The 174,169-nt window shown below is 64.4% G+C and carries 161 protein-coding genes and 1 pseudogene; 78 read left to right on the top strand and 84 right to left on the bottom strand.

The genetic code is table 11. The features are described 5' to 3' along the window. Window positions 1-262 precede the first annotated feature (262 nt). A complete protein-coding gene (locus BM167_RS14365; RefSeq protein ID WP_092893422.1) occupies window positions 263-2,557 on the top strand; it encodes a nitric-oxide reductase large subunit in 2,295 nt (764 codons plus the stop codon). Window positions 2,558-2,599: 42 nt separating this feature from the next. On the opposite strand, the gene BM167_RS14370 is transcribed toward BM167_RS14365, so the two are convergent. Both BM167_RS14370 and BM167_RS14375 read right to left on the bottom strand, forming a co-directional pair. After that, window positions 2,600-3,190 (bottom strand): hypothetical protein, encoded by a 591-nt coding sequence (locus tag BM167_RS14370; RefSeq protein ID WP_092893423.1) that lies wholly within the window; start codon window positions 3,188-3,190, stop codon window positions 2,600-2,602. Window positions 3,191-3,358: 168 nt separating this feature from the next. Next, window positions 3,359-3,895 (bottom strand): halocyanin domain-containing protein, encoded by a 537-nt coding sequence (locus tag BM167_RS14375; RefSeq protein WP_092893424.1) that lies wholly within the window; start codon window positions 3,893-3,895, stop codon window positions 3,359-3,361. A gap of 260 nt (window positions 3,896-4,155) precedes the next feature. Between BM167_RS14375 and BM167_RS14385 the strand changes: the two genes are divergently transcribed. Further along, on the top strand, window positions 4,156-4,512 hold the full coding sequence (locus BM167_RS14385; RefSeq protein ID WP_092893426.1) for a DUF7344 domain-containing protein: 357 nt from the start codon (window positions 4,156-4,158) through the stop codon (window positions 4,510-4,512). A gap of 110 nt (window positions 4,513-4,622) precedes the next feature. On the opposite strand, the gene BM167_RS14390 is transcribed toward BM167_RS14385, so the two are convergent. From BM167_RS14390 to BM167_RS14420, 7 genes are all read right to left on the bottom strand, one after another. Next, the gene (locus BM167_RS14390) at window positions 4,623-4,982 is read right to left on the bottom strand and encodes a four-helix bundle copper-binding protein (protein WP_092893427.1); all 360 of its coding nucleotides are present in this window, start codon (window positions 4,980-4,982) and stop codon (window positions 4,623-4,625) included. A gap of 93 nt (window positions 4,983-5,075) precedes the next feature. Further along, the gene (locus BM167_RS14395) at window positions 5,076-5,555 is read right to left on the bottom strand and encodes an Lrp/AsnC family transcriptional regulator (RefSeq protein WP_092893428.1); all 480 of its coding nucleotides are present in this window, start codon (window positions 5,553-5,555) and stop codon (window positions 5,076-5,078) included. A 76-nt stretch (window positions 5,556-5,631) separates the two neighbouring features. After that, window positions 5,632-7,845 (bottom strand): universal stress protein, encoded by a 2,214-nt coding sequence (locus BM167_RS14400; protein WP_092893429.1) that lies wholly within the window; start codon window positions 7,843-7,845, stop codon window positions 5,632-5,634. Continuing rightward, window positions 7,846-8,097, bottom strand: coding sequence for a hypothetical protein (locus tag BM167_RS14405; protein ID WP_092893430.1), 252 nt, complete (start codon window positions 8,095-8,097; stop codon window positions 7,846-7,848). It abuts the gene before it with no gap. A 281-nt stretch (window positions 8,098-8,378) separates the two neighbouring features. Beyond that, complete coding sequence (locus BM167_RS14410; RefSeq protein WP_092893431.1) at window positions 8,379-8,987, bottom strand: rhomboid family intramembrane serine protease; 609 nt, start codon at window positions 8,985-8,987, stop codon at window positions 8,379-8,381. 139 nt (window positions 8,988-9,126) lie between these two features. Next, window positions 9,127-9,546, bottom strand: a complete 420-nt coding sequence (locus BM167_RS14415; RefSeq protein WP_092893432.1) for a universal stress protein — start codon at window positions 9,544-9,546, stop codon at window positions 9,127-9,129. A 96-nt stretch (window positions 9,547-9,642) separates the two neighbouring features. After that, the gene (locus BM167_RS14420) at window positions 9,643-10,890 is read right to left on the bottom strand and encodes an inorganic phosphate transporter (RefSeq protein WP_092893433.1); all 1,248 of its coding nucleotides are present in this window, start codon (window positions 10,888-10,890) and stop codon (window positions 9,643-9,645) included. Between the two features lie 367 nt (window positions 10,891-11,257). On the opposite strand from BM167_RS14420, the gene BM167_RS14425 reads away from it, so the two are divergent. Continuing rightward, a complete protein-coding gene (locus BM167_RS14425) occupies window positions 11,258-12,052 on the top strand; it encodes a ParA family protein (protein ID WP_092893434.1) in 795 nt (264 codons plus the stop codon). Then, the gene (locus BM167_RS14430; RefSeq protein WP_092893435.1) at window positions 12,049-12,573 is read left to right on the top strand and encodes a DUF8160 family protein; all 525 of its coding nucleotides are present in this window, start codon (window positions 12,049-12,051) and stop codon (window positions 12,571-12,573) included. Before BM167_RS14425 ends, BM167_RS14430 begins: the two co-directional genes overlap by 4 nt. Window positions 12,574-12,791: 218 nt before the next feature. On the opposite strand, the gene BM167_RS14435 is transcribed toward BM167_RS14430, so the two are convergent. Next, window positions 12,792-14,018 (bottom strand): orc1/cdc6 family replication initiation protein, encoded by a 1,227-nt coding sequence (locus BM167_RS14435; protein ID WP_092893436.1) that lies wholly within the window; start codon window positions 14,016-14,018, stop codon window positions 12,792-12,794. Window positions 14,019-14,778: 760 nt separating this feature from the next. On the opposite strand from BM167_RS14435, the gene BM167_RS14440 reads away from it, so the two are divergent. Beyond that, complete coding sequence (locus BM167_RS14440) at window positions 14,779-15,804, top strand: AI-2E family transporter (RefSeq protein WP_177213386.1); 1,026 nt, start codon at window positions 14,779-14,781, stop codon at window positions 15,802-15,804. Between the two features lie 72 nt (window positions 15,805-15,876). Further along, window positions 15,877-16,638, top strand: coding sequence for a class I SAM-dependent DNA methyltransferase (locus BM167_RS14445; protein WP_092893438.1), 762 nt, complete (start codon window positions 15,877-15,879; stop codon window positions 16,636-16,638). An 8-nt stretch (window positions 16,639-16,646) separates the two neighbouring features. Here BM167_RS14445 and BM167_RS14450 read toward each other — a convergent pair whose 3' ends face one another. Further along, window positions 16,647-17,270 carry a phosphoribosyltransferase gene (locus tag BM167_RS14450; protein WP_092893439.1) on the bottom strand — a complete coding sequence of 208 codons (624 nt, stop codon included), beginning with the start codon at window positions 17,268-17,270 and terminating at the stop codon, window positions 16,647-16,649. A gap of 132 nt (window positions 17,271-17,402) precedes the next feature. Then, on the bottom strand, window positions 17,403-18,173 hold the full coding sequence (locus tag BM167_RS14455) for an IclR family transcriptional regulator (protein WP_092893440.1): 771 nt from the start codon (window positions 18,171-18,173) through the stop codon (window positions 17,403-17,405). 746 nt (window positions 18,174-18,919) lie between these two features. Here BM167_RS14455 and BM167_RS14460 point away from each other — a divergent pair. Together BM167_RS14460 and BM167_RS14465 are read left to right on the top strand one after the other, a co-directional pair. Further along, a complete protein-coding gene (locus BM167_RS14460; protein ID WP_092893441.1) occupies window positions 18,920-19,573 on the top strand; it encodes a DUF8102 family protein in 654 nt (217 codons plus the stop codon). Window positions 19,574-19,827: 254 nt separating this feature from the next. After that, window positions 19,828-20,220: a Rid family detoxifying hydrolase gene (locus tag BM167_RS14465; RefSeq protein WP_092893442.1), complete on the top strand. Its 393-nt coding sequence runs from the start codon at window positions 19,828-19,830 to the stop codon at window positions 20,218-20,220. A 36-nt stretch (window positions 20,221-20,256) separates the two neighbouring features. Here the strand turns inward: BM167_RS14465 and BM167_RS14470 are convergent, their stop codons facing one another. Then, complete coding sequence (locus BM167_RS14470; RefSeq protein WP_092893443.1) at window positions 20,257-21,636, bottom strand: aspartate aminotransferase family protein; 1,380 nt, start codon at window positions 21,634-21,636, stop codon at window positions 20,257-20,259. A gap of 147 nt (window positions 21,637-21,783) precedes the next feature. Here BM167_RS14470 and BM167_RS14475 point away from each other — a divergent pair, with 147 nt between their 5' ends. The 3 genes from BM167_RS14475 to gdhB all read left to right on the top strand — a co-directional run bounded on the left by BM167_RS14475 (window position 21,784) and on the right by gdhB (window position 26,238). Continuing rightward, the gene (locus BM167_RS14475) at window positions 21,784-23,445 is read left to right on the top strand and encodes an aldehyde ferredoxin oxidoreductase family protein (protein WP_092893444.1); all 1,662 of its coding nucleotides are present in this window, start codon (window positions 21,784-21,786) and stop codon (window positions 23,443-23,445) included. Between the two features lie 102 nt (window positions 23,446-23,547). After that, window positions 23,548-24,726, top strand: coding sequence for a M24 family metallopeptidase (locus BM167_RS14480; RefSeq protein ID WP_092893445.1), 1,179 nt, complete (start codon window positions 23,548-23,550; stop codon window positions 24,724-24,726). Window positions 24,727-24,960: 234 nt separating this feature from the next. After that, complete coding sequence (gene gdhB / locus BM167_RS14485) at window positions 24,961-26,238, top strand: glutamate dehydrogenase GdhB (RefSeq protein ID WP_092893446.1); 1,278 nt, start codon at window positions 24,961-24,963, stop codon at window positions 26,236-26,238. A gap of 45 nt (window positions 26,239-26,283) precedes the next feature. Here gdhB and BM167_RS14490 read toward each other — a convergent pair whose 3' ends face one another. Both BM167_RS14490 and BM167_RS14495 read right to left on the bottom strand, forming a co-directional pair. Further along, entirely contained in the window at window positions 26,284-29,427 is a 3,144-nt protein-coding gene (locus BM167_RS14490) for an FAD-binding and (Fe-S)-binding domain-containing protein (RefSeq protein ID WP_092893447.1), read from the bottom strand. A 3-nt stretch (window positions 29,428-29,430) separates the two neighbouring features. Then, complete coding sequence (locus BM167_RS14495; RefSeq protein ID WP_092893448.1) at window positions 29,431-30,402, bottom strand: D-2-hydroxyacid dehydrogenase; 972 nt, start codon at window positions 30,400-30,402, stop codon at window positions 29,431-29,433. Window positions 30,403-30,533: 131 nt separating this feature from the next. Here BM167_RS14495 and BM167_RS14500 point away from each other — a divergent pair, with 131 nt between their 5' ends. The 3 genes from BM167_RS14500 to BM167_RS14510 are packed head-to-tail and all read left to right on the top strand — an operon-like array spanning window position 30,534 to window position 33,989. Beyond that, window positions 30,534-31,811 carry an amidohydrolase gene (locus tag BM167_RS14500; RefSeq protein WP_092893449.1) on the top strand — a complete coding sequence of 426 codons (1,278 nt, stop codon included), beginning with the start codon at window positions 30,534-30,536 and terminating at the stop codon, window positions 31,809-31,811. Further along, complete coding sequence (gene ilvA / locus BM167_RS14505) at window positions 31,808-33,064, top strand: threonine ammonia-lyase (RefSeq protein WP_177213387.1); 1,257 nt, start codon at window positions 31,808-31,810, stop codon at window positions 33,062-33,064. The genes BM167_RS14500 and ilvA overlap by 4 nt, the downstream gene beginning before the upstream one ends. 4 nt (window positions 33,065-33,068) lie before the next feature. Next, entirely contained in the window at window positions 33,069-33,989 is a 921-nt protein-coding gene (locus BM167_RS14510; RefSeq protein WP_092893450.1) for a DMT family transporter, read from the top strand. A gap of 28 nt (window positions 33,990-34,017) precedes the next feature. Here BM167_RS14510 and BM167_RS14515 read toward each other — a convergent pair whose 3' ends face one another. The 3 genes from BM167_RS14515 to BM167_RS14525 all read right to left on the bottom strand — a co-directional run bounded on the left by BM167_RS14515 (window position 34,018) and on the right by BM167_RS14525 (window position 38,423). After that, window positions 34,018-35,361 (bottom strand): aminotransferase class III-fold pyridoxal phosphate-dependent enzyme, encoded by a 1,344-nt coding sequence (locus BM167_RS14515; RefSeq protein WP_092893451.1) that lies wholly within the window; start codon window positions 35,359-35,361, stop codon window positions 34,018-34,020. Window positions 35,362-36,137: 776 nt separating this feature from the next. Then, on the bottom strand, window positions 36,138-36,953 hold the full coding sequence (locus tag BM167_RS14520; protein ID WP_092893452.1) for an IclR family transcriptional regulator: 816 nt from the start codon (window positions 36,951-36,953) through the stop codon (window positions 36,138-36,140). Window positions 36,954-37,175: 222 nt separating this feature from the next. Continuing rightward, entirely contained in the window at window positions 37,176-38,423 is a 1,248-nt protein-coding gene (locus tag BM167_RS14525; protein ID WP_092893453.1) for a Zn-dependent hydrolase, read from the bottom strand. A gap of 127 nt (window positions 38,424-38,550) precedes the next feature. On the opposite strand from BM167_RS14525, the gene BM167_RS14530 reads away from it, so the two are divergent. The 4 genes from BM167_RS14530 to BM167_RS14545 are packed head-to-tail and all read left to right on the top strand — an operon-like array spanning window position 38,551 to window position 44,267. Further along, window positions 38,551-40,224 (top strand): ABC transporter substrate-binding protein, encoded by a 1,674-nt coding sequence (locus BM167_RS14530; RefSeq protein WP_092893454.1) that lies wholly within the window; start codon window positions 38,551-38,553, stop codon window positions 40,222-40,224. 16 nt (window positions 40,225-40,240) lie between these two features. Next, complete coding sequence (locus tag BM167_RS14535) at window positions 40,241-41,200, top strand: ABC transporter permease (RefSeq protein WP_092893455.1); 960 nt, start codon at window positions 40,241-40,243, stop codon at window positions 41,198-41,200. Then, window positions 41,200-42,099 (top strand): ABC transporter permease, encoded by a 900-nt coding sequence (locus BM167_RS14540; protein WP_092893456.1) that lies wholly within the window; start codon window positions 41,200-41,202, stop codon window positions 42,097-42,099. Before BM167_RS14535 ends, BM167_RS14540 begins: the two co-directional genes overlap by 1 nt. Then, entirely contained in the window at window positions 42,096-44,267 is a 2,172-nt protein-coding gene (locus BM167_RS14545) for a dipeptide ABC transporter ATP-binding protein (protein WP_092893457.1), read from the top strand. Before BM167_RS14540 ends, BM167_RS14545 begins: the two co-directional genes overlap by 4 nt. A gap of 29 nt (window positions 44,268-44,296) precedes the next feature. Here BM167_RS14545 and BM167_RS14550 read toward each other — a convergent pair whose 3' ends face one another. Next, window positions 44,297-45,001, bottom strand: coding sequence for a DUF1028 domain-containing protein (locus BM167_RS14550; protein ID WP_092893458.1), 705 nt, complete (start codon window positions 44,999-45,001; stop codon window positions 44,297-44,299). A 233-nt stretch (window positions 45,002-45,234) separates the two neighbouring features. Between BM167_RS14550 and BM167_RS14555 the strand changes: the two genes are divergently transcribed. After that, window positions 45,235-45,885, top strand: a complete 651-nt coding sequence (locus tag BM167_RS14555) for a hypothetical protein (RefSeq protein ID WP_092893459.1) — start codon at window positions 45,235-45,237, stop codon at window positions 45,883-45,885. Between the two features lie 121 nt (window positions 45,886-46,006). On the opposite strand, the gene BM167_RS14560 is transcribed toward BM167_RS14555, so the two are convergent. Beyond that, a complete protein-coding gene (locus BM167_RS14560; protein ID WP_092893460.1) occupies window positions 46,007-46,972 on the bottom strand; it encodes an alpha/beta hydrolase in 966 nt (321 codons plus the stop codon). Between the two features lie 420 nt (window positions 46,973-47,392). On the opposite strand from BM167_RS14560, the gene BM167_RS14565 reads away from it, so the two are divergent. Continuing rightward, window positions 47,393-48,943 (top strand): amidase, encoded by a 1,551-nt coding sequence (locus tag BM167_RS14565; protein WP_245781376.1) that lies wholly within the window; start codon window positions 47,393-47,395, stop codon window positions 48,941-48,943. Window positions 48,944-48,952: 9 nt separating this feature from the next. On the opposite strand, the gene BM167_RS14570 is transcribed toward BM167_RS14565, so the two are convergent. Both BM167_RS14570 and BM167_RS14575 read right to left on the bottom strand, forming a co-directional pair. After that, a complete protein-coding gene (locus BM167_RS14570) occupies window positions 48,953-50,272 on the bottom strand; it encodes a nickel pincer cofactor-dependent isomerase, group 22 (protein WP_092893461.1) in 1,320 nt (439 codons plus the stop codon). A gap of 62 nt (window positions 50,273-50,334) precedes the next feature. Further along, a complete protein-coding gene (locus tag BM167_RS14575) occupies window positions 50,335-50,763 on the bottom strand; it encodes a universal stress protein (RefSeq protein WP_092893462.1) in 429 nt (142 codons plus the stop codon). A 91-nt stretch (window positions 50,764-50,854) separates the two neighbouring features. Here BM167_RS14575 and BM167_RS14580 point away from each other — a divergent pair, with 91 nt between their 5' ends. Continuing rightward, window positions 50,855-51,760, top strand: a complete 906-nt coding sequence (locus BM167_RS14580) for a dihydrodipicolinate synthase family protein (RefSeq protein ID WP_092893463.1) — start codon at window positions 50,855-50,857, stop codon at window positions 51,758-51,760. A 58-nt stretch (window positions 51,761-51,818) separates the two neighbouring features. On the opposite strand, the gene BM167_RS14585 is transcribed toward BM167_RS14580, so the two are convergent. From BM167_RS14585 to BM167_RS14640, 12 genes are all read right to left on the bottom strand, one after another. Beyond that, a complete protein-coding gene (locus BM167_RS14585) occupies window positions 51,819-52,991 on the bottom strand; it encodes a mandelate racemase family protein (RefSeq protein WP_092893464.1) in 1,173 nt (390 codons plus the stop codon). Window positions 52,992-53,049: 58 nt separating this feature from the next. Next, window positions 53,050-53,823: an HpcH/HpaI aldolase family protein gene (locus BM167_RS14590; RefSeq protein ID WP_092893465.1), complete on the bottom strand. Its 774-nt coding sequence runs from the start codon at window positions 53,821-53,823 to the stop codon at window positions 53,050-53,052. Window positions 53,824-53,920: 97 nt separating this feature from the next. Then, window positions 53,921-55,141: a mandelate racemase/muconate lactonizing enzyme family protein gene (locus BM167_RS14595; protein WP_092893466.1), complete on the bottom strand. Its 1,221-nt coding sequence runs from the start codon at window positions 55,139-55,141 to the stop codon at window positions 53,921-53,923. Between the two features lie 148 nt (window positions 55,142-55,289). Then, window positions 55,290-56,033, bottom strand: a complete 744-nt coding sequence (locus BM167_RS14600) for an SDR family oxidoreductase (RefSeq protein ID WP_092893467.1) — start codon at window positions 56,031-56,033, stop codon at window positions 55,290-55,292. Window positions 56,034-56,091: 58 nt separating this feature from the next. Continuing rightward, window positions 56,092-57,159, bottom strand: a complete 1,068-nt coding sequence (locus tag BM167_RS14605; RefSeq protein WP_092893468.1) for a glutathione S-transferase family protein — start codon at window positions 57,157-57,159, stop codon at window positions 56,092-56,094. A 4-nt stretch (window positions 57,160-57,163) separates the two neighbouring features. After that, entirely contained in the window at window positions 57,164-57,448 is a 285-nt protein-coding gene (locus tag BM167_RS14610; RefSeq protein ID WP_092893469.1) for a hypothetical protein, read from the bottom strand. Between the two features lie 34 nt (window positions 57,449-57,482). Then, the gene (locus BM167_RS14615) at window positions 57,483-58,685 is read right to left on the bottom strand and encodes a hypothetical protein (protein ID WP_092893470.1); all 1,203 of its coding nucleotides are present in this window, start codon (window positions 58,683-58,685) and stop codon (window positions 57,483-57,485) included. Between the two features lie 7 nt (window positions 58,686-58,692). Continuing rightward, window positions 58,693-59,748, bottom strand: coding sequence for a 3-isopropylmalate dehydrogenase (locus BM167_RS14620; RefSeq protein ID WP_092893471.1), 1,056 nt, complete (start codon window positions 59,746-59,748; stop codon window positions 58,693-58,695). Between the two features lie 128 nt (window positions 59,749-59,876). Further along, window positions 59,877-61,031 carry an ABC transporter ATP-binding protein gene (locus tag BM167_RS14625; protein ID WP_092893472.1) on the bottom strand — a complete coding sequence of 385 codons (1,155 nt, stop codon included), beginning with the start codon at window positions 61,029-61,031 and terminating at the stop codon, window positions 59,877-59,879. Between the two features lie 90 nt (window positions 61,032-61,121). Further along, window positions 61,122-61,955 (bottom strand): carbohydrate ABC transporter permease, encoded by an 834-nt coding sequence (locus BM167_RS14630; RefSeq protein ID WP_092893473.1) that lies wholly within the window; start codon window positions 61,953-61,955, stop codon window positions 61,122-61,124. 2 nt (window positions 61,956-61,957) lie between these two features. Next, window positions 61,958-62,899 carry a carbohydrate ABC transporter permease gene (locus tag BM167_RS14635; RefSeq protein WP_245781377.1) on the bottom strand — a complete coding sequence of 314 codons (942 nt, stop codon included), beginning with the start codon at window positions 62,897-62,899 and terminating at the stop codon, window positions 61,958-61,960. 135 nt (window positions 62,900-63,034) lie between these two features. Beyond that, complete coding sequence (locus BM167_RS14640; RefSeq protein WP_092893474.1) at window positions 63,035-64,606, bottom strand: ABC transporter substrate-binding protein; 1,572 nt, start codon at window positions 64,604-64,606, stop codon at window positions 63,035-63,037. Window positions 64,607-64,744: 138 nt separating this feature from the next. On the opposite strand from BM167_RS14640, the gene BM167_RS14645 reads away from it, so the two are divergent. Then, window positions 64,745-66,301 carry a TCP-1/cpn60 chaperonin family protein gene (locus BM167_RS14645; RefSeq protein ID WP_092893576.1) on the top strand — a complete coding sequence of 519 codons (1,557 nt, stop codon included), beginning with the start codon at window positions 64,745-64,747 and terminating at the stop codon, window positions 66,299-66,301. Window positions 66,302-66,345: 44 nt separating this feature from the next. Here the strand turns inward: BM167_RS14645 and BM167_RS14650 are convergent, their stop codons facing one another. Further along, a complete protein-coding gene (locus BM167_RS14650; RefSeq protein WP_092893475.1) occupies window positions 66,346-68,031 on the bottom strand; it encodes a TCP-1/cpn60 chaperonin family protein in 1,686 nt (561 codons plus the stop codon). Between the two features lie 700 nt (window positions 68,032-68,731). Between BM167_RS14650 and BM167_RS14655 the strand changes: the two genes are divergently transcribed. The 4 genes from BM167_RS14655 (at window position 68,732) to BM167_RS14670 (ending at window position 72,450) form a co-directional block, all read left to right on the top strand. Continuing rightward, entirely contained in the window at window positions 68,732-69,907 is a 1,176-nt protein-coding gene (locus BM167_RS14655) for an enolase C-terminal domain-like protein (RefSeq protein WP_092893476.1), read from the top strand. Continuing rightward, a complete protein-coding gene (locus BM167_RS14660) occupies window positions 69,907-71,004 on the top strand; it encodes a Gfo/Idh/MocA family protein (RefSeq protein ID WP_092893477.1) in 1,098 nt (365 codons plus the stop codon). Before BM167_RS14655 ends, BM167_RS14660 begins: the two co-directional genes overlap by 1 nt. Before the next feature lie 84 nt (window positions 71,005-71,088). Next, on the top strand, window positions 71,089-71,895 hold the full coding sequence (locus tag BM167_RS14665) for an SDR family NAD(P)-dependent oxidoreductase (protein WP_092893478.1): 807 nt from the start codon (window positions 71,089-71,091) through the stop codon (window positions 71,893-71,895). A 99-nt stretch (window positions 71,896-71,994) separates the two neighbouring features. Further along, window positions 71,995-72,450 (top strand): universal stress protein, encoded by a 456-nt coding sequence (locus tag BM167_RS14670; protein ID WP_092893479.1) that lies wholly within the window; start codon window positions 71,995-71,997, stop codon window positions 72,448-72,450. A gap of 5 nt (window positions 72,451-72,455) precedes the next feature. Here BM167_RS14670 and BM167_RS14675 read toward each other — a convergent pair whose 3' ends face one another. Next, window positions 72,456-73,253: an ATP-binding cassette domain-containing protein gene (locus BM167_RS14675; protein ID WP_092893480.1), complete on the bottom strand. Its 798-nt coding sequence runs from the start codon at window positions 73,251-73,253 to the stop codon at window positions 72,456-72,458. Window positions 73,254-73,388: 135 nt separating this feature from the next. Here BM167_RS14675 and BM167_RS14680 point away from each other — a divergent pair, with 135 nt between their 5' ends. From BM167_RS14680 to BM167_RS14690, 3 genes are all read left to right on the top strand, one after another. Further along, complete coding sequence (locus BM167_RS14680) at window positions 73,389-74,369, top strand: ABC transporter permease (protein ID WP_092893481.1); 981 nt, start codon at window positions 73,389-73,391, stop codon at window positions 74,367-74,369. Between the two features lie 72 nt (window positions 74,370-74,441). After that, a complete protein-coding gene (locus BM167_RS14685) occupies window positions 74,442-75,497 on the top strand; it encodes a substrate-binding domain-containing protein (RefSeq protein ID WP_092893482.1) in 1,056 nt (351 codons plus the stop codon). A gap of 45 nt (window positions 75,498-75,542) precedes the next feature. Further along, on the top strand, window positions 75,543-76,406 hold the full coding sequence (locus BM167_RS14690) for an MBL fold metallo-hydrolase (RefSeq protein ID WP_092893483.1): 864 nt from the start codon (window positions 75,543-75,545) through the stop codon (window positions 76,404-76,406). 27 nt (window positions 76,407-76,433) lie between these two features. Here BM167_RS14690 and gfo6 read toward each other — a convergent pair whose 3' ends face one another. The 10 genes and pseudogenes from gfo6 to BM167_RS14745 all read right to left on the bottom strand — a co-directional run bounded on the left by gfo6 (window position 76,434) and on the right by BM167_RS14745 (window position 87,187). Beyond that, window positions 76,434-77,516 carry a D-xylose 1-dehydrogenase Gfo6 gene (gfo6, locus tag BM167_RS14695; protein ID WP_092893484.1) on the bottom strand — a complete coding sequence of 361 codons (1,083 nt, stop codon included), beginning with the start codon at window positions 77,514-77,516 and terminating at the stop codon, window positions 76,434-76,436. A gap of 69 nt (window positions 77,517-77,585) precedes the next feature. Next, a complete protein-coding gene (locus BM167_RS14700) occupies window positions 77,586-78,368 on the bottom strand; it encodes an SDR family NAD(P)-dependent oxidoreductase (RefSeq protein ID WP_092893485.1) in 783 nt (260 codons plus the stop codon). A 71-nt stretch (window positions 78,369-78,439) separates the two neighbouring features. Next, on the bottom strand, window positions 78,440-79,393 hold the full coding sequence (locus tag BM167_RS14705; RefSeq protein WP_092893486.1) for a mannonate dehydratase: 954 nt from the start codon (window positions 79,391-79,393) through the stop codon (window positions 78,440-78,442). A gap of 64 nt (window positions 79,394-79,457) precedes the next feature. Next, a complete protein-coding gene (locus BM167_RS14710; protein WP_092893487.1) occupies window positions 79,458-80,801 on the bottom strand; it encodes a nickel pincer cofactor-dependent isomerase, group 22 in 1,344 nt (447 codons plus the stop codon). 75 nt (window positions 80,802-80,876) lie between these two features. Continuing rightward, the gene (locus BM167_RS14715) at window positions 80,877-83,093 is read right to left on the bottom strand and encodes an LUD domain-containing protein (RefSeq protein WP_092893488.1); all 2,217 of its coding nucleotides are present in this window, start codon (window positions 83,091-83,093) and stop codon (window positions 80,877-80,879) included. Next, window positions 83,090-83,596 carry an LUD domain-containing protein gene (locus tag BM167_RS14720; RefSeq protein WP_092893489.1) on the bottom strand — a complete coding sequence of 169 codons (507 nt, stop codon included), beginning with the start codon at window positions 83,594-83,596 and terminating at the stop codon, window positions 83,090-83,092. Before BM167_RS14720 ends, BM167_RS14715 begins: the two co-directional genes overlap by 4 nt. Window positions 83,597-83,665: 69 nt before the next feature. Beyond that, the gene (gene pdxA, locus BM167_RS14725) at window positions 83,666-84,682 is read right to left on the bottom strand and encodes a 4-hydroxythreonine-4-phosphate dehydrogenase PdxA (protein ID WP_394327246.1); all 1,017 of its coding nucleotides are present in this window, start codon (window positions 84,680-84,682) and stop codon (window positions 83,666-83,668) included. Next, window positions 84,669-85,994 (bottom strand): four-carbon acid sugar kinase family protein, encoded by a 1,326-nt coding sequence (locus tag BM167_RS14730; protein ID WP_092893491.1) that lies wholly within the window; start codon window positions 85,992-85,994, stop codon window positions 84,669-84,671. Before BM167_RS14730 ends, pdxA begins: the two co-directional genes overlap by 14 nt. A gap of 301 nt (window positions 85,995-86,295) precedes the next feature. After that, window positions 86,296-86,472: pseudogene (locus BM167_RS18975) on the bottom strand (hypothetical protein); the annotation flags it as partial. A gap of 313 nt (window positions 86,473-86,785) precedes the next feature. Then, window positions 86,786-87,187 carry a VOC family protein gene (locus BM167_RS14745; protein ID WP_092893492.1) on the bottom strand — a complete coding sequence of 134 codons (402 nt, stop codon included), beginning with the start codon at window positions 87,185-87,187 and terminating at the stop codon, window positions 86,786-86,788. 358 nt (window positions 87,188-87,545) lie between these two features. On the opposite strand from BM167_RS14745, the gene BM167_RS14750 reads away from it, so the two are divergent. The 4 genes from BM167_RS14750 (at window position 87,546) to BM167_RS14765 (ending at window position 92,274) form a co-directional block, all read left to right on the top strand. Continuing rightward, window positions 87,546-88,715, top strand: a complete 1,170-nt coding sequence (locus BM167_RS14750; protein ID WP_092893493.1) for a sugar ABC transporter substrate-binding protein — start codon at window positions 87,546-87,548, stop codon at window positions 88,713-88,715. Between the two features lie 82 nt (window positions 88,716-88,797). Further along, window positions 88,798-90,381: a sugar ABC transporter ATP-binding protein gene (locus tag BM167_RS14755; RefSeq protein WP_092893494.1), complete on the top strand. Its 1,584-nt coding sequence runs from the start codon at window positions 88,798-88,800 to the stop codon at window positions 90,379-90,381. Window positions 90,382-90,484: 103 nt separating this feature from the next. Continuing rightward, window positions 90,485-91,390 carry an ABC transporter permease gene (locus tag BM167_RS14760; RefSeq protein WP_092893577.1) on the top strand — a complete coding sequence of 302 codons (906 nt, stop codon included), beginning with the start codon at window positions 90,485-90,487 and terminating at the stop codon, window positions 91,388-91,390. Between the two features lie 164 nt (window positions 91,391-91,554). Then, window positions 91,555-92,274, top strand: coding sequence for a cyclase family protein (locus tag BM167_RS14765; RefSeq protein ID WP_092893495.1), 720 nt, complete (start codon window positions 91,555-91,557; stop codon window positions 92,272-92,274). A 135-nt stretch (window positions 92,275-92,409) separates the two neighbouring features. On the opposite strand, the gene BM167_RS14770 is transcribed toward BM167_RS14765, so the two are convergent. The 5 genes from BM167_RS14770 to BM167_RS14790 all read right to left on the bottom strand — a co-directional run bounded on the left by BM167_RS14770 (window position 92,410) and on the right by BM167_RS14790 (window position 97,393). Then, window positions 92,410-92,640: a hypothetical protein gene (locus BM167_RS14770; RefSeq protein WP_092893496.1), complete on the bottom strand. Its 231-nt coding sequence runs from the start codon at window positions 92,638-92,640 to the stop codon at window positions 92,410-92,412. 107 nt (window positions 92,641-92,747) lie between these two features. After that, the gene (locus tag BM167_RS14775) at window positions 92,748-93,950 is read right to left on the bottom strand and encodes an ABC transporter ATP-binding protein (protein ID WP_092893497.1); all 1,203 of its coding nucleotides are present in this window, start codon (window positions 93,948-93,950) and stop codon (window positions 92,748-92,750) included. A 21-nt stretch (window positions 93,951-93,971) separates the two neighbouring features. Beyond that, window positions 93,972-94,850 (bottom strand): carbohydrate ABC transporter permease, encoded by an 879-nt coding sequence (locus BM167_RS14780; RefSeq protein ID WP_092893498.1) that lies wholly within the window; start codon window positions 94,848-94,850, stop codon window positions 93,972-93,974. Next, a complete protein-coding gene (locus BM167_RS14785) occupies window positions 94,847-95,800 on the bottom strand; it encodes a carbohydrate ABC transporter permease (RefSeq protein WP_218153809.1) in 954 nt (317 codons plus the stop codon). Before BM167_RS14785 ends, BM167_RS14780 begins: the two co-directional genes overlap by 4 nt. A 27-nt stretch (window positions 95,801-95,827) precedes the next feature. Beyond that, on the bottom strand, window positions 95,828-97,393 hold the full coding sequence (locus tag BM167_RS14790; RefSeq protein WP_092893499.1) for an ABC transporter substrate-binding protein: 1,566 nt from the start codon (window positions 97,391-97,393) through the stop codon (window positions 95,828-95,830). A 235-nt stretch (window positions 97,394-97,628) separates the two neighbouring features. On the opposite strand from BM167_RS14790, the gene BM167_RS14795 reads away from it, so the two are divergent. Genes BM167_RS14795 through BM167_RS14805 form a run of 3 tightly spaced genes read left to right on the top strand, consistent with a single transcriptional unit; the run spans window position 97,629 to window position 100,236 of the window. Then, a complete protein-coding gene (locus BM167_RS14795; protein ID WP_092893500.1) occupies window positions 97,629-98,816 on the top strand; it encodes a UxaA family hydrolase in 1,188 nt (395 codons plus the stop codon). After that, window positions 98,813-99,127: a UxaA family hydrolase gene (locus BM167_RS14800; RefSeq protein ID WP_092893501.1), complete on the top strand. Its 315-nt coding sequence runs from the start codon at window positions 98,813-98,815 to the stop codon at window positions 99,125-99,127. Before BM167_RS14795 ends, BM167_RS14800 begins: the two co-directional genes overlap by 4 nt. Further along, window positions 99,124-100,236 carry a UxaA family hydrolase gene (locus BM167_RS14805; RefSeq protein ID WP_092893502.1) on the top strand — a complete coding sequence of 371 codons (1,113 nt, stop codon included), beginning with the start codon at window positions 99,124-99,126 and terminating at the stop codon, window positions 100,234-100,236. Before BM167_RS14800 ends, BM167_RS14805 begins: the two co-directional genes overlap by 4 nt. Before the next feature lie 36 nt (window positions 100,237-100,272). Here BM167_RS14805 and BM167_RS14810 read toward each other — a convergent pair whose 3' ends face one another. The 3 genes from BM167_RS14810 to BM167_RS14820 form a co-directional block, all read right to left on the bottom strand. Then, window positions 100,273-101,064, bottom strand: coding sequence for an SDR family NAD(P)-dependent oxidoreductase (locus BM167_RS14810; protein ID WP_092893503.1), 792 nt, complete (start codon window positions 101,062-101,064; stop codon window positions 100,273-100,275). 111 nt (window positions 101,065-101,175) lie between these two features. After that, window positions 101,176-101,940 (bottom strand): IclR family transcriptional regulator, encoded by a 765-nt coding sequence (locus tag BM167_RS14815; RefSeq protein ID WP_092893504.1) that lies wholly within the window; start codon window positions 101,938-101,940, stop codon window positions 101,176-101,178. A gap of 121 nt (window positions 101,941-102,061) precedes the next feature. Further along, window positions 102,062-103,012 carry a C-terminal binding protein gene (locus BM167_RS14820; protein ID WP_092893505.1) on the bottom strand — a complete coding sequence of 317 codons (951 nt, stop codon included), beginning with the start codon at window positions 103,010-103,012 and terminating at the stop codon, window positions 102,062-102,064. A 157-nt stretch (window positions 103,013-103,169) separates the two neighbouring features. Here BM167_RS14820 and BM167_RS14825 point away from each other — a divergent pair, with 157 nt between their 5' ends. Further along, entirely contained in the window at window positions 103,170-103,901 is a 732-nt protein-coding gene (locus tag BM167_RS14825) for a fumarylacetoacetate hydrolase family protein (protein ID WP_092893506.1), read from the top strand. Window positions 103,902-104,086: 185 nt separating this feature from the next. Here the strand turns inward: BM167_RS14825 and xacF are convergent, their stop codons facing one another. Next, entirely contained in the window at window positions 104,087-105,529 is a 1,443-nt protein-coding gene (xacF, locus tag BM167_RS14830; RefSeq protein WP_092893507.1) for a 2,5-dioxovalerate dehydrogenase, read from the bottom strand. A 140-nt stretch (window positions 105,530-105,669) separates the two neighbouring features. On the opposite strand from xacF, the gene BM167_RS14835 reads away from it, so the two are divergent. From BM167_RS14835 to BM167_RS14870, 7 genes are all read left to right on the top strand, one after another. Next, on the top strand, window positions 105,670-106,539 hold the full coding sequence (locus tag BM167_RS14835; RefSeq protein WP_092893508.1) for a fumarylacetoacetate hydrolase family protein: 870 nt from the start codon (window positions 105,670-105,672) through the stop codon (window positions 106,537-106,539). A gap of 594 nt (window positions 106,540-107,133) precedes the next feature. After that, complete coding sequence (locus tag BM167_RS14845; protein ID WP_092893510.1) at window positions 107,134-108,132, top strand: tripartite tricarboxylate transporter substrate binding protein; 999 nt, start codon at window positions 107,134-107,136, stop codon at window positions 108,130-108,132. 77 nt (window positions 108,133-108,209) lie between these two features. Continuing rightward, on the top strand, window positions 108,210-108,725 hold the full coding sequence (locus BM167_RS14850) for a tripartite tricarboxylate transporter TctB family protein (protein ID WP_092893511.1): 516 nt from the start codon (window positions 108,210-108,212) through the stop codon (window positions 108,723-108,725). After that, the gene (locus BM167_RS14855) at window positions 108,722-110,218 is read left to right on the top strand and encodes a tripartite tricarboxylate transporter permease (RefSeq protein WP_092893512.1); all 1,497 of its coding nucleotides are present in this window, start codon (window positions 108,722-108,724) and stop codon (window positions 110,216-110,218) included. Before BM167_RS14850 ends, BM167_RS14855 begins: the two co-directional genes overlap by 4 nt. Before the next feature lie 93 nt (window positions 110,219-110,311). Beyond that, complete coding sequence (gene fba, locus BM167_RS14860) at window positions 110,312-111,310, top strand: class II fructose-bisphosphate aldolase (RefSeq protein WP_092893513.1); 999 nt, start codon at window positions 110,312-110,314, stop codon at window positions 111,308-111,310. Between the two features lie 3 nt (window positions 111,311-111,313). Then, entirely contained in the window at window positions 111,314-112,852 is a 1,539-nt protein-coding gene (locus BM167_RS14865) for an FGGY-family carbohydrate kinase (protein WP_092893514.1), read from the top strand. Further along, window positions 112,839-113,879, top strand: a complete 1,041-nt coding sequence (locus tag BM167_RS14870) for a 2-hydroxyacid dehydrogenase (protein ID WP_092893515.1) — start codon at window positions 112,839-112,841, stop codon at window positions 113,877-113,879. Before BM167_RS14865 ends, BM167_RS14870 begins: the two co-directional genes overlap by 14 nt. 442 nt (window positions 113,880-114,321) lie before the next feature. Here the strand turns inward: BM167_RS14870 and BM167_RS14875 are convergent, their stop codons facing one another. Then, a complete protein-coding gene (locus BM167_RS14875; RefSeq protein ID WP_092893516.1) occupies window positions 114,322-115,614 on the bottom strand; it encodes an amidase in 1,293 nt (430 codons plus the stop codon). A gap of 321 nt (window positions 115,615-115,935) precedes the next feature. On the opposite strand from BM167_RS14875, the gene BM167_RS14880 reads away from it, so the two are divergent. From BM167_RS14880 to BM167_RS14900, 5 genes are all read left to right on the top strand, one after another. Further along, complete coding sequence (locus tag BM167_RS14880) at window positions 115,936-116,229, top strand: PadR family transcriptional regulator (protein ID WP_092893517.1); 294 nt, start codon at window positions 115,936-115,938, stop codon at window positions 116,227-116,229. 509 nt (window positions 116,230-116,738) lie between these two features. Then, window positions 116,739-118,439: a BCCT family transporter gene (locus BM167_RS14885; protein ID WP_092893518.1), complete on the top strand. Its 1,701-nt coding sequence runs from the start codon at window positions 116,739-116,741 to the stop codon at window positions 118,437-118,439. A 104-nt stretch (window positions 118,440-118,543) separates the two neighbouring features. Next, a complete protein-coding gene (locus BM167_RS14890) occupies window positions 118,544-119,905 on the top strand; it encodes an aminotransferase class III-fold pyridoxal phosphate-dependent enzyme (protein ID WP_092893519.1) in 1,362 nt (453 codons plus the stop codon). 353 nt (window positions 119,906-120,258) lie between these two features. Beyond that, entirely contained in the window at window positions 120,259-121,068 is an 810-nt protein-coding gene (locus BM167_RS14895) for a CPBP family intramembrane glutamic endopeptidase (protein WP_092893520.1), read from the top strand. 155 nt (window positions 121,069-121,223) lie between these two features. Next, window positions 121,224-121,463 carry a hypothetical protein gene (locus tag BM167_RS14900; protein WP_177213388.1) on the top strand — a complete coding sequence of 80 codons (240 nt, stop codon included), beginning with the start codon at window positions 121,224-121,226 and terminating at the stop codon, window positions 121,461-121,463. 85 nt (window positions 121,464-121,548) lie between these two features. Here BM167_RS14900 and BM167_RS14905 read toward each other — a convergent pair whose 3' ends face one another. Continuing rightward, the gene (locus tag BM167_RS14905; protein ID WP_092893522.1) at window positions 121,549-122,001 is read right to left on the bottom strand and encodes a DUF6141 family protein; all 453 of its coding nucleotides are present in this window, start codon (window positions 121,999-122,001) and stop codon (window positions 121,549-121,551) included. Between the two features lie 119 nt (window positions 122,002-122,120). On the opposite strand from BM167_RS14905, the gene BM167_RS14910 reads away from it, so the two are divergent. The 3 genes from BM167_RS14910 to BM167_RS14920 all read left to right on the top strand — a co-directional run bounded on the left by BM167_RS14910 (window position 122,121) and on the right by BM167_RS14920 (window position 123,876). After that, the gene (locus BM167_RS14910; RefSeq protein WP_092893523.1) at window positions 122,121-122,777 is read left to right on the top strand and encodes a hypothetical protein; all 657 of its coding nucleotides are present in this window, start codon (window positions 122,121-122,123) and stop codon (window positions 122,775-122,777) included. A 349-nt stretch (window positions 122,778-123,126) separates the two neighbouring features. Further along, on the top strand, window positions 123,127-123,465 hold the full coding sequence (locus BM167_RS14915; RefSeq protein WP_092893524.1) for a four-helix bundle copper-binding protein: 339 nt from the start codon (window positions 123,127-123,129) through the stop codon (window positions 123,463-123,465). Between the two features lie 138 nt (window positions 123,466-123,603). After that, window positions 123,604-123,876: a DUF7967 family protein gene (locus tag BM167_RS14920; RefSeq protein WP_092893525.1), complete on the top strand. Its 273-nt coding sequence runs from the start codon at window positions 123,604-123,606 to the stop codon at window positions 123,874-123,876. A gap of 119 nt (window positions 123,877-123,995) precedes the next feature. Here the strand turns inward: BM167_RS14920 and BM167_RS14925 are convergent, their stop codons facing one another. Beyond that, window positions 123,996-125,006, bottom strand: coding sequence for a hypothetical protein (locus BM167_RS14925; RefSeq protein WP_092893526.1), 1,011 nt, complete (start codon window positions 125,004-125,006; stop codon window positions 123,996-123,998). Between the two features lie 446 nt (window positions 125,007-125,452). Here BM167_RS14925 and BM167_RS14930 point away from each other — a divergent pair, with 446 nt between their 5' ends. Continuing rightward, window positions 125,453-128,194 (top strand): cation-translocating P-type ATPase, encoded by a 2,742-nt coding sequence (locus BM167_RS14930; RefSeq protein ID WP_092893527.1) that lies wholly within the window; start codon window positions 125,453-125,455, stop codon window positions 128,192-128,194. Here BM167_RS14930 and BM167_RS14935 read toward each other — a convergent pair. After that, window positions 128,165-128,410, bottom strand: coding sequence for a universal stress protein (locus BM167_RS14935; protein WP_245781380.1), 246 nt, complete (start codon window positions 128,408-128,410; stop codon window positions 128,165-128,167). The two genes, BM167_RS14930 and BM167_RS14935, sit on opposite strands and share 30 nt — an antisense overlap. A gap of 37 nt (window positions 128,411-128,447) precedes the next feature. Beyond that, complete coding sequence (locus BM167_RS14940; RefSeq protein WP_092893529.1) at window positions 128,448-128,837, bottom strand: hypothetical protein; 390 nt, start codon at window positions 128,835-128,837, stop codon at window positions 128,448-128,450. A 258-nt stretch (window positions 128,838-129,095) separates the two neighbouring features. Here BM167_RS14940 and BM167_RS14945 point away from each other — a divergent pair, with 258 nt between their 5' ends. Continuing rightward, window positions 129,096-129,992 (top strand): CPBP family intramembrane glutamic endopeptidase, encoded by an 897-nt coding sequence (locus BM167_RS14945; protein ID WP_092893530.1) that lies wholly within the window; start codon window positions 129,096-129,098, stop codon window positions 129,990-129,992. Window positions 129,993-130,087: 95 nt separating this feature from the next. Further along, on the top strand, window positions 130,088-130,345 hold the full coding sequence (locus BM167_RS14950; RefSeq protein WP_092893531.1) for a hypothetical protein: 258 nt from the start codon (window positions 130,088-130,090) through the stop codon (window positions 130,343-130,345). Between the two features lie 9 nt (window positions 130,346-130,354). Here the strand turns inward: BM167_RS14950 and BM167_RS14955 are convergent, their stop codons facing one another. Both BM167_RS14955 and BM167_RS14960 read right to left on the bottom strand, forming a co-directional pair. Beyond that, complete coding sequence (locus BM167_RS14955; protein WP_092893532.1) at window positions 130,355-130,882, bottom strand: hypothetical protein; 528 nt, start codon at window positions 130,880-130,882, stop codon at window positions 130,355-130,357. 137 nt (window positions 130,883-131,019) lie between these two features. Beyond that, window positions 131,020-131,751, bottom strand: coding sequence for a proteasome assembly chaperone family protein (locus BM167_RS14960; RefSeq protein WP_092893533.1), 732 nt, complete (start codon window positions 131,749-131,751; stop codon window positions 131,020-131,022). Between the two features lie 115 nt (window positions 131,752-131,866). On the opposite strand from BM167_RS14960, the gene BM167_RS14965 reads away from it, so the two are divergent. Continuing rightward, on the top strand, window positions 131,867-133,291 hold the full coding sequence (locus tag BM167_RS14965; protein ID WP_092893534.1) for a sodium-dependent transporter: 1,425 nt from the start codon (window positions 131,867-131,869) through the stop codon (window positions 133,289-133,291). Between the two features lie 134 nt (window positions 133,292-133,425). Here BM167_RS14965 and BM167_RS14970 read toward each other — a convergent pair whose 3' ends face one another. The 6 genes from BM167_RS14970 to BM167_RS14995 form a co-directional block, all read right to left on the bottom strand. After that, the gene (locus BM167_RS14970) at window positions 133,426-135,273 is read right to left on the bottom strand and encodes an SLC13 family permease (protein WP_092893535.1); all 1,848 of its coding nucleotides are present in this window, start codon (window positions 135,271-135,273) and stop codon (window positions 133,426-133,428) included. A gap of 554 nt (window positions 135,274-135,827) precedes the next feature. Further along, window positions 135,828-136,784, bottom strand: a complete 957-nt coding sequence (locus BM167_RS14975) for a TIGR03557 family F420-dependent LLM class oxidoreductase (protein WP_092893536.1) — start codon at window positions 136,782-136,784, stop codon at window positions 135,828-135,830. Between the two features lie 94 nt (window positions 136,785-136,878). Further along, window positions 136,879-137,997 carry a pyruvate dehydrogenase (acetyl-transferring) E1 component subunit alpha gene (gene pdhA / locus BM167_RS14980; protein WP_092893537.1) on the bottom strand — a complete coding sequence of 373 codons (1,119 nt, stop codon included), beginning with the start codon at window positions 137,995-137,997 and terminating at the stop codon, window positions 136,879-136,881. A gap of 62 nt (window positions 137,998-138,059) precedes the next feature. Next, window positions 138,060-138,479 carry a VOC family protein gene (locus BM167_RS14985; RefSeq protein ID WP_092893538.1) on the bottom strand — a complete coding sequence of 140 codons (420 nt, stop codon included), beginning with the start codon at window positions 138,477-138,479 and terminating at the stop codon, window positions 138,060-138,062. 63 nt (window positions 138,480-138,542) lie between these two features. Continuing rightward, window positions 138,543-139,466 (bottom strand): glycosyltransferase family 2 protein, encoded by a 924-nt coding sequence (locus BM167_RS14990; RefSeq protein ID WP_092893539.1) that lies wholly within the window; start codon window positions 139,464-139,466, stop codon window positions 138,543-138,545. A 416-nt stretch (window positions 139,467-139,882) separates the two neighbouring features. Continuing rightward, the gene (locus BM167_RS14995) at window positions 139,883-140,140 is read right to left on the bottom strand and encodes a hypothetical protein (RefSeq protein WP_092893540.1); all 258 of its coding nucleotides are present in this window, start codon (window positions 140,138-140,140) and stop codon (window positions 139,883-139,885) included. A gap of 325 nt (window positions 140,141-140,465) precedes the next feature. Between BM167_RS14995 and BM167_RS15000 the strand changes: the two genes are divergently transcribed. Together BM167_RS15000 and BM167_RS15005 are read left to right on the top strand one after the other, a co-directional pair. After that, window positions 140,466-140,702 carry a hypothetical protein gene (locus BM167_RS15000; RefSeq protein ID WP_092893541.1) on the top strand — a complete coding sequence of 79 codons (237 nt, stop codon included), beginning with the start codon at window positions 140,466-140,468 and terminating at the stop codon, window positions 140,700-140,702. Beyond that, window positions 140,699-141,052 (top strand): type II toxin-antitoxin system PemK/MazF family toxin, encoded by a 354-nt coding sequence (locus tag BM167_RS15005; RefSeq protein ID WP_092893542.1) that lies wholly within the window; start codon window positions 140,699-140,701, stop codon window positions 141,050-141,052. The genes BM167_RS15000 and BM167_RS15005 overlap by 4 nt, the downstream gene beginning before the upstream one ends. Window positions 141,053-141,814: 762 nt before the next feature. Here BM167_RS15005 and BM167_RS15010 read toward each other — a convergent pair. Together BM167_RS15010 and BM167_RS15015 are read right to left on the bottom strand one after the other, a co-directional pair. Further along, the gene (locus tag BM167_RS15010) at window positions 141,815-143,524 is read right to left on the bottom strand and encodes a histidine kinase N-terminal 7TM domain-containing protein (RefSeq protein WP_092893543.1); all 1,710 of its coding nucleotides are present in this window, start codon (window positions 143,522-143,524) and stop codon (window positions 141,815-141,817) included. Between the two features lie 206 nt (window positions 143,525-143,730). Then, window positions 143,731-144,138, bottom strand: a complete 408-nt coding sequence (locus BM167_RS15015) for a PEP-utilizing enzyme (RefSeq protein ID WP_245781381.1) — start codon at window positions 144,136-144,138, stop codon at window positions 143,731-143,733. A gap of 344 nt (window positions 144,139-144,482) precedes the next feature. On the opposite strand from BM167_RS15015, the gene BM167_RS15020 reads away from it, so the two are divergent. Continuing rightward, window positions 144,483-145,487, top strand: a complete 1,005-nt coding sequence (locus BM167_RS15020; RefSeq protein WP_092893579.1) for an alcohol dehydrogenase — start codon at window positions 144,483-144,485, stop codon at window positions 145,485-145,487. Between the two features lie 111 nt (window positions 145,488-145,598). On the opposite strand, the gene BM167_RS15025 is transcribed toward BM167_RS15020, so the two are convergent. From BM167_RS15025 to BM167_RS15035, 3 genes are all read right to left on the bottom strand, one after another. Next, entirely contained in the window at window positions 145,599-146,387 is a 789-nt protein-coding gene (locus BM167_RS15025; protein WP_092893544.1) for an inositol monophosphatase family protein, read from the bottom strand. A 99-nt stretch (window positions 146,388-146,486) separates the two neighbouring features. After that, window positions 146,487-146,903 (bottom strand): GlcG/HbpS family heme-binding protein, encoded by a 417-nt coding sequence (locus BM167_RS15030; RefSeq protein ID WP_092893545.1) that lies wholly within the window; start codon window positions 146,901-146,903, stop codon window positions 146,487-146,489. Window positions 146,904-147,155: 252 nt separating this feature from the next. After that, a complete protein-coding gene (locus BM167_RS15035) occupies window positions 147,156-147,764 on the bottom strand; it encodes a transcription elongation protein SprT (RefSeq protein ID WP_245781382.1) in 609 nt (202 codons plus the stop codon). 204 nt (window positions 147,765-147,968) lie between these two features. On the opposite strand from BM167_RS15035, the gene BM167_RS15040 reads away from it, so the two are divergent. Next, on the top strand, window positions 147,969-149,105 hold the full coding sequence (locus BM167_RS15040) for an MFS transporter (RefSeq protein ID WP_092893581.1): 1,137 nt from the start codon (window positions 147,969-147,971) through the stop codon (window positions 149,103-149,105). Between the two features lie 18 nt (window positions 149,106-149,123). Here BM167_RS15040 and BM167_RS18610 read toward each other — a convergent pair whose 3' ends face one another. Continuing rightward, on the bottom strand, window positions 149,124-149,282 hold the full coding sequence (locus BM167_RS18610) for a hypothetical protein (protein WP_177213389.1): 159 nt from the start codon (window positions 149,280-149,282) through the stop codon (window positions 149,124-149,126). A 459-nt stretch (window positions 149,283-149,741) separates the two neighbouring features. Between BM167_RS18610 and BM167_RS15045 the strand changes: the two genes are divergently transcribed. The 3 genes from BM167_RS15045 to BM167_RS15060 all read left to right on the top strand — a co-directional run bounded on the left by BM167_RS15045 (window position 149,742) and on the right by BM167_RS15060 (window position 151,955). Beyond that, complete coding sequence (locus tag BM167_RS15045) at window positions 149,742-150,176, top strand: Hsp20/alpha crystallin family protein (RefSeq protein WP_092893546.1); 435 nt, start codon at window positions 149,742-149,744, stop codon at window positions 150,174-150,176. Between the two features lie 184 nt (window positions 150,177-150,360). Further along, the gene (locus tag BM167_RS15050; protein WP_177213390.1) at window positions 150,361-151,176 is read left to right on the top strand and encodes an alpha/beta fold hydrolase; all 816 of its coding nucleotides are present in this window, start codon (window positions 150,361-150,363) and stop codon (window positions 151,174-151,176) included. 362 nt (window positions 151,177-151,538) lie between these two features. After that, complete coding sequence (locus tag BM167_RS15060) at window positions 151,539-151,955, top strand: alpha/beta fold hydrolase family protein (protein ID WP_143095521.1); 417 nt, start codon at window positions 151,539-151,541, stop codon at window positions 151,953-151,955. A gap of 215 nt (window positions 151,956-152,170) precedes the next feature. Here BM167_RS15060 and BM167_RS15065 read toward each other — a convergent pair whose 3' ends face one another. Genes BM167_RS15065 through cbiE form a run of 3 tightly spaced genes read right to left on the bottom strand, consistent with a single transcriptional unit; the run spans window position 152,171 to window position 154,989 of the window. Continuing rightward, complete coding sequence (locus tag BM167_RS15065) at window positions 152,171-152,866, bottom strand: cob(I)yrinic acid a,c-diamide adenosyltransferase (RefSeq protein ID WP_092893550.1); 696 nt, start codon at window positions 152,864-152,866, stop codon at window positions 152,171-152,173. A gap of 21 nt (window positions 152,867-152,887) precedes the next feature. Next, window positions 152,888-154,222, bottom strand: coding sequence for a cobyrinic acid a,c-diamide synthase (locus BM167_RS15070; RefSeq protein ID WP_092893551.1), 1,335 nt, complete (start codon window positions 154,220-154,222; stop codon window positions 152,888-152,890). Continuing rightward, window positions 154,219-154,989: a precorrin-6y C5,15-methyltransferase (decarboxylating) subunit CbiE gene (gene cbiE, locus BM167_RS15075; RefSeq protein WP_092893552.1), complete on the bottom strand. Its 771-nt coding sequence runs from the start codon at window positions 154,987-154,989 to the stop codon at window positions 154,219-154,221. The genes BM167_RS15070 and cbiE overlap by 4 nt, the downstream gene beginning before the upstream one ends. Window positions 154,990-155,049: 60 nt before the next feature. Between cbiE and BM167_RS15080 the strand changes: the two genes are divergently transcribed. After that, window positions 155,050-156,162 carry a PGF-CTERM-anchored ABC transporter substrate-binding protein gene (locus BM167_RS15080; RefSeq protein WP_092893553.1) on the top strand — a complete coding sequence of 371 codons (1,113 nt, stop codon included), beginning with the start codon at window positions 155,050-155,052 and terminating at the stop codon, window positions 156,160-156,162. Next, complete coding sequence (locus BM167_RS15085; protein WP_092893554.1) at window positions 156,159-157,043, top strand: ABC transporter substrate-binding protein; 885 nt, start codon at window positions 156,159-156,161, stop codon at window positions 157,041-157,043. Before BM167_RS15080 ends, BM167_RS15085 begins: the two co-directional genes overlap by 4 nt. Window positions 157,044-157,097: 54 nt before the next feature. Here BM167_RS15085 and BM167_RS15090 read toward each other — a convergent pair whose 3' ends face one another. Further along, window positions 157,098-157,382, bottom strand: a complete 285-nt coding sequence (locus BM167_RS15090) for a DUF2249 domain-containing protein (RefSeq protein WP_092893555.1) — start codon at window positions 157,380-157,382, stop codon at window positions 157,098-157,100. A 147-nt stretch (window positions 157,383-157,529) separates the two neighbouring features. On the opposite strand from BM167_RS15090, the gene BM167_RS15095 reads away from it, so the two are divergent. Further along, window positions 157,530-158,117 carry a DUF7998 family protein gene (locus BM167_RS15095; RefSeq protein WP_218153810.1) on the top strand — a complete coding sequence of 196 codons (588 nt, stop codon included), beginning with the start codon at window positions 157,530-157,532 and terminating at the stop codon, window positions 158,115-158,117. A 114-nt stretch (window positions 158,118-158,231) separates the two neighbouring features. Then, window positions 158,232-158,570 carry an FxsA family protein gene (locus tag BM167_RS15100; protein WP_092893556.1) on the top strand — a complete coding sequence of 113 codons (339 nt, stop codon included), beginning with the start codon at window positions 158,232-158,234 and terminating at the stop codon, window positions 158,568-158,570. 92 nt (window positions 158,571-158,662) lie between these two features. Here the strand turns inward: BM167_RS15100 and BM167_RS15105 are convergent, their stop codons facing one another. From BM167_RS15105 to BM167_RS15115, 3 genes are all read right to left on the bottom strand, one after another. Then, complete coding sequence (locus BM167_RS15105) at window positions 158,663-160,033, bottom strand: hypothetical protein (RefSeq protein ID WP_092893557.1); 1,371 nt, start codon at window positions 160,031-160,033, stop codon at window positions 158,663-158,665. Window positions 160,034-160,178: 145 nt separating this feature from the next. Then, window positions 160,179-161,261 carry a halocyanin domain-containing protein gene (locus BM167_RS15110; protein ID WP_218153814.1) on the bottom strand — a complete coding sequence of 361 codons (1,083 nt, stop codon included), beginning with the start codon at window positions 161,259-161,261 and terminating at the stop codon, window positions 160,179-160,181. Continuing rightward, window positions 161,258-162,406: a multicopper oxidase domain-containing protein gene (locus BM167_RS15115; protein ID WP_092893559.1), complete on the bottom strand. Its 1,149-nt coding sequence runs from the start codon at window positions 162,404-162,406 to the stop codon at window positions 161,258-161,260. The genes BM167_RS15110 and BM167_RS15115 overlap by 4 nt, the downstream gene beginning before the upstream one ends. 73 nt (window positions 162,407-162,479) lie before the next feature. Here BM167_RS15115 and BM167_RS15120 point away from each other — a divergent pair, with 73 nt between their 5' ends. The 3 genes from BM167_RS15120 to nirK all read left to right on the top strand — a co-directional run bounded on the left by BM167_RS15120 (window position 162,480) and on the right by nirK (window position 164,505). After that, window positions 162,480-162,833 (top strand): cupin domain-containing protein, encoded by a 354-nt coding sequence (locus BM167_RS15120; RefSeq protein WP_394327247.1) that lies wholly within the window; start codon window positions 162,480-162,482, stop codon window positions 162,831-162,833. A 63-nt stretch (window positions 162,834-162,896) separates the two neighbouring features. Beyond that, window positions 162,897-163,292 carry a DUF8048 family protein gene (locus tag BM167_RS15125; protein ID WP_092893560.1) on the top strand — a complete coding sequence of 132 codons (396 nt, stop codon included), beginning with the start codon at window positions 162,897-162,899 and terminating at the stop codon, window positions 163,290-163,292. Window positions 163,293-163,437: 145 nt separating this feature from the next. Beyond that, on the top strand, window positions 163,438-164,505 hold the full coding sequence (nirK, locus tag BM167_RS15130) for a copper-containing nitrite reductase (protein ID WP_092893561.1): 1,068 nt from the start codon (window positions 163,438-163,440) through the stop codon (window positions 164,503-164,505). 105 nt (window positions 164,506-164,610) lie between these two features. Here the strand turns inward: nirK and BM167_RS15135 are convergent, their stop codons facing one another. From BM167_RS15135 to BM167_RS15145, 3 genes are read right to left on the bottom strand one after another with little or no spacing between them, the layout of a single operon-like run. Next, window positions 164,611-166,062 carry an ethanolamine ammonia-lyase reactivating factor EutA gene (locus tag BM167_RS15135; protein WP_092893562.1) on the bottom strand — a complete coding sequence of 484 codons (1,452 nt, stop codon included), beginning with the start codon at window positions 166,060-166,062 and terminating at the stop codon, window positions 164,611-164,613. A 14-nt stretch (window positions 166,063-166,076) separates the two neighbouring features. Beyond that, complete coding sequence (gene eutC, locus BM167_RS15140; protein ID WP_092893563.1) at window positions 166,077-166,811, bottom strand: ethanolamine ammonia-lyase subunit EutC; 735 nt, start codon at window positions 166,809-166,811, stop codon at window positions 166,077-166,079. Continuing rightward, on the bottom strand, window positions 166,808-168,175 hold the full coding sequence (locus BM167_RS15145) for an ethanolamine ammonia-lyase subunit EutB (protein ID WP_092893564.1): 1,368 nt from the start codon (window positions 168,173-168,175) through the stop codon (window positions 166,808-166,810). The genes eutC and BM167_RS15145 overlap by 4 nt, the downstream gene beginning before the upstream one ends. Window positions 168,176-168,574: 399 nt before the next feature. Here BM167_RS15145 and BM167_RS15150 point away from each other — a divergent pair, with 399 nt between their 5' ends. The 8 genes from BM167_RS15150 (at window position 168,575) to BM167_RS15185 (ending at window position 174,032) form a co-directional block, all read left to right on the top strand. After that, on the top strand, window positions 168,575-169,717 hold the full coding sequence (locus BM167_RS15150) for a multicopper oxidase domain-containing protein (RefSeq protein WP_092893565.1): 1,143 nt from the start codon (window positions 168,575-168,577) through the stop codon (window positions 169,715-169,717). 16 nt (window positions 169,718-169,733) lie between these two features. Then, the gene (locus BM167_RS15155; RefSeq protein ID WP_092893566.1) at window positions 169,734-170,756 is read left to right on the top strand and encodes a halocyanin domain-containing protein; all 1,023 of its coding nucleotides are present in this window, start codon (window positions 169,734-169,736) and stop codon (window positions 170,754-170,756) included. Between the two features lie 97 nt (window positions 170,757-170,853). Then, entirely contained in the window at window positions 170,854-172,002 is a 1,149-nt protein-coding gene (locus BM167_RS15160) for a TIGR04053 family radical SAM/SPASM domain-containing protein (RefSeq protein WP_092893567.1), read from the top strand. Next, a complete protein-coding gene (locus BM167_RS15165; RefSeq protein ID WP_092893568.1) occupies window positions 171,999-172,268 on the top strand; it encodes a hypothetical protein in 270 nt (89 codons plus the stop codon). Before BM167_RS15160 ends, BM167_RS15165 begins: the two co-directional genes overlap by 4 nt. Before the next feature lie 12 nt (window positions 172,269-172,280). Further along, window positions 172,281-172,910 carry a helix-turn-helix domain-containing protein gene (locus BM167_RS15170; protein ID WP_092893569.1) on the top strand — a complete coding sequence of 210 codons (630 nt, stop codon included), beginning with the start codon at window positions 172,281-172,283 and terminating at the stop codon, window positions 172,908-172,910. A 54-nt stretch (window positions 172,911-172,964) separates the two neighbouring features. Then, complete coding sequence (locus BM167_RS15175; RefSeq protein ID WP_092893570.1) at window positions 172,965-173,291, top strand: CGCGG family putative rSAM-modified RiPP protein; 327 nt, start codon at window positions 172,965-172,967, stop codon at window positions 173,289-173,291. Between the two features lie 76 nt (window positions 173,292-173,367). Further along, window positions 173,368-173,751 carry a winged helix-turn-helix domain-containing protein gene (locus BM167_RS15180; RefSeq protein WP_092893571.1) on the top strand — a complete coding sequence of 128 codons (384 nt, stop codon included), beginning with the start codon at window positions 173,368-173,370 and terminating at the stop codon, window positions 173,749-173,751. Further along, window positions 173,748-174,032 carry a DUF7521 family protein gene (locus BM167_RS15185; RefSeq protein WP_092893572.1) on the top strand — a complete coding sequence of 95 codons (285 nt, stop codon included), beginning with the start codon at window positions 173,748-173,750 and terminating at the stop codon, window positions 174,030-174,032. Before BM167_RS15180 ends, BM167_RS15185 begins: the two co-directional genes overlap by 4 nt. Window positions 174,033-174,169: the final 137 nt, after the last annotated feature.

Raw genomic sequence — 174,169 nt, forward strand, 5'->3', positions numbered from 1 at the left:
ATACGACACACTCACCACGAGGAGGCAGACGCCGGTGAACTGAACGAGTGCGCTCGCGCGAAACGGTTCTCGACTACGGTACTCGAATTCAGAGAATCGAGTCCGAAACGACTCCGCTACCGACGACCGGCAAGGAGTCTCCGTTCCGATAGATAGAGCCGGTCGCGGTCCACTTCGTACTCCGACGGAACATGTTCGACGGCTTCTCAGGCCTCGGGACCCTCGTTTTCCGTTTTAGTGGAAGGCAGAGAGACGCCGAGATATGAGGGTAACCAGACAGACACTTGCGAAACTGCTGGCGGCGGTGTTCGTCTTCAACCTCGTCGTCATGGGCGTCGGCGCGTGGTACTCGACGGCCAACGCACCGCCGATTCCGGACGACGTGACGGGACCGGACGGCGAAACCGTCGTGACCGACGAACAGATTCGCGAGGGGAAGGTCGCCTTCCAGCGCGACGGGCTGATGAACCACGGGTCGATTCTCGGTAACGGCGCGTACTTCGGCGAGGACTTCACCGCACAGGCGTTAGACTCGAAGGTCCAGTACATGCGGGAGTACTACGCTCGGGAGCGCCACGACTCCTCGTTCGAGGACCTGAACGAAGACGAACGGGCCGCAGTCGAGTCGCGCGTCGAACGCGAACTCGACGCGTCGATGGGCGGCAGCGAAAGCGTCGAGTACTCCGCCGCGGAGGTGTACGCTCACAAACAGGTCCGGCAAGACTACGTCGAACGCTATCACGAGGGGTCGGCCGAACACGGCGTCCCCGCGCAGATGATAGATTCACAGGAGGAAGCAGAGCGGTTCGCCGACTTCGCGATGTGGACGGCGTGGATAGCCCACACCGACCGTCCGGGAACCGACCACACGTACACCAACAACTGGCCGTACGCGCCCGACGCCGGTAACACCCCCACGGCCGGGACGATGACGTGGAGCGTCATCGCGATGGTGCTTCTCGTCGCGGGCGCGGGTATCGGCGTCTGGCTCTACAAGTCGGTGAAGCTCCCCGAACCGGAGACGAAGGGCGTCAGCGTTCCGAAACCGTCGGAGCTATCGGTGACCCCGAGTCAACGCGCCGCGACGAGGTTCGTCCCCGTCGCCGCCCTGTTGTTCGTCGGGCAGGTGTTCTTGGGCGGGTTGCTGGCGCACTACTACATCGAGCGGGGGGACTTCTTCGGGCTGAACGAACTGCTCGGGATAGACATCCTCTCGCTTCTCCCCTTCGCTTTGGCGAAGACGTACCACTTGGACCTCGGCATCCTCTGGATAGCCACGATGTGGCTCGGCGCGGGTCTGTTCCTCCCGCCGCTTTTGACGGGCCACGAACCGTCGAACCAAAAGCGGTACGTGAACGCGCTTCTCGGAGCCCTCCTCGTCGTCGTCGTCGGCGGGTTCGCCGGCGTCTGGCTCGGCGCGCAGGGGTACATCGACGGCGAACTCTGGTGGATCATCGGCAACGAGGGGCTGGAGTACCTCGAAGTCGGGCGACTCTGGCAGTTCGGCCTGCTCGGTGGCTTCGGCCTGTGGGCCGTCCTCGTCGCTCGCGGGTTCAAGCCGCTGTTGGACCGCGAAGCGCCGTACGGACTGGCGCACATGATTCTGTACGCGGGCGGCTCTATCGCCCTGCTCTTTACCGCGGGGATGTTCTACACCCCGCAGACCAACATCGTGACGACCGAGTTCTGGCGGTGGTGGGTCGTCCACATGTGGGTCGAGGGCGCGTTCGAGTTCTTCATCCTCGCCATCGTCGCGCTGACGCTCGTGAGCATGAACCTCCTGTCGCGTCGGTCCGCGGAGAAAGCCGTCGCGTTCGAGGCGCTGTTCGTGATGGGCTCGGGCGTCATCGGCGTCTCCCACCACTACTGGTGGGTCGGCCAGCCCGATATCTGGCTCCCCCTCGGGAGCGTCTTCTCGACGCTCGAACTCATCCCGTTGGTGCTCATCCTCTTCGAGGCCATCAACGAGTACCGGGCGTTGGCGACGAGCGGAACGGAGTTCCCCTACAAGCTCCCGTTCATGTTCATCATCGCCTCTGGCGTCTGGAACTTCGTCGGCGCGGGCGTGCTCGGGTTCTTCATCAACCTCCCGTTGGTGAACTACTACGAACACGGCACCTACCTCACCGTCGGCCACGCGCACGCGGCGATGTTCGGGGCGTTCGGCTTCCTCGCACTCGGCATGGCCACGTACATGCTGAGACTCACCGTAAAGCCCGACAGGTGGGGTGAGACGAACCTCCGCCGCGCGTTCTGGCTGTGGAACGTCGGCCTCGCGGTGATGGTGTTCGTCTCCGTCCTCCCGGTCGGGTTCCTCCAACTGGAGGCGGCGTTTACCCAGAACTACGCGTTCTCGCGGAGTCTCGCGTTCTACGACTCCGGCATCATCCAGACGCTGTTCTGGGCGCGACTCCCCGGGGACACGCTTCTCATCCTCGGAACGGTCGTGTTCGCCTACGACGTGGTCAAAAAGCGGTTCGTCGTCCGGTCCGTCGACTCCGACGCGTCCGACGAGTCGACGCCCGTCTCCGAACGCGTGTTGGGCGGCGACGACTGAGGCGACTCCCCCTCGGTTCGGACGCCGCGGACGCTCCTTTTTTCACGGGATGTCGACGTCGAGGAGGCCCCCGCCCGTACCGATTTCGACGACGCCGTCCCGGTGAACGACGATTCCGTATCCGAAGAGGCTAAACCGGAAGACGGGGTCGTCGGACGCGCCTCCGTCGCTTCTGACCGGGGTTTCGACGGCGAAGGTGAGAGCCGCGAGCGTCGGCGACCCCTCCGAGAGCGATTCGAGCGTCGCCTCGGGGACGTCCGAAATCGCTCCTTCCACGGTGAACGCTATCGCCCCGGGACGGGTGTCGTCCGCGTCGTTCTCCGACGACGACCCGAGCGCGTCCATCCCCGGCGAGAGGTCGTCCGTATCGGGCGTCTCGACGCCGACGTCCACCGTTTCGAGTCGGAGCGACGAACGCTCCGCGAGGTCGATCCCGACGGCGTCCGATTCGCCCGTCGAGATGTCGACGCGGGCCGGGTTCAGGGTCGCCCCAGCGAAGGAACCGAGCAGTTCTTCGGTCATCGTTATCGTCCCGCGGACCGCGAACGCGACCCGGTCGGGCGGGCGAACGTCGAATATCTCGTCGGTCAGCCGAACGCTCTCGTTCTCGTCGAGGTGGACTGTAAAGCTCATCGGACGCTCCTCTCTGCGGAGAACCCCGCGAGACGAAAGGATGACGCAAAATACGGGCCGAGACTCCCTTCGAAGCAACACTGCTTTGCGCCGAGAAGAACCGAAGTCGAACCTCGCCGCGGCGTCCGAGCGGAGCGGTGCCCGAAAAGAGTGGGTTCGCGGCCGCTTTTACTCGACGACGACTGCGCCCTTCATCCCCATCGCTTTGTGCGGTGTACAGATGTACTTGTACGTTCCCGCCTCCTCGAAGGTGTGTTCGAAGGTGTGACCCGACTCGCCGACCATCTCGCTCTCGAACGACCCGTCGTCGGCGGCCACGTTGTGACTGCCGCCCTCGCCGGTCCACTCCCAGACGACGGTGGTACCGGAGTCCACGCGGACGGCCGCCGGGGCGAACGCGTAGTTACCGTTGTTTCCGCTCGCGCCGACGGTGACGGTCACGTCCGAGGTTCCCGTCTCGTCGACGACGCCGTCGTAGTTGCTCACGTCGTCGAACCACCCGTCGAACGACGCTTCGCCGCCGCCGGACTCCGAAGTCGGAGCGTCCGTCGGTGTGTCCGTCGCCGTATCCGTCGATTCGCCTCCGCTTTCGCCTTCGGTCGTCGTTCCTTCGTTTCCGCTTCCGGTGCATCCGGCGAGTGCGCCTACGGCGACCGTTCCGACGGCCGCGGCGAACGCGCGCCGAGTCGACTCAGAGTTCCTCATACAGTCAGCAGTTCCGGCGGTACGGCACAGTCGTTTGTGCCGAACATATTCGGACGGACTCTCCGAGACCGACAACAGACGAGAACTCGCCGCTCGGGGTCCGACGACGAGAACGCGAGCAGGTCGTCTCGCACGGGAGCGTTCTCCGCGCGGGAGGAGTCGTCCGCGAGTTCTCGGGGCGTCGTCTCCCCTATCGACCCCACGATATTAGGTACATTACTTTTGCAGATAGGCCCACCCGTTTCAAACGAGAGAGTCCCATGGCAGTCACCGAACCCCACCCCCTACCCCCCTCCGTCCGAGACGACTACGGCGCCGTTCTGGCGAACGACCGCCGACGGGCTATCGTCGAGATACTGGCCGAAGAGAGCCGTTCGCTCCCCCTCCGCCTCCTCGCCGGATGGACCGCGGCGGAGACAGAGGGAGTTCCCTTAGACGCGTTACCCGAACGGTGCACCGACCGGACCGCGATCAAACTCCACCACATCCACCTCCCGAAGTTAGACGAGATAGGAGTCGTCGACTACGACCCGGACGAGGGCCGAATCGCACCGGGTGAGAAGATGGAGGTCGCGCGCCGTCAGTTGGCGTCGTTCCGGTCGGCCCGGAAGAACTGAACGGACAGTCGGGACGTCTCCGTTCGAACCGCACGTTCGAATTCGAGACTCTACCCGGACGACGGACATCGACGCGGCGAAAATAGCGAGGCGCGGGCGTCTTTTTCGTCTTACGCCGAGGCCATGCTTCGGCAGGTTTCGGCGCACTCCCGCAGAACGTCGGCGCAGACCTGGCAGTGGTCGTGGTCGTGCTGTGAGCACTCGTCCGCGCACTCCTCGCAGAGGTCGGCGCAGACTCCCGCGAGGTCGGAACTGTAGTCGGAGTTTCGAGCCATGAACCGAGCGTGCATCGTCGTCACGTCCGCGACGTCCCGGCAGAGGCGGATGCATCGCTCCATTTCCTCTCCCTCGTCGATGCACTCGTCTGCGCACCACTCGCACACTTCGGCCGCCTCGAAGCAGTTTTCGAGACAGTCGCGCTGTTCGTCGCTCAGGTGGTCGATTTTGGACGCGGTGTCTGAAAGTGACATACGTTCGACTAGTCGGTCGTATCTCGTTTGGATATTTTGGCCGACGAACGCGGAGAAGTCGGAATCCGGACAGTCGGACGATTCGGCCGGTCGTCAGTCGGAATCGTCGATTTCGCGACCGAACGGGCTGTACGCGCAGGTGTACTCGTTTCGGATTATCTCCTCTTCGGCTATCTCGAATCCGAGTTCGCTCAGTTCGCGTCCGATTCGGCTCAGGTCGTCGCTGTCGCGGCCCACGGCGGTGATGTGAACGTTCTCGTCGCCGGTCATTATCTCGCGGACCGAGACGACGCCGTCGACTTCGAGCGCCTGCTTTGCGAGCGTCTCCCGGTCGGGGATCGGCGCGGTACAGAAGATGATGGTGTAGAGCTGATACCCCATCTCCTCGTAGTCGACGTCGAGGTGGCTCCCGCGGATGATGCCGTTAGATTCGAGCTTGCTGATTCGGTTTCGGACGGTGCTGGCGGAGACGCCGCGGGCCTCCGCGATGTCCCGCCCGGACGTGTGTCGCGCGTCCCGTTGGAGCGCGTAGATGATGTAGCGATCGAGGTCGTCTATCGATGTCGACGCCATGCTACGACGAGCGAGCGAGACCCCGATATGTGTTTTGCTCCGCGAAACGCGGGCGAACGGAGCGGTTCGAGGCGGCTCAAAAGAGCCAGCGGTCCGCGAGGCGAGCGACGCGTCCGCGCCGCCTCGCGTCCTGCCCGTGGACCATGAGTACCGAACAGCCCCACTCGTCGACGATGCGCGACTGCGTCTGGTCGGACCCGCCGAACCGTTCGCCCCCGAGTCCCACGACTAACAGATCGTCGTCCTTCGGGGGTTCGTCGGTGCCGCCGCCGTCGGCGAACGGCAACCCGGTCCGGACGGGAGACGAACAGAGTTGGCCTATCTCGTCGTGGTAGTCGCGTATCGTCCGCGCCCTCGTCGGCCGGGCCTCGACGTCGACGGCGTGGTTGAGAGCGACGGTGGCGCCCGCCTCGCCGGCGATGGCGTCGGCGACGGCGACCTTGGTCGGGTCGTACGGACCCTCGTCGGTCAGCACGCCGACCGTCTCTATCTCGTCGAGTCCCCGGTCGTCGAAGAGGGCCACGTCGCACGGGGCGTGTCGAAGCACCCAGTCGGTGTGGTTGCCGAACAGGCGGGCTCGGAGGCCCGACGCGCCGGGGTCGTGTTCCATGAGGAGCATGTCCGCGCCCTCGTGGGCGGCGTAGTTGACGACGGCGTGCTTCGTGTCGTGGCTGACGATGGTGCCGCTATCGACCGGGACGTCGAACTCCTCGTCGAGTTCGTCCGTCTGTCGCTCGAACTGGATGTCGGCGGGCGACTCCACCTCCGAGGCGTGCGTCAGGGGGACCTGGTCGGGAACTTCGTCGAAGCGGACGACGGTGACCCGGCCGCGGTTGGGACGCGCGAGGTCCGCCGCCACTCGGACGAACGACCGCTCTTCGTCTTTCGACACGTCGTGGGGGATGGCCACGAGGACGCGGTATCCGCTCGTCCACTCTTCGATGGTGGTCCGGGTTCGTTCGACGGCGCTCTGTCCGATCTGCTGTCGGACGGCGTCGATGGCTGCGCCCTCTCTGTCGACTCTCGGACGCGCGTACGCGAAGTACCAAACGATACCGGAGACGGTCATCACCGCCGCGCCGACGAGCGGAACCGTCCCCATCTGCGTGAGGAGGACCACGCCGCCGACGATACCGAACGCCTGTAGCCACGGGTAGAGCGGCGACTCGAACGACGGTTCGTACTCGACGTTCCCCTCGCGGAACGCCACGATGGCGAAGTTGATGAGGATGAAGACGAGAATCTGGAACGCGCTGGCGAGTTTGGCGATGTCGAGGATCGGGACGAACGCGATGAGGATGAGGAGAACGACCCCGGTGAGCGTGATGGAGGTGCTCGGCGTCCCGAATCGGTCGCTGACGACCGAAAGCGAGGACGGAACGAGGTTGTCGCGACTCATCGCGAACGGGTACCGCGACGACGAGAGGATGCCCGCGTTAGCGGTACTGACGAGCGCCAAGATGGCGGCCGCGACGATTGCGAGGACGCCCGCCGTGCCGAGAGTCGCCTCGGCCGCGACGGCCATCGGGGTGGCGCTCTCGGCGATGCTTCCGGGGTCGGTGACGCCGACCATCACCGCGACGATGAGCGTGTAGAGAACCGTCGTAAACGTGAGCGACCCGACGATTCCGAGCGGGATGTTGCGGTCGGGGTCCTCGACTTCCTCGGCGACGCTCGCAATCTTCGTCACGCCCGCGTAGGAGACGAACACCAGTCCGGTCGCGGCGAGGAGGCCACCGACGCCGCCCTCGAAGAACGGCTGGTAGTTCGCCTGCTGGACGCTCGGCGTCCCGCCGACGGCGAACCACACTAACGCCGCGAGCATCACCGCGACGATGCCGACCTGTAACCGACCGGTCTGTTTCGCGCCGAAGAGGTTTATCAAGACGAGAAGCGTCGCCAAGGCGAGAGCGACTGGCGTGACGATTCCCGACGGAACGTCGAACAACAACAGGAGGTACGGGACGCCGCCCACGAGGGCGAGTGCGCCCTTAAAGGAGAGGGAGAACCACGTTCCGAGTCCGGCGACCGTTCCGAGGAGCGGACCCATCCCGCGTTCGATGTAGAGATAGGTGCCGCCCGCTTCGGGCATCGCCGTCGCCATCTCGGACTTCGACAACGCCGCGGGCAACACGAGGATGCCGGCGACGACGTACGCGAGGATAACCGCCGGACCGGCGATTTTGACCGCGAGTGCGGGCAGGATGAAGATGCCGCTTCCCACCATCGCGCCGATGCTGATGGCGAGCACGGAGTAGAGTCCGAGGTCGCGCTCCAGCGACTTCTGCATTCAGTCCGACCCCCCTTTCGGACCGTCTTTCGGCGCCACGATGGCCACCGTCTCGGCGTCGATACCGGCAGCGTTCGGCGAACGCGGACCGGTCGGCGTCGCCCCCCACGCTGGTACCCTGTCCTCCCGTACACGTCGGACCGCAGTCTCGCTGTCGTCGGCGAGACGGACGGATTTGCGTCGCTCGCCTCTCGGTCGAGCGAACGGGCGGGCGACGTGACCGCCATCGGCGATGAGTGTTTTCGTAGACATGGTTAGATCTGTGACCGCCGCCAGTCGTCCCGGCGTCGCGTACCCTCACATCTCGGACGAATCCACATAAACTAGGCGGTTGTGATATCGACCCGTTAAAATAATCACTATATACTGCGCATCCGTCCTATCACGGCGGCCGGAGAGAGAACGTGTCCGTCGGTTGGCCTTCGGGTTAGGAACGGTGCCTCAGAAACCGAGCGGAAAAGAGGAGAGACGACTACGGACGTCGAGGCGGCGTTGCCACTTCTCACCGCGAAAGAGGGGACGACGAGGCTACATCACTGCCGGTCGTCGCGGAGGAGGCGGAACCGTCCGGCGGCCAGTCCCGCGACGGCACCCGTAAAATGAGCGACTAACGCGCTCTCGGGTGCGCTGTAGGTGAGCGTGAGAGCGAACGCTATCAGCGCGACGAGGACGACGACGACGCGGGCGGGGAGGCGGAACCGGTCGAGGAACGTCGCCGAGACTGGGTTCGAAGCGAGGACGTAACCGACCAACGCGAACGCCGCGCCACTCGACCCCAGTACCGCCGTCGGGTTGCCCAGGGCGACTCCCGACCACACCTGTGCGACGGCGGCGAGTGCGCCCGTCGCGAGAAAGAACGCGTGGAACTTGAGTCGGGTCGTCGAGAGCGAGACGATGCCGCCCGCGACGGCGATTATCATCGCGTTCGAGAGGAGGTGTGCGGGGTTCGCGTGGGCGTACACGCTCGTTATCACTCCCCACGGCGGGTCGAGGACGGGCGGCGCGAGGACGAACAGTCGCGCTGATCCGACGAGGAAGCTCACCCACGTCAGAAGAGAGACGACGACCATCGCGGCGAGCGTCTGGGCTGCGGGGTTTCGAACGACCCGCCCGAACGGCGACTCCTCGCGGTCCGATTCCATATCGGTCTGTGGGACCGGGGTGTATGAAACGTTACGGACGAGCCCCCTCGAAGAGATTCCCGTTATACGACCGTCTCCACGGTGTGAGCGAGTTCGGGTTTCGCGCTCTCGTTCTCGCGGTGCGAAACGGCGGGGGCGTTCACCGGACGACGGTGACCGGGACGGGGGAGCGCCGGACGACTTTCTGCGCGACGTTTCCGACGAGCAGTCGTTCGGCCATCGTCCCGCCGTGCGACCCGACGACGACGGTGTCGAACTCTTCGGCTCGGTCGAGAATCGATCGCGCGGGGTTCCCTACCCGAACGTCGGTGGTTATCTCGGCGTCGTTCTCGGACGCTATCTCCTCGGCGCGGTCCAGTATCTCCCGCGCGAACTTCTTCGCGGTGCGTTCGACGTCGTCGGCGAGTGCGATTGCCGCCGCTTCTCCCCACATTGTCGAGGGTTCACCTACCACGGTCAGGACGGTTATCTCTGCGTCCGGGTGGGCTTCGAGAGCGTATTTGAGCGCTCGCTCCGACATCTCGGAGTCGTCCATGGGGACGAGAACGCGGGATATCATACGTCTCGTACGCCCGCCGTCGAAATAAGGGCGGGGGACGACGGGCTGTCGTCCCGCCGAGCACCGTCCCCGCGAGGCGACCATCTCTCGAACCGACTACAGGACGAGCGTAAAGAGGAGAAACGACCCGATGACCGACAACGTCGGCGAGAGAATCCACAGGGCGACGATTCGACCGGTGGCGGCCGGGTCGAACAGGCTCTCTGCGGTGACGTCTTCGGGCTCCTCTTCTCCGATGGGCGGGACGGAGACGTCGTCTGTGCCGTCTACGTCTTCGTCCTCACCTCTCGCGAGTCCGCCGACGGTCGGTCCGGCGGGCGAGTCATCGTCCGTCGGCGGCGACCCGAGCGCTCCGGTGGTGATGGGCGTTCGCGAGGCGGGTTCGCCGTCCGGAGCGGCGATTTCCGCGAGCGTCGCGACGCGACTCGCCCGACCCCACCCGAGTCCGATGATACAGCACGTCGTACTCACCGCCAGACTGGCCGGGATGCCGAGTTGCGAGAGGACGGTGATGATCGTCGCGCCGACGACGGAGACGACGAGTGCCGCCAGGATGGGGAGGTCGGTGATGTCGTCTCCGACGGTCGCCAGCGTTCGTCGAGCGATGGTGAACCCGCCGAGTCCGATGGACGCCACGGCGAGGAGTATACCCTGCTCTATCGTTATCGAGCCGTTACCGACCAGCGGTGCGACGGCGTTCGCCGCGTTCGACGCGCCGGCGCTGAACCCCATGTAACACGCGATACCGAGTACGAGAAGCGATCCGACGACGTCGCGGGGCGGGACGTGCCGGTTGAGTCGTGGCCGGGGCACGAACCCGGAACGGTCGATCTGAACGAGCGGGTCACTCAGCCGTCCGAACGAGAACCGAGCGTCGAGGTGAGGGTAGAGATACCGCCCGGTGACGACGCCGATTGTGAGTCCGACCAACGGCGCGACTATCCACGCGGAGACGATGGTGAACATGACCGTCTCGTTCAGCGTGTCAGTCGCGAGTCCGAGACCAACGATTGCGCCGACCGCGGTCATCGACGTCGAGGCGGGGACGCCGTAGACGTTCGATATCAAGAGCGCCACCCCCGAGAAAAACAGGACGCCGACGCTCGCCTCCGGCGAGAACTGCGTCGCCGGAACGATACCGTCGCTCATCGTGTCGATGACGTTCCGACCGACGGTCCACGCACCCCAGAACGCAAAGAGCGTGAAGAGTGCCCCCGCGGTGACTTTCCTGACGATTCGACTGCCGACCGCCGGTCCGAACGCGACGCCGGTCGACGACCCCCCGATGTTGTACCCGACGAACGCCGCGACCACGAGACCGGAGACCAAGAGTAAGGAAACCATAGGCGATATCACCATCTTCACCGGCGACGTACAACGGAGTACCCCTTTCTGAGAGACGGATTCGTCGCAAATTTATCTCGACTCGGTCGCACGCGCCGACTCGGTACCGGAAGCGAGGCGCGGAGGAGTATCGTACAGATGACCGGATTGGAGGCGGCGAGATCAGTGTACGTTTTGATAGCAGATATCGCTGTGACTTCAAAACTCTCTTTGATAGTTTTGACTTGTGGCCCGACGTCCGGTTGCTCGCCGAACCACCGTTATATGCGGCGTTGCGGCGTTTTCCGCTCTGAGAGAGGAGAAAAACGTCAGAGACAGTTTTGACAGACACACTCAACTATAAGTTTGGACGGCAAAGACAGTCCGTATGGACGAGCCAGTAAAACTCTGCGTGTCGAATCAGAAAGGAGGCGTCGGGAAGACGACTATCGCTATCAACGTCGCCGGCGCACTCAACGCTCGCGGGCACGACGTTCTGTTCGTCGACCTAGACCCGCAGGGCAACGCGACGGAGAACCTCGGCCTCATGGAAGCGTACGACGACGAACCGCCGACGCTTTTCGACTGCCTCACGGAGGCCGAGAAGCGAGACGAGATCGAGAACATCGTCCGCGAACACCCCGAGATGGACGTGGTTCCGTCGAACATCGACATGACGGCCGCCGAACCCGAGTTGACGCTGGCGCGTCGAAGCGGCGAGCAACTGGATTTAGTCCTCCGAGAGATAGAGGCGACGTACGACTACGTCATCGTCGACTGCCCGCCGAACCTCGGGAACCTCATGGACAACGCGCTGTTTGCGACGCAGAACGTCCTCATTCCCGCACTCGCCGAGTCGACGTCGAAGCGGGCCTTCGAGTTGTTGTTCGACCACGTCGACGCCTTAGAATACGACTACGAGATAGACATCCGAGACCGCGCCGTCGTCGTCAACCGCATCGACGTGCGGAAGAAGCAGGCCCGAGAGATGGTCGAGTGGATAAACGCCGCCTTCGAGGACGTACCGGTGTGGGAGATTCGCGAACGGGCGGACGTCCAGAAGGCTCTCGACGCCGGTGTCTCTCTCCTCGAATTCAACCCCGACTGTGACATGTGCGAGACGTTCCTCGAAATCGCGGCGAACCTCGACGAACAGTTCGGTCTCACGGAGGCGGACGCATGAGCGACGATGACCGCGCGGACAGACTCCGGCGGCGGCGCCAACGCGCCCGTGACCGCGCCCAAGAGGGGTCGGAGGCGGACGACGGCGCAGACGCCGACGACGCCGACGTGGCCGGTGGGGATCGAACCCCCGACTCGGAGGAGGAAGGAACGAAAGCCGAATCGGGAGAGGCGGACGAGACAGGAGAGGCGGACGAGACAGGAGAGGCGGGGAAACCGTCCGAGACAGCAAAACCGGCAAAACCGGAAAAGACGGACGGGAGCGAAGAGTCGGACGAGGACGGGAGTCCGGCGACGTCCGTGAAAGACGAACAGAAACCGACGTACATGTACCTCCCGCACGACGTGCGGCGGAACCTCGACAGGGCGTACGCGATGCTCAAAGCCGATTACGAGTACGAGTTCGACGAGAGTTTCGAGAAGAACCGCCACTTCTACCCTCTCGTCGTCTCTCTGGGACTCGACGCGATGGACGAACTCGACGCCGAGAGCGTCAAAGAGAGACTCGAAGACGTCGAGTGACCTTTTCGCCGTTGCACCCTTCTCTGCAGCGCGTTTCTTATCTCCTAGCTAGTAACAACTAGTAGTAGCTAGTAACTAGTTACTACTAACTACTACTAACTACCAGTTTGCCGCCGTACCGAGTGGGACACACCACTTCTGCAAGTGAATTCGGGAAAACGGCATTCACTTGTAAGAGTGGTGTGGGGGTGGAACGCCGCGAGAGAACGGATTAGACGTTAGACGATGCCGTGTCGCTGTGCCGTCGTCCGGATATCTTCGAGTACGCTCTCGAGGGAGAGAACGTCGGTGAGTGCGGTCATCGCGCTGGAGAACGGAACGTCGAGCGCGTAACTGTAGTAGTTCCCGCGAGAGCCGGTTCGGTTCTCTTCGGCCGAGAGGATACCGAGCATCCGAAGATCAGAGAGGTGGTTGTGAATCGACCGTTGGGCGAGCGGTTCGATGTCGGCTTTCTCACAGAGACTCACGTACTCGTCGTACACGTCTCGCATCCGACAGGGAGTCTCGCGTTGGGCCGCCTTCGAGACGACGGCGAGGAGGGCGTAGTGGCCGTTGACGGTGAGTTCTCGCATCCCCTCGACGACGCGTTCCTGTTCCAGTTTCTCTCTGGCGATTTCGACGTGGTCACGGGTGATACCCTCGTCGTCGCGGTTCTCCGCGTACTCGCCCGCCAGTCGGAGTAAGTCGAGCGCTTGTCTCGCACTTCCGCTGTCTCTGGCCGCCAACGCCGCACAGAGGTTCAGCGCCCCGTCGTCGTACGCGCCTTCAGCCAGCGCGACGGTAGCCCGAGATTCGAGGATGTTCTGCAGTTCCGGCGCGTCGTACGGCGGAAAGTGGAGTTCGCGTTCGCAGAGCGTGTCCTGTGCGCGAGGGTCGAGCCTGTCTCTGAACTTGAAGTCGTTCGAGATACCGACGATGCCGACTTTCGCGTGCTCTAACTTCCCGTTCGACCGGGCGCGCGGGAGTTCGTACAGCAGTTCGTCCCGTTCCCCGATCGAATCTATCTCGTCGAGGACGACGAGTATCGTCCCGCCCAACTCGTCGAGTTCCTGGTAGAGTTTCTTGAAGACGGTCTGTTGGGGGTAACCCGTCGAACTTATCTCACCACCCGAGGGACGGAGTTCGTTCACTAACTCGATTGCGACCTGGTACGACGAGTTGAGCGTCTTACAGTTGAGAGAGAGAACGTGCAAGTCGATATCGTCGTACCGGTCGACGTCTTCTCGCAGGACCTTCAGAAGGTACTCGGTCACCGCCGTCTTCCCGACGCCCGTGTTCCCGTAGAGGAACACGTTGTTCGGTTCCCACCCGTCCACCACGGGTTGGAGTGCGTCCATGTACTCGTCTATCTCCTCGTCCCGTTCTTGAATCCGCTCCGGTCGGTAGGACTCCCCCAAGGCGTCCTTGTTGTGGAAGATGTTCTGTTTCCGCTCGAAGCGGCGCATCGTGATACGACTCTCAGAGTGTACCAACTTAAAACCACGGTTACAACTGATTCATCTGATGCAAGTGAAGACACACACACTCCACTGTTACAAGTGAAGCTAGTGTGAGAGGGTACTCTAGAAGAACAACACACCACTGTTTCAACTAAAGCGATGACATAAATGACCCTCCTTCGGCGTCAATTTAGGGAGTAGGTGCGCTACAGACGACATTTTCACTCGAAACGGTGGTGTCCGAACGGCGAACGAGCGAGAGTTCGCGTCGCCGATGTCGCGTCACCGACCCCCCGTTTTCGCCCTTTCACTTGCAGAAGTGGTGTGTCTGTGTGCCCTCTCGCGCGGCCGACCCGGGCGAACCACCGTCTCGAAACCGTGACCGACACCCCCCTCCCCACCTCTCCTCCCCGATTCACTTGCAGCAGTGGAGTGTGTGTGTCGCCGAGTGTTTCACTCGCAACAGTGGTGATCGGCGCTCGCGCCGACGATAAATCCGTACGGCCGCCTCGTCGGTGACGGGTCTTCGGTGGCGCGTGGTATCCGAACCATCGGGCTCAAGAGATTTTGTCTTGGAGTGTGAGTCGTCGTACGTGAAACTGACTTCCGTCTATCATCTCCACAGTCGAAGCCGTCGATGGAGGGCGCCAGGGGCGATGGCGTCGCCCGCCTCGCCTCTCTTAGTACCGCCTCTCTCCGTCCGCCGCAGACTCCCGGACACCCCGTGTCACACCGGTCGGTCGAGAGACGGACGGAGCCTCCGGTCGTGATACGTTCCAGTATCGACGCGCGGAGCGTCTTTTTCACCGTTCTGCTCGCGTTCTTCGCGCTCCTCGTCGCGGCGATAATCGAACCGTTTCTCTCGTATCTCTTGGGGGTGATTCTCCTCGCGTTCGTCCTCTTCCCGCTTCAGGAGCGACTCGAACCCCGCCTCGGCGCTCAGATATCGGCGCTCGTTCTCGTCGCGAGTGCCATAAGCGCGACTGCCCTCGCCGTGGCCGCGATGGTGATGGCGATTCCGACCGATCCATCGAGAGTCACGCGGACGATAGAGAACGAACTCGCGCGCGGAGAGTTTCAGAGACAGTTGGAGGGGGCTCTCGGCGTCGAGTTGCCCCTCCAGTCGTTCCTCGCGAACGCGCCGCGCCGCGTCGCGGAATTCCTCGTCGGCGACATATCGAATCTGGTCAGTGCGACGACGGACCTCTTTATCGGCGTTCTCCTCCTCGTCTTCTCGCTTTACTACCTACTGAAAGACGGTGACCAGTTCGTCGAGTGGGTGAAACGGATGCTGCCGTTGGACGCGGCGATAACGGAGGAACTCATCGACGAGGCGAACGCAACGACGTGGGCCGTACTGAAGGGCCACGTCTTCGTCGCCGTCGTTCAGGGAGTCGTCGCGGGCGCGGGTCTGTTCGCTGTCGGTATCTCGAACGTCGTCTTCTGGACGGCGGTGATGATGTTCTTGGCGCTGCTTCCCATCGTCGGCGTCGCCGCGGTTCTCGGCCCCGCCGCCCTCTATCTGTTCCTCGACGGCCGCATCCTCGCGGCGGTGTTTCTGACCGTCTACGCTCTCACCGCCGTCGCCCTCGTCGACGACTACCTCCGGGCGTACGTCGTCGATAGAGGCTCGTCGCTCCATTCGGCGGTCATCCTCGTCGGCGTCTTCGGGGGGGTGTACGCCTTCGGCGTGATGGGTCTGTTCTACGGGCCCATCGTCATCGGACTGTTCAAGCGACTCGTCCGCCTGTTCAACGAGAACTACGTCGAGACGTCCGAGACGCGAACGTAGCTGACTCTCCCCTGCGAGAGGATACCATACCGACGCAATCCTTACGCCTCTTCTGGTGGTTGACTCCCACGCATGGACCTGTCAGCCGTCGTCGACGACGTAAACGAGAATCCGCACCGTCGACGAACGTTCTACGAGTATCCGGAACTGTACGAGTTCTATCACTCTCGCGCTCTCGACCGAGAGGCACAGGTCGGGCTACTGGAGCGGTTTCTTCCGGAGGGCGCGACTCGCGTTCTGGAGTTCGGATGCGGTACCGGTCCGCTTCTCGCCCGCATCGAAGACGACTACGAGGAGGTGTTCGGCGTCGACGTGAACGAGTCGATGATCGCGGTTGCCGAACGGAGAGTCTCGAAGGCGACGCTTCGGCGTGCGGACTTCACCGAGTGGTCTGCCGCCGCCGACGGCAGGACGTTCGACATCGCGGTTCTGATGGGTGGACTGCTGCACCTGACCGACGACCGTAGCGTCGAGGCGTTCGCCGCGAACGCCTACGATAGCCTGCGAGAGGGAGGAGTGTTCGTGACGTTCTTTCAGCCGTTTTCCGAGGACGTCGAGAACGGAACCGTAGACGTTCAAACCGTAGAATCGGAGCGGTACACGGTCGAACGGCACTCGACCAGCGCGCTCACCTCGCGGGAGGGCCATTACACGACCACGTACGCGTTCGACATCGTAGACCGAAAGCGAGACGAGAGCGCCCGGATGGGAACGGTGTTTGACGGCCGGTTTCACGACCCAGACGCGCTCAGAGAGACGTTCTCGGCTGCCGGTTTCGAGACCGCCGAGACGATCGACCGAGAGGGACCGACGCTCCTCCACGCGGTGAAGTAACGCAGCAGTCAGAAGCCGAGATACTCCATCGCCTCCTCGTCCGATACCTGGCCGAACCGGTCGTAGAACTGCCCGACTGCGCGGAAGTTCGACGGCGTCGCCAGACAGATCACCTCGTCGGCTTCCGCCGCCAGTTCCTCCATCGTCCGCGGCGACCCGACTGGAACGGCGAGGACGACGCGCCGCGCGCCCGCCTCGCGAACGGTCCGGATGCACGCGGTCGCGGTGCCGCCGGTCGCGACGCCGTCGTCTGCTATCACCACCGTCTCACCGCGGAGTTCGGGTGCAGGGCGATTACCCCGGTACCGGTCGGCCTTCTCGCGCGACGCGCGTTCGACGGCCTCGCGTTCCGCCTCGACGTACGCTCTATCGACGCCTCCCGGTCCGACCGCGTCTTCGTTCAGCCAGAAGTGGCCCTGACTGGAGACGGCACCGACGGCGTACTCGGGGTTGTTCGGCGCACCGATCTTCTTTGCGACGATGATGTCGAGTGGGACGCCGAGTTCGTCGGCTATCGGGCGTCCGATCGGGAGTCCGCCCCGGGGGATTGCGAGGACGACGTCCGCCTCGACTCCCTGCTGTACGAGTTCTTCAGCCAGTCGCCGCCCGGCGTCTGCTCTGTCTCGGAACATCTGTGCCACTATATACCACGCACGGTGGGCAGATAAGCGGCGTCCCGACCGCGCCTCCGGCGACAGGCGGTAACCCGGCCCGTCGCCGGTCCGCCCCTTTCCCGCTCTTTTGGCGATTGCGCTCAACTGGCTTCACTGCGACTCCGTCGAGAGGGTTCGCTCGAACGCGTCGACTTTTTCGGCTATCGCGTCGACGACGGCGCGTTCCCTCGACTCGTCGTGAACGTACGTCGGGCCGTAGACGTTTATCGCACCGCACACCTCCCCTCGTGGCGTTTCGACCGGCATACTGACCGCCCACATCCCGTCGATGGCCTCCTCGACGTTCGTCGCGTAGCCCCGATTTCGAACGCGTTCGAGTTCGTCGAGGAACGCTTCCGTCGAGGTGATGGTGTGGTCCGTCTGGGCGGGGAGGCCCCACCGGTCGAGAATCTCGCGGACGCGGTGGTCGGAGTACCGAGACAGTATCGCTTTTCCGGACGCGGTGCTGTGGACGTAGAACAGGCGGCCGTCGACGAGGTAGGAGGGAGTATCGGAGTAGGTGGATTCGTCGTACAGCGAGACGATGCGGCCGTTCTCTTCGACCGTGAAGTCGGCCTCCAGTTGCGTCTCGTTCGCCAATTCGGGGACGATTTCTTCCGCCACCCCGTAGACGTCGTTTCGCTCTCGGGCGTAGGTTCCGAGGTGATAGAGTTTCAAGCCCACGTGGTACGTGTCCGCTTCGCGACTGACGTAGCCGTACTTTGCGAGGGTCTTGAGGTGGTTGTGGACGGTACTCTTCGCGAGTTCCGCCTCCTCTGCCAACTCCGCTAACGTCGCGCCGTCGAGTTCCGTGATGAGTTCGACGAGTCGAAGCGAGATGTCAGTCGTCTGAAGCGTATTCCCGGTCCGGCGCGGTTTCATGCCTCGGTTTTCGCGTCGGAACTACTTATCAGTGCGTCGCTCCCTACCCGAGGCTCCATTCCGGAGAGCCGAACGGGTTTTTATACTGGGGTCGAACCGCGGACGGTACCCGGCGGGATATGCAGATGTTGTATACGAATTTCAGATAGATAGTGATAGAATATTAATTTTAGTATTAAAATAGAAATAACTTCGCAAAGCACGCCTTCTGGCACACATAAACCTTGTAATTAATTAAACGTCTCTAAGCGAAAACGAATTTCGTATACTACGTCTCTACTATCATGGTTATTGGCTATAGTTCGCCAGTTACCGTTACGCGATTAGTTCTGTAACGGAATCACGTTTGGGGTCCTTCCTCGAGGACCTAGAACGGAAAACTGCCGCGTACACCGCGCCGATTCGTTCGTCTCTCGGAAATGAGGCGAGTTGCCAGAGGGCGGAGATTCCTCCCCCGGTGGCGAACGCGTTTATCACTCCCGCATCGACGAGGGAGTCGAGCACGGCGAGAAATTCAGTATAAACGTTGTGGTGACGGCTGCGAACGACCGAGGGGAACCGATTAGCGGACCGGTACCTGCCGAGAGGGAGGATATTTAAACGATATCTGTATCCTTCCTCGTTCTCCCCTCCCGACTCTTGTGGGTTGTCTGTGGCGATCTGTCCCGGAGAAAATGACTATTTTCGATGCAACGACGTTTGTAGCCTCCACAAACCTTATTTAAAGATGTACACGATAAGTGTGTATGGAAGACGACTCACGAACGGACGGCGCGGACGACACCCTCGCTCACGCCGCGGACAGAGAGCGCGGTATTCTCACACCGAGTGACCGCGAGTTCCTCCTCGGACGGAAGACCGACTACACCGAACACTCGAAAAAGCAGAAACGGAACCGCATCCGTCGTCGTCTGCGGAACGCCATCCTCGATTTCACCATCCTCTTCGACCACCTCGAAGACCGCGACCGAGAGACGGTGTTCAACCCCGAAGACGAGTCTCGCGAAGCGTACACACAGGGTATCGTCGATATGCTCGGCTTCCTTCATCTCGGGACGATGGGCTACTACGTCCCGTTCAAGGACATGCTCGGACAGGGCGTCAACCGGGCCGAACAGAAACTCGCGGGCTCCGATTACCGCATGGTCACCGTCGATTTCAACGTCGACCCGGTCGGCCAAATCGACGTGGACGAGGTGGTAGACAAGTTAGAGGCCGGTCACTTCGACGAGGTGACAGACGAGGAACTCCGCGCGTTCGTCCGCCTCATGACGGAGTCGGAGGCGTTCTCGCCCGGCGAGATGCGGTCGGGGATGAAAGAGCAGATGCCGGAGTTCGTCGACGCGGTCGCCGAGGCTACCGACGCGCGCAACCGCCGCGTCGAAGACCTGAACGACTGACCACCCCCTCGGCCCGTCGTCTCCGTCGGGCGCGTACCCGGGTGAGAGTTCGACCCTCCCCACCGTTCGAGTCGTCGTGACGTCCGCCGTTCCGACCCTCTGTCTGACTCCGCGTTCGACCCCCCGTCCGACCCCACTTTCGATCCGACTTCGGTCGTCGCTCGATTTGCCCGCCCCGAAACGAAAACGGTTTTCGTATAACTATATCCGAATAACGTTTATGAACCTCCGTCGAGACGGTCCGTTCGGAACCCATGACAGAGAAGACTGCCGTATCCACCGACGACGCGCCGCGGAACGACAACCCGTACTCGCAGGGCGTCCTCGCCGACGGACTGCTTTTCGTCTCCGGGTTCGGTCCGGTCGACCCCGAGACGGGAGAGGAAGTCGAGGGCGACGTGGGGACGCAGACGCACCGCGTCGTCGAGAATCTCGCCGCCGTCGTCGCGGAGGCCGGTGGTTCCCTCGCCGACGTGGTGAAAACAACCGTCTACGTCGCCGATATGGACGACTACGAGGCGGTCAACGAGGCGTACGCCGACCACTTCGAGGAGACGCCGCCGGCGCGCGTCTGCGTCGAGGCGGCCCGCCTCCCGGACGACGTGCGCGTGGAGATAGACGCGATTGCGAACGTCGAGGAAGAGTAAACCGACGCCGTCGCGCGGTCGCGGCGTCGGTCCGATTCAGACCGCCGACTTCGCCGTCGTCGCGTGTTCGATGGCGTCTTCGATGACGTCGAGTGCGGTTTCGGCGAGTTCCCGCGTGAGGACGAGAGGCGGGAGGAGACGCAGGATGTTGCCGTAACGACCGGCTTTCCAAACGAGGACCCCGTGTTCGAAGCAGTAGTCCTGTATCGCGTCGCCGATGTCGCCGTCGGGGGTGCCGTCCTCGTCGACGAACTCCGCGCCGATGAACAGGCCCTTCCCGCGCACCTCGGCGAGTTGCGGGTTGGACTCGCTCACCTCGCGCAGGCGCGTCTGGATGTACTCCCCGAGTTCGCGGGCGTGCGCCAACAGGTCGTGGTCTTGGATGTACTCGATAGCGCGGGTTCCGGCGCGCATGCCGACGACGTGCCCGCGGTAGGTACCGGCGTGGTCGCCCGGCCCCCACGTGTCGAGGTCCTCGTGGTACATCGTCGCAGAGAGGGGAAAGCCCGTCCCGCCGAGAGCCTTCGCGGAGGTCATCACGTCGGGCGTCACGTCGTACCACTCGCTTGCCCACCACTCGCCGGACCGGCCGAGTCCGCTCTGTATCTCGTCGAACACGAGGGGGATGTCGTTGTCCGTCGCGATGTCGCGGAGACCCTTCAGGAACCCTTCCGGGGGCGTGATGACGCCGCCCTCGCCCTGAATCGGTTCGACGAAGATACCCGCGGGATTCGCGAGTCCGCCGTAGGGGTCTTCGACTATCTCTTGGACCTCCTCTAGGGCGTGGTCGACCGCTTCCTGCGGCGACTTCTCCTGTCGGAACGGGTACGGGTACGGCGCGTGAACGACGTCGGGGAGAAGCGGCGTGTACGCCTCCTTGAACTTCTTGTTCGACGTGACGCTCATCGCACCAGTCGTCGCGCCGTGGTACGCCCCGCGGAAGGCGATGAGGCCGTCTCCGCCGGTGTTGTACTTCGAGAGCTTGATGGCCGCTTCGACGGCGTCACTCCCCGTCGGCCCGCCGAAGACGGTGCGCATGTTCCCCTGCAGACCCGCGGGCGCTATCTCGTCGAGTTTCTCGATGAGTTCGAGGCGCGCCTCCGTCGGGAAGTCCACGGTGTGGACGAACTTGTCCGCTTGCTCGTGAACCGCATCGAGGACGTAGGGGTTCGAGTGGCCGACGTTGAGAACGCCGATACCCGCGAACATGTCGATGAACGTGTTGCCGTCCACGTCGCGGACGGTCGCGCCCTTCCCCTCCTCGAACGCGATCGGGATGTCGTCCGGGTACGCGACGGCGCTACTGTCGATGTTCTGCTGTTTCTCTAGGAGTTCGCGCGACTTCGGACCCGGGACGGAGTCGACCGACGGTGCCTCCTCGTAGTGTAGGTCCGCTATCGATGGTCCTCTTGCCATGTCCGTGTTGATGTGTGACTAGCATAAATAAGTTATCCACAGTAATCATACAGCACGTACACAGTTACTGAAAACACGCTCGTCTCACCGGGAGGTTAGATCTATCACCGCAAATAATTAAGGCCCTACGCGAGGAATCGCCGACCAATGTTACACTCGAAGGGTCCACTCGTGTCCATCGACGTGGGAACACGAGAGACGAAGCGTACCGACGTCACCGACGTTCTCGAATCCTACATCGGCGGCCGGGGCGTCGCGACCAAACTCGCACACGACCGCATCCCGTTCGACGTCGACCCCCTCGGCCCGGAGAACCGAGTTCTGTTCACCACGGGACCGATGCAGGCGTCGAACATGAGTTTCACCGGGCGGATGAACTGCACGGCCGTCTCGCCGCTTACCGACGGCCTCCTCTCTTCGAACGCGGGCGGGTTCATGTCTCGGCACTTCGCCGACACGGGGAACGCCGCCGTGGAGTTCGTCGGCGAGAGCGACGAACTCGTCGTCGTCCACGTGAGAGACGACGGCGTCCGGTTCGAGGAGGTACCGAACCTCTCTGGTGCGACGGTGCCCGAGACGGTCGAATATCTGGACTCCGAACACGACATCGGGTCGGACCAGACGGCTATCGTCGGACCGGCGGGCGAAAACGAGGTACGATTTGCCTCCGTGATGACCTCGGAGGAACGTGCGTTCGGACGCGGCGGACTCGGCGCGGTTCTCGGGTCGAAGAACGTCAAGGCCGTGACCTTCGAGGGCGACTCCGCGCCGGAGATAGAGATTCCGGCGGGGCAGATGGAGATTCACCGCGAGGCGGCGACAGACGACAACATCATGAAAGAACAGGGCACCGTCGCGGTGATGGACCTCGCGAACGAAGTCGACGGCCTCCCCTCGTACTACTTTTCGGAGCAGACGTTCGCAGGCGTCGAGGGGATAAACGGCGACGCCGTCGCCGAGAAGAAGTACAAGAAGGGCACCTGCTCGGCTTGCGCGTTCGCCTGCAAACTCCCGACGAGAGACGAGGAACGCGGCGTCGAGACGGAGGGGCCGGAGTTCGAGGTGGCGATGGCGTTCGGATCGAACTCGGGCGTCGACGACATCGTCGACGTGATGAAGTCGAACCAGTTGTGCGACGAGTACGGCCTCGACGCCATCTCGGCGGGCAACACCGTCGCCGCGTACCTCGCGGCCGAAGACGAGTTCGGCAACCGCGAACTCATCTGGGACCTCGTCGAGAAGATAGCCCACCGAGAGGGCGTCGGCGATACCCTCGCGGAGGGAATCGACCGCGTCCACGACGAACTCGGCGTCGAAAACTGGACGGTAAAGGGGATGGACTTCGCCGCCCACGAGGGGCGCGTCCTCCACGGACAGGGCCTCTCCTACGCCGTCGCCAACCGCGGCGCAGACCACATGTACGCGACGTTCTACTCCGTGGAGTACCCCCTCGTCCCGCAGGACCAGGCGGTGGACCCCGAGGGGGCCGTCGGGAAAGCGGGCATCCTCGCCGAACGCGAGGACCTGATGGCGCTGAACGACAGTGGCGTCGTCTGTAAGTTCTCCCGCGACTACATGACTCCCGAACGCTACGAGATGCTGTTCGGCGCGGACTTCGAGGAACTCCTCGACGTGGGCGCGCGGACCGTCACGCTCGAACGCCACTTCAACAACAAGCGCGGGTTCGACCGGGACGACGACAGACTCCCGTACGACCTGCCGGAGTTCGAGGCGGCGCTCGAAGAGTACTACGAGACGCGCGGGTGGACGGAGGAGGGCGTGGTTCCGGACGGACGAGTTCCCGTCTGACCGCCCGCCGCGCCGTCTCCGACCCGTTACACAGTTTCCGTAGCCTCTGTACACAAAAAAGTTATATCGCTGTTGGTCGAATCTCCTTAGAGAACCGGTACCATGCCACAGCCAACGTTCGAACGGAGCGAGTACGAGAGACGCATCGAACAGACGAAAGAGCGGATGCACGAGGAGGAACTCGACGCCCTCGTCGCCACGGACCCCTCGAACATGAACTACCTGACGGGGTACGACGGATGGTCGTTCTACGTTCCGCAAGCCGTCATCCTGACCGTGGACCGCGACGAACCCGTCTGGGTCGGCCGAGGGATGGACGCGAACGGCGCGCGCGCGACGACGCAACTCTCGGACGAGAGCATCCGCGCGTACAGCGACGACCACGTCCACTCGCCGCACGACCTCCACCCGATGGACTACGTCGCGGACGTTCTCGCGGAACTGGACGTAGGCGACGGACGCGTCGGGTTGGAGATGGACGCGTACTACTTCACCGCAAAGTCCTACACCCGCTTGCAGAAGAACCTCCCCGAGGCGACGTTCGAGGACGCGACGCTTCTCGTCAACTGGGTCCGCGTGATAAAATCCGACCGAGAACTCGAATACATGCAGGAGGCCGCCCGCATCTCCGAGGAGGCGATGGTCGCGGGGTTAGACGCCGTAGAGGAGGGTGTCCCCGAGTACGAGGCGGCGCGCGCCATCTACGACGCTCTCATCCGCGGCACCGAGGACTACGGCGGCGATTACCCCTCTATCGTCCCTCTGATGCCGTCGGGAGACCACACGGGGACGCCGCACCTCACGTGGACGGACCGCGAGTTCGAAGAGGGCGACCCGGTCATCATCGAACTCTCCGGATGTCGGCACCGCTATCACTCGCCGCTCGCGCGGACGACGTTCGTCGGCGACCCGCCCGCGGCGATGGAAGAACGGATGGAGATAGTCGTCGAGGGTCTGAACGCCGCCCTCGACGCCGCGGAACCGGGCGTCACCTGCGAACAGGTGGAGAAGGCGTGGCGCGACGTCATCTCGACGTACGACATCGAAAAGGAGGACCGAATCGGCTACTCGATGGGTCTCGGCTACCCGCCGGACTGGGGCGAACACACCGCGAGTCTCCGACCGGGAGACGAGACCGTACTGAAGGAGAACATGACGTTCCACATGATTCCGGGTCTGTGGTTCGACGACTTCGGAGTCGAACTCTCGGAGACGTTCCGCGTCACCTCCGACGGCGCGGAGACGCTCGCGGAGTTCCCGCGGAAACTGTTCTCGACCTGACCGTCGTTCCGCGCTGATACGCGGAGTTCAGACGGCATTCCGCCGCCCGCGTCCGGGCGGCCCGGGTTCCCGCGGCGTCGGCGTGGCGTCCGACCGATTTCGGTCAGCGTAATATTTCTCCGGCCGCGAGCAAAATATTCGGTCGTACGGCGGTTATCGAGCGGATTTCGAACGACGGCTTCGAACGCATCCGGTTCTTTTAAGCCGATGCTTCGTCATTGCGTTTCCGTATCCATGTCAGCAGACGAAGACGGCGCGGGAGAATCGAACGCCGACTCGGCACTCGTCACGGCGCGGCGGCAACTCGAACGCGCGGCGGCGCACGTCGACGTGGACTCGAACGTCATCGAACGGCTCCGCCACCCGACACGGGTCGAACGCGTCTCGGTTCCCCTCAAACGAGACGACGGGTCGCTCGACGTGTACACGGGCTATCGCGCCCAACACGACGACGTTCGCGGCCCGTACAAGGGCGGACTCCGATACCACCCGGAGGTCACCTCCGACGAGTGTATCGGCCTCTCGATGTGGATGACGTGGAAGTCCGCCGTGATGGACATCCCGTTCGGCGGCGCGAAAGGCGGGGTCGCCGTGGACCCGAAGCAACTCTCAGAGCGGGAAACGGAACGGCTCACGCGGCGGTTCGCACAGGAACTCCGCGACGTGGTCGGACCGAAACGGGACGTTCCCGCGCCGGACATGGGGACGGACGCCCAGACGATGGCGTGGTTCATGGACGCCTACTCGATGCAGTCCGGCGAGACGACGCCCGGCGTCGTGACGGGTAAGCCGCCGGTCATCGGCGGCAGTTACGGCCGCGAGGAAGCGCCCGGGCGGAGTGTCGCCATCATCACCCGCGAAGCCGTCGACTACTACGAGTGGGACCTCTCGGAGACGACAGTCGCGGTTCAGGGGTTCGGGAGCGTCGGTGCGAACGCCGCCCGCGCCCTCGACGATTGGGGCGCGAACGTCGTCTCGGTTTCGGACGTCAACGGCGCAATCTACGACCCCGACGGACTCGACACGCACGACGTGCCGACCCACGAGGAGCAACCCGAAGCGGTGATGACGTACGACGCGCCGGAGAAAATCTCGAACGAGGAGATTCTCGAACTCGACGTGGACGTTCTCGTCCCGGCGGCGGTCGGTAACGTTCTCACGTCCGACAACGTAGACGACGTGCAAGCCGACCTCATCGTCGAGGGCGCGAACGGCCCGACGACGTTCGCCGCCGACGCGATACTCGAAGAGCGCGAAGTTCCGGTCGTTCCGGACATCCTCGCGAACGCGGGCGGCGTCACCGTCTCGTACTTCGAGTGGTTGCAGGACATAAACCGACGGCAGTGGACGCTCGAACGCGTCCACGAGGAACTCGAGTCCCACATGCAGTCCGCGTGGAACGACGTGCGAGTGGAGTACGAGGCGCGCGACCTGACGTGGCGCGACGCCGCGTACGTGGTCGCACTCCAACGCGTCGCGGAGGCGAAGTCCACCCGCGGTCTGTGGCCGTAACGCGCTCGGAAAAACCAGCGTTCTCTTTCCGCGCTCGCTTCGCTCTCAGCGCTCTATCGCCGCGGCGATTTTCTCGACCGGATGCGGCGGCGTCTCCTCGGTCCGGTCGCCGAGTTGCGTCCGGCAGGACGCGCCGGGCGCGACGACGGCGTCGCCCTCGCTTTCGCCTATCTGACCGAGGAGCACGTCGGCGATGGACTGACTCAGCGAGTAGTGCTCGGCCTCGTAGCCGAACGACCCCGCCATCCCGCAGCATCCCGAGTCGAGGGCGTCCACGTCGTAGCCGACGGCTTCCAGCACCGCGGCGGCGTGGCCGTCTTTCTTCGTCGCCTTCTGGTGACAGTGGCCGTGGTACGTCAGCGTCTCGTCGGGGGCGTCGGCGGCGAGTTCACTGTCGAGTCCGAACCGGTCGAGGTACTCACAGACTCCGTAGGCGTGCGCGGCGACGCGTTCGGCGTCCGTCCCCGACAGCAAGTCGAGATAGTCGGATTGGAGCATCACCGCGTCGGACGGTTCGACGAGCACCACGTCCCACCCCGATTCGACGAGGGGGGCGAGTGCGTCGACGTTCGTTCGGGCGCGCTCCCGCGAGACGTCGAGAAAGCCCTTCGAGTGTGACGGCCGACCCGTGGCGGTGACGCCCTCCGGAACCCGGACGCGGACGCCGGCCGCTTCGAGGACTCGGACGGCGGCCTTCCCCGCGTCGGGGTGGTTGTAGTTCGTGTACGTGTCGGGAAAGACGAGGGCCCGACGCGTCGCTTCGGACTCGGAGGCGTTCGAGTCGCCTCGGGCCGTTCGCGCCGCCGCCGCCCGTTCTTTCGAGGCGGCCGCGCCGCCTCGCTTTTCGAACCACTCCTCGAAGCTCTCGCGGTGGAACGTCGGCAGGTCGCGTTCCCTCGCGATGCCGAGCGTCTTCTCCGCGAGGAAGCCGGACCCGGGGAGGTTCGCCAGCCAGTTCGAAACCGGCGCGAGAGCGGAGCCGACGGCGTTGAGCGTATCGACGTCGGCAAAGAGGCGTTCGCGGAGGCTCGCGCCCTCAGCCTCGTGGTGGGCGTGCTCGACTTCGGCCTTCAACTTCGCCATGTCAACCTCGCTGGGGCAGTCACGCTTGCAGCCCTTACAACCGATACAGAGGTCCATTACCTCGCGGAGGAACTCGTCTTCGAGCATCTCGCCGTCGCGCAGGTCACCGCTCGCCGCTTGTCGAAGCAGGTTCGCCCGCCCGCGGGTGGAGAGGCTCTCCTCGCCCGTCGCGCGGTACGTCGGACACATCACGCCGCCGGTGGTGTCCTGTTGGCCGCGGCATCCGCCGCACCCGTGACAGAGTTCCGCCATGCCGCGAAAGCCGTTCTCGTTCCGCCAGTTCAGCGCCGGTTCGAAACCGGCGTCGAACTCGTAGTCGCCACCGAACCGGAGAGCTTCGGTCATTCGCACCGCCCGCGCCCGGTCCGGCGCGTCCTCGGGAACCTCCTCGCCGGGGGCGTACCCGCAGACCTGCCCGGGGTTGAGGAGCCAGTCGGGGTCGAACGCCGACTTCAGGTCGCGGAACAGCGCCCACACCGGGTCGCCGTACAGTTTTCGATTCCACTGGGTGCGCGCGCGGCCGTCGCCGTGTTCGCCCGACACGGACCCGTCGTACTCCACTACGAGGTCAGTCACCGCGTCCGAGATGGCCTCCATCTGGCGGACGCCCGCCGGACTCGTCGCGTCCACGAGGGGGCGCATGTGCATACACCCCGGTCCGGCGTGAGCGTAGAACGACGCGAACGTGTCGTTGTCCGCCAGAACTTCTCGGAAGTCGGCGACGTACTCCGCGAGGTTCTCGGTCGGCACGGCGGTGTCCTCGATAAAGGAGATGTGCTTTGCGTCCGACGTGCGCGAGAGGAGGATGGGCATTCCGCTCTTTCTGAGCTTCCACAGTCGAGCGCGCTCTGACTCCTCGTACGCCTCCAAGGCGTCGAACGCCCGAACCGGGTCGGCGTCGCCGTCGGCGTCTCCGGTCGCGCCGCCGTCCGCCGCGCCGGACCGTCCGGCCACGCGGTCGGCGACCAACCGCCGGACCTGTTCGCGGCGGTGTGCGTCGTCCTCCGCGTAGAACTCCACTAACAGCGCCGTTTCCGTCTCCTCGGGAAGCATCGCGGCCACGTCAGCGAACTCCTCGGTGTCGCGGGCGAGTTCGATGAGGACGTCGTCGATGGCCTCGACTGCGGCCGGGTCGTGGTTGCGGACGATGGCGTCCACGTCGGCCATCGCGTCTAACAGGTCGCGGTACGTGAGGAGTGCGACCGATTTCGTCTCCGGAATCGGTTCCAGCGACACCGTCGCCTCGGTGACGACGCCGAGTGTCCCCTCGCTTCCGGCGAAGACGCGGGCGACGTTGACCGCCCCCGACTCCGCCTCTTCGACGACTCTATCGAGGTTGTAGCCCGAGACGTTCCGCTTCAGTTGCGGGTACACCTCTCGCACCGCGTCGGCCTCCTCGTCTACGACCCGCCGAACGGCGTCGTAGATTCGCCCCTCGATGCCGCCGTCGGCGTCCGCGCGGGCGCGGAGTTCCGACAGCGACACCTCACCGAAGGTGGCCACGGTGCCGTCCGCGAGAACGACTTCGCACTCCTCGACGTACGCGTCCGTCTTGCCGTACTTCAGGGAGTGTGCGCCCGTCGAGTTGTTGCCGATAGCGCCGCCGACGGTGCTTCGGTTCCCGGCGGCGGGGTCGGGTGCGAACTTCAACCCGTGCGACGAGAGCGTGTCGTTCAAGCGCGCGAGGGTCGCTCCCGCCTGTACGCGCGCCGTCTGGTCGCGGGGACTCGCGTCGAGTACGTCGTCCATGTACCGCGCGAAGTCGAGGACGACGGCCTCGTTTACGGCCTGTCCGGCGAGACTCGTCCCGCCGCCGCGCGGCAGGACCGGAATCTCTCGCTCGGCGCAGTACTCCACGACAGCGCTCGCGTCCGCCGTCGAACACGGGAAGACGACGCCGACGGGCGTCATCTCGTACGAGGACGCGTCGGTGGCGTACAGTTGCCGCGAGTAGTCGTCGAAGCGGACGTCGCCCTCGATTACCCCTTCGAGGTCCGAGACCACGCCCGGGCGGGCCACGTCGCCGCCGGCGTAGTCGTAGTTCGCCCGCGGGTCTGCTGTCGGGTCGGCGACAGAGTCGCCGGGAGTCGCGTCGTCTGCGGCCACGTCTCAGTCGTCCCTCCGCGCGAGAACCTCGTTCACGAGTTCCCCGCCCTCGTCCAGTCGGTTCACGTTCTCGGCGACGATGTCGGCGAGTCGGTCCCAGTGCTTCGGCGTGTGACCGCCGGTATGCGGCGTGACGAGGCAGTTTTCGAGGTTCCAAAGCGGATGGTCCGCTTCGAGGGGTTCGGGGTCCGTCACGTCGAGGGCCGCGCCGCGAATCTTGTTCGACCGGAGGGCGGAGACGAGAGCGTCGGTGTCGACGATGCCCCCGCGGGCGGTGTTGACGAGGACGGCGTCCGTCGGCATCGTCGCGAACTCCGCGTCGCCGACGAGTCCCCGCGTCAGGTCGTTCAGGGGGCAGGCGAGGACGACGTAGTCGCTCCGGGAGAAGGCGTCGTGGATGGCGTCCTCGTCGAACCCGACCACCTCGTCGGTCGGTCCGCCTTTCTCGGGGGTGTAGCGGACGCCGATAGTCTCCACTTCGAACCCTTGGAGACGCTGTACCACCGCCTGCCCGATAGAGCCCAGACCGACGACGGTGACGGTGCTGTCGGTGAACTCGCCGGACTGGAAGTGCCGCCACTCGGCGTTCTGCTTGCGCCGCCACCCCTCGTGCAGGCGGCGCGCGAACACGAGCATGTTGCCGATGGCCTGTTCTGCGATGCCGGGCGCGTGGATGCCCCCGGCGTTCGTCACGCCGACGCCGCGTTCGTCGAGTTCGTCCATCGGGACGTGGTCCGTACCGGCGAACGTGCACGCGAACAGTTCGAGGTTCGAGGCGTCCTCGACGAGTCCGGGGTCCACCGTGATGCCGGTGACGACGCGTGCGTCTCTCACGAGTTCCCGTTCCTGCTTCGGCGTCCGGGCGTGCACGACGGTCCGTTCCGGGAGTCGGGCGCGGAGTGCTTCTGCGTACGATTCCATCGAGAGTCCTTCCGTCCCCTCGCGGAGGACGACGATATCTGGTGTGTCGGTCATGTCACTCACTCTGCGTCTCTTCGACGCGAGCCGTTGACGTGTGATTGTCTCTGTCGAACTTAGTCCTTCGTGTATCCGCTATGCACGGAATTTGTGTACAGTTAAGTGGACGGGGCGTGTTACTGGGTCGTATGTCAGAGGCAACCACGATCGACCTCCGTCAGTTGCGTCGTCGCCTTCACCGGTATCCGGAACCCGCGTGGCGGGAGTTCTACACAACCGCCACACTCACCGAGGAAGCGGAGTCCATCGGCGTCGACGAACTCGCCGTCGGCCCCGACGCCTACGACCCCGAAGACAGGATGGCCGCCCCGGACGAAGAGGAGGTTCGGCCGTGGATGCGCCGGGCCGTCGAACGCGGGGCCGACGAGGAACTCGTCGAGAAGATGGCGGGGGGGAACACGGGCCTCGTCGCCGTCCTCGAACGGGGCGAGGGGCCGCACGTCGGACTCCGCGTCGATATCGACGCCCTGTACATCGAGGAATCGGAGTCCGACGACCACCTCCCCGCCCGCGAGGGGTTCAGATCGGAAAACGAGGGGACGATGCACGCCTGCGGCCACGACGCCCACATGACGTGGGGTCTCGCGGTTCTCGACGCGGTGAAGCGAAGCGACTTCTCGGGTCGGTTCACCGTCTTCTTCCAACCGGCGGAGGAGGTGTCCGGCGGTGGGTGTCCGATGGCGAAAAGCGAGTACGCCGCGGGCCTCGACTACCTCTTTGCGGCCCACGTCGGCTTGGACCACCCCACGGGCGAAGTCATCGCGGGCGTCGAACGGATACTCGCGATGTGCCACGTGGACGCGACGTTCGAGGGGACGTCGGCGCACGCGGGGAAAGCACCGAACGAGGGCGACAACGCGATGCAGGCTCTCGGGACGGCCATCCAGAACGCCTACGCCATCCCCCGGCACGCCGACGGGATGACGCGCGTCAACGTCGGCGTCGCGGAGGCGGGGACGGCGAGTAACGTCATCGCCGAGAAGGCGACCATCCACGGCGAGGCGCGCGGCGAGACGACCGAACTCATGGAGTATATGAAGGAGAAACTCTCGCACACCCTCCGAACCGCGGCCGAGATGCACGGATGCGAGGCGGAGGTGAACGTCGTCAGCGAGTCCCCCCGCGTCGATAGCGACACGGAACTGGCGGGCGTCGTCGCCGACGCGGCGGAACGCGTCTCGGGGGTGGACTCCGTCCTCCGGCACGCCAACTTCGGCGCGAGCGAAGACGCCACGTTCCTCATGCAACGCGCCAAAGACGAAGGCGGGACGACTACGTTTCTCATCGTCGGCACGGACCACCCGACGAGTCACCACACGCCGACGTTCGACGTGGACGAGCGAAGTCTCACCATCGGCGCCGAGGTGTTGACCGACGCGATTCTCTCCGTCGGGGGGTCGTCGTGACGGGCGACGACGCGCCGGTGGACGCAGAGTCGGTCGTCACCGTCGCGGATGTGAGTGCCGCGCGCGATCGAATCTCCGAGGTGGCCCACGAGACGCCACTCGACGTCTCTACCACGTTCGCCGAGATGTCGGGCGCGGCGTCCGTCGGCCTCAAACTGGAGAACATGCAGCGAACCGGGTCGTTCAAGATTCGCGGTGCGTACAACACGATGGCGACGCTTCCCGAGAACGTCAAAGCGCGCGGCGTCGTCGCCTCCAGTGCGGGCAACCACGCGCAGGGCGTCGCACTCGCCGGACGACTCCTCGGCATCGACACCACCATCGTCGTTCCGGAGGTGACGCCCGCAGCGAAGATAGCGGCCACCAGAGGCTACGGCGCGGAGGTGGTCGTCGAGGGCGACATCTACGAACGCTCCTACGAGTACGCCCTCGAACTCGCAGAAGACGAGGGGTACGAGTTCGTCCACCCGTTCGACGACGAGGGCGTCATCGCCGGGCAGGGGACCGTCGGGTCGGAGATAGTCGAACAGTACCCCGACGTCGACACCGTCCTCGTCGCCATCGGCGGCGGCGGCCTCATCTCCGGCGTCGCGACCGTTCTGAAAGCTCACGACCCCGACGTACGCGTCGTCGGCGTCCAACCCGAGGGGGCCGCACACGCGAAACCGTCGCTCGAACGCGGCGAGATACACCAACTGTCCGAGGTGGACACCGTCGCCGAGGGCATCGCCGACACCCGCTTGCTCGGAAAGACGTTCGCGGTCGTCAACGAACTCGTGGACGACGTGGTGACCGTGAGCGACGAGGAGATTCTCGTCGCGGTGACGTTGCTCGCCGAACGCGCCAAAACCGTCGTCGAAACCGCCGGTGCCGCGCCCGTCGCCGCCCTCCTCTCGGACGCCGTGGACGTGACCGACGAACGCGTCGCCGCCGTCGTCTCCGGCGGCAACGTCGACCTGACCGAACACGGCGAACTCACCCGGACGGGGTTGATGTCTCTCGACCGGTACGTCGAGGCCCGACTCCACGTCGCCGACTGGCCGACGAGTCTCGGCACCGTCGGCGACGCGGTGTCGGACCGCGGCGCGGGACTCGACGCCGTGGAACGGGCCAGACGGACGGACGCCGACCATCCGAACCGGACGCCCGTCTCCGTCGGATTAGAGGGGAGCGGACCCGACCACCTCCGGAAGGTACTGGCGGCGGTGGACGAACTCGACGGCGTCGCCGTCGCGTCTCACACACTGGATTGAGCAGATGTCCGTCACCCTCGCTCTCGTCTCGTCGGTCTGCTTCGGGTTGCAGACGCTGTTCGTCAGACACGGCCTCTCGCGGGACGAAGAGAGCACGCCGTTGGCCGCCGCGGTACTGACCCTCGCGACGAGTTCGGTCCTTCTCACGGTCGTCCTCGCGGTCCAGCGAGGGGTTCCCACGCTCCCCGCAGTGGCGCTTCTCCTGCCGTTCGTGGTCGCCGGCGTCCTCGACCCGGGCATCTCTCGACTGCTCTACTTCGAGGGCATCGACCGAGTGGGTCCCTCCGTCGCCGCCGCGGTCACCGCCGGGAGTCCCGTCGTGGCGACGTTCGTCGCCGTCCCCTTCCTCGGCGAACGCGTGACGCCGCTGAAAGCAGTCGGCGTCGGACTGGTCGTCGTGGGCGTCGCCACCATCCAACTCCGCCGGCCCCCGTCCGGCGGGTCCGAGTCGGCCGGCGAGTTGGACGCGGTGAGACGGGAACTCGTCGGCACCTCACCACGGGACCTGTCGTTTCCCCTCGCGGCGGCGGCGACCATCGGCGTCTCGTTCGTCGTGGTGAAGTTCGGGCTAAACGGCCCGGTCGGTACGCTCTTCGGAACGACGGTCGCTCAGTTCGCCGCCATCGCGACGTTGATTCCGCTCGCTCTCTGGTCCGAACCCGCGAGGGACTACGCGCGGACGGCGAGTCGGGAGGGGGCGGCGTCGTTCCTCCTTGGCGGCGTCGCTGTCGCGACGGCGTGGTACGCGATGTTCCTCGCTCTCGACGCGGGGTCGGTGGTGACCGTGCTTCCGGTCGTCAGCACGTATCCGCTCGTCGTCGTCGCCGCGTCGTACGCGTTGGCGCGCGAACGGCCGAAGTCGCCGGTCCTCCTCGCCGCGGTTCTCGGAATCGTCGTCGGTGCGGCGGCCGTCCAAATCGGGTGACGCGGAAAAAGAACGCCGAACCGCGAGGTCAGGCGGCCGCCTCGACGGCCTCGGCGAAGATGCCGACGCCGAGTTCTATCTCGCGTTCCGTCGAGTCCAACGGCGGGAGCAGTCGAATCGTGTTCTCCCCGCATCCGAGCGTCAGGAGACCGCGTTTTAACGACTCCTCGACGACCGCGTCTCTACGCTCTGCGGTGTCGAACTCCACTGCGAGCATGAGGCCCTTCCCGCGGACGTCCGCCACGTGGTCCGGGGCACCGTCGCGGAGCATCTCCTTTGCCTGCCGACCGCGGGCCGTCGCGTTGTCCAACAGGTCGTGCTCTTCGATGGCTTCGAGGGTGAACACGCCCTGCATCGACGAGAGGATGTCGCCGCCGCCGAACGTCGACCCCAAGCGGTTCTTCTCCTCGGGGAACATCTCCTTTCGGGAGATGGTCGCGCCGACGCGGAGCCCTTTCGCGCTGGCGATGACGTCAGGTTCGATGGGGTAGTGGTCGGAGGCCCACATCTCGCCCGTCCGGCCGACGCCCGATTGAATCTCGTCGACGACGAGGGGGATGTCGTACTCGTCGGTGACGTCGCCGACTTCGCGCATGAACTCGTCGCTCGGGAAGCGATAGCCGCCGACGCCTTGAATCGGTTCTATCACGGCGAACGCCACCTCGTCGGGGTTGACGTGCCCGCCCTCGGGGGAGAGACTCCGGCGGAATTGCGACCCCGCGCCCGTGAAGAACCCGCAGTCGCAACTCGCGGCGTCGCAGTCGCGGTCCACGCAGAACGGAACCGTCTGCATCCCCGATATCTCGGGGTAGTGACGGGTGTACACCTCGCTCGACCGTGTCACCGACAGGGTGCCGAACGTCCGGCCGTGGAAACTTCCCTCGAAGGCGACGCCGTACTTCGCCTCGGGAGTGTGGTCGTACGATATCTTCATCGCGTTCTCCACCGCCTCCGCGCCGGAGTTCGAGAGGAAGACGGTGTCCATCCCGTACTGGTCGGACACCTCGCAGAGTTCCTTCATCAGGTGGCTCGACCCGGGGAACTCCGTCGATTCGGGGTCCGGGCCGGAACCGAAGTACATGTCCTGTCCGGCTATCTTCATCGGTTCGACCAGGTCGAACTCCCGAAGTTTCCCGAGAATCTTCTCGTTGTTGTAGCCCAACGGGGCCGCGCCGATGTGGCACGTGAAATCGAGGAGGACGTTGCCGTCCACGTCAGTCACGAACGGCCCGTCCGCCTCCGCGGTCACGTCCCAGACGAACTCGTGGGAGTACTCGCTCGGCGCCGCGTGTTCGGAGTGGAAATCGATCCACTTCTCGGCGTTCGGTCCGGGCAGACCCTCCGCTGTCGGCTCCGCGGCATGTCTATCCATACACAACGAGTGTGTATGTCGTACATTAAAACTAATTATTTTCGGAGGCGAATCCGTGAATTAGAGTTCACGGCCGCAGAAGGTGGATACCCCCCGGCCACGTTGACGGCGGTATCACCACCGGCCGCCGAACGAGGGGCATCCGACCGTATTCCGAGACTATCTCCTCGTTATCTGCTCTCGACAGATAGATTTCGTTGTAACGAGTGGGTTTGACTTATCGTCGCTGTCGAACCACGTATAGAATATATAACTGTGTCTTTTGGAGGATAAAAACTAGTCTTCTTACGAATAGAGGGAGAAAGACAATCAATCGAACAACTATGGCGCATTCTCGGCTCTCTCCCGATAACGGTTTAGAAACGAAGTCTGAACCGGAATCACGGAGATAAAAACGACTCGCCTATGTAATGATTAATGTTCACTCGGCTCACGAGAGTTCCGTTCGGCCGCGACGGTAGACCCGGACTCGGAACTCGGCAGTGTCGTCTCTGCTGGACTCGAACAGTCGAATTCAGGAGTGAAGACCCGTCCCGACCGCTCTCGCGAGGGATACACGGGATTCACGCCGACCGTCGTCGGCCGGCCTCCGGCGGCGGTAACGACCCAAGCGCCCGACACGACCGAATTGTCACTTTTACCTCGATTATTCGCTTTTATGTCTACTTCCTCCGGAAACTAACGCCTCATCGTCGCGAGAAAGCGTTTCGAAATAACGAACCGTAACGTCTCTCGAACGGCAGACGGGCGTTACAGTAGTATGCGTGTAATGGCTGTCAGCTGAACGTCGGAAACTCGTCGTCCGTCTCCTCCATGTTGACGTTGACTTCGATGACGTTTGCGGTGTTGACGACGCTCTCTACGAGTTCGTCGTGGTAGTCGGGTTCCTTCATCCGGCGAACCGGGCCCGAGACGCTGATGGACCCGAGAATTCGCCCGTGGCGGTTCTTCACCGGCGCGCCGATGGCTTGGAGTCCTTTTATCTCCTCTTCGTCGTTGAGCGAGTAGCCCCGTTCGCGTATGGTTTCGAGTTCCTCGAACAGTCGCTCTCTGTCGGTGATGGTCGCGTCCGTCTTTCTCGGTAGACCGTACCGGTCGATGATCCACTCGACGCGTTCCTCGGGGAGGTGCGCGAGGATGCTCTTGCCCGTCGCCGAGAAGTGGAGGTAGTCGGCTCGCTGGAGTTTGTTCACTTGGTAGTCGCTCCCGACCGCCTTCTCGCCGCTCACTTTGTAGAGGTTCACTCCGAGTCCGTGCTGCTCGGTCGCCAGATGCGCGTACTCTCCGGTTTCGGCGGCGAGTTCCTCCAACTCGGGCTTCCCGATGCGGTAGAGCGTACTCTGGTTGCGAACGTACTCGCCGACGAGGAGGAACTGCAACGAGAGGCGGTACTGTCCCTCCTCTTTGACGACGTATTTCTCCTCGCGGAGACTGCTCAAGTAGGTGTAGACGACGCTCTTCGAGAGGTCCAGATGGTCGGCGAGTTCGGTGACGCCCGCCCCGTCGAGTTCCTCTAACGCTCTGACGACGTCGAACGCGCGAGACACCGTCTTCAGCGTCCGCGGCGAACCGTTCGTGCGTTCGTTGGGCATACCGTCTCTTCCCTCGCTTCGGTCTTATGTGTTCGTATTCTACAAACCCGTTCGGCGGCATCTGTTCACCCTCGCGTCGGTTCTCGCTCCCTCCGTTCGCGGAGATGGCTCTCTTCGTGGGTTCTCTACGTTCTCTCGCCGTTCTGCTCTCGTCCGAACCGGCGGCCAGGCGTTCTCATTTGACAAACCCGTACGTTCCCGGAACGGGCATCGAAACGGCGACTACTCCGTGGCCAGCGATGCGAGTGCCCCGGCGAGGACGCGCGTGGCGTCGGCGCAGTCCGCCCAGTCCGTCCACTCGCGCGGGTTGTGCGAGATACCGTCGCGAGAGGGTGCAAACAGGAGTGCGGCGTCGGTCACGTCCGCGACGTGCATCGTGTCGTGTCCCGCGCCGGAGTGGAGGTCCATCGTCTCTAACCCCGCCTCCGCCCCGGCGGCGTGGAGTGCGTTCCGGCACCGGTCGTCCATCTCGACGGGCCGCCGGTTCCAGGGATGTTCGAGCGTCGTCGTGACGGGTCGCTGGCGTTCGAGTCTGTCGAGACTCGCCCGCGCCTCGTCGATGATGTACTCGATCGATTCGTACTCCACGTCTCTGACGTCCACCGTCAGCGATGCTCTCCCGGCGATGACGTTCGGCGCGTTCGGCGACACGTCGAACTTGCCGACGGTGCCGACGGCCGTCTCGGACGTCTCCGTCCGTTCGGTCGTCGCGCGTTCGATATCGAGGACGAACTCGCTGGCGGCGGCGAGTGCGTCCGACCGGTCGTCCATCAGCGTCGACCCCGCGTGGTCCGCCTCGCCCTCGATTTCGACAGCGCACCGCGAGAGACCGACGATGCTCGTCACGACTCCGGCGGGGACACCCGCCTCCGCTAACCGTTCCGACTGTTCGACGTGCAGTTCGACCCACGCGTCCCACTCGCTGGCGTCGAGGCGTCCGTCGCCGCGGAAGCCGATGTCGGCCAACGCGTCGCCGAGGGGGATGCCGTCCTCGTCCTCGATTTCGAGCGCTTCCTCGACGGACATCTCTCCGACCGCGACCGCCGACCCGACGAGGCCGCCGCCGAACCGTTGCCCCTCTTCTTCGGTGAAGTTCACGACTTCGACGGGTCGGACGGGTTCGACCCCGGCGTCCTGCATGGCGCGAACGCTCTCCAGCGCCGCGTACACGCCGAGCGGTCCGTCGAAGATGCCGCCCTCGGGGACGGAGTCGAGGTGACTCCCCGCCGCGACGGGGGCGGCCTCGGAGTCGGCGCTCTCCGGGTCCCACCGACCGACGACGTTTCCGACGTCGTCGATTCGGATGGTCAAGCCGGCGTCTCTGAGTCGTTCGCAGAAGAACTCTCTCGCTCGCCGGTCGGAGTCGCTCGCGGCCAAGACGGTTCGTCCTCGACCGTCCTCGCTCGGGACGGCACCGAACTCCGCGTTCGATTCGATGTCGCTGCGGAGTCGTTGCTGGTTGACTTGCATGGTCGTTGCTACCGTGGTTCGCTACGAACCCTACTTTACTGTTCGCAAAACGCGCCTCTCTGTTCGACCGGTCGAACCGGACCCCCTACCACAAGCTTTATGATATTCTCTGTGTTCCTCAGCGTGTATGCAAGAGAATGGCAAGGGATCCGACTCGCCAGACGACGCTGCGGACGCAGTTCGACGGGGACGTTTCGACCGCCGGACGTTCCTCGGCGCGGCCGCATCGACGCTCCCCTTTGCGCTCGCCGGGTGTGCGGGCGACTCGGGGGATAGCGATTCCGACGGCGAATCCAACGACGTCGCCGGTTCGGGAGGAGAGACCGACACCAGCACCGAGGCGATGGGCAACCCGAAGACGGGCGGAACGCTCCAGTGGGGCGGTGCCGTTCCGGTGCAGGGTCTCGACCCGCACATCGACACCTCCGCGGCATCGAAGCGCGTCTTAGAGAACATCTACGAGGAAGTCGTCGCACTACAGGACGACTACTCCATCGAACCGCACCTCGCGAAGTCCTTCGACCAATCGGAGGACAACACGCTGTTGACCTTCGAACTCCGCGAGGGTGTCACCTTCCACAACGGCAAGGAGATGACCTCCGAAGACGTTCTCGCGACGTACGAACGCGTTCAGAACGGCGACTACCTCGCGACGGGCTTTTTCGACCACGTCGAGGAACTCCGTGCGCCCGACGACTACACGTTCGAGATTCAACTCACCGAACCGTTCGCGCCGTTCCTCGCGAAGATGGCGACGGCCGAACTGTCCGTCATGCCCGCGGAGAACGCCGAGAAAGACAACGTCGAAGAACCCATCGGCACCGGCCCGTACCAGTTCGATAGCCGCGAGATAGAGACGTCGTTCACGATGACCCGGTACGAGGACTACTGGGGCGCGAGCGACGAGGACGGCCCGTTCATCGACACGATAGTCAAAAGCGAGATTCCGGATTCGAGCGTGCGGCTCCAGTCGTTCCTCGCGGGCGAGTACGACTTCATCAACGGCATCGCGCCGAAAGACGTCTCCCGCGTCGAGAGCGCTCCCGACGTCCGGTTCGAGAGCCAGTTCCCGAAGTCGCTCGTCTATCTCGGTCTCAACTGCGACGAGGAACCGTTCGATAACAAAGACGCGCGACTCGCACTCGACTTCGCCATCGACAAAGAGGAAGTGGCGGAAGCGGCCCTGTACGGCACCGGAAAGACGACGGCGTCTCCGGCCGCGCCCGACAGCCCGTGGGTGCACCCGGACATCGGACCGCGCTCGCAGGACTTCGACAAAGCCCGCGAACATCTCGAAGCCGCCGGGATGCCCGACGGCTACTCGGCGACGTTCAAGATTCCGCAGTCGTACCCGACGCAGGTGCAGGCCGCGGAGGTCATCGCCGACCAGGTTTCGGAAGTCGGAATCGACCTGCAGATTCAACAGATCACGTGGAGCACGTGGCTCTCGGACGTCTACTCGGACCGCAACTTCCAGGCGACGACGAGTTCCTACCTCGCGCTTTGGTACCCCGACGTGTCGTTCTACAAGTTCCTGCACCCCGACGGAGCCTTCTTCTTCACCGGGTGGGAAAACGAGGAGTACAACGCGCTCGTAGAGGAGGCACGGACCATCTACGACGAGGACGAACGCGCGGACCTCTACCACCAGGCGACGGAGATTCTCCACGAGGAACGCGCCGGCCACCTGTTCTTGTGGTGGCAGCCGAGCCTCTACGGGGCCGCCTCGCAGTACAAAGGAAAGATCGGGGCCCCCGACGGGTCCACGCTCCAGTTCTGGAACAACTGGCTCGATAGCTGAGACGGTACCACGACACATGTCGATGTACAACTACGTCGTCCGTCGCATCGGGTTCATGGTGGTGACGCTGTTTTTCGTCACCCTCATAGCCTTCGGCGTCACCAACATCCTGCCCGGTGACGTCGCGTTGCTCATCTTGGGCCCGAACGCGACAGAAGAGTCGCTCGCAGCGCTCCAAGCCCAACTCGGGCTGAATCGACCGCTGTACGTGCAGTACTTCGATTGGGTCGTCGGACTCCTCCAAGGGCAGATGGGCGAGTCGCTTCGATTCGGCGAACCGGTGGCTGACCTCATCGCGGAGCGACTGCCGCGTTCGCTGCTTCTCGCGTTCGCCGCGACGTTCGTCGCCGTCGTCCTCTCGATTCCCCTCGGCGTCTACGCCGCCGTCAACCAGAACGAAGCGCCCGACGTGACGGCGTCTATGTTCGCCTTCGTCGGCATCTCGATGCCGATATTCCTCTGGGGACTCGTGTTCATCCTCGTCTTTGCGGTGTGGTTGAACCTGTTTCCCACCGGCGGGTACGTCTCGCCGTCGGAGGACCTCGTGGGTGCGTTGACTCGACTCGTACTCCCCGCGGGCGCGATGGGCTTTGCGCTCACCGCCTACATCATGCGGATGACTCGCTCGTCGATGCTCGAAGTGCTGAGCGAGGAGTACATCAACCTCGCCCGCGCGAAGGGGATGAGCCAGCGAGTCATCGTCCTCCGCCACGCCCTGAAAAACGCCGTCATCCCGGTCATCACCGTCGTCGCGTTCCAGTTCAGTTACGCCTTCGGGGGCGTCGTCGTCCTCGAAGAGGTGTTCTTCTGGCCCGGCATCGGCCGGTTGACGCTGACCGCCATCCAGAGCCGCGACATCCCCCTGATTCAGGGGTGTATCGTCGTCGTCGCACTGATATACATGTTCTCGAACTTCGCAGCAGACCTGTTGTACGCGTACTTCGACCCGCGAATCCGGTACGGGGGTGAGGAGTGATGGCCGCAGAACAGCAGTCCTCGGAGGAACGACCCCTGATAAGCGACGCGCAACGGGAACGCGCGGTTCGGTTCGCCCGCAAGTTCCGGAGCAACACGAAGGCGATGATAGGGCTGACGCTCGTCGTTTCGCTCGTCGTCGTCGCCATCTTTGCGCCCCTCATCGCGCCGTACCCGTACGCGGAGACGAACATCCAAGAGCGAACGGAAGCGCCCTCTCTCGACCACCCGATGGGGACCGACGACTTGGGGCGCGACATCTTCAGTCGCGTCGTCATGGGGAGTCGAATCTCCCTGTACGTCGGGTTCGGCGCTATCTCGGGGGCGCTCCTCGTCGGTGCCGTCATCGGCGTCGTCGCGGGCTACTCCGGCGGACTCGTCGACGAGATACTCATGCGCGTCATGGACGCCGCGATGGCGTTCCCGCCGGTGTTGTTGGCACTGACGCTTCTGGTCGTCCTCGGCCCCGAGTTGATCAACGTCATCATCGCCTTGGGGTTCGTCTACACGCCGTACATCGCCCGCGTCACGCGGAGTGCGGCGTTGGCGGAGCGAAACGAGGCGTACGTCGAGGCGGCCGTCGCGCGCGGCGAGGGCAACTCCCGCATCGTCTTCAGCGAGGTGCTCCCGAACTGCACGGCACCGATACTGGTTCAGGGGTCGCTCAACGTCTCGTTCGCGATCCTCGCGGAGGCGAGTCTCTCCTTCCTCGGCCTCGGCGCGCAACCGCCGCGGCCGTCGTGGGGACTCATGATAGACACCGGGCGCGGGTTCATGGAAACCGCTCCGTGGATGCTCCTGTTCCCGGCGTTGGCTATCGGTATCGCTGTCGTCGGCTTCAACATGCTCGGCGACGGACTGCGCGACGTTCTCGACCCGAAGGTGGACGCGATAGAATGAGCACGCACACTACGCAGACGGCGGCGGACGCACAGACAGCGGCGGACGGAGACGAGAGACCGCTTCTCGACGTGCGCAACCTCCGCACGGAGTTCCGCACCGAGAACGGCCCCGTCGTCGCCTCGAACGAGGTGTCGTTCACGCTCGAACGCGGCGAGACGATGGGTCTCGTCGGCGAGTCGGGGGCGGGCAAGTCCGTCACCGCGCGGTCTCTGATGCGCCTCATCGACTCGCCGGGCGAGATAACCGGCGGACAGGTCGTCTTCGACGGCGAGGACCTCCTGCAGAAGACGGACGCGGAGATGCGCGACGTGCGGGGCAACCGCATCGCGATGATTCCGCAGGACCCGATGTCTTCTCTCAACCCGGTGATGACCGTCGGCGAGCAGATAACCGAGACGGTCCGCAGACACCAGGACGTGACGAAACGCGAGGCCAGAGAACGCGCCATCGAGTCCATGGAGGAGGTCGGAATCCCCGACGCCGCCGACCGAATCGACGACTACCCCCACGAGTTCTCCGGCGGAATGCGCCAACGCGTCCTCGTCGCTATCGGGTTCTCCTGCGAACCGGACCTCATCATCGCCGACGAACCGACGACTGCGCTCGACGTGACCACGCAGGCGAAGATTCTCGACCTGCTGAACGACCTGCAGGACCGCCGCGGGATGGCGGTGCTGATGATAACGCACAACCTCGGCGTCGTCGCGCAGACCTGCGACCACGTCGGCGTGATGTACGCGGGCAATCTCGTCGAGACGGCTCCCTTAGAGGACCTGTTCGACCGACCGCGACATCCGTACACCCGCGCTCTCATCGACTCGATTCCCGCGGTCGATACGGACTACGACGAACTCCCGACGCTCTCGGGGGCGATGCCGGACCTCGGTGACCTGCCGACGGGGTGTAACTTCGCCCCGCGGTGTCCGCACGCCACCGAGGAGTGCCGAACCGGCGGCGACCCGAAACTCCGCTCTGTCGGCGATTCGGCGTCGAAGGCGGCCTGCGTCCACGCCGGGGAACTCGACCTCTCCGAGACGACGGCGCACGCCCGCGGAAGCGGACGGCGCGGCGTGGACCGGAGCGGCGACCCGCTATTCGAGGTGCGCGGACTGAAAAAGTACTTCCCCGCGGGCGACGGCATCCTCGGAAACGTCCGTCTCACCCGCGAGGGCGGCGGCCTCCCCACACTCGAGCGGAGATACGTCAAAGCCGTAGACGACATCAGCTTCGACGTCTACCCCGGCGAGACGGTCGGACTCGTCGGCGAGTCCGGGTGCGGGAAGTCCACCGTGGCGCGGACCGCCCTCCGCCTTCTGGAACCGACCGAAGGCGAGGTGTACTTCGACGGGCAACCGCTTCACGAACTCGGGTCCTCGGAGGTTCGGAGCCTGCGCCGCGAGATGCAGATCATCTTCCAAGACCCGCACAGTTCGCTCAACCCCCGGAAGACCGTCGGCCAGATAGTCGGTCGAGCGATGGAGAAACACGACATCGCCACCGGCGACGAGAAACGGCGGCGCGTCCGCGAACTCCTCGAACGCGTCGGTCTCTCGGGGGCGGCAGCGAGCAAGTACCCCCACGAGTTCTCCGGCGGCCAACAGCAACGCGTCGCTATCGCGCACGCGTTGGCTGTCGAACCGAAACTCATCGTCTGCGACGAACCCGTCTCCGCACTCGACGTCTCCGTGCAAGCGCAGATTCTCAACCTGCTCTCGGAGATTCAGGCCGAGTCGGGCATCTCCTATCTGTTCATCTCGCACAACATCGGCGTCGTCCGGCACATCTGTGACCGCGTCGCCGTGATGTATCTGGGGAAGATAGCCGAGTTCGGCGAGATAGAGCAGGTGTTCTCCCCGCCGTTCCACCCCTACACCGAGAGTCTACTCTCTGCGGTTCCGCACGCCGACCCGAACCGGAAGACGGACCGAATCCTCCTCGAAGGGAGCGTTCCGAGTCCGATAAACCCGCCGTCGGGATGCCCGTTCCAGACGCGGTGTCCGAAGAAGATCGGCGACCGCTGTGAGACGGAGGTGCCGTCGCTCGAAGACGTCGGCGACGGCCACGAGATATCGTGTCACCTCTCCCTCGAGGAGATGAGCGAACAGGAGTCGTTCATCGCTCCGGCGGCGGAAAGCGAGGGGCGGGCCCTCGGCGACTCGGACTGACCGCTCCTTTCGGTTTCTCCCCTCGGCGCTCAGTACTTCACGCCGAAATCGAGCAGTTCGGGCGGATACTCCCCGAACGTCTCGTCCGTCTCCTCGCGTATCTTCGCTTTCGCCCGCCGCGCCTCAGTCAGGAGTTCGCGGAGGTCGGAAACCGGAGTCTCCGAGAGGTCCACGCGGAGGTTGTGGTAGAACTCGGGGTCCGGCGCGTGGACGAGGAGCGCGGCGCTGAGTTCGCCTCGCTCGTCGCCGCCCGCGGCCGCCCCCGCTTCGAGGGCGGTCACGAGGCGGTCGGCCATGTCGCCCGTCGCGGACTCGTACGCTTCGGCCGTCGCGCCCACCACCTCGCGTCCGGCGAGCATGTTCCCCGCGACGGTGTAGTCGTCGCCGACGCGGTGACCGCACCACTCGACGCACTCCGCGCCGGTGAAGACGAACTCGCTTTCGGTACCGACGCCGTGGACCTGCCGGTAGGCGGCGCGTTCGTCCGCCGCGAGACGCTCCGATAGCGCGTCTTCGAGTCGGTCGCCCGCCGCCGCGCGCGCGACGCCGTCTCGCCCGTGTTCCGTCTCGGTGTACGACTGCGTGACGACTGCGGCGGCCTCGCTCACGTACGGACAGGTCGCGCCGACGCACACCGTCCCGGTCGTCACCGCCGCGCCGTAGACGTTCGATTCGGGGTCGCGCGCGGCGATAGAGAACGTTCCCGGCGCGTGCCGGAGGGACTCGCTTTGCATCGGTTCCCCGTCTCGGCGTCGCGATATATAGCTCCGCATTCGACGACCTCCGCCGTTTCGAACCCCGTTAGAGGTGCGCTACCCGCCGTAGGCGGCTCCTCGTGCGGTACACGATGCTTCCATCGTCCACCGATGTCTCCGGGCGTTAGTTTCCGTTTATCTGTATATTCACTCCATTACACCTGCATACTGTCCCCGTTACAATGCCTCGTCCGAACGAAGCGGAGACAACTATGGGCGTCGGCCGTTCCCCGCCGGAGTCTCCCTCGTCGGACCGAGTCGGTCTCGGGTCGGTCCGAACGACTCTCGAACGCGTGGCGTCGGTCGGGTGGCTTCCCGCCGTCGTCACCGTCTGGTTCTTCGCCGTTCAACCGTCCATCGTTCGCTTCCGACTCTTCACGCTGCAGTCGACGCTGCCTTCGTCTCCGGAAGAACTTCCCCTCCGCCTCGTCGGCGTCTTCGCGCACGTCCTCTTTCACGACCCGACTCAACGCCCGCCGGTACACCTGCTGAAGAACCTCGGTCTGTTCGCCGTCGCCTCAGTCGGGTTCTTGAACGTGGACGAACCCGCCGACGCGATTCGCGCGGTTTACGCCCGTCTGGTGGTTCTCACTCCCCTGGTCGCGGCGGCCGTGTTCGTCCTCGCCGGACAGACGAGGTTCGGATACGGTGCGTCGGCGGTCGGGTTCGCGTTGACCGGATACGTGGCGGGCGGAACCGTCTTCGGAGGTGTCCCTCACCGTCACCGGGGCCTCGCGCGCGCATTCGTGCTCTACGGGGTCGTCATCGTCGCCGGAGATATCGCGACAGGCGGGTTGGCCACGTCGCTGCACACCAGCGGATTCGCGTTCGGGGCGTCGTACGCGTGGGTCTCCGAGTCGTAGTCGGTCGCGATACCCGTTCGACGATATCGCACCACCGGCGGATGTATGGGAGGCGGCCGAACCGCTGAAGCGAAGGTCTATTCACCCATCGACTGCAGTTTCGGACTCTCAGTCGGTCGTCTCAGCCCGAGAGGTCGTCCAGCATAGTCGTAAGCGCTTCCTCCGCGTGCGACCGCATCGGTTCGACGAACATCCCGACGAACCCGTGTATCTGGTCGGGGAGGTGATGGTGTCGGACGGGGACTCCCGCCTCGGCGAGGCGACTCGCGTAGGCGACGCCCTCGTCTCGGAGGGGGTCGAACCCGCAGGTGAGCACCGACGCGGGCGGCAGGTTCGAGAGGTCCCGTGCCCGCAACGGCGAGGCGTACGGGTGTTTCCCGTCGAGTTCGTCGTCGAGGTAGTGGCTCCAGAACCACCGACTGTCCGCGCGTTCGAGGTAGTACCCCGTCGCGTTCTGTTCGTGCGACGCCGTGTCGAAGGCGTGTTCGGTCGCCGGATAGACGAGCAGTTGCCGTTCGAGAGAGGGGCCGTCGAAGTCGCGAAACGCGAGTGCGACGGCCGTCGCGAGGTTCCCGCCCGCGCTGTCACCGGCCACCGCCACCCTCTCTCCGTCGCCGCCGAGAACGGCGGCGTTCTCGACGACCCACCGCGTCGCGGTTCGGCAGTCCCGCAGTCCGGCGGGAAACGGATGCTCGGGCGCGTGGCGGTAGTTCACCGAGACGACCACTCGCCCGGAGGCGGAAGCCACGTGGCGGCAGGCGGCGTCCATCTTGTCGAGTCCGCCGAACACCCACCCACCACCGTGGAAGTAGACGACGACGCCCCGCCCCTCGTCGCCGGACGGCCGGTAGACTCGGAGCGGAATCGACCGCTCCGGTCCCGGAATCGAGAGGTCGAACACGTCCTCTACGTCCGGTCCCGCCGTCCGTTCGACGAGAAGCGAAGACTGCTCTCGCGCGGACTCGACGGAGAGGTTCGCCGTCGAGGGATGCCCCCGCGCCGCCACCTCGTCGAGAAATGCCCGCGCGTCGGGATGTAACTCGGTTCGTCCCGCTCTCTCGTCTACCGCGTTCGAATCGTCCGTCATGGTCGCTCCGAACTCTCGTCTCCGCGTGCGGTGCGTCCCTCGAACTCCGCCACGACTGTCGTTTGCATACGTGTCACGAACGTGTCTCGGTACCAAAGAACTAGGGCGGCCGTTACTCCGTCCGACTGACGGATGCTCCGAGAGAGCGAACGGGCGCTTTACCTGTCCCCCGAGTACAGTTTTGCTATACAAACTATTTTTCTAACTTTCACAGTTTTCTTGTACAATACAGTTTTGCCATCAAAACTAGCAAAAATTCACCGGACGCCGGCGACGCTCTCGGCGTCGATGAAGCGAAAACGGCCGTCCGAACGCGTCTCGGACCCGAACGGTTATGCGAGTCTCCACCGTGTCTCGGAGACGCATGACGAGATTCGACGACATATCGACCGACCGGAACCGGGGGACTCAGTAGTGCCGATGCCTCTCTCGTCCGTCTCGGCGGAGTGGGTCGCCGAGGCGGGCGACGCGATGGGGTTCGACCTCTCGACGGCGGACGCAGAACGGTTCGCCCGCGGCGTGAACGACGAGATAGGCGGGTACGCCGCACTCGACGAACTCGCACCGGCGGACGCCGCCGAGTCGATTGCCGTGCGCGACGTTCGCGCGCCCGAGGAGGACGAGGACCCGCACAACGCCTACATCACGGCGTTCGTCGCAGGCGGAGACGACGACGGCCCCCTCTCCGGCGTCGACGTCGCCGTGAAGGACAACATCGCCGTCGCGGGCGTCCCGATGACCTGCGGGTCGCGCGTCTTCGAGGGTGTCGTCCCCCGTCGGAACGCGAGTATCGTGGACCGACTGCTCTCTGCGGGCGCGCGACTCGTCGGCAAGACGAACATGGACGAACTCGCCTACGGGCCGACGAGCGAAACGAGCGGATTCGGGCCGGTGACGAACCCGGCGGACGACGCGCGAGTCGCCGGTGGGTCCTCGTCGGGAAGCGCCGCCGCCGTCGCCGAAGGCTCCGCCGACCTCGCTCTCGGAAGCGACACCGGCGGGTCGGTCCGAATCCCGGCGTCGTTCTGCGGCGTCGTCGGGTTCAAACCCTCGTGGGGCGCGGTCCCGCGCGACGGGTTCGTGGACCTCGCTTACACGCTCGACCACGTCGGACCGCTCGCACCGGACGTGGAGACGGCCGCGCTCGGATTCGACGTAATCGGCGGCTACGACGCCCGCGACCCCTCCTCGGCGGCGGCGACGGAGATTCCGATCGGCGACTGCGCCGCGGGACTCGACGACGCGCCCGAAGTCTCGGACCTCTCTTTTGGGGTCCCGGAGGAACTCCTCTCGTCTCACGTCTCAGACGAGGTGCGCGAACGCTTCGAGAGCGCGATAGCGACGCTCGAATCCGCGGGCGCGACGGTGGAGTCCGTCCGACTCCCGACCGTCGAAGACGCCGTCTACGTCTGGAACGCTATCACGAACGTCGAGTTCGCCGCCGCACTCCGGCGCAACGGCCTCCCGATAGAGCGACCCGGCCCGTTCGACACCTCCCGGTACGACGCCGCGAGTGCACGGCAGTCCGCCGCGGGCGTCGGCTTCGGCGACGTGGTCCGCGAACGCGCCCTCGTCGGCGCGGCCCTCCTCGATAGGTACGACGGCCGCCACTACACCCGCGCGCGGAACGTCTGTGCGACGCTGAAAGCGGAGTTCGAGGACGCCCTCGACGGCCGCGACGCACTCGTCTGTCCGACGATGCCCGTCGTCGCGCCCGAGGTTGGCGCGTGGCAACCGCACAGTTACGACGCGGACGACCAAGACGCTCTGAACGTTCCGCTCGCGTACAACACGCGTCCGATGGACCTCGCGGGCGTCCCCGCGGTGACCGTTCCCGACGAGAGCGACGCCGGCGGGGACGACGCCGACGCCCTTCCGGTCGGCGTCCAGTTCGTCGGCGGGATGCACGAGGACGCACATCTCCTCCGCGTCGCGCGGGCCTTCGAACGCGCGCGGGACGGAGACGAGTAGCGCCGTCCGTCACTCCTCGATTTCGGTCGTCAACCGGCCGTCGTCGTCGAAGGTCAATCGCCTGCGTTCGCCGATTTCCACGTCGTCTCTCCCCTCCAACTGGTCGAGGACGGGTTCGGACGCGAGCATCGTCCCGGGTTCGAGGGTGTTCGTGATGCGACCGATGCGCATCTGAGAGAGGTCGGGAACGCCGGTCATCGACGCGGCGAGGACGAACGCTGTCGCGTCGCAGGGGACGACGAACGGCACTTTCGAGCGCTCGGGTTCGCCACTCGTCGTGATGTTCACGTACATGTCTTCGAAGTCGACCGACTCCAGCAGGTCCCTGCTCATGAAATCCGCGAGACCGATGCCGATTGCGTTGCCGTGGGACTCCTCGGTGAGAGACCGGACGTAGACGCGCGTTATCTCCGGCGTGTCCACGTCCGGTTGGTTGTGAAAGCGGACTCGGCCGACGACGTTCGTGTCCATCCCGGTTCCGCTGACGTTCTTCCCGAGTTCGTCCACCATCAGGAAGTCCAACTGCTCGACGGGCAGGGAGGGAAACAGCTCCGCCGACCGTTCGAGGAGTTCCTCCTCGCGTTCTCGGAGGGTATCGACCGCAAGCCCCTCTATGTGTGCGGCGCGTTCTCTGTCGTTCTCCACGACTGCGATGCCGCCGACCACGTCCGTGGCTTCGAGGAGCAGTTCGGCCCGTTCGGGGACGACGTCGTCGAACCCCCGCGCGATGGCGGCGTTGTGCATGTTCTCCGCGCCGCGGTGCTTGCCGAGTCCGACGACGGCCATCTTACAGAGCCCCGACTCTATCGGGCCGCGGTAGTCGGTGTGGAGTTTCACGCGGTTCGCCAACAGGATGGCGTCGGCGTCGAGTGCGTCCTCAGCGGCGTACACCGGTTCGCCGTTCGGGTCCTCCGCGACTTTCTCGACGGCCATCGAGGAGCGAATCTCACACCCCATCGACGCCTCGGTGACGCCGAGAGACGCGAGCGTCTCGACTTGCCCCTCGGCCGTCGCGCCGCCGTGACTCCCCATCGCGGGCATGACGAACGGTTCGAACCCCCTCTCTTGCAGTTCCTCGACTGCCGCCGCGAGGACGGCGGGCATGTCGTGTATGCCTCTGCTCCCGGCGGTTATCGCGACTTCGGCCCCCCGCGGCAGGTCGTCGAACGCGGGGATGTCGCCGACCGCTTCGACGGTCGCCGCCCGGACGTCGTCCACCTCGGGCGGGTCGGTGACCGTCCGAACCGTCGCGAACGTGGGGAGGTCCTCGATCGACGCGTCGTTGACCGCTTCCAGCCGTTCTCGGCCGGGGAACTCGAGTTCGACCATGGTTTCCTTCGAGTTTCACCTCCCCGCTAATGAACGCTCGCACTCCCTCGGTCGTCGCCCTCTCATTCGTCCATCACGGCGACGACCGGAACGTCCGAACTCAAGAGCACGGACTGGGTGGTGCTTCCGAACAAGGCTTTCCCGACCGGCGTCCGCTTGCGCCCGCCGATGACGAGATACTTCGCGTCCACCCGCTCGGACTCGCTCAACAACTCCTCGACCACGTCACCGACGCGTCCGCGAGTGACCACCGGTCCCGGTCTGTCGGTGGAGGCTTTGACGACCGTTCGCGCCGTCGCCTCGGCGTCGTTCTGTCCGTCTTCGACGGTGTACCGTTCGCCCTTCGTGACTTCGTCTCGCTTCTCGAACTCCTCTTGCGGGAGGACGTGAATCACGATGAGTTCGTCGTCGTACGCCTCCGCGAGGTCCTCTCCGACGGTGATCGTTCGGTCGGGCTGTTTGTCGCCTTCGACTGCTGCCAGTATCGCCATCCCGTGATACATACTCTCACGCTCCCATAAACTTTGGCGACGGACTGCCGCCGTGACAAGCTATAACTTCCGCCGCGGGGAGTGACTCACCATGACCGAAGACGTCGCGCGACGGTTCGAAGGCGCACACTGCCCGCTCGTCACCCCGTTCGAGGACGGAGACGTAGACCACGAGGCTCTCGGGACACTCGTCGAACACGTCCTCGAAGGCGGCGTGACCGGCCTCGTCCCCTGCGGAACGACGGGCGAGTTCGCGAGTCTCGACGCCGCCGAGTACCGGGCGGTGCTTGAGACGACCGTCGAACGCGCCGACGGCGCGCCCGTGATGGCGGGCACCGCGGGGACGAGCGTCGCCGAAACGCGAGAGCGAATCGAGACGGCCGACGAGGCGGGCGCGGACGCCGCTCTCATCACGCTTCCGTACTTCCACGGGTCGAACGACCCGGCGGGCGACGTAGCGTTCGTGCGACGCGTCGCCGACGACGCCGCGCTTCCGCTCTATCTCTACAACATCCCCTCCTGCGTCGGACGGTCGATCGACGCCGACTCCGTCGTCGAACTCGCCGGACACGACCGAATCCTCGGCCTGAAAGATTCCAGCGGCGACTTCAACTACTTCTCGGAACTCCTGCGCCGAACGCCCGCGAAGTTCCAACTGTTCGAGGGGTTCGACAGCCACCTCGTGCCCGGACTGCTGTTCGGGTCCGACGGCGGCGTCAACGCCCTCTCGAACGTGATACCGGAGGCGTTCGCGGCGGCGACGCACGCCGCGGAGAACGGCGACCCGGCCGAAGCCCGACGAATCCACGAGGAACACGTCGCGCCCCTGTTCCAGCAGTGCGTCGCACACGGGTTCGCTCCGGCGACGAAGGCCGGACTCCGCGCGCGCGGCGTCTTCGACAGCGACGAGGTTCGCCCGCCGTTGGTCGAACTCGACGACGACGCCCGCGACGAGATAACGTCGCTCGTCGCGGATATCGTCGCCGTCTACGAGTAGCGACCGCCGTTCTCCAGTCGCCGCACTTCGCCGCAGACAGCCGCTCTCTCCCGGACGTTCACTCGTAAACGTGGACACTCCCCGTGTTGTTCTCCTCGATGTACTCCCAATCGTAGTCGACGCCGAGTCCGGGGCCGTCGGGCACCGGCACCGTCCCCTCGTCGTCGACGGCGTCGATGTAGTCCGAGTATCCTCCCTCGTACACCGGGGCGATGGGGTTCGGGAGTTCCGGGTGGACTAAGGCGAGTTCGTAGTAGTTGGCGTTGCGCGTCGCCGCCATGCAGTGACGCTGTGCAGGGCCGGGAGCGTGGTACTCCACGTCGAGGCCGAACCCCTCGCTGACGCGGGCTATCTTCATCGCACCCGTAATCCCGCCGTCGTACTCGGGGTCCGCGCGGACGAAGTCCGTCGCGCCGTTCGCGACGAAGTCCGTGTGCGGTTCGAGTCCGCGGACGTGTTCGGTCTGCAGGATGGGCGTGTCGAGCATCTCGCGGAGTTTCTTGTGGGAGTGTTGGGAGATGCCGCCGTCGCGGTACGGGTCCTCGTACCAGAAGAATTCCTCTTCGTCGCAGGCGCGGCCCACCTTCAACGCGTCCGCGAACGTCTCGTACTGGCACGCGGGGTCGAGCATCAGGTCCATCTCGTCGCCGACGCGTTCGCCGAGAGCGTGGACCGTCTCTATCTCTCGGTCTATATCGCGCCACTCGTCTGCGCCCCAGACGTGCATCTTGAACCCGCCGTAACCCATCTCCAGACACTCCTCCGCGAAGTCGGCGTACGCCTCCGGCGAGTCTAATCCGCCGTTCTCGTCGGCTTCGTACGTGGACGCGTACGCGGGGAGTCGCTTCCGATAGGTTCCGAGAAGTTCGTGGATGGGAGCGTCGTAGTACTTCCCGGCGAAGTCCCACAGGGCGATGTCCATCGGTCCCATCCCCATCCGGTCGTACTTTCTGAGCGCCCGCTTCAGTTCGCTCCAGTGTCGCTCCCGTTCGAGGGGGTTCTTCCCGACGAGGTAGTCCGCGACGACGTTGAACTGCGCCGCACCCGGCGAGTTCCCGCCGACGTACTCGCCGGTGATGCCCTCGTCCGTGTGTATCTTCAGCGCGAACTGCTTTCGCTCCGTCGTCGTCCCCGGTTCGTAGACGAGGCTGAACCCGTCCGGATTGTGTCCCGTGTCTTCCAACGGAAACGAGAACTCGGTGCTCTCTATCCGCGTGATGGTCGGTGCCATGACAGCTACTGTCGGCTCGGAATCATAAACGTGTGGGTTTATCCCACTCTCGCGGCTCTCAGAGGTGGTCTCTGGAGTGGTCGAGTGCGTCCGCCGCCCCCTCCGCGAGATGCATCGCGTCCACGCCCGCGACGATGTAGTCGACGCCCCAGTCGAGGCGCGCCTCTCGTTGCGCCGCGCTGGTCGCGAGCGTTCCGATACCGATACCGGCGTCGTGGGCCGCATCGACGGCGCGGGTCACGTTTTCGAGGAAGTCCTCGTCGTCCCAGTCGCCGAAGCGGTCCATCGACAGAGAGAGGTCCACCGGGCCGACGAACAGGCCGTCGATGCCGTCCACCGCCGCGATATCCTCGGCGTTCTCGACGGCGCGTTCGGACTCCAACTGGACGAACCGAGCGAGTGAGTCCTCGGCCGTCTCGACGTGGTCCGACAGCGACCGGCCGTACTCGGACGCTCGGGCGAGGCCGAGTCCCCGCCGTCCCTCCGGCGGGTACCGACTCGCCTCGACGATATCCTCGGCCTGTTCTACCGTCTCCACCATCGGGACCAGAATCGCCGTCGGCCCCAAATCGAGCGTCCGTTTCAGCGTCGTCGGGTCGTCGTCGGCGACGCGGACCAGAGACTCCGACTCTCCGGGGGCGGCGTCAACCGCCCGCAGCATGTCTCCCATCGTCCCGTACGACACCGGAGTGTGCTCTTGGTCGAACGCGACGAAGTCGTACCCGATTCCGGCGAGCAGTTCCGCCGTGGACGCGTCCGGGATGGTGGCCCACGTCCCCACCAATGGGTCCGTCGCCTCGGCGATGCGCGTCAGTCCGACGTTCTCGGTCATGGTCGCCCCCTCGTCGCCGGGGAACCTATAGCTTCGACTTCGGGCCGACGTTGCCGGCTGATTCTCGGCGGGCGGCAGTCCCGCCGCGTTGCCGCCGTCACGGGAACATCGTCCCCCCGTCGAGGAGGTGGTCCCGCGCCACGTCCTCGTCGATGCCGATGCCCAGTCCGGGTTCCTCCGGCACTTCGATGTAGCCGTCCTCGATGAGCGGTCGGTCTCTGTCGTGTAAGTCGTCCCACCACTCCACCTCCAGTGCGTGGTACTCCAACACGTCGAAGTTCGGAACGCACGCGCCGAGGTGGACGCAGGCCATCGTCCCCACGGGGCCGCAGACGTTGTGCGGCGAGAACGCGATGTAGTTCTCCTCTGCGCGGTTGGCGATGGCTTTCGACTCCGCGAGGCCGCCGCACGTCGTCGGGTCGGGCGTCACGATGTCGACGCCGAAGTCGTAGAGCAGTTCCTCGAACTCGTGGACGCGAAACCGGTTCTCGCCCGTCGCCAACGGCGTCGAAGTGGCGCGGTTGACCTCCCGTTGGGCGTCCGCGTTCTCGGGCGGCACCACGTCTTCGAGCCACATCAGGTCGTACGGTTCGAGTTTCGACGCGAGGCGTTTCGCGGTGTCTATCGTGTAGTCCCAGTGGACGTCGAACGCCAGGTCCACGTCGTAGCCGACTTCCTCGCGGATGGCTTCGACGGTCTCGACTTTCCGCCGGACGGCGGCGTTGCTCGCCCGGCCGTTGAACGGGTCGGGGTCGTTGTCGAACGGTTGGTCGAGGTCGAACTTCAGCGCGGTAAAGCCCATATCGACGACGCGCGCGGCCTCCTCGGCGTACGCCTCCGCCGCGTAGGCGTCGTCGTCGTGGGCGCTGGGATAGCCGTCCGACACCTCGTACGCCTCCCCGGCGTGACAGTCGCAGTAGATGCGCACCTCGTCGCGGTACTTCCCGCCGAGCAGTTGGTAGGCGGGGACGCCGAGAACCTTCCCGGCGACGTCCCAAAGCGCGATTTCGATGCCGGACGCCGCGGTGACGACTTTCCCCGTCGTCCCGCCGTGACCGGACGTCTCCTGTACCATCCGACGGAACAGTCGCTCCACGTCGAGGGGGTTCTCGCCGACGAGAAACCGCTTCATGTACTCCATCACCTCGGTGACGCCGCCGCCGCGGTAGGACTCCCCGATACCGGTCACCCCGGCGTCCGTGTGGACTCGCACGAGGTTCCACTCGAAGTTTCCCTCCACGACGCACGTCTCGATGTCCGTGATGGTCACGTCGCGGTCCGGTGCCCGGTTCGTCGTCCGATTCGAGAAATCTCTCATCTCGGCTCTCGTCTCCCTCGGCGTCGAGAACCGACTGTCGAGTCCGTGAGTCGTCCCGTCATCTGTGACCGGACCGACACGACGAGCGACCTTATCTATTGTGCTACCGCGTACCGTGGTGGGTGGGAGCGACCCGCGGCGGACGCGGTCAGAAGTGCGTCATCTTGTCCCGGCGGTAGAGGTCTATCTCGCTCACGGTGTTCGGCGGGCGTTGCTTCGCCGCGAAGACGATGGCGTCGGCGACTTCGTCGGGTTCTGTCACCTCGCCCGGTTCGAAACGGTCCTTCAACGGGCCGTCCGTCTCGGACCCGAACTCCGTCCGAACCTCCGTCGGGTTGACGACGGTTACGGCCACGTCGTCGTCGCCGACGGTCCCTGCGAGACTCAGCGCGAACCCCCGCGTCCACCACTTCGTCGCGGCGTACACGGCGTCGTTCGGTCGCGGGTACTGTCCGGCGAAACTCCCGAGGAACACCAGGTTCCCAGAGGACTCGCGGAGGTGCGGAAGCGCCGCCTGCGCCGTGTAGAACATCCCGTTGACGTTCACGTCTATCATCAACTCGAAGTCCTCGACGGAGAGTTCCTCGACGGGTTCGTTGACGCCGAGGCCCGCGTTGGCGACGACGACGTCTATCCCGCCGAACGTCTCGGCCGTCTCAGCGACCGCAGACTGGACCTGTTCGGGGTCGGTGACGTCCGTCGGAACGACGAGGGCCTCTCTGTCGTGTTCGGTTCGAACGTCGTCGGCGACGGCTTCGAGTCGGTCTTCTCGGCGCGACGCGAGAGCGACGTGCGCGCCCGCGTCGGCGAGTTCGAGCGCCGCCGCGCGGCCGATTCCGGAAGTCGCTCCCGTCACGAGGGCGATGCTGTCGTCGAGTGCATCTTCGTCCATGCGTGAACCGCTCTCGTTCGGACGGCGTAAAGGTACGGGGCGACTGTCGCCGTCTCCCTCAGGCGTCGCAGAGGTGGCCCGCGGCCGCCGCCCTCTCTCTGAGAGTCTCTCTGGCGTCCGTCAGCGCCGTCGCGTCGCCTTCGACGCGGTCCTTCTCTATACGGGTGGTGACGGCCGACGCGACGCGACACTCCGCCGCGTGGAGGTCGGTTTCGAGCGTCGAGACTCGCTCTCGCTCCGCCGGCGTGAGACTCCCGTCTCGAACGTAGTCCAGTATCTCGGTCCCCTCAGCCGACAAGAAGACGGACTGCCGGGTGTGTTCGGACAGTCTGTCGGAGTCGTCGCGGTCCCACTGCAGTTCGACCGCCTCCTCGCCGAGTGCGCTCACGAGGAGGGCGGTTCTGTCCAGCGTCGCGTCCGTCCGGTCGTATCCGGGAACGACGTCGGCCTGCGCGTCGTATCCGACGAACACCGCGCGTTCGGGCGCGCTGTAGGCGTCCGCGGGGTACGCGGCGGCACCCACGCCGGCGGCACCGAACAGCAAGAGAAAGACGAGAAACAGTCCGAGGAACGCCCGGGGCGCGCCGCGGACGGGCTTCGGTTCGAGAAACGGGTGGTTCCGCGTCCGTTCCATCGACAGCGAGGCGACTCGCTCCACGAGAGACGCGAGCGAGTGGGTGTTCTTCGAGGCGCCGGTGACGACGACTCGCCCGTCGCCCGCGACGCGGACGAAGGAGTTGTGGTAGCCGGTGTGTCGAACCGTGAGGCCGCGGCCCTCGCCGAACTGGTCGCGGCGACAGTCGTCGTAGTCGTCGGCGGCGGAGACGGCGTCCTCTATCTCCGCGAGCGTTCTCTCGGCGTCGCCGACGTCGTCGCCGGAGACGAATATCGACTTCCGCTCGAAGCTCAGCCCCGACCCGTTGCGCTTGTACTCGGCGAGTCGGCGGACCCAGAGTTTCCCGCGGGCTACCGCGACCGGAATCGTGGGCAGGAGGACGACGACGGCCGCCGCCCTGAGATAGCCCCCGTTCGACGCCGGAGAGAGACCGTACCGCAACGCGGCCCAGAGGGTGACGAACGCGAGCGTCACCGACCCGCCCACGACGAACGTTCGGAGCTTGTTCATCCGGTCACCCTCCGAGGAACGTCTTTTTGATGCGTCCGAAGAAGCCGACGTTTCGGCGCTGGCTCTCCGATTCGAACACCGGGCCGAGTTTAGATTCGAGGTCGTCCCTGCTCTCGAAGCGGTCGATGTCGGTCTGCGACAGCAGTTCGGCCAACATGATGGAGTTTCCCTTCTCGTCCACTTGGACGTTCGCCAGCGCGTGCTCACGCTCTAACCGCCGCACCGAGACGGGATAGGACCACCCCGACTCCTCGACGAGTTCGTGAACCGCGTCCGGGCCGTATGTCATGTTCACTCGTGGTCCTTCATCGGACATAAAACTTTCACGCGGCGTCGGCGGATGCGGTCGGCGGGTCACCCCCGTCGCGCACGTCGCCCGCCGCGTCCATCTCGCGTGTCCCGTCCGTTCCGTCCGCCTCGTCGAGCAACGACCCGACACATCCGAAGCCGAGACGGCTCCCGTCCGGGCCGCGAACCGCCGCCAAAAGCACTCGCGACCGGTCGAGCGTCTCCGTCTTCGAGAGGCGCGTCCCGTTCGGAGCGAACGCTCTGACGACCACGACGTATCGGCCCCACCGCAGGACGGTTTCGTTCTCGTCGGCCAGAGACGCCGACGCCGCCTCCGCCGCGCCGACCGACCGCCACCGGTCGACGGTCAGTCTGAGTGTCTCGCCGGACGGCGGCGCGTATCTCGCGGTGTGTCTCGCGGTCGGTTCGGGCGGGCTTCCGAGTTGGATGCGGTCGTCGAACGACCCGACGCTCTCGGAGTCGAGGAGACGCCACCCGTCTAATCCCGACGCACTCGCACCCGAGACGACGGCCGGGGCGAGTTCCGCCGGGTCGGCGTCCTCGGGCGGCAACGGACACCCGAGCGCGGCGTAGTCGAGACGGCCCGCAGGGTTCGACACCGGGGATTCGTCCCGAACGGTCGCCGGTTCGGTCGCTCCGTCCGTCGGCGTCGGCGACTCCTCTGCGACGCCGAACGGCGACGGGTCCAACGACGAGACGAGGCCGGGGCCGACGACGGCGACGCCGCCGAGACAGGCCGCGACGACGACGGCGGCGACGAGTCGCTTTCCGATGCGTCGCCTCCGGGTTCGGGTCCGTTCGCGTTCGGCGCGGACGGCACCCGGTTCGGCGAACGCCGCCGCGTCCGCGCCCAGGTGGCGTTCGAGAATCGACGCCGCGCGGTCGCGTTCGACCGCGTACCGGACTATCCGAAGCAGTTCCGCGGCGTCGATAGCGGTCGGTTCCGCCGCGTCGGCGGTCGATTCGACGACCCGGGAGGTGACGACGTCCGACGCCCGCCCGTCGCGCGCCGACGTCGGTGCACCGTGCGTCACCCGAATGCGACGCCTCCCGTCGGACGCTTCGACGGAGAGCGTCGTCCCGTCTCGCGTCACCGACCACCCGCGCGCCTCCCACAGGTCCGCGACGAACGTCGCGAACGCCGCCTCGTCTCCTCGACGTAGCGCGGCAGAAAAGCGTCGCACCTCCGGGTCGGTTCCGCGAGAGCGAAGCGGCATCGTCCGCTCAGAGGCGCGTTCGGAGGTCCGAGACGACCGCTTCGGTGCCCGACTCGCCGCCGAGGTCAGGCGTCCGAGGCGCGCCGTCGTCGGCCAACTGGTCCGCGACGGCGTCCCACAGGGCCGCGGCGGCGTCGTCCTCGCCGAGGTGGTCGAAAAGCATCGAAACCGAGAGCACCGTCGCGAGGGGGTTTGCGACGCCCTCACCCGTGATGTCGGGCGCGCTTCCGTGGACCGGTTCGAACATCGACGGGGAGTGCCCCTCGACGTTGATGTTCGCGGAGGGTGCGAGTCCCATGCTACCGCTCACTATCGCGCCGAGGTCGGTGAGGATGTCGCCGAACAGGTTCGAGGCGACGACGACGTCGAACTCGTCGGGTCGGCGCACGAGGTCCATCGACGCGGCGTCGACGAGGAGGCGTTCGACCGTCACGTCGGGGTACTCCTCTGCTACCTCCTCGACTATCTGGTCCCAAAACACCATCCCGTGGGCCTGCGCGTTCGACTTCGTCACGTTCGTCAGGTGCCCCTCGCGTTCCGCGGCCGCCTCGAACGCCTCGCGGACGACGGCTTCGGTCCCCTGTCGCGTGTAGATGGCCGTCTGCACCGCCACTTCGTGGGGGTATCCTCGGTGTTCGTGCCCGCCCGCGTCGGAGTACTCGCCCTCCGTGTTCTCGCGGAAGACGACGAAGTCGATATCCTCTCCGTCGTACCCCCGAAGCGGACTCTCGACGCCCTCGAAAAGCACCGACGGGCGCTTGCAGACCTGTTGGTCGAACGCCTTTCTGATGGGGAGCATCATCCCCCGAAGCGTCACGTGGTCGGGGATGTCCGGGTGTCCGACCGCTCCCAGTAGGATGGCGTCGTACCCCTCTAACGTCTCGATGGCGTCGTCGGGCATCATTGCCCCCTCCCGTAAGTAGCGTTCGCTCCCCCAGTCGTAGCGCGTCGTCTCGACGGAGAACCCGTCGCGTTCCGCGGCGTCTTCGAGTATCGGAAGCGCGGCGTCGACGACTTCGACCCCGATACCGTCTCCCGGCAGTAGTGCGATATCGTACGTCACACTCCGAGAGTCGCCGAGAGCGGTCAAAAGCGTTCCCCCGACGAGCGCGGGTTGCGGTCGGCACGTGTTCGCACTCGCCGTCGAGTTCGAGTTTGCCTACCGAGAGCGTCCGGCCGTCGGTCGGTCCATCACGCCTCCTGTCCGACCGCGCGCGGTTCCGCATCGGCCCGTTCGTGTCCGTGGACGAGTGCCTCCTCGGTGTTTCGGTCGAACAGGTGGAGGTCGGCTTCGTCGAACGTCACGTCGATTATCTCGCCTTCCGACGGTTCGACTTCGACGGGCGCGCGGACGCGACACTCCTTGCCTCCGACGGTGAGGTAGAGGAAGTTGTCCGACCCGATGACCTCGACGACGTCCACCGTCGCCTCGAACGTCTTCGCGTCCGGCGCAGTCGAGTCGACGCGGAGGTTCTCCGGGCGGACGCTGAGCGTGTACTCGCCTTCGCCGCCGACCATATCGACTATCTCCTTGGAGACGCCGTACGAGAACCCGTTGCCGACCAACGTTCCGGTTCCGTCGCTCTCGATTTCGAGGTCGACGTCGAAGAAGTTCATGCTCGGACTGCCGATGAAGTCCGCGACGAACGTGTTCGCGGGCCGGTAGTACACTTCCTTGGGTGTACCGACCTGTTGGAGTTGACCGTTGTCGAGGATGACGATGCGGTCCGCCATCGTCATCGCCTCCTCTTGGTCGTGCGTCACGTAGATGGTCGTGATTCCGAGTTCCGAGTGGATGCGGGAGAGTTCGGTCCGCATGTGCTTGCGGAGTTGCGCGTCGAGGTTCGAGAGCGGTTCGTCGAACAGGAACACCGCCGGTTCGCGGACGATGGCCCGTCCCGTCGCGACGCGTTGTTGCTGCCCGCCCGAGAGGCTTCCGGGCTTTTTGTCCAACAGGTCTTCGATGCCCATCATCTCGGCGGCCTCGACGACGCGGCGGTCGACCTCCTCGTCGCTGAGGTCAGTACTCAACTGCAGTCCGTACCCCATGTTCTGTCGGACGGTCTTGTGCGGGTAGAGCGCGTACGACTGGAACACCATCGCGATGTCCCGATTCTTCGGCGACATCTGGTTTATCGGTTGGTCGTCCAGTCGTATCTCCCCGTCCGTGATGGACTCGAGTCCGGCGAGCATCCGAAGCGTCGTCGACTTCCCGCACCCCGACGGGCCGACGAACACGACGAACTCGCCGTCGGGAATGTCGAGCGACAACTCCTCGACTGCGACTATCGGGCCGGACGTATCCTCGAACACTTTCGTTACGTCGTCGAATTTAACACGTGCCATGGTAACTCACTCCAATTTGGATTTGCATCTCTGTTATTTAGTAGTATCCCCGGTACCGGACTCGAACGTCCGTCGGGGCGTCGATACGCGTCACATCCCTCCCAGTCCCTCGCCGACGTAGCGTTGCGAGAGACCGTAGAAGACCACCGGCGGTGCAACGAGAAGCACCACGGCGGCCATGAGGATGTTCCACTGTCGGAGCACGTCGCTCCCGAGGATGTAGTGCAGGGCCACCGTGGCCGTGCGCACTTCCTCGTCGCTCGTGAGGACGAACACCCACAGGAAGTTGTTCCACGCGGTCAGGAACGCGAACAGGGCCGCGGCCCCGACTGCGGGCGCAGACAGGGGAAGGACGATTCGCAGGAACGCCCCGAGTTCGCTGTGGCCGTCTATGAGTGCGGCCTCCTCTATGTTCTCGGGGATACCCTGCCTGAAGAAGCCCTGAAGCAGCCAGATGGTCTGCGGGAGGACGAAGATGGACAGCGCGATCATCACACCGGAGAGGGTGTTGATGAGGCCGAGGACGTAGAACACCTCGTACACCGGGATGGTGATGACTATCCACGGGAACATGATGGTGAAGACGGCGGTGTAAAAGAGCACTTTTCGCCCCGGGAAGTTCAGCCGCGCGAACGCGTACGCGCCCGGAATCGAGAAGAAAAGCGATATGACCGTCGCCGTCACGGAGACGATGATACTGTTCTTGAAGAACGTGATGAAGTTGTAACGTTCCCATATCTGTTCGTACGCCGCAACCGTCAGGTTCCCCAGTTGCGGGAGGTAGTTCGTCCCCGGGTCTATGGCCGCGAAGTTCGTCAGGAACGACGTTCGAACCACCCAGTAGTACGGCGCTAACGCGAACAGTGCGAACACTGCGAGCGCGACGTACAGCAGCAGTCGGGAGCGTCGAGTCTCGTTTATCATGGTCAGACGTACATCTCCTCTTCGTCTTGGATGACGGTCACGTAGAAGATGGCCGCCGCCATCGATATCACTATCATCGCCATCCCGAGCGTGTAGGCCCGCGAGAACTGGAGGTTCACGTAGGCCGTCTCGTACGTGAGGATGCTCATGAGCATCGTCCGAGTACCGGGTCCACCGCCGGTCAACTCGAACGGCTGCGCGAACTCGGCGACGTTCCACGCCGTCCGAAGCGCGAGGATGACTATCGTCGGCGTCACGAGGTGCGGCAGGGTCACGTCACGGAACCGCCGAAGCCGTCCCGCCCCGGCCAACGCCGCCGCCTCGTACTGTTCGCGCGGGATGCCGACGATGGCCGCGGCGTAGATGATTCCGGCGTACCCGTAGTCGTGCCACGACTGCGCGACGATGAGCGACACGTACGGCCACAGGTCCTCCGCGAGGAACGCCGGTGTCGCCACCCCGAAGACGTCCGTGATGAGTCTCGGAAGCATCCCGAAGTCGCTGTTGAGGAACCACAGCCAGATGACACCCCCCGCCAGCGGTGCGGAGAAGTACGGGGACATGACGACTGCGCTGGCCCACTCTCTCCATCCGCTCGTGAGTTCGCTCAACAGGAGCGCCGCGAACAGGCCGATGATCAACTGCAGGAACGTCGTCCCGAACACGAACACCAGCGTCCACCCGAACGCGAAGTGAAACAGGTCGTTCGTCAACAGCCACATGTAGTTGTCGAGGCCCACGAACGTCCCGACTCCCCCCAAGCGCGTGTTGGTGAACGTCATGTAGACGCCCCGCACGATGGGGAAGTAAAACAGGAGCGTGAACATCAGGAACGTGGGGAGAATGAACAGGTAGCCTATCCAGTTCTCCCGCGCGCGGTCCATCAGCGTGGTCTCCTCCATTCCGTACTTCTCTCTGACGTGCTGTGTGGTTTCTTGTGCCAAGGTAGTAATCCGATGCCCGCCTAGTGGTAAAAACGTTGGGGAGAGAATTCGGCCGGTTTGGCGGGTTACAGGCCGTTAGCAGTAGCTATCGCGGTCGAGGTGAAGCGGTCGAAGTACGTCGGAGACGTACTCGACTTACTGCCCCAGTCGTTCGAGGATTCGCTCGCGGACGAGCGACGGCGTCTCATCGACGGAGTGTTGCCCCGCGATGGCCTCGCTTATCGTCTCGTTGATGTCGGTCCACCGGATGGGGTCGACGTCCGGCACGTCCCACGCCGCGCCCGTGGTGGAGTACTGGACGCCGTACTCGTCGGCGTTCTTGTACGCTTGCTCCGTGCTCTGGGCGAGGTCGTACTCGTCGAGGACCTCCTGCAGTTTGGGTTCGAGACCCGGAAGCGCCTCGTAGTACTCGCCCCACGCGGGCAGGACGAACTCGTTGTCGCTGAGCAGGAACATGTTGAGGTCCCACGCGGCGTTCTGTTCGGCGTCGCTGGCCTCGAAGATGCACTGCTGCTGTTCGAGCGCCCACATGTGCCCGCCGTGTTCGCCCTCGACGCCTTCGAGTTCGCTGATTCCGAAGTTGCTGCCGAACTCGGAGTCGACCTTCGGATGCGGCAGGAGCATGAAGTCGCCCTCGCCGTCGTTCCAGCCGAACTGCACGTCCTCTTTGACGGACGTCCACCGACTGGCGGTCGGAACCGCGTAGTTGAACGAGGCGACGCGGCCGGTGAGCATGAGCGATGGGATGTCCTCGTCGCCGCGTTGGGCCGCCTCTTCGCTGCTGAACTCGTTGGCCATCTTCACGCAGGTCTTTATCATCCCGTCCGTCTTGCCTTGGTCCTCGTGGTCGTCATTCCCGACGACGACCGTCTTGTCGTCGCCCTCGCCGCGCATCCACGGGTCGGTTCCCTCGGTGTACGCGGTCCGCGCGTAGCCCCAGTAGGACTCTAAGTCGCCGGGGACGCCCGTCTCCTCGTAGGCGATGATGTCCTGCTCTTCGTCGATTCGCTGGACGGCCTCGAGGAACCCGCTCCACGTCGAGAGGTCCTCCATCGGGTCACTGACGCCGGCTTGGCTGAACGATTTCGGACGGATGCCGAGGTTGCTGTTCGTGTGACGCATCCCGCCGCCCGACCAGTACTCGCCGCGGTACTGCGCGGACTCCTTGTTCGCCTGCGTGAAGTCGTCCGGCAGGTTGTCGGTCGATTCGATGAACGGCGCGTGGTCCGGAACGCTGTCGTTGAGGTAAAACTGGAGGCCGCCCCCGCCCGCCTCGGCGAACGTCGGCGGGTTACCCGACGACACCGTCGAGGAGAGCTTCGACCGGATGTCCCCGTAGGACGCGGTCTGAAGGCTCACGGAGACGTTCCCGTTCTTCTCTTCGAACACCTTCATCGAATCCTGGAAGTGCGACTTCATCCCGGCGTTCTCGACCGCCTGTGCGCTCAGGTAGTCGATGCTGACGCTCTCGGACCCGCCCGAATCCGAATCGGTGTCGCCTCCCGAATCGGTCGAACCGCCGCCCCCTTCGTTCGGTTCCGGCGTGCCGTCGCCCTGTTCGCCGCTACACCCCGCGAGGGCTCCGAGCGCACCGACTGTCGCCGTGGCAGCAGTCGCCTGTACGAACTGCCGTCGCGACGGTTTGTCACTCGGCGGCCCCTCGGTGTGCTCTGTACTCTCCCTGTCACTCGTGTTACTCTGTGACATGTGATATTCGAATGATAGACGGTGATAATAAATGTTTCTCACACGAGAACCGATTTCGCGGGTTCTATCCGCCGACTTCGGACGAATTCGGCTGTTCCGTCCCTCACACTTATGAACGGTGAAGCGAACACGGGGAGTATGAACTCCGACGCACGGCACGCGTTACTCGACGACGTGGACCGCGTCTGCGACCTCGTCGGCACGACGCTCGGTCCGTTCGGGACGAACAAACTCGTCGTGGAGTCGGGCGGGCGAGTGACGGCGACGTCCTCCGGGGCGATGCTCCTCGACCGCCTCGAACTGGAGGACCCGGCGACGACCCTCCTCGAACGGGCGGCTGACGACTTTCGCGAGACGCACGGCGACGGCGCGACGACGCTCACGCTTCTGACGGGCGCGTTGCTCCGCGAGGCGGACGGCTTGATCGACCGGGGCCTCCACCCGACGACGGTCGCGCGCGGGTACCGAGAGGCGCTCTCCGTCGCCGCCGACCGACTCGAATCGCGCGCGCGCCCGCTCTCGGTCGTCGGCCCGGACGCCGTCGCGCGGACGGCGCTCACCGGGACGCGAAACCCGACGACGAGACGGCGCGTGAGCGAGGCGATAGCGGACGCCGCGACGACGGTATCGAACGCCGACGCTCCGAACGGCGGGCGCGCGGACCTGAACGTGCTCGCGCGCCTCGGCGGCGTCGGGGACACCGACCTCGTCTCCGGCGTCGTCTTGGAGACGCCCCTCGTCTCGGACGCGATGCCCCGACGCCTCCCCGATTCGGGCGTCGCCCTCCTCTCTTCGACCGTCGACGTCCCCAAACTCGGCGGTGCCACGGAGTCCGCGGACCGAAAGCTGTCTTTGGACGCGGACACGTTCGATGAACGCGCCGCGATCGGCGAGTACGAACGCGACGAGTTCCGCCAGATACTCTCGTCGGCCGTCGCGTCCGGTTGCCGATTCGTCGCGACGAAAGGCGGCGTCAACGACCGCGTGAAGACGCGACTGGCCGACGCGGGAGTCGCCGCGATAGACCGCGTCGAAGACGGGGCGATGGAGCGTCTCGTCCGGAACACCGGGGGTCGAGTGGTTCCCTCTCTCGCCGAGGTGTCCCCGGAGACGATGGGCTCTGCGGACGTGCGCGTCGAACGCCTCGCCGGGCGCGAGTTCGTCTACGTCGAGGGCGACGACGCGCCGCAGTTTTCTTTGCTCTGTCGCGCGCCGGACCCGCGGTCGGTCGCCGCCTTCGAAGAGAGCGCGGAGAGCGCCGTCGCGGCCACGTTCCGAGCGCTCGACGACGAACGCGTCGTTCCGGGCGGCGGCGCGACCGAAATCGACCTCGAACGCGCGGTTCGGGAGGCGGCCAGAGGAATTCCCGGCCGCGAGCAACTCGCGATGGAGGGGTTCGCGAGAGCGTTGGCGGCGGTTCCGAAGCGACTCGCGGAAAGCGCGGGTCTGGACGGGTGGTCCGGCGTCATCCGTCTCCGCGTCGCGCACGACGAGGGCCGGTCCGCCGTCGGCGTCGACGCGCTAGCGGGCGAGATTCGGGACGTTCTCGACGGCGACGCCGTCGCGGAACCTCTCGGACTCAAGCGCGACGTGGTGGCCTCGGCGACGGACCTCGCGACGCAGTTGCTCCGCATCGACGACCGAGTCCCGGCGAACGACCTCTCCGACGACGATTCGGCCGCCGCGGCCAGATAAAAACCGCGTCTCCTCTCCGCTTCTCGAATCTCCGCCGTCCCGACTCAATCGTGTTCGGTCTGCGGCGTGAACGGACCGGGTTCGACGCCCGGGGAGACGACGGCGTCGACGGTTGTCAGTTGTTCGGCCGTCGCGACGGCGGTGTCGACGGCCTGCGAGAACACGCGCCGCGGTTCGACGACGCCCATCTCCCACGCGTCCGCCGCCGCGCCGGTTTCGACGTCCACGCCGACGGGCGCGGGCCGTTCGTCGGACTCGGCGTGCGCGCTTCGTAGCGCCGCCCGGACGTCGAGAGGGTCGTAGCCCGCGTTTCGAGCGAGCGTCGTCGTCAGCGACTCGCAGGCGTCCGCGAACGCTTCGACGGCCAACTGCTCTTTGCCCTCCACGCCGCGAGCGAACTCCCGAAGGTCGCGGGCGACTGCGAGAGAGGGTGCGCCGGCCCCCGGGAGCACTTGCCCGTCCATCGCGGCGATGGCCGTCGTTTCGACCGCGTCTTCGACCAGTCGTTCGTGCGTCGTCCGCCCCTTCTCGGTCGGCGCGCCGACCAGAAGCGTGAACACCGGGCCGTCGCACTCCTCGAAGCGCGCCCACTTCTCGTCGCCGACGCGCCGTTCGGACACCCGTCCGGCCCGCCCCAGTTTCGACTCGTCGAGGTCGGAGACGTGACCGACGACGCTCGCACCCGTCGCGCGGGCGACGCGATGGACGTCCGATTTCGGGTACTGCGCTCTGTCGACGACGGCGACGCCGTGCGATTTGAGCGCGGCTTTCACCTCGTCGTCGAGTTCCGCCCGGACGACCAGCACGTCCGTTCCCACCTCGGCCACCGACGCGGCGACGGAGTCGACGGCGGCGTCGCGGGAGTCGGCGTACGCCGCGACTGACCCCGCCGAGTCCAGCGTCACGCCCGATTTCCCCTCCCCGCCGAAACTCGTCGCTGACTCCTCGACGTCGATGCCGCGTTCGAGGACTGCGACTCTGGCGTCCGTGAGGACGCCCTCGATGGCGGGCGACCAGTCGAACGAGAGACGACTCCGGTCGCTCGTCTCGTGTGCGCCGGGGCGGCGACGGACGACGTGCCCGCGCGAGAGGGTGCACTCGGCGTCGACGCGCGTTCGGACGGTGATGTCGTCCGTGTCGAACCAGCCGTCGTCGCTCTCGCGGGCGAGACTCGAGACGGCCGCAGAGACGGCGTCGGCGTACTCTCGGCGGCGTCGCTCCGAGAGGTCCGCCGTCATCGTCGTCGCGGCAACCTGCGAGAGCAGTTCTCGGTCCGTCGCCTCGACCGGACGCGCCAGGTCGTCCAAGACGGCCCCCGCCCGGTTGGCCGCCATCGCGTACCCGACGACGATACTGCCGGGATGGAGACCGTCGGCCGCCAACTCCGCCCCGGAGTCGAGGAGTCTCGCCGCCAGGAGGGCCGCCGCCGTCGTCCCGTCGTGCAGACTCCGCCGCACGGAGTCGAGTCCGTCGACGAACAGGGCAGCGACGGGGTGACCGAACCCGCCGCCGCGTTCGATGGCTTCGAGCAGGTGCCCGGCGTCTCTCGTCACGACCGTCTCCGGCACGTCTTGCGGGTCTACCGTCTCGACGAGCGTCGTCCCGCCCGACGGACCGTACGTCGAAGCGACGAGCGATTCGACCGCACGGGCCGCCTCGACGACGTACTCCCGCGCCGCCTCGTCGCGGGTGAGCCACGACCCCGCCTCGCTCTCGCCGTCGTGTGTCATGCTTTGGCGGAGCGGACCGCGGGATATAAAACTACCTGACGGTGAAGCCTCCCCTCTCCGGGATGTTTGACCGACGAATCTGTCTCGCGGTAGCACCGAACGACGAGCGCCCCGAACGCACCGTCACGAACTGTGCGACGATATCGCACAGAGTTGCGAAACCATACCACGGCACCCTCCGACCCGAGAGCGGGCGGACGTCAGAATCGCTCGGCCCGTCTCCCGCCTCACCTGCGCTGATACGCTCTCTCGAACGAACGCGACGGGCGAAACCGAGCTCGTTCGTCCATCGGGACAGCTGTTCATCATGAATAAACACATACTTTGGTCGATAAATTCGACCGTCAGATAGTTTCGACAAGTAGATTTTCCGGGTCGTTCGGTTCGATATCCGCTCTCCTCGAGCGAGTAACCGACGATATATCAACAGCTAGCCAGACTTTTCGAGCTCTGCACGGCTGCCAAAAGCCTTATTTACGGGACGATTTCGCCGCTTGTATTACGATAATAGTACTGTAATAGTAACTCGGATTCGCCGCCTGTTCGCCCCGAACCCCGCGTCGTCCTGCGGTCTGCGAACCACGTGCGACGATGGTGAACGATATCGCCGCGGAGGCGTCGGTGCGTCCGACGGACGTTCGACGCGGGCGGGGCGCGACTCGAACCAGCATTTATTACGGTTCCACGTGTCGGGCGAACCATGGCACCGACGATCACGCGGATAGAGAGCACGGAGTTCCGATACCCATTGGAGGACGTCGGGACGGACGGACACGGATTCAACCTCTCCTACGAACCGGGAACGACGACGGAGCGGAAACTGTTCGCGCTGAAGATACACACGGACGAGGGCATCACCGGCGAGTACATCGGCGGGAACTCTCCGGGCGCGGCGCAGATAAACACGTTCGCGGACTACCTCGTCGGGAAGAACCCCCTCGAACGGGAACGACACTGGAGCGAAGTCAAGCGGGCCCTCCGGAAGTACGACCGGATGGGAATCGGCCCCATCGACATCGCCCTGTGGGACTTCGCCGGGAAGTACTACGACGCCCCCATCCACGAACTCCTCGGGACGTACCGCACGCGACTTCCCGCGTACGCGTCCACCTACCACGCCGACGACAACGGCGGGCTAGACTCGCCGGAGGCGTACGCCGACTTCGCCGAAGAGTGTCGAGACGCGGGTTATCCCGGCTTCAAGATTCACGGCTGGGGAGGCAGCGACGAGGCCCGAGACGTGAGCCGAGAGGTGAAGACAGTTCGGGCCGTCGGCGAACGCGTCGGCGACGAGATGGACCTGATGGTAGACCCCGCCTGCGAACTTGAGACGTTCGCGGACGCACTCAAGGTCGGCCGCGCATGCGACGAGTACGACTACCTCTGGTACGAGGACCCGTACCGAGACGGCGGCATCTCCCAGCACGGCCACAAGAAACTCCGCGAGATGATAGAGACGCCCCTCCTGCAGACCGAACACGTCCGCGGACTCGAACCGCACACGGACTTCATCGCGAACGGCGCGACGGACTTCGTCCGCGCGGACCCCGAGTACGACGGCGGAATCACCGGCGCGATGAAGATTTCCCGCGTCGCCGAAGGGTTCGGCCTCGACGTGGAGTACCATGCGCCCGGCCCCGCACAACGCCACTGCATCGCGGCGACGCGCAACGCGAACTACTACGAACTCGCCTTGGTCCACCCGGAGGCACAGAACACGCAACCGCCGGTGTACGACGGTGACTATTCGGACATGTTCGACACCATCGACGACGACGGAACGGTGCCGGTTCCCGACGGCCCCGGACTCGGCGTCGACTACGACTGGGAGTACGTCGAGGAAAACAGCACGGGTAGCGTCCACGTCTACGAGTAATGACGTTCGAGGCAGGAATCATCGGCACCGGCGGAATCGCGGGGATGGGAATCCTCGGCATGCACGACGAGGACCAGATAGGCAAAGAGAAGGTCAAAGCGAGTCACGCGGGCGGGTACGGCGCGACAGAAGAGATAGAACTCGTCGCCGTCGCCGACGTGGACGAGGGGAACCTCCGCCGATTCGGCGAGGCGTGGGACATCCCGGAAGACCGCCAGTACCTCGGCCACGAGGCGATGCTCGAATCCGAGGATTTAGACGTGCTCTCGGTCTGTACGCCGTCGTATCTCCACCACGACCACGTGGTGGACGCCGCCCGGTCGGCGGCGGCCCCCGAGGTGATATGGTGCGAGAAACCCATCGCTTCGTCCGTCTCGGAGGCCGAAGCGATGGTATCGGCCTGCGCGGAGGCGGACACCGAACTCGTCGTCAACCACTCGTTTCGGTTCACCGACAAACTCCGCCGTCTCCGCGAGTTGATCGACGAGGAGGACGTCCTCGGCGACGTTCGCTCCGTGAGCACGCAGTTCCGCATGGAGTTGATGCGGAACTCGACGCACCTGCTCGACACCCTCGTCTACCTCCTCGACGCGCGCGCGGACAGCGTATCCGGCTACATCACCGGCGAGAACGAGGCGGTCGATTCGCTCGACGCCGCGGCGGAGGTCGACGACTCCGGCGGCGGCGGCCACGTCGTCATGGACGACGGCACGTTCGTCACCGTCGACTGCACCGTCCCCCGCGACATCTCGTCTATGAGTCTCTCCTTTATCGGAACCGAGGGGAAACTCTACATGAACAACGACGACGGCGAGTGGCGCTACTGGTCCTTGGAGGACGGCGACCACGTCGAGACGCCGTTGCCGGGCATCGAGGGCGCGTGGACGTGGGACGACGACTACCGGACCGCGTTCCCGAACGCGGCGCGACGCATCGAAGCGATGCTCCGCGGCGACGCGGAGAACCCCTCGACGGGCGAGGAAGCGACTCGGTCGCTCGAAATCATCGTCGCGTTCTACGTCTCTCACTACACCGGCGGGCACGTGGACGTGCCCCTCGACAGACCGTTGCGGGACGTGGAGATAACGTCGTGGTGAGGCGGGCGGCGGACGCCTGAAGAGAGCCTCGTCGAGAGGCGGCCCACCGGTGGGTTCTTCATCGTGCGGTCGGATTCGTGTGCCATGGTTGGACATGCCGAGTACGATTACAGCGGCGAATCCGCAATCGTCACCGGGTCCACGAAGGGCATCGGCCGCGGTATCGCCGAGGGACTCGCCGACGCGGGCGCGAACGTCGTCGTCAACTCCCCGACGGAGGCGGAGGTGACGGCCGTCGCAGAGGAATTGGACGACTGCGGCGAGGGCGACGTCGTCGGCATCGCTGCGGACGTGGGTGACCCGGCCGCCGTCGAACGACTCGTCGAACGCGCCGTCGACGCCTTCGACGAAATCGATCTGTTGGTCAACAACGCCGCCGTCTGGCCCCGAGAGGAGTCACTCGTCGACGCGTCACTCGACGCGTGGGACGACACGATGGACGTCAACGTCCGAGCGCAGTACTACGCGTCGAAACTCGTCGCGAGTCACATGATAGACCACGGCATCGAGGGTTGTATCGTCAACCACACGAGTCAGGCCGGGGACCGCCGAACCGGGCCGTTCGGCTTCTACGGCATCTCGAAGACGTCGATAAACGGGCTGACGTGGCGGATGGCGCAGGAACTCGCGGAACACGGCATCCGGATGAACGCCGTCTCGACGGACGTGACCGAAACCGCCCAGACGCGGTACGAAGCGGAGATGGAAGCCGAAGAGACTCCGGACAAGACGGCCGACGACGTTCTCAGAGAACGGGGGGAGAAACGACCGCTCGGCCGCATCGGTCACCCGTCAGACCTCGCCGACGCGGTTCTCTTTCTCGCGAGCGATAGAGCGTCCTACGTCGTCGGCGACGTTCTCCGCGTCAGTGGCGGCGGAAATCTGGAGTGAACTCCGCGGTCGGTCTTCGCCCTCGGAACCTCGTTCTCGCCCCGCGTCGCCGTCGAACGGCCCCACAATAGTTAATCGACCCACCGCCGTATCGGACGTATGACCCTCGAACGAATCCTGCTGTCGGTCGGTCCCGAGGACCGCGACCACCTCGACGGCCTCGTGGATTCGACGGCAGACGTCGCCGAATCGACGGGCGCGACGGTGTACGTGCTGTACGCGTTTTCGGACGACGAGTACGACGAACTACTGGAACGGATGGACGCCGACGAAAAGAGCGGTGGACTCTCCCCGGACGAAGTCGCGATGCGTCACGACAGCGTCCGGATACCCGGAGACCGGTTCGAAGAACTCGGTATCGACTTCGAGATACGGGGCGTCGCCGGTGGCGTCCCCTCGGCGCAAGTCGCCCGGAAGTCCGACGAACTCGACGCGGACGTCGTCGTCGTCGGCGGGGCCGAACGCTCCCCGGCGGGGAAGGCGGTGTTCGGCGACTACGCACAGCAGGTGTTACTCGACGCCCCGTGTCCGGTTCTCTACGTCAAACGGGAGTGACAGACTCACGCGTCGGCGGCCCGTTCGTTCCGTTCCTCCTCCGGCATCCCGCCGACCATTCGTTTGACGATGTCGTCCTGGTCGGCGTCATCGCCGTCTATGACGCCGGCGCTGTGGCCCTGATGGAGGACGTGTATTCGGTCTGCAGCCCGCCGGACGTAGTCGAGGTTGTGCGAGATGAGGATGATGGAGATACCCTGACTCTGCATCCGCGCGATGAGTTCGAGGACCCGTTCGGCCCCCTCCACGGAGAGCGCGCTCGTCGGTTCGTCCATGATGACTATCTCGGGGTCCGAGAGGAGCGTCCGCGAGATACTGACGAGTTGCCGTTCGCCGCCCGAGAGGTTCTCCACCTTCTCGTCGATGTCGACGTCTATCTCCAAATCGTCGAGGAGTTCGCGGGCGCGTTTCCGCATCGACTTCTTGTCGAGGATTCCGAGCAGACTGTTCGGACCGGTGACCATCTCGCGGCCCAGAAAGATGTTCTGCGTGACGGTGAGGTTCCCCGCGACGGCGAGGTCCTGAAACGTCGTCTCGATGCCGAGGTCCTTCGCCCGACGGGGAGTGTCGATACTGACGACGTCGCCGTCGATCCGAATCGTCCCCGAATCGGGTTGGAGCGCTCCGGCGAGGCATTTTATGAGCGTCGATTTGCCGGCCCCGTTGTCGCCCGCCAACGCGAGTACCTCGTTTCGGCGAAGTCGAAGCGTCACGTCCTCCAGTGCGACCACTTCGCCGAACGTCTTGGTGATTCCCTCCATCTCGACGACGTACTCGCCGTCGCGTCCACTGACGTTCGCCATGCGTGGTACGTATTCACGTGGTGGTAAAAACGTTCGGACGGACTAGCCGTCCGGCGGCGATGCGAGCGTCCCTCGATATGCGTCGAGGTCACACGTCCCAAAGATATAATATCACGCTGGCAGAAGCGCTCTGTCATGTCTCAATCGGTCGCCTCCGGGTACCGAAACCGCTTCACGGTCAGCGCCATCAGCCAGTACGGGCCGATAATCGGACTCGTCGGGTTGTACGTGGCGTTCTCTCTTCTGAACGACCGGTTCCTCACGGTGGGAAACCAGATGAACGTGCTCCAGCAGGTGTCGATAATCGGTATCATGGCCATCGGGGTCACTTTCCCCATCCTCTGTGCCGAAATCGACCTGAGCATCGCGCAGGTGATGGAAGTCGCGGGGCTGACCGTCGCCACACTCGCCGTCGGCGCGCGCCTCTTCGAGGGGTCCGCCGTTCCGGTCCCGATTGCGATTCTCGCGGGGCTGTCCGTCGGTGCCGCCTTCGGCGCGGTTTCGGGGTACGTCACCGCCCGGTTCGGCGTCCCCTCGTTCATGACGACGCTCGCGGTGTTGTTCCTCGCGGACGGACTCGGACTCATCGTCTCCGGTAACCGCCCCATCATCGGACTGCCGGAGTCGATAACGAACATCGGGGGGTCGCGACTGTTCGGACTGCCCAGCATCGTCCTCGTGTTCTTCTCCTTGCTCGTCGTCTCGCAGTTGATGCTCTCGTACACCAAGTTCGGCCAGTACATCTACGCTATCGGCGGTGACCGCCAGTCGGCCGAGCGGATGGGTATCAACGTCGCGGCCGTCCGTCTCGGCACCCTCGTCATCTCGGGAACGTTCGCCGCCGTCGCCGGACTGGTGACCCTCGGCCGTCTCGGGAGCGCCGTCCCGACGATGGGTGCGGGCCTGTTGCTTCCGCCCATCGCGGCGGTCATCCTCGGGGGGGCCGACCTCTTCGGCGGGTCTGGAAACATGGTCGGAACGCTCATCGGCGTTCTCATCCTCGGCGTCCTCCAGAACGGACTCAATCTCATGGGCGTCGGCCCCTCGGGCCAACTCGTCGCACAGGGTATCGTCCTGATGTTGGCCGTTCTCGCGAACGTCTCCGGGGAGAACTGAAAACTGGATTCCGAGAGGCGCGTCGCATCTACCGATACTACTTTCTGCCCTCGGTGAGAATAACGTTACCGTATGTCACAGAACGTTCGAAGACGGAGGTTCATCCGCACTGGCGTCATCGCCGGGACGGCTATGCTCGCTGGCTGTAGCGGCGACGGAGGCGATGGTGACTCCGAGACGACGGCGGGCGGCGGGTCCGACGGTACCGAGACGACAGACGAAACCGACGGTACCGAGACGACGGGCGGGGAGTCGACGCCCACCGTCGCGCTCTCGGTTCCGTCGCTCGAATTCACGTTCTTCGCGCGCATGGAGAACGCCTTCGAACAGGCGCAAAGCGACGGCCTGATATCGTCCGAGTCGTCGTTCTACGACGCGAGCAACAACCAGTCGAATCAGGTGTCCGCCGTCGAGACGGCTATCTCGAACGAGGTGGACTTCCTCATGATATCCGCCATCACAGCGGAAGGCGTCATCAACGCCATTCAACAGGCCAACGACGCCGACATCCCCGTCGTCGCCATCGACCGCAACATCTCCCAAGGCGAGACGGTGACCTACGTCGCCTCGGACAACGTCCAACTCGGACAGCGTTCGACGGAACTCTGCCTCTCGTTCATGGAAGCGAACGGCGACGGAGACAGTTACGACGTGGTCCAACTGGAGGGAACGCCCGGAGCGAGCGTCACGAACGACAGGGGAGAGGGGTTCCAAAACGCCGTCAGCGAGAACGACAGCCTCAACCAACTCGCCACGCAGACCGGCGAGTTCTCGACGCAGAACGCCCTCAGCGTGATGGAGGACTTCATCACGCAGTACGGCGACGAGATAGACGGCGTGTTCTGTCAGAACGACCTGATGGCCCTCGGCGCGCACCAGGCACTCCGGAACGCGAACATGTCGGTTCCGGTCACCGGCATCGACGGCACCGAGGCGTGGGTCGAACAGTTCTCGGACAACGAGTACTACGGAACGCTCGCTCAACTCCCCGAGGAGATGGTCACGACGGCGATAGAGAGCGGGAAGGCCCACCTCGCGGGCGAGGACGTAGAGGACACCATCACCATCGAGGGTCTGGAGGTCACGCAGGACAACGCTTCGGACTACCTCAGCGACTACTTCGGGTGAACTACCCCGGGAATTTACCACGTCGCCGACAGAGACTGTACCACGATGACAGACGACACGGTACACTCGACGTGGGGCGATTGGCTCGTCACGGAGATAGCGGAGTCGGACCCCGACGGGGTCGCCGTCTGGTATCTCGGCTGTAACGGCTTCGTCCTCCGATCCGAGACGACGACGCTGTACGTCGATCCCTACTTCGGGGACGGCGACCCGCCGAGACTCGTCCGGACGATTCCGGTGCCGATAGACCCGACCGCAGTCGCCGACTGCGACGCGGTGTTGGTCACGCACGAACACATAGACCACATGCATCCGCCGTCGTACGGACCGCTACTCGACGACGGCGGTGACCTGTACGCGCCGAGTGCGTCGTACGACTCGCCGGATTACGACGGGGACCTGCGCGTCGGCGACGACAGAAGCGAGACCGTCTCGGTCGGTGACTCGTTCGCCGTCGGGGACTTCACCGTCCACGTTCGGGAGGCGAACGACGGCGACGCCATCGAACCCGTCTCCTACGTCGTCGAACACGACGCCGGGACGTTCTTTCACCCCGGCGACAGCAAACCCACCTCGGCGTTCGAGTCCGTCGGCGAGGAGTTCGATATCGACGTCGGCGCTCTCGCGTTCGGGACCGTCGGTCGGATTCACTACCCGGAGGACGGCGAGACGCGACGCACCGAGTGGTACATGTCCGAGGGCGACGTCGTCGAGGCGGCGAACGCGCTTCGACTCGACCGTCTGCTGCCCTCGCACTACGACATGTGGAAGGGCGTGGGCGGCGACCCGAAATCTCTCTTCGAGCACGCCGACTCCTACGAGTACCCGCGCACTCTGGAGGTCGTCCGCATCGGAGACAGAGTCGATTTGGGGTCTCCAGGCGTCGTCCCGCCCTCGACCCATCGGTGACCGTTCCGTCGGTCGGGTTCGACCCCGTCAGTCGAGTTCGACGGTCTCGCCCGACTCGGCCGCCTCGTAGACGGCTTTGATCGCTCTGATGTCGGTGAGGCCGTGTTCGCCGTCGGCGTGCGGTTCGGCGTCGGTCAAAAGACAGTGCGCGAAGTACTCGAACTCCTCTTGCATCTGGTCTCTCTGTTCGAACTCTATCTGCACGTCGGCGTCGCCGTGCGAGAGGTGGAGTTTGCGGTCGTCCCACGGGTAGAACGCCGGTTCGATGCGGAGTTGCCCCTCGGTGCCGGTCACGCGGATGTGACTCGCCATGTGCGCGTTCTGACTGGCCGTACAGAGCGCGAACGTGTTGCCGGGGAAGTCGAGTTGGAACGCCGCGTGTTCGTCGGGCACGTCGTCGAACTCCGGTTGCACGGACGCGACCGACCCCCGAACGCGCAGGGGGTCGTCGTCCAAGAGGAACCGGGCGGTGTTCAAAGAGTAGATGCCGATGTCCATCGCCGCACATCCTCCCGAGAGGTCCCAGTCGAGTCGCCACTGGTCGGGGTTCGGGACCAACTCCAGAATCGGCTCGGTCATGTTCCCGTGGACGAACACCGGATCGCCGACGTATCCCGCAGATATCAGCTCTTTGGCCCTCCGAACGGCCGGTTCGGTCTGCATCCGGTAGGCTATCATGAGCGTCGCGTCGTGTTCGTCGCACACCTCGACCATCCGCTCTGCGCGTTCGACGGTGGCCTCCATCGGCTTCTCACAGAGGACCGCCTTCCCGAGTTCGGCGGCCGTCTCGACGTACTCTAAGTGACGCGCGTTCGGCGTCACCACGTAGACGGCGTCGTAGGCGTCGCTCGCGACGCCGTCGTGGAACTCGTCGTACGTGAGTGCGTGTTCGACCGTCTCGGACTCGGACGCCACGGATTCTGCCTTTTCGCGGTCACCGCTGACGAGGACGGTCGTCTCGGAGAGGTCGCTCGCGACGACGGCCGGCATCGCTTGCTCGCGCGTCCACCATCCGACCCCGACCATCGCAAAGCGCACGGGGTCGTCCGTCTCGGTCACGTCCTGCCAGTCGCGCCGGTCGAAGTCGTCGGTCAGTGAGGATAGTTCCATACCGACCCATCAGGCGTGGCGGTAAAAGAAATGTCGGACGGATGTCGGTCGGACGGCGGCGACCGCCGGTCAGAATATCTGCCACCCGCCGTCGACGTGGACGAGTTCGCCGGTGACGTAGCCCGCGTCGTCGCTCGCGAGATAGAGGTACGCCCCCGCGACGTCCGCTGGCGTCCCGGCGCGTCCGAGCGGAACCGGCTTTATGAGGTCGCCGCTTTCCGCTTTCTCGTGTGCCTCCTCGGACCAGCCGTCGGTGAACTCGGTGGCGATTTGGCCGGGAGCGACGGCGTTGACGCGGATGCCGTGTTCGGCCAACTCCAAGGCGGCCCCGCGCGTTATCATCCGCACCGCGCCCTTCGAGGAGTCGTACTGCACTTGGTCGAACTGCGCGGAGTTCGAACTTATCGACGCCGTGTTGAGGACGACGCCGGGGTCCTCTCGGTCCAGCATATCGTTTGCGGCCACCTGCGTCCCGAAGTAGACGCCTCTCGCGTTGACGGCGTGTATCGCGTCGAACTCCTCGGGGTCGAGTTCGAGGATGGAGCCGTTGACTATCAGTCCCGCGTTGTTGACCATCACGTCGACGCCGCCGAACTCTCTGGCCGCCTCGACCAGAGCGCGGAGTTGTTCGCGGTCGGTCACGTCCGTCTCGACGAACTCGGCGGTGCCGCCGTCGTCGCGGATGGCCTCGTGCGTCGGCGCGTCGGCGTCCTTCGGTTCCTCGTCTAAGTCGGCGACGACGACTGTCGCGCCCGCGTCGCCGAAGCGCAGGGCCACCTCTCGTCCGATACCGGAGGCACCGCCGGTCACGATTACGGTTTCGTCGGTGAAGTCGGGTCGTATTCGTCCCATCGTTCACGCTTCCATTCTCCGAGTTGATAGTTATACGTTCGCATCCCACAAGCGGGACGGAGCGTCCGCGGTCAGTCGGTGGCTTCCAGCAGACCCTTCATGTAGCCGACGGCGTAGAGACGTCCGAGCGTCATGTACCCGGGGTTCGAGTTCTCCTCGCCCGCCATCGTCGGGACGTGGTCGGGGCGGGCGGGGCCGTCGAAGCCGATGTCCCGGTACGCCTCGATACAGGCGCGCATGTCCGTCGGCCCGTCGTCGTGCCACGTCTCGACGAACTTCCGCGCGTCCCCCTCCACGTCGCGGAAGTGGACGAAGTTGATTCGGTCGCCGAAGTGGCGGATGGTCTCGGGGACGTCGGCCCCCATCGCCGCGAAGTTACCCTGACAGAACGTGATGCCGTTGTACTCGCTTTCGTACATCTCCATCACGCGGTCGTAGTTCTCCGGCGAGGTGACGATGCGGTCCACGCCGCGGATGCTGTCTATCGGCGGGTCGTCGGGGTGAAGCGCGAGTTTCACGCCCGCCTCCTCGGCGACGGGAACCACCTCGTTCAGGAAGTGTTCGAGGGCGTCCCAGAGTCGTTCGGCGTCCACGGGCGCGATGTCTTGGTCGGGCGCGCCAGCCATCAGTTCGTCGTCGTACGCGGTGGTAACCGAGTCGCCGCGGATGGGGACGGCCGTAGAGGTGCGCGCCCACCGCTTGCCCGCCATCCAGTCGTAGGCGACGACGGGGACGTCGAGTTCGCCGAGGTTCCGCAGGTACCGCTTGAACCGCGCTATCTCCTCGTCGCGGCCCTCCCGGCCGAGTCGGGTGTCGTCGGAGATGGGGACGCACCCCTCTATGACGCCGAGTTCGAGGCCGTAGTCGCGGAACTCCTGCGTGAGTTCGAGGAGTTCGTCGTACCGCCACGGCCGCGACCCGTCACCGATTTCGAGCGAGTGGTAGACGGCCGTCTCGACGCCCATCTGTTTCGCCAAATCCCAACGTTCGTCGCGCTCTGCGGGCAGGATGAGTGCTGGCTCCATGCGCAGTCTCTCTCGCCGAACGGTCAAAAAACCACCCCGCCCCCGCCGCGCCGACGGGCGCGACTCACGCGCCCAGAACGTCCTCTCGAAGTTGGCCGTCCTCGAAGGCGACGGGTTCCGCCTCCTCGACGACGCGCAGGTCGTCGCGTTCGCGCGCCTCCGCGAGGAGGGCGGGCGACGCCTCGATTCGTTCGAGATGCATCGTGTCGCGGATGCGGACGACCCGCGGCGCGTCGAGACTCTCGACGCCGATGGTAGAGAGGCAGGTGACGATGCCGGCGCGGTCAGTCTCGACGGCCGGCGGAACGTGCGCGCCCCGCAACGTACTCGCGGTAATCGTGTTCATCAGCATGTCGTGGAGGTCTATCTCCTCGAACAGGTCGGCGTGTATCACGTCGGCGGACCCCGTACCCGTGGCGTTGCCGTGAGAGGCGGGGGTGAGACCGCGAACGAAGATGCGCTTTACGTTCGGCGTCTCCGGTTCCGGTTCGGGACCGAACACCAGTCGTCCGATGACGTTCGTGTCCAACCCGGCCCCGGAGATGTCCTTTCCCATCCGGTCTACGACGAGGACGTCAACTTCGTCGAACGGTATCGTCGGCAGGTGGTCGTAGGCCCGTTCGAGGAGTTCGGCCTCCCTGTCGAGGAACCCGGAGGGGGGGACGCCTTCGAGGTGTGCGGTGTCGTCGTGTTCGTCTTCGACGATCGCGACGCCGCCCGCGACGGGCAGTTCCGCCACCAGAAGCGACGCGATTTCGGGGAGCATGTTGCGGAAACTCCAGTCGGTCGCCCACTCGTGGGCCGTCTTCGCGCCTCGCTGTTTCCCCATCCCGATGACGAGCATCTTCGAGAGGCCCGACTCCACGTCGCCCTGAAAGTCCGTGTGGGGTTTCACCCGGTTGACGGGGACGATGGCGTCCGCGGCGGCGGCGTTCGCGTCGGCGTGGACCGCCACGTCGCGGTCCGCCGTCCGCCCGACGACGACGGTGTCCATCGTCGCCCGTATCTCGCACCCGAGAGTCGATTCGGTCATGCCGAGAGACTCGAGCATCTCTCGTTGTCCCTCGGCGGTGGCCCCGCCGTGACTCCCCATCGCCGGGAAGACGAACGGGTCGTACCCCCGTTCTCGGAGTCCGTCCACGACGCCGCCGACGATGTCGGGGATGTTCGCGATGCCCCGACTCCCCGCGCCGACGGCCACCTCGCCGCCGTCGGGAACGCCGTCCAACTCCAACGCGGAGACGGCCTCTGCCGCCCGGTCGCGCACCTCGTCGGTCGGAATCGGGTCAGTCTCCCACACCTGCTCTATGACGCCCATCTCGGGGACGGACGTCTCCCCGCAGGCGTCCAGAATCGGTTCCTCCGCGACGGGCGTCGGCCCCGACCCGTCGTTGTCACTTCTTGCCATGCCAAATCAAACCACTTCGCCGGATAAAAAAGCTGACGCCGCCGAGAGCGTCGCGCCCGCCCGTCCGCGCCGAAGTTACCCGTCGGGCGCGACGAGTTCGACGGGGTGGGTCACGTCGCGGGCGAACAGGTCGCCCATCTGTTCGGTGCAGGACGTTCCGCTGGCGACGAGGGTTCTGTCGTCGGTGTCTGCGAACTCCTCGCGCAGGTCCTCGCCGACGTCCATACTGAGTTCGTAGTACTCCGATTTGTAGCCGAAACTCCCCGCCATGCCGCAGCACTCCACGTCCGAAGACAGCACGTCGTATCCGAGATTCGCGAGGACGGCTTCGGTGTACGCTTCGACGCCGAGCGTTCGCTGTTGGCAGTGACTGTGGTAGGCGACGCGTTCGGTGTCCGCGCCGGGCGACGAGAGGACGCCCGGATCGGCACCGTTCTCGACGAGGCCGTAGACGTACTCCATCACCTCGTAGGCGTTCTCGGAGAGTCGTTCGTGGGTCTCACCGTCCAGCAGTTTCTCGTACTCGCGGCGGAACGCGGCGAGGTCCGAGGGTTCGACGACGACCACGTCGAACCCCGCATCGAGGTAGGGGTCCAAGTCGGCGGCGACGGCGCGCGCGTTCTCTCTCGCCGTCTCGACCATCCCCTGCGAAAGGGGTGCGCGCCCGCTCTCTCTCGGCGTCGCGAGTTCCACGTGCGCGCCGAGGGCTTCGAGCGTTCGGACGGCCGCTTTTCCCCTCTCGACGAGGACGTAGTTCGTGTACGTGTCGGGGTAGAGAACGACGCTCCGGCCGGCGGTGGCGTCCGAGTGGGTTGCGCCGTCTCGCTTCTCGAACCAGTCGACGAGCGTCTCCCGGCGGAACTGGGGCAAGTCGCGGCGGGCGTCCACGCCGAGGAGTCGGTCCATCGCGGCCCGGACCGGTCCGAGGTTCGAGACGGCGTTCGAGAGCGGTGCCGTCGCGGAGCCGACTCTGGCGAGGGTTCCGAAGTTCCCGAAGAGACGCTTCTGTACGTCCATCCCGCCGGGTTCGGCGTCGGGCGTGAGACCCTCCACGAGGAAGTCGAACTCGCTGGCGTCGCTCTGGCGGTTCAACCGGTCGCGGACGACGGTGTTTATCCACGGGATGTCTATCTTCACCGGGCAGGCGTTGACGCACCGCGAACAGCCCGTACAGAGGTCGTTGAACTCGTCTGCGCTCTCGAGTCCGTGGACGCCCGTCTCCCACCCGCCCGCGATACCGCCGGTGTACGTCTCCCCGCCGAAGGCGTGGCCGCCGACGTGTTGGAAGTTCCCGCAGGAGTTCGCACACGCCCCGCACCGGATGCAGTAGAGCGTCTCCTTCAGGTGGTCGTCCTCGCGCATGTCGAGTCTGCCGTTGTCCACGAGGACGAGGTGGAAATCTCGCTCGTCCGCGCTTCCGAGCGGTTCGTCCGGGCTGTCGAAGTCGATTGTCGGCGACGACACGGGCGGCGTGAGCATCGTGACGTACTGCGCGATGGGTTGCCCCGTCGCCGCCTTGGCGATGAGTTCGACGAACGGTTGTAGTTCCTCGGCCCCCGGAATCAGTTTCTCCAGGCCCGCCACGGCGACGTGCGTGTCGGGAGTGACAGCCGACTTCCGAGCGTTGCCCTCGTTCGTCACGAGGGTGATGGTGCCGGAGTCCGCGAGGACGAAGTTCGCGCCCGTCATCCCCACGTCGGCGTCTCGGATGCGTTCGCCGAGGTAGTCGCGGGCAAACTCCGTGAGTTCCTGCGGCGTCTCGAACGGTTCCTCGGGGTCGAACGTCTCGTTGAACAGGCGGGCCACGTCCGCTCTCGATTTGTGAAGCGAGGGTCCGACGAGGTGAGAGGGCGCTTCGTCGGCCACCTGCAGGACGAACTCCCCGAGGTCCGTCTCCCAGACGTCCACGCCGCGAGATTCGAGGTGTTCGTTCACGTCCAACTCCTCGGTGGTCATCGACTTGCTCTTGACCAGCGTTTCGGCGTCCTCGTCCTCGACGACCGTCTCTATGTAGCGGTTCGCGTCCGCCGCGTCGTCCGCGACGTACACCGTTCCGCCGTTCGCCTCGACGCTCTCGCGGACCCGTTCGACGAGTTCCGGGAGGCGTTCGATGGCGTCTTCCTTGATGGCCCGCGCCTCCGTCCGCAGGTCCTCGTACTCTTCGAATCCGGCGGTGACCTCGTATCTGTCGTCGTTGAAGACGGTGGTGTTGGCGTGGATGGCGTCGCCCTCCGTCTCCAACAGGTGGCGTATCTTCTGGGCCTTCCGACGGCGTTCTCTCTGTGCGCTCATAGTCCCTCCACGAGAATCACGCGGACGGTGCTCGGTCCGTGGACGCCCTCGACCAACGCGCCCATGTCGCCGGTGGAACTGACGCCCGTGGCGAAGACGGCGGACTCCCCGCTCTCGAACCGGTCTGTGAGGTACGGGACGGACGACTCGACGTCCGCTTCCACGTCGCTCTCGCGGACGACGCCGACGTGCGTCGGCGGGTAGAGCGCGACGAACTCGTTTCCGGCGGCGTTCGACTCCACGACGAGCGTTCCGTACTCCGCGACGGCGCGTCCGACGGGCGTGACGCCCGTCTCCGCCTCGGTGAGGCGACGAGGGGTGAGGTCGGTCCGCACGGGCGTGTCGTCGAGCGAGACGCCATCGAACCCGAGTGGCGTCCCGACTGCCGGTTCCTCTACTGCGTCCGTGACGGCCGCTGCGAACCCGTCGGGGTCGGTTCGCGTCAGCGTCACGTCCAGATTCGAAAGCGACGACTCGAAGGCCGATACCGCGTCTGTGGACATGGGTCACAGTTCCGTCACTACCGTGTTAACTCTTGCCGATACAGGCGCGGCCGAGATACCGCGCCGTCGCTACTTCGCGTCCTCTCGGCGGTTGTCCACCGCCGTCGCCGCCACTCTGATGGCGTCGACCATGCTCGCTTCGCTCGCGATACCCTCGCCCGCGATGTCGAAGGCGGTTCCGTGGTCGACGCTCGTGCGGACGATGGGGAGGCCGACGGTCATGTTGACTCCACTCACGCCCCCGGACCCGTCGAACCCGAGCATCTTCAGCGGGATGTGTCCCTGGTCGTGGTACATCGAGACGACGCAGTCGAAGTCCCCGCGCGCCGCGCGGACGTAGACGGTGTCCGGCGAGAGGGGTCCGTCGGCGTCGATACCCTCCTCGCGGGCGCGTTCGACCGCGGGCGCTATCTCCGCTTCGTCCTCGTCGCCGAGAAGTCCGCCGTCCCCGGCGTGGGGGTTCAACCCCGCGACGGCGACGCGCGGCGAGTCGAGACCGAGTTCGCGGAGGGCGTCGTCTGTCACTCGAATCGTGTCGAGGACGTTCTCGGTCGTCACGAGGTTGCAGGCGTCTCTGAGGGGGACGTGGGTGCTCACGTGGGTCACGCGCAGGTCCTCCTCTATCAGCATCATCGAGTAGTTCTCGGTGTCGGTTCGCTCCGCGAGGAGGCCGGTGTGACCGGCGTGGTCGCTCCCCGCCATCCGCGTCGCCTGCTTGTTGATGGGGGCCGTCGCGATGGCGTCTACTTCGCCCGCGACGGCGAGTTCGATGGCGCGTTCGACGTACTCCAGACTCGCCTCTCCGTACTCCGCGCGCAACTCGCCGTGGACGAGTTCGTCCACGTTGTCGAGGTCCAACACCGAGAGCGTCGAGGGGTCGTCGTCCACGTCGCCGACCGAATCGACCGTGCGCACGTCGAGAGAGGCGTCGCACACCTGGACGGCCGTCCGAATCGCGTCCGCGTCGCCGACGACGACGACTCGCGCGAACTCGGTTGCATCGCGGTACGCATCGACGGCGACTTCCGCGCCGACCCCCGCCGGGTCGCCCATCGTCACGGCGACGAGCGGTTTACTCGAAGTCATCACGTCCCCCGAGACGGGCGGCGCACTTACGTATTGCCCCGGAACTGCCGAACGCGCCCGCCTTCGTGACCACCGGCGTCCCGTCGGCGACGCCGCCCGCGACGCGTCCGAGAGGGATTCCCTCTTCGACCGACTCCCCGGTGAGGAGGACGCCCCTCGCGTCCAAGGCGTCGAACACGTCGGCGGCGACCGCACCGCCCGTAACGAAAAGCGACTCCGGCGAACTCCCGTCGGCCGCGTTCCCGCCACCGTCGTCTTCGCTCTCGCCGCCGCGCCACAGTCGCTCTACGGTCCCGGCCAACGCCTCGCCGACGCGCGCGCGCACCTCCGCGCCGTCCAGACCGAGTCGCCGTCCCGCCTCGGCCGCACGATTCGGGGCGTCCGGGTCCGGCGCGGAGACGAGTGCGGCGAGGCCGGACCGCTTCAGGCGGGCTTCGCAGTCCGCCGCGGCGTCGTCGCTGGCCGTCGCGGGGGACTCCACGGCCGTCTCTACGTCGAGGGAGACGACCGACGCGTCGGGAAGGGCGCGAATCTGCTCGACCGTCGCGGGGTTCGTACTCCCGACGACGCAGAGGACGCTCCGCTCTCGTCCGGGGACGGACGGCGGGCCGTCCGCGGCGGGCGGCGGCGTCTCGACGTACCGCGCGAGGCCCGCACTCCCGACGTAGACGACGGAACAGTCCGCCCGTGCTCCTCCCGACGCCACCGCGTCGAGGTGGCGTTCGTTCGAGGCGTCGGCGACGACCACTGTTCGACCCTCCGCGGCCGTCGCTTCGAGGTCCGCGGCGACGGCGGCCGCACCGGCCGCGACGCGGTTCACCGGGAGGCGGACGACCGGGAACGACGACGGCGCGAACCGCGTCGGGAGGTGCGATGTTTCGACCGGCTTGTCGGGGTCGTTCCCGGCGTCCGTCTCCGAGACGGGGACGCCGTCGACGAGGTGGTACCCCTCGACCGTCGTCCGTCCGTTGCGCGGTGAGGCGGGGGCGACGAGGGCGACGTCGGCACCGGTCGCGTTCACCGCGGCGTCCACTTCCGCGACCAGGTTCCCCCTGAGCGTCGAATCGACCTTCTTGTAGACGAACCCGGCGTCGCCGTCGGAAATCACGCGTTCGACCCGCACGGCGGCGTCCGTCGGGTCGGCGTACCGGGAGTCGGTGTCGACGACGCGAACGTCTGTCTGACTGCCCGCGTCGGTCGTCGATGCGTCGAACGTGGAGACGAGCGTCCGGAGGCCGCGAGCGGCGAACTCGTGGCCGGTGTCGGTCGCCCCGGTCAGGTCGTCCGCGACGACGAGGGCCGAGGGGTGCATGTGACAGGGTTCCGCGAGTAGCGGTAAAAACCTGTCTCGGAAGGACGCGATACTCCTTCGGCCGAACGAGGAGACGAACTTGCGACCCGTCTCGGCCGGCGTACGGTATCGGCGTGCAGACGACGTCGTAGCGCCCCGGTTCGACCGCGTCGAGGTTCGCTACGCCCTCGACGATACGGACGCCTCCGGGGAGGAGCGTTCGGTGAACCACGTGGTCCGCGATAGCCGCGCCGGGAGCGCCGACGCCGAGAGCGTCTATCGCCACGCAGGCCACGTCGCGTTCGACGAGGTACTCCGCGGCGTCGCGCGACGGGTGGACGTACTCGTCGGTCGGACGCGGCGGATTGCCGCAGTCGAGGATTACGAAGTCGCCTCCCCGCAGTCCCCGTCGGTCGGCCTCCGATTCCATCGCTTCGCGCTCGATTTTCGTGCCGGGAGCGTGGTCGGTGAAGTCCAACACGACGCCCTCCGTCACCATCTCGTCGGGAGTGACTTCGTCCAACTCGCTCGCTTTCTCCCGTCTCACTACGATATGTGGAAAGGCGTGCTCACCGACCCGAGATCAGTATACGAATATGCTGCATCCTTCGAGTACCCGCGCAGTCTCGAAGTTGCGCGTATCGGTGACCGTCTCGATCTGGAATCACCTGGCGTCATTCCACTCTCGTCCCACCGTTGAACTGAGAACTGGTAATACGCTTCAGGTCAGCCAAGTTCGACAGCGGATCCGGATTTGGCTGACCCTTTGCATGCTCTTACTGGCCCTATGATGAGTCCGTCGTTTGTGGAGCTCAGTCCGTAAGTGACTCGACGAGCTCGATTCGCGTATTATCGGGACCGGTGCAGAACGCGTAACGTGTATCACCGAGATCGAAAGGCTCCATGAGAACCGTGTCGTCACTCCAGTCATCGAGTGCGGCGTCTATGCTGTCAACCTCGACTCCATAGTGAGCAATACCGGGGTCAAGCGGCTCAACGAGTCCTGCGGCCTCGTAAGGTGTGGGATGAACGACGAAAATTGTCTTGTCGGCCAGTTCGAGAGTAGCGTACTGAACGTCACGTTCCCAGTCGGCGTTTGTGATTTCACCGCGGTCTACGACGTTGACCCCTATGAGGTGTTCAAGCGAAGCAGTAGTGCTATCGACATCTGCCGCCCGGAGACCGATGTGAGAGAACGCCTTTGGAACGACCATACTCGATAACGGGCGATGACGGAGGAAAACGTTACCCCGCAGAGATGGGCGAGTAGTCGTTATTGAGTATCTGTTACCATTTTTATATAATATTCTATAATGTATAACCGGGAGTTTTTTATTGGGGGGGTTGTATATCTCACAATTGTATATGGGACGACATGACAAGGGTGACGGTATCAATCAACATAGACGTCGGTACCTACGGGCTGTCAGTGGGGCGGTTGGTGCGACAACGATAACCTCCCTCGCTGGCTGTTCCGGTAATTCTGACAGTGGGTCAAGTAACGGTGGAACGGGAACGACGAACGGAGGTGGGGAGGAGAACAGTTACGACAGGCCGATAGACAAGGCGTTCATGTCCCCTGACAGCCTAAAGATCGACCTCTGGAAAGCCTTCCGCAACGGTATGGAGGAGGCGGCCAACGACTTCGGCCTTTCCGCGAACGCACAAGATCACGGTGGTCAACTGAGCCAGCAGATATCCCAGATTGAGGGCGCCATCACCAGCGGTGCGGATATGGTCGCCGCGACCGCACCTAGCGACTCGGGCGTTCGATCGCTCGCGGAGACGGCCGTGAATAACGGCGTCCCATTCTTCGAATATTGGTCGATGGGTAAGTGGCTGGTGCCGTCTTCCGTGGGCCCGGAGTTCGTCCAGTACCAGATTCCGGAGACGTACCATGCCGGCGCAATCCCCGCCAAAATCCTCTTCGAGGAGATGGGCGGTTCAGGAAACGTCGTCGTTATCCTCGGTCCGAAGGGACACATCGGTTCGTACCGGTACGAGGGCTTCAAGCAGGCCGCAAAGGAGTATCCCGACATCAACGTTCTGGCCCACCAGTACTCCGGCGGGTGGACCCGCCAGTTAGGCCGCGAAGTGATGTCGGCGTTCGTCTCGAACCACGGCGACGACATCGACGGCGTCTACTGCAACAACGGCACGCTCGGACTCGGTGCGGCATCGATTCTCTCCGAGAACGACATGGCGATTCCGTTCACCGGATTCGACGGTGCACTCTCGAATATCGAATACATCCGCAACAACGGCCCGGATTCCGGTGAACCGTACCAGGTGCAGGAGCAGGCCGCCCCCCCGTTCTGGCAAGGCGGCTGGGCCGTCGCCAAGGCCTGGGACTGGCTCCATGGCTGGCGACCCCAGATACCGGAGCGCATGCTCTGGGTGCGGACGCTGACGGTTCTCAACCCCGAACTTGACCAGTCAAAGTTCAGTGACCTCGACACCGAGTTCGCCACGCCGGAGAAGTATCTGTCCGTGGCGTACTCTGACGGCCACTCCCCGTACGATTGGAAGGCGATGTCAGTCCACGAGAGCGGTGACGACTGGGATCCCCAGCGTAGCCTCGCACCCATCCGCAAGTCCGAGTGGGAGCAGCTCAAATGGACGGAGGACAACAAGCCGAACAACCTGGAGATTCCGGACGCCTACGACGACCAGGCCCTCTTCGACGAGGTCGAAGAGGACTACCAGCAGCGGAATCAGAACGGGCAGAACCCGTACCTATAAACGGAGTTATCGTGATTTTTAGTGATTACAGTCTGAGTACTGAACAACCGGCATTCGAAGCCAGATCGTTCCGATTCACGCCATGAGCGCAAACACAGATCTCTCCGAACGCACTGTACAGGACTCGGCGGTCCGGTTCGAAGTTGAGAATATCCGAAAGGAGTTCACGAACGTCGTCGCACTAGACGACGTTAACTTCGAGTTACGGACCGGTGAGGTCGTCGGACTCGTGGGCGAGAACGGAGCCGGGAAGAGCACCCTACTAAACATCCTCAGTGGTATCTACCAGCAAGATCGGGGCCACATCTACGTCGACGGTGAGAGGGTGTCGATCACGAACCCCCGGGAGGCATCCCAACACGGCGTCGCCATCGTCCACCAGGAACACAACATCATCCCGAACCTCTCGGGTTACGAGAACTTGTTCCTAGAGCAGTTCCCGGACTATTCGACCGCCGGCGTCCTCGACTCTAATACTCTCAAACGCGAGGGCGCACAGATTCTAGATACGCTTGGGATCGACCTCGATCTGGAGAAACGCGTCTCGAACTACTCGTTCAGCGACCGGCAGATGCTGAGTATCGCGAAAGCGTTCACCGAGACGGTCCACACCGACCACCCCATAATCCTGCTCGACGAACCGACTGCGGGCCTCGAGGAAGACGGACGTGACCTTCTGTTCGACCGTATCGAGGACCTCCGCGACCAGGCCTCGTTCGTGTTCGTCTCCCACGAACTCGACGAAGTCCTTGAAATCAGCGACCGCATCTACGTCCTTCGGGACGGCAAAGTCGTTAACCATCTCCAGCGGGGGGACGCCACCGAGGACAAACTCCAGCAGAGCATGGTCGGTCGCGAGGTCTCGGACGAGTACTATCAGGTCTCCGACCAGCGAGGCGTCGAGGGCAACGAGTCCGTCCTCACGGTGTCGAACCTCGGCAACGAGGGGCACTTCGAGGACGTCTCGTTCGACGTCCACGAGGGCGAGATATTCGGGATCTGTGGCGTGATGGGTAGCGGGAAGAGCGCCCTCGGCCGCGTGCTGAGCGGCGTTGACGCCGCGGACACCGGTGAACTCACCGTCGACGGCACTCCCGTCGAGACGGGGTCCGTCCATCGGATGGTCAACCAAGGCGTCGGCTATGTCCCCAAGGAGCGCCAGTCCGAGGGAACATTGCTCTACCAACCGTTGCGCGTCAACGTCTCGTTGCCGAGCATCGGAACCGACCTCGTCGCCGACAAGTTGCCTGGGCTGGGAACGGTCAACTGGCTTATCGACTTCGAGAAGGAAGACGAGATGGCAGAGGACGTGATCGAGCAACTCAACGTCAAGGCGCCCAGCATCGAGTCGCCGCTCATCCAACTCAGCGGTGGCAACCAGCAGAAAGTCGTCCTCGGGAAGAACCTCCAGCGCGAGGTATCGGTCCTCGTCATGGATAACGTGACCCGCGGTATCGACGTCGGCGCCAAAGAAGAAGTGTACCGCATCCTTCGTCAACTCGCCGACGACGGCGTGTCGATGGTCTTCATCGCGGACGAACTCCCGGAACTCATCGGGATGAGCAATCGCATCGGCGTGATGCACGAGGGCGAGATGGTCGAGATCGTTGACGCACCGCCCGATGACAAACCGACGGAATCGGAAATAATCAAAAAGATGATCTAACATGACCGGAGAAACCTCAGACAACCCAGTCGCCGATTGGCTCGGAGAGTACCGACAGAACCGCTCGTCCATGGACATCCTCGTAGACTTGGGTCCGTTCCTGATGCTGTTGATACTGATGGGTATCTTCACAATCACGTCGGATGTGTTCTTGACCTACAACAACCTGGTCGGGAACGTGATGATGAACAGCATGATTCTGCTGCTTGTCGCCCTCGCCGGGACGTTCCCCATCCTCCAGCAGAGTATCGACCTGTCCGTCGCCTCTATCGTCTCGCTGTCGGGCGTCGTCACTGCGTTACTTATCAACGATTATCAGCTTGGCCTGCTCGCTCTCTTGGTGGGCGTCCTCGCGGGGACGGGCGTCGGCTTGTTGAACGGCGTCGTGTTCGCGAAGGGAAAGATTCCCTCCTTCCTCGTCACGTTGGGTTCGCTGTCCATCTTCAGTGGATCGGCCCTGTTGATGACCGGTGGCTACTCGGTACCGTTTAACGCATCGGGTATCAGACAGATTGCCATCGGTAACACCATCCCCAATGTCCCCAACCTTGTCATCTGGGGTCTGGTTGTCTACGTGTTGGTGTCGCTGCTAGCGTGGAAGACAACGTTCGGGCGATACACGTACGCCCTTGGCGAGAACGAGCGGGTTGCCGACTTCTCGGGCGTGGACGTCGACCGGTACAAGATCGGCGCGTTCGTCGTCTCGGGGACGCTCTGTGGTCTTGCCGGCGTCCTGCTGACCGCACGCATCTCCTCGGCGACGCCGGGCATGGGTGAGGGTCTGCTCCTCCAGTCTATCGCGGCCATCGTGATGGGCGGCACCGCGCTGACCGGCGGTGTCGGCGGTCCGCACCGGACGATTCTCGGCGTGATGGTCATCGGCGTGCTGACCAACGGGATGAACCTGCTGGGCATCCAGTCGTTTGTTCAAGAGATCATCCTCGGGTTCGTCGTCATCTTCGCTGTCGCGATGTCGATGGACCGTGACAAGATCGAAATCGTGAAATGACAGATTAAGCCCTCTCACGATTGGCCGGGCAGTTCGCCCGACTGTCGTGGACTTCGACCAACGAAAGACAACTGGCAGCCGATACAAAGCCCAATGACAGAATTACTAACTCGCTACACCGAATCAGACAGAGAGCGCACCGCACACTCGCGGAGTGACCGACGATGAGCGACGACAACAAGCTATCGAATGCGCTCAGCGCGCTCGTCGATAGTGAGGTCGTTGACCTCTCCCAGACACTCGAAGAGGGAATGCCCGTCGTTCCCACCCACGCCCGTTACGGCCATACACTGTATGAATCCTACGAACAGGGGGATGTTGCCTGCCATTATCGGTTGACGCTCGGTGAACACACCGGGACGCACATGGATGCCCCGCTCCACTTTATCGCAGAGGGCGACGCACACAACGATATCGCGTCTATCGATCTCGACAGCCTCATCGGTCGGGCGGCAACCATCGATGTCGCAGATATCGAGCGAAATGCCACCGTCCCCGTCGAACGCATCGAGCAGTGGGAAACAAAACATGGAGATCTCAGGGAGGATGATCGCGTCCTCTTCCGGTTTGGCTGGGATCGCCACTGGGCCACTGGCTCTGACGGCACCCAGTACATGGCCGACTGGCCAGGACTCTCCGAGAAAGCGGCCGAATATCTCACCGATACTGGAATCGCCCTCGTCGGCTGTGACACTGCCGCTATCGATGTGGCACACGACGAGTCGTTCCCCGCGCACTACGAACTACTAGGGAACGAGACATACATCGTAGAGAATCTCACGAGTCTCGACGAACTTCCACCGTTCTCCTTGCTGGTCACCCTCCCACTCAAGATTGAGGATGGCTCCGGATCACCCATCCGGGCCGTCGCCATCGTCGACTAACCGGCTGTCGTCCACGGTGAACCGACGGCAAACCATAGCCAATTTGTTTGAATCTCCGTAGGTTCCGTTTCGGGACAGACAAAAAGCGTCCCAGCCGGTGAAACAACAAACCGCCATCCCATCGTGAGTCCCGCGTCAATACCGAAACGAAACGGCTTCGGATTCGACGATACGGACTCCCCCGGGGAGGAGCGTCCGGTGGACGACGTGGTCCTCGATAGTCGCGCCGGGGGCGTCCGCACCGAGTGCGTCCGTCGCTACACAGGCCACCTCGCGTTCGACGAGGAACTCGGGTGCTGGACGGTTCGGGGGTCGGGTGGGACAGTCCGGACCGAGCGTCTGAGTCAGATCTATCCAATCGGTCATACCACCCCGTTCTCGGGGTTCTGACTAATACGTTGGCGGCGCGTTCCACTTCGCTCCGAGGGCGGGGAGGCGGTTCGGGGCCAGTCCCCGAGGCGACGGGCGAAAAGTTAGTAGGTGATGTTCTCGCCCGTCCGTTCGTCGAACAGGTGTATCTTCTCGAGGTTGGCGGCGAGCGATATCGACTCGCCCGGAGCGACGGTGCTCTCGGGCGAGACGCGCGCGCTGAACTCCGTGGTGTCGTCGGTCGGCGACGTCAGCGTGAGGAACTTGTCGGACCCCATCGGCTCGACGACTTTCACGGAGGCGTCGAGCGTGCTGTTTTCGGTGTACTCGTCGTGGTCCAGAACGGACAGGTTGCTCAGGTCTTCCGGACGGACGCCGAGGGTGACGTGGTCGAGCGAACCGTCCCACTCGTCTATGTCCCGAACGACGTCCCGGGGGAGTTCGAACTCGAAGAACTCCCCGACGGCGTCGTAGCCGTCGTTCGTCTCCCGAATCGACACCGGGAGGAAGTTCATCGGCGGTTCCCCGATGAACCCCGCGACGAACCGATTCACCGGATTGTCGTAGAGGTACTGCGGCGGACCGATCTGTTGGAGTGTCCCGTCGTTCAACACGGCGACACGGTCACCGAGCGTCATCGCCTCAGCTTGGTCGTGCGTGACGTAAATCGTCGTCTTCCCGACACGCTGGTGTATCTCGTTGAGTTCCGTCCGCATCTGAACCCGGAGCTTCGCGTCGAGGTTCGAGAGCGGTTCGTCCATCAGGAACACGGACGGTTCGCGGACGATGGCGCGCCCGAGAGCGACGCGCTGTTGTTGGCCGCCAGAGAGCTGTGACGGCTTCCGGTCGAGCAGGTCGTCTATCTCCAGCAGTTCGGCCGCTTCGTCGACGCGGTCGTCTATCTCGTCGGACGGGTAGTTCCGGATGCGGAGCGGGAACGACATGTTCTCTGCGACCGTCATGTGGGGGTACAGCGCGTAGTTTTGGAACACCATCGCGATACCCCGTTCGCGGGGGTCGTAGCCGGTCACGTCTTCGTCTTCGATGCGGATTTTCCCCTCCGTCGGCGTCTCTAAGCCGGCGACCATCCGCAGCGACGTGGTCTTGCCGCACCCGGAGGGACCCACGAACACGAGGAACTCGCCGCGGCGGATGTCGATATCGAGGTCCTCGACGGCGACGATATCGTTGCCCTCGTCGTTTTGGAACACCTTCGTGACGTCCTCTATCTGGACGTTGATGTCCTCGTTCGCACTGGCGGTACCACTTCTCGTCTCGTCTGTCGACGTCGGTTTGGATTCACTCATTGTCGGAGATTCGCTTCGGTCTCATTCTTTCAGCGCTCCCGCGGTCAGTCCGCTGACGATGTACCGCTGGAAGAACACCACCACGAGGATGGTGGGGATGATGGCGATGATGCTCGCGGCCGCGAGCGACGCCCACTGCACGGAGACGTCGCCGACGAACTGGTAGACGGCGACCGATATCGGCATCGACTGGAGGTCCGTCGTGACGATGAGCGAAAACAGGAACTCACGCCACGAGTAGAGGAACGTCAGTATCGAGCACGCCGCGACCCCGGGGAGCGCCAACGGGAGCGCTATCTTCCGGAACGCCTGCAGTTGCGTACAGCCGTCCACGCGCGCCGACTCGTCTAGGTCCTGCGGAATCGACATGAAGAAGTTCCGCATGATGTAGATCATCAGCGGCAACCAGAGGTAGGTCTGTGCGATGATGATGCCCGGCAGCGTGTTCAACAGGCCGAGCCAAGACATGATCTGGTAGTACGGGACGATCAGTCCGATAGGGGGGAACAGCCGGGAGAACAACACGCCGATGAAAAGCACGTTGTCGCCCCGGAATCGGTACCGACTGAACGCGTACCCCGCCGGCACAGCGAGCGTTATCACGGCTATCGTCGTCGCGGACGAGATGATGATGCTGTTCAGCACCGCCCGCCAGTAGCTCTCACCGATGAGCACCTGATAGTACGACGAGAGCGTCGGGTCCCGCGGGAAGTAGTTGAGGTTGTACACCGCCTCGTTGGTCTTCAGCGAGGTGAGCACCTCCCAGAATATCGGGACGATGACGGTCAAGACCGCCAGAGCCAACACGAAGTGGACGACTTTCGGACTCTCCACGATGTCCCAAAAGCCCTGTTTTCTGTCGTAACTGATCCGTTCGTAGGTTTCGTCTGGTGTGCTCATTGTCCTTCCATGCCTCCCATGACCTTGGTCACGTAGAACGTCGCGACCACGAGCGTGATGCCGATGATGAACACGGCGACGGCGGAGGCGTAACCGTAGTTGAAGTTGATCATACCCTCACGGTAGATGTGGATGCTGAAGATGGTCGTAGACGTTCCGGGTCCGCCCGACGTCATCGGGAAGACGACGGCGAACGCGCGGAACGCGAACATCCAGTTTATCAACGCGACGATGGCGATGTACGGACGCAGATACTGAATCGTAATCGCGCGGAACGTCTGGAACGTCGTCGCGCCGTCGACTTTCGCCGCGTCGTACATGTGTTGGGGGATGGACTGCAACCCGGCCAACAACAGCAGCATCGCGAACGGCATTCGGGCCCACGCGTCGGTCAACGTGACCGCGAGCATCGCGAATTCGGGCGTCGCCAACCAGGCGATGGGATTGGAGATGAGTCCCAAGTCCAGCATCACCATGTTGAAGAAGCCGAGTTCGTTGCCGGTGAACATCCACTTCCAGATGAGGGCGACGACGGCCAGCGGAATCGCCCACGAGAACATCAAGAGAGTCGAGTACGCGTCCCGCAGTCTGGAGTGAGCCACGTGGTTGATCGCGAGTGCGAGTATCAGACCGCTCCCGAGGCTGATGGCCAGAGAGCCGAACGAGTAGACGAGCGTGTTCACGAAGTAGTCCCAGAACGCCGACGCCTGGAACATGGTGACGAAGTTATCGAGCCCCACGAACCGCTCGACTGCGCCGGGAATCGTCAGGTACAGCGACTGCTGGAAGAGGTAGAACACGGGATAGACGAATATCGCCGTGATGACCAAGAGCGCGGGTCCCAAAAGGACCAGCAGGATGTGGTCGTTCGCGAACTGAGAGAGGCGGTGGCGTAGCTTCTCGTACCTCGTGTCGGGAGTGGTGAACCGGGTCTCTGATTCGAGGGACATGCTATATCGAGTTTCCCATCACGGTGGTTACTGGTCGAGGACCGTGTCGATGTAGTCTTGGGCCGCGTCGAGCGCTTCCTCGGGGGACTTCGATCCCGAGATGGCCTGCTGACACTCCTGGCTGATGTTCTGCTTGATCGAACGCTGCTGTGGGAACACCTCCGCCTTGTTGAGCTTGGCCTGCTGACCGCGGATGTCGGGGTAGAGCGCGGCCCCGGTTTCGGACGCTTCCTCGTAGACGGACGTGTGCCACGACTGGTTGCCTTCGACGACGAACTCCCACCACGCGGCGGGCTGAGAGATGCGCGCGTCCATGTATATCATGGTTGCCAGTTTCGCGGCGTCCGGCGCGTTCACGTTGAGACCCACCGCGTTGGGCGACGAGAGACCCGCACGCGTCGGGCTCGGGGCGTCGGAGCCGCCCTCGGGCGTCAGCGTCGGCTGGTAGTCGTCGCCGAACTCGGCTTCCGCCTGTGCGGTCAGGTCGCCGTACACCGGAACCATGGCGAACTGCCCCGAGGTGAAGCCGTCGGCCAAGTCCCCCTGCCCGAAGTTGACCACCGAGTCCGGAACCCAGCCGTTGTCGAGCCACTCGACCATCTTGTTGAGGGTGTAGTATCCGGCTTCGTCGTTGACCGTGACGGTTCCGTCGTCGTTGACGAACTCGCCGCCGGCTTGGTAGTAATGCTTGTTGAAGTCGCGCATCGTGTACGTTCGAGACGCCCCGCGGTACGCCCACGCGTACGCGCCCGTTCCCTCGAACGCCTGCATGCACGTCTCCAGGTCGTCCCACGACCACTCGCCGTTGGTGATGCTGTCGATGACCGACTGGTCGATGCCCTGGTCTTCGAGCATCCCGACGTTGACGTGGACGAGGTCGCCTTCGAGGTAGGCGGGCCCGCCGTAGAGGCTGTCGTTGTAGTTCAGGGTCTGCTGTCCGACGGGCTGAATCGGGTCCCACATCGAGCTGTCGGCGAACAACGGACCGACCGGCTGAAGGTGACCCGCCTCCGCGAACGAGGACATCGAGTCGGTCACGACGACCTGGAACGCCTCGGGTTTCGCCTCGTCGGCTTGGAGGAACGCCGTCTCCTTCGGAATCGCCTGATCGACGGTGATTTCGAGCGGATTGATGGTGATTCCCGTCCGGTCTTCGAACATACCGTGGGCCGCCACCGTCGCCGGGTCGTACTCCAAGGAACCGAAGTTGAGGAGCTGAATCTCCTCGATGTCTCCGGCGGCCGTCTCGTCCCATCCCTCGGGAGGCTGCCACGGTGCCGACTGGACCGCTTCGGACTCGGCCCACGCGCTCGAATCGGCGCGATTCCCCTCGTCCGGAATCGCCTGTCGCTTTTCGAGGCTCCACTCGTCGAGCGATGTCAGACGCCTATCTTGCCAGTTCTCCTCGAATCCGATGCTGCTCGCCTGCTCTATGAACTCGCTCGAACCGCCGCCGGACGAACCACCACCGCCGCCGCCACCGCCCCCGCCGCCACCGCCTCCGATGCCGCTACAGCCCGCGAGGCCGAGAATCCCGGCCGTCGCAGTCGCTTTAATCACGTCTCTCCGATCTGGCATGCGATCTCTTGCCATAGACGGGCCAATGAACTATTGTCATAAATATATTTTGACAGCATTCGAGATGGAGTGTTCAGTCACACGGATCGAAAATACCGCACCCGACGCGCCCCGCCGGTTGGGCGACTCCCCACGGGAGGAGACGCCAGTGTACGCGTTCGGGGGCCTAACCGCCGCGCGCGCCCCTCGGGGCCGGTTCGGTCCGTCATCGGCGAAAAGACTAACACTATCCTAAGCGACGGTTGTTCCCATGGGCCACACATTTAGCGGCTACCGCAGGCCGAACGGCCGAGTGGGCGTCCGCAACCACGTCGCGGTGATTCCGACGTCGGTTGCCGCCTCCGCCGTCTCGTCTGCAGTCGCCGACGAAGCAGGCGCGTGGGCGCGGGCGACACCGCACCAACTCGGAACGAGCCAACCGGACGCGGCGAGACGGCAGACAGAACGCGTGTTAGCGGGCGTCGGGCGGAACCCGAACGTCGGCGCTGCACTCGTCGTGGAACTCGGAACCGAAGATATCTCCGCCGACGCCGTCGCGGACCGAATCGCGGCCGACGGGACGGCGACGGAGACGCTCACCATCCGCGAGGCCGGCGGGACGGAAGCCGCCCTCTCGGAGGGGTCGGACCGACTCGCCCGTCTGAACGACGAGGCACAACGCGCCAGACGCGAGGAGGCGGACGTCTCCGAACTCGTCTTCGGCGTCGAGTGCGGCGGGAGCGACGCGACGAGCGGAATCGCGGCCAACCCGGCCGTCGGCGCCGCCTGCGATCGACTCGTGGAGGCGGGGGGAACCGCCTGCTTCAGCGAGACGCCGGAGTTCATCGGCGCGGAACACATCCTCGCGGACCGGTGCGTCGACGACGAGACGCGGGACGAACTGCTCGCACACGTGGACGCCCGCGAAGGGATGGCCGAACTGATGGGCGTCGACCTCCGCGGCGCGCAACCCACGCCCGGAAACCAAGAGGGCGGCCTCACCACCATCGAGGAAAAGAGCCTCGGAGCCATCTCGAAGGGCGGAACGACACCCGTTCGCGGCATCGTAGAGTACGCCGAGGACCTGCCGGTCGGCGGCGGACTCACGCTGATGGACACGCCGGGGTACGACGTAGAGAGCGTCGTCGGGAAGGTGTCCGGCGGGGCGCAGATAATCGCGTTCACCACCGGGCGCGGAAGCACGACGGGCAACCCCATCGCGCCGGTCATCAAGGTGACCGGCAACCCGAAGACGTGGGGGAAGATGTCGAACAACATCGACGTGAACGCCGGAACGGTGTTCGACGGCGAGTCCATCGACTCCGTCGGCGAACGCGTCTTCGAGACGTTGGTCGAGGTGGCGGACGGACGGCGCACCGAGTCCGAACACCGGCGACTGGAGGAGTTCGCGATAAACGAGATTCAGCCGGAGGAACTCGACGCGGAGGCGGGAGCATGAAGGGCCGCGTCCTCGACGATACCCTCCTCCTGTTGAGCGACTCCGACAACGTCGGAACGACCGTCGACGACCTCGATTCGGGCACCGAAATCGAGTACGACGACCGGACCGTCGTCCTCTCTGCGGACGTTCCGTTCGGTCACAAGGTGGCGATCGAATCGCTCTCTGCGGGCGACGAGGTGCGGAAGTACGGCGAAGTCATCGGCACCGCGACGCAGGCGATAGCGCGCGGTGAGTGGGTCCACACGCACAACTGCGAGAGTACCCGCGGCCGCGGTGACCGCGCGGCCATCGGGGGTGAGACGGCGTGAGCATCCCATCCATCACCGGACGGACGTTCGAGGGCGTCCCCCGCAAGGACGGGAGCGTCGGCGTCCGCGACAACGTTCTCGTCCTCCCCTCTGTCATCTGTTCGCACATCGTCGCAGACCGCATCGCCTCGCGGGTGGACCACGCCGTCTCGACGCCGCACGACCACGGGTGCGCTCAACTGGGTGCCGACAACGAACAGACGCGGCGGACGTTCCTCTCTCTCGCGCAGAACCCGAACGTCGCGGGAACCGTCGTCGTCGGACTCGGGTGCGAGGAGGTCCAAAGCGCCGACGTGGCGGGAGCGCTCGAATCTCGGGACGTTCCGGTTCGAGAACTGTCGATACAGGGCGTCGGCGGAACCGACGAATGCGTCGAACGGGGCGTCGACGCGGCCACCGACCTCGTCGCCGCGCGCGAATCGGGCCGGTCCGACGCGACCATCGGCGACCTGACGCTCGGCATCGTATCGAGCGACTTAGACACCTCGACGGTGGACGTGGCGGACCCCCTCGTCGGCGACGTGGCGCGCGCCGTCGTCGCCGCCGGGGGCCGCGTCGTCGTCGCCGGGAACGAACGCGTCGTCGCTCACTCCGAGGCCGCCCGCGACGCGACGGACGAGGCCGCACGCGACTCGCTGGACGACCTGCTAGCGCGACACGAGGGGCACCCGCCGCGGGCCACGCGGGTCGGCCGTTTCGCCCGAAAGCGCTCGTTCGAGGAGGTGACGCGGTCGTGGGGGACGCGAGACGTATCCGAAGTGCTCGCGTACGGCGAACGCGCGGGCATCTCAGAGGGACTCGCCCTGGTCGACGCGCCGTCGCGGTTCGCGGAGGCGACGACGGCACTCGCCGCCGCGGGTGCGAACGTCGTCGTCCACGTCACCGGCGACGGCATCCTTGCCGGACACCCGCTCGTCCCGGTGGTGAAGGTGACCGGCGACCCCGGGACGGCGGCGGCACTCCCGGACGACGTGGACGTGGAGGCGGCGTCGGCCGACGCCGACGACTTGCTGGAGACGCTGGTCTCCGTGGCGAACGGCGAACGTTCCTGCGCGGAGAGACACGGACTCACGGAGTTCGCCATCACGCGCATCGGACCGTCGATGTGAGTTCGGGTCGGCGTCCTCTTTTTTGCCGGTCGCGATTCAGAACGCGCTCGGAGTGAAGCCGCCGTCGACGGTAATCGTCTCACCCGTGACGTACGACGCGGCGTCGCTTGCGAGGTAGACGACGGCCCCGGCGACGTCTTCGGGCCGTCCGATGCGCCCCGACGGCGCGCGTTCGGTGACTCGTTCGTACCGGTGCGTGTCCTCGGCGTAGGCGTCCGCCGTCTGCGCCGTGGCGATGAAACCCGGACGGACGGCGTTGACGCGCACCTCCGGTCCGAGGTCCTTCGCCGCCGCGTGGGTGTAGCCGTCGATACCGCCCTTTGCGGACGAGTACGCCGCCAACTCGTCGATACCGAGGACGGACGAGAGCGACGCGATGTTGACGACGCTCTCTACGTCGGTGCGGGTGACGAACGTCTGGACCGTCCGGTGGGTGCCGGTCAGTTGCACGTCGAGGACGTGTTCCCACTCTTCGTCTGTCACCTCGGAGACGGACGACCGGGCGATGGCGCTGGAGGAGTTGACGACGACGTCGACGCCGCCGAAGCGGTCGATGGTCGCGTCGGCGAGCGATTCGAGCGAGTCGCGGTCGGTCACGTCGCAGGTGACTTCTAACGCCTCGCTCCCGCGTTCGCGCACTTCCTCGGCGGTGGCGGCGACTCGCTCTTCGGTCCGACTCGTCGGGACGACGTTCGCTCCCTCTTCTGCGAACGCGAGTGCGATTGCTCGTCCGATACCGCTCGTTCCGCCGACGACGACGGCCGTCTTTCCGTCGACTGTCACCGGGTCGTACGTGAACGCCGCGCGTTCGCTACTCTCGTCGGGCATGGGTACCGATGCGTCACCGACCGTGATATACGTTGGTGTTGGACACACCGCGAGGAGGGCGACTGTAGAGTCGTGGGAGTCGAAGATGCGGGCCCGAGGGCCGGCGTCCAGTTACGAGTACGTCAGGTTCAGTTCGATGACGTTCGCCGCGCTCTGGACGCGTTCGGGTACCTCGGAGCGGAACGTTTCGCCTTTCATCCGACTGGTCGGCCCCGAGACGCTGACGGCGCCGATGGCGTGTCCGTCGGGGTTCGTGATGGGCGCGGCGACGCACCGGAGTCCAGAGAGGCGTTCCCCGTTGTCGGTGGCGTATCCGCGTTCGCGGATGGCCGCGAGTTCCTCGTCGAGTTCCTCCCGCGTCGAGACGGTGTTGGCCGTCCGCGCCGGGAGTCCCCATCGGTCGACTATCTCGTCGATTCGTTCCTCGGGGAGGTGTGCGAGAACCGCCTTTCCGAGCGACGTGCAGTGCAGACCGACGCGCATCCCCGCGTGCGTGTCGAGATTGACCGCCTGCTCGCCTTTGGCGCGAAAGAGGTAGACCCCCTCGCCGTGTTCTTCGACCAGGAGGTTCGCCAACTCCCCCGTCTCGTCGGCCAGCGCCTGAACCTCCGGTTTCGCGACGTCGTAGATTCGCATCCGGTTGCGCGTGTGTTCGCCGAAGTCGAGGAACTTCAAACCGATACAGTACGTCTCGTCGTGCCAGTCGACGTACTCGTGTTCGCGAAGCGTCCGGAGATGGCTGTAGACGGTGCTTTTCGGCAGGTCGAGTTCGTTCGCCAACTCCGTCACGCCGGCGTTACCCTTCTCTTTCAACGCTTCGAGGATTCGAAGCGACGTTCCCAACGCCCCTATCGTGTTCGCGGTGTTTGTTCCCATGACGAGGTATCATTACTGTTCATTACACATAGTGTTTGTTCATCCTCGCAAAACGTGTTTCCCGTCATGGTGGTGGCCTTACCGACATCGCCGTTCGGGTCCGCGACCGCCGGATCCCCTCTCAGTCGAGTTCGTTCACCGGATTCTGCGGTTCGTCACCGTGGAGGACGCCGAGAACGTCCGACGTCACCGTTCGTCTGAGTTCCTCGTAGGAGTCCTCCGAGTACCACGAGACGTGCGGCGTCGCGACGACGTTTTCGAGTTCGAAGAGCGACCGGTCTTCGGGGGGTTCGGTCGGCATCACGTCGATGCCCGCTCCGCCGATTCGGCCCCCGGTGAGGGCGTCGTACAGGTCGTCTACGTCGACGACGGACCCGCGGGCAGTGTTGACGAGAATCGCGGCGTCGTCCATCGCGTCGAAGGCGTCGGCGTCGAACATCCGCTCTGTCTCCTCCGTCAACGGGGCGTGGACGGAGACGAAGTCCGAGCGTTCGAGCAGTTCCTCGAACTCGACCTTCTCCGCGCCGTGACTCTCGACGTCCTCGGCGTCCACGTACGGGTCGTAGACCACGACGTCTAAGTCGAACGCCCGCGCCTTCTCCGTCACCGCGCGCGGAATCTTCCCGAACCCGGCGAGTCCGAGCGTCCGCCCCGCGAACCGGCGAATCGGCTTGCCGACGGTCCAATCCCACGTTCCGTCGCGTATCTCCCGGTCGTACCGCGCGACGTTGCGGACGCAGGCCAACAGAAGCGAGAAGGCGTGCGTCGATACCTCGTCGATGCAGTACGCGGGGACGTTGAGGACGGAGACGCCGTGTTCCGTCGCGGCCTCTACGTCCACGCTGTCGACGCCGATTCCGTACCGCCCGACTGCGCGGAGGTCGGTCGATTCGAACACCGACTCGTCCACCCGCGCGTACTGGACCAAAAGCGCGTCGGCCCCCTCTGCGGCCGCCGCGACTTCGTCTGGCGACTTCGCCTGCGCCGCCTCCAGTTCGACGCCCGCCTCCTCCGCGAGTTCGCGTTCTATCGAGAGGTCCGGAAAGTCGTAGTCCGTGACGACGACTTTCATGCGTCGCCTCGTTCGGTACTCGTGCGTCCGAGAGTTGGTTTCGAGATGCCGTTCATCGTCTCTCAGTACCTCGGCCCGGAGTGGATTCAACGTTTCCCCCGTCGGGGTCGCTGTCGCTTCCAGAACTGTTTTGTCGCGGGCACGAGACGCCACCTGTATGCACCGCGTACGATTCCGCGATCCTGCCGGGAGCGTCAGAACCGGACGGTGGACGGACGATGGACTCGCGTTCGGCGGCGAGACGTTCGACCCGGACGACGTCGACGTACTCCCCCCCTGCGAACCGACCAAGATAGTCTGCGTCGGCCTCAACTACGCGAAACACGCGGCGGAGTCCGGGATGGATATTCCGGACCGACCGCTCCTGTTTCTCAAACCGCCGAACGCGCTGGCCGCCCACGGCGACACCGTGACGCTCCCCGCCGGCAAAGAACGAGTGGACTACGAGGCGGAACTGGCCGTCGTCATCGGCGAGCAGTGCCGAAACGTCTCGGAGGACGAGGCGATGGACTACGTCGCCGGCTTTACCTGCCTGAACGACATCTCGAACCGCGACGACCAAGACGTCGAACAGAACTGGATCCGCGGAAAGGCGTTCGACAACAGCGCACCCCTCGGCCCGGTTCTCGCGACGCCCGACGAGGTACCCGACGACGCGAGCATCGAACTGCGCGTGAACGGCGAGACGAAACAGGACTCCTCGCGGGCGGACTTCATCTTCTCGATCCCCGAACTCGTGGCCGAGATTACGGAGTACATGACGCTCGAACCCGGCGACGTCATCTCGACGGGGACGCCCGAGGGCGTCGGCCCCCTCTCGGGCGGCGACAGGGTCGAAATCGACATCGAAGGCATCGGCGTCCTCGAACACACCGTCCGCGAGGACTGACAGAGACGCGCTGCGCGATCCGAAGATTCATGTGGTTTGGTGACACACTACCCTCTGCGGTCGGAGGAGAGCCTGCGGGGTCAGTCAGCAGCCACGTGCCACTATCAGATCAACCAGCCTGCTTTCGCCCTCTCCTCCGTCTCGAACGGCGCGAAAAAGAAAGATGACGAGCCGCAGTACCCGACTCAGTAGTTGTCGTAGACCGTCTTCGTCGTCGTGAAGAATTCGAGCGCGTCGTCGCCCTGTTCGCGGTAGGTGTTGCTCGAAGAGTTCTTCATCCCGCCGAAGGGGACGTGAAGTTCGAGTCCGGTCGTCTTCTCGTTCAGTTTGACGACGCCCGCCTCGATGTCCTCCACGTATCGGTTGGCCTCGGAGTGGTCGTCCGTCACGATGCTGGCGGCGAGGCCGTAGTCGACGCCGTTTGCGACTTCGACGGCTTCCTCGTAGTTCTCGACGCGGATGACGGAGAGGACGGGACCGAATACCTCCTCTTGGGCGATGTCCATCTCGGGGTCCACGTCCGAGAAGACGGCCGGCGAGACGAAGTAGCCGTCCGCGTCGTCGAGTTCGACTTCCTCGCCGCCCGTTTCGAGCGTCGCACCTTCGTCCTGCCCGATGTCGACGTACTCGAGCGTCGACTCCAGTTCGCTCTCGCTCACGTGCGGCCCCATGTCGTAGCCGTCGAGTCCGGGACCGACCTCGATGTCTTCGGCGGCGGCGACGACGCCGTCGACGAACTCGTCGTAGACGTCGTCGTAGACGATGGCTCGGGAGGTGGCGGTACACGCCTGTCCGGTGACGCCGAACGCGCCCGACGCGACGATGTCTACGGCTTCCTCTACGTCCGCCGTGTCGGAGACCACCGTCGGGTTCTTCCCGCCCATCTCCGTCTGGATGCGCTTTTGGTCGTCCGTCGCCGCGTCGTAGACGTGGTGTCCGACCGCGGAACTGCCGGTGAAGGAGACGGCGTCCACCGCGTCGTGGTCCGTGATGACGCCGCCGACGTCGCTTCCGGAACCGATGACCATGTTCAAAGCGCCGTCAGGGATACCCGCCTCGTCGAGACATTCGACGATTCCCTTCGCGACGCCCGGTGCGAGCGATGCGGGTTTGATCACGACGGCGTTACCCGTCGCGAGCGCGGGCGCTATCTTCCACGCCGGGATGGCGATGGGGTAGTTCCACGGCGTGATGAGACCGGCGACGCCGAGCGGTTCCTTCCGCGTGTAGAGGTTCTTGCTGCGTCCGCTGGCGGCTTTCACCGTCCCGCCGTGGTCCGAGGCCTTCTGCGCGTAGTAGTAGAAGATATCGATGGCTCGCTGTACTTCGGGTCCGGCCTCCGCGGGCGTCTTCCCCTCCTCTCGCACCAGCGTCTCGGTCAGTTCGTCCTTTCTGTCTTCGAGGAGGCGCGCGGTCTGATTGAGAATCGCGCCGCGTTCCGGCCCGGGCGTGGCCCCCCACTCCTCGGAGGCCGCCGCCGCGGCCTCGATGGCGGCCTCGGCGTCCTCGGCCGAGCCTTTCGCGTACTCCGCGACGACTTCGTCCGGATACGCCGGGTTCGTCACCTCGAGCGTCTCTCCGGACTCTGCGTCGGTCCACTCTCCGTCGATGTAGTTCGTTGTGGGCATGCGCGAAAAGCTACGCTCGCCTCACTTAGGGGCTTTTCGGTCAGGGAACCCGCAGGGACCGTCGTCCCCTCCGAAGAGGGGCGACCGACCGCCGCAGTTTGTTGCTAACAATTATGTAGGAGTGTCTGGTAACAGGAGTCATGCAGTACTACGCAGTTGCGGGCGCAGAGCGTCCAGCACTCGTCGCGCGAGACGGCAGGGATGCGTTCGATCTGACCAGTGCGAATCCGAACGTCGAGACGTTCTCCGACCTCGCGCGGGCGGCGAACGTCACGAATCAGTCCATCGACGACGTGGCCCGCGGACTACTCGACGAGGCGGAGTCGTTCTCTGCGGACGACCTATCCGAACGGGCCAGGCGGCCCGCCGCGCCGGACGAGGTGTGGGCCGCGGGCGTGACGTACCACATCAGCGAACAGGCGCGAGAGGCCGAGAGCGGAATGCCGGACGTCTATCTCGACGTCTACGAGGGGGAACGCCCCGAGATATTCTTCAAGGCGACGGAGAGTCGGACGGTCGGACCGAACGACGCCGTCGGAATCCGCGAGGACTCGACGTGGGACGTTCCCGAACCCGAACTCGGCGTCGTCCTCTACCGCGGTGACATCGTCGGGTACACCATCGGCAACGACGTGAGCAGTCGTTCGATCGAAGGGGCGAATCCGCTTTACCTCCCGCAAGCGAAGGTGTACGACCGGTGTTGCTCCATCGGTCCCTGCATCGCGTCTCCCGACGACGTCGGCGACCCGCAGAACCTCGAAATGACGATGACCATCGAACGCGACGGCGAGATACAGTACGAAGATTCGACGTCCACCTCGGAGATGGTCAAGTCGTGCGAAGAACTCGTCTCGTACCTCTCGCGGCACAACACGGTTCCCGAGACGGCGGTTCTCCTCACCGGGACGGCACTCGTCCCGAGCGAGGAGTTCACCTTAGCGGAAGGCGACGTCGTCCGCATCGAAATGGACGGTATCGGCGTTCTCGAAAACACGGTCACGGTCGTATAGAACCGGTCCGAACCACCGTCGCCCGGTACTCGGCTATTCGGCGTCGGCTCCGACCCCAGAGAACGAAGGCGCAGGGACGACCGATATCCGTTGCGGCTCGTCCTGTTCGACATGGTCGCACAGGACAGTACCATCGAGACACGAACGAACGGCCCGTCGAGTCCATCGACATCGGCTATAACAGGTGATACAACGGAAAAAACGGATATCGGGGCCACCGTATCCGGTTCGACAACGCCGCACGAAAGTTCGTCTCCGTCGATGAACGTTACAAGCCTACTTCCGTAATAGAAGCCGCGTCGTGTCGAACGAAGCGGAGACACCATCTCCGTCGAGTGGCAACGTATTCCGTTGATATCGCGAGTTTTGAGGCCTTTTACGCGAATTCAGTCTCGACGCCGTGAGCGAGTTTCTCGGTCCGTCGAGAACGCTTCACCGCTCTCCGTCGTCTCTCTCCGACCGCCGCTCTCCGATGAAGCTGTTCGGCGATGATGAACAGAGCCGTTCCCTCTTCGGACGGGAACCGACCGTGAGCGGTGCAACCTTCCGCAACATTCATAATAGTCGGCCGTAAGTCTCGAACCAGACGAATTTATGACAAGGAAAGAGACCTCCACTCGCACCGATCGACGTAGTTTCCTGAAGGCGACCGGCGGCGTCGCCGCGGCGGCGGGACTCGCGGGCTGTACCGGCGCTCTCCAGAGCTCGTCGTCGTACCCGAGCGAGCAGGTTGAGATGATCGTTCCGTGGTCCGCGGGCGGCGGTACGGACCGGACGGGACGGAAACTCGCGAATCTCGCCGGAGAACACATGGACACCGAGTTCTTCGTCTCGAACCAGACCGGCGGGAGCGGAAGCGTCGGGTTCAACGCCATCGCGAACGCCGACCCCGACGGCTACACGGTGGGCGTGACGACGGTCGAAATCTGTACGATCTCCCATCTCGGCATCGCGGAGGTCAACCCCGAAGACCTGACCTCCGTGATGCAGTACAACTTCGACCCGGCGTCGCTCACCGTGCCGGAGGACGCGCCGTACGACACTGTCGAGGAGTTCGTCCAGTACGCGAAGGACAACCCCGGCGAGATAAGCATCTCTAACTCGGGCATCGGCGCTATCTGGCATCTCTCCGCCGCCGGGTTCGCACAGCAGGCCGGTATCGACGTCAAACACGTCGGATACGACGGCGGTGCACCGGCGACGAAAGCCGTCCTCAACGGGGAGGTACAGGCCACGACGGCGAGTGCGGCCGAAGTCGCCGGGCAGGTGCAGGACGGACCGCTCAAGACGCTCGGCGTCTTCGGTGACGAACGCGTGAGCATCTTCCCCGACGTCCCGACGCTCAAAGAGGCGGGGTACGACTTCACGATGGGTGCGTGGCGCGGCCTGACGGTCCCGAACGACACGCCGGACGAACGCATCTCGCAGCTTCACGACGCCTACAAGTCGGTGTACGACTCCGACGACTTCAAGAGCTTCATGGACGAGAACGGCTTCGGAACCGTCTACCGCGACACCGAGGAGTTCTCCTCGTTCATGGACTCCGAGTACGACCGCTTCGCCGACATCATAGAGAGTCTGGACCTGAACTGAGCGGACGCCGTCGAATCGAACAGCGAACGAACGCCGCAGATTTCGGCCGCGGCCGGTCCGCCCACCGATCTACACGAATGACACTCACACTCGAACGTTCGAACGAACTCGCCTCGGTCCTGTTGCTCGGTCTCTGTCTCGCCGTCTTCGCGGTGACCGCCGACTTCCCCGAGGGGCCGAACACGGGGTCGCCAGGGGCCGCGTTCTTCCCGAGACTCATCGTCGCAGGTATCGGCATCCTCGCCGTGGTACAGTTGGTACAGAGCCTCCGTGCCGACGAGACGCGAACGCACGTTATCGACGCCGAGACGACCAAGCGCGTCGCGACGGTGACGGCGTTCCTCGTCGTCTACGTCGCGCTCATGCCCGTGCTCGGGTTCCTCGTCGATACCGCCGTATTCCTCGTGCTGTTCGGTCGATACTCCGGCGTCGACGACGCGGGCAAGTCCGTCGGCATCGCTCTGGTGTCGACGATAGTGCTCTACTACGCGTTCGTCGACTTCCTCAACGTCCCGCTGCCGGAGAGCGCTATCTTACCGATATCGAGGCTGCTCCCGTCGCTGACGGGGACGCTGGTGGTGGTCGGCCCGTGAGCGCCGTCGCCAACCTCCTCGAAGGAATCGCGCTCGTGGCGCAACCGCTGGCGCTGCTTCTCATCGTCGTCGGCGTCCTCATCGGCGTGACGATGGGGTCGATTCCGGGGATGACGGCGACGATGACCGTCGCAGTCCTCGTCTCTTTCACCTTCGGGATGCAGCCCGTGGAGGGGATGATGCTCCTTCTCGGTATCTACGGCGGGGCGCTCTACGCGGGGTCGATTCCGGCCATCCTCATCCGAACGCCCGGCACCCCGAGCGCCGCCGCCACGGTGTTCGACGGGTTCCCACTCGCTCAGAACGGCGACGCGGGGCGGGCCATCGGCGTCGCGACCATCGCCTCGTTCGTCGGGGGCGCTATCAGCGTCGCCATGCTGATGCTCCTGTCGCCGCAGATTGCCAACGTCGCGTTGGAGTTCGGGTCCAGCGAGTACTTCGCACTCGCGTTTTTCGGCCTCACCATCATCGCGAGCGTGAGCGGCGACTCGCTCGTGAAAGGGCTCATCTCCGGACTTCTCGGAATGCTGTTGGCGACGGTCGGACTCGACCCGATGCTCGGCTACCCGCGGTTCTCGTTCGACATCACCGCCCTCACGTCCGGCATCCAGTTCATCGCGGTGATGATCGGTCTCTTCGGCGTCGCGGAGGCGCTTCACCGGTACCGAGAGGGCCTCTCCGGCCGCGACGTGGAGCAGCGGATCTCGGGCATCATGCCGAATCTCGAAGATATCAGAGAGATTCAGAACGTCTCGCTCGCGTCGAGCGTCGTCGGCACGTTCATCGGCGCGATTCCCGGCGCGGGCGGCGACATCGCCTCGTTCGTGACGTACAACGAGGCCAAACGGTGGCTGAGCGAGGCGGTTCCACCCTTCGGCGAGGGGAACGTCAACGGCGTCGCCGCCGCCGAGTCGGGGAACAACGCCAGCACGGGCGGCGCTCTCATCCCGACGCTGACTCTCGGCATCCCCGGCGACTCCGTGACGGCCATCCTCATCGGTGCGCTGATGGTCCACGGCATCCGCCCCGGCCCCGGACTCTTCGAGAGCGAAGCGCCCCTCGTGTACGCCATCTTCGTCGGGTTCTTCCTCGTCTACGTCGTCATCCTCGTGGTCGGACTCCTCGCCGCCCCGGCGTGGGCGCGCGTCATCAACCTCCCGCCGAAGTACATCTGGCCTCTCATCGTCGTCCTCTCCGTGGTGGGCGCGTTCGCCCTCCGCGGGAACGTCTTCGACGTCTGGGTCATGCTCGGGGCGGGCGTCCTCGGCTACTTGATGCGCGCCGACGACTACCCCCTCGCCCCGATGGTTCTGGGGTTGATTCTCGGCCCCATCGCCGAGTCGAACCTCCGGCGGGCGCTGACCATCTCAGACGGCTCTCTCGCCGTCTTCTATCAGAACCCGCTGACGATGGTCATCCTCGCACTCGCCGTTCTGTCGCTTCTCTCGCCTCTCCTCCGGGACCGGTTCGGCCGGTGGACGGAGGCGCGGTGAGGGGGCGGCTTCCGCCCGCCGCCGCACGGTAGACGTTTCGCGCGGCGGACAGTTTCCGCCACGTATTTACAGCCGACAGTGGTGTGTCCAACAATGCCATACGCCAGCGGTGCCGAACTGTCGGACGTCTACGGTCGGGCCAGAGAGAACGGGTACGGCTTCGTCGCGAGCAACGTCACCGAGACGAACATCCTCGCGGGGTTGGTCGACGGCGCGGAGCGTGCCGAATCCGACCTCGTCGTGCAGGTGAAACGAGACACGGCGTCGTTCGTCGGGAACGGCGACCCCGAGACGGGGTTGGAGATACTGGGGACGCACGCTCAAAAACTCGGCGACGACGCCGACGTCGGCGTCTTTCTCAACGTCGACCACGTTCCCGCCGACGACGGGGAGTTTCTGTCCGCCTGCGTCGAATCGGACGTCCCCTCCTCTCTGATGATAGACGCGTCGCACGAACCGTTCGAGGAGAACGTCGAGCGAACGCGAGAGGTCGTCGAGATGGTCGAAGAGGCGGGGACGGACGCACTCGTCGAAGCGGAACTCGGGACGATAAAGGGCGTCGAGAGCGGCGTCGAGACGACGGAGGCGTACTACACGGACCCCGAGGAAGCCGTCGAGTTCGTCGACCGAACCGGGTGTGACCTCCTCGCTATCTCCGTCGGGACGGAACACGGCGTCTCGAAGGGGAAGAACCTCGAACTCCGGCCGGACATCGCCCGAGACGTCGGACAGGCCCTCGCAGACCACGGCCTCGACACCCCTCTCGTCGTCCACGGGTCCTCGGGCCTCTCGGACGAACAGGTCCGAGAACTGCTCTCGACGGGCGTCTGCAAACTCAACAAGAACACCCGCTACCAGTACGAGTTCGCGCGGACCGCCTGCGAATTCTACCGCGACCACGAGTCGGCCATCCTCCCGCCGGAGGGCGTCGAAGACGACAGGCAGGGCTTTTTCGCCGACTCCGAGTGGTCGCCCGACAAATCCCAGTTCACCCCGCACCGCGTCTGCACGGAGATTCGAGAGCGAATCGCCGACGTGATGGTCGAAGTGTCGGACCTCTCGCAAAGCGCGGGCGAGAGCCTGTACGCCTGAGCCATGACCGACGAACGACTCCTCCTCGGCGTCGACGCGGGCCTGACTAACGTCAAGGCCGCCGTCTTCGACGCCGAGGGTCGAGAACGGGCGGTCGCCGTCCGACCGACGCCGAACGAACGGCCCGAACCGAACCGAGTGGAACGGGACCTCTCTGCGTTCTTTCGGGTGACCTGCGAGACGATTCGAGAGGCCGTCGGTTCGCCCGACGTGGATGCGGACCGAATCGCGGGCGTCGGCATAGCCGGACACGGCCACGGTCTCTACGCCCTCGACGAGGCGGGCGACCCGATACGAGACGGAATCACCTCGTTGGATAGCCGCGCGTCCGACGTCGTGGCGTCGTGGCGAGAGGACGGCCGCTTAGAGGAGGTGCGCGACGAAATCGGCTACGAACCGTTCGTCGCGGACCCGTTGAGTCTCCTCGGGTGGATGAAGCGCGAGGAACCGGACGCTTACGACGACATCGACCGAATTCTGTCCTGTAAGGACTACCTCAAATACCGCCTGACCGACGTCGTCTGTACCGACGAGATGGAAGCCAGCGTCTTCTACGACGTGTCGCGGGAGACGTACTCCGAGACGGCGTTCGAGATTCTCGGCCTCGAAGACCGCTTCGACGCCCTGCCCGACGTCGTCCCGAGTTGGGAGACGTGCGGCGAAGTGACCGCCGAGGCGTCCGAGAAGACGGGGCTTCCGGTCGGAACGCCTGTGGCGTCCGGCCTCCACGACGTCGGGGCCGTCGCACTCGGCGCGGGCGCGTTCCGGACGGGACAGGCGACGCTCATCGTCGGGACGTGGGGTCAGAGCATCTACGTGACCGACGACCCGGACCCGGGTTCCGAGGGGTTGAGCCGTCGGTTCCTGCGCGACTCGTGGCTTCGATATCGGGGGACGCGGTCCGCCGCCGCGGCGGTCGATTGGTTCACAGACGAGTACTGCGGAGACTGGCGCGACGCCGCGGACTCCGAGGCGGCGTTCTACGACCGACTGAACGACTCGGTCGCGGACGTGCCCATCGGGTCGAACGGACTACTCTTTCTCCCGTACCTCCGCGGGTCGACCGACGACCCGGACGCGCGGGGCGGGTTCGTGGGCCTCACCGCCGAACACGGCCGACCCGAGATGCTCCGGTCGATATACGAGGGCGTCGCCCTCTCGTCTATCGACCGCCTGCGGGAACTGACCGCGGGAAAGCGACTGACCGACGTCCGACTCGGCGGGGGCGGCGCGAAGAGTCGCGTCTGGTCGCAGATGTTCGCCGACGTCCTCGGCGAACAGGTCGTCGTTCCGTCGGGCGAAGAGACCGGTGCTCGGGGTGTCGCCATCTGCGCCGGAATCGCCGCCGGACTCTACGAGGACCACGAGACTGCGGTCGAACGGACGGTCGGCGTGGCGCGGCGACACGACCCGACGGAGGCGAGAACCGAGGCGTACCGGTCGGTCCGCGACGCCTTCCGGACGACGGTTTCGGGAACCGAGGCGACGTGGGAAAAGTTGAAAGCGATAGAACAGGAGAATCAGACAGATGACGATAGATAACGTGCTTCTCTGCGGCGACCCGCAGCAACCGAGCGAGTACATGTACGAGAGCGCGTCCTTCCTCGAATCGGAGGGCGTCTCCTTCTCGCAGATAGACTGGAAAGCGGACGTCTCCGCGGAGCGATTCCGGGAAGTGACGATGGAGATGGAGTCGCGCGGCCCGGCGGCCTACGACACATCCATCATCGAGGAGAACCTCGACGGCGTGGACGCACTCGTCGTCCACAAAGCGCCCGTCTCGAAATCGGTCGTCGAGGCTGGCGAGGACCTGCAGGTGGTCGGTGCCGCGCGCGGCGGCGTCGAGAACGTCGATATCGAGGCGGCGAGAGCAAACGACGTGACCGTCCTCCACGCGCCCGGCCGGAACCGGAACGCAGTCTCCGACTACGCGGTGAGTCTCCTCCTCGCGAAAGTCCGCGAGATTCCGCGGCACACGAAGGCGCTTCACGAGGGCGAGTGGAGCCAAGAGTTCGACCCGTCGCGACTGCCGCGGGACATCGAAGCGTTGACCGTCGGCATCGTCGGGTTCGGGAACATCGGCCAACAGGTCGCGAGGCGACTCGACGGGTTCGGCCCCGACCTGTTGGCGTACGACCCGTACCAAGACGACGAGACGTTCGCCGAACGGGGCGTCGAGGGTGTCGAACTCCCCGAACTCCTCGAACGGGCCGACGCCGTGACGCTTCACGCCCGACTCACCGACGAGACGGCGAACCTCCTCGGTACAGAGGAGTTCGCGCAGATGCGGGACTCCGCGATACTCGTCAACTCGGCGCGCGGCGGACTCGTGGACGAAGACGCGTTGGTGGACGCTCTGCGCGACGGCGAGATAGCGGGCGCCGCCCTCGACGTGTTCGAGACCGAACCGCTTCCGGAGGACCACCCGTTCCTCGACATGGAGAACGTCGTCCTCTCGCCGCACACCGCCGGATCGACGCGCGACGCCGTAACGAACGGTCCCCGAATCGTCGCGGAGGGGTTGGCGGACATTCTCGCCGACGAGGAACCGACGCACCGAGTCGACTGAAGCCGGGCCGTCGTCTCTTCCGACGCCGGTGTATTTCAGAATATATTGGACATACCACCGAAAACGTACAGGCGGTACGGTTACTACGGGTGAGATTACGCGTGTATGATTACTTCTCGGTTATCCGCCCATATTAGTTTTTGGGCGGTTAAAATGAGCTTCAGACCACGAATATCCCAAATCGTACCGACACATACACAGATACAGCAAGACACAATCCGTACGGTTCGGTATATACTCTGTGTCGTCACCGGTATTCCGGTTCCATCACCGTATTAGGCGAGGACAGACGAAGACACCACGTTCTCGACTCACGGATCAAGAATTACAACTGATTACGTCTATACTTCTCTAGCGACGTCTCGGCCACCGGCACGGATTACAAGCGTATCGTTGTAACACCACCGCGCACGGGGACGGTGCCGACGGAAGCAGAGCGGAGTTATCCGAGCACGTCGGCCAACTGCCGAGACCACGCTAACAGGTCCTCGTCGGCGCCGAACGGCGCGCTACACTGCACTCCGAGTGGAAGTCCGGCATCGGTTTCGGCGGCGGGTAGCGCGGCGGTCGGAACTCCGGCGTGGGTCCACGGCAGATTCATCACGGGGTCACCGGTGGAGTCGATGCCGCGCGGTGCGGGACCCCTCGCGGCGGGGGCGACCCACAGGTCGATTCCCGACTCTCCCATCCGTGTTTCGAGCGTCGCGCGGAGTTCTCGGCGTCCCTCTCGTCCTCTCGCGATTTCGGCTGCGGCTACGTCTCGACCCTCCTCTATTAGTTCGCGAGTCGTCTCGGCGTATCTATCGGCGTATTCGCCGTACCACGCTTCGTGACCGATGGCCATCTCCGCCGCGTTCAGTCGCTCGTGCCGTTCGTTTATCTCCGCTATGTTCTCGAAGACCGAGACTCGTTCGACGTCGTACCCCGCCGTTCGCAACTGCGCTACCTGTTCTTCGAACGCGTCGAGTCCGACGTCGCTGGCCTGTTCGAGATACGGTCCCTCCGGCACGCCGACGGTGGGACGTCCCCGCGGGGTCGGGAGCGACCGCCAGTCGTCACAGAGGTGGGCGGCCGCGAGAGTCGCTCCCTCGACGTCCTGCGTGAAGAACCCGACGTGGTCGACGGAGGGGGAGAAGGAAACGACACCGTCGGAGGGGATTCGGTCGTAACTCGGTTTGAACCCGACGACGCCGCAGAACGCGGCGGGCCGAATCACGGACCCGACCGTCTGCGTCCCGAGGGCTAACGGACAGAGTCCCGCGGCGACGGCCGCGGCCGAACCGCTACTGGACCCGCCGGGCGTGTGCTCCGGGTCGTGTGGGTTTCGCGTCGGTCCCGGTTCGAAGTACGCGAACTCCGTGGTCACCGTCTTTCCGAGTACGAGCGCACCGGCTCTCCGAAGTCGTCCGACCGCGTCGCCCTCCTGGCCGGTCAGCGTCTCCGCGGGGAGTTTCGACCCCGCCCGGGTGGGTAACCCCCGGGCGTGGAAGACGTCTTTCACCCCGACCGGAACGCCGTACAGCGGCGGTCTCTCCGCTGAACTTTGGAATCGCTCTTCGAGATTTCTCGCCGCCTCTCCGAGGCGGTCCCACCTGCGCTCTTCCGGCACCAGAGACTCGATGTCCGGTTCGACAGCCTCCGCGCGAGATTCGAGTCGTTCGACGTAAGCAACCGGGTCGAGGCGTCCGCGACGCAGGTCGTCGACAGCGTCGGCCAACGGGGCATCGTGTAGCATGCGGCTGTAATTCTGAGCCATTCTCTTGAATCTGGGTATTGCCGACGAATCCGACCTGTTCGGACCCCCTCGTATATCATTATACAGCTCATAAAACGGCCTCTGAGGGACTCGACAGACCCAGATACGTTCGAGTCAGTCACCCGACGAGTCACTTTTTCCGTCGGACTCGTTTTCGAACGCCGATCAGTGCACTCCGTCTCGAAAATCGTCCCTTGGACGACGGGATACGAATATAATATCACGAAATATATAAAATAAGTAGTGACTGTGCGAAATTTTGGGCAGATAGTTTTTTAGTACATACGTCGATGAACAAGTATGTCGAACCAACTATTCGACCTGACCGGATTCCAACGCGACACGCTGACGGTAATCGCGGGGCTGGACGAACCGTCGGGTCAGCAAGTGAAAGAAGAATTAGAGAAACAACACGACGAGGTCAACCACGGTCGATTGTACCCGAATCTCGACGCTCTCGTCGAGGAAGGATACGTGGACAAGGGCGAAATAGACCGACGGACGAACTACTACGCGCTGTCCGAACGAGGCCACGAAGCGCTTCAGAACCGGCGCGAGTGGGAGAACTCGACCGTTCCCCCCCTCGACGAGTAGTCTGGCGCCGCCGGAGACGTTTCGGCCGAAGGTCCGACGGAACCCCCGGGGCGACTCCCTCCCATAATAACAGATTATCCTCATCAATCGTGGCGGTCGGACCACGGTAAGAGTGGCATAAATGTGGTCTGAACCGAAAGATACAAATTGGAGGTCTCACCCGAGAGACGAATCCGCGGGTGCACTCTACGTCCGGTTCTGACGAGAGGCCTTAGAGTCCGCCGATTCTTCGTCACTCGTCCGCGGCCGAGTCCAGACGGTGGAACGAGGGCGACGGGAGGGGTTGATGTTTCGGACGCGACCGGCCGGCCGCGTGCCCGTTTTTTGAATCCTGCGGTGCATCCGCATCGACAACCGCACTCCGAGGGAGTCTCGTATGGATTTCTGGTGAGAAACACTTATTGTATACGACGTTAATGGTGGCCACATGCCATCACGCACCATGGTACACGAGAGGTGGAACTACGGTCGAACATCGAGCCTTCGTCCGGTTCGGGAGGTGAACCGAAATGAGTGACGCCGAGAAGGGGGTAATCGGCGAGTTCCGCGAGGAGATCGACCCGCTGGTGTTCCTGTTCGGCGCGCTGCTAACCGTCGGCGTAATACTCGCGTTCTTCCTCAGTCCGAGCACCGTCGAGAACGGAATCTCGTCGCTGAACAGTTCGATGTTGGGCGCGTTCAACTGGGCGCTTCTGTTGATCGTGTTTCTCATCGTGCTGTTCCTTCTGTTCCTCATCGTCGGACCGTGGGGATCGATCAAGTTCGGCGACGAGTCGCCGGAGTACAGTTTCTTCTCGTTCTTCTCGATGCTCTACTCGGCGGGCTTCGCCGCGGGCGTCGTGTTCTGGGGGCCGACCGAGGCGCTCTTCTACTACGCGAACCCGTCACCGTTGTTCGACGGGGTGCAGGGGAGTTCGGCCGAAGCGATGACCATCGCCGTCCAACAGACGCTTTTCCACTGGGCGTTACCGCAACTGGCCGTCTTCACCATCATGGGCATCGCCATCGGCTACTTCGCGTACAACTACGAGAACGTCCCGCTTCGGGTCTCGTCGGCGCTGACGCCGATCATCGGGGCTGAGAACTTAGACGGTCCCGTCGCGAAAGTCGTCGACATCCTCGCCGTCTTCGCGACCATCGGCGGGGTGGCGACCTCTCTGGGCTTCATCGGGAGCCAGTTCGTCACCGGGTTGGACTACCAGTGGGGAATCAGCATGGGGAACATCGGCATCCTCCTCGTGGTCACGTTCATGACGTTGCTTTTCACCACGTCGATGGTTCTCGGAGTCGACAAGGGGATTCGCCGACTCTCGAACTTCAACATGATTCTGTTCGTCGTGCTCATGTTTTCGACGTTCATCGTCGGACCGACGATGTTCCTCGTGTTGCTCGGTACGCAGGCGTTCGGTGGAATGATCACCGACTTCGTCTCGATGAGCCTCTTTACCGGGGCCGGAGCGATGGGCGGCGGAAACCCCGAGCCCACGAACTGGATGAACGCCTGGACCGTCTTCTACTGGGCGTGGGCGCTCTCGTGGTCGCCCTTCGCGGGCCTGTTCATCGCCCGCATCTCCAAGGGCCGCACCGTTCGCGAAGTCGCGTTTACGGGTATCGTCGCCACGTCGGCGGCGACCATCCCGTGGTTCACGTTCGTCGGCGGAACCGCCGTCTGGGCCCAACACAACGGCATCGCTGACTTCGCCGCGGTGATATCCGGCGAGGCCGGTGCCGAGGTGTCCGGCTTCATCCTCTTCGAGGCGCTGAACCTCACGCTGAACGTCGGCGGTGCCTCGATGTCGCTGCCGGTCGGCACTCTCCTGATGTACATGTTCTTGATCCTCGTGACGACGTTCTTCGTCACCTCGGCGGACTCCTCGACGCTGGCCGTCTCGATGATGACGACCGGCGGCAAAGCGCGTCCGTCGACCATCAACCGGATATTCTGGGGCGTCGTCCTCGGAATGACCGCCGCGATTCTGATGATCCTCGGGGGCACGGGAAGCGCGAACACGCTCCAGCAGGCGGCGATAATCACCGGCACGCCGTTCGCCTTCGTCTGCTTCCTCGCGATGCTCTCTTTGATCAAGGACTTCGGCTCGAACTACGGGCGCGTGCTCCTGCAGGACGAAACCGTCCTCTACGGTCCGGACCGGAAGACCGAACCCGAGTCGCCGGGCCGAGGCGGTGCGGTCGAATCCGACGACGACTGACTCTCCGCTCTCTCTTTTCGTCTCGGTGCGTCGGTCGTGCGTTTCGCCGCGCCCCCTCGAAATCTGACAACAATGTTAATGTGCGATGTACGCATGATCTGTGTATGGATAGGGACACGGCGGAACCCGACGCGAACGCGCTTCCGGGTCCGAACGCGCGGCGGTGGATCGACTTCCATCAGGAATACTCCGCGCCGAGCGAGTACTCCCACGAGTTCGTCTGGGACGTGACCGCGGAGGCGGACGGGCCGTTCGTGACTGACGTGGACGGTAACGTCCTCCTCGATTTTACCTGTCACATCGGCGCGGCCCCGTTGGGCTACAACAACGAGAAGGTCCTCGGGAAACTTCGGGAGTTCGACCTGGTCGAACCGATGAAGATAGCCGGACAGGACATGTACTTCGGCGCGGGCAGCGACCCCGAATCGACGGAGTTCCCCGGGTCGAGCCACTTGATGAAGGAACTCTGTGAGGTGTCCGACCAGTACGGGATGGACACCGTCTTCCTCTCGAACTCCGGCGCGGAGGCGATGGAGAACGCGATGAAGATATCTCACGACCGCAGAGCGCCCGCCAAGTACAGCGTCGCCTTCTCGGGAAGTTTCCACGGGCGCACGCTCGGGACGCTCTCCGTGACGAAGTCGAAGGAGGTGTACACCCGCCACTACCCCGAGATAAGCGGCGTCGAGACGGTGCCGTTCTGCGTGGACCGCAACTGCGACGCCGCGAGTTGCGACTGCGGGTTCTTCACGGGCGCGGGGTCGCAACTCCGGAACTCGCTCGCGCCCGAGGGCGGCCACCTCAACCCCGACGAGGTGGCGTTCCTGACGCTCGAACCGATACAGGGCGTCGGCGGCTATCGCTTCCCGAGCGACGAGTTCATGCGCGAAGTCGGCGACGTCACCGACGAGTACGACATCCCCCTCGTCGTCGACGAGATCCAGTCGGGCGTCGGCCGGACGGGCGAGATGTGGGCCTCCGACCACTACCCCATCGAACCGGACGTCATCGCGAGTGCGAAGGGACTCCGCGTCGGCGCGACCATCTCCCGAAAGGAGATGTTCCCCGAGGAGAAGAACCGGCTGGGGTCGACGTTCGGCGGCGGCGACGTCCTCGGCTCGATGATGGGAGCGTTCACCCTCGGCGCGATTCGGGAACACGACCTACTCGACAACGCCACTCGGCGCGGTGCGCAGGCGACGGAACTCCTCGAAGACGGCGCACCCGACTCCGTCGAGGACGTTCGCGGAAAGGGGCTGATGCTGGCCGTCGATTTCGACAGCGCCGACCGCCGAAACGCGGTCGTTCGGGCGGCACTCGAACGCGGCCTCCTCACCCTCGGGTGCGGGAGGCGGACGATTCGACTGCTCCCACCGCTCGATTCGACCGCCCGCGAGATAGAACTCGGAATCGGCCTCTTTCTCGAAGCGGCCGAGTCGGTCGCGTCGAGTACGGCGCGGCCGTAGCGGATTCGCGTTCCGAACAGCCGTCCCGAGTACTCCACCCCGCCGAAATCCGCTCTCGCGGCGTGACGGCGTGACCCGTCGGATAGCGGCGAAACGATAGAACGGGTCAGCCAGTGCGAAGGGAGCGGAAGACGCCTCGGTGCTGTTTACGACGGGTTTTTACCCGAGAGAGACCCATCGTCTATCGAAGCGGGAGATTCCCGACGTAGGATACCGGGATGACCCCGCTTCATCTTCTACGAAAGAGAGAGTTCTCCTACGGGGGTCGATGACGACCAGTGACCGACAGAACCGGTCACGGGAACGATGACGACGACACAACTTATTTATCGGCACTGGTACTCGGAACTGCTGTGTCCTCGACCGAGCGCATCTCCTCTTTCGCAAAGCGGTTCGGCCTGACGCTACTGGCGGGCATCCCTGGTATTCTCGCCCTCGTCGGGTATATCTACCTCACGACGCCGCCGACGGCAGTCCCCGCCGGACTGTCGCTTTCTCTCCTCGCCGTGTCTTCGGGCGTCAATTCGCTCCTCATACTCGTCGTTGCGTGTCTGGTCGGCGCGTACGCGGCCCCGCGTGCGGGGTTGCAATCGTATCTCACGGACCGCGTGAGGACGGGAGACGGAATCTGGGGACGCCTCCGCCCCGAAGTCGGCCTCGCCGTCGGCTTGGGCGCGTTCGGAGGCGTACTCGTTCTTGTTCTCGACGTCGCGTTGGCGCCGTTCGTCGCTCAGGACCTCCCCCAGTCCGCAATCGGGGTGACCGAACCGACCGTGGCGAACGTCCTCGCGTACGCCCCAGTTCGCTTCCTCTACGGTGGTATCACGGAGGAGCTACTGCTTCGATACGGACTCATGTCGGCGCTCGCGTTCGTCGGCTGGTACGTCACGGGTCGGCGGTCGGACGGTCCCGGTTCGGTGGTCATGTGGGCCGCAATCGTGATATCCGCCGTGCTGTTCGGGATCGGCCATCTCCCGGCCCTCGCTCAGTCTGTCGGCTTGACTCCAGCACTCATCGCCCGAACGGTCCTGCTGAACGCGATTGCGGGCCTCCTCTTCGGGTGGCTGTACTGGCAGCGGAGTCTCGAAGCGGCGATGGTGGGCCACGCCGCGTTCCACGTCCCGCTGGTGGTGCTCTCGCTCGTGCAAGTCACGCTGCTCTGAGGGCGCTGCGGATGCTAGTATGCACTGTGCCGGTTGCCGACGAGCGATCGACCACGGGCGAGCCACCGAATCGGTCGCTACAGCCGTCTCGGTTGCGGCTACGCGGACGAGAGCGCAACGTAGCTCAACCCGAACAGGATCCTGTTGTAGGTCGCGTGGATGTCGTGGAGTTCCTCCCGGCGGCGCTCCTCACACTCGCTGCCGGGCGTGACGGGGGCGTTCTCGCGGATATCGGAGCGTGGTTCCAGGGCGTCGGAACCGGGGTGCAGTCCGTCGGCGTCGAAGCGTTCCGACTCACGGCCAGTGGGTTGCTCGTGTTCGGAGCGGTCGTCGTCGCAGCCCTCTCGTACCGCCTGGCAGTGCGACGGTTCGACCGATACTCGCCGCCGACGTGAGCGAATCGGGTTTCACCTCGACGAACCGTCCCCTCGTCGTGCGGCAGGGGGCTCTCGGAGCGGTCTCTCGCGACAGGAACTGATCTCAGCGGGTCGCGTCGGACGTGGTCTCTCGAATCGCGGTCGCCAACTCGTCGGGGCGCTGGCTCCCGACCAGCAGATCGCGGTCGCCGGGTCGAGTCAGGAGTACGCCGCGCGAGCCGCTAACGTTGTACGCGATTGCGTCCGGTCGCCAGCGGATTCCCCACCCGCCGTACTCGCGGAGCGGTCGATACGTCGTCGCCTCGACGGACCCGACCGCGGTCCAGGGCACTCGTCTGAACGACCGGTGGAGTGGAGCGAACCTGACGTAGAGTCCGTCGTCGCGGACCTCGGTGACCAACCGAAGCGACCACACGAATCCGCAAACGACCCCGGCGACGACGACGCCGAGCGGTCCCATCCCAACGACGGAGACGAGACTGACCACGCCCAACAGAGCCCAGAGCGGCCACTGTCGGAACCGTTGTTCTTCGCGGAACGGAACCTCGTAGGACATACCCGTAAATAGGGACGGTGAGATGTAAGCTGTCCGTCTTCCCGGCGACGTCGTCTCGGAGCGTGCGAATCGTCTTCGCCCGTCTGCCGTTTAAATAGTCTCGGTGGGAATGTGAATCTATGTCGGACCAGTCACAGGTCTCCGAGTCGACGTCGAACGCGCGTCGTCTGGGAGCCCTCGTCAATCACGATTCCGTCACCGTCAGGTTCGTTTCGCTCTGGAGCCTCTGCTTTGCTCTGTTTCTCGCTGCGTGGACGGTCTCGTATCTGCTCCTCCCAGAGGGCCTGCTCCGACGTTCGGGCGGTCCAGGACCGCTCTCGACGACAGCCGATTCGGTCGCGACGGAGTTCCTGTCGATCTTCGCCCGGAATATAGGGTTCTGTCTCGTCGTGGTCGCGGCGAACACGTTTCGGTCGATTCGGACACCACTCGGGTATCTGGTCGTCCTCGTCACGTGGGTTCAGGGGGCCGTGGTTTGGGGCACGGATTCGCTCGCGATCCAGACTGGACGACTCGCTCCCTCGCTATCGGTCGTCCTGAACCGAAGCGGCGTCTACGAACTCACAGCCCTCGTCGCCATCGCAGTCGCAACTCGCGGTGTCACGGTCTGGCACCAGGCGTCGGGGCCACGGTGGCGCGAAGAGTTCGAACGGGTGCGAGGGCCTCGGGAGTGGACTATCGAGCGTCGGGAAATCCTCGTCCTCGTCGCAGGACTCGCGTTGCTGGCGCTGGCGAACTATCGAGAGGCCCTGATGATTGTTGCTGCAGCGAGCTAGAGAACGTGGTCGGCAGGGCGTAACTGAGAGACCGAGACGAACCCGCCGGGCGGCTACGTGGGTGCGATTGAACCGGTCGTAAACAGGTGGCTGACGAATAGCCGTGTTTGTCTGAGTCGAGACTCTCTTTGGGGTTACAGACCCCGAATCGATCTGCCTGCTATTTTTCGTTTCAAAACTATCGGAGCCCCGATTCGCTCCAATGTGAAGTCGTGCGCCGACCCACCAACGTGCCAGATGACTGAAATCTGCGTTTTGGGGTCCGAGCGGACAGGGCGGAGTCGCTCGACCGTCTCTTGGATCGGTAGCCACAACGCAGGAAAAGCAGTCGGTCGTAGTACTGAACGCGATGGCTCAAGTCAACGATCTGCTCGACGATTCGACCCGCGAGTGTATCGACAACTGTCACGAAGCCGTGAAGGCGTGCGCCCACTGCGCCGACGAGTGCATCGGTAAGGGCGACGAGATGGCCGAGTGCCTCCGACTCTGCCGCGACGTTGTCACGGTCGCCTCGACGTGCGCTCAGCTCTGTGCGTCGGGCTCGCAGTTCAACGGCGACATCGCCGAGACGTGCGCCGAGGTGTGTGAAGCCTGCGCCGACGAGTGCGAACAGCACGACCACGACCACTGCCAGGCCTGTGTCGAGCCCCTCCGCCAGTGTGCGGAGTCCTGCCGCTCGATGGCGTGAGGCCACAGACGCGTCGATTATCCGACGTCGACTTTTTTAGTCACTCTCCGACACTCGTCCGATCAACTGCGGATACGACAGTCCGGTCGTCCGCACGTGACCGAACGGCCTAACGTGGTGGGAGTCCTCCCCGTACGTATGACAGACGAGACGGACGAGGTTCGCGTGTGGCTCGTCGACCGCGGGTACGACAACCGCGACCTCATCGTCCTCAAATACGCGACCCCCGACGGCACGCGACTCTTCCGGCGAGAGCTCGCCGCACAGGCTGTCGATCTGAGCTCCGTCACTGCTGCGAAGGACGTCTCGGCGTCCGATCTCGAAACCGTCGACGACTCGGAACTCCGGGAACGATACGAAAAAGAAGTCGCACGAATGACCGCCCAGCACGACCCCGACGATACGATTTGAAAGAGCAACTAACGGTTTCGGGAGTTCTGTTCGACGCAGATACTGCAATGCTACCGTTGTACGAGTAGGTGCACAGCGAGTTGGCGTTCTCGCGTCGGAGAGAGCGCTCCGACCCGATGTCAGAAGAACTTGTGCGCCTCGTAGCCGTACTCCTCGGGTGGAACGTCGACGACGCCCTCGTCGTGGAGCGAGGTGAAGAACGTCGCGTCGCTCCAGTAGTACTCGTCGAACACCGACCGCGCGGTGACGTTCAGTACGGGCGGGAGGGCGGGGTTGTCGCGTTCGAGAAAGAGGGCGACGTTGAAACTGTTCAGCCCGCAGGAGGCGTAGTACGAGAGGACGTTCACGAGTCCGCGCGCGAAGTCGTGGACCACGTCGCCGCTGGGTTCGGGGACGCCCGTGTGTATCTGCGCGGCGACGCCGACGAGGTGACGGTGGTGCTTGGGGGCGAACGGCGCGAGCCAGTGGACGTTACCCGTCTCCGCGAGGTAGCGGTCGCCGCCGCGTTCCTCGATGGCGAGTTCCCCCCAGTAGTTCTCGTCGTGGTCCTCGTAGAAGGCGCGGGCGGCGTCGGCGACGCGACGCTGTTCGTTCGTCCCCCGGTCGTCAACCAACGTCTGCATGTGCGGGTGGATGAGGCTCGACCCGGCGGGCCGCAGGTAGTTCATGTTGACCGAGGCGAACCGGGCGTCGTCGTCCTGGTCGAACACCTGCCGAACGTACTCCAGCGCCGCGCAGAGGCCGTCCGAGAACTGCTCGGCGGTGAACTCGTCGATGGGGACGTAGTGGTCCTCGGTGAGGGCGACGACGTTCGAGTACGCGCCGTAGGGGTTCAGATTCGGGAACGAGGTGGCTTCACCGGTCTTCCCGCGGTCGGTCCCCACCCACTCGGGGTACGTCGGCGTCGACTCCTCGACGGTTCCGGGGCAGAAGAAACAGCCCTCGCTGTCGAGGACCGCGTCGTCGATTTCGGGGCTGTCGGGGAGGAGGAAGTTGTCGGTGACGACCCGAGCCGTCCGCCCGGTCAGCGGGTCCATCCTGATTTCCGTCTCCACCGTCGTCTCCGCGAACTCTTCGAGGGGACTGTGGAACGTCGCTTCCTGCACGTCGCGTTCGAACTCGATGGGCATGGGAGAGGGGTTCGACCGGTCGAGTCAAAAGGATACCTCCGGTCGGTCCGACTGTCTCCGACGGCGGACACCTCACGCGTGCGTTCCGTCACTCGGGGACGTGGGTCGATTCACCAAGTGGTCGGAGTTCCTCAAAATCAGAGTAGTGGTCAGTCATCTCTCGCGGATGGCTTCCATCGTCGTGGTATTCCAACCCCGGGAGGTGTGCAACTGCTTCAACAGATGGAAAGACCCACAACTCGGTCGGAACCGGGACACCGTCGCCTACTCTAAAATGTCGAACACCTCGACTGCTTTGTACTCCTTCTCGTAGCGCTCTTGGAGATGACGGCTGCCGGGTGCTGAACCTTCGTCGGACGCGTTTCTCACTGGACGTCGAGAAGCGACTCATCTCACTGTCCTGGGCACTGACCACTAAGTCGTCTCCCAGCGTACTTCCAGTATCCATGGCTGTCCCTTCCTCGGCAGACACCGAAAGCTGGTATTCGCGGGGGCTCAGCCAGATCTACGACCGGGTGGAATCCGATTCAGATGGTCTCTCGAGCGAGCAAGCCGCCTACCGCCTCTCTGAATACGGTCCCAATCGGCTGCCGAAAGCGAAGCCGGTCACTGTATGGCGGATCTTCTTTCGTCAGTTCAAGAATCCCCTCATCTACATTCTCGCTGTCGCAGCGATCGTCTCGTTCGCCGTCGGAGAAGTGACCGACGCTGGGTTCATCGCTGCCGTACTGTTGGTCAACGCGCTGGTCGGCGGGACCCAAGAATGGCGTGCAGAGCGCAGTAGCCAGGCACTCCAGCAACTAATCCGTACTCGCGCGACGGTCATCCGCGATGGGGAGACACGAGACATCGATGGAGAAGAAGTCGTCCCAGGTGATGTCGTCCTCCTCGAATCGGGCTACCGCGTTCCCGCAGACATCCGTCTCGTCTCGACACACGGTCTAGAGATCGACGAGTCGGCGCTCACTGGCGAATCAGCTCCCGTCCTGAAAAACGAGGAGTGGGTGGGCGAATACCGTGCCCCACTGGGCGATCGGCGCAACATGGCCTATGCCGGGACCGTAGTCAACCGCGGACGAGGACGCGGCGTGGTCGTCGAGACTGGTGCTGACACGGTCGTCGGCCGACTGGCGGAAGACGTCACGGCCGTCGAGGGTGGACAGCCACCCCTCGTGATGCGCATGGAGCGATTCACCCGAATCGTCGGCCTCATCGTTCTCGTCGCCGCGGCGATTACGGCACTTCTCGGGATTTTCGTCCAGCAGTACGACGCCGTCGAGATGTTCCTGTTCGCTGTCGCTTTGGCCGTGTCGGCGATTCCCGAAGGGCTTCCCGTCGGTGTCACCGTCGCACTGGGTGTCGCCAGTCGGCGAATGGCTGAGGTCGGCGTTATCGTCCGCCGATTGGTTGCCGTCGAAGGACTCGGAAGCTGTACGATGATCGCGTCGGACAAGACGGGGACGTTGACCGCCAACGAGTTGACCGTCAAGCAGGTGCAACTCCCCGATGGAAGCACGTTCGAGGTGACCGGTGAGGGGTACGCCCCGGAAGGAAACGTGCTGCAAGATGGGCATCCTCCGAAGCCAGACCTCGCGGACGAGTTGTCCCGTCTCGCCCGAGCGTCTGTCCTTTGCAACGAGGGTCACCTCTCTCGACGTGACGACGAGTGGACGTGGCGGGGTGACCCGACCGATATTGCCCTCCTCGCACTCGGTCGCAAGCTCGGGTGGTCCCGCCAGTCGACTCTCGATGCCTATCCGCAAACTGACGAGATTCCCTTCGAACCCGAACAGCGCTATGCGGCGACCTTCCACCGGACAGACGAACAGACGCGGGTATTCGTCAAGGGCGCACCCGAGCGGGTTCTCGAGATGTGTACGGATGCAAGCGAGGGCGAATTTTCACAGCCAACACTCCAGAGACAGGCAACCGAAATGGCCCACGACGGGTACCGCGTGATTGCCGTTGCAGAAGGAACCGTAGAGACCGACACCAAACCGGAACAGCCGCCTTCCGAACCGACCGACCTGACCTTTCTGGGATTTCTCGGGTTGATCGACCCGCTTCGGTCCGGCGTGGCGGAGGCGATTGCGTCGGCGCAACAGGCAGGTATCACAGTCACGATGATCACCGGAGATCATCCGGAGACGGCACTCGCTATCGCCCGGAATCTCGGGCTTGCAGAGTCAACAGACGAGGTCACCACTGGCGCCGAACTGATGGACGCCTCAGAGGAGACGCTTGCAGACGTTCTCGAAACGACACGAGTGTTCGCACGTGTCTCGCCGGACCAGAAACTCAAAATCGTCGAAGCTGCACGGGGTGCGGGGCACTACGTAGCGGTCACGGGTGACGGGGTCAACGACGCACCGGCGCTTCGACAGGCGAACATCGGTATCGCTATGGGGAAGATGGGGACCGACGTGGCCCGGGATGCTGCCGAACTCGTGATCAGCGACGACAACTTCGCGACGATCGTCGCGGGCATCGAACAGGGTCGTGTGGCATTCGACAATATCCGCAAGGTGATATTCTTGCTCATCTCCACCGGTGCTGGCGAAGTCGCCCTCGTTCTGTTGAGTTTGGCTGCGGGGCTGCCGCTCCCGCTGGTGCCCGTCCAGATCCTCTGGCTGAACCTCGTCACGAACGGGATCCAAGACGTCGCTCTCGCCTTCGAACCCAAGGAGGGTGACGTGTTGAATCGCCCGCCCCGGTCGCCAGACGAGCGAACCTTCGATCGGATCATGGTCGAACGGACGCTGGTCGTCGCGCTGGTGATCGGCGTGATCGGATTCGGCACGTTCGTCTGGTTGCTGGATCGAGGGCTTTCGGAGGCTGCCGTCCGCAATCACATGCTCTTACTGATCGTCCTGTTCCAACTGGTCAACATCGGCAACGCTCGGTCCGAGACGACGTCGCTGTTCCGGCTATCACCGCTGCAGAGCCCTATCTTGCTTACCGGGACGATTACAGCGTTCTTGGTTCACCTCGGTGCGATGTACTTCCCACCCGCGCAGGTCGTCCTCGGAACGGAACCCGTCAGTCTGGAACAGTGGATCGTTCTCGGCGGGATCGCTCTGACCGTCGCAGTCGCTATCGAACTCCACAAACTGAGTTGGAAGGCGCGGTACCCCCCGCGCTCCGAGACGGATGGACGATCACCCTCCGAAACTCGCAAAAAGGAGTAGAAGATCGAAGAGTGAGAGGACCTCAGTGCTTCTCTTCGCTCGAACGGTCAGTACGGGAACGGGCGACCGGCGAACGACTCGTTCGGCGACGCTTCTCATTACAGCGCGGTCGAGACCTGTCCGACCGTGGGTCCCCATGATGACCATGTCGATGCCGTACTCGGAGGCGTAATCCGGAATCTCTTCGTGCGGATTTCCCTCGACTATCTCGGTCACGACAGTCAGACCGTTACAGTCCGACAATCCGTGTTGGTTATGCGGTGTCAGTCTCACTCATCGACGAGAGCGGCGTGACCCGAAACACGTACTCGTCGTAGGCGAGGTCCAGATTCGTCGGGCTCTCCTCGTCGGCGTGTTCTCGACACAGGGCGGCCGTTGCTTCGACTGCGCCGTGACCTGTTTCTTCTTGGTACCGTTCGAGAACCTCGAACGTCGCCGGCTCGTCGCAACCGCGACGGTGACACCGACGAGACGAACCCGGTCCGTCGTCAGATTCGCGTCGAGTGTCGTCGGTCGCATCTTCCGTCTCCTCGGGCGGTTCGGCTTCGTCGGCGCGGGTACGCGCTTCGGTGATCTCTCGCTCTCGTTGGCGTCGTTCTTCGTTATCCGCTTGCTTTTCGCGGCCGCTCTTGGTATCTGCCATCCTCGTATCTATGTAATCGGACGGCATAATGTTATGGTCGCCCCCACATCTACACCGTAAATAGACAGGTCATCCACCGTATCTAGAGAGACAGTGGTCGTTCTTCGGGGGAGCGAACACTCGGAAGACCGGGGGCCGCCGAAGGTGACGAGGACGCTTCGGGCGTATGAGCGAGTTCGAGACGATTGACGAGCGTGCGCTGACGAAAACGCGGCGTCGGGAGCACTGTTAATTACGTTGTGCGACGCAATCGTCGGTATGTCCAGTATCCGCGCGTGGATCGATCAGCATCGTCTACCGAGCTTCGTCGCTATCGCGTACGCGTTCACCTGGACGATCCAAGGCGCGCTCGCGTATTCGGGCATGGAAGCGTCTTGGACGCACTCGATCCTGATCGGCTTGGGCGGGTTCGGTCCGCCGATCGGCGCGGCGGTCGTCATCTGGGCTTCCGGTGGGAGCCTCCGCATCTGGGTCGGACAGATGTTCAGATGGCGAATCGGTGCGAAATGGTGGGCGCTCGCGCTCGGACTTCCGTTCGTCATCCTCTCGCTCGGGGTCTTGCTGTTCGTCGCCGCCGGGGGCCCGATCGATCTCTCCGAGTTCGAGTCACCGTTCGTCTACCTGTTCGCGATGGCGTGGGGGACCGTGTGGGGCGGCGGCCAGGAAGACCTCGGGTGGCGCGGGTTCATGCTGCCGATACTCCAGAACTCCTACAGCGCGTTGGTGTCGAGTGCCATCGTGGGCGTCACGTGGGCCGCCTGGCACCTTCCGCTGTTCCTGAACGCCACGACCACGCACGGTGGCTGGCCGCTCTCCCAGCAACTTCTCTGGATGGTCTCCATACTCGCCGGATCTATCCTCTGGACGTGGATGTACAACAGCACCGGCGGGAGCGTCCTCGCCGTCGCGGTGTTTCACGCCGGCGTCAACGCCATGGGAATCTTCCATCCCGCCGACCAGGAGGCGCTCGTCCCCAACGGTGTACCGGACCCCTGGCTGAACCTGCTCGCCGAAGTCACTGGCGCCGTTCCACTCGTATTGATCGCGATCCTCCTGGTCGTCGTCTACGGCACGGACCGTCTCGCAGATCGCGACCCACCGACCCCCCAGGACGCCGGGATCCCTCCGAAGACTGAATCAGAACCCCTCGGGTGACCACCTCCGTCACACCGTAGATCGGACGGGATTTCGAGCCCGACGGGTATTTATCGGGCGTCGCAGCGAACGCACGTACTGAGGTGTGAGAACACGTGAGTTCCTTTCTGATACTCTACGGGACGGAAGAAGGCCAAACGGCGAAGGTCGCAGAGCGAGTTGCGACGACGATCAGCGAGCGCGGTCACGAGGCGAGCGCGATCGAGTCGATCACCGGCGAGAACTTCACGACGGTGCTGATCGCCGACAGCATCGCGGTCTGGGTCGTCGCCATCGTGCTCATCGTCGCGACCCGTGGGCAGTTGGGATACGACACTTCCCGGAGGACTGCCCGTGGCCAAGAGACCCACTGACGCCTCGATCTAGCCGGAATCGCTGCGACACGTGACGGAGGAGCGAAGCGACCCGTCGGGGCGGATAACGATTTCGAGGTCGGTAGTTTCGACATCGGACGAACACTGAACCACGCCCGCGCCTCGAGCAGTGTGGTTGTCGCCGTTCTGAAGCACGAAGTACACCACGGTCACGTTTGCGGAGACGTCGTCCAGCGTCCCGCCGATACCTTCTGCCGGTCCAACCGCGAACTCTCTCGTCAGGTCCGTCGAGTCCGCCGTGGCGATCGCAGTCGCGTTTCTCAATTCATCCCGGGGGAGGGCGTCGAACGACGTCACATCGAACCGGTGGGTCGAGCCGTTCTCGTACGTGACCTCGAGACCCTCGACCTCTGGGGGAATCGCGCTCGCCCTGACGACGTAGCTCTCGTCGTGGTTGTTCGAGACCGCGATCGAAACGGTATGCTGTGGCACGTTCGGTGATCCGTCTCCAGGAATCGCTCCACAGCCCGCCAACACGACGAGAACCGCCACGGTTGCGTAGAGAGTCCGAACCATACGTCGACTCCGAGATGAGAGGTTAGAACCGCGTCGGTTCGAGTTGATTGCTGCCCTAGACGTCGGGTAGCGGTCGGGTCGAACAGCGGCGACTGCACGAGAAGATGGAGAGTTGAGATGGAACCGTGACCCCGTTCTCACATGTATCCCAGATTCCATTCGCGAGTCTGGTCCTGGTGTTGTGTTCGTTGCATCAACTGTTCGTAGTGGTCGCGGATTTCGGTCGCGAATCGACGAAGTCGGTCGACGTTCGCGTCTAATTCGTACAGTTCGTTCACGGCTTCTACCAGTCGCAGTGACGCGTCCGGGTCGATTCCGTGCGTCCGCGTCGGCGTGACTAACACTCCCGCTCGGAGCGGCGTATCTATCGCCCGCGAGACGAGACTCGCGGTGATGCCGTCGAAGAATCCGCCCGCTAGCGGCGCAAAATCCGCTGTTTGTAACCGCCGCTCGGTGTAGTCGGGTGACGCGACGTAGTGGATTTCGTCGCTCGACCCCACGTTTCGGAGGCCGCTAACGCCGAGCAGTATCGCTACCTCGTCGATATCGTGGTCCAGTATCCAGTCGAGCAGTTCACGCCCGAACACCTCGGTCGCGTGGAGCGGAACGGGAAGTTCGCTGGTCAGGACTGTCACGTCGAGGTCGGAGCGCGAGTGGAGTCGAGTAGGGTGGTACGGACGTCCGTTTTCGAACGGCGCGAGGGCCGGTAACCCGTCTGCCTGAACGTACCCCGTCTGCTCGAGGTCCAACTCTTCGATGAGGTAGTTGCAGGCGATCATTCCCCCCATTCCCGGATAGGTGAATGCAGCGATGACGGTCTCTGACGGCGGTTCGTCGGCTTCGATGGTCAGACTGATATCCTCTGCCATACCGGACGTTCGCCGTCCACCAACAAAAGCATCGACTCCGACAGCGTGCGACCCGTTACGGCTCCCGCCGCTCGGATAGCCGGAATTTAAGCCCTCACTGGGCGCATTCCGGACTATGACTACGGCACGGTGGTCCTCCGGGTTCGGGTTCGTTCTCGCGACTGTAGGGGCGGCAGTCGGCCTCGGGAATATCTGGCGATTCTCCGCGGTCGTCGGCCAGAACGGTGGCGGTGCTTATCTCGTTCCCTATCTGATCGCAGCCGTCGTCTGTGCCGTGCCGATGCTCGTCTTGGAGCTCGCGATCGGACGCCGCCTTCGAACGGACGTGGTCTCCGCGTTCAGATCTGTCAAAACGGAGTACACGGCGCTCGGCTGGCTTATCGTCGGGGGAGTTCTCCTCATCTTGAGCTATTACCTCGTCCTCACCGGCTGGGTACTCGGGTTCTTCCTCTCGTGGCTCGTCGGCTCACAGACGACGTTCGCGCCGTTCACCGCAAGCTGGCTTCCCGTCGGGTTCTTCGTCGTCGCGACGGCGATGACGGGGGGCGTCGTCTCGATGGGGGTCCGCGGCGGGATCGAACGAATGGCGACAGTCGTGATGCCGACCGTGTTCGCACTTCTCGTCGCGCTTGCGCTGTACGCGGTGACGCTGCCGGAGTGGAATCGCGCCGTTGTCTTCCTGTTTACCCCGGAGTTCTCAGTTCTCACAGACCTCGGCATCTGGAGTGCCGCGTTCGGACAGGTCTTTTTTTCGATGTCCGTCGGCCAGGGGATCATGCTCACCTACGGGAGTTACGTCGAGGAGGGAACGGACCTGCTTAGATCGTCGTTCGTGGTCACGGCCGCTGACATCGGTGCGGCGATCATCGCCGGCCTGGTTATCTTTCCGATCGTATTCAGTTTCGGCCTTCAGCCGACTCTCGGGACGGAACTCGCGTTCACGACGCTGCCGACCGCGTTCGCGACGATGCCGTTCGGGCGAGTAATCGCCGTCGCGTTCTTCGGGCTGCTCTTTTTCGCCGCGCTGTCGTCGTCCGTGGCGCTCCTCGAGGTTGGCGTCGCCGCCGCGGAGAACACGACCCGGCTCTCTCGTCAACGGGCGACACTACTGTTGACGGGTGGGGTGTTCGCGGCCGGCGTTCCCTCTGCGTTGAGTTACAGTCCAGTCACTCTCACGGTTGCAGGGCGACCGGTTCTGGACCTGGTAGACGAGTCGGTCGGGACGTTTGCGCTGCCCATCTCGGCGCTCTGTATCGTGTTCGTCTTCGTCTGGGTCGCTAATCTCGAGGTCGTCCGCGAGGAGCTCGGGCGGCTCTACCCGTTGGTTCGCTATCTGATTCCGGCCGTGCTCGTCGCCGTCACCGCCGCCCGGACTGTCGGCATCGCCCGCCCGGCGTGGCGACTCGTCGTCGGTCACGCTCGAAACGGCCCGCTCGGCCTGCTCGTCGCTGTCGTATTCCTGCTCGCTTTCGCCGTGTTGGGGTGGGAAATACGGAATCGACTCCCCGCACCCCCTCGCCTCCCTGGTCGCCGACGCTAGTCGGCGTCCCGTCCACCGGGACGATGCGACTCGGTCGCGGACTCGCCGCGTTTCCCCTCGAACATCCGCGCTCGACGTTTACGCGTACTGGATGGCAGGGCCGTGGTGCCCGAGACACGATATCACCGCTGTCGTCAGATGCCCCAGAAGAACCAGATTCCGACCGTCGTAACCACGGCCAAGAGAAGTTGAAGCGGTGCCCCGACCCGAAAGAAGTCCGTGTATTTGTATCCTCCCGGCCCGTACACCATGAGATTCGTTTGATAACCGATCGGCGTCAGAAACGACGTACTCGCCGCGAAGGTGACCGCGAGGACGAACGCGAACGCGTTGGCCCCCAGTCGAATCGCGACGTCGACAGCAACTGGAATCATGAGAACGACGGTCGCGTTGTTGCTGATGAGATTGGTCACCACCGCCGTCACGAGATAGAACAAGCCGACGACTGCAAGCAACGGGAGAGAATCAGCGAAGCTCACCACGAGTTCTGCGATAAACTGTGACCCACCGGAGTTCTCCAATGCGAACCCGAGCGGAATCATTCCGGCGAGAAGGAATATCACGTCCCACGAAACCGCATCGTAGGCCTCCGGAGGTTCGAGCACGCCGGTCACGATCATCGCGACCACACCGGCGAGTGCCGAGATTGCGATCGAAACGATTCCGAGCGCCGCCGCGCCGACGACACCGGCAACGATAGCGAGAGTCGTCCCTACGCGGTCCTCCCGGTACTGCATGCCGGGTGAGGAGTCCCCCTGGATCACGCCTTCTCCCGCGACAGCGGTCACCAGGATGTTCTCCATATCTCGGAGTACGTCGATGTTGTCACCGGAGGTGCGGACCAAGAGCTGATCATCGACGTCCAAGACCACGTCTTCGATGTTCTCGCGGAGGATCGTCTCGTCCCGGCGAATCGCGAGCACCGTCGCCGCGTACCGTTGGCTGAAACGGACGTCGCCGATGCGCTGGCCCACCAGATCGGAGCCAGACGTCACGCGAGCCTCGACGAGCGTTCCGATACCGGCTGGAACGCTCATGCCGAGGTCGGCGATGCGAACCCACGGAAGCAGCCAGAGATTAAGTTTCGAAGCGACCTCACGGACCGTATCGCGGTTGGCCCGAACCGTCAGAATATCTCGCGCGTCCACGGTGAACTCCGGTCCGGGAGCGGCGTGGCGGTCCTCGCCTCGTAGAACCTCGATGACGTCCATATCTGATTCGAGCGGCAGGTCATCGACGGCTCTGTCGAGCGTTCGACCGACGAGCGGTGAATCGCCACGGACGTACAGTCGCGTGACGTGGCGGTGCAGGTCGAACGCTCCGATCAGATCGATAGATGGGTCGACCCGTTCGGGGATGAGACGTTGGCCGATAGTCACGAGATAGACGATACCGACTACCAACCCGATCAGCCCGAGATGCGTGAACTCGAACATCGAGAACGGATGATCGAGTAATCTCGCCGAAAACGTACTCGCGAGGAGGTTCGTCGAGGTTCCGACCAGCGTGAGCGTCCCGGCCATCATCGCGGTATACGAGAGGGGAATCAGGAGTTTAGACGGGGAGATACGGTACTCGTCGGCCAGATCAGTTACCATCGGGATGAACACGGCCACGATCGGTGTGTTGTTGACTATCCCGGCCATCCCGCCGGTGAGAACGAGCGTCGTTCCGAGAAGGCGCGACTCACTTCCCCCTGCGAAGTGAGAGACGGCGACGCCGAGACGACGGACGATTCCGGTCCGATAGATCCCCTCGCTCAGCATATACATCGCCGCGACGGTGATTGTCGCGGTGTTGGCGAATCCGGCGAAAGCCGCCTCCGTTCCGACACCGGTCCACGGTTCGAGGACGACGACGGCGACGAGAACCGAGATGGCCGTGACGTCCGGCGAGACGGCCTCCGTCGCAAACAGCACGACAGCCGTGAGAATGAGCCCAAACACGACGACGATTTCCGTCGTTACGGCTGGAAGTGCCATACCCCGTACACTCGCGAACCAAACGTTTCACTTTTTCCTCGCCCTGTCGTTCGACTCGGATTCCCGAACCCACATCACCGAGACCGGTGACGTCCGAACGATTCTCGCGCTGACGCTGTGGAGAAGGAGGACCAGAATCGAGTAGTACGATACTCTCTCCGAGTTAGCGCGGCGTCTGAGTGGCGACACTGCTGGAAGCGGTAAACGTTCGGCCACACGGTTGGCAATACAACGAGAGAGCCCGGTTGGAGAGCGGTCTGAGGCAGTTTCCGCTCACTTATTCGACCGAATCCACGCATCGCAGCCCCGATAAACCCCGTAGTCTCGACTTCCGAGACAGTAGTCTGTATATCATCATACGATAGACTCGACCGAGGAGAACACGGAATCGGTCGAATACCGCCGCCTCACTGGTTTTCGGACGGTTCAATGACGGAAGAATCCACTTTGCTTTAGCCGAGAAGACAAAGCGGGTCCGGTGTCGGCTCTGCCGTCGTCCGGCCGAAATCACGTGGACTGATGTTCGTCCGATCGAAAGACCCCCTAGAAGATCGTCAGGAGAACGACGGGAGCACGTCCTCGCGGTAGAGATCGAACGCCGCCTCTTGGTCGTCGCCGATCTGATGGATGTACACGTGGTCGTAGCCCGCGTCGATCGCTTGTTGGATACTGTCGATGTGCTGTTGGGCGTCGGGGCCTGTCATGATACTTCCCTCCGCGATGTCCCCTTCGGAGACCATCTGCGTGGCTTGCTCGAAGTGGGTCGGCGTCGGCAGAATCGCGCTCAGTTCGCCCGGCAACCCCGAGTTACGCCACTTCTCGTGTGCGGTGGAGACGCCTTTCGCCTCGGTTTCGGCGACGCAGGCGTGGAGTTGACAGAAGCGGGGGCCCTCACCGCCGTGTTCCTCCCACGTCTCTATGACGTCCTGCGGGCCGACCGACCAGAAGCCGTCGCCGATTTCGGCCGCCGACGTCGCCGCCCGGTCCCCGTACGCCGAGACGCAGATGGGCGGTCGATCCTCCGGAAGCGTGTAGAGTCGGGCGTTCTCGACGGTGTAGTGGTCTCCGTGGTGACTCACCCGCTCGCCCGTCCACAGTTTCCTGACGACGTCGACGGCCTCCTCCAGCATCTCCAGTCGAACTTCGTGTTCCGGCCAGCGGTCGCCGTAGATGTGCTCGTTGAGGCTCTCGCCGGTCCCGACGCCCGCGTAGAACTGCCGCCCGTCGAACATCGCCGCCGTCGTCGCGGCTATCTGCGCGTAGAGCGCCGGATGATAGCGGAGTATCGGCGGGGTGACGCCGACGCCGACGTCGATATCTTCGGTTCCCTCGGCGACGCCACCGAGGACGGCCCACGCGAACGGCGAGTTCCCTTGAGCGTCGAGCCACGGGTGGTAGTGGTCCGAGATGGAGAGGAAGTCGAACCCCACCTCCTCGGCTCGCTTCGCTTGTTCGACGAGTGCGGTCGGACTGTGCTCCTCGCTCGAGAGCGTGTACCCGATTTCGGTCATGGTGGTCGGCCCTCCGAGGAGTTCACCTGTCGGGCGACTAAATGTACTGCTTGCCTGTGAGAGGCCCGTGGCGACGGCGGCAGGGCGCGTTCGGTCACTCCTCGCGCAGGAACGCCTCGTCGCTGTGCGTCTCGCGAAGTTCGTTGAACCGCGCGCGCTGTTCTCGAATCGTCTCCGTGTCGCCCTCGTAGACGTGTCCGAACATCTCCTCCGGGTCGGCCTCGTGAGACTCCATCCGGTCGACGGCGTCCGCGAGCGTCTCGGTTATCTCCTCGTCCATCGCCCGGACGCGTTCGTCGGAGAGTCGTCCCGTCTCGCGGAGGAACGTCTCAAATCGGTCGAGGGGGTCTTTTTCGCGCCACGCCTCCACCTCCGATTCGTCGCGGTACGCCGACGGGTCGTCCGCCGTCGTGTGCGCGCCGTAGCGGTACTGGACCGCCTCTACGAGCGTCGGCCGCGGTCTGTCGCCGGTCGTATCGCGTGCTTTCTCACGGGCCGCCCGAGTCACGACGTACGTCGCGAGGGGGTCCATCCCGTCGACTTGCACGCCCTCGAACCCGTAGGCCGTCGCCTTCTGTGCGAACGTTCGACTCGCGGTCTGTCGGTCTCTGGGCGTCGAAATCGCCCACTGGTTGTTGTTGCAGACGAACAGGGCCGGAACGTCGTACACGCCCGCGAAGTTGAGCGCTTCGTGGAAGTCGCCCTCCGAGGTGGCGCCGTCGCCGAAGTGGGCCACCGAGATTCGGTCCTCGCCTCTCAGTTTCGTCGCCATCGCCATCCCCACGGCGTGCGGCAAGTGGTCGGCGATGGTGATGTTGAGCGGAAAGACGTTCTCGTCCGCGAGTTCGGCGTTACCGCGTTCGTGACCGGCCCAGTAGAGGAGGTACTCCCACGGAAACCCGCGCGCGACGACGGCGCCGTGTTCGCGATACTGATACGAGACCACGTCTTCGGCGGCGAGCGCGTACATCGACCCTATCTGGGATCCCTCCTGCCCCGCGAGCGACGAGTACGTCCCCATCCGCCCCTGTCGTTGGAGGCTTATCATCCGCTCGTCGAACCGACGACAAAAGCGCATGTCGCGGTACATCGCCACGAACGTCTCGTCGTCCAGGTCGGGGACCAGGTCGGGCGCGACGACGTCGCCGTCCGCATTCAACACCTGCACTCGGTCGTCCGGTTCTCGCGAAAACAGGTCGTCCGTCGGTGCCATCGATTACCTACCCCTTCGCGGAGGGGAGACAAGAAGGACCCGGTCGCCTCGGACCGACGGCGCTACGCTTCGAGAACTTCGACGAGGTTCGACTCGGGGTCGCGGAGAAAACAGATTCGCGTCCCGCTTTCGGTCGTCTGCGGTTCGCTGAGCGTCTCGACGTCGGATGGAAGACCGGCGTAGAACGAATCCACATCGTCGACGGCGAATCCGAGGTGTTTCGCGCCCGATTGGTTCACCGTCTCGGTCGGAACGTCCTCGCCCTGCGGATCGTACTCGACTAGTTCGACGCGGACGCCGTCGCCGTCGAGGTGAGCGAACCGCCCCGTCGCACCGTCGACGCCGACGGCGGTGGAGAAGGCGTCTCCGGAGACGGTGAAGCGGTCGAGAACGTCGAATCCGAGGACGTCAGCGTAGAACTCCACCGAACGGTCGAGGTCGGAGACTGTGATACCGACGTGGTGCGCGCGGAGGTCAGACATACCGTACCCGCAGAGTGCCGGTCGGAAAGTCGCTTCGGCTCTCGGCGACGCGCGAGAGTCGGGTCAGTACTGTCCGGCCCCGTCGGCCCGAACCGACATCGTCGTCAAAACGACGCCAACGACGCAGAGCACCGAACTGAGGAGGACACCGGCGACGAGCGACAGCGTCCCCGAGACGCCCGCGGTGAGAATCCACCAGACGCCGAGGAGTCCGCCCGCGGCGAACGCCGCGCCGGGGACGCCGAGGAACAGCCGAGGGTTCCGAATCGCACCCGCCCGCAGGAGTCGAATCGCGACGGAGACGCCGTGGCGAACCGGGTTCGACGTGTTCGGGTGGGGAACGTCGTAGTTGACCGATATCGGTACCTCTCCGACGCTCAGTCCGCGTTCGTTCGCCGAGGCGAGCATCTGTGACTCGACGCCGAACCCCTCGTCGGTCACCGCCAGCGTCTCGATCGCCGTCCGGTCGAACGCGCGAAAGCCCGACTGGGAGTCGGTGACCGAGTATCCCGTATTCGCCTCGGTGATTCCGTCGAGGATGCGCTGGCCGACACGGCGGTACAGCGACGTATCATCCCGGTTACCCTCGAGATACCGGCTCCCGATGATGATGTGGTCCGGCCCCTCCGCACAGGCCGAGAGCAACGTCTCGGCTTCCTTGGGACGGTGCTGCCAGTCCCCGTCCAGAAGAACGAGATACTGCCAGCCGTTCTCGCGAGCGTACTCGAAAGCGTTCTCGATGGCTTTTCCCTTCCCGCGATTTACCTCGTGGCGGACGACGCGCGCCCCCGCCGCCTCGGCGAGTTCGGCCGTCGCGTCCGCGCTTCCGTCGTCTACGACCAGGACTTCGCCCGCGACGGTTCTCGCCTCTATCACCACGCTGCCGATGGTCGCCGCTTCGTTGTACGCCGGGATTACCACGAGTGCGTCCGTTCGCCCGGCGTCGGCGGTCTGAATCGCCTCGCGTCCCTCGGCCGTACTGTCCATCTTGTGATCCGTACTAGTACTACCGTGCCGAACAAGTGTGTCTTGTGGCAGAGAACAATCGAGCGAAACGGCGAGCACCCCGAATACGGTCGCACACCGATACCCGGTGTCCACTCTCTCGGCTTTTAACCCGGCACAGATAACGCGTCAGCCTGAGACTCGAAAGACACCCTGTAACCGCCGTGATCGACAGTTAGCCGACGCTGAACGGCGCTCGAAGTCCTCGGTCCAGATACGACCGAGAAAAACGGAGGGAATCGTGACGAGTCCGACTCCCACTACTGCATAGTGGGGCGTTTGCCGAGTTGAGTGAGCACGTCTCGAACTGTCCGAGAACCGTCTCGGTACTGCTTCGCCGCGGGAGCAGGGGTAGCGGGCGATGGCAGTTCCGATCTCGGTAGTATCGGCCTTGTCGGTTATTCTTCGAGTTCCAACCAACCTCGGAGGGTGTCCTCGTCGACGACGACGAACTGTTCTGTCTCGTCTCGGGACATTCCTTTGCGGTGGATAGTAACGAGGAGGCGAGTGGATTTGGCCGGGACGCTCTGACCAGTCACCTCACAGATGACGGTTTCATCGGACGCTATCGACCTGTGAGCAACCGCTGTGACCTCCCAGCCGTCGCCTCGGTTCGGAAGCGTCGCACCTCGATACCAGGGTGCCGAGTCGGTCATTTCTCCACCTGATTTTCGTCGAGAGCGTTTTCTGGGCTGTAACCTCCGGATTTTGCGGGTGGCATCGAGTCGGATGACGGTACTGCGCGGACCCGCTTGAATCTACGTACGTGTATCGCGCTACACGTAAGTGGAATGCGGTAACACAGATTCCCGCTTTCCACCCTTTCTCTCCCCGAATATCCGGCATTCAGCGTTCCGTATCGCATGCACAAATCATATAATGCTATACAGAATTGGAATCGGCATCTCCATCTCTGAGGCCATCCAGAGTGGGTTATGGTGGGTAATACTTAAGTAGGAGTGGGTTATAGTGGGTTACAAGATGAAAGTTGACGCCAACGACTTGCAAACGAACGAAACCGACGACCGAGGGCGGATCTATCTCGGAACCGAGTACGCGAACAAGCGCGTCACAGTTGCCGTGGTCGAGGTCGAATCCGACCGCCCAGACGAGGATGAACTGGCCGCCGCATACCGCGAAGCGTCCGAGAGTGCAACCTCTCTTGCCGAAGAGTGGGACGAAACCTCGGACGAAGCCTGGAGCGGACTTGACGAATGAGCGAGCGCTCAGAGGTAAGGCGCGGAGACGTCGTCATCCTCCGACTCGACCCGGCGGAAGGACACGAGATGAAAAAGACGCGACCGGCGGTCGTCGTGCAAAACGACATCGGAAATAAGAACTCTGGGACGACTATCGTCGCACCTGCGACAGGGACCTATCGGGAGTACCCATTCGAGGTGTTTGTCGAGGCATCGGACTCTCCCTTCGAGAAGGATTCATCGATTCGGCTCGACCAGATTCGAGCGGTGTCCATCGAACAACGTATTCACTCCGTCGCCGGGTCACTAGATAGTTCGACGATGCTGGACGTCGACGAAGCGTTGAAGTTGAGCCTCAGTCTCGATTAATTTGCTAGTTGAATCGATCGTGGAGGGGTTCAGCCCGTCTGCATCGAAAAACTGCAGTCTCATCTACTGCGACAATGAGGGGTGAGCTGGCGACCTGCCGAGCTTTCGAGCCGCTTAGGAGGTGATTTGTTCACTGATTCGTCTGTATCTAGCTTCGAATAGTGTCGGAGAACGGCAGAAATGACGAATGGCAGTGATTTTATGTATAATTCCATCATGAGAGCTATATGGCCGATTCCAAGTTCTTTGTCTCTCTGCTAATAGCAGGTTTGCTCATACTAGCAGGGGTCAGCATACTCGGATACGCACTTCTTGTGGCCGGGCAACTCCTTCTCGGACTTTTCGGATTCGTTGTGTGTCTGGCGATGGCTTCCTTACTGGTGTGGAAAACCCGCTAAGAGACTGGAATCCTATTAGAGAATTCATTCCAGGGTCTATTTGAAGCCTCGGGCAAACGTGACGGGAGCAGCCCAAATCGCCCTCGCAGTGAGACAGATGACTGGTGCCGGGGTTACGGATATCAAGGCGTGGCGAACGCCGACCTTGTGCATATACTCGGGTGAGCGCCGTCACAGCCTCTTCGACGAACTCGGCTTGGAGGCGACTTACCAGAGATCGGTGTTCACGATCAATCGGGTGGACGCTCCACGGAACGATTTGCCTCTCTTCAGGCCCTCGGCAGAGCGCACTTCCAGTACCGGACTAGCGCGATGGAGTCCCCACACCACGATGCAGTTAGTTCAAAGCGGACCCGCCCCCGAGTCACTCCACTCGAGCCCGTCGTAGACGAACGACGAATGTCGTCCCCGTCGGTTCGTTGTCCTCGATCCAGACATCACCACCGTAACTGTCTACCACCGTGTCGATAAGATACAGTCCGAGGCCCGTGCCCGAACTCTCGAGTCCTTTCTCACCACGACCGAACACGTCCTCTTTCCGTTCGTCGGGGATACCCGGCCCGTTATCCGAGACGCGAACGCAGACGTCTGTCTCGTCTCGAGTAACCGCGATTTCGATTTCGGTACTCTCGTCGTGGTTGTGTTGAACGGCGTTCGTGAGGAGGTTGCGGAAGACGGCACCTAAGAGGTCGTTTGCGACGACCTGCACCTCCGAAAGCGCCTCAGGTTCGTCGATATTCACAGAGCAGTCGCCCGCACGGAGCGTGTTCACCTCTTCTGTAAGTACGCTACCAAGCCGCACTGACTCGGTCGCCGATTTATCAGAGAGCATCGTCGACATGAGTACGCGGACGGAGTCGGTTAGCTCCGAGGCGTGTTCGCTGTTCCGTACGATGGTCTCTAGTCGTTCGATGGTGACCTCGTCGTCGGCGCGTTCTTGCGCGAGTCGGGCGTTCCCGAGGACGACCATCATATCGTTGCGGATGTCGTGCCGGAGGATTTCGTTTAGCAGTCTGAGCTTGTCGTTTCGGTCGACAATCGTCTGTTGGTGTTCGTGTAATTCGGTGACGTCTCTGAGGACGACGACCCACCCGACGTGATATCCCTGCCGTTCGAGCGATTGTGACCGGACGCTGAGATAGACCGGACCGTCAAGGTCGACGCGAACGACCTCCTCAGGGTCGGCCTCGACGTCGAGCGACGGATGCCCGTCCGTCACGATGTCGCCGAGAGAGATATCGAGTTGCTCCAGCAGTTCTATCCCCCGTTCGTTGGCGTGGATGATTCGTTTTTCAGCGTCGAGGACGAGGACGCTGTCGGGAGACGCCTCCATCGCGGTCGAGTACGCGATAGGCGGCAAATTGAGGAAGTGATAGCGGGCGATTGCGACACCAAGCGCCAACGACGTCACGCCAGCGGACGTCGGAATCAGGTTGATGCTTTCGGACGTAAACGGTGGAACGGCAACAAAGGAGAGGCCGACGAACACGAACGGGGCGGCGATACCTCCAGTGACTAAGAGGGCCTGAGGGAGATACGATCGGCCGAGTCGAAGCGCCTCCGAGAGCATCAGTCCGACAGCAAGCGCCGAGACGAGCGCGTTGTAAACGAGTTCGAGTACGACGTGCGCAACTCCGGTGTCGACGCGAAGAATCACCAGCCCACCGCGTTCGACGACGCGCGTCGATTCGAAAGCGAGACTGTATGGGTTCGTAAATAAGACGAGAAGGAACACCGCCGGAACGAGCAACAGTACGGCGAGGACCGAGGCTCGTATCTCATCTTCACGGTCCGTGTTGATTAGAACGAACAGCAGGGCGAACGAACCGAGCGGTGCGACTCCGAAGTAGAGCAGTCGATAGAAGAACAGCTTCATCGCCGGATTCGTATGAAGGAGCTTGAGCGTCGAAAAGAACGTCCAGATCACGAGACACACGTTCACGAGTAGGAACGATTTGAGAAGCGAGGTTGCGCTCTCCGTCCGGATTTTCCAGAGCGTGTACCCACCGAGAACGACGGTAATTATCATCGCGCCGACGGTGGGCAGTGCCAGCGGGGTGAACTGCCAGCTCATGAGGGAAAAACGGGCACCGAAGAGAGGGCAGTAATTGATTGCTCGTTAGTACAGACACTCATTAGATACTGTCTCCGTCCGAAGCATCAAAATGCTTGCTAGAGCACTCAGGAACGGACGACAAATACAGGACGTAGACAGTGGATGTCGTACATGCTTTGTCAATTTATGAACAAAATAGCCCGAGAGATGGATGATACTGTCGGTTAATTCCTCATATCACTGGGTTCTGGTTCTTCATCGAGCAGTTCAACTGTCCCACGCGTCCCATCGATACGGACGAGTTGCCCGGTCCGGATCCGCTTTGTCGCCTCTGGTACGGAGACGACCGCTGGCAGCCCGTACTCTCGAGCCACGAGCGCACCGTGGCTGACAGCACCACCGACTTCGGAAACCAACCCGGCTGCGTTCAGAAACAGCGGTGTCCATCCAGGGTCCGTCGAGGGCGCAACGAGTATCTCACCGCGTTCGACCGTCGTAACCTTTGGATCGCGGACGACACGGGCCACTCCCTCGACGACACCCGACGAGACTCCAGTACCAACCAGCGCTCCCTCGGGGGCCGCTCTACGGTCCACCTGCCCACGAACTGTTTCACCCTCGCTCGTCAACACGGGGGTGCATCCACGTCGACATCACGGGCGTATTCTCGGCGACGCGCCGTGATATCGACAGCCCACTGAATGGTTCCCTCGCGTACCGACTTTGAAATCGTGATTACTGGTCAGAGATACGCACCGAGTCGGGGTAACGAGGTCAGTCTGTGAGTGAGTCGCACGCTCGCGCCAGAATCTCTAACTCGATCCAGTCGACATCGCCGCCGAGGCAATCGAAATCGGGGATAGACCGCTCAATTTTCGACCGCCTCGTTCTCTGATCTCGTCTCGATACCACCCTCTCAGTCTGCGGCAGGATTTATTCGGGCCGATCTCGAACTGAAAGTGCTATGTCAGATACGATGCAGGCGGTCGTCGTCGCGGAACCGGGCGGCGAGTTCCAGGTCGTCGAACGCGACGTCCCCGACCCCGGGCCGGGCGAGGTCCGAGTCGCCGTCGAGGCCTGTGGCATCTGCCACAGCGACGCCTACGTCAAAGAGGGGACCTACCCGGGCATCTCCTACCCGCGCGTACCGGGTCACGAGATCGCCGGTCGGGTCGACGCCGTCGGCGACGAGGTGGAACAATGGAGCCCCGGCGACCGCGTCGGCGTCGGCTGGCACGGCGGCCACTGTTTCACGTGCGAGGCCTGCCGTCGTGGGAACTTCCTCCAGTGCGAGAACGGCGACGTCACTGGCCTCACGTACGACGGTGGCTACGCCGAGTACGCCACGATCCCCGCCGAAGCCGTCGCGGCCGTGCCCGAGGACCTCGACGCCGCCGACGCCGCACCCCTGCTCTGTGCCGGCGTCACCACCTACAACGCCCTCCGGACCAGCCACGCCGACCCCGGCGACCTCGTCGCGGTCCAGGGCGTCGGCGGTCTCGGCCACCTCGGCGTCCAGTACGCCCACGCCGCCGGGTTCGAGACCGTAGCGCTCTCGCACAGTCCCGACAAGGAGACCCTCGCCCGTGACCTCGGCGCGGACCACTTCGTGAACACCGCCGAGGAAGACCCCGCAGAGCGGTTGCAGGAACTCGGCGGCGCAGACGTGGTACTCGCCACCGCGCCCGTCAGCGACGCCATCGAATCGGTCCTCGGCGGCCTCGGCACCGACGGTCGCGTCGTCGTCGTCGGCGTTCCCGGCGAGCCAGTATCGGTCGATGCCCAGCAGTTGGTCGGCACCCGAAGCGGCGTCGAGGGCTGGGCCTCCGGTCACGCCCGTGACTCCCAAGACACCTTGGAGTTCAGTTCACTCCGCGACATCACCCCCGAGATAGAGACCTACTCGCTGGACGAGGTCGACGCCGCTTACGAGCGGATGATCGAGAACGAGGCTCGCTTCCGGGTCGTGTTGGAACCCTGACTCCGGAGACGAGCCTCGCCTCCGTCGCTCTCGCCCGGTCGGTCGAACGGTTCGTGCGCCGTCACGGTCGCCGGCGAGGCGTTCGGTTTCTGCTGACGGTCGCGCGTAGACTCACTCCATCGCCGCGTTCACGGCGTCGAGAAGGGCGTCGTGTGCTCGGCCGTTCGAGGCGACGATACCTCGGCCGTGAGGCCGCCACGGATCGCCGTCGAGGTCGGTGACGGTGCCGCCCGCCTGCGCGACGTGGTACGCGCCCGCGACGGTGTCCCAGGCGTTCGGGTCCTCGTCGAAGGCCACGGCGGCGTCGAGGGCACCGGACGCGACCATAGACAGCGTCAACTGCGCGGAGCCGAGTCGCCGCACCTCGCCGAACCGTTCCGTGAGTAACTTCGAGAGCGACCCGACGGTGTCGCCGTCGTCGGCCGTCCACCGAAGCGTCGGAGCGACGACGAACGTCTCGGGGTCGGACGCGTCGCTCACGGAGACGGGCCGTCCGTCCGTTCGCGTCCCGTTCGGCGTGGCTCGGTACGTCTCGGAGCGCACGGGCGCGACGTTGACCGCACTCAGGGGGTCGCCGTCTTCGACGACTGCGACGCTCGTCACCCAGTCGTGCATGCCGCGGGTGTAGTTCTGCGTCCCGTCGATGGGGTCGATAATCCACACGTACCCCTCGTCCGGGACGGTTTGTCGTTCGTCCTCCTCTTCACCGACGACTGCGTCGTCGGGGAACTGGTCGCGGACGACAGACACTACCCGGCGCTGCGTCGCCCGGTCGATATCCGTGACGACGTCGGTCTTGCTCGACTTTCGCTCGACGGTCAGGTCGGACCGGAAATGTCGCTTCGCGTACGCTGCCCCTTCGGCGGCGGCGTCGATAGAGACGGTTTCTCTCGTCGGCATACGCACACCTCGTAGGCGAGAACGAAATACTCCCGGATACGGGTCGAACCGTCGCGGCCGCCGCACCCCTCGGAAATCGGTTCGCCCGCCGACCGCGCGTTACCGCAGTTCTTCGAACGCCTCGACGCCCGCCTGCGCGACGGTCATGTCTTGCTCCACTTCACCACCGCTGACGCCGATAGTCGCGACGATTTCGCCGTCGACTTCGAGCGGATAGCCGCCGCCGAAGACGACGATTCGGTTTCGATCCGTCGTCTGAAGCCCGTACAGCGATTCACCGGGTTGGGAGGGCTCGGCGAGTGCGTCCGTACTCGTCTCCAAGGCGGCGGCCGTGTACGCCTTGTTCCGCGATATCTCCACCGACGCCAACCACGCGCCGTCCATCCGGTGTTGGGCGACGAGGTTCCCCTCGTCGGTGGCGACGGTGATCACCATCGGTTGTCCGATTTCGTCGGCTTTCTCTTCGGCCGCTTCGATTACCTCTGTGGCGGTTTCGAGACTAACTGTCTGAGACATTACAGTTCTCGACTCGCGCGCCGCTCACCTATCTCTTGTGACAGTCGAAGCGACGGAGTCGCTTCAGTCCTGCGAATACCGAAGGTTAGGAGACTGTAAGGACAATCAGTTCGTCTCTCGGTGTTTCCCGTCGTCAGGAGATGCGCTGCGTTCGAACGACTCGAAGACCGTCTACCCTCCACTCCTGCAAGTGAAGAGGAGGTCGGACGTCTCTCGACGCCTGCGGCGACTCGGAAACGGAGAACTGACCGGTCAGTCGCCGTCGTCGGGTGACTCGCAGTCGAGCGACGCCTCACAACACGAGGAGACGTAAGAATCGACCTCTCGAACCAGCTTGCAGTCTCGGAACCGTCTGGCGACGATATCGTCACACTCCGTACAGATGAACAGGTACGCGGGCGTGGCGAAGTGGCGAACCCGGACGGGCGCGTCGAGTGCCTCGGCGCGACGCTCGAACGCCGCCCCGTGGTCCGTGGTTCCGAACCGTTGGAACTGTTCGACGTGGACGAGTTCGTGTCTGAGCGTCGCCGTCCACTCGCCGAAGTCGAACGACTCGAACGCCCGCCACGAGAGCGACATCGTACAGGTCGGAGCGCCCCCGTCTTCGCTCAGAGTCGGCCGGTCGGCCCACGCTATCGGGTCGCCGACGGTCGCCTCGGAAATCTTCGGTCGTTTCACCGCCGCCGCCCGCCGTTTCGCTCGGGTCGAAACCTCCCACGACACCCGAGAGAGGTCCACGCGCAGGTCGAACGACGAGACGGCCCGTTCGCAGTACTCCTTCGACAGTTCGACCGACGTCTCGTGGTCGTCGGCGGTTTCGAACTCCCGTCGGAGGCGACTCGCGCGGACTCGTTCGGACACTATCGGCCGGTCAGTCGGCGGCGAGAAAACTGTTCGGGTCTCTCGCAGACGGAGATGTCGAACCGCGCGTGAGACGGGGAGAGAGACGACTCGCGTCCCCGCCGTCACCTTCGAACCGTAAGGGTCTGGTAACCTCCCCGTGGAGAGGGGAACGTGCAACCGACGGCCACCGAAGAGCGGTTACGCGGCGGGTACGCGGGGCGCATGCTGTTGGCCGTCTCGGTGGGATGGGCAGTCCTCCAGACGGGCCGGTTCCTCCTCTCGCCGCTCTTGCCGACTATCATTTCGGACCTCCAGATAACGGAAGCGACCGCAGGAATCGCCCTCGCGCTGTTTCAAGGCGTCTACGCGCTCTCTCAGTATCCGGGCGGCGAGTACTCCGACCGGTGGACGCGCGCGACGCTCATCGTCCCCGGACTGATCGTCCTCGTCGTCGGATTCCTCGCGTTCGGCGTGGCGTGGAGCCTCCCCGCCTTCGTCGCCGCCGCAGTCGTCGTGGGTCTCGGGAAGGGCCTGTTCGCGATTCCGTCGCGCGCGCTCCTCTCGGACCTGTTCGTTCAGCGACGGGGACGCGCGCTGGGCGTCTACGCCGCGGGGACGGACGTCGGCGGCCTCCTCTCGTCGGGTCTCGCAGTGCTGGCTCTTACCTACGCGACGTGGCGCGCACCGTTCTTTCCCGTCGCGGCGGTGTTGGCCTTCGTGACCGTCCTCTACGTCGTCTGGTCGCGAGAGGAGTACGTCGTCGGCGACCCCTCTCTCGACGTCGGCGGGACGGCCCGCCGACTCGCCGCCAGTCCGACGCAACGGCGGACGCTCGCGGCGTTCTCGCTTTTTTACTTCATGGTCGGAGGGTTCATCAACTTCCTCCCGACGTATCTGGCGACGACGAAGGGGTTCTCGCAGGGACTCGCGAGTGCGACGTTCGCCATCGTCTTCGCCGTCGGGTTGGCCGTCAAACCCGTCGCGGGCGGACTCGGCGACCGGTTCTCGCGCCGCGGCATCGCCGTCGTCGGAATCTCGTTTGCGGCGCTCTCGCTGGCGGCACTCGTCGTCGCCGCCTCGGCGCCGGTGGTGTGGGTGTCGGTCGGACTGCTGGCGTTAGGGTACAAAACGGGATTTCCGCTCGCGGACGCCATCATCATGGACGACGCGCCCGACGGCGACATGGGAGCGGATTTGGGCGCGGCGCGGGCGCTGTTTCTCGGTGCGAACGCAGTCGGTCCGGCGTACGTCGGCGTCGTCGTGACGTACGCGAACTACACCGCCGCGTTCGGCGGCCTCGTGGTCTGTCTGGTCGTCGCGGCGGGATTGCTCCTCTGGGGCGAGCGAAACGGGTCGTGAAGGGCGGCTGGCCGTCCGTTACGGACCGATGTCGTCGCGCCGGATGTAGAGGACGACGAGACCCAGCACTAACAGCCCGACCCCCCACCACAGCGAGTCTCCAGGGAGGTACGCCAACAGGAGTGACACGATACCGGACGTGAAAAGCGACCACCCGATTGTCGTTTGATAGGTCACACCCGATCTTCGCCCCTCTATCAGTTAGGCTCTTGGGCAGCAAATAACCGTTAAGATTAGCGTACTCGGGGGTGTGCTGCCGGCCCGGTAGAGGGGAGGCGTCGAAGGTGATGCGACGTTCGCGAGGCGGTAAATCGGTCAAAGATGGCAAAATCATCAAATTGTCAAAACTGTTAAAGACGTCAAAAATGTCTTGGCTGTCAAAATAGTAAAGACGTCAAAATTAGAAGACTATCGAGCCCGATTTCGAATCCGACACTCTCGGGTAACCGACGGGTTTTGCCAGATACTGTGGACATCGAACGAGCACCGCCCCGCCGAACGGTTGCGGAGTCGTCGGCGGAGGCGTCGTGACGACGCGGTGCCGGACCCCGTTCTCGGATCGTCCGTTCCAGTCAGACAAACGGTTAAGAAGCACGCGTCCGAAGAATACGACGGTGGAAGCGCCACCAGATATCCATGATGCCGAACAAAGATCCGTTCCGAGAGATAGAGCGCATGGTCGAGGAGATAAACCGGCAGTTCGAGCAGTCCCCGTGGGCGACGGGCGGCGAGGAGGCGTTCGGCCGAGACTCGGTGGACGTCGACCTCGCGGACCACGGCGACGAGTTCGTCGTCACCGCCGACCTCCCCGGGTTCCGCAAAGAGAACATCGACGTCCAGTGTACGGACGACCGACTGACGATTCGCGCCGACAGAGAGAACGAAACCGAGACCGGTGAGGAGAACTACATCCGCCGAGAGCGCACCACAGAACAGATGCGGCGGTCGGTCCGCCTCCCCGAACCCGTCGACGCTGACGGCGTTTCCGCGACGTTCCGAAACGGCGTCCTCAGCGTCACGCTTCCGAAGGTCGACTCCTCGGAGACGGGTCAGAACATCGATATCGAGTGAGCGGAATCGCTGGCCGGGTGGCCGACGAGGCCACGCGTGACCGTACAACTCCCGGCCACCATCGACCGAACGGATGTCCGCCGAACCCGGACCCGAGAAATCGACCGGCGGGTTAGAACCCGCGGCCGACTCGACGGGAGAGCGCCGTCGCATGATTTATTCTCCGCCCCGTTCTACTCCGATCGTGGGACGAGTTCGCATCACCGACGACGTAGCCTTGTACTGCCAGGACCTCGGCGACGGTCCGCCGGTCGTTCTCCTACACGGCGGGTGCATGAGCCACCGGGTCTGGGAGTCGCAGGTCTGCGCACTCGTCGAGTCGGGGTTCCGCGTCGTCACGCCGGACCTACGGGGGCACGGCGAGTCCGACAAGCCGGTCAGTTCCTACACCGCAGCGATGTTCGCCGACGACATCGCGTCTCTCTGCGACGCACTCGGTGTCGGACCCGTCGCTCTGGTCGGTTGGTCGTTCGGCGCGACGGTCGCCGCCGCGTTCGCTGAGGCCCACCCCGACCGATTGGACAGACTCGCACTCGTATCGAGCAGTATCTTCTCCGACGTCGCTCGGACCGCATCGGCGGGAGACAGAGAGAACGACCTCCCGATAGAGAAGATGCTGGCGAACCAACGGCGTAATCGACCGCGAGGGATGGAACGGTTCGTCGCCGGGATGTTCGGCGGGGAGACGGACGAGTGGACGCACCGGTGGCTCTGGTCCATCGGAATGCAGACCCCGATGCGAGTGGCCATCAAGACGCTCGAAAACTACGTCGACCCCGACGCGGACTCCCTGCGCGCCGGGTTAGCCTCGCTGGACGTCCCGAGCGCCGTCTTCCACGGTGCGCGCGATAACTCCGCGACGCTCGCCGAAGCCGAGTTCCTCGCCACGGACGTGCTGCGAAACGGAACGTTCGTCCCGTTCGAGGAGAGCGGTCACGTTCCGTTCATCGAGGAGTCGGCGCGGTTCGACGACCGGTTGGTGGCGTTTCTCGAAGCGTAATCGTAGCCGTTCGACCGGTTCGAACGATTCCCGGTGGTTCGTCCCCGCCCGTTCGAGCGAGGGCGGTCCCGTTACAGAACTACTCGCGTAACGCCCGACGGACGTCCGGGCGGGACGACTCGCGAGTGGACGATGTTGAGGTCGTTCACAGTCCCGAGCAGGAGGTTCGGAAGCTCTTTTTCGAGCGGTTCACCCCGAAGTCGGTGTCTGGGTCCGGAGACGCTTATCGCTCCTAAGACATCGCCGTGCTCGTCTCTCACTACTGAGCGCGTGGAGTCCGAGAGGTGCGCGAGAATCGCCCTCCCGGCGGAGGGCGCGCGCAACGGAACGCGTTTCCCGATTTCTGGGTCGGTCTGTACCGCGTGGGCACCGATCTCTCGGTGGACGTACACCGCCCGTCCCTGCTCCTCGGCCACGAACTGCGCCCGTTCGCACGTCTCGACTTCGCGACCGACCCCGACGACGCCCGCGAAGTCGCTGAGGGAGTCGGCAGGAACGCGGAAGCCATCGAGATGGGCGCTATCGGACACTTCCCGATGAGCGAGAACCCCGAACCGTTCAAACAGTACCTCAAACCGGTACTGGGCGAGATTCGGAGCGAAGGGGTCGACGTCCCCGAACAGATGACGCCCGAATCCGTCGGCGTCGATCTCGAAGAGTCCGGAAGCGCGACGGCGTCGAGATTCTTTTTGCTTCGACTACCGGACCGCCGGAGTGCGTACAGATGTTATTGGATGTGCTTCGGCTCGCGGGGCCGTGGCGTTCTGTTCGTCCCGTGACTGTTCATATATAATGTACCTTTTGGCCTCGAACACGCCACTATTTTAGTTATTTTCTAATAATTCTCCCTACTAGTTCATATATTCAACTGTACTTGCCGATTCGACGGTGGCGAAGAGGACCGACGACGAACGCGACGACCCCGTCAGCGAGAGATCTATGTATTTATGTGTTCGAGGGCGCTCGGGTAAACGACCGCGGCCGACCGTCCGAGTCAGTACTCGGTCCCCTTGCGCGCCCGTTGTCCCTCGTCGATAGGGTGTTTCACCTTCCGAACGTTCGTCACGAGGTCCGCGGCGTCGAGGAGATACGTCGGTTCGGTGTGGCTCCCCGTGAGGACGAGTTCGAGGCTCTCGGGTTTCTCTCGGACCAAATCGAGGACGGACGCCTCGTCGAGCAGTCCCATATCGACCGCGTACAGAACTTCGTCGAGGACGAGCATGTGGACGCCGTCCTCCGGCGGAGCGTCGAGTTCGAACGGCGTCGTGAGGTCGGCGTCACCCGCCGCGTCGACGAGTTCGGTCACCCGGTCGAACCCGGCGGCCACCCGTTTTTCGTGGTCCTCGTCGTCGCTTCCGTCGGCCATTCCGGCCCACCCGTAGTGACCGAGATTCTCGTAGGAGAACCCCGGCATCGCCGCGATGGCGTTGTACTCGCCGCGGACCGCCTCCACGGAGTCCGCGCCGCCTTTCATGAACTGGAGCATGTGGACGCGGTAGCCGTGACCGGCGGCGCGAAAGCCCATGCCCATCGCCGCGGTGGTCTTTCCCTTTCCGTCGCCCCACCACGCTTGCACGAGGCCGAAATCGTCGGGCGCGGACGGTTCGATGCTCGCGGCGTCGGGTCGGACGCCGCGGCCGGGCGTGTTTCGTCGGACGGTGTCTGGGTCGGTATCGTTCGTATCAGTCATTGGTAACTCTCCGTAGTCGTCTCAGAGTCGTTCGACGAACCGGTCGAACGCCCCGCTCTCGGCGTGAACGTGTGCGTACGTTCCGAGCGTGTCGTACTCCGTGAGTCCGTCGAATCCGTCGATGCCGGTTCCGCGTTCGACTTCGAACGCGAACGTCGCGTCGGACGCGGGGTCGGCCGTCGAGTAGTGGAACTCGTGACCCCGAAGCGTCCCTCCGGACGGAGCGGTCAAGCAGTCGCGCGTCGCCCGGAGTGTCACGTGGTCGAGGGCCTGATACCGGTCGCGCATCCGAACGTCGACGGGCAGGACGCCGGCCATCTCGTGACGCTCTCCCTCCGTGGTCGTCAGCGACTCGCCGAGAGCCATCAGTCCGCCGCACTCGCCGAGGACCGGCATCCCGTCCGCCGCGCGGTCTGCGAGCGTCGAGAGTGCGTCGGACCGCGAGAGCGTCTCGGCGTGCAGTTCCGGGTAGCCGCCGGGGAGGTAGACGCCGTCGCAGGGAGGCAACGGGTCGCCGTCGGTCGGCGCAAACGTCGCGACGTTCGCCGTCGCTCGCAGGCGGTCCATCGTGGAGGGGTAGACGAAACAGAAGGCGGCGTCGCGGGCGACTGCGACGGTCGGACGCGGCGAGTCGGTCGTTCCGCCTCCCGCGGCCTCCGAACCCGAGTGGAGGTCGGCGTCCGACGACTCCGCCAGCCACCCGGGACGCCGCGCGAGTTCGAAAAGTTCGTCGGCGCGGACGCCGTCGGCCGCCGCGTCCACCGCGTCGGTCGGTAGCGGAGCCTCGTCGCCGGGGTGTAGTCCGAGGTGGCGTTCGGGGATTTCCAGGTCGTCGCGCGGCGGAATCCGGCCGAAGTACGACAGTTCCGCTGTAAGTGCGTCGCGGATGCCGTCGGCGTGCCGCCCCCCGTGCGCGCGAGACGCGACGACGCCCGCGACGTCGATATTCGCGCCCGTCCGGGCGGCGAACTCGCGGAACCCGAGCGCAGTCGCGGCGACGCTCTCCATCCCCGCGCTGGCGTCGACGACGAGGACGACCGGGAGGTCCAACAGCGACGCGATTCTCGCCGTCGACGTGTCGCCGTCGTACAGGCCCATCATTCCCTCTACGACGCAGACGTCGCCCTCCCCTCGGGCGTACGTCCGGCGCATCCCGTCTTCGCCTTCGAGCCACGGGTCGAGCGTTCGGGAGGGTCGACCGACGACGGCGGCGTGGTGTGAGGGGTCGATGAAGTCCGGACCGGCTTTCGCGGGTTGGACCGCGTGGCCCGCGCGTTCGAGTGCGCGACACACCGCGAGGGTCGCGACCGTCTTTCCGACGCCGGAGGCCGTTCCCGCGAGGACGAACCCCTTCATCGGCGCACCACCAGAATCGACAGGTGGTGAAATCGCGACTCGGCGTCGGAGTCGGAAGCCGCGGCGTCCGCCGAGGCCAGCGAACCGAGCGTCGTCTCCGTCCGCGTCTCTTCGGGGAAGGTGAGCCGTTCGAAGACGAACGCCGGAGTCTCGGGGTCGACGCCCGCCTCGCAGAGATGCGCGGCGACGCTCTCGGGCATCACGTCGGGCGGGCGCGGAATCACCAGCAGGTGCGTCTCGGCGGCGGCGAGAGCGAGTCTGTCGAGATGCGCGGAGAGGTCACCGCGGCGGTGAAGCGAGACGACGGTGGACTCGTCTATCGGCGTCCGCGCGCGGGCGGCCGCCACCTGTACCGAGGAGACGCCGGGGACGATTCGAACCGGAGCCTCGACCGCGCGTTCGACGCGCCCGACGAACTGGTGCCCGGAGACGTTCGGGTCGCCCCAGAGGACGGCGACGCCGCGCGCGTCCGCGTCTGCGACCGCGTCCGCGAACGACGCTATCGTCTCCGTTTGGTCGTCGTAGGAACAGTCGTAGAGCGTCGCGTCCGTTCGGTCCCGCACCACGTCGAGGACGGAGCCGAACCCCACGACCGCGTCCGCGTCCGAAACTGCGCGGACCGCTCTCTCGGTCAGAAACTCCGGACTGCCCGGACCGACGCCGACGGCGAGTACCGCCGAGTCGGACGCCGCGTCTCCGAGTCGCTCCGGTGCGGAAGCGGCGACTGCCCCGGGGTCGTCTGTCGTGAGCGAGTCGTTCCCGGCCATTAGAGCAACTTAGGTTGCAGTAGACAAAGTTTTATTGGATTAGTTCGTCGCGGAAGATAGATGCGAGACACGACGAGAACGTATCTTCTGACGGTAGTGCTGGTGTTGTCGGTCGTCGCCGCCCCGGTCGGGGCGGTTTCGGCCGCGGAGACGACCGAATCGAACGGCGACGCGGCGGTCGAATGTTCGTTCCCGGTCACCGTGACCGACGCGACGGGGACGGAGGTGACGCTCTCGGAGGAACCGACCCGGGTCGTGACGGTGAATCCGAGCGCGGCTCAGATCATGTGGGAGATCGGCGCGAAGGAGAAAGTCGTCGGGCTGTCGAAGTACGCGACGAACCTCGACGGGGCCGACTCTCGGATCAACGTCTCGACGTCGGAGAACGTCGTGAACGTCGAGAAGGCGGTCGGAGCCGAACCGGACCTCGTTCTCGCACCGAACGCGACGGGGACGGAGACAGTCGAACAACTCCGCGAGGTGGGTCTGACGGTGTATCACTTCCGCGAGGCCGAGACGATGGACGACATCCAGTCCGACGTGGAGACGGTCGGACGACTCGTCGGGGCCTGCGAGGGTGCAGCGGAGACCGTCTCAGAGATGGAACGCGACCTCGACGTCGTCCGAGAGACGGTAGACGGCCAAGAGAGACCGGACGTGCTCTACAGTTTCTACGGCTACACCGCCGGAGAGGGGACGTTCATCCACACGATAATCGAAACCGCGGGCGGAAACAACGTCGCGGCCGACGCGAACATCACCGGCTACAAGCAGGTCAACGACGAGTTCGTCGTCGACGCCGACCCCGACTGGATAATTCGCAACTCCGATACGCCGGAGGTGCCGCGGACTGACGCCTACAACAGCACGACTGCGGTGAAGGAAGACCAAATCGTCGTCGTCCAGATAGAACACCTGAACCGGCCCGCCCCGCGCGTGGTGAACGCGGTGACGAAACTCGCCGAGACGTTCCACCCCGAGGCGTACGCCGCCGCCGAGGCGACGGACACCGCGACGCCGACGGCCGAACCGACCCCCGAACAGACGGACACGCCCGCGACGGCCGACGACTCGGAGACGGAGACCGGCGCGCCCGGATTCGGCGTCCTCTCGGCTGTGAGCGTCGTCGCCGCGTTCGGCGCGGTGTCGATGCTCCGACGGAGACGGCGATGAGCGAGTCGCTGTTTCCGGCCGAGACGACGCGGACCCCCCGGGTCGTCTCGACGTCGCCATCGGGGACCGAAATCTGCTACGCTCTGGGCGTCGAACCGGTCGCCGTCTCGCACTCCTGTGACTACCCGCCCGCGGTGGCGGACCGCCCGGTCATCGACCGGTCGCGGGTCGAAGGAGACGGGAGCGCCGAACGGCACGAGTCGGTCGGCGCAGCGGAACAGAGCGGCGGCGTCTACGAAATCGACGAGGCGTTACTGGCCGAGCTCGAACCGGACCTCGTCTTGAGTCAGTCGGTCTGCGGCGTCTGCGCCGTCGACGAGACACTCGTCCGAGAGGTCCTTGACGACGACTCGGTCGAAGTGCTCGGCCTCTCGGCGAGCACGTTCGACGACGTTTTGGCGTCCGTCCGGCAGGTCGGCGAAGCGACCGGGAGAGAGCAACGGGCCGAGGAGTTGGTAGACGACTGTCTGCGCCGGGTCGCGGACGTGCGGCGCGCCGCGCCCGACGCCGGGCCGCGCGTCGCCGTCGTCGAGTGGATGGACCCGCTTCGGGTCGCCGGAAACTGGATACCAGACCTCGTGACGGCGGCCGGGGGCGAGTACGGACTCGTCGCCTCCGGGGACCGAAGCGCCGATGTCGAGTGGGACGACGTGCGGGAGTACGCCCCCGAGGTGGTGGTCGTCGCTCCCTGCAGTTACGGCGTCGCGGAGACGCGGGAACGTCTCGACGAACTCGCGGACCGTCCGGGGTGGGAGTCGCTTCCGGCGGTCCGAACCGACCGCGTCCACGTCGTCGACGGCGCGGTGTTGAACCGGTGGACCCCACGGTTGGTCGAGGCACTCGACGACTTCGCCGCGATGTTCCACCCCGACGGAGCGTGAGTCGGCCGCGGGAGACGAGGCGGCGGTGCGCGCGGAAAAATCGGGTTTAGGGGGTCACTCCCGCGGCTTCCAGATGGCCGTGAGGACGCCCTCCTCGCACTCCGTCGTCTCGTACTCGTACCCTCGGTCGTCGAGTCGGGGGTAGAGATGCTGCGGTGCCCTGTCGTTCAGTTGGACCACCGCCGTCTCGTCGTCGAGTTCCGCGAGCATCTCGAGCGTCGTCCGGAGCGGTTCCGGCGGCGGCAGTTCGCGCGCGTCGAGCGTCTCTACGGGACGCGACGGCGGAATCGGTAGGTCGTCGGTCGGGATGTCGTCGAGGGTCGGTTCGGTCGTGGTCATATATCTTCGTAGGGGCGTCACCGCTACGAAGCCGACGCCGAACACGTTCGCTCGGGCGGTGGGGACGGCGGAGGCGAGTCGTCGGTTCGGACCCGGCCGAACCAGTTCGGGGCGAAACCTTCACCCGAGGAGAAACACGTTCCGAGTATGCTTGGATTCCCGTCTCTATCGTCCGGTTCCGACGACGACGCCTTCGACGGCATCGACGAGTTCGTTCCCGAACACCTCCCCCAACCGGGTCCGTTCCTGGAGGGACACGACGTTCTGTCCGGCGACGACCACGTCGCGTTCCACCGAACGACGGAGGAGGTGTTCGAAGAACGCGGCGTCTACGACGTGACGTTCGGCTACAACCTCGCGCGCCTCAACCTCGACCACCGACACCCCGATTCGGGCTACCGGTACGCGGTAGACCGAGACGACCCGTCGGTTCTCCGAGCGGAGTTCACGCCGACGACGCCGTTCTGTCCGCAGAGTCGGACGCTCACCGTCGGGTCGTTCAGAGCGTGGAACGGACTCGCGGAGCGACACGGCTACGAACTCGTCCGGGTAAGCGTCCACCCGATGCACCATCGAAGCGATGCCATCGACGACGAACTCGACGAACTCGCGAGGGAGTATCGCGACACCGGTGAACTCCTCGACCCCTCGGAAGCGGACCTCGGCGGCGCGGAATTCCCGACGTACGGCGACGGCGACGGAACGGCGGATAGCGACCCGGACGCGCCGTTCTGACGGACGCCTCGCCCCTTCGACCCCTCGGACGTCGAAAAGGGCGCGGAAAGAGCGGAAAGTGACGTTGCACTCGCAGTCACAAGTCGGAACCGGCTACCGGCCCTCCCTTCGAGTGTGAGTTCCCCACGTGATCGGTACGACGACGAGGAGAGTCGCTACGGAGTCGATCAGGACGCGAGAGACGAGGACCCCGGAGGGTTCTCCTTCTACCCGTCGTGGGGGTGGGGTGGCGGGTGGGGCTTGCCCTCTGCGGCCCGCAAAGAGGGGACCGTGCGCAGTAACGAGGGCGCCGGCGACGACGACGACGGGAGCCTCGTGGACGAGGGTCTGATTTCGTTGCTGATCGTCGTCGGCGCCGTCCTGTTTTTGATTCCCGAACCGGCCACCTCGGCGATCGGAGCCCTACTCCTGTTCGTCGGTGCGGTCGGATGGCTCGTCGATTGGCTACTGTAGACGGTACGTTCTGTTTTACTCCAGACCGCCGTTCAGGAGTCCGGCGACCGAAAGAGACGCTCCCCGCGGGTTTCGACGGGGCGCTTCTCGACTCACTTCGACGGCGGGGAGTCGTCGCCCGTTCCGGTCGGCCCGTCATCGAGTCCGTCCGGGAGGGGCAGAATCGTGCCGACGACGCCCCGCGGACTGTGTTCGCGGACGACAGAGAGGAGGTTCGCGGCGAACAGGACGACGCCGACTGTGACCGCCGCCCCGCCGACCAGTCGGACGACGCCCGGGAGTCCGAACCGGTCGGCCGCAAGGAGAAGTCCGCCGCCGGTCACCGTCGCGACGAAGTCGGCCGCCGCGACGCGGTGGTCGTACAGGTCGTCTATCGTCGGGACGGGTTCGTAGCCGATTCGGTCGCCGTAGCTGTGTTCCCAGACGATGAACGGGACGACGTGGTAGAGCGTTCCGAGGACGACGAATCCGACGACGCCGACGACGAGTAGCGACATCGTCCCCGGCGCGCCGAACCGAGCGTCGGCGGCGAGAGGCGACGAGAGCCACGACGGTGCGGCCGCGACTGCCCACAGCACCGTCGACGCCGCCACGACGGCGTACCGGCGGAGCATCGCCGACCACGCGAGGTTCGTCGCGAGGAGTCGCCGCCCGAGGACGACGCCGAACCCGAGGAGACTCGCGACGACGAGGACGCCGCCGAACCGAGCGACGGAGTCGGCGGCGACGAGTCGGCCGAAAGCGAGGACGGCGACGCCGAGGGGGTAGGCGGCGGTTTCGAACCGCTGAATCGACCGGTCGAGTTCGTCGAGTTCCGTCTGCGTGAACATCGTCGCGAGTTGGTAGAGGGCACCGAGAACCGTCGTGAGAACCGCGCCGAACACCGCGAGTGTGGCGTGGGCCGCGGCGACGTCTCCGTGGACGAGACCCACAGTCGAGAGAAGGGGATGAGTGAAATCGACCGCGAGCGTGACGCCCAGAACCGTCACGAACGCGAAGAACACCAGCGCGAGACCGAAGTGGCGTTCGGTCACGTCGAGTGGGCGGGCGGTCGAAAGCGTCCGGCCGACGTTGTAGGCGAACACCCAGAATCCAACGAGCGCGAGCGCGCCGAAGGCGGGGAGAAGCGCCACGCGCCCGGTGAAGAACCCGGCTGCGAGTCCCGCGACGCCGACGGCGACGCACCACAACTGGACGTTCGCCAACCGGAGCGAGTGAATCTGTACCCCGGACCAGACGGGGACGAACTGCGTCATCGCGCCGAGGATGGTGAGACAGACCCACCCCGCCAACAGGAGGTGGAGAGACGCGAGTCCGCCCAGTCCCGCGACCGTTCCGGCGGCGTCGGCGACGGCGACGAAGACGCCGCCGAGGAGGAATCCGAGTCCGACCAGAAAGTGCCGGAGGGGAACCTCCATCGGGGGTTGACTGTCGGTGTCTACGCCGGGTGGAATCGCGCTCATGGTCGAGGGTACGACCGCACGGTCCCTCGTCTTGGTCGCGAACACGTTCGGTCGCGGTGAGCGCGGACCCCGATCACCGCTCGTCGATTCGCGCGTCGTTCGGGTTCGGGTTCGGATATCTCGAACACGCCCGAATCTGGTGTCTTCAGGTCCGAACGCGCCCGTCGGTGTCTCTCTCCGCGCCGACTCGGTGTTCGACCGCGGGTTCGTCGCCGGTCCCCGCTATCCACGCGGTGACACCGAACAGTATCGGCGAGACGATAGCGAGGACGGCGCTACCGGCGACCGAGAGGGGCCAGAAGTCCTCCTCCGTGATGCCGCCGCCGTCACCGCCCGTTCCCGACACCGCCGCCGCGGACCCGTCCACGACGACTGCGCCCTTCATCCCCATCGCTTCGTGCGGCGTGCAGACGTACTTGTACGTTCCCGCCTCCTCGAACGTCTGGGAGAACGTGTGTCCCGACTCGCCGACCATCTCGCTCTCGAACGACCCGTCGTCGGCGGCCACGTTGTGACTGCCGCCCTCGCCGGACCACTCCCAGACCACCGTCGCGCCGGGCGAAACGCGGACGGCGGGCGGGGCGAACGCGAAGTTGCCGTTGTTTCCGCTCGCGCCGACGGTGACCGTCACCTCGGGCTGACCGGTCCGGTCTACGACGCCGTCGTAGTTGCTCACGCCGTCGAACCAGCCGTCGAGTTCCTCGGACGCCCCCGCCTCCGCGGACTCGGTGGTCGAGGACCCCCCGGAGGCACCGCCCGCGGCGTCGCCGACGACGACGGCCCCTTTCATCCCCATCGCCTTGTGGGGCACGCAGGCGTACGTGACGACGCCTTCGCTCTCGAAGGTGTGGGAGAACGTGTGGCCCGACTCGCCCGTCATCTCGCTCTCGAACGAGCCGTCTTCGGCGACGACGTTGTGGCTGCCGCCGTTGCCGGTCCACTCCCAGACGACGGTGGTTCCGGGGTCGACGTTGATAGCGGCCGGACCGAAGCCGAACCCGCCGCCGTTGGCCTCGGACCCGACGCTGACGGTCACCTCCGAGGCACCCGTCTCGTCGACGACGCCATCGAAGTTGTCCGTGTTCGAGAACCACTCGTCGAGGCCCGACGACTGCGCGGAGACGGGCCCCGCAGAGCCGAGTGCCGCGCCGGCGACGGCGCTACCCGCGACACCTCGGAGGACGGTGCGACGCGCCAGGGTGGATGCGTTGCTGTCGGACATTGTCAGGCTCCCTCGTATCCCGCGTACTCCATCAACTGAGCGAAGATGTCGGTGTCCATCACCGACTCGTAGACCACGCCCGTGAGCATGCCGCCGGGGTAGGCGGTGCCGTTCATCACGTGGTTCACTTTGTGACAGTGCATCAGGTAGATGCCCGGTTGCGAGTCGGCGGTGAACTCGATGGTGTGACGCTCCGCGGGGGCGATGTTCGTCACGTCCATGTCGTGGCGCGCCACCTCGGGGACGACGCCGCCGTCTTTCTCGACGCGCTGGAACCGGTGGTTGTGGATGTGCATCGGGTGGCTCATGTACCCGCCGTTGACGAGGTGGACGCGGACCGTATCGCCCTGCGAGACGATGATGGGCGACCCGTCCTCGGGGTGGAGCGTCCGCGGCGCGCTCTTTCCGTTCACCGTGAACACGTCGGGATGTCGGTCGCGCGGACTGTACGACGCGTCTTCGCCCGCCATCATCCGGTTGAGCGAGGAGTCCCACTCCTTTACCGTCATGAAGTACTCCTTGTCGGCCTCCTCGTACCCCTCGGGGTCGACCCGGAAGATGCCGTACATCCCCATGTCGATGTGGCGTTGGGTCTGGAAGTGGCAGTGATACAAGTGCGTCCCGGGGACGTTCGCCGGGATGGAGTAGGTGTGTTTCTCGCCGGGGTTCACCGTGATGCCCGTCGTCGTCGGGACGCCGTCGTCCTTCCAGTCTTTCGTGACGCCGTGGAAGTGAACGGTGTGGGGGTGTTGCCCGTCCGTGTTGTCTAAGGTCACCTCCATGTCGTTGCCTTCGGTGGTGCGGAGGATGGGGCCGGGTACGGACGGTTCTCGGTCGTCCGCTTGGAACGCCCACACCTGCGGGAGGTCGACCGGACCGCCCATCGTCTCCAGCGGATGGACCTCGTGGTAGGCGGGTGCGGTCTTGAGCGACACCGACCCGCCCTGTTCGTCGACGTTCACCACCTGCGGGGGTGACGTAGTCGGAAGGTCGCTCTGCTGTGCCGTCACGGACGACTGCGTCGTCGCATCCGCGCCGCCGTTCGTCGGCGCTGCACAACCTGCGACGCCGACAGCCCCCGTGGCCCCGGTCGCCGCCAGAAATTCGCGTCGAGACAGTCCGTTGCCGGGTGCGCCGATGTGGTCAGTCATGAACAGGTAGTCGTAAGAATACGGTACATAAAGTCAGAAAGGACAGTTTTCAGTCGCTTAGAAACTGGCGAACATGTTCGGTGAAACTGCCAGGGAGGGGCGGACGCAGGGTCGAACCGTCATGCCCGAAATCTCGTCGCTCGGAGAACTGGAGTCGGAACCGCACGCAGAAGTGTTCGAGACGCCGCGTCCGCGGACGGTGCGTCTCGCTCTCGACGCCGACGAACGCGTCCCGCCGCACACCCATCCCGGGCAGGATATCGTGCTCCACCTCGTCGAGGGACGGGTGGAACTGACGCTCGACGACGAGACGTTCGAACTCCGACCGGGGGAACTGGCTCGGTTCGGTGGTGACTGCGAGATATCGCCGCGCGCCGTCGAACCGAGCACCGCCGTCGTCGTCTTCGCTCCCGCGGACGACGACTGACCGGGGCCGACTCCGGGGGCCGAAAGACCGAACCGTCCCGCCCGTGTCGATTCGTCCGAGTCCATGTTCGACGAGACGGACACCGAGACGGGGGAGTCGCCGATAGACGCGTCCGTGGCGAAACGAGTCGCAGCGGAGACGGCTCTCGACGAGGACGAACTGCGGACTGCGCTCGTCGAGTTGAACGCGGCGCTCATCGGCTACCACTCCGAGTTGGAACGGCGCGGCGACTACCAGACCGTAGACGGCGTCCGCGCGTACCGCGTCTCCCGCGACGAGTGGAAGACCCTCTTAGCGGAGTTCGACTTCGAGTTCGGCGAGCAGACGGAGTCGGCGCTTCTTCGCGCGCACACGGAACAAGCGGAAACCGCGTTCGCGTCGTCCGCCGACGCGCGCGAACGGTTCGAAGACGACCAGGTCGGCGTCGTCGTCGGCGTCGACACCGCCGAGGAGTTCTGAGAGGCGGGCCGAACCCGGCCGTTCGCCGAGCGACTGTCCCTTTTTACGGCACGACCGAACGTCTTCGATACTGTCTCATCTTTCGGCGGTCGCGAGTCCACTATAAACAGGTGGGGCGTTTTCGTCCAGGTGTGAGGTGACCACGATGCTGCAAACTACTCGGCGGCGGACGTTACAGGCGCTCGGACTCGGCGGCGTGGCGGCAGTCGCCGGTTGTGCGTCGGAGGCACCGGCCGCAGAGCAGACCCAACAGGAGCAAACGACGATGAAGCAACAGACGAAACAGGCCGTGGACCGAGTGGCGGCGGACCCGACGGACATCCCCGGTCCGATAGAGCGGACCGAACCAGCCGAGGTGGACGTGACGCTGACTGCGGAGGAGGTGACGGCCGAGATAGAAGACGGCGTGACGTTCGAGTTCATGACCTACGGGGGGCAGATACCCGGCCCGTTCGTGCGGGTTCGGCAGGGTGACACGGTGAACCTGACGTTCGAGAACCCCGAGTCGAACGCGATGCCGCACAACGTGGACTTCCACGCCGTCGCCGGGCCCGGGGGCGGGGCGGAAGCGACGATGACCGCGCCGGGCGAGACGGCCGAACTCCGATTCAAGGCCACCTACCCCGGCGCGTACATCTACCACTGCGCGGTGCCGAACATGGACATGCACATCTCGGCGGGCATGTTCGGTATCATCCTCGTCGAACCGAAAGACGGCATGGAGGAGGTAGACGAGGAACTGTACATCGGCCAACACGAGGTGTACACCGACAAGGAAACCGGCCAAGAGGGGAAACACGGCTTCTCGGTGGACGCGATGGCCGACGAGGACCCGACGTACGTGTTGATGAACGGCGAGAAGTACGCGACGACGCCGAAGAAGTACGGGCCCGCGGCCACCGTCGAGACGGGAGACACCGCCCGCGTGTTCTTCGTCACCGGCGGGCCGAACCTCGGGAGCAGTTTCCACCCCATCGGCAACGTCTGGGAGAAACTCTACCCCGAGGGGTCGCTGAGTAACGACCCGCAACGCCACATCCAGACGCGACTGGTCCCGCCGGGGAGTACCGCCATCACGACGATGGACTTCCCCGTCCCGGGCGACTACAAACTCGTGGACCACTCGCTCAGTCGCGTCGCCCGCAAAGGCTGTCTGAGCATCGTCCGCGCCGAAGGCGAGGACAACCCAGAGGTGTTCGACCCTGACCCGTAACGACGCGTGAGTCGACGGCGACTCTCCCCTCGGCGGGACGAACTCTCCTTCTCGATTCGGACGTCAGTTCCTGCGAGCGCCCGCGCCCGCGTTCGTTTCCGGTTGTTAGGCTCCGAACGCCAGCGATTTGACGACCACCGGAACCGCCTCTCCCGTCGAGACCGGTCTGCCGATATCGAGGTAGTCGCCGTCCGAAGCGGCGATTTCGTCGACGACGAGAGACGGCGCGTCCGAACCTTCCCGCTGGAGTTGCTGTCCGAGCGCCTTCGCGCAGTTCTGCCTCGTGAGGACGATTCGGGGAACGTCGCTGTCGAACTGCGTCTCGTACGCCCGAGCGATTGCGCGCGCGAGCGAGACGATTCGGTCGTAGCTCAGCGGTTCGACCGACGGCAGATACAGGACGAACGGCGTCTCGTCGTTCGCGTCGTACAACTCCCGCCCCCTGTCGAAACAGGTCCGCAACAGGGCGGCTATCTCCTCGGACTCGTGGCTCACTTCGACCGGAGGCGCTTCGACGACAGGGAGGTTCTTCACCGGGAGCATCGACCGGTCTACGTGAGTCGTCGTACCGCTGAACGACGTCGTCCGGGTTCCGGCCCCGATGACCGTGGCTCTGATATCCTCGTCCGGACGGCGAACGGAGAGCGAACTCGTCTCGATTCGCTCCCGAATCGCGGAGGCCAGAAACACCCCGAAGTCGCCGAACTCGAACGGAGAGCGAGAGGGCGTCCGGTCGGCGTCCGAAGCCAACCGTCCGACGCCGCCGCTGAACGCGACGGCATCGACGCCGCCCTCGGAGTACTCGCTCGCCCCGATGGTCAGCGACTCGGTGACGGGTTCCACCGAGCCGCCGCGAATCACGTCGAATATCGCGTCCGTCATCGCAGTCGCGAGACGCGAGAGTTCGTCGGCGCTCGGCCGTGAACCGACCGCGACGTCGACGTCGTACCGTTCGCACAACCGCTCTGCGGGGGGTGAGATGCGGGTCACGACGCCGGACTCGTCGAACCGAAGTAGCCGACCGCCGACGGAGAGACAGCGCGTTTCGACCGCCTCCTCGCCCGAGAACAGGCACATGTTGGTGGTTCCGCCGCCGACGTCGACGTTCAGTATCGTCCGTCCGCCGTCCGCCGCCCACGCCGCGGCACCGGACCCCTTCCCGGCCAGGACGGACTCCAGTTCCGGGCCCGCCGCGGCGACGACGAAGTCACCGCTGTCTTCGGCGACGGCGTTGACCAGTTCTTCGGCGTTCCGCTTGTACGCCGACTCGCCGGTGACGATGACCGCACCGCTGTCGATGGACGACGGCGAGTGGCCCGCGAGGCGGAGTTCCGACTCGACTACCTCCTCGACGGCGTCCACGTCGAGCGTTCGTCGGTCCAGCAACGGCGTCTCGTGAACCTCGCCTCGGTAGACGACGTTCACGTCGCCGATTTCGACCGCGACGGCTCCGATTCCGGACGCCGAAACGGAGAGTTCGCTGACGACGAGTTGCGTCGTCGTCGTCCCGACGTCGATGCCGACGCTCGTCAGCGTCGCGGGGTCGCTACCGGACATGCTGCGGGTCGGCCTCAGGAGAGGTCAATGCCGCTCCCCTGCTTTTCGTGCGCTCTCTCGACGAGGCTGAGTATCTGCGCGCCCGCTTCGACCGCCGGGAGTCCGTCGTCGTGGATGTTCGAGATGACCGACTTCTTCGCCGTCGGTTTCCCCTCTCGGGGTTCGTAGACGAAGTACGCGCTCAGGCTCTGTGCCGTGTTCAACCCGGGACGTTCGCCGACGAGGTTCACGACGCTCGTCGCGCCGAGCGTCTCGCCGATGGCGTCCATCACGTCCACCCGGCCGAACTTCACGAACAGGGGCGTACCGACCTCGAACCCCCGCTGTTCGAGTCCGTCCACGAGCATCGGCAGGAGGTCGGATACGTTCGTCTCGACGGCCGTCGAACTCAGCCCGTCGCAGACGACTATCTGGACGTCGGGGTTTCGCACGCACTCGTCTCGAATCCTCGCCGCGGTGTCGTCGTCTATCTGGCGTCCCAAATCCGGGCGAGCGAGGTACTCGTCTTGGTCCGACACTCGGCTCTGAATTCGGAGCAATCCCGCCTCCTCGATGGCCTCGTCGGACACCTGCGTCAGGACGGCGTCGCGGGCGCGGGCGTGGTCCGCGCGAAACGACAGCACCGACGACGTGCGCGGACGGGTGCCACTTCTCCCGACGCCGAGTCGAGAGGGCGTCGCGTCGGCTATCCGTTCGAGCGCCTGTTCGTCGTTCGGGTCGTTGACGTGCGGGGGTTGTGAGTCGCTCATGGCTCCAAGAAGACCGTCGGGTCGCCGGCGCTGGCGGTCAGTCGTCCGTCCTCCATGATGCCCACCGACTCCAACCACGCCTCGAACTCCGGAGCCGGCCGCATGTCGAAGATGTCCCACAGCGCGGAGGCGTCGTGGTAGCTGTTCGATTGATAGTTGAGCATCGTGTCGTCGCCCATCGGAACGGTGATGAAGTAGTTCGAACCGGCGGCGGTCAGCAACACCGCCACGTTCTCGATGTCGTTTTGGTCCGCTTGGATGTGGTTGGTGTAACAGGCGTCGATGCCCATCGGAACGCCGGTGAGTTTGCCCATGAACACGTCTTCCAACCCCGCTCTGGTGACCTGCGTTCCGTCGTAGAGATACTCGGGGCCGATGAATCCGACGACGGTGTTCACGAGGAACGGGTCGTACCGCTTGGCGAGGCCGTAACACCGCGCTTCCAAGGTGACCTGGTCGACGCCCGCGTGAGCGTCGCTCGAGAGTTCGGAGCCCTGTCCGGTCTCGAAGTACATGAAGTTCGGGCCGGACGCGGTACAGCGTTCGGCGCCGAACTCGTACGCCTCGTCGAGGAGTTCGACGTCGATACCGAACCCCTCGTTGCCCGCTTCGGTCCCCGCGAGACTCTGGAACAGCAAGTCGGCGCGAGCGCCGTTCTCGACGGCTTCGAGTTGGGTCGAGAGGTGAGAGAGGACGCAGTTCTGCGTCGGAATCTTCCACGTCTCGATGAACTCCTTTGTCACGTCGAGCAGCCGTTTCGTCCGTTCGGCGTTGTCTTCGACCGGGTTGATGCCGATAACGGCGTCGCCGACGCCGTAGGAGAGCCCTTCTCGTATCGAGTGCCGGATGCTCTCTACGTCGTCCGTCGGGTCGTTCGGCTGGAGTCGAAACGAGAGCGTCCCCTCCGTTCCGACGGTGTTGTTACACCGAGCGGTGACCTGCATCTTCGAGGACGCCTGAATCAGGTCCATGTTGGACATGACCTTCGCGGCGGCGGCTATCATCTCGCTCGTCAGGCCGGGGCGAATCTCGGCGATATCGTCGCTTCGGGTCCGTTCGTCCACGAGAAACTCCCTGAGGTCGGAGACGGTCCAGTCTCTGATTTTCTCGTACGCCGCCTCGTCGACGGCGTCTTGGATGACTCGGGTCACCTCGTCGTCCTCGTACGGGACGACCGGAGACTGCCGGAGTTCTTCGAGCGAGAGACGGCTGAGCGCGTCCTTCGCGGCGACGCGTTCCGCCTCGGAGTCGGCCGCGATTCCCGCCAGTTCGTCGCCCGTCTTCTCCTCGTTCGCTTTCGCGAGCAACTCTCGAATCGAGTCGAACGTCCGCGTCGAACCGGTGATGGTCGATGTCAGATTCATCTGGTCTCCGTGTGGTCGCGTTCGAGTTTCGTCGTGGCCACCCCGACGTCGGCGGAACGAACACCCTGTCGTCTCTCGGGCCTCCCTCGCAGTCGCGGAGGGCGGTCGTTCGCCCTCGCGGGGTGTCTCCCGGCGGCGGTCCTCGACCGGCCTCCGTCGCGCCGAATCCGCGGTGGTAGTTCGATCATGGCTCTGTGTCAGGTGTTACCGTGACCTTCCACAACACGGGATCGCATCTTAAGTGTTGTTCGGGAGAAACGACCGGTCGCCGAGTCGCAACATCTCCGAGCGCTGCATCCGCGTTTTACCCGTTAGAGTGGGCTGAGGCGCGGTGTTTCTCGAAGTTCGAGAAGCAGCTTTAGTATATATTCTCCCGAGGTTCGGAGGGTCAGACGTACTATGAGTTCCCAAATCGGCGCGCCCGGAACCGGCGTTTCGCGCAGAGAATTCCTCGCGGCGACCGGTGCCGTCGGCGCCGGGTCTCTCGCCGGGTGCGTGGCCGCCCCGACGGCGATGCCCTCGTCGACGACGAACCGACAGGCGACGACGGAACAGACCCTCCCTCGGACCAGCAAACCCGAAGTCGTCGATTTAGACGAACTCGGCGGAGAGGTCACCCTCCGTTCGGTTCACGCCCGGCACTCGCTTCACCCCGGCGATACGATGGGCGGCCCGGTGAATCTGCCCGTCGTCTGGGCGTTCCAAGCGAACGACGGAACGCCGAGCGTTCCGGGCCCGATACTCCGGTGTACCGAGGGCCAGACGCTGAAAATTACGCTCGACAACACCGAGAGCCAGATGCCGCACACGCTGCATTTCCACGGCGTCCGCAAGACGTGGGAGAACGACGGCGTGCCGACGACGACGGGTGTACTGGTCGAACCGGGCGAGAAACACACCTACACCATCCCCGCGAACGTCGCCGGGACGCATCTGTACCACTGTCACTTCAACACCCCCTTCCACATGGAGATGGGGATGTACGGCATCCTCCGCGTGGACCCCGAGGGGTACGAGGAGGCCGACAAGGAGTACTTCACGACGGTCAGAGAGTGGGACACGCGTCTCTCGCGGATGTACGGCGGCGAGGACGCGGCGTACGACCTCACCGCCCGAACGGCGGACGCGTTCACCCTCAACGGTCGGTCCGCGCCGTACACCCTCCACCCCGAGGAGGGGTCGCCCATCATCGTCGACCCCGGCGACACGGTGCGAATCCACTGGGTGAACGCGGGGTTCATGTCCCACCCGATGCACATCCACAACCACCGGTTCAAAATCGTCGAGAAGGACGGAAGCGCCCTCCCCGAGGAGATGCAACTCCTCCAAGACGTCGTCAACATCGCACCGGCCGAACGCTACACCATCGAGTTCGAGGCGGACGCCGACCCCGGCATCTACCTCGTCCACTGTCACAAGGTGGACCACGTCCGAAACGGCAGTTCCTACCCCGGCGGGATGCTCACGGGCGTCGTCTACACGCCCGCGATGAAGACGGACATCTTCGCTCAGTTGATGGACTACGCAGGCTACAGAGGGTAATCAGAGAGACAGAGCCATGACCACACAACCACTGCACGTCGACCGCCGAACGTTCCTCGCCGGAACCGCAGGCGTACTGCTGAGCACCGGTCTCGCGCCCGGAACCGCAAGCGCCCAATCGACCGCGGACCCCGTCGATATCGCCGCGTGGTTCGAGGGCGTCGACAACTACGACGGCGTCGCCGACGCGACGGGACACGCGGAGGTGACCGTCGCCGTCGGTGCCGAAGCCAACGGCGGCGGGTTCGGCTTCGGTCCGGCCGCCATCAACGTCGACCCCGGTACGACCGTCGTCTGGGAGTGGACCGGCGAGGGTGGCAGCCACAACGTCGAAGCGTCCGACGGGTCGTTCGAGAGCGAGATGGCCGGCGACGCGGGCCATACCTTCGAACACGCCTTCGAGAACGAGGGCGTGACAACGTACTACTGTATGCCGCACCGAGCGATGGGGATGAAAGGGGCGGTGCTGGTCGGCGACGTCGGCGACGTCGATGTCGGAGGCGCGCCCGCGAGTTCGGACCCCGGCGGCCGGTCCAGCGAACCGAACTACGAGGGGTGGTTCGACAACGTCGGCAACTACGAATCGACGGCGGAACGGAGAGGAGAGAGCACCGTCACCGTCTCCGTCGGCGCGCCGGGGAACGGCGGCGCGTTCGCGTTCGACCCGCCGGCGATACGGGTGAGTCCCGGAACCACAGTCGTCTGGGAGTGGACGGGGTCCGGGATGCACTCGGTGACCGCCACCGACGGATCGTTCGAGAGCGAGATGGTCGCGGAGGCGGGTCACACCTTCGAGCACACGTTCGCATCCGGCGGTATACACACGTACGCCTGCCCGCCGCACGAAGCCCTCGGCATGAAAGGTGCCGTCGTGGTGAGCGACGGCGGTGCCGCGGAGGGAACGCCCCCGTCGGACCGTCTCGGCGACTACCTGACGCTCGGGTTCGGCGCGTCGATAGTGGCCGCCGTCTTGGGGATTCCGTACGTCACCGGCAAGGAACGCAAGCGGCCGCCGTCGCCCTCGGCGTCCGGCCGATAGCCGGGGCCGTCGCCCCCTCGCCGAACATATTCGGGAAAGGAGAGAGGGAGCGTCCGACTGACCGTTTCACCGACGCCCACTCGGCGTCTGTCCTACCATGTCACGAGACGACTCCGCCTCGGGAGACGGGCCGAAACCGCCGCACGGCGGCGTGGACACGGACGAGCGTCCGTTCGTCCTCGTCTGGGAGGTGACGCAGGCGTGCGAACTCGCCTGCGACCACTGCCGCGCCGACGCGCGACCGAACCGGCATCCGGACGAACTGACCACAGAAGAGGGAAAGCGCCTCCTCGACAGGGCGCGGGCGTTCGGCGAGGGGCAACTCGTCGTCCTCTCGGGCGGCGACCCGTTGGCCCGAGACGATATCGCCGAACTCGTCGCCTACGGGAGCGACATCGGCCTGCGAGTGACGCTGACGCCGTCGGGGACGTCATCTCTCACGCGCGGACGCGTCGCGGAACTCGCAGACGCCGGACTGAAGCGGATGGCCCTGAGCATCGACGGGGCGAACCCGGCGGCGCACGACGATTTCCGCGGCGAACGGGGAAGTTTCGACGAGACGCTCGCGGCCGCCGAGTTCGCCCGAGATGCGGGGATTCCGCTACAGGTGAACACGACAGTCTGTCGCCGCACGGTAAACGAACTGCCGGGCATCCGCCACACCGTCTCGGACCTCGGAGCGGCGATGTGGTCCGTCTTCTTCCTCGTCCCCGTCGGCCGAGGGAAACGTCTCGACCCGGTGGCCCCGGACCGAGCAGACGAGGTGATGAAGTGGCTCGCGGAGGTGGGAGACGAGGAGTCGTTCGGACTCAAGACGACGGAAGCGCCCCACTACCGCCGCGTCCGCGTCCAACGGCGACGGGAGAACGGGGAGGACGTAGAGAAAACCGGTTCTCCGTCGCCCGTCTCCCGGCGGCGGGGCATCGTCGCGGGCGACGGGTTCGCGTTCGTGAGCCACACCGGCGACATCTTCCCGTCGGGCTTTCTCCCGGAGTCGGTCGGCAACGTCCGCGAGGACGACGTGGTCGAACGCTACCGGGAGTCGGAGCTGTTTCGGTCGCTCCGCGACAGGGACCGCCTCCGCGGGAAGTGCGGCGCGTGTCGGTTCAAGGCGCTCTGCGGCGGGAGTCGCTCTCGCGCCTACGCTCACACGGGCGACCCCCTCGGGAGCGACCCCCTCTGCCCGCACGTTCCGCAGGGGTACGACGGGCCGATGCCCGCGGCGGAAAGGAGGACGGAGTCGTGACCGCGAGCGTCGAATCGTCGGTCGATACCGACGAACTCGCCGAGGCGGACGACGCGGCCCCAAGAGAGCGGATGCGCCGCGAACAGACCCGTCGGGCGCTCCGGCGGTTGGAGGCGCACGGGGAGTTGACGGCAGAACAGCGACGGACGGTCGAACGGCTCTCACACCGCCTCGTCGACGCGTTACGGGACCCGACGGCGTGCGTCGTCGCGGCAGCGACGGGCGGCGACGCGGCGACCGTCCGCAACTACTTTCAGAGGGAGTGAAAAGGTTCAGCCATGCCCCGAGCCACGCTCGCCATAACGCTGCCGAAGCAGACGTGGGTGTCCGAACTCTCGACGTCGAACCCCGACGTGACGTTCGAGGTTCTGGCCGCGATGCCGTCAGAGGAGACGGGCGTCGGCCTCGTCGAACTGTCGGGGTCGAACCTCGACGCAGTCGTCGCGGAGATGAACGCCGACGACCGCGTCGTCTCGACGAACCTGCTCGAAGTGCGCGAGGACGCCGCCCTCGTCCAGTTCGAGACGACGGAACCGCTGTTGCTCTTGTCCATCCGCGAGGCGGGCGTCCCCCTCGAACTCCCCATCGCCATCCGCGACGGGGAAGCCGAACTCGAAGTGACCGCCTCGCGGGGCCGCCTCTCGGAACTCGGCGAACAGTTCGAGGCGTTCGGAATCCCCTTCGACCTCCGGTCGGTCAAACAGACCGTCGAGATGGAGTCGCTCCTGACCGACGACCAGCGCGGACTCCTCGAAACGGCCGCGGACGCGGGCTACTACGATTCGCCGCGACGCTGTACGCTGACCGAACTCGCGGAGAAAGTCGGACTCGCAAAGTCCACGACGAGCGAGAAACTCCACCGCGCGGAGGGGCGCGTCATCAAGGAGTATCTGGACTCGGACCAGTGAGACCCGAACGTGTTCGGGCGAGCGTTCAGGGGGCGTCGGGCCCCACGTTCACGTATGAGCGACGCAGAACACGGCGAGGCGAGCGAATCGGTCGAACCGGTCACGGACCGCGTCCACGACAACTCGTGGTCCGCGAACCTCGAACAACCCGTCCACGCCGACGACAGAGAACTCGTGGTCCGGCAGGCGTTAGACGCCGTTTCTCACACGACGGCGGGGAACCACGTCAACCTCGTCACGCACGGCGACAACGGCCACCCGGAGACGTACCTCTACGAGGAACTCGAAGCGAGCGACCACGACGTAGAGTGGGAGTACGTCGAACGCTGCGGGTGCGGCGGCCACGTCAGTCGCGTCCGCGTTCGGGCCGACGAGGCGTAACCCTGCCACCGAACCGGACCCGCGTGGCGAACGACCGGCAGAGAACCGAGACGACAACCGGCAGACGGAGAGACAGATGAGTTCGAACCCCCTCGCGGACGCGTTCTCGCCGAACCCGGGGTCGGTGTTCGGCGTGTTGAACGACGACGACTGTCAGCGAATGGTCGAACGGATGGACCGCCCGATGACGGCCGACGAGATAGGCGACGCCTGCGGTCTACCTCGTTCGACGGTGTACCGGAAACTCGAACGACTCGTCGAAGCGAACCTCGCGGAGAAGCAACTTCGTCCGGGCGACGCGGCGACGTATCGACTCACCTTCGACCGAGTCGTCCTCTCGGTGGACGACGGGACCGACGAACGCGAGTTGAGCGTCGAAGTCGAGCAGGGCGCGGAAACCGCCGCAGACCAGTTAGCCGACCTGTGGTCCGAGGTTAGAGCGGAGCGTGATGGACGATGACGACGGACCCGACGCTGGCGTTCGCGGTGGTCGCCGCCAAGACGGTGACGCTCGTTCTCGGCGGTCTGGTGACGTACGTCACGTGGAAGGCGTTCCGTCGGACCGGAAGACCCGCGTTGCGGGCGCTTTTCGTCGGATTCGCCGTCGTCACTCTCGGGTCGCTGACGGCGGGCGTCGTCGACCAGTTGCTCGCCGTCGACTCCGACTACGCCCTCGTCGTCGAGAGCGTCCTGACCGCCGTCGGGTTTTCCGTGGTCGCCGCGTCGTTGTACGTCGAGTAAGACGCCCCTTCTCTCGGTGGTCGAAAACGCCGCTTCGGACAGATACGACACACTCACCACGAGGAGGCAGACGCCGGTGAACTGAACGAGTGCGCTCGCGCGAAACGGTTCTCGACTACGGTACTCGAATTCAGAGA

It is taken from the genome of Halopelagius inordinatus, from assembly GCF_900113245.1.
GTDB lineage: Archaea > Halobacteriota > Halobacteria > Halobacteriales > Haloferacaceae > Halopelagius > Halopelagius inordinatus.

Bases quoted from the DNA above. Each gene is read 5' to 3' on its own strand.
- BM167_RS14365 (WP_092893422.1), top strand. From the start codon at position 263: ATGAGGGTAACCAGACAGACACTTGCGAAACTGCTGGCGGCGGTGTTC.
- BM167_RS14370 (WP_092893423.1), bottom strand. From the start codon at position 3,190: ATGAGCTTTACAGTCCACCTCGACGAGAACGAGAGCGTTCGGCTGACC.
- BM167_RS14375 (WP_092893424.1), bottom strand. From the start codon at position 3,895: ATGAGGAACTCTGAGTCGACTCGGCGCGCGTTCGCCGCGGCCGTCGGA.
- BM167_RS14385 (WP_092893426.1), top strand. From the start codon at position 4,156: ATGGCAGTCACCGAACCCCACCCCCTACCCCCCTCCGTCCGAGACGAC.
- BM167_RS14390 (WP_092893427.1), bottom strand. From the start codon at position 4,982: ATGTCACTTTCAGACACCGCGTCCAAAATCGACCACCTGAGCGACGAA.
- BM167_RS14395 (WP_092893428.1), bottom strand. From the start codon at position 5,555: ATGGCGTCGACATCGATAGACGACCTCGATCGCTACATCATCTACGCG.
- BM167_RS14400 (WP_092893429.1), bottom strand. From the start codon at position 7,845: ATGCAGAAGTCGCTGGAGCGCGACCTCGGACTCTACTCCGTGCTCGCC.
- BM167_RS14405 (WP_092893430.1), bottom strand. From the start codon at position 8,097: ATGTCTACGAAAACACTCATCGCCGATGGCGGTCACGTCGCCCGCCCG.
- BM167_RS14410 (WP_092893431.1), bottom strand. From the start codon at position 8,987: ATGGAATCGGACCGCGAGGAGTCGCCGTTCGGGCGGGTCGTTCGAAAC.
- BM167_RS14415 (WP_092893432.1), bottom strand. From the start codon at position 9,546: ATGATATCCCGCGTTCTCGTCCCCATGGACGACTCCGAGATGTCGGAG.
- BM167_RS14420 (WP_092893433.1), bottom strand. From the start codon at position 10,890: ATGGTTTCCTTACTCTTGGTCTCCGGTCTCGTGGTCGCGGCGTTCGTC.
- BM167_RS14425 (WP_092893434.1), top strand. From the start codon at position 11,258: ATGGACGAGCCAGTAAAACTCTGCGTGTCGAATCAGAAAGGAGGCGTC.
- BM167_RS14430 (WP_092893435.1), top strand. From the start codon at position 12,049: ATGAGCGACGATGACCGCGCGGACAGACTCCGGCGGCGGCGCCAACGC.
- BM167_RS14435 (WP_092893436.1), bottom strand. From the start codon at position 14,018: ATGCGCCGCTTCGAGCGGAAACAGAACATCTTCCACAACAAGGACGCC.
- BM167_RS14445 (WP_092893438.1), top strand. From the start codon at position 15,877: ATGGACCTGTCAGCCGTCGTCGACGACGTAAACGAGAATCCGCACCGT.
- BM167_RS14450 (WP_092893439.1), bottom strand. From the start codon at position 17,270: ATGTTCCGAGACAGAGCAGACGCCGGGCGGCGACTGGCTGAAGAACTC.
- BM167_RS14455 (WP_092893440.1), bottom strand. From the start codon at position 18,173: ATGAAACCGCGCCGGACCGGGAATACGCTTCAGACGACTGACATCTCG.
- BM167_RS14460 (WP_092893441.1), top strand. From the start codon at position 18,920: ATGGAAGACGACTCACGAACGGACGGCGCGGACGACACCCTCGCTCAC.
- BM167_RS14465 (WP_092893442.1), top strand. From the start codon at position 19,828: ATGACAGAGAAGACTGCCGTATCCACCGACGACGCGCCGCGGAACGAC.
- BM167_RS14470 (WP_092893443.1), bottom strand. From the start codon at position 21,636: ATGGCAAGAGGACCATCGATAGCGGACCTACACTACGAGGAGGCACCG.
- BM167_RS14475 (WP_092893444.1), top strand. From the start codon at position 21,784: ATGTTACACTCGAAGGGTCCACTCGTGTCCATCGACGTGGGAACACGA.
- BM167_RS14480 (WP_092893445.1), top strand. From the start codon at position 23,548: ATGCCACAGCCAACGTTCGAACGGAGCGAGTACGAGAGACGCATCGAA.
- gdhB (WP_092893446.1), top strand. From the start codon at position 24,961: ATGTCAGCAGACGAAGACGGCGCGGGAGAATCGAACGCCGACTCGGCA.
- BM167_RS14495 (WP_092893448.1), bottom strand. From the start codon at position 30,402: ATGACCGACACACCAGATATCGTCGTCCTCCGCGAGGGGACGGAAGGA.
- BM167_RS14500 (WP_092893449.1), top strand. From the start codon at position 30,534: ATGTCAGAGGCAACCACGATCGACCTCCGTCAGTTGCGTCGTCGCCTT.
- BM167_RS14510 (WP_092893450.1), top strand. From the start codon at position 33,069: ATGTCCGTCACCCTCGCTCTCGTCTCGTCGGTCTGCTTCGGGTTGCAG.
- BM167_RS14515 (WP_092893451.1), bottom strand. From the start codon at position 35,361: ATGGATAGACATGCCGCGGAGCCGACAGCGGAGGGTCTGCCCGGACCG.
- BM167_RS14520 (WP_092893452.1), bottom strand. From the start codon at position 36,953: ATGCCCAACGAACGCACGAACGGTTCGCCGCGGACGCTGAAGACGGTG.
- BM167_RS14525 (WP_092893453.1), bottom strand. From the start codon at position 38,423: ATGCAAGTCAACCAGCAACGACTCCGCAGCGACATCGAATCGAACGCG.
- BM167_RS14530 (WP_092893454.1), top strand. From the start codon at position 38,551: ATGCAAGAGAATGGCAAGGGATCCGACTCGCCAGACGACGCTGCGGAC.
- BM167_RS14535 (WP_092893455.1), top strand. From the start codon at position 40,241: ATGTCGATGTACAACTACGTCGTCCGTCGCATCGGGTTCATGGTGGTG.
- BM167_RS14540 (WP_092893456.1), top strand. From the start codon at position 41,200: ATGGCCGCAGAACAGCAGTCCTCGGAGGAACGACCCCTGATAAGCGAC.
- BM167_RS14545 (WP_092893457.1), top strand. From the start codon at position 42,096: ATGAGCACGCACACTACGCAGACGGCGGCGGACGCACAGACAGCGGCG.
- BM167_RS14550 (WP_092893458.1), bottom strand. From the start codon at position 45,001: ATGCAAAGCGAGTCCCTCCGGCACGCGCCGGGAACGTTCTCTATCGCC.
- BM167_RS14555 (WP_092893459.1), top strand. From the start codon at position 45,235: ATGGGCGTCGGCCGTTCCCCGCCGGAGTCTCCCTCGTCGGACCGAGTC.
- BM167_RS14560 (WP_092893460.1), bottom strand. From the start codon at position 46,972: ATGACGGACGATTCGAACGCGGTAGACGAGAGAGCGGGACGAACCGAG.
- BM167_RS14565 (WP_245781376.1), top strand. From the start codon at position 47,393: ATGCCTCTCTCGTCCGTCTCGGCGGAGTGGGTCGCCGAGGCGGGCGAC.
- BM167_RS14570 (WP_092893461.1), bottom strand. From the start codon at position 50,272: ATGGTCGAACTCGAGTTCCCCGGCCGAGAACGGCTGGAAGCGGTCAAC.
- BM167_RS14575 (WP_092893462.1), bottom strand. From the start codon at position 50,763: ATGGCGATACTGGCAGCAGTCGAAGGCGACAAACAGCCCGACCGAACG.
- BM167_RS14580 (WP_092893463.1), top strand. From the start codon at position 50,855: ATGACCGAAGACGTCGCGCGACGGTTCGAAGGCGCACACTGCCCGCTC.
- BM167_RS14585 (WP_092893464.1), bottom strand. From the start codon at position 52,991: ATGGCACCGACCATCACGCGGATAGAGAGCACCGAGTTCTCGTTTCCG.
- BM167_RS14590 (WP_092893465.1), bottom strand. From the start codon at position 53,823: ATGACCGAGAACGTCGGACTGACGCGCATCGCCGAGGCGACGGACCCA.
- BM167_RS14595 (WP_092893466.1), bottom strand. From the start codon at position 55,141: ATGAGAGATTTCTCGAATCGGACGACGAACCGGGCACCGGACCGCGAC.
- BM167_RS14600 (WP_092893467.1), bottom strand. From the start codon at position 56,033: ATGGACGAAGATGCACTCGACGACAGCATCGCCCTCGTGACGGGAGCG.
- BM167_RS14605 (WP_092893468.1), bottom strand. From the start codon at position 57,159: ATGAACAAGCTCCGAACGTTCGTCGTGGGCGGGTCGGTGACGCTCGCG.
- BM167_RS14610 (WP_092893469.1), bottom strand. From the start codon at position 57,448: ATGACATACGGCCCGGACGCGGTTCACGAACTCGTCGAGGAGTCGGGG.
- BM167_RS14615 (WP_092893470.1), bottom strand. From the start codon at position 58,685: ATGCCGCTTCGCTCTCGCGGAACCGACCCGGAGGTGCGACGCTTTTCT.
- BM167_RS14625 (WP_092893472.1), bottom strand. From the start codon at position 61,031: ATGGCACGTGTTAAATTCGACGACGTAACGAAAGTGTTCGAGGATACG.
- BM167_RS14630 (WP_092893473.1), bottom strand. From the start codon at position 61,955: ATGATAAACGAGACTCGACGCTCCCGACTGCTGCTGTACGTCGCGCTC.
- BM167_RS14640 (WP_092893474.1), bottom strand. From the start codon at position 64,606: ATGTCACAGAGTAACACGAGTGACAGGGAGAGTACAGAGCACACCGAG.
- BM167_RS14645 (WP_092893576.1), top strand. From the start codon at position 64,745: ATGAACTCCGACGCACGGCACGCGTTACTCGACGACGTGGACCGCGTC.
- BM167_RS14650 (WP_092893475.1), bottom strand. From the start codon at position 68,031: ATGACACACGACGGCGAGAGCGAGGCGGGGTCGTGGCTCACCCGCGAC.
- BM167_RS14655 (WP_092893476.1), top strand. From the start codon at position 68,732: ATGGCACCGACGATCACGCGGATAGAGAGCACGGAGTTCCGATACCCA.
- BM167_RS14660 (WP_092893477.1), top strand. From the start codon at position 69,907: ATGACGTTCGAGGCAGGAATCATCGGCACCGGCGGAATCGCGGGGATG.
- BM167_RS14665 (WP_092893478.1), top strand. From the start codon at position 71,089: ATGGTTGGACATGCCGAGTACGATTACAGCGGCGAATCCGCAATCGTC.
- BM167_RS14670 (WP_092893479.1), top strand. From the start codon at position 71,995: ATGACCCTCGAACGAATCCTGCTGTCGGTCGGTCCCGAGGACCGCGAC.
- BM167_RS14675 (WP_092893480.1), bottom strand. From the start codon at position 73,253: ATGGCGAACGTCAGTGGACGCGACGGCGAGTACGTCGTCGAGATGGAG.
- BM167_RS14680 (WP_092893481.1), top strand. From the start codon at position 73,389: ATGTCTCAATCGGTCGCCTCCGGGTACCGAAACCGCTTCACGGTCAGC.
- BM167_RS14685 (WP_092893482.1), top strand. From the start codon at position 74,442: ATGTCACAGAACGTTCGAAGACGGAGGTTCATCCGCACTGGCGTCATC.
- BM167_RS14690 (WP_092893483.1), top strand. From the start codon at position 75,543: ATGACAGACGACACGGTACACTCGACGTGGGGCGATTGGCTCGTCACG.
- gfo6 (WP_092893484.1), bottom strand. From the start codon at position 77,516: ATGGAACTATCCTCACTGACCGACGACTTCGACCGGCGCGACTGGCAG.
- BM167_RS14700 (WP_092893485.1), bottom strand. From the start codon at position 78,368: ATGGGACGAATACGACCCGACTTCACCGACGAAACCGTAATCGTGACC.
- BM167_RS14705 (WP_092893486.1), bottom strand. From the start codon at position 79,393: ATGGAGCCAGCACTCATCCTGCCCGCAGAGCGCGACGAACGTTGGGAT.
- BM167_RS14710 (WP_092893487.1), bottom strand. From the start codon at position 80,801: ATGGCAAGAAGTGACAACGACGGGTCGGGGCCGACGCCCGTCGCGGAG.
- BM167_RS14715 (WP_092893488.1), bottom strand. From the start codon at position 83,093: ATGAGCGCACAGAGAGAACGCCGTCGGAAGGCCCAGAAGATACGCCAC.
- BM167_RS14720 (WP_092893489.1), bottom strand. From the start codon at position 83,596: ATGTCCACAGACGCGGTATCGGCCTTCGAGTCGTCGCTTTCGAATCTG.
- pdxA (WP_394327246.1), bottom strand. From the start codon at position 84,682: ATGACTTCGAGTAAACCGCTCGTCGCCGTGACGATGGGCGACCCGGCG.
- BM167_RS14730 (WP_092893491.1), bottom strand. From the start codon at position 85,994: ATGCACCCCTCGGCCCTCGTCGTCGCGGACGACCTGACCGGGGCGACC.
- BM167_RS14745 (WP_092893492.1), bottom strand. From the start codon at position 87,187: ATGGTCGTTCCAAAGGCGTTCTCTCACATCGGTCTCCGGGCGGCAGAT.
- BM167_RS14750 (WP_092893493.1), top strand. From the start codon at position 87,546: ATGTCCCCTGACAGCCTAAAGATCGACCTCTGGAAAGCCTTCCGCAAC.
- BM167_RS14755 (WP_092893494.1), top strand. From the start codon at position 88,798: ATGAGCGCAAACACAGATCTCTCCGAACGCACTGTACAGGACTCGGCG.
- BM167_RS14760 (WP_092893577.1), top strand. From the start codon at position 90,485: ATGCTGTTGATACTGATGGGTATCTTCACAATCACGTCGGATGTGTTC.
- BM167_RS14765 (WP_092893495.1), top strand. From the start codon at position 91,555: ATGAGCGACGACAACAAGCTATCGAATGCGCTCAGCGCGCTCGTCGAT.
- BM167_RS14770 (WP_092893496.1), bottom strand. From the start codon at position 92,640: ATGACCGATTGGATAGATCTGACTCAGACGCTCGGTCCGGACTGTCCC.
- BM167_RS14775 (WP_092893497.1), bottom strand. From the start codon at position 93,950: ATGAGTGAATCCAAACCGACGTCGACAGACGAGACGAGAAGTGGTACC.
- BM167_RS14780 (WP_092893498.1), bottom strand. From the start codon at position 94,850: ATGAGCACACCAGACGAAACCTACGAACGGATCAGTTACGACAGAAAA.
- BM167_RS14785 (WP_218153809.1), bottom strand. From the start codon at position 95,800: ATGTCCCTCGAATCAGAGACCCGGTTCACCACTCCCGACACGAGGTAC.
- BM167_RS14790 (WP_092893499.1), bottom strand. From the start codon at position 97,393: ATGGCAAGAGATCGCATGCCAGATCGGAGAGACGTGATTAAAGCGACT.
- BM167_RS14795 (WP_092893500.1), top strand. From the start codon at position 97,629: ATGGGCCACACATTTAGCGGCTACCGCAGGCCGAACGGCCGAGTGGGC.
- BM167_RS14800 (WP_092893501.1), top strand. From the start codon at position 98,813: ATGAAGGGCCGCGTCCTCGACGATACCCTCCTCCTGTTGAGCGACTCC.
- BM167_RS14810 (WP_092893503.1), bottom strand. From the start codon at position 101,064: ATGCCCGACGAGAGTAGCGAACGCGCGGCGTTCACGTACGACCCGGTG.
- BM167_RS14815 (WP_092893504.1), bottom strand. From the start codon at position 101,940: ATGGGAACAAACACCGCGAACACGATAGGGGCGTTGGGAACGTCGCTT.
- BM167_RS14820 (WP_092893505.1), bottom strand. From the start codon at position 103,012: ATGAAAGTCGTCGTCACGGACTACGACTTTCCGGACCTCTCGATAGAA.
- BM167_RS14825 (WP_092893506.1), top strand. From the start codon at position 103,170: ATGCACCGCGTACGATTCCGCGATCCTGCCGGGAGCGTCAGAACCGGA.
- xacF (WP_092893507.1), bottom strand. From the start codon at position 105,529: ATGCCCACAACGAACTACATCGACGGAGAGTGGACCGACGCAGAGTCC.
- BM167_RS14835 (WP_092893508.1), top strand. From the start codon at position 105,670: ATGCAGTACTACGCAGTTGCGGGCGCAGAGCGTCCAGCACTCGTCGCG.
- BM167_RS14845 (WP_092893510.1), top strand. From the start codon at position 107,134: ATGACAAGGAAAGAGACCTCCACTCGCACCGATCGACGTAGTTTCCTG.
- BM167_RS14850 (WP_092893511.1), top strand. From the start codon at position 108,210: ATGACACTCACACTCGAACGTTCGAACGAACTCGCCTCGGTCCTGTTG.
- fba (WP_092893513.1), top strand. From the start codon at position 110,312: ATGCCATACGCCAGCGGTGCCGAACTGTCGGACGTCTACGGTCGGGCC.
- BM167_RS14865 (WP_092893514.1), top strand. From the start codon at position 111,314: ATGACCGACGAACGACTCCTCCTCGGCGTCGACGCGGGCCTGACTAAC.
- BM167_RS14870 (WP_092893515.1), top strand. From the start codon at position 112,839: ATGACGATAGATAACGTGCTTCTCTGCGGCGACCCGCAGCAACCGAGC.
- BM167_RS14875 (WP_092893516.1), bottom strand. From the start codon at position 115,614: ATGCTACACGATGCCCCGTTGGCCGACGCTGTCGACGACCTGCGTCGC.
- BM167_RS14880 (WP_092893517.1), top strand. From the start codon at position 115,936: ATGTCGAACCAACTATTCGACCTGACCGGATTCCAACGCGACACGCTG.
- BM167_RS14885 (WP_092893518.1), top strand. From the start codon at position 116,739: ATGAGTGACGCCGAGAAGGGGGTAATCGGCGAGTTCCGCGAGGAGATC.
- BM167_RS14890 (WP_092893519.1), top strand. From the start codon at position 118,544: ATGGATAGGGACACGGCGGAACCCGACGCGAACGCGCTTCCGGGTCCG.
- BM167_RS14905 (WP_092893522.1), bottom strand. From the start codon at position 122,001: ATGTCCTACGAGGTTCCGTTCCGCGAAGAACAACGGTTCCGACAGTGG.
- BM167_RS14910 (WP_092893523.1), top strand. From the start codon at position 122,121: ATGTCGGACCAGTCACAGGTCTCCGAGTCGACGTCGAACGCGCGTCGT.
- BM167_RS14915 (WP_092893524.1), top strand. From the start codon at position 123,127: ATGGCTCAAGTCAACGATCTGCTCGACGATTCGACCCGCGAGTGTATC.
- BM167_RS14920 (WP_092893525.1), top strand. From the start codon at position 123,604: ATGACAGACGAGACGGACGAGGTTCGCGTGTGGCTCGTCGACCGCGGG.
- BM167_RS14925 (WP_092893526.1), bottom strand. From the start codon at position 125,006: ATGCCCATCGAGTTCGAACGCGACGTGCAGGAAGCGACGTTCCACAGT.
- BM167_RS14930 (WP_092893527.1), top strand. From the start codon at position 125,453: ATGGCTGTCCCTTCCTCGGCAGACACCGAAAGCTGGTATTCGCGGGGG.
- BM167_RS14940 (WP_092893529.1), bottom strand. From the start codon at position 128,837: ATGGCAGATACCAAGAGCGGCCGCGAAAAGCAAGCGGATAACGAAGAA.
- BM167_RS14945 (WP_092893530.1), top strand. From the start codon at position 129,096: ATGTCCAGTATCCGCGCGTGGATCGATCAGCATCGTCTACCGAGCTTC.
- BM167_RS14955 (WP_092893532.1), bottom strand. From the start codon at position 130,882: ATGGTTCGGACTCTCTACGCAACCGTGGCGGTTCTCGTCGTGTTGGCG.
- BM167_RS14960 (WP_092893533.1), bottom strand. From the start codon at position 131,751: ATGGCAGAGGATATCAGTCTGACCATCGAAGCCGACGAACCGCCGTCA.
- BM167_RS14965 (WP_092893534.1), top strand. From the start codon at position 131,867: ATGACTACGGCACGGTGGTCCTCCGGGTTCGGGTTCGTTCTCGCGACT.
- BM167_RS14970 (WP_092893535.1), bottom strand. From the start codon at position 135,273: ATGGCACTTCCAGCCGTAACGACGGAAATCGTCGTCGTGTTTGGGCTC.
- BM167_RS14975 (WP_092893536.1), bottom strand. From the start codon at position 136,784: ATGACCGAAATCGGGTACACGCTCTCGAGCGAGGAGCACAGTCCGACC.
- pdhA (WP_092893537.1), bottom strand. From the start codon at position 137,997: ATGGCACCGACGGACGACCTGTTTTCGCGAGAACCGGACGACCGAGTG.
- BM167_RS14985 (WP_092893538.1), bottom strand. From the start codon at position 138,479: ATGTCTGACCTCCGCGCGCACCACGTCGGTATCACAGTCTCCGACCTC.
- BM167_RS14990 (WP_092893539.1), bottom strand. From the start codon at position 139,466: ATGGACAGTACGGCCGAGGGACGCGAGGCGATTCAGACCGCCGACGCC.
- BM167_RS14995 (WP_092893540.1), bottom strand. From the start codon at position 140,140: ATGACCGACTCGGCACCCTGGTATCGAGGTGCGACGCTTCCGAACCGA.
- BM167_RS15000 (WP_092893541.1), top strand. From the start codon at position 140,466: ATGAAAGTTGACGCCAACGACTTGCAAACGAACGAAACCGACGACCGA.
- BM167_RS15005 (WP_092893542.1), top strand. From the start codon at position 140,699: ATGAGCGAGCGCTCAGAGGTAAGGCGCGGAGACGTCGTCATCCTCCGA.
- BM167_RS15010 (WP_092893543.1), bottom strand. From the start codon at position 143,524: ATGAGCTGGCAGTTCACCCCGCTGGCACTGCCCACCGTCGGCGCGATG.
- BM167_RS15020 (WP_092893579.1), top strand. From the start codon at position 144,483: ATGCAGGCGGTCGTCGTCGCGGAACCGGGCGGCGAGTTCCAGGTCGTC.
- BM167_RS15025 (WP_092893544.1), bottom strand. From the start codon at position 146,387: ATGCCGACGAGAGAAACCGTCTCTATCGACGCCGCCGCCGAAGGGGCA.
- BM167_RS15030 (WP_092893545.1), bottom strand. From the start codon at position 146,903: ATGTCTCAGACAGTTAGTCTCGAAACCGCCACAGAGGTAATCGAAGCG.
- BM167_RS15040 (WP_092893581.1), top strand. From the start codon at position 147,969: ATGCTGTTGGCCGTCTCGGTGGGATGGGCAGTCCTCCAGACGGGCCGG.
- BM167_RS15045 (WP_092893546.1), top strand. From the start codon at position 149,742: ATGATGCCGAACAAAGATCCGTTCCGAGAGATAGAGCGCATGGTCGAG.
- BM167_RS15065 (WP_092893550.1), bottom strand. From the start codon at position 152,866: ATGACTGATACGAACGATACCGACCCAGACACCGTCCGACGAAACACG.
- BM167_RS15070 (WP_092893551.1), bottom strand. From the start codon at position 154,222: ATGAAGGGGTTCGTCCTCGCGGGAACGGCCTCCGGCGTCGGAAAGACG.
- cbiE (WP_092893552.1), bottom strand. From the start codon at position 154,989: ATGGCCGGGAACGACTCGCTCACGACAGACGACCCCGGGGCAGTCGCC.
- BM167_RS15080 (WP_092893553.1), top strand. From the start codon at position 155,050: ATGCGAGACACGACGAGAACGTATCTTCTGACGGTAGTGCTGGTGTTG.
- BM167_RS15085 (WP_092893554.1), top strand. From the start codon at position 156,159: ATGAGCGAGTCGCTGTTTCCGGCCGAGACGACGCGGACCCCCCGGGTC.
- BM167_RS15090 (WP_092893555.1), bottom strand. From the start codon at position 157,382: ATGACCACGACCGAACCGACCCTCGACGACATCCCGACCGACGACCTA.
- BM167_RS15095 (WP_218153810.1), top strand. From the start codon at position 157,530: ATGCTTGGATTCCCGTCTCTATCGTCCGGTTCCGACGACGACGCCTTC.
- BM167_RS15105 (WP_092893557.1), bottom strand. From the start codon at position 160,033: ATGAGCGCGATTCCACCCGGCGTAGACACCGACAGTCAACCCCCGATG.
- BM167_RS15115 (WP_092893559.1), bottom strand. From the start codon at position 162,406: ATGACTGACCACATCGGCGCACCCGGCAACGGACTGTCTCGACGCGAA.
- BM167_RS15120 (WP_394327247.1), top strand. From the start codon at position 162,480: ATGTTCGGTGAAACTGCCAGGGAGGGGCGGACGCAGGGTCGAACCGTC.
- BM167_RS15125 (WP_092893560.1), top strand. From the start codon at position 162,897: ATGTTCGACGAGACGGACACCGAGACGGGGGAGTCGCCGATAGACGCG.
- nirK (WP_092893561.1), top strand. From the start codon at position 163,438: ATGCTGCAAACTACTCGGCGGCGGACGTTACAGGCGCTCGGACTCGGC.
- BM167_RS15135 (WP_092893562.1), bottom strand. From the start codon at position 166,062: ATGTCCGGTAGCGACCCCGCGACGCTGACGAGCGTCGGCATCGACGTC.
- eutC (WP_092893563.1), bottom strand. From the start codon at position 166,811: ATGAGCGACTCACAACCCCCGCACGTCAACGACCCGAACGACGAACAG.
- BM167_RS15145 (WP_092893564.1), bottom strand. From the start codon at position 168,175: ATGAATCTGACATCGACCATCACCGGTTCGACGCGGACGTTCGACTCG.
- BM167_RS15150 (WP_092893565.1), top strand. From the start codon at position 168,575: ATGAGTTCCCAAATCGGCGCGCCCGGAACCGGCGTTTCGCGCAGAGAA.
- BM167_RS15155 (WP_092893566.1), top strand. From the start codon at position 169,734: ATGACCACACAACCACTGCACGTCGACCGCCGAACGTTCCTCGCCGGA.
- BM167_RS15160 (WP_092893567.1), top strand. From the start codon at position 170,854: ATGTCACGAGACGACTCCGCCTCGGGAGACGGGCCGAAACCGCCGCAC.
- BM167_RS15170 (WP_092893569.1), top strand. From the start codon at position 172,281: ATGCCCCGAGCCACGCTCGCCATAACGCTGCCGAAGCAGACGTGGGTG.
- BM167_RS15175 (WP_092893570.1), top strand. From the start codon at position 172,965: ATGAGCGACGCAGAACACGGCGAGGCGAGCGAATCGGTCGAACCGGTC.
- BM167_RS15180 (WP_092893571.1), top strand. From the start codon at position 173,368: ATGAGTTCGAACCCCCTCGCGGACGCGTTCTCGCCGAACCCGGGGTCG.
- BM167_RS15185 (WP_092893572.1), top strand. From the start codon at position 173,748: ATGACGACGGACCCGACGCTGGCGTTCGCGGTGGTCGCCGCCAAGACG.